This is a genomic window from Leclercia sp. W6 (assembly GCF_003336345.1).
In the GTDB taxonomy this organism is placed as follows: domain Bacteria; phylum Pseudomonadota; class Gammaproteobacteria; order Enterobacterales; family Enterobacteriaceae; genus Enterobacter.
The window spans coordinates 1088357-1319042 of record NZ_CP031104.1 but is presented as its reverse complement, the minus strand read 5'-3'; the positions used below and the strand labels follow the sequence as shown (position 1 = coordinate 1319042).

Annotated in this window: 207 protein-coding genes and 5 pseudogenes (2 of these 212 cut by a window edge); 96 read left to right on the top strand and 116 right to left on the bottom strand. The window is 57.4% G+C overall.

The features are described from left to right. On the bottom strand, positions 1–1096 hold the 5' end (the start) of the coding sequence (locus DVA43_RS06395; protein WP_168194645.1) for a DEAD/DEAH box helicase. Its footprint begins 2162 nt before the window's first position; 1096 of the gene's 3258 nt are visible here — the first part of the coding sequence; the start codon lies at positions 1094–1096; its stop codon lies off the left edge, out of view. 267 nt (positions 1097–1363) lie between these two features. On the opposite strand from DVA43_RS06395, the gene DVA43_RS06390 reads away from it, so the two are divergent. After that, on the top strand, positions 1364–2701 hold the full coding sequence (locus DVA43_RS06390; protein ID WP_114314965.1) for a glycoside hydrolase family 10 protein: 1338 nt from the start codon (positions 1364–1366) through the stop codon (positions 2699–2701). A gap of 37 nt (positions 2702–2738) precedes the next feature. Here DVA43_RS06390 and DVA43_RS06385 read toward each other — a convergent pair whose 3' ends face one another. Then, positions 2739–3149, bottom strand: a complete 411-nt coding sequence (locus tag DVA43_RS06385; protein WP_114314964.1) for an ASCH domain-containing protein — start codon at positions 3147–3149, stop codon at positions 2739–2741. Positions 3150–3449: 300 nt separating this feature from the next. Here DVA43_RS06385 and DVA43_RS06380 point away from each other — a divergent pair, with 300 nt between their 5' ends. Continuing rightward, the gene (locus tag DVA43_RS06380) at positions 3450–3734 is read left to right on the top strand and encodes a VF530 family DNA-binding protein (RefSeq protein WP_103179608.1); all 285 of its coding nucleotides are present in this window, start codon (positions 3450–3452) and stop codon (positions 3732–3734) included. On the opposite strand, the gene glgX is transcribed toward DVA43_RS06380, so the two are convergent. From glgX to DVA43_RS06350, 6 genes are all read right to left on the bottom strand, one after another. Beyond that, positions 3731–5806 (bottom strand): glycogen debranching protein GlgX, encoded by a 2076-nt coding sequence (gene glgX, locus DVA43_RS06375; protein WP_114314963.1) that lies wholly within the window; start codon positions 5804–5806, stop codon positions 3731–3733. The genes DVA43_RS06380 and glgX overlap by 4 nt on opposite strands. Positions 5807–5832: 26 nt before the next feature. Next, positions 5833–8349, bottom strand: a complete 2517-nt coding sequence (treY, locus tag DVA43_RS06370; RefSeq protein ID WP_114314962.1) for a malto-oligosyltrehalose synthase — start codon at positions 8347–8349, stop codon at positions 5833–5835. Then, positions 8349–10133, bottom strand: coding sequence for a malto-oligosyltrehalose trehalohydrolase (gene treZ / locus DVA43_RS06365; RefSeq protein WP_114314961.1), 1785 nt, complete (start codon positions 10131–10133; stop codon positions 8349–8351). The genes treY and treZ overlap by 1 nt, the downstream gene beginning before the upstream one ends. A gap of 263 nt (positions 10134–10396) precedes the next feature. Beyond that, positions 10397–11947: a methyl-accepting chemotaxis protein gene (locus DVA43_RS06360; RefSeq protein WP_114314960.1), complete on the bottom strand. Its 1551-nt coding sequence runs from the start codon at positions 11945–11947 to the stop codon at positions 10397–10399. 198 nt (positions 11948–12145) lie between these two features. Then, entirely contained in the window at positions 12146–13378 is a 1233-nt protein-coding gene (locus DVA43_RS06355; protein WP_114314959.1) for a diguanylate phosphodiesterase, read from the bottom strand. 218 nt (positions 13379–13596) lie between these two features. Further along, entirely contained in the window at positions 13597–14346 is a 750-nt protein-coding gene (locus DVA43_RS06350; protein ID WP_103824389.1) for an SDR family oxidoreductase, read from the bottom strand. Between the two features lie 125 nt (positions 14347–14471). On the opposite strand from DVA43_RS06350, the gene DVA43_RS06345 reads away from it, so the two are divergent. Then, entirely contained in the window at positions 14472–15377 is a 906-nt protein-coding gene (locus DVA43_RS06345) for a LysR family transcriptional regulator (protein WP_114314958.1), read from the top strand. Between the two features lie 25 nt (positions 15378–15402). Here the strand turns inward: DVA43_RS06345 and DVA43_RS06340 are convergent, their stop codons facing one another. After that, the gene (locus DVA43_RS06340) at positions 15403–15831 is read right to left on the bottom strand and encodes an OsmC family protein (protein ID WP_114314957.1); all 429 of its coding nucleotides are present in this window, start codon (positions 15829–15831) and stop codon (positions 15403–15405) included. A 365-nt stretch (positions 15832–16196) separates the two neighbouring features. Between DVA43_RS06340 and bdm the strand changes: the two genes are divergently transcribed. The 3 genes from bdm (at position 16197) to DVA43_RS06325 (ending at position 18504) form a co-directional block, all read left to right on the top strand. Then, positions 16197–16412 (top strand): biofilm-dependent modulation protein, encoded by a 216-nt coding sequence (bdm, locus tag DVA43_RS06335; RefSeq protein WP_039028747.1) that lies wholly within the window; start codon positions 16197–16199, stop codon positions 16410–16412. A gap of 80 nt (positions 16413–16492) precedes the next feature. After that, the gene (sra, locus tag DVA43_RS06330) at positions 16493–16630 is read left to right on the top strand and encodes a stationary-phase-induced ribosome-associated protein (protein ID WP_103824386.1); all 138 of its coding nucleotides are present in this window, start codon (positions 16493–16495) and stop codon (positions 16628–16630) included. A gap of 176 nt (positions 16631–16806) precedes the next feature. Next, complete coding sequence (locus DVA43_RS06325) at positions 16807–18504, top strand: NAD-dependent malic enzyme (protein WP_114314956.1); 1698 nt, start codon at positions 16807–16809, stop codon at positions 18502–18504. A gap of 92 nt (positions 18505–18596) precedes the next feature. Here DVA43_RS06325 and DVA43_RS06320 read toward each other — a convergent pair whose 3' ends face one another. After that, positions 18597–19799, bottom strand: coding sequence for an MFS transporter (locus DVA43_RS06320; protein ID WP_114314955.1), 1203 nt, complete (start codon positions 19797–19799; stop codon positions 18597–18599). 349 nt (positions 19800–20148) lie between these two features. On the opposite strand from DVA43_RS06320, the gene DVA43_RS06315 reads away from it, so the two are divergent. Beyond that, the gene (locus DVA43_RS06315; protein WP_114314954.1) at positions 20149–21858 is read left to right on the top strand and encodes an ABC-F family ATP-binding cassette domain-containing protein; all 1710 of its coding nucleotides are present in this window, start codon (positions 20149–20151) and stop codon (positions 21856–21858) included. Between the two features lie 37 nt (positions 21859–21895). Here the strand turns inward: DVA43_RS06315 and DVA43_RS06310 are convergent, their stop codons facing one another. After that, a complete protein-coding gene (locus tag DVA43_RS06310; RefSeq protein WP_103821972.1) occupies positions 21896–22495 on the bottom strand; it encodes an inorganic diphosphatase in 600 nt (199 codons plus the stop codon). A gap of 267 nt (positions 22496–22762) precedes the next feature. On the opposite strand from DVA43_RS06310, the gene adhP reads away from it, so the two are divergent. The 9 genes from adhP to DVA43_RS06265 all read left to right on the top strand — a co-directional run bounded on the left by adhP (position 22763) and on the right by DVA43_RS06265 (position 32423). Continuing rightward, complete coding sequence (adhP, locus tag DVA43_RS06305; RefSeq protein WP_103821973.1) at positions 22763–23773, top strand: alcohol dehydrogenase AdhP; 1011 nt, start codon at positions 22763–22765, stop codon at positions 23771–23773. Between the two features lie 155 nt (positions 23774–23928). Then, complete coding sequence (locus DVA43_RS06300) at positions 23929–25548, top strand: TIGR04028 family ABC transporter substrate-binding protein (protein ID WP_114314953.1); 1620 nt, start codon at positions 23929–23931, stop codon at positions 25546–25548. A gap of 10 nt (positions 25549–25558) precedes the next feature. Continuing rightward, positions 25559–26503 carry an ABC transporter permease gene (locus tag DVA43_RS06295; protein ID WP_114314952.1) on the top strand — a complete coding sequence of 315 codons (945 nt, stop codon included), beginning with the start codon at positions 25559–25561 and terminating at the stop codon, positions 26501–26503. Then, entirely contained in the window at positions 26500–27351 is an 852-nt protein-coding gene (locus DVA43_RS06290) for an ABC transporter permease (RefSeq protein ID WP_114314951.1), read from the top strand. The genes DVA43_RS06295 and DVA43_RS06290 overlap by 4 nt, the downstream gene beginning before the upstream one ends. Continuing rightward, positions 27348–28949 carry an ABC transporter ATP-binding protein gene (locus tag DVA43_RS06285; protein ID WP_114314950.1) on the top strand — a complete coding sequence of 534 codons (1602 nt, stop codon included), beginning with the start codon at positions 27348–27350 and terminating at the stop codon, positions 28947–28949. Before DVA43_RS06290 ends, DVA43_RS06285 begins: the two co-directional genes overlap by 4 nt. After that, complete coding sequence (locus tag DVA43_RS06280; protein ID WP_114314949.1) at positions 28946–29935, top strand: putative FMN-dependent luciferase-like monooxygenase; 990 nt, start codon at positions 28946–28948, stop codon at positions 29933–29935. Before DVA43_RS06285 ends, DVA43_RS06280 begins: the two co-directional genes overlap by 4 nt. 9 nt (positions 29936–29944) lie before the next feature. Beyond that, positions 29945–31036, top strand: coding sequence for an alkylhydroperoxidase domain protein (locus tag DVA43_RS06275; protein ID WP_114314948.1), 1092 nt, complete (start codon positions 29945–29947; stop codon positions 31034–31036). A gap of 119 nt (positions 31037–31155) precedes the next feature. Beyond that, positions 31156–31749 carry a TetR/AcrR family transcriptional regulator gene (locus DVA43_RS06270; RefSeq protein ID WP_114314947.1) on the top strand — a complete coding sequence of 198 codons (594 nt, stop codon included), beginning with the start codon at positions 31156–31158 and terminating at the stop codon, positions 31747–31749. A 74-nt stretch (positions 31750–31823) separates the two neighbouring features. Continuing rightward, positions 31824–32423 carry an NAD(P)H-dependent oxidoreductase gene (locus DVA43_RS06265; protein ID WP_114314946.1) on the top strand — a complete coding sequence of 200 codons (600 nt, stop codon included), beginning with the start codon at positions 31824–31826 and terminating at the stop codon, positions 32421–32423. Between the two features lie 86 nt (positions 32424–32509). Here DVA43_RS06265 and araJ read toward each other — a convergent pair whose 3' ends face one another. Further along, positions 32510–33685, bottom strand: a complete 1176-nt coding sequence (araJ, locus tag DVA43_RS06260; protein WP_114314945.1) for an MFS transporter AraJ — start codon at positions 33683–33685, stop codon at positions 32510–32512. Positions 33686–33885: 200 nt separating this feature from the next. Here araJ and ppk2 point away from each other — a divergent pair, with 200 nt between their 5' ends. Beyond that, positions 33886–34704: a polyphosphate kinase 2 gene (gene ppk2 / locus DVA43_RS06255; RefSeq protein WP_114314944.1), complete on the top strand. Its 819-nt coding sequence runs from the start codon at positions 33886–33888 to the stop codon at positions 34702–34704. 189 nt (positions 34705–34893) lie between these two features. Here ppk2 and fdnI read toward each other — a convergent pair whose 3' ends face one another. The 3 genes from fdnI to fdnG are packed head-to-tail and all read right to left on the bottom strand — an operon-like array spanning position 34894 to position 39486. Beyond that, positions 34894–35550: a formate dehydrogenase-N subunit gamma gene (gene fdnI, locus DVA43_RS06250; protein WP_114314943.1), complete on the bottom strand. Its 657-nt coding sequence runs from the start codon at positions 35548–35550 to the stop codon at positions 34894–34896. Further along, on the bottom strand, positions 35543–36427 hold the full coding sequence (gene fdxH, locus DVA43_RS06245; protein WP_114314942.1) for a formate dehydrogenase subunit beta: 885 nt from the start codon (positions 36425–36427) through the stop codon (positions 35543–35545). Before fdxH ends, fdnI begins: the two co-directional genes overlap by 8 nt. A gap of 11 nt (positions 36428–36438) precedes the next feature. Further along, positions 36439–39486 carry a formate dehydrogenase-N subunit alpha gene (fdnG, locus tag DVA43_RS06240; RefSeq protein ID WP_147271011.1) on the bottom strand — a complete coding sequence of 1016 codons (3048 nt, stop codon included), beginning with the start codon at positions 39484–39486 and terminating at the stop codon, positions 36439–36441. A 221-nt stretch (positions 39487–39707) separates the two neighbouring features. On the opposite strand from fdnG, the gene yddG reads away from it, so the two are divergent. Continuing rightward, the gene (gene yddG / locus DVA43_RS06230) at positions 39708–40595 is read left to right on the top strand and encodes an aromatic amino acid DMT transporter YddG (protein WP_114314939.1); all 888 of its coding nucleotides are present in this window, start codon (positions 39708–39710) and stop codon (positions 40593–40595) included. 65 nt (positions 40596–40660) lie between these two features. Here the strand turns inward: yddG and DVA43_RS06225 are convergent, their stop codons facing one another. Then, entirely contained in the window at positions 40661–41608 is a 948-nt protein-coding gene (locus DVA43_RS06225; protein ID WP_103821990.1) for a LysR substrate-binding domain-containing protein, read from the bottom strand. A gap of 171 nt (positions 41609–41779) precedes the next feature. On the opposite strand from DVA43_RS06225, the gene DVA43_RS06220 reads away from it, so the two are divergent. The 7 genes from DVA43_RS06220 to DVA43_RS06190 are packed head-to-tail and all read left to right on the top strand — an operon-like array spanning position 41780 to position 48230. Beyond that, positions 41780–42730 carry a branched-chain amino acid ABC transporter permease gene (locus DVA43_RS06220; RefSeq protein ID WP_114314938.1) on the top strand — a complete coding sequence of 317 codons (951 nt, stop codon included), beginning with the start codon at positions 41780–41782 and terminating at the stop codon, positions 42728–42730. Positions 42731–42739: 9 nt separating this feature from the next. Beyond that, positions 42740–43846 carry a branched-chain amino acid ABC transporter permease gene (locus DVA43_RS06215; RefSeq protein ID WP_114314937.1) on the top strand — a complete coding sequence of 369 codons (1107 nt, stop codon included), beginning with the start codon at positions 42740–42742 and terminating at the stop codon, positions 43844–43846. After that, the gene (locus DVA43_RS06210) at positions 43843–44610 is read left to right on the top strand and encodes an ABC transporter ATP-binding protein (RefSeq protein WP_114314936.1); all 768 of its coding nucleotides are present in this window, start codon (positions 43843–43845) and stop codon (positions 44608–44610) included. Before DVA43_RS06215 ends, DVA43_RS06210 begins: the two co-directional genes overlap by 4 nt. Further along, on the top strand, positions 44603–45322 hold the full coding sequence (locus DVA43_RS06205; RefSeq protein WP_114314935.1) for an ABC transporter ATP-binding protein: 720 nt from the start codon (positions 44603–44605) through the stop codon (positions 45320–45322). The genes DVA43_RS06210 and DVA43_RS06205 overlap by 8 nt, the downstream gene beginning before the upstream one ends. Positions 45323–45349: 27 nt before the next feature. Further along, positions 45350–46507, top strand: coding sequence for a branched-chain amino acid ABC transporter substrate-binding protein (locus tag DVA43_RS06200; protein WP_114314934.1), 1158 nt, complete (start codon positions 45350–45352; stop codon positions 46505–46507). 17 nt (positions 46508–46524) lie between these two features. Then, on the top strand, positions 46525–47007 hold the full coding sequence (locus tag DVA43_RS06195) for an L-2-amino-thiazoline-4-carboxylic acid hydrolase (protein WP_114314933.1): 483 nt from the start codon (positions 46525–46527) through the stop codon (positions 47005–47007). After that, positions 47004–48230 carry a Zn-dependent hydrolase gene (locus DVA43_RS06190; RefSeq protein WP_114314932.1) on the top strand — a complete coding sequence of 409 codons (1227 nt, stop codon included), beginning with the start codon at positions 47004–47006 and terminating at the stop codon, positions 48228–48230. Before DVA43_RS06195 ends, DVA43_RS06190 begins: the two co-directional genes overlap by 4 nt. Positions 48231–48305: 75 nt before the next feature. Here DVA43_RS06190 and DVA43_RS06185 read toward each other — a convergent pair whose 3' ends face one another. The 4 genes and pseudogenes from DVA43_RS06185 to DVA43_RS06170 form a co-directional block, all read right to left on the bottom strand. Then, a complete protein-coding gene (locus DVA43_RS06185) occupies positions 48306–49127 on the bottom strand; it encodes an ABC transporter permease (RefSeq protein ID WP_114317088.1) in 822 nt (273 codons plus the stop codon). Positions 49128–49136: 9 nt separating this feature from the next. Further along, positions 49137–49952 (bottom strand): annotated as a pseudogene (locus DVA43_RS06180) (ABC transporter permease); the annotation flags it as partial. Between the two features lie 53 nt (positions 49953–50005). Further along, a complete protein-coding gene (locus DVA43_RS06175) occupies positions 50006–51151 on the bottom strand; it encodes an extracellular solute-binding protein (RefSeq protein ID WP_114314931.1) in 1146 nt (381 codons plus the stop codon). Positions 51152–51185: 34 nt separating this feature from the next. Continuing rightward, the gene (locus tag DVA43_RS06170) at positions 51186–52169 is read right to left on the bottom strand and encodes an ABC transporter ATP-binding protein (protein ID WP_114314930.1); all 984 of its coding nucleotides are present in this window, start codon (positions 52167–52169) and stop codon (positions 51186–51188) included. 150 nt (positions 52170–52319) lie between these two features. On the opposite strand from DVA43_RS06170, the gene DVA43_RS06165 reads away from it, so the two are divergent. Together DVA43_RS06165 and DVA43_RS06160 are read left to right on the top strand one after the other, a co-directional pair. Next, on the top strand, positions 52320–53078 hold the full coding sequence (locus DVA43_RS06165) for an MBL fold metallo-hydrolase (protein ID WP_114314929.1): 759 nt from the start codon (positions 52320–52322) through the stop codon (positions 53076–53078). Then, positions 53075–54103 carry a LacI family DNA-binding transcriptional regulator gene (locus DVA43_RS06160; protein WP_114314928.1) on the top strand — a complete coding sequence of 343 codons (1029 nt, stop codon included), beginning with the start codon at positions 53075–53077 and terminating at the stop codon, positions 54101–54103. The genes DVA43_RS06165 and DVA43_RS06160 overlap by 4 nt, the downstream gene beginning before the upstream one ends. Here DVA43_RS06160 and DVA43_RS06155 read toward each other — a convergent pair. Continuing rightward, complete coding sequence (locus DVA43_RS06155; RefSeq protein WP_114314927.1) at positions 54100–55593, bottom strand: MFS transporter; 1494 nt, start codon at positions 55591–55593, stop codon at positions 54100–54102. The two genes, DVA43_RS06160 and DVA43_RS06155, sit on opposite strands and share 4 nt — an antisense overlap. Positions 55594–55708: 115 nt before the next feature. Here DVA43_RS06155 and DVA43_RS06150 point away from each other — a divergent pair, with 115 nt between their 5' ends. From DVA43_RS06150 to mazF, 8 genes are all read left to right on the top strand, one after another. Beyond that, positions 55709–56284 carry a TetR family transcriptional regulator gene (locus DVA43_RS06150; RefSeq protein ID WP_103822004.1) on the top strand — a complete coding sequence of 192 codons (576 nt, stop codon included), beginning with the start codon at positions 55709–55711 and terminating at the stop codon, positions 56282–56284. A 198-nt stretch (positions 56285–56482) separates the two neighbouring features. Further along, positions 56483–57874 (top strand): NarK family nitrate/nitrite MFS transporter, encoded by a 1392-nt coding sequence (locus DVA43_RS06145; RefSeq protein WP_114314926.1) that lies wholly within the window; start codon positions 56483–56485, stop codon positions 57872–57874. Between the two features lie 66 nt (positions 57875–57940). Then, positions 57941–61681: a nitrate reductase subunit alpha gene (locus DVA43_RS06140; protein WP_114314925.1), complete on the top strand. Its 3741-nt coding sequence runs from the start codon at positions 57941–57943 to the stop codon at positions 61679–61681. Beyond that, a complete protein-coding gene (narH, locus tag DVA43_RS06135) occupies positions 61678–63222 on the top strand; it encodes a nitrate reductase subunit beta (protein ID WP_114314924.1) in 1545 nt (514 codons plus the stop codon). Before DVA43_RS06140 ends, narH begins: the two co-directional genes overlap by 4 nt. After that, positions 63222–63917 (top strand): nitrate reductase molybdenum cofactor assembly chaperone, encoded by a 696-nt coding sequence (gene narW, locus DVA43_RS06130; protein WP_114314923.1) that lies wholly within the window; start codon positions 63222–63224, stop codon positions 63915–63917. The genes narH and narW overlap by 1 nt, the downstream gene beginning before the upstream one ends. Continuing rightward, positions 63914–64594, top strand: a complete 681-nt coding sequence (gene narI, locus DVA43_RS06125; protein ID WP_103179651.1) for a respiratory nitrate reductase subunit gamma — start codon at positions 63914–63916, stop codon at positions 64592–64594. The genes narW and narI overlap by 4 nt, the downstream gene beginning before the upstream one ends. 182 nt (positions 64595–64776) lie before the next feature. Continuing rightward, positions 64777–65025, top strand: coding sequence for an AbrB/MazE/SpoVT family DNA-binding domain-containing protein (locus tag DVA43_RS06120; protein WP_114314922.1), 249 nt, complete (start codon positions 64777–64779; stop codon positions 65023–65025). Next, positions 65025–65351, top strand: coding sequence for an endoribonuclease MazF (gene mazF, locus DVA43_RS06115; RefSeq protein ID WP_103822010.1), 327 nt, complete (start codon positions 65025–65027; stop codon positions 65349–65351). Before DVA43_RS06120 ends, mazF begins: the two co-directional genes overlap by 1 nt. A 26-nt stretch (positions 65352–65377) precedes the next feature. Here the strand turns inward: mazF and nhoA are convergent, their stop codons facing one another. The 4 genes from nhoA to DVA43_RS06095 all read right to left on the bottom strand — a co-directional run bounded on the left by nhoA (position 65378) and on the right by DVA43_RS06095 (position 69644). Then, entirely contained in the window at positions 65378–66223 is an 846-nt protein-coding gene (gene nhoA, locus DVA43_RS06110; protein ID WP_114314921.1) for an N-hydroxyarylamine O-acetyltransferase, read from the bottom strand. 69 nt (positions 66224–66292) lie between these two features. Further along, positions 66293–67948 (bottom strand): iron ABC transporter permease, encoded by a 1656-nt coding sequence (locus DVA43_RS06105; RefSeq protein ID WP_114314920.1) that lies wholly within the window; start codon positions 67946–67948, stop codon positions 66293–66295. Between the two features lie 38 nt (positions 67949–67986). After that, positions 67987–68955: an ABC transporter substrate-binding protein gene (locus tag DVA43_RS06100; protein ID WP_114314919.1), complete on the bottom strand. Its 969-nt coding sequence runs from the start codon at positions 68953–68955 to the stop codon at positions 67987–67989. Next, positions 68952–69644: an ABC transporter ATP-binding protein gene (locus tag DVA43_RS06095; protein WP_114314918.1), complete on the bottom strand. Its 693-nt coding sequence runs from the start codon at positions 69642–69644 to the stop codon at positions 68952–68954. Before DVA43_RS06095 ends, DVA43_RS06100 begins: the two co-directional genes overlap by 4 nt. 136 nt (positions 69645–69780) lie before the next feature. On the opposite strand from DVA43_RS06095, the gene DVA43_RS06090 reads away from it, so the two are divergent. Next, entirely contained in the window at positions 69781–70353 is a 573-nt protein-coding gene (locus tag DVA43_RS06090) for a flavin reductase family protein (RefSeq protein WP_114314917.1), read from the top strand. Between the two features lie 141 nt (positions 70354–70494). Here DVA43_RS06090 and DVA43_RS24675 read toward each other — a convergent pair whose 3' ends face one another. Beyond that, entirely contained in the window at positions 70495–71112 is a 618-nt protein-coding gene (locus DVA43_RS24675; RefSeq protein ID WP_156238784.1) for a trypsin-like peptidase domain-containing protein, read from the bottom strand. Positions 71113–71128: 16 nt separating this feature from the next. After that, complete coding sequence (fusA, locus tag DVA43_RS06080; protein ID WP_114314915.1) at positions 71129–73231, bottom strand: elongation factor G; 2103 nt, start codon at positions 73229–73231, stop codon at positions 71129–71131. A 280-nt stretch (positions 73232–73511) separates the two neighbouring features. Here fusA and DVA43_RS06075 point away from each other — a divergent pair, with 280 nt between their 5' ends. From DVA43_RS06075 to DVA43_RS06065, 3 genes are read left to right on the top strand one after another with little or no spacing between them, the layout of a single operon-like run. Continuing rightward, complete coding sequence (locus DVA43_RS06075; protein ID WP_114314914.1) at positions 73512–73994, top strand: Hcp family type VI secretion system effector; 483 nt, start codon at positions 73512–73514, stop codon at positions 73992–73994. After that, the gene (locus tag DVA43_RS06070; RefSeq protein WP_114314913.1) at positions 73991–74455 is read left to right on the top strand and encodes a DUF2778 domain-containing protein; all 465 of its coding nucleotides are present in this window, start codon (positions 73991–73993) and stop codon (positions 74453–74455) included. The genes DVA43_RS06075 and DVA43_RS06070 overlap by 4 nt, the downstream gene beginning before the upstream one ends. Next, positions 74455–74691 carry a hypothetical protein gene (locus tag DVA43_RS06065; RefSeq protein ID WP_114314912.1) on the top strand — a complete coding sequence of 79 codons (237 nt, stop codon included), beginning with the start codon at positions 74455–74457 and terminating at the stop codon, positions 74689–74691. The genes DVA43_RS06070 and DVA43_RS06065 overlap by 1 nt, the downstream gene beginning before the upstream one ends. A 149-nt stretch (positions 74692–74840) precedes the next feature. Here the strand turns inward: DVA43_RS06065 and DVA43_RS25245 are convergent, their stop codons facing one another. The 4 genes from DVA43_RS25245 to DVA43_RS06050 form a co-directional block, all read right to left on the bottom strand. Further along, entirely contained in the window at positions 74841–74963 is a 123-nt protein-coding gene (locus DVA43_RS25245; RefSeq protein WP_256387104.1) for a hypothetical protein, read from the bottom strand. A gap of 148 nt (positions 74964–75111) precedes the next feature. Further along, positions 75112–76374, bottom strand: a complete 1263-nt coding sequence (locus DVA43_RS06060) for a glycerate kinase (RefSeq protein WP_114314911.1) — start codon at positions 76372–76374, stop codon at positions 75112–75114. Positions 76375–76377: 3 nt separating this feature from the next. Further along, on the bottom strand, positions 76378–77445 hold the full coding sequence (locus tag DVA43_RS06055) for a tartrate dehydrogenase (RefSeq protein ID WP_114314910.1): 1068 nt from the start codon (positions 77443–77445) through the stop codon (positions 76378–76380). 14 nt (positions 77446–77459) lie between these two features. Further along, positions 77460–78767, bottom strand: coding sequence for an MFS transporter (locus DVA43_RS06050; RefSeq protein ID WP_114314909.1), 1308 nt, complete (start codon positions 78765–78767; stop codon positions 77460–77462). Between the two features lie 129 nt (positions 78768–78896). Between DVA43_RS06050 and DVA43_RS06045 the strand changes: the two genes are divergently transcribed. Continuing rightward, the gene (locus tag DVA43_RS06045) at positions 78897–79793 is read left to right on the top strand and encodes a LysR family transcriptional regulator (protein WP_114314908.1); all 897 of its coding nucleotides are present in this window, start codon (positions 78897–78899) and stop codon (positions 79791–79793) included. A gap of 68 nt (positions 79794–79861) precedes the next feature. On the opposite strand, the gene pptA is transcribed toward DVA43_RS06045, so the two are convergent. From pptA to DVA43_RS05990, 10 genes and pseudogenes are all read right to left on the bottom strand, one after another. Beyond that, a complete protein-coding gene (gene pptA, locus DVA43_RS06040; RefSeq protein ID WP_114314907.1) occupies positions 79862–80092 on the bottom strand; it encodes a tautomerase PptA in 231 nt (76 codons plus the stop codon). 32 nt (positions 80093–80124) lie between these two features. After that, the gene (locus DVA43_RS06035) at positions 80125–80745 is read right to left on the bottom strand and encodes a glutathione S-transferase family protein (RefSeq protein ID WP_114314906.1); all 621 of its coding nucleotides are present in this window, start codon (positions 80743–80745) and stop codon (positions 80125–80127) included. 43 nt (positions 80746–80788) lie between these two features. Beyond that, positions 80789–81676, bottom strand: a complete 888-nt coding sequence (locus DVA43_RS06030; protein WP_114314905.1) for a transporter substrate-binding domain-containing protein — start codon at positions 81674–81676, stop codon at positions 80789–80791. A gap of 9 nt (positions 81677–81685) precedes the next feature. Beyond that, positions 81686–82459, bottom strand: coding sequence for an amino acid ABC transporter ATP-binding protein (locus DVA43_RS06025; protein WP_114314904.1), 774 nt, complete (start codon positions 82457–82459; stop codon positions 81686–81688). Next, positions 82443–83366, bottom strand: coding sequence for an amino acid ABC transporter permease (locus DVA43_RS06020; protein ID WP_114314903.1), 924 nt, complete (start codon positions 83364–83366; stop codon positions 82443–82445). The genes DVA43_RS06025 and DVA43_RS06020 overlap by 17 nt, the downstream gene beginning before the upstream one ends. A 9-nt stretch (positions 83367–83375) precedes the next feature. After that, positions 83376–83885 (bottom strand): GNAT family N-acetyltransferase, encoded by a 510-nt coding sequence (locus DVA43_RS06015; protein WP_114314902.1) that lies wholly within the window; start codon positions 83883–83885, stop codon positions 83376–83378. A gap of 9 nt (positions 83886–83894) precedes the next feature. Next, positions 83895–86153: pseudogene (locus DVA43_RS25065) on the bottom strand (NtaA/DmoA family FMN-dependent monooxygenase). Positions 86154–86168: 15 nt separating this feature from the next. After that, positions 86169–87290: an amidohydrolase gene (locus tag DVA43_RS06000; RefSeq protein ID WP_114314899.1), complete on the bottom strand. Its 1122-nt coding sequence runs from the start codon at positions 87288–87290 to the stop codon at positions 86169–86171. Further along, positions 87287–88282 carry an LLM class flavin-dependent oxidoreductase gene (locus DVA43_RS05995; RefSeq protein WP_114314898.1) on the bottom strand — a complete coding sequence of 332 codons (996 nt, stop codon included), beginning with the start codon at positions 88280–88282 and terminating at the stop codon, positions 87287–87289. Before DVA43_RS05995 ends, DVA43_RS06000 begins: the two co-directional genes overlap by 4 nt. Positions 88283–88392: 110 nt before the next feature. Further along, positions 88393–88932, bottom strand: coding sequence for an adenylate kinase (locus tag DVA43_RS05990; protein WP_114314897.1), 540 nt, complete (start codon positions 88930–88932; stop codon positions 88393–88395). 346 nt (positions 88933–89278) lie between these two features. Here DVA43_RS05990 and DVA43_RS05985 point away from each other — a divergent pair, with 346 nt between their 5' ends. From DVA43_RS05985 to DVA43_RS05970, 4 genes are all read left to right on the top strand, one after another. Next, entirely contained in the window at positions 89279–90814 is a 1536-nt protein-coding gene (locus tag DVA43_RS05985; protein WP_114314896.1) for a methyl-accepting chemotaxis protein, read from the top strand. Positions 90815–90962: 148 nt separating this feature from the next. Beyond that, the gene (locus tag DVA43_RS05980) at positions 90963–92207 is read left to right on the top strand and encodes an MFS transporter (protein WP_114314895.1); all 1245 of its coding nucleotides are present in this window, start codon (positions 90963–90965) and stop codon (positions 92205–92207) included. A 135-nt stretch (positions 92208–92342) separates the two neighbouring features. Further along, entirely contained in the window at positions 92343–93590 is a 1248-nt protein-coding gene (locus DVA43_RS05975) for an MASE1 domain-containing protein (RefSeq protein WP_114314894.1), read from the top strand. Between the two features lie 2 nt (positions 93591–93592). Next, positions 93593–94900, top strand: a complete 1308-nt coding sequence (locus DVA43_RS05970) for an HdeD family acid-resistance protein (protein WP_210406698.1) — start codon at positions 93593–93595, stop codon at positions 94898–94900. On the opposite strand, the gene DVA43_RS05965 is transcribed toward DVA43_RS05970, so the two are convergent. After that, on the bottom strand, positions 94872–95270 hold the full coding sequence (locus tag DVA43_RS05965; protein ID WP_114314893.1) for a cupin domain-containing protein: 399 nt from the start codon (positions 95268–95270) through the stop codon (positions 94872–94874). The genes DVA43_RS05970 and DVA43_RS05965 overlap by 29 nt on opposite strands. A gap of 110 nt (positions 95271–95380) precedes the next feature. Here DVA43_RS05965 and DVA43_RS05960 point away from each other — a divergent pair, with 110 nt between their 5' ends. Together DVA43_RS05960 and ansP are read left to right on the top strand one after the other, a co-directional pair. Next, the gene (locus tag DVA43_RS05960) at positions 95381–96271 is read left to right on the top strand and encodes a LysR family transcriptional regulator (protein WP_114314892.1); all 891 of its coding nucleotides are present in this window, start codon (positions 95381–95383) and stop codon (positions 96269–96271) included. A 226-nt stretch (positions 96272–96497) separates the two neighbouring features. Further along, a complete protein-coding gene (gene ansP, locus DVA43_RS05955) occupies positions 96498–97994 on the top strand; it encodes an L-asparagine permease (protein WP_114314891.1) in 1497 nt (498 codons plus the stop codon). Between the two features lie 53 nt (positions 97995–98047). Here ansP and DVA43_RS05950 read toward each other — a convergent pair whose 3' ends face one another. Further along, entirely contained in the window at positions 98048–98449 is a 402-nt protein-coding gene (locus tag DVA43_RS05950) for a RidA family protein (protein ID WP_114314890.1), read from the bottom strand. A 126-nt stretch (positions 98450–98575) separates the two neighbouring features. Between DVA43_RS05950 and DVA43_RS05945 the strand changes: the two genes are divergently transcribed. After that, a complete protein-coding gene (locus tag DVA43_RS05945; protein WP_114314889.1) occupies positions 98576–99172 on the top strand; it encodes a TetR/AcrR family transcriptional regulator in 597 nt (198 codons plus the stop codon). A 111-nt stretch (positions 99173–99283) separates the two neighbouring features. On the opposite strand, the gene DVA43_RS05940 is transcribed toward DVA43_RS05945, so the two are convergent. After that, the gene (locus tag DVA43_RS05940; RefSeq protein WP_114314888.1) at positions 99284–100345 is read right to left on the bottom strand and encodes a YncE family protein; all 1062 of its coding nucleotides are present in this window, start codon (positions 100343–100345) and stop codon (positions 99284–99286) included. 265 nt (positions 100346–100610) lie between these two features. Between DVA43_RS05940 and pqqU the strand changes: the two genes are divergently transcribed. Next, on the top strand, positions 100611–102725 hold the full coding sequence (gene pqqU / locus DVA43_RS05935) for a TonB-dependent receptor PqqU (RefSeq protein WP_114314887.1): 2115 nt from the start codon (positions 100611–100613) through the stop codon (positions 102723–102725). Between the two features lie 34 nt (positions 102726–102759). Here pqqU and DVA43_RS05930 read toward each other — a convergent pair whose 3' ends face one another. From DVA43_RS05930 to DVA43_RS05915, 4 genes are all read right to left on the bottom strand, one after another. Next, positions 102760–104298 (bottom strand): methyl-accepting chemotaxis protein, encoded by a 1539-nt coding sequence (locus tag DVA43_RS05930; RefSeq protein ID WP_114314886.1) that lies wholly within the window; start codon positions 104296–104298, stop codon positions 102760–102762. A 182-nt stretch (positions 104299–104480) separates the two neighbouring features. After that, positions 104481–105149 (bottom strand): GntR family transcriptional regulator, encoded by a 669-nt coding sequence (locus DVA43_RS05925; protein ID WP_103822042.1) that lies wholly within the window; start codon positions 105147–105149, stop codon positions 104481–104483. A 255-nt stretch (positions 105150–105404) separates the two neighbouring features. After that, a complete protein-coding gene (locus DVA43_RS05920; protein WP_114314885.1) occupies positions 105405–106445 on the bottom strand; it encodes an NADP-dependent oxidoreductase in 1041 nt (346 codons plus the stop codon). Between the two features lie 65 nt (positions 106446–106510). Continuing rightward, positions 106511–107086 (bottom strand): helix-turn-helix domain-containing protein, encoded by a 576-nt coding sequence (locus DVA43_RS05915; RefSeq protein ID WP_103822044.1) that lies wholly within the window; start codon positions 107084–107086, stop codon positions 106511–106513. A gap of 150 nt (positions 107087–107236) precedes the next feature. On the opposite strand from DVA43_RS05915, the gene DVA43_RS05910 reads away from it, so the two are divergent. Both DVA43_RS05910 and DVA43_RS05905 read left to right on the top strand, forming a co-directional pair. After that, complete coding sequence (locus DVA43_RS05910; RefSeq protein WP_114314884.1) at positions 107237–107755, top strand: GNAT family N-acetyltransferase; 519 nt, start codon at positions 107237–107239, stop codon at positions 107753–107755. Next, on the top strand, positions 107752–108201 hold the full coding sequence (locus tag DVA43_RS05905) for a DMT family transporter (RefSeq protein WP_103822045.1): 450 nt from the start codon (positions 107752–107754) through the stop codon (positions 108199–108201). Before DVA43_RS05910 ends, DVA43_RS05905 begins: the two co-directional genes overlap by 4 nt. A gap of 1 nt (position 108202) precedes the next feature. On the opposite strand, the gene DVA43_RS05900 is transcribed toward DVA43_RS05905, so the two are convergent. Both DVA43_RS05900 and DVA43_RS05895 read right to left on the bottom strand, forming a co-directional pair. Continuing rightward, the gene (locus DVA43_RS05900) at positions 108203–108436 is read right to left on the bottom strand and encodes a YdcY family protein (RefSeq protein WP_114314883.1); all 234 of its coding nucleotides are present in this window, start codon (positions 108434–108436) and stop codon (positions 108203–108205) included. 97 nt (positions 108437–108533) lie between these two features. Beyond that, positions 108534–110132 (bottom strand): ABC transporter substrate-binding protein, encoded by a 1599-nt coding sequence (locus tag DVA43_RS05895; protein WP_114314882.1) that lies wholly within the window; start codon positions 110130–110132, stop codon positions 108534–108536. A gap of 281 nt (positions 110133–110413) precedes the next feature. On the opposite strand from DVA43_RS05895, the gene DVA43_RS05890 reads away from it, so the two are divergent. From DVA43_RS05890 to DVA43_RS05880, 3 genes are read left to right on the top strand one after another with little or no spacing between them, the layout of a single operon-like run. Continuing rightward, positions 110414–111760 (top strand): SrfA family protein, encoded by a 1347-nt coding sequence (locus tag DVA43_RS05890; RefSeq protein WP_114314881.1) that lies wholly within the window; start codon positions 110414–110416, stop codon positions 111758–111760. A 4-nt stretch (positions 111761–111764) separates the two neighbouring features. Further along, the gene (locus tag DVA43_RS05885; RefSeq protein ID WP_114317087.1) at positions 111765–114746 is read left to right on the top strand and encodes a virulence factor SrfB; all 2982 of its coding nucleotides are present in this window, start codon (positions 111765–111767) and stop codon (positions 114744–114746) included. Then, complete coding sequence (locus DVA43_RS05880) at positions 114743–116905, top strand: virulence factor SrfC family protein (RefSeq protein WP_114314880.1); 2163 nt, start codon at positions 114743–114745, stop codon at positions 116903–116905. Before DVA43_RS05885 ends, DVA43_RS05880 begins: the two co-directional genes overlap by 4 nt. Positions 116906–117567: 662 nt before the next feature. Here DVA43_RS05880 and DVA43_RS05875 read toward each other — a convergent pair. Together DVA43_RS05875 and DVA43_RS05870 are read right to left on the bottom strand one after the other, a co-directional pair. Beyond that, positions 117568–118326: an alpha/beta fold hydrolase gene (locus tag DVA43_RS05875; RefSeq protein ID WP_114314879.1), complete on the bottom strand. Its 759-nt coding sequence runs from the start codon at positions 118324–118326 to the stop codon at positions 117568–117570. 85 nt (positions 118327–118411) lie between these two features. Beyond that, entirely contained in the window at positions 118412–118585 is a 174-nt protein-coding gene (locus DVA43_RS05870) for a GhoT/OrtT family toxin (RefSeq protein ID WP_032610845.1), read from the bottom strand. Positions 118586–119003: 418 nt separating this feature from the next. Here DVA43_RS05870 and DVA43_RS05865 point away from each other — a divergent pair, with 418 nt between their 5' ends. The 3 genes from DVA43_RS05865 to DVA43_RS05855 are packed head-to-tail and all read left to right on the top strand — an operon-like array spanning position 119004 to position 119896. Continuing rightward, positions 119004–119345: a DUF1971 domain-containing protein gene (locus tag DVA43_RS05865; RefSeq protein ID WP_114314878.1), complete on the top strand. Its 342-nt coding sequence runs from the start codon at positions 119004–119006 to the stop codon at positions 119343–119345. A gap of 10 nt (positions 119346–119355) precedes the next feature. Beyond that, positions 119356–119709, top strand: coding sequence for a DUF1971 domain-containing protein (locus tag DVA43_RS05860; protein WP_103822051.1), 354 nt, complete (start codon positions 119356–119358; stop codon positions 119707–119709). 4 nt (positions 119710–119713) lie between these two features. After that, positions 119714–119896 carry a DUF1869 domain-containing protein gene (locus tag DVA43_RS05855; RefSeq protein WP_103179704.1) on the top strand — a complete coding sequence of 61 codons (183 nt, stop codon included), beginning with the start codon at positions 119714–119716 and terminating at the stop codon, positions 119894–119896. Between the two features lie 20 nt (positions 119897–119916). On the opposite strand, the gene DVA43_RS05850 is transcribed toward DVA43_RS05855, so the two are convergent. The 8 genes from DVA43_RS05850 to DVA43_RS05815 all read right to left on the bottom strand — a co-directional run bounded on the left by DVA43_RS05850 (position 119917) and on the right by DVA43_RS05815 (position 127720). Next, the gene (locus tag DVA43_RS05850) at positions 119917–120213 is read right to left on the bottom strand and encodes a flagellin (protein ID WP_114314877.1); all 297 of its coding nucleotides are present in this window, start codon (positions 120211–120213) and stop codon (positions 119917–119919) included. Positions 120214–120342: 129 nt separating this feature from the next. Next, positions 120343–121767, bottom strand: a complete 1425-nt coding sequence (gene patD / locus DVA43_RS05845; protein ID WP_114314876.1) for an aminobutyraldehyde dehydrogenase — start codon at positions 121765–121767, stop codon at positions 120343–120345. A gap of 24 nt (positions 121768–121791) precedes the next feature. Then, on the bottom strand, positions 121792–122598 hold the full coding sequence (locus tag DVA43_RS05840) for an ABC transporter permease (protein WP_103822054.1): 807 nt from the start codon (positions 122596–122598) through the stop codon (positions 121792–121794). Beyond that, positions 122588–123532 carry an ABC transporter permease gene (locus DVA43_RS05835; RefSeq protein WP_114314875.1) on the bottom strand — a complete coding sequence of 315 codons (945 nt, stop codon included), beginning with the start codon at positions 123530–123532 and terminating at the stop codon, positions 122588–122590. Before DVA43_RS05835 ends, DVA43_RS05840 begins: the two co-directional genes overlap by 11 nt. A gap of 1 nt (position 123533) precedes the next feature. After that, positions 123534–124547 (bottom strand): ABC transporter ATP-binding protein, encoded by a 1014-nt coding sequence (locus DVA43_RS05830; protein ID WP_114314874.1) that lies wholly within the window; start codon positions 124545–124547, stop codon positions 123534–123536. A gap of 16 nt (positions 124548–124563) precedes the next feature. Next, positions 124564–125709: a putative ABC transporter substrate-binding protein YdcS gene (ydcS, locus tag DVA43_RS05825; RefSeq protein ID WP_114314873.1), complete on the bottom strand. Its 1146-nt coding sequence runs from the start codon at positions 125707–125709 to the stop codon at positions 124564–124566. Positions 125710–126000: 291 nt separating this feature from the next. Continuing rightward, on the bottom strand, positions 126001–127419 hold the full coding sequence (locus DVA43_RS05820; protein ID WP_103822058.1) for a PLP-dependent aminotransferase family protein: 1419 nt from the start codon (positions 127417–127419) through the stop codon (positions 126001–126003). Positions 127420–127531: 112 nt separating this feature from the next. Beyond that, positions 127532–127720 carry a hypothetical protein gene (locus tag DVA43_RS05815; RefSeq protein WP_039028652.1) on the bottom strand — a complete coding sequence of 63 codons (189 nt, stop codon included), beginning with the start codon at positions 127718–127720 and terminating at the stop codon, positions 127532–127534. A 360-nt stretch (positions 127721–128080) separates the two neighbouring features. Here DVA43_RS05815 and DVA43_RS05810 point away from each other — a divergent pair, with 360 nt between their 5' ends. The 7 genes from DVA43_RS05810 to DVA43_RS05775 all read left to right on the top strand — a co-directional run bounded on the left by DVA43_RS05810 (position 128081) and on the right by DVA43_RS05775 (position 133990). Further along, on the top strand, positions 128081–129109 hold the full coding sequence (locus DVA43_RS05810) for an LLM class flavin-dependent oxidoreductase (protein ID WP_114314872.1): 1029 nt from the start codon (positions 128081–128083) through the stop codon (positions 129107–129109). Positions 129110–129291: 182 nt separating this feature from the next. Next, a complete protein-coding gene (locus DVA43_RS05805) occupies positions 129292–129774 on the top strand; it encodes an Hcp family type VI secretion system effector (RefSeq protein ID WP_114314871.1) in 483 nt (160 codons plus the stop codon). Next, entirely contained in the window at positions 129771–130250 is a 480-nt protein-coding gene (locus DVA43_RS05800) for a DUF2778 domain-containing protein (protein ID WP_114314870.1), read from the top strand. Before DVA43_RS05805 ends, DVA43_RS05800 begins: the two co-directional genes overlap by 4 nt. Before the next feature lie 477 nt (positions 130251–130727). After that, positions 130728–132134 carry a cytochrome ubiquinol oxidase subunit I gene (locus DVA43_RS05790; protein ID WP_114314868.1) on the top strand — a complete coding sequence of 469 codons (1407 nt, stop codon included), beginning with the start codon at positions 130728–130730 and terminating at the stop codon, positions 132132–132134. Then, a complete protein-coding gene (gene cydB, locus DVA43_RS05785; protein WP_114314867.1) occupies positions 132134–133144 on the top strand; it encodes a cytochrome d ubiquinol oxidase subunit II in 1011 nt (336 codons plus the stop codon). The genes DVA43_RS05790 and cydB overlap by 1 nt, the downstream gene beginning before the upstream one ends. Then, positions 133144–133272 (top strand): DUF2474 domain-containing protein, encoded by a 129-nt coding sequence (locus DVA43_RS05780; protein WP_103822063.1) that lies wholly within the window; start codon positions 133144–133146, stop codon positions 133270–133272. Before cydB ends, DVA43_RS05780 begins: the two co-directional genes overlap by 1 nt. A gap of 487 nt (positions 133273–133759) precedes the next feature. After that, a complete protein-coding gene (locus tag DVA43_RS05775; RefSeq protein WP_114314866.1) occupies positions 133760–133990 on the top strand; it encodes a DUF2554 family protein in 231 nt (76 codons plus the stop codon). Here DVA43_RS05775 and DVA43_RS05770 read toward each other — a convergent pair whose 3' ends face one another. After that, a complete protein-coding gene (locus DVA43_RS05770) occupies positions 133991–135955 on the bottom strand; it encodes a U32 family peptidase (RefSeq protein ID WP_114314865.1) in 1965 nt (654 codons plus the stop codon). Positions 135956–136035: 80 nt separating this feature from the next. Beyond that, positions 136036–136563, bottom strand: coding sequence for a helix-turn-helix domain-containing protein (locus DVA43_RS05765; RefSeq protein ID WP_103179718.1), 528 nt, complete (start codon positions 136561–136563; stop codon positions 136036–136038). Positions 136564–136652: 89 nt separating this feature from the next. Here DVA43_RS05765 and DVA43_RS05760 point away from each other — a divergent pair, with 89 nt between their 5' ends. Next, positions 136653–137819, top strand: a complete 1167-nt coding sequence (locus tag DVA43_RS05760) for a benzoate/H(+) symporter BenE family transporter (RefSeq protein ID WP_168194644.1) — start codon at positions 136653–136655, stop codon at positions 137817–137819. Here DVA43_RS05760 and DVA43_RS05755 read toward each other — a convergent pair. After that, a complete protein-coding gene (locus DVA43_RS05755) occupies positions 137799–138671 on the bottom strand; it encodes an AraC family transcriptional regulator (protein WP_114314863.1) in 873 nt (290 codons plus the stop codon). The genes DVA43_RS05760 and DVA43_RS05755 overlap by 21 nt on opposite strands. Before the next feature lie 175 nt (positions 138672–138846). On the opposite strand from DVA43_RS05755, the gene DVA43_RS05750 reads away from it, so the two are divergent. Further along, positions 138847–139743, top strand: coding sequence for a DMT family transporter (locus tag DVA43_RS05750; RefSeq protein ID WP_103822068.1), 897 nt, complete (start codon positions 138847–138849; stop codon positions 139741–139743). A gap of 35 nt (positions 139744–139778) precedes the next feature. On the opposite strand, the gene DVA43_RS05745 is transcribed toward DVA43_RS05750, so the two are convergent. Together DVA43_RS05745 and DVA43_RS05740 are read right to left on the bottom strand one after the other, a co-directional pair. Continuing rightward, positions 139779–140450, bottom strand: coding sequence for a DUF3313 domain-containing protein (locus DVA43_RS05745; RefSeq protein WP_114314862.1), 672 nt, complete (start codon positions 140448–140450; stop codon positions 139779–139781). 139 nt (positions 140451–140589) lie between these two features. Next, complete coding sequence (locus tag DVA43_RS05740; protein ID WP_103822070.1) at positions 140590–142182, bottom strand: ABC transporter substrate-binding protein; 1593 nt, start codon at positions 142180–142182, stop codon at positions 140590–140592. 114 nt (positions 142183–142296) lie between these two features. Here DVA43_RS05740 and pepT point away from each other — a divergent pair, with 114 nt between their 5' ends. Then, a complete protein-coding gene (gene pepT, locus DVA43_RS05735) occupies positions 142297–143526 on the top strand; it encodes a peptidase T (RefSeq protein ID WP_114314861.1) in 1230 nt (409 codons plus the stop codon). Positions 143527–143605: 79 nt separating this feature from the next. On the opposite strand, the gene DVA43_RS05730 is transcribed toward pepT, so the two are convergent. From DVA43_RS05730 to tehA, 5 genes are all read right to left on the bottom strand, one after another. Continuing rightward, the gene (locus DVA43_RS05730; protein ID WP_114314860.1) at positions 143606–144040 is read right to left on the bottom strand and encodes a hypothetical protein; all 435 of its coding nucleotides are present in this window, start codon (positions 144038–144040) and stop codon (positions 143606–143608) included. Next, on the bottom strand, positions 144037–144393 hold the full coding sequence (locus DVA43_RS05725; protein WP_114314859.1) for a tlde1 domain-containing protein: 357 nt from the start codon (positions 144391–144393) through the stop codon (positions 144037–144039). Before DVA43_RS05725 ends, DVA43_RS05730 begins: the two co-directional genes overlap by 4 nt. Before the next feature lie 10 nt (positions 144394–144403). Further along, entirely contained in the window at positions 144404–144895 is a 492-nt protein-coding gene (locus DVA43_RS05720) for an Hcp family type VI secretion system effector (RefSeq protein ID WP_114314858.1), read from the bottom strand. 279 nt (positions 144896–145174) lie between these two features. Then, positions 145175–145771 (bottom strand): tellurite resistance methyltransferase TehB, encoded by a 597-nt coding sequence (gene tehB / locus DVA43_RS05715; protein ID WP_114314857.1) that lies wholly within the window; start codon positions 145769–145771, stop codon positions 145175–145177. Further along, entirely contained in the window at positions 145768–146772 is a 1005-nt protein-coding gene (tehA, locus tag DVA43_RS05710; protein ID WP_114314856.1) for a dicarboxylate transporter/tellurite-resistance protein TehA, read from the bottom strand. Before tehA ends, tehB begins: the two co-directional genes overlap by 4 nt. Positions 146773–146894: 122 nt before the next feature. Here tehA and ydcK point away from each other — a divergent pair, with 122 nt between their 5' ends. Continuing rightward, entirely contained in the window at positions 146895–147875 is a 981-nt protein-coding gene (gene ydcK, locus DVA43_RS05705; protein ID WP_114314855.1) for a YdcK family protein, read from the top strand. On the opposite strand, the gene rimL is transcribed toward ydcK, so the two are convergent. The 4 genes from rimL to DVA43_RS05685 form a co-directional block, all read right to left on the bottom strand. After that, positions 147870–148418, bottom strand: coding sequence for a 50S ribosomal protein L7/L12-serine acetyltransferase (gene rimL, locus DVA43_RS05700; protein WP_114314854.1), 549 nt, complete (start codon positions 148416–148418; stop codon positions 147870–147872). The genes ydcK and rimL overlap by 6 nt on opposite strands. 101 nt (positions 148419–148519) lie before the next feature. After that, on the bottom strand, positions 148520–150175 hold the full coding sequence (locus tag DVA43_RS05695) for a glucan biosynthesis protein D (RefSeq protein WP_114314853.1): 1656 nt from the start codon (positions 150173–150175) through the stop codon (positions 148520–148522). A 248-nt stretch (positions 150176–150423) separates the two neighbouring features. Continuing rightward, entirely contained in the window at positions 150424–151197 is a 774-nt protein-coding gene (locus tag DVA43_RS05690) for an ABC transporter substrate-binding protein (protein ID WP_103179733.1), read from the bottom strand. Positions 151198–151208: 11 nt separating this feature from the next. Then, on the bottom strand, positions 151209–152378 hold the full coding sequence (locus tag DVA43_RS05685) for a pyridoxal phosphate-dependent aminotransferase (RefSeq protein WP_114314852.1): 1170 nt from the start codon (positions 152376–152378) through the stop codon (positions 151209–151211). A 110-nt stretch (positions 152379–152488) separates the two neighbouring features. On the opposite strand from DVA43_RS05685, the gene DVA43_RS05680 reads away from it, so the two are divergent. Beyond that, positions 152489–153331, top strand: coding sequence for a LysR family transcriptional regulator (locus DVA43_RS05680; RefSeq protein WP_114314851.1), 843 nt, complete (start codon positions 152489–152491; stop codon positions 153329–153331). Here DVA43_RS05680 and DVA43_RS05675 read toward each other — a convergent pair. Further along, positions 153318–154826: a carboxylesterase/lipase family protein gene (locus DVA43_RS05675; RefSeq protein WP_114314850.1), complete on the bottom strand. Its 1509-nt coding sequence runs from the start codon at positions 154824–154826 to the stop codon at positions 153318–153320. The two genes, DVA43_RS05680 and DVA43_RS05675, sit on opposite strands and share 14 nt — an antisense overlap. A gap of 42 nt (positions 154827–154868) precedes the next feature. After that, positions 154869–156212: a VOC family protein gene (locus DVA43_RS05670; RefSeq protein WP_114314849.1), complete on the bottom strand. Its 1344-nt coding sequence runs from the start codon at positions 156210–156212 to the stop codon at positions 154869–154871. A 435-nt stretch (positions 156213–156647) separates the two neighbouring features. On the opposite strand from DVA43_RS05670, the gene DVA43_RS05665 reads away from it, so the two are divergent. The 6 genes from DVA43_RS05665 to DVA43_RS05640 all read left to right on the top strand — a co-directional run bounded on the left by DVA43_RS05665 (position 156648) and on the right by DVA43_RS05640 (position 165154). Continuing rightward, a complete protein-coding gene (locus DVA43_RS05665) occupies positions 156648–159047 on the top strand; it encodes a DMSO/selenate family reductase complex A subunit (RefSeq protein WP_114314848.1) in 2400 nt (799 codons plus the stop codon). Continuing rightward, entirely contained in the window at positions 159031–159663 is a 633-nt protein-coding gene (locus DVA43_RS05660) for a DMSO/selenate family reductase complex B subunit (protein WP_103822083.1), read from the top strand. Before DVA43_RS05665 ends, DVA43_RS05660 begins: the two co-directional genes overlap by 17 nt. Then, on the top strand, positions 159656–160489 hold the full coding sequence (locus DVA43_RS05655) for a DmsC/YnfH family molybdoenzyme membrane anchor subunit (protein ID WP_114314847.1): 834 nt from the start codon (positions 159656–159658) through the stop codon (positions 160487–160489). The genes DVA43_RS05660 and DVA43_RS05655 overlap by 8 nt, the downstream gene beginning before the upstream one ends. Beyond that, positions 160489–161364 (top strand): 4Fe-4S binding protein, encoded by an 876-nt coding sequence (locus DVA43_RS05650; protein ID WP_114314846.1) that lies wholly within the window; start codon positions 160489–160491, stop codon positions 161362–161364. The genes DVA43_RS05655 and DVA43_RS05650 overlap by 1 nt, the downstream gene beginning before the upstream one ends. Before the next feature lie 206 nt (positions 161365–161570). Beyond that, positions 161571–162494 carry a LysR substrate-binding domain-containing protein gene (locus tag DVA43_RS05645; RefSeq protein WP_103822086.1) on the top strand — a complete coding sequence of 308 codons (924 nt, stop codon included), beginning with the start codon at positions 161571–161573 and terminating at the stop codon, positions 162492–162494. A 281-nt stretch (positions 162495–162775) separates the two neighbouring features. Continuing rightward, entirely contained in the window at positions 162776–165154 is a 2379-nt protein-coding gene (locus DVA43_RS05640) for a glucose/quinate/shikimate family membrane-bound PQQ-dependent dehydrogenase (protein WP_114314845.1), read from the top strand. Between the two features lie 49 nt (positions 165155–165203). Here the strand turns inward: DVA43_RS05640 and DVA43_RS05635 are convergent, their stop codons facing one another. The 7 genes from DVA43_RS05635 to ycgZ all read right to left on the bottom strand — a co-directional run bounded on the left by DVA43_RS05635 (position 165204) and on the right by ycgZ (position 170335). Continuing rightward, a complete protein-coding gene (locus DVA43_RS05635; protein WP_114314844.1) occupies positions 165204–165656 on the bottom strand; it encodes an energy transducer TonB in 453 nt (150 codons plus the stop codon). Between the two features lie 202 nt (positions 165657–165858). After that, positions 165859–167550 carry a methyl-accepting chemotaxis protein gene (locus tag DVA43_RS05630; RefSeq protein WP_114317086.1) on the bottom strand — a complete coding sequence of 564 codons (1692 nt, stop codon included), beginning with the start codon at positions 167548–167550 and terminating at the stop codon, positions 165859–165861. Between the two features lie 173 nt (positions 167551–167723). Then, positions 167724–168842 carry an S-(hydroxymethyl)glutathione dehydrogenase/class III alcohol dehydrogenase gene (locus DVA43_RS05625; protein ID WP_114314843.1) on the bottom strand — a complete coding sequence of 373 codons (1119 nt, stop codon included), beginning with the start codon at positions 168840–168842 and terminating at the stop codon, positions 167724–167726. Positions 168843–168871: 29 nt separating this feature from the next. Next, a complete protein-coding gene (locus DVA43_RS05620) occupies positions 168872–169147 on the bottom strand; it encodes a metal/formaldehyde-sensitive transcriptional repressor (protein ID WP_103179747.1) in 276 nt (91 codons plus the stop codon). A gap of 217 nt (positions 169148–169364) precedes the next feature. After that, complete coding sequence (locus DVA43_RS05615) at positions 169365–169631, bottom strand: biofilm development regulator YmgB/AriR family protein (RefSeq protein WP_246842306.1); 267 nt, start codon at positions 169629–169631, stop codon at positions 169365–169367. A 27-nt stretch (positions 169632–169658) separates the two neighbouring features. Beyond that, entirely contained in the window at positions 169659–169958 is a 300-nt protein-coding gene (locus DVA43_RS05610; RefSeq protein ID WP_114314842.1) for a hypothetical protein, read from the bottom strand. A gap of 137 nt (positions 169959–170095) precedes the next feature. After that, entirely contained in the window at positions 170096–170335 is a 240-nt protein-coding gene (gene ycgZ / locus DVA43_RS05605; RefSeq protein ID WP_103179748.1) for a regulatory protein YcgZ, read from the bottom strand. Between the two features lie 476 nt (positions 170336–170811). Here ycgZ and DVA43_RS05600 point away from each other — a divergent pair, with 476 nt between their 5' ends. The 4 genes from DVA43_RS05600 (at position 170812) to DVA43_RS05585 (ending at position 173997) form a co-directional block, all read left to right on the top strand. Next, positions 170812–171009 (top strand): hypothetical protein, encoded by a 198-nt coding sequence (locus DVA43_RS05600; RefSeq protein ID WP_103179749.1) that lies wholly within the window; start codon positions 170812–170814, stop codon positions 171007–171009. A 1-nt stretch (position 171010) separates the two neighbouring features. Beyond that, positions 171011–171781 carry a hypothetical protein gene (locus DVA43_RS05595; RefSeq protein ID WP_114314841.1) on the top strand — a complete coding sequence of 257 codons (771 nt, stop codon included), beginning with the start codon at positions 171011–171013 and terminating at the stop codon, positions 171779–171781. A 172-nt stretch (positions 171782–171953) separates the two neighbouring features. Next, complete coding sequence (locus tag DVA43_RS05590; protein ID WP_103181086.1) at positions 171954–172937, top strand: DUF1852 domain-containing protein; 984 nt, start codon at positions 171954–171956, stop codon at positions 172935–172937. A gap of 28 nt (positions 172938–172965) precedes the next feature. After that, positions 172966–173997, top strand: coding sequence for a methionine synthase (locus DVA43_RS05585; RefSeq protein ID WP_103822095.1), 1032 nt, complete (start codon positions 172966–172968; stop codon positions 173995–173997). Between the two features lie 69 nt (positions 173998–174066). Here DVA43_RS05585 and DVA43_RS05580 read toward each other — a convergent pair whose 3' ends face one another. Further along, positions 174067–174549: a glutathione peroxidase gene (locus DVA43_RS05580; protein ID WP_103179752.1), complete on the bottom strand. Its 483-nt coding sequence runs from the start codon at positions 174547–174549 to the stop codon at positions 174067–174069. A gap of 561 nt (positions 174550–175110) precedes the next feature. Between DVA43_RS05580 and DVA43_RS05575 the strand changes: the two genes are divergently transcribed. After that, entirely contained in the window at positions 175111–175788 is a 678-nt protein-coding gene (locus DVA43_RS05575) for an SOS response-associated peptidase (RefSeq protein ID WP_114314840.1), read from the top strand. Between the two features lie 417 nt (positions 175789–176205). On the opposite strand, the gene DVA43_RS05570 is transcribed toward DVA43_RS05575, so the two are convergent. From DVA43_RS05570 to DVA43_RS25055, 12 genes are all read right to left on the bottom strand, one after another. Next, positions 176206–177468 carry a Y-family DNA polymerase gene (locus DVA43_RS05570; RefSeq protein WP_114314839.1) on the bottom strand — a complete coding sequence of 421 codons (1263 nt, stop codon included), beginning with the start codon at positions 177466–177468 and terminating at the stop codon, positions 176206–176208. A gap of 168 nt (positions 177469–177636) precedes the next feature. Then, positions 177637–178392 (bottom strand): thiol:disulfide interchange protein DsbG, encoded by a 756-nt coding sequence (gene dsbG / locus DVA43_RS05565; RefSeq protein ID WP_114314838.1) that lies wholly within the window; start codon positions 178390–178392, stop codon positions 177637–177639. Then, positions 178392–180416 (bottom strand): protein-disulfide reductase DsbD, encoded by a 2025-nt coding sequence (locus tag DVA43_RS05560; protein ID WP_114314837.1) that lies wholly within the window; start codon positions 180414–180416, stop codon positions 178392–178394. The genes dsbG and DVA43_RS05560 overlap by 1 nt, the downstream gene beginning before the upstream one ends. 45 nt (positions 180417–180461) lie before the next feature. Next, on the bottom strand, positions 180462–180851 hold the full coding sequence (locus tag DVA43_RS05555) for a copper-binding protein (RefSeq protein WP_168194643.1): 390 nt from the start codon (positions 180849–180851) through the stop codon (positions 180462–180464). A gap of 263 nt (positions 180852–181114) precedes the next feature. Then, complete coding sequence (gene pgaD, locus DVA43_RS05550) at positions 181115–181552, bottom strand: poly-beta-1,6-N-acetyl-D-glucosamine biosynthesis protein PgaD (RefSeq protein ID WP_103822101.1); 438 nt, start codon at positions 181550–181552, stop codon at positions 181115–181117. Beyond that, positions 181549–182883, bottom strand: a complete 1335-nt coding sequence (pgaC, locus tag DVA43_RS05545; RefSeq protein ID WP_114314836.1) for a poly-beta-1,6-N-acetyl-D-glucosamine synthase — start codon at positions 182881–182883, stop codon at positions 181549–181551. Before pgaC ends, pgaD begins: the two co-directional genes overlap by 4 nt. Then, positions 182880–184895, bottom strand: coding sequence for a poly-beta-1,6-N-acetyl-D-glucosamine N-deacetylase PgaB (gene pgaB / locus DVA43_RS05540; RefSeq protein WP_114314835.1), 2016 nt, complete (start codon positions 184893–184895; stop codon positions 182880–182882). Before pgaB ends, pgaC begins: the two co-directional genes overlap by 4 nt. A 9-nt stretch (positions 184896–184904) precedes the next feature. Beyond that, positions 184905–187370 (bottom strand): poly-beta-1,6 N-acetyl-D-glucosamine export porin PgaA, encoded by a 2466-nt coding sequence (gene pgaA, locus DVA43_RS05535; RefSeq protein ID WP_371414023.1) that lies wholly within the window; start codon positions 187368–187370, stop codon positions 184905–184907. 323 nt (positions 187371–187693) lie between these two features. Further along, entirely contained in the window at positions 187694–189109 is a 1416-nt protein-coding gene (locus DVA43_RS05530; protein ID WP_168194642.1) for a surface lipoprotein assembly modifier, read from the bottom strand. A 52-nt stretch (positions 189110–189161) separates the two neighbouring features. Continuing rightward, positions 189162–189923 carry a Slam-dependent surface lipoprotein gene (locus DVA43_RS05525; RefSeq protein ID WP_114314833.1) on the bottom strand — a complete coding sequence of 254 codons (762 nt, stop codon included), beginning with the start codon at positions 189921–189923 and terminating at the stop codon, positions 189162–189164. Positions 189924–190445: 522 nt separating this feature from the next. Then, complete coding sequence (locus DVA43_RS25060; protein WP_246842276.1) at positions 190446–191519, bottom strand: hypothetical protein; 1074 nt, start codon at positions 191517–191519, stop codon at positions 190446–190448. A 5-nt stretch (positions 191520–191524) separates the two neighbouring features. Continuing rightward, positions 191525–193363, bottom strand: a complete 1839-nt coding sequence (locus DVA43_RS25055; RefSeq protein ID WP_246842275.1) for a hypothetical protein — start codon at positions 193361–193363, stop codon at positions 191525–191527. Between the two features lie 41 nt (positions 193364–193404). On the opposite strand from DVA43_RS25055, the gene DVA43_RS05515 reads away from it, so the two are divergent. Beyond that, positions 193405–194102, top strand: a protein-coding gene (locus DVA43_RS05515) for an IS1 family transposase (RefSeq protein ID WP_225321516.1) whose coding sequence is annotated in 2 segments (ribosomal slippage) — positions 193405–193654 and positions 193654–194102 — 699 coding nt in all. Because the reading frame shifts where the segments join, the coding sequence is not laid out codon by codon here. Between the two features lie 10 nt (positions 194103–194112). Here the strand turns inward: DVA43_RS05515 and DVA43_RS05510 are convergent. After that, a complete protein-coding gene (locus DVA43_RS05510; RefSeq protein WP_246842274.1) occupies positions 194113–195060 on the bottom strand; it encodes a hypothetical protein in 948 nt (315 codons plus the stop codon). A gap of 97 nt (positions 195061–195157) precedes the next feature. Here DVA43_RS05510 and DVA43_RS05500 point away from each other — a divergent pair. Then, positions 195158–196278 (top strand): IS3-like element ISSen4 family transposase gene (locus tag DVA43_RS05500; RefSeq protein ID WP_087451024.1). Its coding sequence is split into 2 segments (ribosomal slippage): positions 195158–195416 and positions 195416–196278, totalling 1122 coding nucleotides; the frame shifts between segments, so codons are not numbered across the junction. 378 nt (positions 196279–196656) lie between these two features. Here DVA43_RS05500 and DVA43_RS05495 read toward each other — a convergent pair. The 5 genes and pseudogenes from DVA43_RS05495 to DVA43_RS05475 form a co-directional block, all read right to left on the bottom strand. Further along, positions 196657–197568 (bottom strand): alpha/beta fold hydrolase, encoded by a 912-nt coding sequence (locus tag DVA43_RS05495; RefSeq protein ID WP_114314832.1) that lies wholly within the window; start codon positions 197566–197568, stop codon positions 196657–196659. Between the two features lie 53 nt (positions 197569–197621). Next, positions 197622–198179, bottom strand: coding sequence for a histidine phosphatase family protein (locus DVA43_RS05490; protein ID WP_246842273.1), 558 nt, complete (start codon positions 198177–198179; stop codon positions 197622–197624). 126 nt (positions 198180–198305) lie between these two features. Next, positions 198306–198782: an SRPBCC family protein gene (locus tag DVA43_RS05485; RefSeq protein ID WP_114314831.1), complete on the bottom strand. Its 477-nt coding sequence runs from the start codon at positions 198780–198782 to the stop codon at positions 198306–198308. 15 nt (positions 198783–198797) lie between these two features. Beyond that, complete coding sequence (locus tag DVA43_RS05480; RefSeq protein WP_246842272.1) at positions 198798–199517, bottom strand: DUF1571 domain-containing protein; 720 nt, start codon at positions 199515–199517, stop codon at positions 198798–198800. A 71-nt stretch (positions 199518–199588) separates the two neighbouring features. Next, a pseudogene (locus DVA43_RS05475) lies at positions 199589–199936 on the bottom strand (SDR family NAD(P)-dependent oxidoreductase); the annotation flags it as partial. 9 nt (positions 199937–199945) lie between these two features. On the opposite strand from DVA43_RS05475, the pseudogene DVA43_RS05470 reads away from it, so the two are divergent. Continuing rightward, a pseudogene (locus tag DVA43_RS05470) lies at positions 199946–200254 on the top strand (dihydrodipicolinate synthase family protein); the annotation flags it as partial. On the opposite strand, the gene DVA43_RS05465 reads toward DVA43_RS05470, so the two are convergent. From DVA43_RS05465 to DVA43_RS25050, 3 genes and pseudogenes are all read right to left on the bottom strand, one after another. Further along, on the bottom strand, positions 200251–200670 hold the full coding sequence (locus DVA43_RS05465; protein ID WP_114314829.1) for a translesion error-prone DNA polymerase V autoproteolytic subunit: 420 nt from the start codon (positions 200668–200670) through the stop codon (positions 200251–200253). The pseudogene DVA43_RS05470 and the gene DVA43_RS05465 overlap by 4 nt on opposite strands. A gap of 280 nt (positions 200671–200950) precedes the next feature. Beyond that, a complete protein-coding gene (locus DVA43_RS05460; protein WP_114314828.1) occupies positions 200951–201835 on the bottom strand; it encodes a dihydrodipicolinate synthase family protein in 885 nt (294 codons plus the stop codon). Between the two features lie 18 nt (positions 201836–201853). Continuing rightward, positions 201854–202088, bottom strand: a pseudogene (locus DVA43_RS25050) (EamA/RhaT family transporter); the annotation flags it as partial. 312 nt (positions 202089–202400) lie between these two features. Here DVA43_RS25050 and DVA43_RS05455 point away from each other — a divergent pair. Then, positions 202401–202583, top strand: coding sequence for a general stress protein (locus DVA43_RS05455; protein WP_103179772.1), 183 nt, complete (start codon positions 202401–202403; stop codon positions 202581–202583). A gap of 121 nt (positions 202584–202704) precedes the next feature. Further along, the gene (locus DVA43_RS05450) at positions 202705–202923 is read left to right on the top strand and encodes a hypothetical protein (RefSeq protein WP_103822130.1); all 219 of its coding nucleotides are present in this window, start codon (positions 202705–202707) and stop codon (positions 202921–202923) included. Positions 202924–202959: 36 nt separating this feature from the next. Here the strand turns inward: DVA43_RS05450 and DVA43_RS05445 are convergent, their stop codons facing one another. Together DVA43_RS05445 and cybB are read right to left on the bottom strand one after the other, a co-directional pair. Continuing rightward, entirely contained in the window at positions 202960–204270 is a 1311-nt protein-coding gene (locus DVA43_RS05445; protein ID WP_246842271.1) for an MFS transporter, read from the bottom strand. A 9-nt stretch (positions 204271–204279) separates the two neighbouring features. Next, entirely contained in the window at positions 204280–204807 is a 528-nt protein-coding gene (gene cybB, locus DVA43_RS05440; protein WP_114314827.1) for a cytochrome b561, read from the bottom strand. Between the two features lie 184 nt (positions 204808–204991). Between cybB and gap the strand changes: the two genes are divergently transcribed. Continuing rightward, the gene (gene gap, locus DVA43_RS05435) at positions 204992–205993 is read left to right on the top strand and encodes a type I glyceraldehyde-3-phosphate dehydrogenase (RefSeq protein WP_114314826.1); all 1002 of its coding nucleotides are present in this window, start codon (positions 204992–204994) and stop codon (positions 205991–205993) included. 103 nt (positions 205994–206096) lie between these two features. Next, positions 206097–207023, top strand: a complete 927-nt coding sequence (locus tag DVA43_RS05430; RefSeq protein WP_114314825.1) for an alpha/beta hydrolase — start codon at positions 206097–206099, stop codon at positions 207021–207023. A gap of 103 nt (positions 207024–207126) precedes the next feature. Here DVA43_RS05430 and aldA read toward each other — a convergent pair whose 3' ends face one another. Together aldA and DVA43_RS05420 are read right to left on the bottom strand one after the other, a co-directional pair. After that, positions 207127–208566, bottom strand: coding sequence for an aldehyde dehydrogenase (gene aldA, locus DVA43_RS05425; protein ID WP_114314824.1), 1440 nt, complete (start codon positions 208564–208566; stop codon positions 207127–207129). A 197-nt stretch (positions 208567–208763) separates the two neighbouring features. Further along, positions 208764–209567, bottom strand: coding sequence for a YdcF family protein (locus DVA43_RS05420; protein WP_114314823.1), 804 nt, complete (start codon positions 209565–209567; stop codon positions 208764–208766). A gap of 388 nt (positions 209568–209955) precedes the next feature. Here DVA43_RS05420 and DVA43_RS05415 point away from each other — a divergent pair, with 388 nt between their 5' ends. The 5 genes from DVA43_RS05415 to DVA43_RS05395 all read left to right on the top strand — a co-directional run bounded on the left by DVA43_RS05415 (position 209956) and on the right by DVA43_RS05395 (position 216337). Then, a complete protein-coding gene (locus DVA43_RS05415; protein WP_114314822.1) occupies positions 209956–211278 on the top strand; it encodes an MFS transporter in 1323 nt (440 codons plus the stop codon). A gap of 151 nt (positions 211279–211429) precedes the next feature. After that, positions 211430–213082, top strand: a complete 1653-nt coding sequence (locus DVA43_RS05410) for an MFS transporter (RefSeq protein WP_168194641.1) — start codon at positions 211430–211432, stop codon at positions 213080–213082. Between the two features lie 43 nt (positions 213083–213125). Then, complete coding sequence (locus DVA43_RS05405; protein ID WP_114314821.1) at positions 213126–214205, top strand: HlyD family secretion protein; 1080 nt, start codon at positions 213126–213128, stop codon at positions 214203–214205. Continuing rightward, entirely contained in the window at positions 214202–215581 is a 1380-nt protein-coding gene (locus DVA43_RS05400; protein WP_114314820.1) for an efflux transporter outer membrane subunit, read from the top strand. The genes DVA43_RS05405 and DVA43_RS05400 overlap by 4 nt, the downstream gene beginning before the upstream one ends. A 96-nt stretch (positions 215582–215677) precedes the next feature. Continuing rightward, entirely contained in the window at positions 215678–216337 is a 660-nt protein-coding gene (locus DVA43_RS05395; RefSeq protein WP_114314819.1) for an O-methyltransferase, read from the top strand. 401 nt (positions 216338–216738) lie between these two features. Here DVA43_RS05395 and hrpA read toward each other — a convergent pair whose 3' ends face one another. Then, positions 216739–220641, bottom strand: a complete 3903-nt coding sequence (gene hrpA / locus DVA43_RS05390; RefSeq protein WP_114314818.1) for an ATP-dependent RNA helicase HrpA — start codon at positions 220639–220641, stop codon at positions 216739–216741. 202 nt (positions 220642–220843) lie between these two features. Between hrpA and azoR the strand changes: the two genes are divergently transcribed. Further along, complete coding sequence (azoR, locus tag DVA43_RS05385; RefSeq protein WP_103179784.1) at positions 220844–221449, top strand: FMN-dependent NADH-azoreductase; 606 nt, start codon at positions 220844–220846, stop codon at positions 221447–221449. 56 nt (positions 221450–221505) lie between these two features. Here the strand turns inward: azoR and DVA43_RS05380 are convergent, their stop codons facing one another. Next, the gene (locus DVA43_RS05380; protein ID WP_114314817.1) at positions 221506–222759 is read right to left on the bottom strand and encodes an MFS transporter; all 1254 of its coding nucleotides are present in this window, start codon (positions 222757–222759) and stop codon (positions 221506–221508) included. Between the two features lie 239 nt (positions 222760–222998). On the opposite strand from DVA43_RS05380, the gene DVA43_RS05375 reads away from it, so the two are divergent. Together DVA43_RS05375 and DVA43_RS05370 are read left to right on the top strand one after the other, a co-directional pair. Further along, the gene (locus tag DVA43_RS05375) at positions 222999–223562 is read left to right on the top strand and encodes a helix-turn-helix transcriptional regulator (RefSeq protein WP_114314816.1); all 564 of its coding nucleotides are present in this window, start codon (positions 222999–223001) and stop codon (positions 223560–223562) included. Further along, positions 223559–224113, top strand: a complete 555-nt coding sequence (locus DVA43_RS05370; protein WP_114314815.1) for a GNAT family N-acetyltransferase — start codon at positions 223559–223561, stop codon at positions 224111–224113. The genes DVA43_RS05375 and DVA43_RS05370 overlap by 4 nt, the downstream gene beginning before the upstream one ends. Positions 224114–224158: 45 nt before the next feature. Here the strand turns inward: DVA43_RS05370 and DVA43_RS05365 are convergent, their stop codons facing one another. The 5 genes from DVA43_RS05365 to opgC all read right to left on the bottom strand — a co-directional run bounded on the left by DVA43_RS05365 (position 224159) and on the right by opgC (position 228254). Further along, positions 224159–224578, bottom strand: coding sequence for an ATP-binding protein (locus DVA43_RS05365; RefSeq protein WP_114314814.1), 420 nt, complete (start codon positions 224576–224578; stop codon positions 224159–224161). Between the two features lies 1 nt (position 224579). Continuing rightward, complete coding sequence (locus DVA43_RS05360; protein ID WP_114314813.1) at positions 224580–224918, bottom strand: STAS domain-containing protein; 339 nt, start codon at positions 224916–224918, stop codon at positions 224580–224582. Beyond that, positions 224915–226057 (bottom strand): PP2C family protein-serine/threonine phosphatase, encoded by a 1143-nt coding sequence (locus DVA43_RS05355; protein WP_371414030.1) that lies wholly within the window; start codon positions 226055–226057, stop codon positions 224915–224917. Before DVA43_RS05355 ends, DVA43_RS05360 begins: the two co-directional genes overlap by 4 nt. 69 nt (positions 226058–226126) lie before the next feature. After that, positions 226127–227026, bottom strand: a complete 900-nt coding sequence (locus tag DVA43_RS05350) for a hypothetical protein (RefSeq protein WP_114314812.1) — start codon at positions 227024–227026, stop codon at positions 226127–226129. 10 nt (positions 227027–227036) lie between these two features. Beyond that, positions 227037–228254, bottom strand: a complete 1218-nt coding sequence (gene opgC / locus DVA43_RS05345) for an OpgC domain-containing protein (RefSeq protein ID WP_114314811.1) — start codon at positions 228252–228254, stop codon at positions 227037–227039. Positions 228255–228538: 284 nt separating this feature from the next. Here opgC and DVA43_RS05340 point away from each other — a divergent pair, with 284 nt between their 5' ends. Beyond that, entirely contained in the window at positions 228539–230353 is a 1815-nt protein-coding gene (locus DVA43_RS05340) for a glycosyltransferase (protein ID WP_103822148.1), read from the top strand. Then, a protein-coding gene (locus DVA43_RS05335) for a DUF3131 domain-containing protein (RefSeq protein WP_114314810.1) crosses the window boundary here: on the top strand, positions 230350–230686 show its 5' end (the start). It continues 995 nt past the right edge of the window; only the first 337 of its 1332 coding nucleotides appear in the window; the start codon lies at positions 230350–230352; its stop codon lies off the right edge, out of view. Before DVA43_RS05340 ends, DVA43_RS05335 begins: the two co-directional genes overlap by 4 nt.

The following is a 230686-nucleotide window of genomic DNA, read 5'->3' as shown; positions in this document are numbered from 1 at the left end:
CAACCACATCCCGCAATAAGGTGGTTTTCCCCGTCCCGGGAGGACCATTCACGGCAAAGATACCGGCTTGATCGGCGTGGCGACGCCAGATCTCGTTAACCGCTAACTGTTGGCTGAATGCCAGGGGATAAAGCGAAGGCCAGGCGCCCGCAGGGGGTTGCGTGGGAAGCAACCGCTGAAAGGCGAGCCGTAAACCCTCGGGTGAACGTAGGTCGATACGCGCTCTGTCAGGTTCAGAGACAGCACGCATATACTCAACGAATCCCGGTCCTGCATCGTTTTGCTGCCAGGCGCGGCCAAGATTACGCAGCTCGCTGATATAAAAACTGTTTAATAAACCATCCTGTACGGGATCAACCTTCTTTTCTCTATCTTTGTTATCCGGTGTTGGCTCCTCCCCGGCGGGCTTCGGTGCCTTAACCTGGATACATTTCACAAGACAGACAAACTCAGATTCTAAGGTTGAGTGCGGGAAAAGCGTTTTATCAACCACCAGCGCCACCAGCTTCTGGATCCAGTCGATATCCGGGCTGTTCCCGTTAGCCTCTAAAAGCGCGGCTTCATCGGCTATCCATTGCATAAGACGCAGGGTTAAGGCATCAAAACCGGCGAACCCACTATCAACAAGAGGGAGAGTGTCACCTGGCGGAGGCAAGTCGGAAAAATCTACGGGAACGTTGTTCTCAAGCGCCGCCACGCCGTCTTTATGGTGCAGGATTTGACCGGCAGCCCATGCGGAGAGCGACAGCATAAATGTCTGATAAAGCGGTATGCCCTGCTCATTGAAGCTAATATCAAAAAGCCGACTATTGACTCGTCCCCTCTCTTCAACGACATCATCATGCGCGCCAATCTTCTCTTCCAGTTGCTGAGAAAGCGCCGTGGCATCATAAACACCGCATTGCGCGGTATAGAGCCAGACTTTGTCATCCTTAAGAGGTTTATCGGTGTGTCTGGTATCGCGCCAGGGGAGATTGCCACCTTGCGCAACTTTATAGGCTGGCCGGAACAGATCGTCGGGATTATCTTTGTCGAGTTTCTGAGGCGTGAGCGCCTCGACCGCTTTCCAGAACTGAAAAATGTGTTGTGCCTGCATCTGCTGTTGAAATACCTGAGTAGGAGGTGATCGTTCGGCTGTTTGGCGCATTGCTAAGCAGCAAGAATAAAATACTTACACGAACAAATAATACCCCTGGTAACAAATGGGTCAACCTTGCAGTCAACAGAAGGACGCCATAGTCAACTGAACCCTAACACATTTTTCGCTGAAAAATTGAAACCCAGGGGGACAGACAGCAGGGTCACAGCATTGACTTCCCTCCGAATAGAACGACAATAAACGTACCCGGCGACATTCGTATAACTGGAGCTTATCATCGCCTGTTCACGTCGTTCTCAGCTTGCCACTCACCTTAAGCGCTCCGGCGCGCTCATCGCCGCGCTTATACTGGTCAGTTGCAGCTCAACTCCCCCCAAATCTCTGGTAACGCCGCTACCGCCGGTCGCGAAACAGCCCCTGCCCGATAAAAGCGCGCGCCACGAGCCGGTGCGCGGCGTCTGGCTGGCAACCGTCTCCCGTCTCGACTGGCCGCCCCAGGCGTCAGTGAATGGCCGCGGCGCACCGGCGCGGAACGCCATGCAGCAAAAGGCCCTGACCGATAAGCTGGATAACCTGAAAAGCCTCGGGATCAACACCGTTTTTTTCCAGGTGAAACCGGACGGCACGGCTCTGTGGCCCTCTAAAATATTGCCGTGGTCCGACATGCTGACCGGCGAAATAGGCGAAGATCCCGGTTACGATCCGCTGCAGTTTATGCTGGATGAAGCCCACAAGCGTGGGATGAAAGTGCATGCCTGGTTTAACCCTTACCGCGTCTCGACCAATATCCGCCCGGGTACGGTCGCCGAGCTGAACCGAACCCTGAAGCTGAATCCGCCCAGCGTCTATGTTCTGCATCGGGAGTGGATCCGCACCGCGGGCGATCGCTTTGTTCTCGACCCCGGCATTCCGGAAGTCCGGGACTGGATCACCAGCATTGTGGCGGAAGTGGTGTCGCGCTACCCGGTGGATGGGGTGCAGTTTGATGACTACTTCTATGCCGAGTCCGCAGGCTCGAAGCTGAACGACAGCCAGACCTATCGCCAGTATGGTCAGGGCTTTGACTCAAAAGCCGACTGGCGGCGCAACAACACCCAGCAGCTGATAACCCAGGTGTCGCGAACCATTAAACAGCTAAACCCGAACGTGGAGTTTGGCGTCAGCCCCGCCGGGGTATGGCGTAACCGCTCCCACGATCCGGCCGGGTCCGACACCCGGGGCGCCGCAGCCTATGACGAGTCTTTCGCCGATACCCGCCGCTGGGTGCAGCAGGGTCTTCTGGACTACATTGCCCCCCAGCTGTACTGGCCTTTCGCCCGGGATGCCGCACGCTATGACGTGCTGGCTAAGTGGTGGGCCGACGTGGTGAAACCGACCAATACGCACCTCTACATTGGCGTGGCGCTCTATAAAGTGGGCGAACCCTCGAGCAAAGAGCCCGACTGGACGGTGAAAGGCGGCGTGCCAGAGCTGAAAAAACAGCTCGATTTGAATGAATCTGAGCCGAACATCGACGGCACGATTTTGTTCCGCGAGGACAATCTGAATCAGCCCCAGGCGCAGGATGCGGTACGGTATTTGCGGACGCGCTGGGGATCGTAATGAGGCTAGAAGCGTGACCGCTACTGTTGTAGCGGTTTCACGTTAGAAGAACAACCTCAAACTCTTCTGCAACAAGCTCCATATCCTCCGAAAAAGAGCCTTCCTGCGTAAAGAAGCGCTGATGTTCTTTGCGCCAGTACGCAAGGCTAAGATCGCCTTCGCCTTCTTTGCGGGCAAACTCAGCGCTGACATCACAAAAACGCACCAGACGCGCTGAAACCAGCCTGACAACGCAGGCAGGTCGCGCTTGCCCATCCAGGATGATGATGTAACCGCCAATGTTGGAGCTCGCGCCTTCTTGCTGATAAGAGGCCAGGGAGCCACAGGTGGCTGTTTTTATCCCCCTTCTGATCAAGTCTGCAAGCTCGCTGGCCAGTGCTGGACTGTCACCCATCTGCCAGACAGTCGCACCTGGATACTTCACCTTTAATTCATCAACTGCAGTCATAAAAATCCTCTTAATCGCACAGGAACATAATGCCCGGGGCGCTGCGCTTGCCTTCACGTTGGCCGACGCAAGCTATCCATTTAGCGCCCTGCGATCAACTCCTTACATTTTGGGGGGCCGCAAATCAGGTAATGGCAATAATGGTTTATCTCTTCACATTATTGCTCCAGTTTTACTGGCATAAATTCTAGTGAGATTGAGGCATTATTCGGCCTGTAATGTCGACGGGTAACGTTGCTGGCTTCCGGCTTTTCTTGTACCCTTCCCCGCTTTCAGACCTTTAATAATAACCGGATGCATATGACCGCTCACCCTTCCAGAGATCCGCTGCACGGCGTCACCCTTGAGATGATGGTTAACGCCCTCGTGGCGCGCTATGGCTGGGCGCAGCTGGGCAAGCTGATTAAAATCAACTGCTTTAACAGCGACCCCAGCGTCAAATCCAGCCTCAAATTTTTGCGCCGCACGCCCTGGGCTCGCGCCGAAGTCGAAGCCCTCTATCTGGATTCGCTGGAAGATACCGCGCCGGCCAAAGCCGACGACGATACCTCCAGCCCCTGGGAGAGAGCCCGGGCTAACCGTTAAGGTCGACGCAACAGCACGATACTGCGGCCCGCCAGCGGGAAGTCACTATCCGGGGTGATAGCCTGGCCCAGGTTATCATCCTGCACCGTACTTAACTCCAGTACCCAGCCACCCTCGCCGCAATCCGGAATACGGAACGGTACCGCAGCCTCGTAAGGATTGATCAGCAGCAGCACTTCCTGCCAAATCCCGTTTTCTGCCTCTAAATCGGCCCGGGTCAGATAGAGCCCAAGGGTGGTGCCTTCATCCCAGTGCTCTGGCAGTTGCAGGCCGCCACCCGCGTTGTACCACAGGATCTCCATCCCATCACGCCAGCTCTCGCGGCGTAACAGCGGCTGGCGGGTACGCAGCTCAATTAGATGCCGGGTAAAATTACGCAGCATCTCGGCGCTTTCCGGCAGATCTTCCCAGTGCACCCAGCTGATCTCGCTGTCCTGACAGTAGCCGTTGTTGTTCCCCATCTGGCTGCGGCCAAACTCATCCCCCGCCAGCAGCATCGGCGTTCCGTGAGAAAAGAGCAGCGTGGTGAGGAAATTGCGTTTCTGCTGTTCGCGCAGAGAGTTAATCTGCTCGTCGTCGGTAGGCCCTTCGGCGCCATAATTTGATGACCGGTTATCATTGTGGCCGTCGTTATTATCTTCGCCGTTCGCCTCGTTGTGCTTCTCGTTGTAAGAGACCAGGTCGTTCAGGGTAAAACCGTCATGGGCAGTGATAAAGTTGATGCTTGCCCACGGACGGCGCCCGCGCTGGTCGTAGAGATCGCCGGAACCGAGCAGGCGCGCGGCAAAGTCCGAGGAGACGTTATCCCCGCGCCAGTATTCGCGCACGGTATCGCGATATTTGTCATTCCACTCGCCCCAGCCTGGCGGGAAGCCCCCCACCTGATACCCGCCAGGGCCGATATCCCACGGCTCACCAATCAATTTCAGCCGGGAGAGCAGCGGATCCTGCATCATGGCATCGAAAAAGCCCCCGCGCTGGTCGAATCCTTCCGGCTCGCGACCCAGAATGGTACCGAGGTCAAAGCGGAAACCGTCGATATGCATCGATTCGGCCCAATAGCGCAGTGAGTCCATGATCATCTGCAGCACTCGGGGATGGGAGGTATTCACCGTGTTGCCAGTACCCGTGTCATTCACATAGTAACGGTGCTGGCCTGCAATGGTCCGGTAGTAGGAAAAGTTGTCTATCCCCTTGAAAGAGAGTGTCGGGCCCAGCTCGTTGCCCTCGGCGGTGTGGTTATAGACCACATCCAGGATCACTTCGATACCCGCATCGTGGAAGGCGCGCACCATATCGCGGAATCCCTGGATACCGTTCGGACCGTAATAGCGCGACGCCGGGGAGAAGAAGTTCAGGGTGTTATACCCCCAGAAGTTTTTCAGTCCCCTGTCCAGCAGATGTTGATCGTCCGGGAAAGCATGCACCGGCAAGAGCTCCACCGAGGTAATGCCGAGGCTTTTGATGTAATCGACAATCGCTTTATGCCCCATCCCTTCAAAGGTGCCGCGCAGCTCAGGCGGAACGGCCGGGTGAAGCTGGGTAAAGCCCTTCACGTGGGTTTCGTAGAGAATGGTTTCAGACCACGGCACCGCCGGGCGATGCGGATCCTGTGCGTCGAACACCCGGGGGTCGATAACCCGGCATTTCGGGGTAAACGGCGCGCTGTCCCGGGTATCAAAGCTGAGATCGAGATCGTCATGCCCCAGCTCATAGCCAAAATGGGCGGCGTTCCAGTTAAGCTCGCCGGTTAACGCCCGGGCATAGGGGTCGAGCAGCAGTTTATGCGGGTTAAAGCGGTGGCCGTTTTCGGGATCGTAAGGACCATACACACGATAGCCATACAGCGCGCCCGGCTGCAGATCCGGAACGTAGCCGTGCCACACTTCGTGGGTATATTCCGGTAGCTCCAGACGGGCAATTTCATGCTGGCCTGTCGGATCAAACAGACATAGCTCAACGCGTTCGGCACAGGCCGAAAAGAGCGCAAAATTGACGCCTTTGTCGTCGTAGTTTGCGCCGAGCGGGTAACTCTGCCCCGCCTCAATCTGATAGATCTTATTATTTGCCATAACATCTCTCCCTCGAACCATCATTATTAGCCGCAGGCCAGTAACACCCGCCAGCAATCCTGTGCATCATGTAACTTCAGGCTTTCGCCCGGTATAACGATTTCACCGCTGAAACAGTCCTGATAGCGACGCCCGGCCAGTTCAGCAGGCAAGACAACCTCCGTATCGCCCCACAGTGCCGCGCCGGTCAGTGGAAACGTCTGTGCGGCGCTGGCAAACGCCAGCCGCGGTGCCACCACGATCAAGACGTCGTCGTCATCCACGCGGGCAAAGGCGATGGCTTTGTCTGCCCTTTCACCCCGGGTCAGCAACGCGACATAGCTGCCCAAGCGGAACAGCGCCGGTTTACGCTGGCGCAGATTCAGCAGCGTGCGGGTAACATACACCTTAAGCTGGCCGTCGAGCCAGCTCGCCTCACGGGAGGCGGTATGCACATCGGCGCTGTTGAGCTGCTGGCTGAGCTGTGCGAAATCCGGCTCGCGGCGGTTATCGGGGTCGACGAGGCTAAAGTTAAGCCCCTCGCTGCCCTGATAAACATCCGGTACGCCCGGGGCGGTCAGTTTGATCACCGTCTGGCTCAGGCTGTTTACCAGCCCGGCGCGGATAAACGGGCGTAACGAGGTGCTGAAGTCGCGCAGAAAATCCTGATTGTCCGGTGAGAGCAGATGGCGGGCATACTCCAGCACCACCGTTTCATAGGCTTCGTTGCTGTCTACCCAGTCGGTACGCAGCTTGGCCTCGCGCAGCGCTTTCTCCACAAAGGCCAGGAAGCGCACTTCCAGCGCGTTCAGACCCGCTGCATCCTGGGGATCAAGTCCAGGTGGCCAGACTCCCGCCAGCGCCTGATATAACATCCAGGTGTCAGCGGCTCGCGGCGCCGTGCCGTCGTTCAGAAAGCGGACATGGGTCTGGTTGAGTTGCTGCCAGCGGGCCACGCACTCGGCCCATACCTGCGGCGCTTCGGTCAGAGTATAGAGCCGGGCGCGGGCATCTTCCCCGCGCTTGGTGTCGTGGGTTGAGGTGCCCGAGAGCGCATCCGGCTGGCGCTCACGCCGCGCCGTCATTTCGGTATGGAAACGCGTCAGCGAGAAGGCGCGCGGCACCGGTTCGGCCCCGACTTCGTTAAGCGCCAGATCCATGTGCTGACGGAAAAACAGCGTGTCCTCTACGGATTTCGCCATCAGCGGCCCGGTCAGCTGCTGGAAGCGGGTGCGGAACTGGCTGGCGGTGTCGCGGGCCTCATCGCTAACTTCGCCAGTCAGGATACGGGTCAACAGCGTGAGTGCGTCCGGGTCGGCGTTAACGTGGGTCAGCACGTTTTCTAGCAGCCGGATATCCGCACTGGACATCCCCTGCGCGGTGCCATAGGTGCGATAGACCGGGAAGGCCACCAGCAGCTCCCGCAGCGCCAGGCGCAGCAGCTCTTCATCAATCGCCACGCCTTCCACGTGCGCCAGTTTTTTGGCCAGCGTCAGCAGTGTGGAAAACTCCCCGGCGAAATTGCGATCCACCATCAGCAGGCGCGCCGCACGCAGTTCAGCGTGCATGTCCACCGGGCTACCCACCACCGCGTCGTAGGCCTGACGCAGGCTGTCGATTTTGTCGTCATCCACCAGCACTTCCGAGAGTGAGGCGATGAATTCATACCCGGTCGTGCCGGAGATCGGCCAGTCTGCGGGGAGGTTCTCCCCTTTACTGAGGATCTTCTCTACCGTGATGTAGCAATCGGCTCCCGCCTCCTGCCGCAGACGTTGCAGGTAAGCGCGCGGGTCGGCCAGACCGTCCACATGATCGATGCGCAGCCCGTCCACCGCCCCCGAACGCACCAGGGCCAGGATCAGGGCATGGCTGTCATCGAAGACCGCGTCGTCCTCAACGCGCACACCCACCAGACCGGTGATCTCGAAGAAGCGCCGCCAGGAGAGATCCCGCGGGGCGTCGCGCCAGCTGGTGAGTCGCCACGGCTGCTGGTCATGCAGGCGTGCAATCGCCTCAGGCTCGCGCAGGTTCAGAACCTCTTCCTCGCGTCCCATCCAGCTCTCCGGGGTGAGCGGATAGAAGTTGTCATAAACGGCCAGCGCCGGTTTGCCGGTGTTGGGATCGCGCTGAATGCTGATCTCCCCGTTCGCCAGTACCACGTCAAAGTCATCGCCCAGAAACGGCAGCGTCAGGCGACGGGACCAGTCGATATCAAAGTGACGGGCATAGCGGCTCTTCTCGCCGTGTTCAATCACATCGCGCCACCAGGCGTTTTCAAGCGAGGTGGACATATGGTTCGGGACGATATCGAGAATCAGCCCCAGGCCAGCCGCCTTCAGGGCGCTGACCAGCCGTTCAAATCCGGCGCGACCGCCAATGGCCGGGTCGATCTCATTGGCGTCGGTCACGTCATAGCCGTGGGTCGAATCGCGGGCAGCAGTAAAAATCGGCGAGGCATACAGATGGCTGATGCCAAGTTGTTGCAAATAAGGCACCAGACTGGCGGCACGATCAAACGTCATGCCATTACGAAACTGGATACGCCAGGTCGCTGTGGGGATCATCAGGTTGGTTCTCCAGGGGCAAAGCGGACAATAAGGGTGTCGGGCCGTAATTCGGTATGGATCTCAGGCCAGACAAAGAGGGTTTCACCCGGCAGCTCGGGCAACGCCTCCGTATGGCCGCCGACGTTAAACGCCAGCGACAGGGTTCCCCGTGGAAACGTCCAGGTGACTGCCACGCAGCCGGGTGCTATGTCCAGCACCTTGCCCCCACCGTTGCGGGCGGTTGCCAGCAGCGGCACAATCACCTGCTGACGCAGCTGCAACAGGTGGCGGGTGAAGCTGAGCCAGCTTTCCCCCTCCGGCTGGTTAACTTTGTCCCAGTCGAGTTTCGATCGTGTAAAGGTCTCCAGCGCATTCGGATCGGGCACGCCCTCCTCCTGGTGGCTGGCATGGTCGGCGAACTCCTTCGCCCGTCCTTCCCGTACCGCCCGCGCAAGATCACCGTGAAAATCGGTAAAGAAGAGGAATGGCCGGGTTTCGCCGAACTCCTCGCCCATAAACATGAGCGGGATATGCGGCGACAGCAGCAGCGCGGCCAGCAGCACCCGGGTGCGATCCTCCCCGATAAGAGAGAGCAGACGATCCCCCTGCGCCCGGTTCCCCACCTGGTCGTGATTCTGGATAAAGTCGACAAAGGCCACCGGCGGCTGGTCGATGCTTTTCACCCCGCGTGGCTCCCGGTCCCGGGGAGTGATTTCTCCCTGATAGGCGAACCCTTCCGCCAGCGCCCGGGCGACCCATTTTTCCGGCTGATGCGCAAAGTCCCGGTACCAGGCGTGGGTCTCCCCGCTGGCCAGGACGTGAATGGCATTGTGCAGATCGTCATTCCATTCGGCGGTATAAAGCGATGGGGAGCCATCCTCACCGTAAGGATGCAACGAGATAATGTTGCGGTTGTCTTCAGTGGTGAGATGGATCGGGCGATCGGTTATCTGCGCCCGGATGCGTTCAGCAATTTCCACCAGGATATGTTTTTCAGACGAATCTGCAATGTGATCGATGGCGTCGAAGCGCAATCCATCGAAGCGGAACTCCTCCAGCCAGTACAGCGGCACGCCGATCATAAACTGACGCACGGGGGCTACATCGTAGGCGATGCCATTTCCCCAGGGGGTCATTCGCTCCGGATGGAAAAAGTCCGGCGACAGGCGTGGGAGGTAGTTCCCCTCCGGACCAAAATGGTTCAGCACAATATCCAGCACCACCGACAGCCCCAGGCCGTGGGCGGCATCCACAAAGGCTTTCAGCTCATCCGGCGTACCGTAGGCGCTGTGCGGGGCATAGAGCAACACCCCGTCATAGCCCCAGTTGCGATTACCCCCCGCCTGCGATACGGGCATCAGTTCAATCATTGTGATGCCCAGCGAGGCCAGATATGGCAGCTTGTCGGCTGCCGCGCGGAAGGTGCCTTCCGGGGTAAAGGTACCGATGTGCAGTTCATAGACCACGCTCTCTTCCCAGCGTCGGCCCTGCCATTCAGTGTTACGCCAGACATAGCTGTCGGGATCGCACACCAGCGAAGGACCGTTGACATCCCCTTGCTGGGCGCGGGAGGCGGGATCCGGCACCGCAGTGCCGTCTGCCAGAATATAACTGTAGGGTGAACCGGGTTTGACGTAGTCAACCGTCAGTTCGAATCCGCCGTCACCGGTCGGGTGCATCGCCAGCGTTTCGTCGTTGAGGCGCAGGGAGATCTGCTCCTGACCGCTGGCCCATAGATGGAAGCGAACCGTGTTAGCATCAATGTGTTCACAACCCCAATACGTAATAGATTTAGCTGTCATTCCACCACCTCGTTTGACCCGTGTTCCTCAGGGTGCTTAACGTTTATCGTTACGCAGAGGGAAAAAGAGAAAGTGCGGCGGCAAACCGCCGCGCATGCACATCAAGCATAGACCAGGAAATTAATGTGAGATGGGTCACGACGAAGCGGCAGGAAGAAGTGTGGTCAGGGTATTGCCGGGTGGCGGCTGCGCCTTACCCGGCCTACGAACGATAAACCTGCAGGCCCGGCAAGCGCAGCGCTGCCGGGCAATCAGACATTGCCTTATGCTGGTTCCGGGAGGCGGAAGCTGGCAATACTTTGGGTGAGGTGTCTGGCTTGCTCTTCCAGCGAAGCCGCTGCCGCCGCAGACTCCTGCACCAGCGCGGCGTTCTGCTGGGTCACGCCATCCATTTCGGTCACGGTCTGTCCTACCTGACCAATGCCGCGGCTCTGCTCTTCGGACGCCACCTGAATCTGCTCCATCAGCGCGTTGACTTTGTTCACCGAGGTGATGATGGCATGAATGACTTCACCCGAGCGATTCACCAGCTGCGAACCGTTTTTCACGCTGGAAACCGACTGGGCGATGAGGTTCTCAATATCCTTCGCCGCCACGGCGCTTTTCTGCGCCAGGGTGCGCACTTCAGTCGCCACCACCGCAAATCCACGCCCCTGCGTCCCGGCGCGAGCCGCTTCAACGGCGGCATTCAGCGCCAGAATATTGGTCTGGAAAGCGATGCTGTTAATGACGCTGGTGATATCTTCGATGCGCTGAGAGTTGGCGGCGATGGTGTTCATGGTGTCGATCACTTCGCGGGTCACGGCCTCCCCGGTACGGGCGTTGTTCACCGCATCCTGCACCAGCTTACCTGCCTGGTTGACGTTCTCGGTATTATTGGCAACCGTCGCGCTCAGCTGCTCCATGCTGGCGGCCGTTTCCGTCAGGGCTGCGGCCTGCTGCTCGGTGCGGGAAGCCAGGTCGATATTGCCGGAGGCAATCTCCTGCGAGGCGTGGTTAACGGTATGGCAGGCAGCACGTACCTGAGAGACCGTATCCAGCAGGGCCAGACGCATCTCCTCCATCGAGCCCATCAGCAGGTCGATCTCATTGTTCGATCCGGTTTTCTGCGGGACCGCTTCCGTTAATTTACCGGCGGCGATCTGGCTGCAGTGCTCACGGGCGAGATGAATCGGCGCGAAGACAAACCGCTTCATCAGGACGCTTACCCCAACAATGACCACCACAAAAAGGGCGGCAAAAGCGATAATGATGGTTAAGCCGGAAGAAAACTGCGACCGCGCATCGTCATTTAACTGTTTCGCGTATTTCTGGTGCACCGACAGCACCTCATCGAGAACAATTTCGTACTGACGGTCGAGGCCAGAAATCTGCGGGATCAGCGCATCAAACTTTGCCTTGTCATGGGCAGAGGCCGCCTCAATCAGCGGCACCAGGCCACGATCGCGGTAGGCCAGCCAGCCGTCATTATAGTTTTTCACCAGCGGCGCTTCGTCCGCCAGGCGGGGGGCGTCATTAAAGGCGGCGAAGGCGCCATCGGCTTTGGTCAGAGCCAGCTTAACGGAGGCCAGCTTCTCATCGAGACCGGTGGTGTCGCCACTTTCCACCTGTTTCATATACTCCATAACCCGCACGCGCAGGGTACGGCTATGGTTAATGGGATCGATAATGGATAACACCACCTGAATCTCTTTATTCACGTTATCCAGGGAGTTGTTGCTTTTAATGGCCAGCCAGACGTTGGTAGCGGCACTGGCGACAAAGAAAAACAGCAGGGCAAGCAGGATGGTAAGAGACGACTTTTTTAATGACATAAATACCTCAGAAACAATACGGTCTGAGGTATTATCGGCAGCGCAAAATTAACATTGAGTTAAAGTTATTTATTAATAAAAAAGCCGAAAAACAATTTAATTTATTAAAATCACAGCATTACAATATATTTGCTAATAATTTAGCCTGCGAAGCATTGTAAATGTTCAACTATTTACTCAATCCTTATTGCTGAATATTTAATCGCTCAGAAAAGGCGCGCTGGAAAACTGCGGCCAGTGGATCTCACCTACCCCGTTTAATTTTGGCCGGGAGAAGAGAAAACCCTGAAAACGCTTAATGCCAGCCGACTCCAGCCAGCACCACTCTTCGATCTTCTCGATGCCCTCGGCCACCAGCGCAATTTCCAGGTCGGTACAGCAGCTGATAATCGACTTCACAATGGCCTGCTTCGGGCCGCTCAAATGGATGTCGCTGACAATCTCACGGTCGATTTTGAGCTTATCCGGCTGGAAACGGGTTAACAGCGACAGCCCGGCATACCCGGAGCCAAAATCATCGATCGCCAGGCCAATACCTGCCGCCCGAAGCTGCTTAATGGCGCTGTTAAACTGATTAAATCCGGAGATCATTTCGTTTTCGGTAACTTCAATGACCACCTGCTCCGGCTGCAGGCCGTGGATGAGGATCTGATCCATCAGAAAATCGACGGCGCCAGGGACGTTCACCAGCGACATCGGCAGCAGATTAACGGCGATTTTATGATCGCCAATCCCAATTTTCTCCGCCAGCGCAAAGGCATACGCCTTGGTCTGCAGGTCCACTTCGTACATTTTGTCCTGATCAATGGCGCTAAAAAAGCGTTCCGGGCTTCCCCCGTCGTTACCGCGGATCAGCGCTTCCAGCGAAGAGATTTTCCCCTCGGTGGGTTCAATGATCGGTTGCAGGGCAAACTGGCAGACCTGGTTATCGATGGGCCCGTTGATGCATTTCCCAAACGGGGCGTGTTCCGGGGCCAGTTTCCATCTTTCCGGCAGAAAAACCGCTCCGTCGCGGGTGGGCTGTTCCCGGGTAATAAACGACTGAATAAACTTAAACACCCGATCCTGCGCCGCCAGATAGTAGTCCAGCTTGCTGTAGCGCAGCACCGATGAGAGCATCGATTTTTGGCTATCCACCAGCAGGTCGAAGAGCAGCATGCCCACATTTTCGAAGCGCCTGCGCGGGCCATAATCGCGCATCAGCTCCACCACGCTGTGATGGCGCTTGTCGCTGCGGATCTTACAAAACAGTTTTTCAAGGACCTCTTCTGGCCCTTCAAGGATCTGCAGGAAATCGGCGCCGTTAAACAACAAAATGCCCGTCACGTCCAGGGCGGAATTCCGCTGTCTGGCTTTCTCAACAAGTGAAATAAGAGATAATGATTGGCAGGATGGATTTAACTGGCTTTTATAAATGAGAGTCGTCAGCACAGCTAGTTTTCCTGGTCGAATGTTAGGCCTTTTAAGCTCTTGTTTAGCATAAATTACATTCGTGGACTAATAGTATTACGAGGATATATCCAGAAAAGATCGATTCGGCTCAAAAATAATCAATGTGAATGGTTATTTAGGCAATAAAGGACAGAAAACATCCCTGTTGTTGAAGATGAGCATGCCGTCCATGGCACGTTCAGGTAGGCTGGTTTGTGTCAGATTTGCGCCATCCCACCGTCCACAAACAGCTCGACAGCGTTAATAAAGCTGGCGGCATCGGAGGCGAGGAACGCCACCGCTTTACCCACCTCTTCCGGCTCGCCAATACGCCCCATCGGTACCGTGGCGGCTAAGGCATCAAACAGCCCCTGCCGCTGATCTTCTGGCACCAGTTCTCCCAGCCCAGGGGTTTTAATCGGGCCCGGGCTGACCACGTTCACCCGAATGCCGCGCCCCTGCAAATCCAGCGCCCAGGAGCGGGCGAAGTTTCTTACCGCCGCCTTGCTGGCGCTATAGACGCTGAAGTTAGCGGTGCCTTTAATAGAGACCGTGGAGCCGGTCAGGATCACCGAGGCTTTGTCGGCCAGCAGCGGCAGCGCTTTTTGAACGGTAAACAGTACGCCGCGGACATTGGTGGCAAAAATGCGGTCAAAGTGTTCTTCGGTTATCGCCCCCAGAGGCAGCATATCGCCCCCGCCAGCGTTAGCGAAAAGCACATCCAGCCGCCCGGACTGTTCGGCAATTTGGGCATAAACGGTATCAAGATCGGCGAGTACGGAGGCGTCGGCGCGAATGCCAGTGACCTGCCCGCCGAGGGTGGCGACGGCGTTGTCCAGCTCCGCCTGGCGGCGACCGGTGATATAGACCTTCGCCCCCTGGGCTTGCAGCTCTTTTGCCGTTGCCAGACCAATACCGCTGGTGCCGCCGGTGACGAGTGCGATTTTACCTGTTAATGCTGTGTTCATTTTGCTTTTCCTTCCACATTGTTGGTGTGGAAGCACTGTAGCCCTTGCGGCATTAGCGAAAAATTAGCAAAAATGGAAATCACTTTTTCCCTGTGGGAATAATCTCTGTGGCGGAGCGCCTCTCTATGGATCAATTACTGGCCATGCGCGCCTTTACGCGCGTGGTAGAAACCGGCAGCTTTACCCGGGCGGCGGACTCTCTGAATATGCCCATCGCCACCCTCAGCAAGCTGGTGAAAGGGCTGGAGGCCCATCTGGACGTGCGGCTGCTGCAACGCACAACCCGCCGGGTGACGGCGACGCCAGAGGGCCAGGACTATTACGACAAAGCCCGTCGGGTGCTGATTGATATCGAAGAGATCGACACCTCTTTCAGCCAGGCGAAACAGCAGCCCCAGGGGCACCTGCGCATTGACGTGGGCGGTTCAACGGCGCGAGACGTGCTGATCCCTGCGCTGCCGGACTTTATCCGCCGCTACCCCGCTATCCGTATCGATCTTGGCGTGGCCGACCGGCCAGTGGATCTGATCAGCGGCAATGTGGACTGCGTTATCCGCGGCGGCGCGCTGGAGGACTCTTCGCTTATTGCCCGGCATATTGGCAATGCGGAGATGGTCACCTGTGCCACACCGGGCTACCTGAAACAGTTTGGCATCCCCGCCTACCCGGAGGAGCTGCGCAATGGTCACAAGCTGGTGAGTTATCTTTCGCCGGTAACCGGGCGCGCCGTGCCGTTTCGGTTTACCCATGAGAATGAAACCCGCGACATTAATCTTGTGCATCATATCGGGGTGAACGAGAGCAACGGTCATCTGGCGGCAGCGGTGGCCGGGATGGGGATAATACAGACGTTTAGATACTCAGCAGGCGCACTGCTGGAAGCGGGCACGCTGGTGGAAATCCTCGACAAGTGGCGCCCGCCGCACTACCCGTTTTACGTGGTTTATCCGCAAAACCGGCATATGACGCATCGTCTGAGGGTATTTATCGCGTGGCTGGCGGAGGTCTTTCCCGCCGCGGTGAAGGGATAGCCGGGCGCAATGCCCGGCAGGACAATCAGTTCAGCTGATAGTCGAGGGTGATTTCCGCTTTCAGCAGCTGTGAAACCGGGCATCCCGCTTTCGCTTTCTGGATAATGCCGTCAAACTGCTGCGGGTCGATGCCCGGAACGGTCACTTTGCTCTGCAGAGCGACTTTGCTGATGGCAAAACCGCTGTCGGTTTTGTCCAGCGAGACATCCGCATTGGTGTCGATGGAATCGGCGGTATAGCCCGCCTCACCCAGCATCAGCGACAGGGCCATAGAGAAACAAGCCGCATGCGCAGCACCAATCAACTCTTCCGGGTTGGTGCCTTTTTCCCCTTCAAAACGGGTATTGAAGCCGTAAGGCTGCTGATTAAGAACGCCGCTCTCCGTCGAAACCGTCCCCTTGCCGCGTTTAATATCACCAGACCAGTGTGCTGAACCGTGCTTATGAATTGTCATTCTTGCTCTCCTTGTTGGCTTACAAAGCATTCAGTATAGACCACGCTGAAGATCGAGCCCGAAAGAGTGATATATCAGGATTATTCTGTGAAGTCGGAGAGGTTATGGCTATTGCAATCAGGCTTTTTCCGTGTAATTTAAATCCGTCCTCGCCAATATTTAATTTAGAGGCCAACTAACACAGGAATATTTTTAAGGAGTCCAAAGAATATATTCTATTTTTTAAGATCATGAAAAAGCATGATTTTATGACAGCAATATTTCTGAGAGGATTCTTAAACACAGCGGCAAAAATATTTGTCATTCTGAATATCACGATGTTTTTGCGAACCGGACCATTAAACAGAAAACGACACGGAGGCAACATGTTTAATTATTATTCTGCAAATACGACATCCGCACAGCCGGAACTGGTTAATGCTATCGCACAGGGTTTACGCGCTGAAATGGGCGCTGTCACTGAAGATGATATTTTGATGGAACTGACCAAATGGGTCGAAGCCTCAGATAATGACATCCTCAGTGATATCTACCAGCAGACCATTAACTACGTTGTCAGCGGGCAGCACGCCAGTTTCTAAAAACCTGCTATGCTGGAGAGGCAACCTTAAGGGTTATATTTCGATCACCTTATCACTATCAACAGGATGGAGGAGTCAATATGAAATCGAACCGTCAGGCACGCCATATTCTGGGACTGAACTACAAGCTGTCTAACCAGCGCAAAGTGGTGATTGAGGGGGGCAATGAAACGCAAGTCACCCACGCCACCGGCAGAAAACGCCACGAACCAAAGTAAGTTCTCCCTAAAGATCCCCGACACCATCGGCAAAACCGATGGTGTTTTTATTTGTATGTTGCAGTTTTTAACATCCACCTCCTTTATACTACCTGCCTGACACCCCCTATGGGCACGACAGCGAAGATGATGAACAACAGTGCCAGGGACGGATATGCAAAAATTAAGTGAGTAACATGGACAACAAAGCCAAAAAACATCGCTCCCTCTATATTCCTTACGCCGGTCCGGTTCTGCTGGAGTTCCCTCTCCTGAACAAGGGCAGCGCCTTCAGCATGGAAGAGCGCAGCAACTTCAACCTACTAGGCCTGCTGCCGGAAGTGGTTGAAACCATCGAAGAACAGGCCGAACGCGCGTGGATCCAGTACCAGGGATTCAAAACCGAAATCGATAAGCACATCTACCTGCGCAATATTCAGGATACCAACGAAACCCTCTTCTACCGCCTGGTGCAAAACCATCTCGACGAGATGATGCCGGTGATCTACACCCCAACCGTCGGCGCCGCCTGCGAACGTTTCTCGGAAATCTATCGCCGCTCACGGGGCGTGTTTATCTCCTATCAAAACCGTCACAACATGGATGATATTCTGCAGAACGTCTCCAACCACAACATCAAAGTGATCGTGGTAACCGACGGCGAACGTATTCTGGGACTCGGCGACCAGGGGATCGGCGGAATGGGCATTCCGATCGGTAAGCTGTCGCTCTACACCGCCTGCGGCGGCATCAGCCCGGCCTACACCCTGCCGGTGGTGCTGGATGTGGGCACCAACAACCAGCAACTGCTTAACGATCCGCTCTATATGGGCTGGCGCCACCCGCGCATCACCGACGACGAGTACTATCAGTTCGTGGATGATTTCATCCAGGCGGTAAAACACCGCTGGCCGGACGTACTGCTGCAGTTTGAAGATTTCGCCCAGAAAAACGCCATGCCGTTGCTGAATCGCTATCGCGACGAAATCTGCTCCTTTAATGATGATATTCAGGGCACCGCAGCGGTAACGGTCGGCACGCTGATTGCGGCCAGCCGCGCGGCGGGCAACCAGCTCAGCTACCAGAAGATCGTCTTCCTCGGCGCTGGTTCCGCCGGGTGCGGCATTGCCGAGCAGATCATCGCCCAGACCCAGCGCGAAGGGCTCAGCGAAGAGCTGGCGCGTTCCCGCGTCTTTATGGTCGACCGCTTCGGCCTGCTGACCGACGCCATGCCAAACCTGCTGCCGTTCCAGACCAAACTGGTGCAAAAGCGCGAGAACCTCAAAAACTGGGATACCGATAACGAAGTGCTCTCCCTGCTGGATGTGGTCCGCAACGTGAAGCCGGACATTCTGATCGGCGTTTCCGGCCAGACCGGGCTCTTCACGGAAGAGATCATCCGCGAGATGCATAAATACTGCGCGCGTCCAATCGTGATGCCGCTATCGAACCCGACCTCGCGCGTGGAAGCCACCCCGCAGGACATCATCGCCTGGACCGAAGGCAATGCACTGGTCGCCACCGGCAGCCCGTTTGCGCCAGTGGTCTGGAAGGACAAAATCTACCCGATTGCCCAGTGCAACAACTCCTATATCTTCCCGGGGATTGGCCTTGGCGTTATCGCCTCGGGTGCCTCGCGCATCACCGATGAGATGCTGATGTCCGCCAGCGAAACCCTGGCGAAGCACTCTCCGCTGGTCAATAACGGTGAAGGGCTGGTTCTGCCGGAGCTGAAGGATATTCACGTGGTATCGAAGGCGATCGCTTTTGCCGTGGGCAAAATGGCGCAGCAGCAAGGGGTGGCGGTGAAAACCTCTGCCGATGCGTTGCAGCAGGCGATTGACGAGAACTTCTGGAAGCCGGAATACCGCAGCTACCGTCGGACTTCGATCTAACCTCTGTATCGCCGGGCGGCGCTTTCGCTTGCCCGGCACGTCCCCCACCGAACCCGTAGGCCGGGTAAGGCGTAGCCGCCTTCCGGCGAACCTTACCTGCCCCGCGTCACCCACCAGAATACCAGCGCCAGCAAACTGACCATCGCCCCCAGCAAACACACTCCCTGCCAGCCAAAATGGGCCCAGGTGACGGTGGTGCCAATCGCCCCCAGCCCGCTGCCGACGGCGTAAAACAGCATATAGAGGCCAACCAGCCGACTGTGCGCCTCTGGCCGGGTGCGAAAAATCAGGCTCTGATTGGTAACGTGTAGCGCCTGACCGCCCAGATCCAGCAGCACGATGCCGATCACCAGCGCCCAGAGTGACATCTCCATCAGCGACAGCGGCCACCAGGCCAGCAGCAGCGCCAGAAGCGCCATCGCGCTGGTGCGTTGCGCCAGTCCCCGGTCGGCCCACTGCCCGGCCCGGGCGGCGGCAAGGGCACCAATCACCCCCACCAGCCCGAATGCGCCAATGGCTGTGTGGGAAAAGTGATAAGGCGCGGCGCTCAGGGGCAATACCAACGCGCTCCAGAAAATATTGAACGCCGCAAACATCAGCAGCGCCAGAATGCCCCTGACCTGTAAGACCTTTTCCTGACGAAGCAGCGTCACCATTGAGGCGAGCAAACGCGAATAGCTGAGCGTAGCATTAATCACTGGTATGGCAGGTAGCCCTCGCAACAGCGGGATCGCAATCATTAGCATGAGGAATGCGGCACAGAAATAGACTCCGCGCCAGCCTGCAAGGTCACTCACGCCCCCGGCAAAGACCCGCGCCAGCAGCAGCCCGATAAAGACCCCACCCTGCGCTGCCCCCACCACACGCCCCTGCTCATGAGGCGCAGCCGCGTTCGCCGCATAAGCGATCAACCCCTGGGTCATCGCCGTACCGAGCAGGCCAACGGCCAGCATCGCGGCCAGCAGCACAGGCGCGGTTCGCGCCATCCCCACCGCCACCAGCGCGGCCACCAGTGCCAGAAGTTGGATCGTCATCAGTCGACGACGATCCATCCTGTCACCCAGCGGCACCAGAAAGAGCAGCGCCAGCGCACAACCGGCCTGGGTGGCAGTGACAACGCCGCCGACCGCCGCCTGGTTGATAGCAAAATCCTGCGCCAGCGCATCCAGCAGCGGTTGCGCGTAATAGACATTCGCCACGCTCATTCCGCTGGCGATCGCAAAGAGCCAAACCAGGCTACGCGACAGACCCGCAGGTTTCGCCTCACCCGGCGATAACGCCATTTCCACTTTCATGCTCTCACACCCTCTGAATTGGTTTTAAAATAAAACCAAATAAAGGCTAGATGATGTGGTTTCAAAATGCAACCAACTAACATTCCTTGCTGAAAGGCACCTTCCCCGCTACACTCGCTTCATCCATCAACCCACTGAATAAAAAGGAGGCTAATTATGCTGTGCAATGAAATCTTTGATATTTCATTCCACCTTGGTGATCGCACCTGCTCAAGCGTTATCGGTTTCGTGCTGCGATAACTTCGGCTTGAGCGAAGACACCTAAGACATCCCTTCTCTCGGGCTTACCGGGTTATCGTCAGCGTTGATTGACGAGGCATTTTCATGCCTGTAACTCTTGAGTAAGCAAATGAGCACATTACTGACTGCACTTTCTCTCCGTGTTGATACCGCCTTTGACACGCTGTTTATCGATCTCACCTTTAGCCTGAAAAAAGGCGACCGCATTGGTCTGCTGGGCGATAACGGCTGCGGCAAAAGCACCCTGCTGAAGATCCTCGACGGCACCGAAACGCCGCTTTCCGGCACGGTGGCGCTGGCCGGACACTGCCTGATGGCGCGGGTGGAACAGCATCTTCCGGAGACGATCTATCCCTTAACCATGCTGGATGCGGTGCTGGCGCAACTGCCGGTAGCCGAGCGTGAAAGCCTGCGCTGGCGGGCAGAAACGCTGCTGGCGAGCATGGGCTTTACCCCGGACGATATGGCGTTACCCTCGGCGACCCTCAGCGGCGGCCAGCATACCCGTCTGCTGCTGTCGCGGGCGCTGATTAACGAGCCGGATCTGTTGCTGCTCGATGAACCCAGCAACCACCTGGATCTGCCTACGCTACTCTGGCTGGAACAGTTCCTACAGCGCTGGTCCGGCAGTTTTGTGCTGGTGTCTCACGACAGACAGCTCCTGGATGCCGTTACCAACGGCAGTTGGATCCTGCGCGACAAAACGCTGCACTACTTCGCCCTTCCCTGCACCCGCGCGCGTCAGGCGCTGGCAGAGAAAGACGAGAGCGACGCCCTACGCCATAAAGCGGAACAAAAGGAGATCGACCGGGTCACCGCCAGCGCGAAACGGCTGGCGACCTGGGGCAAGGTCTACGACAACGAAGATCTGGCCCGCAAAGCAAAACAGATGGAACGCCAGGTAGAGCGGCTGAAGGAGAGCCAGACGGCGTTAACCACCGGCACGCCATGGACTTTAACTCTGCGTGGCGATGCGCTGCGTACCGACCGGCTGCTGGAAGTTGACGCCCTCGACGTTCCGCCTGCCCCTGGCCTGCCGGCGTTATTCTCGGTAGAGAACGTCCGGCTCAAAAGCGGCGATCGGGTGGCGATTGTCGGACGCAACGGTTGTGGAAAATCGTCCCTGATGCGGCTGATCTGGCGGCAGTTTAATGCCGGGGAAACGCAGGACGGGCTGAAGATCCACCCGCGCGTGGCAATGGGCTATTACGACCAGACCCTGCATCAACTGGCGGATGACGCCACGCTGATTGACGCTCTGGAGCCCTTCGCACCGAACATCCAGGATCGCAAGATGGCGCTGATCTCCGCCGGATTCGCCTGGGCGCGCCACGGCCAAAAGGTCAGCACGCTCAGCGGCGGTGAGCGTTCGCGCCTGCTGTTTATTGGTCTGACGCTGGCCCGCTTTAGCCTGCTGATGCTTGATGAGCCGACCAACCATCTGGATATGGAAGGCAAAGAGGCGCTGGCCGAAACGCTACAACAGTTCGAGGGCGGCGTGCTGCTGGTCAGCCACGATCGGCAGTTAATCAGTCAGAGCTGTAACCGCTTCTGGCTGATTGAAAAAGGCCGACTCAGCGAATGGCACGATGCCGACGCGGTGTTTGCCCGGCTGCGGGAAGAGAGCGGATTACAAGCCCAACCGGTCCCCGCTACACCGTCCATCTGCCTGGCTGAACCCACTGACGATCTGTTAGAGCGGTTGATTACGCTGGAAAGACTGCTGGAAGAAGATCGGCTGCGTAAGCCTAAACATCAGAAGCCGCAGCTTCAGGCGCAGTGGCTGGAGGAGATTGCCGCGCTGACGGCGCAGCTGTAGGAGATCGCCCGGCGGGTAGCCGCCGCCGGGCAATTTTTTACTTCGGCTGACGGGTTTTCCAGGCATCCCATGCCTGTTTGATTTCCTGCTTCGCGGTGGCGGCATCGTTAAAGCCGTTCAGCTCCACCGACTTGCGCCCTTCCGGCAACTGCTTGTAGACGCGGAAGAAGGACTCCAGACGCTGCTGCTCTATCTTCGGCAGATCGCTCAGCTCTTTGATGTCGTCATAGGTCGGGTCAATTTTGCTGGCTGGTACCGCCACGATTTTGTCGTCTTTCTCGCCGCCATCGATCATCTTCAGCACGCCAATGGCGCGCAGTTTGATCAGGGTGCCCGGGGCCATCGGCGCGCGGGTGTAGAAAATCACATCCAGCGGATCGCCATCCCCCGCCAGCGACTGGGTCAGCGAGCCGTAGTTTGCCGGGTAAGCTACCGGCATCGACTGGAAGCGATCGGCCACGATAAAGCCGGTTTTGGCGTCGGTTTCATACTTAATGATCCCGCCCGCCGGAATTTCGGTGACGGCGTAGAACTCTTCCGGGTTGTTGTCAGGCTGAGGGAACTCGAGGATGTTTTGCGCCTGTACGGAAGCGGACAAAAGAACGCTCACTGCGAGAAGTTTTTTTACCAGATGCATTGTCTTTTTAACTCTTCGGTTATTGAGAAGACAACACCTTACGGTCTGGTTATGTCAGAAACATTACACATTTACTGCAGAAATAATAACCACTCTATTATTGAGCTCATTACTCATTTTGCGCGACCCTGGCCGCAAAAAAGCAATTAAATTATTACATTATGTTGCTACGGCCTTGTCACAATCATTAAATAACCTAATCCTTAATGGGTATTTCGTCCTGTCGAACCTGCCCCGCAGATCCGCAATATGAAAATGGATAAACATATGAAAGCTGCTGTCGTGACCAAAGACCATCAGGTAGAAGTGACCGAGAAAACCCTGCGCCCGCTGAAACACGGGGAAGCGCTGCTTAAGATGGATTGCTGTGGCGTCTGCCATACCGATCTTCACGTCAAAAACGGTGATTTTGGCGATAAGACCGGGGTGATCCTCGGCCATGAAGGCATCGGTGTCGTCAAGGAGGTTGGCCCTGGTGTCACCTCGCTGAAACCAGGAGATCGCGCCAGCGTGGCGTGGTTCTTCGAAGGCTGCGGCCACTGCGAATACTGTAACTCCGGTAACGAAACCCTGTGCCGTAACGTGAAGAACGCGGGCTACTCTGTGGACGGTGGGATGGCGGAAGAGTGCATCGTCACTGCCGATTATGCGGTAAAAGTGCCGGACGGCCTGGATTCCGCCGCCGCCAGCAGTATCACCTGCGCCGGGGTAACGACCTATAAAGCGGTAAAAGTCTCTGAGATTAAGCCTGGTCAGTGGATCGCTATCTATGGCCTCGGCGGGCTGGGGAACCTTGCACTGCAGTACGCCAAAAACGTGTTCAACGCCAAAGTGATTGCGGTTGATATCAATGATGAACAGCTGAAACTGGCCGAGAGCATGGGGGCCGATCTGGTGGTCAACTCGCGTAATGAAGATGCCGCTAAATTCATCCAGGAAAAGACCGGCGGCGCACACGCTGCGGTGGTAACGGCCGTGGCGAAAGTGGCCTTTAACTCTGCGGTAGATGCCGTTCGCGCCGGTGGCCGTGTGGTCGCCGTGGGCCTGCCGCCGGAAGCGATGAGCCTTGATATTCCACGTCTGGTGCTGGATGGCATTCAGGTGGTGGGCTCGCTGGTGGGCACCCGTCAGGATCTGACCGAAGCCTTCCAGTTCGCCGCCGAAGGCAAAGTGGTGCCGAAAGTGGCGCTGCGTCCGCTGGGGGATATCAACGCCATCTTTAAAGAGATGGAGCAAGGCCAGATCCGTGGCCGTATGGTGATTGATTTCCGTTCATAAGCAGGCTGCTCTGCCCCGTTAACCGCGCCCCTCCCGGCGCGGTTTTTTTATTGCCACTTTCCGCAAATCCTTAGCTCAATTCCTTTGTTCCTTTCTTTTCTGCCCCGTCCGAAGATGCATTCGACGCTAACAAGAAGATAACAAAGGAATACACCATGCAAACCCCATTTCGCCTTCCGTTGCTGACGGCGCTCATTCTTGCGACAACAGCTGCGTATGCTGCTGACACGCCGGTTAAAGGCGGCACGCTGGTCTATCTCGAGCAACAGGCTCACACCAACCTCTATCCTCCGGCGGGCGGGTTTTACCCCAACGGTGGGATCCTGAATCAGATCACCGACAAGCTCACCTGGCGGAACCCGAAGACCCTGGAAGTGGAGCCGTGGATTGCCGAAAGCTGGAGCACCAACGCGGATAAAACCGAATACACCTTTAAGATCCGTCCTGGGGTGACCTTCTCGGACGGCACGCCGCTGGACGCTAACGCGGTAGCGAAGAACTTCGATACCTACGGCAAAGGCAACAAGGCCCAGCGCCTGCCGGTGTCGGAAGTGATCAACAATTACGACCGCAGCGAAGTGATTGACCCCCAGACCGTCAGGTTTTACTTCAAAAAACCGTCACCGGGCTTTTTACAAGGAACTGCCACCATAGGATCGGGTCTGGTCTCCCTGAGCACGTTACAACGTAACTTTGAGGAGCTGGGCGATGCCCGCCATATCATCGGCTCTGGTCCATTTGTGGTGAAAGACGAAAAGCTGGGCCGCGAAGTTAACCTTCAGGCGCGGAAAGACTACGCCTGGGGGCCGAAAAACCTCGCCCAACAGGGCCCGGCGAACCTCGATGGCATTACCTACCTGGTAACCCCGGAAGACAGCGTTCGCGTCGGCGCGCTGCTTGCCGGACAAGCCGACTTTATCCGCCAGGTGCAGGCCTATGACGAAAAACAGGCCACCGAACAGGGGTATCAGATTTACGCCGCCCCGACCCGGGGCGTGAACGACAGTATCAGCTTCCGCCCGGATAACCCGCTGGTGGCCGACGTGCGCGTACGCCAGGCGCTGCTGCACGCCACCAATGCGAAGCAGGTGGTCGAGACCCTCTTCTCGCCTAACTATCCGCAGGCCAAATCGGTGATTGCCGATTCTGCCGCAGGCTATGTCGATCTCAGCGACAAGCTGACCTTCGACCCGGCCAAAGCCAGCCGCCTGCTGGACGAGGCGGGCTGGAAAGCGGGCAGCGATGGCATCCGCGCCAAAGAGGGCCAGCGTCTGGCCCTGACCATCTACGAATCCCTGCCGCAGCCGCAGAATAAAGAGGTGTTGCAGCTGGTGGCCCAGCAGTGGCGCCAGGTGGGCGTGGCCCTCAACGTGAAGGCGGGTGATGCCGGAAGCCACGTCCTCGATAACCTTGACCCGCTGAAGACCCCGCTCACCGTCTCGGAAGTGGGACGCGCCGACCCGGACGTAGTGAAAAGCATGTTCTATCCCAACAACCGCGACGCCCTGCTGCAAAAAGGCGGCTCCAGCGACAAGGTCAACAGCTTCCGCGACGACAAGCTCAACGACCTGCTGGTCAGCATCTCGTCCGAAGTGGATCCGCAGAAACGGTTGCAGCTCACCGGCGATGCCCAGCGCTATCTGCTGGATAACGCCTATGTAATCCCGATCTTTGAAGAGCCCCAGGTCTTTGCCGGTGCCCCCTGGCTGAAAGGGGTGAGTTTTGAAGCGGTCGGTCGTCCGTCGTTCTACGGCGCGTGGCTCGAGAAACACTAAGGAGGCGACGATGAGCCACTATCTGCTGCGACGGGCCGGGCTGGGAGTGCTGGTACTATGGGCGGCGTTCACCCTGTCGTTCGTGCTGCTCCAGGTCCTGCCGGGGGATGCGGTGCTGATTAAGTTCCAGAATCCGGACCTGGGTCTGAGCCCGGCGCAAATCGAAGAGATGCGGATCGCGTACGGGGCCGACAGTCCCCTGTGGCAGCAGTATCTGCATACCCTTGGGGCGATGCTGCGTGGTGATTTTGGCTTCTCGGTGCAGGCGGGCGTGGCGGTGAGTGAGCTGATCGCCACCAACCTGCCGGATACCCTGAGTCTGGCGTTGCCCGCCTTTGCGCTGGCGGTGGTGCTGGCCTTCTCCCTGGCGCTGGCCTCGCGTCTGCCGGGGCTGCGCTGGCTGAGCAACGCCATTCAGTCTCTGCCGGTGCTGTTTATCTCCCTACCGACCTTCTGGCTGGGGATTGCCCTGATTCAGCTGTTCTCGTTCCAGCTGCGGCTGATCCCGGTGATTAATCCGACGCCTCTGCAGGGGCTGATCCTGCCGATTATCGCCGTCGCCGTTCCCATCTCCGCCCCGCTGGCGCAGATCCTGATGCGCAGCCTGGATCAGGTGGCCGCCCAGCCCTTTGTCGCGGTAGCGCGAGCCAAAGGGCTGAGCGAAACCGCCGTTCTCTGGCGGCACGTTACCAGCAATGCCCTGCTGCCGGTGCTGAACATCGCCGGGCTGCTGCTGGGCGAGCTGATTGCCGGGGCGCTGATCACCGAAACCGTGTTTGGCCGCAGCGGTCTGGGGTTACTGACCCAGCAGGCGGTCAATAACCAGGATATCGCGGTACTACAGGCGGTGGTGATGATTTCGGCCCTCGGCTTTGTAGTGATTAACCTGCTGGTGGATCTGCTGATGCCGCTGTTCGATCCCCGCCTGCAAACCGTGACCGGAGGTGCTGCATGAGCCTTGTTGATTATGCGGCGGCGGCGCGCAAACGCATTCCCGCCTGGCGCGGTTTGAGCTGGCAGCCGGGACTCTGGTTTGCCTGGGCCATTGTTGCCGCGGCCGCGCTGGCGGCCATCGCGCCGGGGCTGTTTACCTCTTTCAGCCCGATTGAAGGCATTGCCGGCGCGCAGCGTCTGGCACCTCAGGCAGGCTACTGGCTCGGCACCGACCAGTTGGGACGCGATCTGTATACCCGCATCGTCTATGGTGCTTCGCACTCCCTGAGCGCTGCACTGGTGGCGGTGGCGATGGGGCTGTTTATTGGCACCGCTATCGGTGTCATTGCCGGAGCTTTTGCCGGACGGGTGGAGTCGGTATTGATGCGCCTGGTGGACGTGCTGCTTGCCATCCCGTCTCTGCTGCTTTCGCTGACGGTGATTATTCTTCTGGGCTTTGGGACCCTGAATGCCGCCATTGCCGTTGGGGTGGCGTCGATCGCCAGCTTTGCCCGCCTGGCGCGCGGTGAAGTGGTGCGCATCCGCCACACCGATTATGTCGAAGCGGCGTTTGGCAGCGGCGGGACCTTCTGGACCGTGCTGTGGCGCCACATACTGCCCAACTCCCTGACCGCGGTGCTGGCCTTTGCCACCCTGCAGTTTGGTCAGGCGATTCTGGCCCTCTCCACCCTCAGCTTCCTCGGCTACGGCACCCCGCCGCCGATCCCGGAATGGGGCTTGCTGATTGCTGAGGGCCGGAACTATCTCTCAACCGCCTGGTGGTTAACCACCTTCCCCGGCCTGGTGGTGATCGCCGTAGTGCTGGCGACCAACCGTATCAGCCGTCAGTTAAGCGGAGGCCGCTCATGACCGTGTTATCTGTGGAAAACCTGACCCTCAGCTACCGCACCGGTCGCGAGTGGCGCGAAGTGGTGCATAACGTCAGCTTTACCCTCGGACGCGGGGAGATGCTGGCCTTTGTCGGCGAGTCCGGCTCCGGGAAAACCACCACCGCGCAGGCGATCATCGGCCTGCTGGCGGACAATGCCCGCCGTGACGCTGGTAGCATCCGTCTGAACGGCGAAGATCTCAGCCAGTGGTCAGCTAAACGGCTCGACAGCCTGCGCGGGGCGCGCATCAGCCTGGTGCCGCAGGATCCGGGTAATTCCCTGAACCCGGTGAAGACCGTTGGTGCCCAGGTGGGGGAAATCCTGCGTCTGCATCATAAGATGAGTAAGGCCGAGTGCGATAGCCAGGTGCTGGCCCTGCTGACCAAAGTCGGCCTCAGTCACCCGGAGCAGCGGATGAAGCAGTTTCCCCATCAGCTCTCCGGCGGCATGAAGCAGCGGGTGCTGATCGCTATCGCCATCGCCCTGCGCCCGGACATCATCATTGCCGATGAACCCACCAGCGCGCTGGACGTGACGGTGCAAAAACGCATTCTCGATCTGCTGGACCTGCTGCGCCGCGAATGCGGCACGGCGGTGCTGTTCGTCACCCACGATCTGGCCCTGGCGGCCCAGCGTGCCGACCGGCTGCTGGTGTTCCGCAACGGCGAGGTGCAGGAGCATGGCGCTACCGCCGACGTGGTGCGCGCCCCGCAGCACGCCTACACCCGCCAGCTGCTAAGCGATCTGAACGGACAGCGGCTGACCATCGCCCCGGTAGCGGGTCGCCCACTGGCTTCACCGGCTATTCAGGCTACCGGGATCAGTAAACGCTTTGCGCTGGGCAAAGGTCATCAGCTTCAGGCGCTGGACGCGGTGAGCTTTGCCGTGCCGCGCGGTAGCACCCACGCGCTGGTTGGGGAATCGGGCTCGGGTAAAACCACCCTTGCCAGGATCCTGCTGGGCTTTGAGCAGGCCGACAGCGGTAAAGTGATTATCGATAATATGGATGCCACCACCCTCAGCCACGAGGCGCGTCGTCAGCTGCGACAGAAGATCCAGTTCGTCTACCAGAACCCTTTTGCCTCGCTGGATCCGCGTCAGACGCTGTTTGAAATCATCGAAGAGCCGCTGAAAAATTTCGCTCCGGTCAGCAAAGCCGAGCGCGCCGCCCGGGTGGAGAGCGTCACCCGGCGGGTGGCCTTGCCGCCGGAGCTGTTAACCCGCACCGCGCGGGAACTCTCAGGTGGGCAACGCCAGCGTGTGGCCATTGCCCGGGCCCTGATCCTTGAGCCGACCATTCTGGTACTGGATGAAGCCACCTCGGCGCTGGACGTCACCGTGCAGGCGCAGATCCTCGCCCTGCTCCAGCAGCTGCAACAGCAGCTGGGCCTGACCTATCTGTTTATTACCCACGACCTCGCGACCGTGCGGCGCATTGCCCACAGCGTCACCGTGTTGCGCAGCGGTCAGGTTGTTGAGCACGGCGCAGTTGAGTCGCTGTTTGCCGCACCGCAGAACGACTACACCCGCGAGCTGATCGACGCCATTCCCCATTTTTCACAGAAGGAGTACGCATGACGCGTAAACGCCTGGGTTTCTTCACCCGCCTGCTGGACGCTGCCCCAGCCAAAGAACGCTATCGCCTGGCGACAGAGCAGATCCGCCATGCTGAACGCTACGGTTTTGATACCGCGTGGATCGCCCAGCACCACTTCCATGAACATGAGGGCGGCCTGCCCTCGCCGCTGGTGTTCCTCGCCCAGGTTGCGGCGTTCACCAGCCGCATTCGTCTGGGCACCGCCATTATCACCCTGCCGCTGGAGAACCCGCTGCGGGTAGCGGAAGACGCGGCGGTGCTGGATCTGCTGTCTGACGGACGGCTCGAGGTCGGGTTTGGCTCCGGCGGCACGCCGACCTCGTTTCTGCCGTTCGGGCTGACCATCAACGAACGGGCGGCGACCTTTGCAGATCACCTGCATCTGATCCAGAGCGCCTGGCGCGGGGATTCCCTGACTCATCCCGATAATCATCTCTATCCGCCCGCGCCCGGCCTGACGGAGCGGGTGTGGATCGCCACCTTTTCGGTGGAGGGGGCGGTGCGTGCCGCACAGCAGGGTCACGGCCTGATGCTCTCCCGCACCCAGCCGCGCCCGGCGGACAATCTGTTGTTGCCGCTGGATGCGATCCAGAACCCGATTATCGACGCCTACCTCGACGCGCTGCCGTCCGGCGTTTCCCCGCGTATTCTGGCCTCGCGCACCGCATTTGTTGCCGACAGCGATGCGTACGCGCTAAAGATTGCCGAACCAGGCCTGACCCGTCAGGCGCAGCAGCATCAGGCCGCCGGGCACGCCCTTGCAGGTGACACTGTCACGGATTATATCCGCCAGTTTGATGCGCACATCGGCGCGCCGCAGACGGTGCTCGCCTCGCTGGCTGAGGATTCGGTGCTGGCGCGCGCCACCGACATTTCATTCCAGGTGCATTCGGTTGAGCCGTCGCATCAGGACACCTTACGTTCGATTGAGTTAATCGCAGAGCAGATCGCCCCTCATCTTTTATAAGGAGTCACTATGGCTTTAAGTCAGGATATTCTCGCCGAACTGGCGGAGATTGCCCCGGGTTCCGCGCTGGAACAGGCACGACTCACTCGCGAGGCGGCCACGCGTCATGCTCAGGGGAGCTACGAAACCTTATTCAGTCAGCAGGATGCCGACTTTACGCTGGACGAACGCTTTGCGGTAGCGGCAAAAGTGGCGAAATGGCACAACGCCGACGCGCTGGCGGCCCACTACGCCGGGTTTGGCCTGGCCGATCCGACCTCCGTGCGCCTCACTTCCGCCCTGACCTTCGCCCGTCTGCTGACCTTCTCTCCGGTCCAGGCCACCCCGGGGGCGATCAATGCGCTCACCCTGGCAGGCTGGAGCAAAGAAGGGATTGTCACCCTGGCGCAGCTGATCGCCTTTGTCAGCTTCCAGAGCCGCCTGATCGTTGGGCTGCGGCTGCTTAATGACAAACCGGTAGCGGCCAGCGAGGCCCCTGTTGTGGCAGGTCACTGGCACACGGTGCCGCTCACTAAAAACGGCAAAGCCGCACCGGTGGTCTTTACCCAGCAAGAGCTGGGCTGGGAACCGTGGCTGGCACCCAAACCCCTGGCGGAATTCAGTGCCGACGAGCAGGCGCTCCTCGCTAAATTCGGCCATACCGATTCCGACTATTTCCGCCTGCTGGGGCGCAACCTGCCGGTGCTGGAACAACGAACGCTCACCGATAAAGGGATTTTTTATACCTCCGGCGGCCTGTCGCGGGCGGAGCGAGAGCTGGCTGCGGCGGTGACCAGCAAGGTAAACGGCTGCATTTACTGCGCCTCTGTCCATGCGCGGAAAGCCAGCCAGCTGTCGAAGGATGATGATGCAGTGGAAAGAGTGCTGGCAGTCGAGCCGGGGCAATCGCTGAGCAGCGGGCAGTCACCGCGCTGGCAGGCGGGGATCGATTTTGCCGCCGCGCTGTCGGTCACACCACCCTCAGTGACGCCGGGGCATCTGGCAGCGCTGGAACGTCAGGGGCTGGATACCCTGGCCCAGCTGGATCTGGTGCAGTCTGCCGCGTTCTTCGCCTGGGCGAACCGTTTGATGTTAACCCTGGGTGAACCGTCGCTACCCTAAGCGCGGATCAGGCTCCCGCTACGGGAGCCTTTGGTGCCGTGGCGGTATATCTACAAAGCATACAGCCTCGCGAATAAACCATGTAAACTACCTTTAGTAGACACTGGCGCGAGGGCAATATGGTCGTTAAACGGTTAAGAAAAGAGGATCGACGGGTACAGTTGCTGGAGGTGGCTCGTGGGATCGTACGCCAGCAAGGCACCGAGGCACTGACGCTGGGCTATCTGGCCGAGCGGGCAAACGTCACCAAGCCCATTCCCTACGATCACTTCGGCGATCGTGAAGGGTTGTTGATGGCGCTGTATCAGGATTACAGCGATCGGCAGCTAAACAAATTCCGTGAAACGCTGAATGTCGATAACAAAACGCTGGATAACACCGTCCGCTTTTTTAGTGCCGCCTATATTGATTGCGCCATCAGCGCCGGGCCAGAGACAGGGCCTATCGCTGCGGCCCTGTCCGGCTCCCGGGCGCTGCAGACATTCCGGGAAGCCTGCGTTGCCGAATGTGCAGACTGCCTGCGCACGGCGCTCTCCCCCTATATCACCCTGAAAGGAGTGCAGGGAGAAGCGGCGCTGACGGCCATTATTGGTGCGGCGGAGGCGCTTAGCACCGCTGCCAGCAACGGCGTACTTGCCCGAAACGTCGCGGAAGATATGCTCTGCGGCGCGATGTTTGGCGTACTGAACACCTGTGCCGACAGCACAAAATGAGTGGTGCCGACGGATTGACACTTAAGTTACCAATAGTAATATAAGTGGCAGGTTAACTTGCTGCTGAGGTGGTTATGTCTGTAACACATGTCATAGATAATGCGCTGATCGTGACGGCTCACCCTGTCGAAAATTCGTTATCCCACACACTGGCGGCGCGAATTGCCGCGCGCTTACGTGAACAAGGCACGCAGGTTGAGATTGCCGATCTCCACGCTGAAGCCTTTACACCGGCAATGCTGCGTCCCGATCTTGCCCTGTATCACGGGGAGGCCAGCGCCCCTCCTGCCGATATCCGGCGTGAACAACAGCGCGTGGAACGGGCAGATATGCTGGTGTTTGTCTTCCCGATCTACTGGTGGTCCGTTCCGGGTCTGCTGAAAGGCTGGTTTGATCGGGTGCTCACCCTGAACTGGGCGTACAAGGTGGCGGAAGATGGTCGGATTGTGGGTAACTTACGCGATGTACCGGTACGCCTTGTCGCGACGGCGGGCAGCGATCTCAAGGGCTTTGATAAACACGGCTATTCGACGGCGATACGAACCCAGTTAGTTGACGGCGTTTTCGGCTTTTGCGGCCTGAAGAATGTCACGCTGGATATTCTTTATCAGGCCGATACCGCCTCGCCGGAGCAAGTTGAAGATTTCCTGAAAAACCTCGAAAGCGTGATGTGAGTGCTTTTTGCCCGGCGGCGCTTCGCTTGCACGGGCCTACGAGATTTGTAGGCCTGGTAAGCGCAGCGCCACCCGGCATTTCACGCTCAGGCTATCGCCTGTGCATCAGCCTGCCCCCGACGGGCTTTCAGATACCCGTACATCAACAGCGACGACATGGCGCAGAACGACAGCGCCGCCGCAGGCAAGGTAACGTAACTCCAGCTAAAGCCCAGGGTAATCATCATCCCGCCAAAGTACGCCCCAATGGCGCTACCGAGATTAAACGCCACCTGCCCGCCTGCCGCACCGAGCATCTCCCCGCCCTGCGCATTTTGCAGAAGCAGGATCTGCAACGGTGCCGACAACGCAAACAGCCCGGCACAGCAGATAAAGCCCATCACCAGCGAGGCCGCAGGGAACGCACCGAAGGCAAACAGCAGCAGCAGGGAGAGCACAATGACCAGATCGGTCACGGCTGCAATCCGCAGCGGGCTGTAGCGCCCGGACAGTTTGCCGCTAAAGAGATTCCCCAGCACCATGCCGAGCCCCATCAGCATCATGATCGCGGTCATCACCCCTTCGGAAAAGCCGGACACGTTGATCATAAACGGCTTAACGAAGCTGAACCAGGCGAAGACCCCGGCATTGCCGAACATGGTGGCGGCAAAGATAAACCAGGGCTCTGGCTTTTTCAGAAAGAGAAACTGCTCCCGCAGACGGGTCTGCGTCTTATCGTACGTCTGCGGCACCCACAGGGCGACAGAGAGCAGCACCAGCAGATTGAATGCGGCAATCAGGAAGAAGGTGTAGCGCCAGCTGAACTGGTGCCCAAGCCAGGTGCCAAGCGGTACGCCGGCAAGATTGGCGACCGTCATCCCGGCAATCATCCCTGCTACCGCCAGCGTCACTTTGCCCGGTGGCGCAATGCGGGAGAGAAGAATGGTGCCAACGCCGAAGAACGCACCGTGTGGAAAACCAGAAACCAGCCGTCCGATCGCCAGCATGGTGTATGAGCTGGAGAAAGTAAAAATCGCATTGCCAATCAGACAGAGCGTTACCAGGAACAATAGAATGGTTTTAAGCGAAAACTTGCTGGAAAAGAGCGCGATAATCGGCGCGCCAATCACTACCCCGAAGGCGTAAAACGAAATCATATTCCCGGCGGAGGGAATAGTGATCCCCACATCCCGCGCCAGCTCGGTTAATACACCCATAATGCCAAATTCAGCCATTCCCAGACCGAACGTGCCAAGCGCTAACGAAAACACCGTCTTTTTCATACCACAGCCACTTGTTAAAAAATTGCGACAGTCATTATTGAACAATCTTGTATGGTGAGCCAGTTCAAATCGCGCCGCTGGCAGCTTCATCCATTATTTCGGGTGGGGTGTGAATATTTTCCACCAATCCCTCTGTCCGTGATTACACTTCAAAGTGTTATGTCACACCGTCCCGGCAGAATCCCTGAAAGGAACGCATCATGGCAGATAAAAAGAAAAGCAAACCCGTTGCGACTAACACTCCTCCCGCCACCCTTAAACGCAAGGAGTATGAAAAAGAGCTGCATCGCCTGCATGAGGAGCTGGTGAAACTTCAGCGCTGGGTGGTGAGTAAGGGCCTTAAGGTGTGCGTCGTTTTTGAAGGCCGCGACGGCGCGGGTAAAGGGGGCACGATCAAAGCCCTGACAGAGCGCGTCAGCCCACGCGTGTTCCGGGTGGTGGCGCTGCCCGCCCCGACGGAAAAAGAGAAAAGCCAGCTCTACTTCCAGCGCTACGTGCCGCATCTGCCCTCGGCGGGGGAAATCGTGATTTTCGACCGCAGCTGGTACAACCGCGCGGGGGTGGAACGGGTAATGGGGTTCTGTACGGAAGAGCAGGTAGAGAAATTTCTCGACGGTGCGCCCATCATTGAAAAAGCGATGGTCGATGCGGGCATTATTCTGATCAAATACTGGCTGGAAGTGACGCCTAAAGAGCAGGAGCGTCGTCTGCGCGACCGCATTAACGACGGGCGAAAAACCTGGAAGCTCTCCCCAATGGACATTAAATCCTTCACCCGCTGGGATGAGTACACCGAAGCGCGTGATGCGATGTTCGCCGCCACCGACACCGCATGGGCCCCGTGGTTTGTCGCCCGCTCCGAAGATAAAAAGCGCGTGCGGCTGAATATTATCTCGCACCTGCTGTCGCAGATTCCCTATAAAGAAATTCCAGAAGAACCGGTGAAATTACCGAAACGAAAAATCGGCAAAGTTAAGCCGACCGCTTATCCGTTCCGTTATATTAAAGAGAAGTTCTGAGTATCGCCCTCCCGGTTCTTTATCGGGAGGATGCAATTTAATTATTACAGGCGAACCAGCTGATGGAAACAAGTATTAAGGAAAAGAACGCCGGTAAGGAGCATTAAACCCGCTCCGAAACACCGTCCGGAGCGGGAGATCTTCCCCGTAGGCCCGCGCAAGCGCAGCGCCGCCGGGCAACAGAGCACCTTACTTCATCCCTTCACTCACATCTTTCTGCGCTTCCAGGCGCTCCACATCACGATACCAGCGCGGGTGGTGTTTCTGCGCCCAGCGGCGGCTCACCTTCCCTTCGATCATCCCTTTAATCGAGCCTTTGACCCAGAACGCCATATACATATGGATCAGAATGGCGTGGATCAAAATAATGGCCGAGGTCGCATGGATAAGCAGGCTGTAACGCACCACCTGAATCGGAAAATACTGGGCAAAGTACGGACGCCAGATAATGACGCCGGTCACCAGCAGCACAAAAATCATGCTCATGATGGTCCAGAACATCATCTTCTGCCCGGCGTTGTATTTACCCACTCGCGCGACTTTATGCTCGTTGCCCTTCAGCACCTCAACAATCCCCTTCAACCAGGGAATATCCTGCTTGTCCGGGATGTTGTGATGCACAAAACGCACGAACATAAACATCAGCGCCACGAAAATCAGCACCCCGAAGAACGGGTGCAGAATGCGCCCCATCTGCGGGGTGCCGAAGGTCTCCGTCAGCCATTGCAGGGTCGGGAAGAAGAACGAAATCCCCGACAATGACACCAGGAAGAAGCAGATCACTACCGTCCAGTGACAGGCGCGGTCGACAAACTTCGTGCGCACAATCATTTTCGATTTAGTCATGATGCTCCTCCTCATCGTCATCCACCTCTTTGTTCGGCCCGATACCCACGTAGTGATAAATCAGCCCGGCAAAGGTGGCGATAAAGCCCGCCGCAGAGAGCGGCTTCAGCGCCCCTTTCCACAGGTTGATGGAGGTATCGATCGCCGGGTCCTTCGGCAGGTTGTGATACAGCTCCGGCTGGTCGAGATGGTGCAGAACATACATCACGTGCGTTCCGCCCACCCCCTGCGGGTTATAAATGCCCGCATTGGCATAGCCGCGCGCTTTCAGCTTATCCACCCGCTGCTGCGCCACCTCCAGCATCTCCTTTTTGGTGCCAAAGTGAATCGCCCCGGTCGGACAGGTCTTCACGCAGGCTGGCTCCTGGCCAACGCTGACGCGATCCACGCAGAGGGTGCATTTGTAGACGCGGTTATCCTCTTTACTGAGGCGCGGCACGTTAAACGGACACCCGGCGATGCAGTACCCGCAGCCGATGCAGTTCTCCTGCTGGAAATCGACGATGCCGTTGGCGTACTGAATAATCGCTCCGGCGGACGGGCAGGCCTTCAGGCAGCCCGGCTCCTCACAGTGCATGCAGCCGTCTTTTCGGATCAGCCACTCCAGCTTGCCGTTCTGATCGGTTTCGCTAAAGCGCATCACCGTCCAGGATTTGGCGCTCAGATCCGCCGGGTTATCGTAAACCCCAACGCAGTGCCCAACCTCGTCGCGGATATCGTTCCACTCGGAACAGGCCACCTGGCAGGCTTTACAGCCCACACAGGAGGAGACATCAATCAGCTTAGCCACTTCCGCTTTGTAGTCCCGCGCACGAGGCGCGGGGGTAAAGCCGTTAGTGGCGGAGCGTTTGATGACGTCTTGTGTTTCCATCGACATTTATTCGCTCCTTATGCTTTCTCGATGTTGACCAGGAACGCCTTGTACTCTGGCGTTTGCGAGTTGGAATCCCCCACCGCAGGCGTCAGGGTGTTGGCGATATAGCCTTTCTGCGCCACCCCTTCAAAGCCCCAGTGCAGCGGAATACCCACGGTTTCCACCTGCTGGCCGTGAACGTTCAGGGCCTGCAGACGACGGGTGACCACCGCCACGGCGCGAATAAACCCGCGCTGGCTGCTGACCTTAACGCGATCGCCGTTGGCAATCCCTTTGGCCTTCGCCAGGGTTTCGCTGATCTCTACAAACTGCTCCGGCTGGGCGATGGCGTTCAGTCGCGCATGCTTGGTCCAGGTGTGGAAGTGCTCGGTCAGGCGATAGGTAGTGCCGACGTACGGGAACTTGTCTTTCTTACCCATGCGCACAACGTCTTCCTGATAGACACGCACCACCGGACTGGAGACCACGTTCGGGTGCAGCGGGTTGGTGCCGAGCGGCGTTTCCATCGGCTCGTAGTGTTCCGGGAATGGCCCTTCCGCCAGCTTGTCGATGGCAAACAGTCGTCCCAGCCCTTCCGGCTGCATGATAAACGGCCCGGTGTTGCTGCCCGGCGCGGCGGTGTTGAAGTCCGGAATATCATTTCCGGTCCACTTCGTGCCGTTCCACTGGATCAGCATCCGTTTCGCATCCCACGGCTTGCCGTTGATATCCGCCGAGGCACGGTTGTAGAGCACGCGACGGTTAAGCGGCCAAGCCCAGGCCCAGCCCAACGTATTGCCCAGCCCGGACGGGTCGGCGTTATCGCGGTTGGCCATCTGGTTGCCCTGCTCGGTCCAGCTCCCGGTGTAAATCCAGCAGGAAGAGGAGGTGGTACCGTCATCGCGCAGTTGGGCGAAGCTGCTCAGCAGCTGGCCTTTTTTCGCGATAAGCGCGCCACTGGCATCATAGAGATCCGCCAGCGCACGGCCGTTATTCTCTTTCGCCACTTCTTCCGATTCCGGGTGATCCGGCTGTTTGTAATCCCAGCGCATGCGCAGCAGCGGCTCGGTGCCCTTGCCGCCCTGCGTGCGATACATCTCGCGCAGACGATGGTAAATCCCGGCCAGGATCTCGCCGTCGTTACGGGCTTCTCCCGGCGCGTCCTGTCCCTTCCAGTGCCACTGCAGCCAGCGACCGGAGTTGGCGATGGAGCCATCCTCTTCCGCGAAGCAGGTTGATGGCAGACGGAACACCTCGGTCTGAATGGAGGCGGTATCCACATCGTTCATCTCGCCGTGGTTCTGCCAGAAGTTCGAGGTTTCCGTCACCAGCGGATCGATCACCACCATGTACTTCAGCTTGCTGAGGCTGGCGACAATCTTGTTTTTGTCCGGGAACGACGCCACCGGGTTAAAGCCCTGGCAGATGTACCCTGTGACCTTGCCCTTCGCCATCATGTTGAAATACTTAATGACGTCGTAAGACTGGTCCCATTTCGGCAGCCAGTTAAAGCCCCAGTCGTTCTCCTTCTGCGCCGCATCGCCGTAGAAGGATTTCATCAGGCTGACGTAGAACTTCGGATAGTTGCTCCAGTAGTTCACCTGATCCGGCAGCGTCGCTTTTGGCGTGTTCGCCGCCAGGTAGGTTTGCAGATCGGTCTGTTTTTCCGACGGCAGCGTCAGGTAGCCCGGCAGGCTTGTTGATAGCAGCCCCAGATCGGTGAGCCCCTGAATGTTGGAGTGACCGCGCAGGGCGTTTACGCCGCCACCGGCCATGCCCATGTTGCCGAGCAGGAGCTGGATCATCGCCATGGTACGGATGTTCTGCGCACCCACGGTGTGTTGCGTCCAGCCCAGCGCATACAGGAAGGTGGTGGTCCTGTCTGCCGCACTGGTAGAGGCCAGCACTTCGCACACTTTCAGGAAGTCCGCTTTCGGCGTACCGCAGATGTTCTCCACCACCTCCGGCGTATAGCGGGAGACGTGCTGCTTCAGCAGGTTCCAGACGCAGCGCGGGTCGGTCAGTGTTTCATCGCGTTTCGCGTAACCGTTTTCATCGAACTGATAGTTCCAGGAGGATTTATCGTACTGGCGTTTCTCGGCGTCATAGCCGCTGAACAGCCCGTCCTCAAAGGCAAAATCTTCCCGCACCAGCAGGTTCGCGTTGGTGTAGTGCTTAACGTACTCGGCGTTAATTTTGTTGTTTTCGATCAGGTACAGCAGCACGCCGGAGAGGAACGTAATGTCCGTACCGGAGCGGATCGGCGCATAGATATCGGCCACCGATGCCGTACGCGTAAAGCGCGGATCGACGACGATCAGCGTCGCATCGTTGTTATTTTTCGCTTCCATCGCCCAGCGGAATCCCACCGGATGGGCTTCAGCGGCGTTACCGCCCATCACCACCACGACGTTAGCGTTTTTGATATCAACCCAGTGGTTGGTCATCGCACCGCGACCAAATGTTGGAGCAAGACTTGCTACCGTTGGTCCGTGTCAGACGCGCGCCTGGTTGTCTACCGCCAGCATGCCGAGTGAGCGCACAAATTTTTGCGTCAGCATGCCGGTTTCATTACTCGCCGCCGAGGCGCAGAGCATCCCGGTGGAGAGCCAGCGGTTGACCGTTACACCCTGTTCGTTGGTCTCGACGAAGTTGGCGTCGCGGTCGGCTTTCATCAATCTCGCAATGCGGGTGAAGGCCTCATCCCAGGAGATGCGCTGCCATTTATTGGAGCCGGGCGCGCGGTATTCCGGATAACGCAGACGGTTGTCGCTGTGAACATAGTCCAGCAGGCCCGCCCCTTTCGGGCATAACGCCCCGCGGCTGACCGGATGATCCGCATCGCCTTCAATATGATAAATCGACGCTTTAGCGTTCTTCGCGCCATCACCCAGGCTATACATCAATAGCCCGCATCCCACGGAGCAGTATGTGCAGGTGTTGCGGATCTCTTTGGCACGCAGCAACTTATAGTTGCGCGCCTGAGCCAGCGCCATTTTGGGGGCAAACCCCAGAGCGGCTACTGTTGTCCCGGCCATACCGCCCGCGCAGATTTTAAAAAACTGTCTGCGACTGACGTCCATCGTTGTCCTCGTTAGATCATTGAGAAGTCCGGCGGAAAACTAACAGCAAAGCCCCTGTTTTTTTTGCGGCAAATCAATATCGCCGATCTTCGCCCTCTTAATAGTCAGCGCTGGCGGCTTTTACTAACGCTAAAGGGTTACTTCGGCACAGATAAATTCGCGGAAGGTACTGAAACAGTGCTATAAATTTGCCCCTTAAATTGATAGCCAGTGGAAATGCGATGGAGAGAAAAAAAGCCACCCTGGTCGGTCTGGCCGCGATCGTGCTCTGGAGCACGATGGTGGGTCTGATTAGGGGCGTTAGCGAGGGATTAGGTCCGGTTGGGGGCGCGGCGGCAATCTATACGCTGAGCGGTTTACTCTGTCTGGTAACGGTGGGTTTCCCCAGGCTGCGTCGTTTCTCGCCCCGCTATCTCATTGCCGGCAGCGTGCTGTTTGTCAGCTATGAAATCTGTCTTGCCCTCTCGTTAGGCTATGCCGCCACCCGCCACCAGGCAATTGAGGTGGGGATGGTCAACTATCTCTGGCCGAGCCTGACCATCGTGTTCGCCATTCTGTTCAACGGCCAGAAAACCACCCTGTGGGTGATCCCGGGCCTGATCATCGCCCTGCTGGGGGTGAGCTGGGTATTAGGCGGCGAAAATGGGCTGAACCCAACTGATATCGCCCGCAACATCGTCTCCAACCCGCTTAGTTACGGCCTTGCGTTCGTTGGCGCCTTTATTTGGGCAGCCTACTGCACCGTGACCAGTAAATACGCCAACGGCCAGAACGGGATCACCCTGTTTGTATTGCTCACCGCCCTGACCCTGTGGCTGAAATATGCTTTCAGCCCGCAGCCGGAGATGGTGTTTAGCGTGCCGGTGGTGATCAAACTTTTAATGTGCGGCGTGGCGCTGGGGTTTGGCTACGCGTCGTGGAATATCGGTATCTTGCACGGCAACGTGACGCTGCTGGCGGCAGCATCCTATTTCACCCCGGTACTGTCAGCGGCACTGGCAGCGGTGCTGCTGAATGCGCCGCTGTCGTTCAGCTTCTGGCAAGGGGCGATGATGGTGTGCGCTGGCTCGCTGCTGTGCTGGTACGCCACCCGGGCACGTAGGGGTTGAGTTTTGTAGGCCGGGTAAGGCGAAGCCGCCACCCGGCATTGTTGCTCCGGCACAGTCTGATTCCCCTAACCCTCTCCCTCAAGGGAGAGGTTACTGTTCCGCCGCAACCAGTTCTGAAGCAACTTCCCGTCCTGACTCATCTCTCCATCCTGACGCACGCACAGATAGTAATCCCGGCCATCGTCGATAGGGAGATCGAAGATCTTCACCAGCTCACCGCTCTCCAGATAGGGCGCAATCAACGGCTCGCGCATCAGGGCGCAGCCCAGCCCCGCCTGCACGCCCGCCAGGGTTAACAGCCCGTCTTCAAACATCGGGCCGCTGCGCCGTAGCGGGCGTTTTACCCCCTGCTGGATAAACCACTGCTGCCAGGTGGTGCGCTCCTCATCATGCAGGAGCGGCATTTGCAGCAGCTGTTCGGGGGTATCGATATGCCCGTGCAGGCGCAAAAACGCCCGGCTACAGACTGGCACCATCTGCCCGGAGATCAGCTTTTCGCTCTGGTAGCCCGCCCACTGCCCATTGCCGAAGCGGATCGACATATCCGAAGCATCGCTCAGGTAGTTGCGGTGATTGGCGTAGACCACGTTAATTTCGGTCTGTGGGTTAGCCCGCATAAACCCGGGCAGGCGCGGGATAAACCACCCCATGCCAAAAAGCGGGATCAGGCTGATGGTCACCTGGCGGGTCTGCACCTGCTCCAGCAGATGCCCGGTGGCCTGGCGCAGCACATTAAAGGCCGCGCGAATGGAGCGGTAATAATCCCGCCCTTGCTGGCTCAGGATCAGCCCGCGGCCCTGACGCTCGGTGAGCGGCATCTGTAAGTACCCTTCCAGCACTTTCAGCTGATGACTCACCGCCGAGGGCGATATCTCCAGCTCCTGGGCCGCCTGTGTCACGCTGCCCAGCCGCGCTATCGCCTCAAAGGCCCGCACTGCACGGAGCGGTGGATCGTTCGCCAGCCGGCTCTCGGCAAAGGCCGACAACGCCAGGGATTGTTCTGTTTTATTCATATATTGATCTGTTATGGATAATCCGGTTAATCAGCCATTTATCATAATCATTAAAATCAATCAGATAGTGCAAGCTCCAAAAATCATAAGAAAGAATATATGCGTATTTCACAATTTAATTCAATTATTAGATGTTAGCCGCTGAAAAGAGCAATTTGTCGGGTAACAACGTTGGACACACTCATACAACAACTGATCAACGGCGTGATGCTGGGCAGCATCTACGCGCTGATCGCGCTGGGCTATACCATGGTGTATGGCATTTTGCGCATTATTAACTTCGCCCATGGCGATATTTTGATGGTCGGCGCGCTGACCACCCTGTCGGCGCTGAATCTCCTGAACAGCTATTTCCCCGCCATGCCACAGCTGTTGCAGCTCGGCTTTGCGCTGCTGATCGCCATGGCGGTCTGCGCCCTGCTGGCGATGGCCGTTGAGCGCTTTGCCTATCGCCGCCTGCGTAATGCCCCGCGGCTGGCACCGTTGATCTCCGGGATTGGCGTATCGGTGCTGCTGCAAACCGTGGCGATGATTATCTGGTCGCGTAATCCGCTGATGTTCCCGCAGATCCTGCCGATGGACCCGATTGCCATCACGGCGGGCAGCGAGGCGCATCCCCCGGCGATTGTCACGGTCACCGGCATCGTCACCGTGGCGCTGGCGCTGATCGTCATGACCGGCCTGTGGCTTCTGGTGGAGTACACCCGCCTCGGCCGCGGTATGCGCGCGGTGGCTGAAAACCCACGCGTCGCCACTCTGATGGGCGTTAATCCAAACGCCATCATCACCCTGACCTTTGCGATTGGTGGCGTTTTTGCCGCGCTGGCAGGCGTGATGATGGCCAGCAACTACGGCAACGCCAGCTTCTCGATGGGCTTTCTGCCGGGTATTAAAGCCTTTACCGCAGCCGTTCTCGGCGGCATCGGCAATATTCGCGGAGCGATGATTGGCGGGATCCTGCTCGGCATTATCGAAGCGCTGGGCGCCGGTTATCTGGGCGAGCTGACTCACGGTGTGTTCGGCAGCAACTACCAGGACGTGTTCGCCTTTATTGTGCTGATTCTGGTGCTGGTCTTCCGTCCGGCAGGTCTGTTGGGCGAGCGCGTGGCGCACAGAGCGTAAGGGAAAATCATGACTGCCATTGAAATCAAAACCCCGGCGGCCAGCGGTAAATTCTGGTCCGGCATGACGCTCTTCGTGCTTGCCCTGCTGCTTGCGCCGGTCGTGGCTACCCAGCTGGGCGGCAACTACTGGGTGCGGGTGATCGACTTCGCCCTGCTCTACATCATGCTGGCGCTGGGGCTGAATATCGTTGTCGGCTACACCGGCCTGCTGGATATGGGCTTTATCGCCTTCTATGCCGTTGGCGCCTATCTGGCGGCGCTGCTGGCGTCGCCGCATCTCGCAGAGGTGTTCCCGATCCTGAACCTCTGGTTCCCGGACGGGCTGCACACCTCGTACCTGCTGATTGTCCCGATTGCGGCGCTGGTCGCGGCGGTGTGCGGCATTCTACTGGGTGCCCCGACGCTGAAGCTGCGCGGGGATTACCTGGCGATTGTGACCCTCGGCTTCGGGGAGATCATCCGCATTCTGATGCGTAACCTCGACCGCCCGGTGAACATCACCAACGGGGCAAAAGGTATTACTGGTGTTGATACTCTCAACCTGTTTGGCCTGAAGTTCAGCGGCGTTTATCACTGGTTCGGCGTCAAAGTGCCCGCCCTGTGGCTCTGGTACTACCTGCTGATGCTGGTGATTGTCGGGATCATTTTTGTCTGCCTGCGCCTGCAACACTCACGCATTGGCCGGGCGTGGCACGCTATCCGTGAAGATGAAGATGTCGCCCGGGCAATGGGTATCAACGTGCGCAACTTTAAGCTGCTGGCCTTTGCCATGGGCGCCTCCTTTGGCGGTGTGGCCGGGGCGCTGTTCGGCGCCTTCCAGGGCTTTGTTTCGCCGGAATCCTTCACCCTACAGGAGTCCATAGCCGTACTGGCGATGGTGGTGCTGGGTGGGATGGGCCATATCCCGGGGGTGATCCTCGGCGCGGTACTGCTCACCGCCCTGCCGGAGCTGCTGCGCAGCCAGGCGGCCCCGGTGCAGCAGGCGCTGTTTGGTTCGGTACTGATTGATCCGGAGATCCTGCGTCAGCTGTTTTACGGCCTGGCGCTGGTGCTGGTGATGCTGGTTCGCCCGTCGGGCATCTGGCCGAAGCGCCACAAGGAGGTAAAAGCATGAGCCTGTTAACCGTGCGCAATATGTCCAAACGCTTTGGCGGCCTTACCGCCGTGGATAACGTCTCGCTGTCGATTAACAAGGGGGAGATCTACGGCCTGATTGGCCCCAACGGCGCGGGCAAAACCACCTGCTTTAACCTCATCACCGGCCTGTATCCCGCCGACAGCGGTGAGTTCGCCATTGCCGATAAGCCCTACTTCCCGACCCAGATCGAAAAGGTAACTGCCGCGGGCATCGCCCGTACATTCCAGAACGTGCGACTGTTTAACGAGATGTCGGTGCTGGAGAACGTTATGGTGGGTCGCCACGTGCGTACCCGCAACGGACTCTGGGCGGCGCTGAGCCGTCACAAACGCGCCCGGGCAGAAGAAGCTCAGACCCTTGAGCAGGCCTGGCACTGGCTGGCGTATACCGGCATTGCGAAGTTTGCCCACTACCGCGCCTGCGATCTGGCTTACGGCCATCAGCGGCGGCTGGAGATCGCCCGCGCGCTGGCGACCGATCCGCTGCTGCTGGCGCTGGATGAACCCGCCGCCGGGATGAACGCGGCGGAGAAAGTGGCTCTCGGCGAGTTGCTGACCCGTATTCGTGACGACGGCAAAACCCTGCTGATGATTGAGCACGACGTCAAGCTGGTGATGGGGATCTGCGATCGCCTCACGGTGCTGGATTACGGCAAAACGCTGGCCAGCGGCACCCCGGACAGCGTGCGTCGCGACCCGGCAGTGATCGCCGCCTGGCTTGGAGGCAATGCTCATGTCTGAATTACTGAAAGTGGAACGTCTGGACGTGCATTACGGCGGCATCCAGGCGGTACGGGACGTCTCCTTTAGCCTGGGTGAAGGCGAACAGGCCACGCTGATCGGGGCCAACGGTGCGGGCAAAAGCTCCACCGTACGCGCCATCACCGGGCTGGAGCGTTTTGGCGGCAATATCGAATTTAACGGCAAACCGGTCCGCAAACAGAAAGCCGAAGCGCTGCTACGCGAGGGGCTGGTGATGGTCCCGGAAGGCCGGGGCATCTTCGCCCGCATGACGGTGCTGGAGAACCTGCAAATGGGGGCCTGGCTTCGACGTGACGCTGTCACCGTCAGGCAGGAGATGAACGAGATTTTCGAACGGTTCCCGCGTCTGGGCGAACGGCAGCACCAGCTGGCCGGACTGCTCTCCGGCGGGGAACAGCAGCTCTTAGCCCTGAACCGCGCCCTGCTCAGCCGCCCGCGCCTGCTGATCCTCGACGAACCCTCCATGGGCCTCGCGCCAAAGATGGTCGAGAACATTTTTGCCGTCATCGCCGGACTGCGCGAGCGCGGCGTGGCGTTGTTGCTGATCGAGCAAAACGCCCGGCTGGCGCTGGAGGTGACCGATCAGGCCTGGGTGATGGACAGCGGCAGCATCGTCCATCACGGCGAGTCCAGGGCGATGCTCGACGACGACCAGATTGCACAGATTTATTTGGGTGCAATGCCCGCTTAACACACCAACCAATATCAGGGAAAAATAATGAAAACCATTAAAATCAGTGCGCTCAGCGCGGCCATTATGCTCAGCGGGTTTGCCTCCACCGGTGCCTGGGCCGCCGACAGCGAAACCGTGGTGATCGGCCTGGCGGGCCCGCTGACCGGCCCGTCTGCCCGTATCGGTAAAGATCTGGAGAACGGCGCGCAGCTGGCGATTGACGATATCAACAAACAGCACCCGACCATCGGCGGCAAGGCGGTGACTTTCAAGCTGCAGTCGGAAGATGACCAGTCGGATCCGCGTACCGCCGTGGCTGTGGCTCAGCGTCTGGTGGACACCGGCGTGGCTGGCGTGGTCGGCCACTGGAACACCGGCACCAGCATCCCGGCGGCCCGCGTCTATCACGATGCCGGTATCGCTCAGGTGGCCCCCGTTGCCACCGGTCATGCCTATACCAAACAGGGGTTCGACACCAGCTTCCGCGTGATGGGCCACGACGATGACGGCGGCCAGTTTGCCGGACAGTACGCGGTAAATACCCTGAAAGCCAAACGCATCGCGGTCATCGACGATCGTACCGCCTTTGGTCAGGGCCTGGCGGATGAGTTTATTAAATCGCTGGAAGCCCAGGGCGTGAAGATTGTTGACCGTCAGTACGTGGACGACAAAACCGTCGACTTTAGCGCCGTATTGACCGCTATTCGCAGTAAGAACGCCGATCTCATCTTCTTCGGCGGCGTGGACAGCCAGGCGGCTCCGCTGGCGCGTCGTATCAAACAGCTGGGTATGAAGACTACCCTGATGGGCGCAGGCGGCTTTGTCAGCCAGACCTTCCTGCAGCTGGCGCAGAAAGAGGGTGAAGGCGTTGTCGCGCTGGAGCCGGGCCTACCGGTGGATCAGATGCCGGGCGGCAAGACCTTCGAGCAGGCATACCAGTCCCGCTACCACACCCATATCGAACTGCACGCCCCCTTCGCCTATGACGCCACCCGCGTACTGGTTGCCGCGATGGAAAAAGCCGACTCGGTTGATCCGGCAGAGTACCTGCCTGCCCTGCGCGCCATCAGCTATTCCGGCGTCACCGGGCAGATCGCCTTTGACGATCAGGGCAACCTGAAGGCTCCGTCCTTCACCGTCTATAAAGTGGTCGATGGCAAATGGCAGCCGCAAACCGTGCTCGGCGGCGCAAAAGCTAAGTAACGCAGTGAGGCAATGTGATGAATGATAATAATGAGCTGGGCATTCTCGCCCGCCGCAAAATTGAAGCAGAAATTATTAAACCAATTTATGAAATCCTGGTCCGCGAAGTGGGCAAGACCCGCGCCCAGGCGGTGATTGGCGAGGCCATTGAGCAGGCCGCCATTAACGCGGGCAAAGAGTTTGCCAGCAAGGAGCCGAACGGCGCAGACGTGAAGAGCTTTATCGCCCTGCAGTATCTGTGGGAGAAGGATAACGCTCTCGACGTAAAGGTGATCGACGCCGACGACCAGCAGTACAACTACAACGTGACCCGCTGCCGCTATGCCGAGATGTATCACGAGATGGGCCTCGGCGAGATCGGCCACCTGCTGTCGTGCGCCCGGGATGAGAAATTCATCGTCGGCTACGCGCCGGACGTGGAGCTGACGCGCACCACCACCATTATGCAGGGCGGCGCATGCTGCGACTTCCGCTACCGCAGCACCAAGGACAAAGCATGATCCGCATTAATGCAGACCGTTTATGGTCTACGCTGGAGACGATGGCGCAGATCGGCGGCACCCCCGCCGGAGGTGTGACTCGCCTGGCACTGAGCGAGGAAGACCGTATTGCCCGCAACCTGCTGCGCGAGTGGGCACTGGAGGCCGGTTTTAGCTGCGAAGTGGACAGCATGGGCAACATGTTTATCCGCCGCGCCGGTAAAAACCCGGCGCTGCCCCCGGTGATGACCGGTTCCCACGTGGATTCCCAGCCGCTCGGCGGCAACTATGACGGGATCTACGGCGTACTGGCCGGGCTGGAGCTGCTGCGCACCCTGAACGACCACCAGGTTGAAACTGAGCGCGATATCGTGCTGGTGAACTGGACCAACGAAGAAGGCGCGCGCTTTGCCCCGGCGATGCTCGCCTCCGGGGTCTGGGCGGGTCAACTTTCCGAAGCCTTTGCTTACGCCAGAATGGACAGCAAACAGATCACCGTTCGCGACGCCCTTGAGGCCATCGGCTATCGTGGCCCACGCCCTGCCCGCGCCTTCCCGATCCACGCCTGCTATGAACTGCATATCGAACAGGGACCTATCCTCGAAGATGAAGCCATTGATATCGGCCTGGTGCGTGCTGCGATGGGTCAGCGCTGGTTTACCCTTACCCTCAACGGATTTGCCGCACATGCGGGCACCACGCCAATGCACAGCCGCCACGATGCGTTGACCGCTTTTGCGGAGCTGGCGCTGAAGGTGGAGGAGATCGGTTATCAGCATGCCCCGGACGGGCGTGCTACCATCGGCATGGCGAACGTGACTCCGAATTCACGAAACGTCGTCCCGTCCCGGGTGGTGTGCAGCGTAGAGTTCCGCCATCCGCTCAGCGAGGCGCTGGAGGCGATGGAAACCGCGCTGCATCAGGCGGCTGCAGGTCTTTCGGCGCGTGGCGTGAGCGCCAGCGTCGAGCGCATCTTCGACTATGCACCTGTCGCCTTTGATGAAACCTGTCTTGTCCGAACGGAACAGGCTGTGGCCGCGCTGGGCTATTCATCAAAATCGATGGTATCCGGCGCTGGGCACGATACCTGTTACGTCAGCAAAATCGCGCCTGCCAGCATGATCTTTATCCCCTGCGTGAAGGGCATTAGCCATAACGAAGCGGAAAAGATTCATCCGGAATGGTCAGAAAAAGGGGCCAATGTGTTGCTGCATAGCGTGTTGAGTGCGGCGCAGGAGTCATAAACAGGCACTTTCCCCGGCCAACGGCCGGGGAACCATTAATCGAAAACGCTTACAGTATGTTGTAACTAATTGCGGTTATTTCCCCAGCTTCGAGAGCATCTCAGGGCGCATAAATTTATGGATCACCAGCATAAAGATCACCGACGGCACCAGCAGAATCAGCGCCGTAATGGAGGACATCTGATAATTACCCGACATGCTGGCGGTATAGAGCAGTATTGGCAGTGTGTTGATCTCCGGCGCGCCGACAAAGAACGTGGCGGTAAACTCATCCAGCGATTCGAGAAAGACAAAGATGCTGGCGGCAATCAGCCCGGGGGCGGCCTGCGGCAGGATGATATGGAAAAAGGTGTAGACCGGCCCGGCGCCCAGATTGCGTGACGCCCGCGCCAGCAGCGGATCGAGCGCCGAGAACGCCGCGACGCTTATCCAGATGGAGTACATCAGCCCGTGCACGCTGTGCACCAGCACTACCCCGGCAATCGTCCCGTTCAACCCCCACTGGTAGAAGAGCCGCGCCACGTTCATATAGACCGTCAGGTTCGGGAAGGCCTGCGGGATCAAAAACAGCAGCATAAAGAAGGCGCGGCACGGCATGGACCGGTGCGAAAGCGCGTACCCTGCCGGGATTGAAATCAGCAGACACACCACCACTGCCAGAAGAGCTATCAGGACGCTGATGGACAACGAGCCGGAGACGTCACTGTAAGGGCTAAAAACCTGCCCCCAGTACTTCAACCCCCACTGACCGGGCAAGGTATGCGGGAAAAACCAGCTCTCCGCCACCGTCCAGATCAGCAGGTTCAGCAGCGGGCCAAACAGCGCCAGCACCAGGAAGGTAAGCAGCAGGGTTTGCAGAATAAAGCTGCCGCGAATTCTTTTAAACAGCGCGTTCATCAGGGGTTTTTTTGCATTCAGGCTGTGGCGCAGATAGAACCAGGACATCGCGGCGCACATCAGGTACGAGATGACCCCCATCGCATTGGCAACCGGATAGTCGCCATACGAGTTGACGCGAAATGCCATATCAACGGTCATCATCGTCGGGGTGCCCGTGCCGATCATCAGGGGAACCGACAGCACCGACATCATGGTGACCGTCGATAACACCATTGCGATGCCAATGGTCGGCAACACCTGCGGCAAAATAATGTCGAACAGGATACGCATCCGGGAGGCACCGAGGTTTTTCGCCGCCAGAATATGGGTAGGCTCCACCGCCGCCATGGCGCCGCTAATCAGCAGCGTGGTAAAGGCCATCTGTTTCCAGACAAAGGTAATAATGATCCCGCTCCAGCCCAGCAGCGAGGTGGTCTCCATCGGCGTCATTACGCCGAGGGCAACCAACGTATTGTTCATCAGGCCGTTTTTTGCCAGGAAGGTCCGCATCATCTGCGCGGCAACGATAAACGGGATAAACAGCGGCAGGCGGTATAAAAAGGCCAGCGCTTTAACGAGACGACGACAGGGCGAGAGCACAATCACGGCGGAAATAGTGATGGAGAGCAGCGCCAGGATCGCCAGTGAAACGAGCACAATGATCAGGGTAAAGAGAATATCGTTCGAATAGAGGCTAAACACTTTTTCAAAGTGCGCCAGCGTCAAACCTGTTTCATGGGTAAAAGCCGAAATAAGCGAATAGCCCAGCGGCCAGAGAAAGAAGATGCCAATCATCAGCGTCGCCGGAATAACCAGCAGGAAAGCGTTAAATGTCTGTCGCATGAATAATCACCGCTAAAGGTGCCTGGCAATATTCTGCCAGGCACGCCATACCCTCAGTTCGAAACCTGGCTCTCGTAACCTTCTTTGATAGCGTCAAAGTAGGGTTTGAGAGGGAAACTTTTGCCATTCTGCGCTAAGGTTTCCGGTGAAATTTCCGCAAAGAGCTTCTGCCACGTCGCATCGTCCAGCGCCCCTTTCACATATTTCGCGTCGATGCCCGGGTACCAGTTAAATTGCTTCACGATCCCCTCAGCCTGAATCTCCGGGCTGGTCGCCAGCTCGATAAACTCCTGCGCCAGTTTTGCCTGGGTGGCTTTGGCCGGGATGACGTAATACATTGGCTGCCCCGGCATACCGGGTGCGATTAAGGTCAGCTTGATGGACGGCGGCAGCTTGCCCTGATCTTTCCAGCTGTAGAACATATCCACCCATACCGGCCCCATAGCGATTTCGCCTCGGCTGAGCATATCCAGCGTCCCGGCATTGCCCGGCGTAAAGGTGATGTTTTTATTAAATGCTTTCAGCTTCGCCCAGGCCGGCCCCCACTCTTTTTCAACCCCTTTATCATATGGCAGCGCGGTAAGGCGCTCGGCTGGCGTACCGTAGGCGTAGATCCAGCCCACCACAAAGCTCACGCCTGACATACCGTTTTTGATGCCGTTATAGCCGAAGGCTTTGGGATTTTTTTCCGACCACTGCACCAACTCATCATAAGATTTCGGCGGAGTGGTGATGAGGTCGCTGTTGTAAGCCATCGCCGTCTGGCTCAGGAACATAGGCATCACGTAGCCGTCAACGTTGACCCCTAGCGCGTTTTTGACGTTCTCTGCGGTGGTCATGGTGCCGGTTTTCACCGCCTGACGGTAATTCTCAAGCAGCCCTTTCTCTACCAGCTGGCCGCCTGCGGCCTGATGGACCACCGCCACATCTATATCCCAGCTTTTCGCGCCGCTCTGCGCCTGCGCCGTCAGCTTTTCAACGATCTTATTCGATCCGGCATCGCCGGGCCCGGTGCCGACCACCTGCACTTTTACTCCCGGATGGGCGGCTTCAAATTTTGGCCCCAGCCAGGTTTTGACGTAATCCACCATATTCTGGTCCCCGGCGGTGGCCACGTTGAGTACCGTTTCGGCATGCGCAGCGTGCAGGCAGCCCAGATAAAGTGCGGCAGTGATAGCCATTTTTGTTTTTACGGACATGAATGATACCCAGAAAAGTGTGTGTCGGTTGGCATTACAAAGCAGGTTCAAAGGCATGGAGCGCAGCATCAGGCACATGCAGCACCACCGGCGAACGGTCAGGCCAGCATGTTGCGGAGTCTGCGAGTAAGATCTTTCCACCACAGCGCACGCTGTGCCGGTAGTGATGACCCAAGAAGGCACTCTCCTCAACAATCCCTTCGAGGGTTAATCCTCCCGGTGCGAGCGGCAGTGCGGCATGCATGGCGATATCGGCGCTGCGAAAATAGAGCGTTCTCCCCTGCCCGTTATCAGGGGTAATGCAGTTATCCGCCCCCATAAAATCGGCGACAAAAGGCGTTGCCGGGCGGTGGTAAATTGCCTCAGGGGTGCCGATCTGTTCGATGCGACCGTTATTGAGCACGGCAATTCTGTCGGCCATCACCAGCGCTTCCTGCTGGTCGTGAGTGACGATCAGCGAGGTGAAGCCGAGTCGCTTTTGTAGCGCTTTGATCTCATGGCGCACATTGAGGCGCACTTTGGCATCCAGGTTCGACAGGGGCTCATCAAGCACCAGCACATCCGGTTCAATTGCCAGCGCCCGGGCCAGGGCAACCCGCTGACGCTGACCGCCAGAAAGGGCCGTCACCTTTATTTCCGCATAACCTTCGAGGTTAATTATTTTTAATAGCGCCTGCACCCGACGGGTTATTTCCTCTTTTTTAACGCGACGGACTTTTAATCCGTAACCGATATTTTGCGCGACCGTCAAATGCGGCCACAACGCATAACTCTGAAACACCATGGTGATATTTCGCTGCTCCGGGGAACTGTGGGTGATATCCCGGCCATTAATCGCCACGGTACCGGAGTGCACGGGTAAAAAACCGCATAACGCATTGAGCAGCGTCGTCTTTCCACAGCCAGAGGGGCCGAGAAGCGCGATCATCTCACCCTTGCCGACCGCCAGATGGATATCGTGAAGAACAATATTATTCCCGTAGGCAACTTTCAGTTTATCTATTTGCAAATAACTCACGCACGATCCCTTAATTCTTTCACGTCGCCGATGAACACGTGTTCATTTCTTTGTAAAAAAAACGCAACGTTCCAGCGCCATTATGTGCGCCTACTGTGTCGTCTGTTTGTGACAATTTGATTAAGTCCGCAAAATTTTTGGTGAGGCGAAATGAAAATAGATATTCTGGGTTGCGGCAGTGCTTTCTCCCTGCTGAATAATACGTCGGCAATCCGGGTCATTGATAACGCGGGCTATCAGTTGCTGATTGATTGCGGGCCAACCATTCCCCGGGCGTTATGGCAGCGGGGACTGGAGGTGAACGACATTGATGCCCTCTTTTTCACCCATATCCATCCGGATCACTGCACCGGACTGACGGCGCTCCTTAACCACTGGAAAAGTTTTCAGCGAACGAAACCGCTGATTATCTGGTCGCAGCCTGCCCACCGCCCGGCACTGCTTCAGCTGGCAAACCTCGCGAACTGGCCGGAAAGCGGGCTCTGCTTTGCTATCGACTGGCGCGACAGCACGCCGGAGTGGCGCTGGCAGAACTGGCTCCTGCGGACCGCCTTTACCCATCACGAAATCCCTAACCTGGCCCTGCGGATTGAGGCGCCGGGCGCTACCCTGTTTTATAGCGGTGATGGCCGCCCGACCCCGGAAAGTATTGCCCTGATGGCGGGAGCCGATCTGGCCTTTCAGGAGTGCGCCTCGGCAACAGCGCTGCCCGACGATGCCTCGCATGGCGATTTCCCCGACTGCCTGGCGCTCTTCACCCGGCTCAAACTGCCTGCGCTGGGCCTCTATCATTGCCACGACTGCGCCCGCCCCATCCTGGCACAGGCCTGTCAGCCCCACCCTGGTCTGTTCGTTAGCGAAGAGGGTATGACCTTCGAGCTGCCCCTTCGCCGGGGAGAAACGCGGTGAGCGACGCGCCTCGCAAGCAGGCGGTGACCGCCGAGGATGTGGCGAGAAGAGCGGGCGTTTCCCGCGCCGTTGTCTCCCGCGCCCTGAGCAGCAACGGCAGCATCTCCCCCGCCACCCGGGAAAAGGTCTTACAAGCCGCCCGGGAGCTTGGCTATCAGGTGAATTTTCTCGCCCAGGGATTGAACCGCCAGCGCAGCCAGCTCATTGGGGTGATCGTCGCCCGCATCGGCGATCCCTTTCGCAGCAGCCTGCTGGAGGGATTACTGCATGAGATCCAGCGGCGCGGCTACCAGGCTCTGGTGAGCGAGATCACCGGCGAGGAGGATCTGGTTAACACTCTGCGACGCTTCACCCAGTTTCGCGTCTCCGGGGTAATTGTCACCTCAGGCAGGCCGCCGGAGGCTATCGTGAATGAGTGCGTCAGCCAGCAGATCCCGGTGGTCGGTATTAACCGCCCTCCCGACATGCCGTGGGTGGATTTTATCTGCTCAGATAACCAGCGCGGCGCACAGCTGGCCGCCGAACAGCTCTGGCGCGCCGGGTGCCGTCGCTTCGGCTGGCTTAATCACCCGGCCTCCACCTGGGCGGGCATGATGCGGGGCGAGGCATTTGTCCATGCGCTGCAACAGCTGGGGGTAGACACCCTGCGCCAACTCAGCTGGCTCGCCGCCCCGACAGAGGGTTACGATGGTGGACTGGCGGCAGCCCTGGGTTATCAAGGCGAGTTGCCGGAGGGGATTTTCTGCGCCAATGCGCAGCTGGCCTGCGGGTTTCTGGACGGGATGCGCCAGCGGGGCAAATCGGCCCCGAATGATTTTCATCTGATTGGCTTCGATAACACGCCGCAAAGCGGTCAGTTAAGCTATCAACTGACCACGCTGCATCAGGATGTCGCCGGGATCGCACGCCGCGCGCTGACGCGTCTGCTGGCGCGGGCGCAAAACCCGCACCAGCCTTCGCAGGTGGAGTGGGTGAATGTGGAGCTGGTTTACCGACTCACCTCCCCCCGGCCCGAAGGGGCTTAGCCCCCGTCGCGCGGCGCCTTCGCCAGGCTAAACCAGATCCCGACGGCCAGCAGCAGCAACATCCCGCCTGCGCTGCCCAGCGCCACGCTGTGCGAGGTGATAAACGCCGTTTTCGCGGCCTCAATCACCAATTCAGCAAGGGTTGGCGGCAGATCCTGCGCAACCTTCACCGCCTCGCCGATGGAGGAGGACGCGTGCTCCGCCAGGCGGGCATTCAGCCCCTGCGGCAATTCAATAGACGCCGAGAAACTGCGGGTCAGCAGCAGCCCGAAGATGGCAATTCCCAGACCGGCGCCCAGCTCATAGGACATGGTTTCAATCGCCCCGGCAGCGGCGGCTTTCTCTTTTGGCGCGGCGGCCATAATGGCCGAGGTCGAGGCCAGCAGCGCGCTCGCCGCACTGAAGCCCAGCAGCACCATCAGGCTCCAGGCCTGCCACTGCTGGGTGCTGAAGTCGAGCATCGACAGGCCAATGAAGCTGAGCGCGCTCAGGCCCATGCCGCCGGTCGCCACGATCCGCAGACCCAGACGCCCGACCAGCACCCCGGCGATCGGCCCGCTGAACCCACTGGCGACCATCACCGGCAGCATAAACATCCCCGCGTCAAAGGGAGTGAAGCCGTGGACAAACTGCAGCTCCTGGGCCATCAGCAGCTCAAAGCCCACCAGGGCGATCATCGCCGTCATCGCCATCACCACCCCGCTTAAAATAATGCGATGGCCGAACAGCCGCAGGTCGATCATCGGCGTGCGGGCGCGAAGCTGAATGCGGACAAATGCCAACAGCATCATTGCCCCGGTCAGCAGTGTCCCCGCCACCAGCCACGGCGATATCGCCCCTTTAAGCGCGGTTTTGGCGCTGTAGACCAGCAGCAAAATCGCCACAATCAGCATCAGGGCATGGGTGATGTTAAGCGGCTGCTCGGGTCGGCCCTGCTGGGCGGGCACAAAACGCGCCGCCAGGGAGACCACCAGCAGCACAATGGGGACGTTGATTAAAAACACCGCGCCCCAGTAGAAGTGCGCCAGCAATATGCCGCCAATCAGCGGGCCGAAGGCCGCCCCGCCAGATCCCACCGCCGCCCAGACGCCGAGGGCAATATTACGCCGACGCGCATCCGGGAACAGGGTGCGGATCCCGGCGAGGGTGGCGGGAATGATCATCGCCGCCCCGATGGCAAGCAGCGCCCGCGCCGCAATCAACCACCCGGCGGAGGGCGCAAACGCCGCCGCCAGCGACGAGAGACCGAACAGGCTACTGCCCAGGATCAGCAGGCGTTTAAACCCGATACGATCCCCAAGCGCCCCCATTGGCAGCACCATCCCGGCCATCACCAGCGAATAGATATCAATGATCCACAGCAGTTCGTTGCCGCTGGCATCCAGGGTCATGCTGAGCGTCGGCGCGGCAACGTGCAGCACCGTGGCGTCAATTGCGACCGGGATATAGACCAGCACAATAATCACTAACGCTAACCACTGACGAAACATAACTTTCCTTATTTGACCAAACCTGGACACATGTCCAGATTGCGATCCTACGTAAAGTTGAACGCATGTCCAGCTTTTTGTTACACTGGTTATCCCCCAGTTGAGAGTGAAAAAAATGAGCTATCTGAGCAAGGATGAACGGCGGGAGGAGATCCTGCAGGCGGCGATGCGCGTGGCGCTGAGCGAAGGCTTTACCGGGATGACCGTCAGACGTATTGCCGCCGAAGCAAAAGTGGCGACCGGCCAGGTGCACCACCACTTTGCCTCCGCGGGTGAATTAAAGTCGCAGGCCTTTATCCGCCTGATCCGCGCCCTGCTGGATGCTGAAATAGTCGCGGAAAATGCCAGCTGGCGCGAACGCCTGCATGCCATGCTCGGCAGCGACGACCGCAGTTTTGAACCCTACATTCGCCTGTGGCGTGAAGCCCAGCTGTTAGCCACCCGCGATGCCGAAATAAAAGGCGCGTATGTGTTAACCATGGAGATGTGGCATCAGGAGACGGTAGCCATCATACGCGCGGGTGAACAGGCGAAAGCCTTTAATCTGAAAGACAGTGCTGAGAACGTCGCCTGGCGGCTCATTGGCCTGGTCTGCGGGCTGGACGGGCTCTATGTGTTATCCATGCCGCAGATGGACGATGCCGCATTTAATCAGCATCTTGATACGTTAATTACCCTCGAGCTGGGCTAATCATCAACATCTCTTAACTGTTACGATTTGTAACACAATAAGCGAACCCACTTCTCCCTTCTAAACTCATGGGTTCGTTTTTTATATCTATCCTTTCAGAAGACTCCCAAAAACATCTAATAATCTCTCACCAAAAATTCAGGTCTCTGCCTGAATGACTTTCTCTTTCTGCCATTTACGGATATGCAAGAGGGTAACATGTCACAACAAGTTGAGAAGAATAATCCTTATCTGTTAAGCAACTGGAAACCGGAAAACGCCGCATTTTGGGAAAATAAAGGTAAGAAGATTGCGCGACGAAATTTAGTTATTTCGGTTGCCTGTCTGCTGCTGGCATTCTGCGTCTGGATGTTATTTAGTGCGGTGGCGGTCAATCTGAATAAGGTGGGTTTTAATTTCACGACCGATCAACTGTTTATGTTAACCGCCCTGCCTTCGCTCTCTGGGGCAATATTACGCGTTCCCTACTCCTTTATGGTACCCATATTCGGTGGCCGTTACTGGACGGTATTAAGCACCGTCATTCTGATTATTCCCTGCGTCTGGCTGGGTATTGCGGTGCAAAATAGCGCTACCCCCTATTCGGTATTTATTATTATCGCCCTGCTGTGCGGTTTTGCCGGTGCCAACTTCGCCTCCAGCATGGGCAATATCAGCTTTTTCTTCCCCAAATCGAAACAGGGCAGCGCGCTGGGCATTAACGGCGGGCTGGGCAACCTCGGCGTCAGCGTGATGCAGATGGTGGCCCCGGTGGTGATCTTCCTGCCGATGTTTACCTTTCTCGGGGTACACGGCGTGCCGCAGGAGGATGGCTCGTCCCTGTTTCTGGCGAACGCCGCCTGGATCTGGGCCCCGCTGCTGCTGCTGGCAACCGTTGCCGCCTTTTTTGGCATGAACGATATCGCAAGTTCAAAAGCAACCATCGCCAGCCAGCTGCCGGTGCTCAAGCGTCTTCATCTGTGGCTGTTGAGTCTGCTCTATCTGGCGACGTTCGGCTCGTTTATCGGCTTTTCCGCGGGGTTCGCCATGTTGTCGAAAACTCAGTTCCCGGACGTTAACATCCTGCATCTGGCCTTCTTCGGCCCGCTGATTGGCGCGCTGGCCCGCTCCGCTGGCGGCGTGATCTCCGACAAGCTCGGCGGCGTGCGCGTCACGCTGGTGAATTTCATCTTTATGGCGGTGTTTACCGCCCTGCTCTTCCTTACCTTGCCAGGCTCCGGTTCCGGCAGCTTTACCGCCTTCTATCTGGTGTTTATGGGGCTGTTCCTTACCGCCGGGCTGGGCAGCGGCTCGACCTTCCAGATGATCGCTGTCATCTTCCGGCAAATCACCGTCTATAGAGTGAAACTGCACGGCGGCACGGAGGAACAGGCGCAGAAAGAGGCAGTTACCGACACCGCGGCCGCGCTGGGCTTTATCTCGGCCATTGGTGCCGTGGGCGGGTTCTTCATTCCCAAAGCCTTTGGCACCTCGCTGGCGTTAACCGGCTCCCCGGTGGGGGCAATGAAGGTCTTCCTGGTGTTCTACATCGTCTGCGTGTTCGTCACCTGGCTGGTGTATGGCCGTCGGCAAAAGCACGTCAAATCATAACGATATTCAATATTTTGTGAGCAGTGTAACCCCGGGGTGGTGCGTCGCCCCGTCAGGAGAAATGTCATGAGTAAATTGTTGGATCGCTTTCGTTATTTCAAACTCAAAGGCGACACCTTCGCCGATGGACACGGTCAGGTGATGCACACCAACCGCGACTGGGAAGACAGCTATCGCCAGCGATGGCAATACGACAAAATTGTGCGATCCACCCACGGCGTGAACTGTACCGGCTCCTGTAGCTGGAAAATCTACGTCAAGAACGGGCTGGTGACCTGGGAAACCCAGCAGACCGACTATCCTCGCACCCGTCCCGACCTGCCGAACCACGAGCCGCGCGGCTGCCCGCGTGGGGCAAGCTACTCCTGGTATCTCTACAGCGCCAACCGCCTTAAGTATCCGCTGGTGCGCAAGAAGCTGATTGAGCTGTGGCGCGAGGCGCTGGGCCAGCACAGCGATCCGGTGCTCGCCTGGAACGCCATCCAGAACGACCCGCAAAAGCGCCAGAGCTATAAGCAGGCCCGCGGCCACGGCGGCTTTGTCCGCTCAAACTGGAAAGAGCTGAACCAGCTTATCGCCGCGGCTAACGTCTGGACCATCAAATACTACGGCCCAGACCGGGTGGCGGGCTTCTCGCCCATCCCGGCGATGTCGATGGTCTCCTACGCCGCAGGCACCCGCTACCTCTCCCTGCTGGGGGGCACCAGCCTCAGCTTCTACGACTGGTACTGCGACCTGCCGCCTGCGTCACCCATGACCTGGGGCGAGCAGACCGACGTACCGGAATCCGCCGACTGGTACAACTCCAGCTATATCATCGCCTGGGGATCGAACGTGCCCCAGACCCGAACCCCGGACGCCCACTTCTTCACCGAAGTGCGCTACAAAGGCACCAAAACCATCGCCATCACCCCCGATTTCTCAGAAGTGGCGAAACTCAGCGACCAGTGGCTGGCGCCGAAACAGGGCACCGACAGCGCCTTAGCCATGGCGATGGGCCACGTGATCCTGAAAGAGTTCCATATCGATAACCCGAGCGACTACTTCCTCAACTACTGCCGCCGCTATACCGATATGCCGATGCTGGTGATGCTCGATCCGCGGGAGGATGGCAGCCTGGTGCCGGGGCGAATGCTGCGCGCCTCCGACCTCGCCGACGGGCTGGGTGAAACCAATAACCCGGAGTGGAAAACCGTCGCCTATACCACCACCGGCGATCTGGTGGTGCCGAATGGCTCTATCGGCTTCCGCTGGGGCGAAAAAGGCAAATGGAACCTCGAGCCGCTGGCGGCAGGCCAGGAGACGGAACTGGCGCTCTCTCTGCTGGGCACCCACGACAGCGTCGCCGGGGTAGCCTTCCCCTACTTTGGCGGCAATGAGAACCCGCATTTTCGCAGCGTGAAGCAGGAGCCGGTGCTGGTGCGCCAGCTGCCGGTGAAAACGTTGACCCTTGCCGATGGCCGCCAGCTGCAGGTCGCCAGCGTCTACGATCTGATCCTGGCGAATTACGGCCTCGACCGCGGGCTGGAGGATAACCTCGCGGCCAAAGATTACGCCGAGATCAAAGCCTACACTCCAGCATGGGGAGAGCAGATCACCGGCGTACCGCGTCGTCATATCGAGCAGATCGCCAGGGAGTTTGCCGACACCGCCCATAAAACCCATGGCCGGTCGATGATTATCCTCGGCGCCGGGGTGAACCACTGGTATCACATGGACATGAACTACCGCGGGATGATCAACATGCTGGTCTTCTGCGGCTGCGTGGGAAAAAGCGGCGGCGGCTGGTCACACTATGTCGGCCAGGAGAAGCTGCGCCCGCAAACCGGCTGGCTGCCGCTGGCCTTTGCCCTCGACTGGAACCGCCCGCCACGGCAGATGAACAGCACCTCGTTCTTCTACAACCACGCCAGCCAGTGGCGCTATGAGAAACTCACCGCCCGGGAGCTGCTCTCCCCGCTGGCGGACGCCTCGAAGTTCACCGGCCATCTGATTGATTTTAACGTGCGCGCCGAGCGGATGGGCTGGCTGCCCTCCGCCCCTCAGCTCAACCTCAACCCGCTGCACATTAAGGCTCAGGCCGATGCGGCTGGCATGTCGCCCCAGGAGTACACCGCCCAGGCGCTGAAATCCGGCGATATCCGTATGGCCTGCGAGCAGCCGGACAGCGGCAATAACCACCCGCGCAACCTGTTTGTCTGGCGATCGAACCTGCTCGGCTCCTCCGGCAAGGGGCATGAGTACATGCTCAAATACCTGCTGGGCACCGAAAACGGCATTCAGGGCGACGATCTGGGCACCACCGATGACGTGAAGCCGGAAGAGGTGGAGTGGCAGACCGCCGCCATTGAGGGCAAGCTGGATCTGCTGGTGACGCTCGACTTCCGCATGTCCAGCACCTGCCTCTTCTCGGATATTGTCCTGCCCACCGCCACCTGGTATGAGAAAGACGATATGAATACCTCGGATATGCATCCGTTTATTCACCCCCTTTCCGCCGCGGTCGATCCGGCCTGGGAATCCCGCAGCGACTGGGAGATCTACAAGGGCATCGCCAAAGTCTTCTCTGAGGTCTGTGTCGGCCATCTGGGCACTGAAACCGACGTGGTGTTGCAGCCGTTGCAGCATGACTCCCCGGCGGAGCTCTCCCAGCCCTTTGACATCGCCGACTGGCGCAAGGGCGAATGCGATCTGATCCCCGGTAAAACCGCGCCGAACATTGCCGTGGTGGAGCGTAACTACCCGGACACCTACGAGCGCTTTACCGCCCTCGGCCCGCTGCTGGACAAGCTCGGCAACGGCGGGAAAGGCATCTCCTGGAACACCCAGGATGAGGTCGATTTCCTCGGCAAGCTCAACTACGTTAAGCTCGACGGCCCGGCGAAAGGCCGCCCGCGCATTGAGACGGCGATTGACGCCTCCGAGGTGATCCTCGCCCTCGCTCCGGAAACCAACGGCCAGGTTGCGGTCAAAGCCTGGGAAGCGTTGGCGGAGTTCACTGGGCGCGAACACAGCCATCTGGCGCTGAACAAGGAGGACGAGAAGATCCGCTTCCGTGATATCCAGGCCCAGCCGCGCAAAATCATCTCCAGCCCCACCTGGTCCGGCATTGAGAGCGAGCATGTCTCCTATAACGCCGGGTACACCAACGTCCACGAGCTGATCCCATGGCGCACCCTCTCCGGGCGTCAGCAACTGTATCAGGATCATCTCTGGATGCGCGCCTTCGGCGAAAGCCTGGTGGCCTATCGTCCGCCGATTGATACCCGCAGCGTCAGCCATATGCGCGAGATCCCGCCGAACGGCTTCCCGGAGAAGGCGCTCAACTTCCTGACTCCGCACCAGAAATGGGGCATCCACTCCACCTACAGCGAAAACCTGCTGATGCAGACCCTGTCGCGCGGCGGGCCCATCGTCTGGATGAGCGAAACCGACGCCCGGGAGCTGGGCATTGAGGATAACGACTGGATAGAAGCCTTCAACGCCAACGGGGCGCTCACCGCCCGGGCGGTGGTCAGCCAGCGCGTGCCGCCGGGGATGACCATGATGTACCACGCCCAGGAGCGCATTCTGAACATCCCCGGTTCGGAAGTGACCGGACGGCGCGGCGGCATTCATAACTCTGTGACCCGCGTCTGCCCGAAACCAACCCATATGATTGGCGGCTACGCCCAGCTCGCCTACGGCTTTAACTACTACGGCACCGTAGGCTCCAACCGCGACGAGTTCATCATGATCCGCAAAATGAAAAACATTAACTGGCTGGATGGCGAAGGTAACGACCAGGTACAGGAGGCGAAAAAATGAAAATACGCTCACAGGTCGGCATGGTGTTAAATCTCGACAAATGCATTGGCTGTCACACCTGCTCGGTGACCTGCAAAAACGTCTGGACCGGGCGTGAAGGGATGGAGTACGCCTGGTTTAACAACGTCGAAACCAAGCCGGGCATCGGCTACCCGAAAAACTGGGAGGACCAGGAGGTGTGGCAAGGCGGCTGGATCCGCGGCATCTCCGGCAAGCTTACCCCGCGGCTGGGCGGCAAGCTGGGGGTGCTGTCAAAAATCTTCGCTAACCCGCAAATGCCGCAGATCGACGATTACTACGAGCCCTTTACCTTCGATTACCAGGATCTGCATCGGGCCAAAGAGAGCGAACATCTCCCCACCGCCCGTCCCCGCTCGCTGATTGACGGCAAGCGCATGGATAAAATCAAGTGGGGGCCAAACTGGGAGGAGCTGCTGGGCGGCGAGTTTGAGAAACGCGCCCGGGATCGCAACTTCGACCGGATGCAGAAGGAGATGTACGGCCAGTTCGAAAATACCTTCATGATGTATCTCCCGCGCCTGTGCGAACACTGTCTGAACCCGAGCTGTGCGGCGACCTGCCCGAGCGGGGCCATCTACAAGCGCGAAGAGGACGGCATTGTGCTGATCGACCAAGACAAATGCCGTGGCTGGCGTTTGTGCATCAGCGGCTGCCCGTATAAGAAGATCTACTTCAACTGGAAGAGCGGAAAATCGGAGAAATGCATCTTCTGCTATCCGCGTATCGAATCGGGCCAGCCTACCGTCTGCTCGGAAACCTGCGTCGGACGCATCCGCTACCTCGGCGTGCTGCTCTATGACGCAGACCGCATTCAGGAGGCGGCCAGCACCGAGCATGAAACCGATCTCTATGAACGTCAGTGCGACGTGTTCCTCAATCCGAACGATCCGGCGGTGATTGAAGAGGCGCTGAAACAGGGCATCCCCCAAAACGTGATTGATGCTGCCCAGCGCTCCCCGGTCTATAAACTGGCGATGGACTGGAAGCTGGCCCTGCCGCTGCACCCGGAATACCGCACCCTGCCGATGGTCTGGTATGTTCCGCCGCTGTCACCGATCCAGTCTTACGCCGATGCCGGTGGCCTGCCGCAGACCGACAGCATCCTCCCCGCGGTGGAAAGCCTGCGCATTCCGGTGCAGTACCTGGCGAACATGCTCAGCGCGGGCGATACCGGCCCGGTACTGCGCGCCCTGAAACGCATGATGGCGATGCGCCACTACAAACGTTCCCAGACCGTGGAAGGCGTAACAGATACCCGCGCCATTGAGGAAGTGGGCCTGAGCGTGGAACAGGTAGAGGAGATGTACCGCTATCTCGCCATCGCCAACTACGAAGACCGCTTCGTGATCCCGACCAGCCACCGGGAAATGGCCCGGGACGCCTTCCCGGAGCGCAACGGCTGCGGCTTTACCTTCGGTGACGGCTGCCACGGCTCCGACACCAAATTCAATCTGTTCAACAGCAGCCGCATCGACGCCATCAACATCACCGAGGTGCGCGAACATGGGGAGGGAGAGTAATGCAGATCCTCAAAATTATCGCCCTGCTGATTGAGTACCCGGACGAGGCGCTGTGGGAGAGCCGCGACGAAGCGCTCGCCCTGGTGGCGCAGGACGCCCCGATGCTGCTGCCGTTTGCAGAGCACTATCTCAACGCCCCGCTGCTTGACCGGCAGGCGGCGTGGTGCGAAGTGTTCGAGCGCGGGCGCGCCACCTCGCTGCTGCTGTTCGAGCACGTGCATGCTGAATCCCGGGATCGCGGCCAGGCGATGGTCGACCTGATGAACCAGTACGAGCAGGCCGGCTTGCAGCTCGACTGTCGCGAACTGCCGGACTATCTGCCGCTCTATCTGGAGTATCTGAGCATCCTGCCCGAGGCGCAGGCGCAAGAGGGGCTGCAGAACGTGGCGCCGATCCTGGCGCTGATTGGCGGGCGATTAAAACAGCGGGAGGTGGCACAGTATCAGCTGTTCGACGCCCTGCTGAAATTCGCAGGCAGCAAGCTATCCAGTGACAGTGTCACGCAGCAGGTGGCAGGTGAAAAACGGGATGACACCCGCCAGGCGCTGGATGCGGTCTGGGAAGAGGAACAGGTGAAGTTTATTGAAGATAACGCCACGGCCTGCGACAGCTCGCCGATGCAGCAATATCAACGACGCTTTAGCCAGGACGTTGCGCCCCAGTACGTGGACGTCAGCGCCGGAGGCCCAAAATGACACACCATCTGAACGTCTTTTTCTTCGATATTTACCCCTACATCTGCGCAGCGGTCTTTTTCCTCGGCAGCTGGTTGCGGTATGACTACGGCCAGTACACCTGGCGCGCCTCCTCCAGCCAGCTGCTGGATAAGCGCGGCATGAACTGGGGCTCTAATCTGTTCCATATCGGCATTCTGGGAATTTTCTTCGGCCACCTGTTCGGGATGTTAACCCCGCACTGGATGTACGCCTGGTTTTTGCCGATGGCGGTGAAACAGCAGCTGGCAATGATCGCCGGGGGGATCTGCGGGGTGCTGACGCTGATTGGCGGCTCGATGCTGCTCTACCGCCGCCTGTTTAACCAGCGGGTGCGGGCCACGTCGACCACGCCGGATATTGTCATTATGAGTATATTGCTGACCCAGTGCGTGCTCGGCCTGACGACCATTCCGTTCTCGGCGCAGTACCCGGACGGCAGTGAGATGCTCAAGCTGGTGGGATGGGCCCAGGGGATTGTCACCTTCCGCGGCGGCTCATCGGAGATGCTGAGCGGCGTGGCCTTTATTTTCCGCGTCCATCTGGTGCTGGGGATGACCATTTTCCTGATCTTCCCTTTCACCCGGCTGGTCCACGTCTGGAGCGCGCCGTTTGAGTATATTACACGGCGTTATCAGCTGGTGAGATCCCGACGATAACCTCACCCACGCCGGGTGGCGGCTTCGCCTTACCCGGCCTACAAAAGCGCACCACACCGTAGGCCGGGCAAGCGCCAGCGCCGCCCGGCGTTATCAGCCCTCCCATGTATCAACAATGTTGACACATAAAAACCACGCAGCCTATGATGGTGATACTTTGTATCAACATCTGGAGTATTTATATGCCGCAGGTCACCGTTAAAAAATGGGGGAACAGTCCTTCTGTCAGGCTTCCCGTCGCGGTTATGCGTGAGGCAGAACTGAACGTAGACGATGTGGTAAATGTTAATGTCGACGAAGAGGGACGGATAATTTTGACACCGGTAAAAAGGGACGAACCGACGCTGGAATCGCTGCTCGCGGCAATTACTGACGACAATCTGCATCACGAAATCACATTTGGAGAACCGCAAGGCAAGGAGCTGTTGTAATGGACTACATCCCGGAAGCGGGTGATATCGTCTGGCTGGATTTTGATCCGCAGTCAGGACATGAACAGGCAGGTCACCGCCCTGCACTGGTTATTTCACCCGCCAGCTACAATGGACGCACCGGTTTGATGCTCTGCTGTCCACTCACATCGCAAATCAAAAACTACCCCTTCGAAGTGGCTATTAGCGGTTCGCGCCGCAACGTCGCCCTTGCGGATCAGATCAAAAATCTGGACTGGCGGGCGCGAAACGCTGTGAAAAAGGGAACAGCCACCGCCGAAGAGCTGGATGCCGTGAGAATGCGCGCTAAGGTTTTAATCGGCTAACAGAAAGGGGCTTACGCCCCTTCCCGCTATTTCCCCGCCTGCGGATGGGTTTCAAACCCGGCCATTACCGCCGTGAGTTCTGCCAGTGAAAAGCCGAACGTCGGATCGTCCACGCCCAGCCCGAACCGCTCCTGCATTACCTGATAGAGTGCTTCAGCATCCGGCAGGTTAAGCTGCTCGACCACATGACCGTCATGCCAGTGGGTGAAATGCAGGTTGGTAAGGGTCAGTTTGCCGCCGTCGGGCAGATGGCGGCACATCAGCAGATGATGACGGAAATGGGACTGCGGCCAGTGCGCTGACCAGAAGTTGCCCAACACGTAATCGGCCTGGTATTGCGCGGTGAGATCGAAGTGATACATCGATTGCCAGTGCTCGTGGTGGCGGAACTGTAACACCCAGTCGCTGCCGTCGTTGATTAGCCGGTACAGGCCGTGCGGCGTCGCCTGCTCTTCTTCGGCGACCAAACGGATGGGCGCGGTCAGGGTCTGCCCGCCAAAACCGACGTCGGCGATCCAGCGTTCGCCCTCCAGATCCACCAGCAGCAGACGGTGGGTGCGCGGCGGCATCTGGGCCGGATTCGCCAGCACCACCCGACCCAGCAGGCTGCGCACATGGAATCCCACCTCACGAAGGGCTCGCTCGAAGAGCCCGTTCTGCTCAAAGCAATACCCGCCGCGGCGGGCGGTGACCAGCTTATCGACCAGGGATTGCTCGTCGAGCTGGATTTCACGCGGCAGCACCACATCGATATTTTCAAACGGGACGGCGCTGTTGTGATGCAGGTGCAGGCCCCGCAGGGTGGCGATGTCCGCAGAAACCGGCTGCTGCCAGCCGGTACGGGCGAGATAAGCGGTCAAAAACGGGGTCATAGTCAGTTCCTTTTACAGTTTCCTTGTTTATAAACTAATTTACCCCGCTCACTGTTTCAAAAGTGCTTTTTATCCGCGCGAGGTGCGTTGCATGATCCCGAGCGCCGTTAACATCAGCACCAGCCCGGTCAGCAGCGTCAGGGTCGCCATCGCCATTCCCTGTCCGACGGAACCCTGCTCGAACTGCCGCCAGATAAATACCGAGACGGTCTGCGTGCCCGCCGGGGCCAGCAGCAGCGACGTCACCAGCTCGCGCGAGGCGATGGCAAACACCATCAGCATCGCCGCCAGCATCGCCGGGGAGACCAGCGGCAACACGATAAAGCGCAGCGCCTGCAACGCCGACGCGCCATGCACCCGCGCGGCAGGCTCAAGATTGCCCCCCAGCTGACGCAGCGCGCTGCCGACATAGCGCACCGGCCACGGCAGCAACAGGCAGCAGTAGGAAAGCAGCAATATCGCCCAGCTGTTATAGGGTGAGACCGGCCAGAACGGGCGGTTCCACAGCAGGATCAGCCCCACCCCGACCACCACGCCCGGCAAGGCGGCAGGCATCAACGACAGCGCATCCAGAACGCCGCGCCCTTTGATCTTCTGCACCACCACCAGCCACGCGGCCAGCAGACCCAGCGCGCCAGTAATACAGGCCGCCCCCAGCGCCAGCGACAGGCTGGTGCGCAGCGCCGACAGCGCATCCCCCTGCTGGCTGAAGAGCGCCGCATAGTGCCCGCCGGTCAGATTATCCAGCGTCACTCCGCCGGACAGGGTTCCCAGCACCCCGGACAGCGCCATCGACGCTCCCGGCAGAATCACCGCGATAAAACCCGTCAGCGCAAAAACAACGACAACCGGCAGCGTAAAGATCCCGGCACTGGCGCCCATATTCTCCGTCGGTTTGCCGGTAATGCTGGTCACATCCTGATGCCCGGTCAGCTTTTTCTGCAGCCACCAGGCACTCAGGGCGATAACCACCAGCACCACGGAAAGCATCGATGCGCCCGAAAGATCGATCGGCCAGTCCGCCAGTTTTTTCTCGATATCGGTGGTGAGCATCACTACGCCAGCGCGCGTGCCGAGAGCGGCAGGTACGCCAAACTCTTCAATCGCCAGGGTAAAGGCCAGCAGCATCCCCGCCGCCAGCGACGGCGAGAGCATGGGCAGCGTGATATGCCAGAACGCCCGGCCAGGGCTGGCACCGTGAACACGGGCCACCAGCGCCAGACGCTGGCCGCTCGCCAGCAGGCTGCGCGACACCGCAAAATAGACCACCGGGAAGATATTCAGCGCCATCACCAGCACGATCCCGCTCCTGCTGAACAGCAGGTCGTTGAGGTTGACCCCGGTGATCTGTTGCAGATAGCCGTTGGTTTGCAGGACCAGCATCCAGGAGAGCGCGGCGATATAGGGCGGGGTTAAAAACGGGATCAGAAACAGCAGATCCCACAGCTTCGGCAGCGGCAGGTTAAACAGCCCGCGCGCCACGCCGAGGGGAAAGCCGATCAGCGCACTGACCAGGGCGACGCCAAGGGCAATTTGCAGCGTACCGCCCAACATGCCCGGCAGTTGCGGCTCCGCCAGTAGCCGACTGATGCCGCTGAACGCCCCGGAAAACTGCCCGGCGCTGAAGTGCGGAAACACCGCCTGGAGCAGAATAAAGGTGAGCGGAAACGCCACCAGGATCAGCAATAATCCCAGCGTCGTTACCGATAAATATTTAGGATTCACGAAGCCGTCCTGAAGACGGGGTTGCCCCCGTCGCGTGGTTATAAGGTGAAGAGCGTGTTGAAACGCTTGAGGATATCGCTGCGCTCGCTGCTACCATCGCTTTTGGTCGGCAGAATTTTCAGGTCGTTAAGCAGTGGACGTTTGGCCTGCACATCGCCACGGGCGGGCATCAGCCAGGCATCGGCCACCATCGCCTGACCTTCCGGGGAGAGAACGTAATCCACAAAGGCTTTGGCGTCATCCGCATGCTGGGTGGATTTGAGGATCATCATCGGACGCGGGGCAATCACCGTGCCGCTGGCCGGGAAGATCACCTTCAGGGATTCGCCCTGGCTGATGTTGCCATACGAGACATAATCCACTGCGCCGAACACTGCCGCTTTGGCTCCCTGCATCACCGGGGTGACCGCCTGCGCGTTCGGGCCGCTGACCACCATGCCGTTCTTTTTCAGCTCATTAAACAGGGTCCAGGCCTTATCGCCCATGCCATTCTGCAACCCGATCAGCAGATCGAGTGAAGCACCGGACAGCGCCGGGTCCGGGGTGGTGACTTTGTCTTTAAAGGCGGCGGTGGTCAGATCGTGCCACTCTTTCGGCTCCGGGGTGCCGCTTTTGGTGTTCCAGACGATGCCCAACGCCGACACGCCCTGGGCCACAAAGTCCTCTGATTTCAGATCCGCAGGCACGTTCGCCGCATTGGCGCTCTGGTACGGCAGCAGCCAGCCGCGATTGTGCAGATCTTCCGCGGTATCCCAGGAGGCGGAGATCAGAATATCGGCCTGCGGGTTAGCCTGCTCCGCTTCAAGGCGGGCCATCACTTTGCCGGTGGTGGCCTGGAAGATATCCACCTTCACGCCAGTTTTCTTTTCAAAGCCGCTGGCCAGGTTTTTGGCGAGCGAGCCCGGCCCCGCGGTGTAGACGGTCAGCGCGTGGGCGCTGGAGATCATAACGGACGATAACGCCATGGCTAACAGCACTCCTTTTTTGACGGACATTGTAGCTTTCATGCGAACTCCCCTGAGGTGGTAATCAAACGATCGGCAGCGACGCTGCCAGCAGACAAATGCACGATGCGATCGGCCAGGATTTCAGCCTCCCGGCGGTCGTGGGTAACATAGACGGCGGTGGTGCCGAGCTGGCGCAGCAGTGATGCCATCTCATGACACAAGGTGCTACGCAGTTCGCTGTCGAGGTTGGAGAGCGGCTCGTCAAACAGCAGCACCCGCGGTTCCGCGACTATCGCCCGGGCCAGCGCCACACGCTGTTGCTGACCGCCCGAGAGCCCCGCCGGTTTGCGATCGGCGAAGGCGCTTAAGCCGACGCGATCCAGTGCCTGCGCAACGCGGCTTTCGCGTTCCTGACGCGGAACATGGCGCATCTTCAGCGGGAACATCACATTCTGCGCCACGGTCATGTGCGGCCAGAGGGCGTAATCCTGGAACACCATGCCGATGTCCCGGGCTTCCGGCGACAGCGCCCATCCGGTTTTCGCCACCAGGCGATCGCCAAAATGGATCTCACCCTGTGCGGGCTGGGTTAACCCCGCCAGCAGTCGCAACAGGGTGCTTTTGCCGCAGCCCGACGGCCCCAGCAGCGCAACCACGCTACCCGGCTCGATATGCAGATCGATTTGATTCAATACAGTATTCGCGCCAAAAGCGTACGACACGCCTTTAAGCGATATGGAAGTGAGCATCTTGTTATCCTCTTTGGGATTTGATGCTCGCCACTGTAGGCAGCTTGTGTTGCGAAAACATGACACCTTTGTTGCGTATTGATTTCCGATGGCTTTCAGACGTTTAATGCTCTGATGCTATTGATGAGGAAATTCTATGAGCCACTTCCGCCCCGTTGAATTAATGCACGCCAGCCGCCTGTTAAATCACGGCCCGACCATCCTGATCACCAGCCGCGACGACTCCCTGGACCGCCGCAACGTCATGGCCGCCGCCTGGTCGATGCCGGTGGAGTTCGAGCCGCCGCGGATCGCCATCGTGGTGGATAAAAGCGCCTGGTCGCGGGAGCTGATTGAACGCAGCGGCATGTTCGGGATCGTCATTCCCGGCGTGGCGGCCACCAACTGGACCTATGCCGTGGGCAGCGTCAGCGGGCGCGATGAGGATAAGTTCAACTGCTACGGGATTCCGGTGATTAACGGCCCGGTGCTGGGGCTGCCGGTAATTGAAGAGAAGTGCCTGGCGTGGATGGAGTGCCGTCTGCTGCCCGCCACCTCCGCGACAGAAAAGTATGACACCCTGTTTGGCGAGGTGGTCTCAGCCGCCGCCGATGAACGGGCGTTCGTGGCCGGACGCTGGCAGTTTGATGATGATAAGCGCAACACCCTGCACCACCTGGGCGCAGGCACCTTTGTGACCAGCGGGAAGCAGGTAAAAGCGCCTGAGTGAAATAACCGGTGTTTACTCAGGTGCCGGATTTTGCCCGGCGGCGCTGCGCTTGCCCGGGCCTACACGAGCACGGGACACGTAGGCCGGGTAAGGCGCAGCCGCCACCCGGCGTTGCAGGTCCTGCACTGTAGTCAATATCTTCTAATAGGTCTTATAAGGGATCCGCATGCGGTCCAGCAGGTTGGTAAAATCCTGCACCGCCACAAAGGCCACTGCGCCCTTGCCGGGGATGACGTTGGTGATGATCCCCACCGTCTCCCCGGTCAGGCTGTCTATTACCGGCCCGCCGGACATGCCCGACACCGCCCCCGCCCCGGTGATGATGCCGTAGTAGCAGCCGTCGCGCTTAACGAAGCCGTCGATCTTGCCCCGGCTGGATTTGGGCAGGCTGTTGATGGCGCTGTAGCCAAACAGGGTGACGTTGCGTCCAGCCCGGGCCCAGGCCAGCTGATGCACGATCTTGCCGCGGTTGTTATCGGCAATGACCGCCACATCGCAGACCGGATGCTGGGCCCTGACCGGCTTCAGCAGCGGTACCGCGACGTGCGCGGCGGTGAGGGACAGTTGGCTTGAGACCGGGAAAGTGGTGCCCTGCATCCCGGCGGCAAACCAGTTCAGCGGCGCCGGCAGGCCGATAAAAACCATATCCGCCTGCCGGGTCGCGGCAAAATCGGTTTTGCTGGTGCCGGACATCACCACACACCCCAGCAGCATAAGGGGTGCCATGAGTGCGGCGAGAGCATAATGCAGACGCTTCATGGTTCACCCCTTGGGCCTACTTTTTCGACCGTCCGGCGATAATCTCATCGGCGACGATGCGCGGGGCTTCGGCGTAATGGTGGAACTCCATACTGTAAGTTGCCCGCCCCTGGGACATGGAGCGCAGCGTGGTGGCGTAGCCGAACATCTCCGCCAGCGGCACGTCGGCGCGGATAATCTGGCTGCCGAACTGCTCCTCCATCCCCTGCACCAGCCCACGCCGGGAAGAGAGATCGCCCATAATGTTCCCGGCGTACTCTTCCGGGGTTTCGACCTCCACATGCATCATCGGCTCCAGGATCACCGGATCGGCCTTACGCGCTGCGTCCTTAAAGCCAAAGATCGCCGCCATGCGGAAGGCCATCTCCGAGGAGTCGACATCGTGATAAGAGCCGAAAGTCAGGGTCGCTTTGATATCCACCACCGGATAGCCCGCCAGCACGCCGCTGTTCATCGCTTCCCGCAGCCCTTTCTCAACCGACGGAATATACTCCCGGGGCACCACCCCGCCCTTGGTGGCATCGACAAACGTAAAGCCGCTGCCCGGCTCCTGCGGCTCAAGGCTCAGCACCACGTGGCCGTACTGCCCTTTGCCACCGGACTGGCGGACAAACTTGCCCTCAACGTCGTTCACCGCTTTGCGGATGGTTTCCCGGTAGGTCACCTGCGGGCGGCCAATATTGGCCTCGACGCCAAACTCCCGCTTCATGCGGTCGACAATGATCTCCAGATGCAGCTCACCCATCCCGGAGATAATGGTCTGGCCCGATTCTTCATCGGTATGCAGGTGGAAGGAGGGATCTTCCGCTGCCAGACGATGCAGGGCGATGCCTATCTTCTCCTGGTCAGCTTTGGTTTTCGGCTCGATGGAGAGGGAGATCACCGGGTCCGGAAACTCCATCCGCTCAAGGGTGATGACGGCGTTGGGGTCGGTCAGGGTGTCGCCGGTGGTAACATCTTTCAGCCCGACGCAGGCGGCGATATCCCCGGTACGCAGCTCCTCCACGTCGTGCCGGTCGTTGGCGTGCATCAGGACGATACGCCCGATGCGCTCCTTCTTGCCTTTCACCGGGTTAAAGACCGCGTCGCCTTTTTTCAGCACGCCGGAATAGACGCGGATAAAGGTTAGCTGACCGACGTAGGGGTCGGACATCAGCTTGAACGCCAGCGCCGAGAAGGGTTCGTCATCATTGGGGTGGCGCTCGGCGTGCTGGCCTTTTTCATCCACGCCGTCGATAGCGGGCACGTCGAGGGGGGACGGCATCAGCTCGATCACCGCATCGAGCATTCGCTGCACCCCTTTATTTTTAAAGGCGCTGCCGCAGAGCATCGGCTGGATCTCGCCAGCCACCGTCCGTTTACGTAAGCCGCGGATAATTTCTGCCTCATCGAGCTCGTTGGTGTCGAGGTATTTATCCATCAGCTCGTCGCTGGCTTCCGCCGCCGCAGAGACCATTTTATCCCGCCAGGTCCGGGCAGTAGCCTGTAGCTCATCCGGCACCGGGGCATAGTTAAAGGTCATCCCCTGGGTGGCGTCATCCCAGATGATAGCCCGCATCTTGATCAGATCGACCACGCCGGTGAAATGCTCCTCCGCGCCGATGGGGATCACAATCGGCACCGGGTGCGCTTTCAGCCGGTCGATCATCATCTGCACCACGTGGAAGAAATCGGCCCCCGGACGGTCCATTTTGTTGACGAAGGCGATACGCGGCACCCGGTACTTGTTGGCCTGCCGCCAGACGGTTTCCGACTGTGGCTGTACCCCGCCCACCGAGTCATAAACCATCACCGCCCCGTCGAGCACCCGCATGGAGCGCTCCACCTCGATGGTAAAATCGACGTGCCCGGGGGTGTCGATGATATTGATCCGGTGCGGCTCATAGCTGCGATCCATGCCAGACCAGAAGCAGCTTACCGCCGCCGAGGTGATGGTAATCCCCCGCTCCTGCTCCTGCGCCATCCAGTCGGTGATCGCCGCACCATCGTGGACCTCCCCCATCTTATGGCTCACCCCGGTATAGAACAGGATGCGCTCGGTGGTGGTGGTTTTACCGGCATCAATATGCGCTGAGATTCCGATGTTGCGATAACGTTCGAGAGGAATAGGCCGGATCATGATGCATCCTTATTTTATGGACATGACAAACACGCGCTGGGTTAGCGCGCGCAGGTATGTAGATCAGTGTAGTGCCCTGTCAAAGGGGGGACGGGTGATTCTGCGGTGATTGTACTGAGAACATTTCAACGCCAGGAGTTCGATGCAGGCTAGCCCGCATGAATCAACTTTGTTTACACGAATAAAAAAACCTTATTTATTTTTGGGATCAATGTTTTTGCATATTAACCTTAGTGAATGTAGGCTTTTTCGTTTATCAACAAATTAAAGGATTACACAAATGGCAATTCCAGCTTACTTATGGATGAAAGACGATGGTGGAGCTGATATTAAAGGATCGGTTGATGTTAAAGATCGTGAAGGAAGCATTGAGGTGCTGGGTTTTAGTCATGGATTACATTTACCGACTGATAACAGTACAGGTAAAATCACGGGAACGCGCTTACATGCGCCATTAACATTTCAGAAAGAATTTGATTCCTCAAGTCCATATATATACAAGGCTGTAGCTCAGGGGCAGACACTAAAAAGCGTAGAATTGAAATGGTATAAAATTAATTGCTCAGGACAAGAGGAAGAGTACTTCAATATGTTACTTGAGAACGTTAATGTTATTTCAATTTGCCCCATGATGCACGATTGTAAAAATCCAGCAACTGAAAAGCATAATCATCTGGAAGCGGTATCCTTACGATATGAGAAAATAACCTGGAAATATTGTGATGGGAATGTCATTTTCTCGGATAGCTGGAATGAACGATGATCCAATGCACATTCCATCTAAATGGAAATCAACTAAGTAATCTGAGCTGCCCCGGGATAGGTTTTTTTCCGGCTTATTCTGGTACAGGCACATCACGCAACAATGCTAATGATATTGCCATCCCTTCTATCGGACCGCTACCGCCAGGTTTGTACTACAGTACAGGTGGTGCACTAACAGGGTTGAGTGATGCTTTTGCATCGTTCATATCCGGTTCGGACAGGTCAGTATGGTTTGCTTTGTACAGACATGACGCACAGATTGATGATATTACATTCACAGGACAGGTAGAAAGAGGACACTTTCGTTTGCATCCAGCTGGTTATAAAGGCGTAAGCGAAGGTTGTATTACCTTGCCGCGTCTATCAGATTTTATGCTGTTACGCGATGCTTTGCTTAAAACGCCAACCATACAAGTAACGTCCTCATTAACTGCTTTCGGTACTATACAGGTGTATTAATGAAACCAATGCATTACGTGTCATTATGGATTGGGGAAGCGCTGCTATTCGCCTTGGTGTTAGCGGCCTTATTTTTACTGATACCAGAAATGAAAGCCTATAGTTTGGTGAGAATGTTTACAGATGTCATCCCTGGTGATACATGGGATAAATATTATTTCCTTTCACTCTGCATTTCATCATTACTCATCGTAGCCATCATCGTTTATATAAGTGCATCACTGAAAAAGAGATAAAATCAACACCCTTATAGATAATAACTATAAGGGTGTTTCGCGAATATCACAATCTAACAACTCTTCGATAAACACGTTGGCCGAATTAAATTCAGAGATTAATTTTCATGCCAGATACTCTAAACATTAAGAAGTAAATTATTTTGTCTTCAAAGTAATACATCGCCCTGCTCTGTCCTCAGCCAGCGCGGAGCTTTCAGCCTGTCGCTAAAATAACTCACCAGTTCAAACAGCAAATCCTCCAGCACGAGATGCTGCTCATTTGTCAGCATGCTGCTCATTTTCCGTTGAGTGAGTTCCTGGCAATACCGGCAAAGACACTGTGATAAAGCCGAAGCGGCAAAAAGCATTCCCGGAAGTAACCTCGTAAATCGTAAAAAAAATGCCGGGTGGCGGCTGCGCCTTACCCGGCATTCTCGGTCACGTAATCATCACCACCCGGATATCATTCACGTTGGTTAATGTCGGGCCGGTTACCACCAGATCGCCCGCGGCGGCGAAGTAGCTGTAGCTGTCATGCCCGCGCAGCATCGCCTTAGCATCCAGATTAGTGCGAGCCAGTGTATCCGGCGTGACAATCGCTCCCGCCGCATCCTCGGTGCCGTCAATCCCGTCGCTGTCCCCGGCGATGGCGTAAATCCCCGCCTCGCCCTTCAGCGCACAGGCCAGCGCCAGCAGGAACTCGGTGTTGCGCCCGCCGCGGCCACAACCCGTGTCGCCAATCGTCACCGTGGTCTCTCCACCGCTCAGCAGCACCGCCGGACCTTTTACCGGCAGGCCGTGCTGTTTTACGGATTTCGCAATCCCGGCCATGATAATGCCTAATTGCGCACTTTCACCCTCTAGGGCATCGCCCAGGATCAGCGGGGTGTATTTCATCTTCTGCGCCACGGCTGCGGCAGCGGCCAGCGCGCCGGAGGGGGTGGCGATGAGGCGGATATCCTCGTCTATCTCTGCTGTCGTTACCGGGGCGCGCGGGGTGCGAAGCACGCGCATTACCGGCTCCGGCAGTTTCAGGCCATAGCGGGCGATAATCTCCAGCGCCTCTTCTGGCGTGGAGCTGTCCGCCACCGTCGGGCCGGAGGCGATGCTCTGGGGATCGTCACCCGGTACGTCGCTGATGATAAGCGTAATCACCCGGGCAGGCAGCGCCGCCAGCGCCAGGCGTCCCCCTTTGATATCCGACAGCTGCTTGCGAACGGTGTTCATCTCGTTGATGGTCGCCCCGCTCTTCAACAGCGCTTTGTTCACCGCCTGCTTGTCGGCCAGGGTGATGCCCTGGCGCGGGAGGGCCAGCAGGGACGATCCCCCGCCGGAGATTAGCGCGATCACGCAGTCGTCGGCGGTGAGGTGCTTCACCTGCTCCATCATCAGCATTGAGGCCACTTTGCTCATGGCATCGGATACCGGGTGCGCCGCCTCGACGATACGGATTTTTTCTGTCGGCACAGCGTGCCCGTAACGCGTTACCACCACGCCCTGCAGATCCACATCTGGCCAGGCGGCCTCCAGCGCGGCGGCCATGGCGGCGCTGGCTTTCCCGGCGCCCACCACAATGCAGCGCCCGCGCGGTTTCGCCGGCAGGGCGTTAATCAGCGCCTCATGGGGGTCGGCGCTTTTCACCGCCGCCATGAAGATCTCAGTAAGCGCCCCTCGCAGGGCGCTGTCGTCGTGTTGTGCCATAGATCAGCCTTCTGCAATGGCGCGGATCACCGCCTGGGTGACCTCGCGGGTGTTGGACGTGCCGCCCACGTCGGTGGTCATGATCCCTTCGGCGCAGACCCGCTCCACCGCCGCCATCAGGCGTGCAGCGGCTTCCCCTTCCCCCAGATGCTCCAGCATCTGCGCCGCAGTCCAGAAGCTGGCGACCGGGTTGGCGATGCCTTTACCGGTGATATCAAACGCCGAGCCGTGGATCGGTTCGAACATCGACGGGAAACGCCGCTCCGGGTCGATATTGGCGGTCGGCGCAACCCCCAGACTGCCCGCCAGCGCCCCCGCCAGGTCGGAGAGGATATCGGCGTGCAGGTTGGTTGCCACGATGGTATCCAGCGATTCAGGATGCAGGGTCATGCGCACGGTCATGGCATCCACCAGCATCTTGTCCCAGGTAACGTCCGGGAACTCGCGCGCCACCTCAGCGGCAATCTCATCCCACATCACCATCCCGTGACGCTGGGCGTTAGACTTGGTGACGACGGTTAACAGCTTACGCGGGCGCGACTGTGCCAGGCGGAAGGCGTAGCGCATAATGCGCGTTACCCCGGTGCGGGTGAAAATCGCCACCTCGGTGCCCACCTCTTCCGGCAGGCCGCGGTGCGCGCGACCGCCGTGGCCGGAATATTCCCCTTCTGAGTTCTCACGCACGATCACCCAGTCGAGGGTGCCGGGTACCGCCTTGCGCAGCGGGGACTGAATGCCCGGCAGGATTTTGGTTGGCCGCACATTGGCATATTGGTCGAAGCCCTGGCAGATCGGCAGGCGCAGCCCCCACAGGGTGATGTGATCCGGCACGTCCGGGGCCCCTACCGCGCCAAAATAGATGGCATCGAAGGCTTTTAACTGCTCCAGGCCGTCCTCCGGCATCATCACGCCGTGGGTTTTGTAGTAGTCCGAGCCCCACTCGAAGGTATGTACTGAGAAACGCATATCTCCCTGACGCTGGGCCAGCGCGTGTAAGACCTCAACGCCTGCGGTGATCACTTCCGGGCCGATACCGTCTGCGGGGATGGCTGCAATGGCGTAATCTTTCATGGTTTTTCCTTAAATCAATGTTTTGACTGAATTAATGTTTCATTGTCCTGCGCTTTACGGCTGGATGCCGAAAGCCACAGCACCACCAGTGAAGAGAGGATCAGCAGCCCGGCGACAAACCACAGCCCCCAGGTGTAACTGCCGGTCTGTTGCTTGATCAGGCCAATCATGAACGGACCGACGAAGCCGCCCAGATTGCCGAGGGAGTTGATGGTGGCGATCCCCGCCGCCGCTGCCGAACCGGAAAGGAACAGGGTTGGCATGCTCCACAGCGGTGGCTTGGAGGCGCTGATGCCGCAGTTAACGATGGTCAGGGCGAGGATCACCCCAACGATGCTCGCCGTGCTGCCCGCCATAAACAGCCCTGCTGCAGCCACAATGCAGGCGGCAATCACGTGCCAGGAGCGCTCACCGGTTCTGTCGGAATGACGCGCCCAGACCACCATTGCCGCTACCGCCAGCACCGCCGGGATCGCGTTCAGCAGGCCAACGGTCATAGAGGAGACGCCGAGCGTTTTGATAATTTGCGGGGACCAGATGCCCAGGGTATACAGCCCGGCGGAGGTGCCGAAGTAGACCAGCGACAGGGCGAGAACGCGTTTATCCAGCAGCCCCTTCCAGACGCTGTGCTGCGCCGTGGCCTGTTTTGCCGCCTGCTCACGTTGCAGGGTAGCAATCAGCCAGCCGCGCTCCTCTTCGCTGAGCCATTTCGCCTTTTCCGGGCGATCGGTGAGCCAGAACAGCACCACCACGCCGAGGATCACCGCCGGCACCGCTTCGAGAACAAACATCCACTGCCAGCCGGCAAAGCCCATCATGCCGTGCATCTCCAGCAGCGCCGCGGAGATCGGCGAGCCGAGGGCGGTGGAGATGGGTGCTGCTGCCATAAAGATGGCCGTCACCTGGGCGCGCTTTTGCGCCGGGAACCAGTAGCTTAAGTAGAGGATGATCCCCGGGAAGAAGCCCGCTTCCGCCACGCCGAGCAGAAAACGCAGGGTGTAGAAGCTGGTAGTGCCCTGGACAAAGGCCATAGCGCCGGAGACCAGCCCCCAGGTGATCATCACCCGGGCAATCCAGATGCGCGCCCCGACCTTGTGCAGGATCAGGTTGGAGGGCACTTCAAACAGAAAGTAGCCGAGGAAGAAGATCCCGGCGCCGAAGCCAAACACTGCCGGGGAGAAGCCGAGGTCGGCGTTCATGGTGAGCGCCGCGAAACCGATATTCACGCGGTCGAGGAAGGCGATGAAGTACAACAGCATGATGAAGGGTACGATGCGCAAGGTGATTTTGCGCATTACCCGTTGTTCGATTGTGCAGGTCATGTGAGGTGTTCCTCATAATTATTTTGTAGGGTACGCAGTCGGGCTGCCCTGATGAGTATGCTGATATTTCTTGCATGATCATGCGCATCGGTTTATACAAAAAAATGCAATAATCGCGAGCGAGCCAAAATGGAACTACAACACCTGCGCTGTTTCCTGGCGGTAGCCGAAACCCTGCATTTCGGTCAGGCGGCCCAGCGCCTGGATATGCTGCCCTCCGCCCTGGGAAGGAATATTCGTCTTTTAGAAGAGGCACTTGGCACGCGGCTGTTTACCCGCTCGACCCGCCGGGTAGCGCTGACGGAGAACGGTGTTTTGCTGCGGGAAGAGGCACGAAAGCTGCTCGCCCATGCCGACGCGATTATGTTGCAATTTCGTCAAAATCCACGCCGGGCGCAGCCGCTTTTGCGCGTCGGCACCATCGACAGCGCGGCCATCGGTTTGCTGCCCGGACTGCTGCAACTCTTCCGCCAGCACTACCCGGATGTGGAGATCCAGCTGTTCGAAGATAAGACCGTGCATCTGCTGCCGAAGCTGAAAAGCGGCAGGCTGGATCTGGTCTTTATCCGCCCGCCCGCGCAGCTCGACGCCCAGTTTGGCCGGGCATTTTTATGCCATGAGCCGGGGATCCTCGCCCTGCCCGTCAGCCATCCGTTTGCCGACCGGGAGAGGGTCGATATCGCGGAACTGGAAGGGATGCCGATGATCCTGCCGGAGCGGCGCTCGCGCCCGCACAGCCACGACCTGACCATGAATCTCTTTCATAATGCGGGCATTGAAGTGACAGTGTCACAGATGGCGGACGAGAAGCAGACCATTATCAACCTGGTGGCGGCGGGCATTGGGCTGGCGATTGTGCCCGCCTGGAGCAGTCGCTATCTGATGCCGGGCGTGAAATTTGTGCAGCTGAACGGCGCGGAGCAGATGGGGATGCCGCTGGAGGCGGTGTGGATGGCCGGGGCGCAGGATGAGATTCGGGATAATATGCTGGCGATGCTGGAGGAACATCCGGAGCTGTATGTGTGAATCGCCGGGTGGCGGCTGCGCCTTACCCGGCCTACACGGGTACAGTACACGCAGGCCGGGCAAAAGGCTTACATCGAATAACCCGGCTTCTTAATCAACTCATCCAGCTTCGGGCCAATCTCCGTATCCCAGACCTGCGCTTTCCAGTCGGCTTCTGCGACCTCGTTCAGGGCCACGGAAATGGCGCGATCTTTACTGTTCAGATGACGGGTAATCACCTCGGCGATATCCGCCGCCAGGGCGGTTTTTTGTTCGTCGTTCAGGTCGCGGGGAAAACATTTAATATCAACGTGTGGCATGTGCAGGGCTCCTTTTAAATGAGCGTTCCAGACTAGCAGAGTATTTCGTTAGCTTTTAGTACCTTGTGCAATTTCGGGAGCTTGCACACGCTATCGGCGATGGCCGTGATCTTCGGGGTATTGGCGGCAAACCAGTCCGGACGTGGCCCCCAGGTGCGCATCACGCACAGGTAGCAGTCGATCAAGGTGATCTGCTCGCCAAAAGCGTACGGCGTGGCTTTCAGGTGATTATCCAGCCAGAGGTAGAGCGATTTGCGGTATTCACGGCAGTTTTGCTGTAGCTGTTCCGGTGCGTCCGGTGCCCAGCGCTCCGGGTAGTCGGCATAAGTAAAGGTGGGATAGACGTTGGCCACCAGCCAGATCAGCAGGCGCTGAAACTGCTGGCGCTCCGCGCGTCCAACCAGAGGCGCAAGATCCGGACAGCGATCGAGGATCATTAGCGCGATCGCCGCCGTCTCCGTCATGATTTCGCCATTTTCCAGCTCGAGGGTCGGGACCTGACACAGCGGGTTGAGTTTTTCTAGCAGCTCACGGGTTGCCCCCGGCTTATCGAACCCGTCGACGTTGATAAACTGATAAGGAATGTCGGCGAGGGTCAGCATCACCTCACTGATGGCTGAACCCCAGCCCGGTACGCCATACACTTTGATCATGATCGCTCCACTTCAGGGTCAAAACCCTAAGTGTAGAGCAGCATCAGTAGGTGATGCCTGGCGGATTGACCTCCGACTGCGTCACCGCTTCGCCCTGCTCCCCCCAGCGCGCCAGCACCTTCTGGTACTCTCCCCGCTGGATCGCCCCGTCGAGGGCGGCCTGTAAGGCGTATACCAGTCCGTTCCCCTTTTTGGTGGTGGTCGCCACATACGCCTTCTTCGGCCCTAAACCCACCACCCGGGTTTTGCCGGTCAGCGCCGCTTTATAGGCCGAAACCGACTGCGGGCCGAAGAAAACATCCGCCCTGCCGGACTGAATATAGAGATTGCCGGAGGCGTCGTCGGTCAGGTAGACCGGCAGCGCAGGCTCCCGCCCGGCGTTCTTGTTCTCCTCGTTCCAGCCCAGCAGAATGCGCTCCTGGTTAGTGCCGGAGCCGACAATCACCTTTTTGCCTGAGAGATCGGCGGCGCTTTTAATCGACTGCACCTCGCTGGTAGATTTTACCGAGAAGGCCAGGTTATCGACGCGATAGGTGGCAAAATCAAACTTCTGTTTACGCTGCTCGGTCACCGCAATATTGACCAGCGCCACGTCGTAGCGCCCGGAGGTGATGCCCAGCGGCCAGTCCTCCCACGCGGTCGGCACCAGCTTCAGCTTCAGGCCGAGGCTGCCCGCCAGCAATCGGGCAATATCCGGGTCGCTGCCGATGCGGGTGCGGTTATCGCTTGCCAGCAATGCCAGCGGCGGGGAGTTGAGCGCCGAAATAGCCACCGTCAGGGTGCCCGGTTCGACAAATTTGTAGTTAGCGGGGATCTTCGCCACCGCATGCTTGTCCACCGTCACCGGTAGTGGCTGCTCGTTAGCCTGTAAATCAATCGCGGCGTGGCTTGTGGATGCCACCATGAGCAACGCCAGTACTCCCTTTTTCATCTTCACTCCTTACAGTACTTTGGACAGGAACTGTCGCGTTCGCGCGTGAGACGGTCGGTTCAACACCTCGTCGCTGCTGCCCTGCTCCACGATTTTGCCGTCGACCATAAACACCACCTGGTCCGCCACTTCCCGGGCGAAGCCGATCTCATGGGTCACCACCACCAGCGTTGTGCCGGAGCGGGCCAGTTTTTTGATCACATCCAGCACCTCGCCAACGAGTTCGGGGTCCAGCGCCGAGGTGGGTTCATCAAACAGCATGACCCGTGGGCGTAGGGCCAGGGCGCGGGCAATGGCGATGCGCTGCTGCTGCCCGCCGGAAAGATGACGCGACCAGGCGTCGGCTTTATCCCGCAGCCCCACCACGTCGAGCAGTTCGTAAGCCCGCTCGATAGCCTCTTTACGGCTCAGCTGTTTGTGGGCGATGGGCGCTTCGATCAGGTTTTCCAGCACCGTCAGGTGCGGGAAGAGGTTGAAGTTCTGGAACACGTAGCCGACGTTGACCCGCTGTTTGAGGATCGCCTTCTCTTTCAGCTCGTACAGCGTGTTGCCCTCCCGGCGATAGCCGATGTAATCCCCGTCAATCTGGATAAAACCTTCGTCAACCCGCTCCAGGTGGTTGATGGTGCGCAACAGGGTCGATTTGCCCGAGCCGGACGGGCCGAGGATCACCGTTACCGAGCCGGGCGGGATCTCCAGCGAGACGTTATCCAGCGCCTTGTGGCGGCCAAAGAACTTGCTCACACCGGTAATGGAAATATGTCCTTCAGGAGAGGCTGGCATGGACGGGCTCCTGTGTGGTTGGGGTGGTAACGGAACGGGTACGGGTGGCGCGGGAGCTGTTTACCGCCGAGCGGCGCTCGCTGCGGGCCAGGCCTCGCTCAACCAGGTGCTGAATGGCCGAGAGCACGGTGGTGATCGCCAGATACCAGACGGCACCGACCATCAGCAGCGGGATCACCTCCTGGGTGCGGTTGTAGATCATCTGGATGGTGTAGAACAGCTCCGGCATCGCCAGGACGTAGACCATCGCTGTGCCCTTGGCGAGGCTGATGATTTCGTTAAACCCGGAAGGCAAAATGGTGCGCAGCGCCTGCGGCAGAATGATACGCAGGGTGCGGCGTGAGGCCGGTAAGCCCAGCGCGGCTGCCGCTTCATACTGGCCGTGATCGACCCCTAAAAAGCCGCCGCGGATAATTTCGGCAGTATAGGCGCTCTGCACCAGCGTCAGCCCGACCACCGCCGTGGAGAATTGCCCCAGCACATTGATGGTCTCAAAGCTGCCCCAGGTGATGCCGGTAAACGGCACGCCGAGCGACAGCGTGTCGTAGAGATAGGAGAAGTTGTAGAGAACGATCAGCACCACAATCAGCGGCAGGGAGCGGAAAAGCCAGATATAGCCCCAGGCGAGGCTGCTCAACAGCCACGAGGAGGACAACCGCGCCAGGGCCAGCACGCCGCCAAACACCACGCTAAGTACGGTGCCGATCAGGGTCAGGAGCAGCGTCTGCCCCACCCCTTCGAGGATCACCGGGTCGAAGAACCAGCGGGCAAACACCGCCCACTCCCAGCGCGGGTTAAAGGCCACCGACTGAATGACCACCGCCAGCACAAACAGCGCAACAATCGCCCCCACCGTGCGCAGTGGATAGCGCGCCGGGACCACTTTGATGGTTTCAACGTTGTTCATCATCGTTCCTCATGCCGATTTGCTGAACGCTTCGCGTACCAGCGTTTTGGTGAAGCGCAGCCGCCCGTCGAACGGCGGCTGGCTGTACTCTTCCGGGTCGCGGTTAAGATCGAACTGCGCCGTGTAGCCCTGGCTCAGGTAGAGCCGCACCGCTTCCGGCTGGCGGAAGCCGGTGGTGAGGGTGATCTGGCTATAACCGGCAAGCACCGCCCGGCGCTCCAGCTCCTGCACCACCCGGCCGGCCAGCCCCTGCTGGCGCAGGGATCTGTCAGTCCAGATGCGTTTGATCTCGGCGGTCCGGGCGTCGAAAGGCTTATAGGCCCCGGTGGCGATAATCTTTCCGTCGCGTTCCAGCACGATAAACAGACCCTGGGGCGGCAGATACCACTCGGTCAGTTCCACCTCGGCATCTTTAGAGAAGTAGTCCCCGTAGCGCGCCGCGTATTCACCGAACAGCCCGTTAATAATGGGCTGAAGATCGGCATCCTCCGGCGAAACGTCACGAAAAAGGTCGCTCATAGGTTCTCCTTAGTCGCCAAGACCAGCCGGGTTAACTTCGGAGTATGGGATGCGTTCCACGCCTTCACCCCAGCGGTTCAGCACCTTGTCGTAGTCGCCGTTCTTGATTACCCCGTTGAGGGCGGTCTGCACCGGTTCCGCCAGACCACTGCCTTTTTTCAGGGTCACGGCGATGTGGGCCGCTTTCGGCCAGCCGCCATCCACGCTGCCCACCAGTTTGGTTTTACCGTTCAGAGCCGCTTTCCATGCGCCAATCACGTTCGGGCCAAAGTAAGCGTCCGCGCGCCCGGACTGCAACGCCAGGGTCTGGGCGGCTTCGTCTTTGGTGTAGATGGGGGTAAACGGCTTCAGCCCCTTCTTCTGGTTCTCCGCATCCCACGCCAGCAGGATCGCCTCCTGGTTGGTGCCGGAGCCCACAATGATCCGCAGCCCGGCGATATCCTCCGCCTGCTCAAGTTTTGTGATCGGGCTGGTGGATTTGACGTAGAAGCCCAGCGAATCTTTCCGGTAGGTCGCAAAGTCGAACTTCTCTTTGCGCGCTTTAGTCACGGTGATGTTGCTGATCGCCGCGTCGTATTTGCCGGAGGTGACGCCCAGCGGCCAGTCTTCCCAGGAGGTGGGCACCACGTTCAGCTCCAGACCAAGGCTGTCGGCCACCAGGCGGGCGATATCCGCCTCGCTGCCAATCAGGGTTTTGTTGTCATCGGCGAAGACCGTCAGCGGCGGCTGGCTCAGCCCGGCAATCGCCACGGTGAATTTCCCCGGTACCACCGGTTTAAAACTGGCGGGCAACTGGGCGATGGCCTGCGGATTTTTTGCCGTGTTGATCGGCGTTTTGTTGGCCTCGAGGCTCACCCCGGTGCCGTTAATCGTGACATTCTCTGCCCAGACGGCAGGGGTAAAGGCCAGCGCAAGCGCCAGAATAAGCGATGATTTTTTCATGGCAGGTTCTCATTGTTTTGTGAACTGATTAACGGGCTGCGCTAAACCCAGACTCTCGCGTAGGGTGGTGCCGGGGTATTCAGTGCGGAACAGGCCGCGCGCCTGCAACAGCGGCACCACCAGGTCAACAAAGCGCGGGAAGGTATCCGGCGTGCCGCCCTGAATAATGAAGCCATCCGCCGCATGGCCTTCAAACCACTGTTGTAAACCGTCGGCCACCTGCTCCGGGGTGCCGGAAAAACGCGGACGCGGCGAGGCGGCTTCCAGCGCCACCTGACGCAGGGTTAAGTTGCGCTCCCGGGCGTTGCGTTTGATCTCATCGGTGGTACTGCGGAAGCTGTTTTTCCCCAGCTCGCCAATGTCCGGGAAGGCCTCGTCCAGCGGATACTGGCTGAAATCGTGATGCTCAAAGTAGCGGCCAAGATAGTTCAGGGCATCGTTGATGGAGACCAGCGCGGCGGTGGTCTGATACTGCTGCTCCACATCGTCACTGTCTTTCCCGACGATGACGCTTACCCCCTGGAAGATGTGCAGTTCGTCCTCCCGACGGCCATGCTGTTTAAGCTGGTTTTTCACGTCGTGCCAGAACGCCCGGGCTTCGTCAAAGGTGTCATGGTGGGTAAAGATGGCGTCGGCATGTTTCGCCGCCAGCCTTTTGCCGTCGTCCGAGGCGCCGGCCTGGAAGACAATCGGCCTGCCCTGCGGCGTGCGGCCAATGTTCAGCGGCCCGGCTACCTTAAAGAAATCCCCGTGATGATCGAGGGTGTGCAGCTTTTGCGGATCGAAGAACTGCCCGGTCGCTTTGTTACGCACAAAGGCGTCGCCCTCCCATGAGTCCCACAGCCCTTTCACCACGTCGAGATATTCGTCGGCAATGCGGTAACGCAGGGCGTGCTCCGGGTGTTTATCCCGGGAGAAGTTTTTTGCTGACCCCTCCAGCGGCGAAGTGACCACGTTCCAGCCCGCCCGGCCATGGCTCAGGTGATCGAGGCTGGCGAACTGGCGCGCCACGGTGAACGGCTCGCTGTAGGAGGTGGATAATGTCCCCACCAGCCCCAGTCGGGAGGTGACGGTCGCCAGCGCCGACAGCACGGTCAGGGGCTCAAAGCGGTTGAGAAAATGCGGGATCGACTTCTCGTTGATGTAGAGGCCATCCGCAACAAAGATAAAGTCGAGCTTGCCCGCTTCTGCCTTCAGGGCCGTCTCTTTGACGAAATCAAAGTTGATGCTGGCATCGGCGATTGCTGCCGGGTGGCGCCAGGCCGACATATTCCCCGACGCGCCATGCAATATCGTGCCCAGACGCAGCTGTCGTGTTGCGGTCATAGTGACTCCTTACCCTTAAAGTTGATTCAGTGCTTTTTCTGCAAGCCGGGCGAAATAGCGCGCGGCGGGTGCGATGAGGGCTTCGTCCGGGTTAAAGGCCGGATGATGCAATCCATAGGGGCTGGCGCTGCCGATGCTGACGAAGGCGCCGGGGATCTGCTGCAGGTAGACGGCGAAATCCTCCCCGCCCATATGCAGCTCCGCCTGCTGCGTCTCGTAGCCGGTTTCCCGCGCCACCGAGGTGGCAAACTCGGCCCAGGTGGCGTCGTTGACCAGCGCGGTAGGCCCGGCATACCAGGTGATGTCGATCTGCGCATTAAAGGCGCTGGCGAATCCGGCGGCGATCTCAGCTACCCGGGCCTTCACGTTCTGCTGCACTTCGGTGCGATGGGTGCGCAGGGTTCCTTCCAGCTCGACGTGCTCCGGCAGTACGTTCCAGGTGTTGCCGCCGGTAATGCGCGTCACGCTCAGCACCACCGAGTCGAGGGTGTTGACGTTGCGGCTGGCAACGCTTTGCAGGGCCGTCACCAGCTGGCTGGCGGTCACGATGGCGTCGTGACCTTCATGAGGACGGGCGGCGTGAGCGCCTTTACCGGTAATGCGCAACACGAAACGGTCAACGTTGGCGTAGAACGGGCCGCCGCGGGTAGCAAAGTGTCCGACCGGCAGACCGGGTTCGTTATGCATGCCGAAGATGGCGCTGACGTCGCGCAGGGCACCGGCGCGCACCAGGCTTTTGGCCCCACCAAAGTTCTCTTCCGCGGGCTGGAACAGGATCCGCACCCGGCCATTGAGCGCCTCTTCCCGCGCTTTCAGCTGCAAGGCCGCGCCGAGGATCACGCTGGTGTGAATGTCATGGCCGCAGGCGTGCATCACCCCGGCATGCCGGGAGGTGAACGCCACCCCGCTGCGCTCCTCAATCGGCAGGGCGTCGATATCGGCGCGCAGGGCAATCTGTTTTTCACCCCTCCCCACCTCGGCGACCACGCCGGTTTGCAGGTCATAGGGCAGGATGGCGATCCCGGCATCACCCAGCCACTGGCGCAGGCGCGCGGTGGTTTCTACCTCCTCGCCGGAAAGCTCCGGGTTCTGGTGCAGCTCGCGGCGCCAGGCGATCAGCTGTTGCTCCAGGCTCATACCGCCACCTCCCGTTGCTGGCGGGCCTGGGCCAGCAGGCGCAGGGACTGCACCCGCGCAGCGCCGTCGGCCACCGGGGTATCAATGATGAACTCGTCAATGCCCCACTGCTGATGCAACGCCTCCAGCTGTTCGTGTACCGACTCCGCAGTGCCCACCAGCAGGGACTGGGCGCGACGGGCGATGCGCAGCGGCTCACTGTTCGCCTGGCGGGCAAAGGCGTAGGCCTGCTCTTCGCTGGCGACGGTCACCCGCTGGCCGTTGGCCAGCTCAACGCCCCACACCTCTACTGCGCTTGCCAGCGCCCCGGCCTGCGCCTGTGTGGGGGCAACGATGGCCTGCACCGCGACAATCACCTCCCGGGCGCTGTGGGCGCGCCAGGTCTCAATGACCTCACGCAGAAGCTCGGGGTCGCCATTCAGATGGGCGGCAAAAACAAAGTCCCAGTTGAGGCGGGCGGCGAGACGCGCGCTCTCCACGCTGGCACCCAGCAGAAAACCGGCGGCAGGCACCTGTGGCCGCGGGGTGGCACGCACCGCCCCCTCCTCTGAACCTGGGTTGATCCAGCCATCCAGCTGCGCCAGCTGTGTAGCGAAATCGCCCTTCTCCTGCGGATTGAGGCCGAGCTGGAGCGCCTTTGTCGAGAGCGGCAGTCCGCCGGGTGCCTTACCGACGCCCAGATCCACGCGCCCCGGGGCAATGGCCGCCAGCAGGTTGAAGTTTTCCGCCACTTTGTACGGGCTGTAGTGTTGCAGCATGACCCCACCGGAGCCGACGCGAATGCGCCGGGTCTGCCCGAGGATCCAGGCAATCAGCAGCTCCGGGGACGGGCTCGCCAGTTGCGGGGTGTTGTGGTGTTCGGCAATCCAGAAGCGGTGATAACCCAGCGTCTCCGCCTGCTGCGCCAGGCTCAGGGTGCGGGCCAGCGCATCGGCGGCCGTTTCGTGTTCTGCGACAGGACTTTTATCCAGAATGCTGATTCGCCAGGACATGTTGCAATCTCGTTTGACTAAACATGTCGCCATTATTAAGGGGCGATTTCACCGCTGAGAAACAATTAATTTACATTTGGTTTGCCGAAATTCAGAAATACCGCGGCGGGTTAGCGCGCTGCACGCAACTCCGCGAGCAGCGCTTCGGCCTGTTGTCGGGTGGTGATGCGGACAAAGCGGATATGGGCATAAGAGGGGTTGCGCATGTCCGTCTCGTAGCGCGCCCGGTTGCTGCGCCAGGTTTTAAGCGTCCAGAGCAGGATTGACTCGCGGCTGAAAAAGGAGCGGCGAAAGCTCTCCCGGTTGCCGGTGCCGGGCCATAGCTCCTGCTGCGTCCAGGCGCGCTTTACCGCCCGCGTCACCGCCTGTCGCAGGGTGCGGGCCAGGCCGTAATCCACCCACACCACCAGATCCACGTCGCGCCATTTTATGGGCCGGGTGCGGTTATAGTTGCCATCCAGCACCCAGCCAGGTGTCGCGCTGAGGGCGGCTTCCAGCTTCGCAAAGAGAACATCGTCCGGGGTGCCCTGCCACTCCGGGAGCCAGTAGAGGGTATCCATTTCGATACAGGGCAGCGCCAGTTCAGTGGCGATCCGGCGGGCGAGCGTGCTCTTGCCGCTGCCGCTGGTGCCAATAATATTAATTTTCATCGTCTCACCTGTTAAGCGGATAACCGTGGTCAACCATCATAATGTTTTATCATTGTTAATGAAACGCTATTTCGAAGAGTCCGGTTTCGGTCAGGTATCCATTACTTTCTTTATATTTGGCTTAAGTCAATTTATTCCCCGCCACCCCCAACCTCTTCTCCTTGTTGATGACATTTTTATTACGCGCGCCACCTATAACCAATAAAAAATAGTTAATGGCGATACTTTCTAATTATCGGGAATTTGTGGAGAATACGCCGTCCGGACTATTTAAAATAATATACAACCTTACCTGAATCTTTTTCGGGTGGCTTTTATTTACGCAGACATCAGCCTGGAGTAATTTATGAGGCGTAACAATCACGTTACACAAAACGAGTATTTGCTTAACGAAGGCTCGACCTTAATGTCGACCACCGATATCCAGAGCCATATTACTTACGCGAACTCGGCCTTTATTGATGCCAGCGGTTATAAAGAAGAACATCTTATTGGTGAACCTCATAATGTGATCCGCCACCCGGACATGCCTGCAGAGGCGTTTGCCGATATGTGGTTTACCCTGCACGAAGGTGAGAGCTGGACGGGACTGGTGAAGAACCGCCGTCACAACGGGGATCACTACTGGGTGCGCGCCAACGTGACGCCGGTTTATCAGAATGACACGCTCACCGGCTATATCTCGGTGCGCAATATTCCCGCGCGCCATGAGATAGATGCCAGTGAAGCGCTCTATGAGCGGGTGCGTAATAATCAGGTAAAAGGCCACCGCTTTTATAAAGGGGTGCTGGTTCGCCGGGGCCTATTATCCTTTCTCTCGCTATTCAAACGGCTCAGCACGGCAAAACGGATTAATTACTCCCTTGGGATAACCGCCCTGCTCGCCTTTGCCGTTTCTTTATCTCTCCCCGGCGGATTAATTCAAATTGCGGCGCTGGGGCTCCTCTTTATTTTGCAGGGCTTGTTTCTTAATGCCCAGATTTGTCGCCCGTTAAAAACCATTGTCAAAAAGATGCAGTGCGTGGTTTCCGGGCGCAAAACGGACTATACCCATTTTGAACGTGTCGACGAAATAGGCTTAATGATGCGACTGGTTAATCAGTCCGGTTTAAACCTCAATTCACTGGTGGATGATGTTGGAACGCAAATCAGCGGCATTCGCGCTATCAGCCAGCAGGTGGCGAAGGAAGGCGATGCCCTGCAGGCGCGTTCCGAAGAGACGGCGGACGATCTCCAGCAGACGGCCGCGGCGGTGGAAGAGATAGCCAGCGCGGTTCAGCAGACCGCAGAAACAGCAGAACAGGCTATCCAGATGGCGGACCAGACCAGCGCCAGCGCGTACCGCGGCGAAGCCGTGATGAAGCAAACCATCGGCGTGATGCAGTCGGTATCAAAGGATAACGGCCAGATCGTCGATATCATTGCGGTGATCGACCGGATCGCCTTCCAGACCAATATTCTGGCGCTCAACGCCGCGGTGGAAGCGGCCCGCGCCGGAGAAGCCGGACGCGGGTTTGCGGTGGTGGCTGCCGAGGTGCGTAATCTGGCCCAGCACTCCGCGTCGGCGGCGAAGGAGATCGCCGCGCTTATCGAGAAAAACGTCGCCAGCGTCAATGCCGGAGTGGATATGGTAGCGCAGACCGAAGCGCAGCTGACCACCATGATTGGCAACGTACTCAACATGTCATCACTTATTAAGGAGATAGGACACGCTACCCAAGAGCAGACCCAGGCCCTGAGCCTGATTAATGAGTCCATCTCCCGTATCGGGGTAATGACCCATAACAATACCGGGATGGTCGAGCATGTCACTCAGGCGGCCAATCACCTCACCCAGCGCACCACCCGCCTGCAACAGGCGATTGCGGTGTTTGGCGGCTAAAAGTGATGGGGTAAGACGATAAAAAAACAGACGGTGGTCGCACGCCAACTGAAGATGACTTGATGGAAAGCGCATTCAGGTTAAGAATATGTTAAACCATGCGTAATCAGACAGATACCTGTCGCTGTTTTCCACAAGGGAAACCTGAATGAGCGATAAACTGCCAGACGAAAGAGTGAATACCCGTTCCGCCAGAAACAGCGGCTTAATCATTATGGCCAGGTTTATCTCTGATTTTGGTGCTTTCCTGAATATGGTTGTGCTGTCCACCTATGTGTACTTGCTGAGCCAGAGCGTAACGCATGTGAGTATCTTTCTGGCCTGCCGGGTGACGGGAGGCATCATTGCAAGTGCTGTCGGTGTGCCTTTTTTCCGCCGCTTTCATGGCCGCCTGCCTTTAGTGGCTTTTGATGTTATACGCGCTGCGCTGTTAGCCTCGCTGTTAATTTTGCCTGCGGCGACCCAGCTTTATATCTTGCCTTTGATTGCGCTGGGTATTGGGCTGGGAAATTCGATGTTCGCTATCGGGCTTAACAGTCAGCTGCCCTTGTGGATTGATGAGTCCCGACGTGTATCCACAAATGCCTGGGTAACCTCTGCCTCTGCAACGGGAGCGGTTACGGGAAGCCTTGTATCCGGTATTCTTCTGGCGACCAGCGGCTACCAGATTGTATTTGCCGCGAATATTGTGACTTATCTGGTGGCGGGTTTGTGCGTACTGCCGTTACGCTTTTTGGTGCAGCCTGTTGCTGATGGGTCAACACAGCAGCGTAAAGAGTGGCGAAATCTGGTCACAGGGCTTCGTACGGCTCCGCTGTTGGCAGGTATGTTGCTGGTAACCATGGCCGATACCCTGGGCAGTGCTGCCCATAACGTAGGCTTTCCCATCATTTCTGCGCTTTTTACACCCGCATCAGCCGGGAAAACAATGGGCCTTTTGCTGGCTGTCTGGGCCAGTGGAAAATTCGCCGGGGCACGTCTGGCAAACTACCTGTTAGTGCGCTGCGAGATGCGTACAGATCGGCTGTTTTTTTATGGCGTGGCGTTTATGTCGCTGGGCTTTATCTTTACCTTTCAACAGACAGCCCTTCCGCTGGCACTGATGTTTATCGCAGTGGCCGGGGTGGGAGATGGTCTGGCGGACGTCAGTCTGATCTCGCGTATTCAACGCGAGCCTGAATCATTACGGTTGCCTGTTTTTAGCCTGATGACGCTACTGCAAATGACCGGATTTGGCGTGGGAATGTTAATTGTCGCGCCATTCTATATCTGGTTTACCCCCGCGCTGGTTATTGTCATTTTTCATGGTATCCCGTTACTGACATTAGCTGCCGTATTGCTGTCTGTTCGACGCCCGTCACCCAAAAAGGCAGAACAGCCCTCTGATATTTGAACAACACGCGTGAATATCGGGTGCAAGGCATGAGATCGGGGTTTGACTAATACGTATTACCGATCCCGGCAAAAATGGCTAACCCGGCGAAAAGGTCATATCTTTTTAAAGCGATAACCGCCGCCGGGAGCCTGGATGAAAGCAGCGAAACTGACGTCAGCGTATTCCTTACTCGCCTGGGGCGCGCTCTACTATCTCCTGGGATGGCTGTCGCTCTGTCTCGACGGCCCCGACATCCGGACGGCTTTTATCTGGCTACCTTCAGGTGTTGCCGTCACCGCCTTTCTGCTGAGTGCAAAAAAGCAATGGCTCGCGCTGTGGCTGGTTCTGTTTATTGCCCGTCTGGTGCTGGGGCTCACCTTTCACCATACTTTTCACGTCTCCCTGGTGCTGGGGGCGCTTTCACTGACCAGCCATCTGGGGATTGCCTGGTCGGTGCATCACTTTTCACGGCATTACGATCGGCTGCATAAGATCGTCACCTGGACGATTGCCACGGTCGTCTTCAGTACCCTGAACGCGCTCGCAGGGACGATCTGGCTCTCTTCTCTTGCCGGCACCCTTCAGATGAGCTGGTTCTGGCTCGCCTGGGGCGCCAACGTTACCGGCACGCTGTTTGTCACCCCGCCGCTGATGGGCCTGCTGGCCCCGGGTGATAAAGCGGCGCGGCGTGAGTCGCTGTTGGGGGTCTGTTTAGTGTTCGCAATACTGCTGGCGACCCTGTTCATCTTTAGTGATGTGCCCGATCGCGGCGACAATATCGCGCTGATTTACTCCCTGGCCTGCCTGCCGTTGATCCTGCTGACCGCAACCACCGTGGTGTGCGGTAATCGTCTGGCGTCGCTGGCCTTCATTCTCTTTAGCGCGGTGGTTATCTACGCCTCATGGCGGGAGACCGGCCCCTTCTATTTTGCCCGCCTGACGCCGGAAGAGTCGATATTGCTGGCACAGTGCTACCTTTCCGCAGCAGCCCTGCTGCTGGTCTTTATCCGCGCCCAGAAAACAAACCGTCCAGGGGATGGCCGTTTTCAGGGCGTGGCATACTCTTTGGATCCTGAAAGCGGTCGTCTGGTCTGGGAGGCTCATGCCGACCCGCGCCTCAGTGCCCTATTAGCCCCTCTCACCAGCCGGGAAGCCCTGCTCGCCCGGGTTCCCGATGCAAAGCAGAAGCAACAGATGGTTGCCCGCTGGCAGGCGGTGGCGCAGGGTCAGCCCGTTACCGAGCCCTTTCGTTTTAGCCTGGCGCTGGCGGACCGCCCACCGGTGTCGATAACAGAGCGCAATATGCTGCTGATGGCGGATAAGGATCGCCCGGTAATTGTCGCCTTCTGGTCCGGCGAGAGAGGAAGCCTGTTTCAGACCACGCCGCAGGAGGAGGTTTAACGATGCTGCAGATCGCCTTTTTGCTCGCCGGTGCGGCATTTGTCCGGAAAGCGGCACCTTACTTTATGCTGGCAGGTGTGCTCTGGGGCGGGCTTGGGCTGGCCATTTTTATCGATGGCTTGCAGGGCGGGCTGCACTTTCCGCTGCATATCTTTGGTCTGTTTCTGCTGCTCGACAGTCTGGTATCCCTGACATTAGGGTCTGCGGCGAAAGGAACCCAGCGCGGCATCTTTTACTTCAAGGGCGGTCTGTTCCTGCTCATCGCCATGTTGATTTTATCCGGACGCCACGACGGCACGCTGGCATTGGCCATCGTCTTTGGGCTGGCGTACTTCATTACCGGCCTGTTCACCATCGCCTCTGCCGTGGTGGTACGCTTTACCCACTGGCGGCGAGCGCTGCTCGCCGGAGTGGCACAGATCCTGTTCGCCATTTTTCTGTTCCTGCCCTTTCCAACGCAGCATGACGGCACCGTCTCGCAGTTTATCGGCATGGTCATGCTAACCGGCGGGGTGCAGTCGGTGCTCCTCTCCCTGCGGATGCGCCAGGTCCGTCATGGCCGCTCGGTATTTGATATTCTCGCCCCGCAGACGTTGATCCCCGCCCCGCGCGAGGCGCTGCCCCCCACCGTGACAAACACGCCGGGCAATCAGCTGATTGTGCATGTCTGGACCCCGGAAGGATCGGCAAAACAGCAGACCCTGCCGCGCCCGGTTATCAACCGCTATATCGCCGCCGTGGATGCCAACGGGGTGATATCCACCGGCCATGCGGCGCTGGAGTGCCCTCCCCACCTCTACATCAGCCTCTATCCGGCAGCGGAGATCGACCGTTCCCCCTCCGAGTTTTTTAATCTGCTTAAAGCGGTGGAAGCAAATACCGTGGCGGGGAAATACCAACCTGACTATCGCTATGAGGCGGGGATCTGGTGCGAGTCCGACCGCAAAATCCACTTCTCCATTTTTAATGCGGCGTCGCTTAACAGTTTCTGGACGCAGTACCGCCAGACCGAAACCTATAACCTCACCTGGCGCAACTGCTCCAGCAGTGTGGCGTATGCCCTTGAAGCGGCTCTGGATGGCGTGTTGAAAGAGCGCTGTACCCGGGGCGGTTTTTTGCGGCTGCTGCTCATTCCGGAGCTGTGGATCGCCGCGCAGCTGCGCAAACGCGCCACCAATATGGCCTGGACGCCCGGGCTGGTGCTTGACTATACCCGGGCGCTGCACGCCATTGTGCATCCCAATGGCGTTTCGCTGATCACCTTTATCAAAAACCGATTTTCTACATCTGCGGATACTGCTCGTCGGTGACTTTCTCCAGCCAGTCCACCGGGCTGACGTTCACCGCTTCGGCGATGGCGATATGGGTCATCGCGGTCTGCGCGCAGGCACCGTGCCAGTGCTTAACGCCCGGCGGGATCCAGGCGATATCGCCCTGATTAAGGACTTCAGCCTCTTTACCCCACGCCTGTAGCCAGCCGCGACCCTGGGTAACGATCAGCGTCTGCCCCAGCGGATGCGTATGCCACGCGGTGCGCGCCCCGGGTTCAAAAGTGACGGTCGCCCCGCCCACTTTCGCGGGCTCGGTGGCCTGGAAAGGTGCGTCGATACGTACGGTGCCGGTAAACCAGGCCTCTGGTCCCCGGACGGAAGGTAATGAACCGCTGCGGATAATTTTCATGCTGACTCCTCGTTTGCTGTTGCGTTAACAGTAGCGCATGCCGGTGGCGAGGATTAGACTGCATAATCAAAAAGGAATGATGAATCAAATTCATATATGCGGAAATCCTGATGCTGAAAGAGAACTTTAACGACCTACTGTCATTTATGGTGGTCGCCCGGGAGCGCAGTTTTACCCGCGCTGCGGCCCAACTTGGCGTCTCCCAGTCTGCCCTCAGCCATGCCATGCGCAACCTCGAAGCCCGGCTGGATATGCGCCTGCTTACCCGAACCACCCGCAGCGTGGCCCCCACCGAAGCGGGCGAGCAGCTCATTATGCGCTTAAGCCCCCACCTGCTGGAGATGGAACAGGCGCTAACCGCGCTGCGCAATATGCGGGATATACCGGCGGGTAATATCCGCATCACCGCAGGGGAGCATGCGATGAGCGCGGTGCTGTGGCCGGTGCTCAAACCCTTTATGGTTCAGTACCCGGACATCAATGTGGAGGTGACGATAGATAACGGCCTGACGGATATCGTCGACGGGCGTTTTGATGCCGGGGTGCGCCTGGGGGAGCAGGTTGCGAAGGATATGATTGCGGTGCGCATCGCGCCGGACATGCGGATGGCAGTGGTCGGCTCTCCGGACTATTTTGCCCGCTACGGTGAACCGCAAACCCCCGAGCAACTGGCGGATCACCGCTGCATCAACATGCGCCTGCCGACGCGGGGTGGCCTGTATGCCTGGGAGTTTGTCCATAAGGGAGAGGAGATCCGTGTCCGGGTAGAGGGACAGCTTATCCTGAATAGCCTGCCCCAGCGTCTGGATGCCGCACAGGCGGGCCTGGGGCTGGCCTATGTCCCGGAGGAAACAGCGCAGGAGGCCATCGATCGTGGGCGGCTGGTCCGTACGCTGGAGGCATACTGCCCGGTGTTTGATGGCTACCACCTCTACTACCCCAGCCGCCGCCAGCACACCACCGCCTTTGCCTTACTGGTGGCGGCGTTACGTCGAAACTAGCCTGCTATCCGGCACAAAATATTTACTTCAGCATGCATCACTTTCACGCCGTTATTTTTTGCGTCGTTTATTAATTGCAGGTAGGATGCTTCGCCATGTTTTGCCTTATCCATACGCAGAATGACTGGAAAGGCAGAATATTTCCGCGCGAGAGCAATCGTTTGTATTGTCGACCGCCGGTTATGGACACGATGTTCTTGATTCAGACAGGCAAACAGGTAACTCAATGAAAACAAGCAATAAAAGCGCAGCCGATCATCACGCTGCGAAACGTCGCTGGTTGAACGCCCACGAAGAGGGCTATCACAAGGCGATGGGCAACCGTCAGGTGCAGATGATTGCCATCGGCGGCGCTATCGGTACCGGGCTGTTTTTAGGTGCAGGCGCACGTCTGCAGATGGCTGGCCCGGCTCTGGCACTGGTCTATCTGGTGTGCGGGATCTTCTCCTTCTTTATTCTGCGTGCCCTTGGCGAGCTGGTGTTACACCGCCCCTCCAGCGGCAGCTTCGTCTCTTATGCCCGTGAGTTTCTCGGTGAGAAAGCCGCTTACGTGGCGGGCTGGATGTACTTTGTTAACTGGGCGATGACCGGGATCGTGGATATCACCGCCGTGGCCCTCTATATGCACTACTGGGGCGCGTTTGGCGATGTGCCGCAGTGGGTGTTTGCCCTTGGCGCGCTGGCGATTGTCGGCACCATGAACATGATCGGCGTGAAGTGGTTCGCTGAGATGGAGTTCTGGTTTGCGCTGGTAAAAGTGCTGGCGATCGTCATCTTCCTGGTGGTGGGCACCGTGTTCCTCGGCAGCGGCAAAACGCTGCATGGTAACATGACCGGCTTCCACCTGATCACCGATAACGGCGGCTTCTTCCCGCACGGCCTGCTGCCTGCCCTGGTGCTGGTCCAGGGCGTGGTGTTCGCCTTTGCCTCCATTGAACTGGTGGGCACCGCGGCGGGCGAATGTAAAGAGCCGGAGAAAACCGTACCCAAAGCGATTAACAGCGTGATCTGGCGTATCGGCCTCTTCTATGTCGGCTCCGTGGTGCTGCTGGTTCTGCTCCTGCCGTGGAACGCCTATCAGGCGGGCCAGAGCCCGTTCGTGACCTTCTTCTCGAAGCTCGGCGTGCCGTACGTGGGCAGCATCATGAACATCGTGGTGCTGACCGCGGCGCTCTCCAGCCTGAACTCCGGTCTCTACTCCACGGGCCGTATTCTGCGCTCCATGTCGATGGGCGGCTCCGCACCGCGGTTTATGTCGAAAATGAGCAAGCAGCAGGTGCCGTATGCGGGCATTCTGGCGACGCTGGTGGTCTATGTCTTTGGCGTGTTCCTGAACTATCTGGTGCCGTCCCAGGTCTTTGAGATTGTCTTAAACGTTGCGGCGCTGGGCATTATCGCCTCCTGGGCCTTTATCGTGGTGTGCCAGATGCGTCTGCGCAAGGCGATCAAAGAAGGCACCGCCGCTCCGGTAAGCTTCAGAATGCCGGGCGCGCCGGTCACCTCCTGGCTGACGCTGCTCTTCCTGTTCAGCGTGCTGGTGCTGATGGCGTTCGACTATCCGAACGGCACCTATACCATCGCCACCATCCCGCTGCTGGCGGTCCTGCTGGTGGCAGGCTGGTTTGGTGTGCGCAAGCGCGTGCATGCGGTCCACAGTACCGCGCCAAAGCACCCGGATGAAGAGAAGCTCGACGGTCCGCTGGTGGAAGAGACGTCGCGTTAATCGCTTCAATTAAAAAGGGAAGGCAGATGCCTTCCCTTTTTTTTGCCCGGGGCCTACGCAACCGGAGCAGGAATACGCGCGATGACCTTAATTTCAAAATCAAATCCGGCAAGCCAGGTGACGCCGACGGCGGTCCAGTTCGGATAAGGGGCCTGCGGGAAAATCGCCTGTTTGACCTGCATGATCGTCGGGAACTGATTCTCAGGATCGGTGTGGAAGGTTGTCACATCAATCAGATCGTCAAAGGTACACCCCGCTGCGGCAAGGGTGGCTTTCAGATTATCAAACGCAAGCTGCACCTGAGCGGCAAAATCGGGCTCCGGGGTGCCATCGGCGCGGCTTCCTACCTGACCCGAAACAAACAGCAAATCGCCGGAACGGATGGCGGCAGAATAACCGTGTTCTTCATAAAGAGCATGACGGTTAGCGGGGAAAACCGGTTCGCGCTGGATCATAAGGTATCCTGTACTGTATCAACGTTGGAAAAGGCAAAGCGCAGCGCGTAAAGATGATTAATATACGCGGCGTATGTCAAATTAATCACACATACGCCGCGTATGTCAAATGAAGATGGAGAGATTATGGTTGCCAGACGTCGCAGCGAAACGATGGAAGAGAACCGTGCAAAACTGCTGATGGCTGCACGGAAAGCCTTTGCGGAAAACGGCTTTGCCGCCGCATCCATGGATGAATTAACCGCCAGCGTCGGCCTTACCCGCGGGGCGCTGTACCATAATTTTGGTGATAAAAAGGGGCTGCTCGCCGCCGTTGTCGACCAGATAGATCGAGATATGGCACAGCGCGCGAAGGCTGAGGCCGCCGGGGTGGAAGATGACTGGGAAAGACTGCTGGCGGAAGGGATCGCCTATATCAAAATGGCGCTTGACCCGGAGGTGCGACGCATCGTGCTGCTTGATGGCCCCGCTTTTCTCGGCGATCCCGCCCAGTGGCCCGGTCAGTTAAGCTGCCTTGAATCGACGCGCCAGAGCATCCTGAAGATGCTCGAACGCGGCGTGATCAAGCCTGTAGATGCGGGCGCTGCGGCCTATATGTTAAACAGCGCGGCCATGAATGCCGCACTGTGGATCGCCGCCAGCCAGGACCCGCAGAAGGCGCTGCCGGACATTATTAAGGTGTTTACGCACCTGGCAAGCGGCCTGTGCCAGCGCGCGCAATAAAGGCGAAGCCGCACCCGCCTTTTTGCCCGGCGGCGCTGCGCTTGCACGGGCCTACAAAACCCGCATACATTCGTAGGCCGGGTAAGGCGCAGCCGCCATCCGGCACTGAACTTACAGCGCGATACGGATCACGTCATCAGGCTGGGTGGCTTCCTGCTGGCGGGTCGACTTCTGCTTCACCGTCACGTACAGGGTTTTGCCGTCGGCGGAGAGCGCCAGGCTGTTCGGGAAGGTCGGCGTGTCGTGCGTTTTGGTCACTTTGTAGGTTTTGGCGTCAATCACGCTCACCTTGCCCGCCTCACGGTGGGTGACGTAGGCTTCGTCCCGGGCCGGGTTAAACAGCACCGCCAGAGATTCCGGGGCTGCCACCTTGCTGATGATGCTGCCATCTTTCAGGGAGACAACCAGCACTTCCGGCTGCTTAGAGTCGGTGATGAACGCACGCTGGCCCTTAACATCCAGGCTCAGGTTCAGGTAGAAGTGCTCTTTCCCGTCGTCCTGCAGCTTCTTACGCGCGATGATTTTGTGGGTCGCGGTGTCGATGGTCACCAGTTCGCCGTCGCCGTTGGTGGTGTAGAGACGCTTCGCCTGGGCATCCAGCGCCAGGCCGGTGCTGAATTTGCCGGTGCCGGTGATGGTCTCTTTCAGCTTCAGCGTTTCGCCGTCCACCACCCAAATCACGCTCTCTTTGCCGATACCGGTGATATAGACGGTGTTCGTGGTGTCATCCGCCACCAGCTCACGCGGTTGCAGCGGTTTCACAGTCTCGCTGCGCTTACGATCGTCCAGCACCAGACGGCCCTTCACGTCACCGGTTTTCGCGTCAATGGCCGTCACCGCGCTGTTGGTGGTGTTACCAAACCACAGGGTCTGGGTGGCGTTATTGATGGTGGCGCCAAACGGCTTCAGGTCGCTATGAATGGCCTGCGTCACTTCCAGCGTCAGCGGATCGAGGCGGTAGACCACCCCACCTTTATCCATTTTGCGGCTCTGGGTGGTGGCAACCCACAGCGCATTTTCCTGCTGGCTGACGGCCATTTCATATGCGCCTTTGCCCACCGCTTTACGCAGCATCTCTTCTGCGGCATGAACATTAAAAGAACCGGCTACCAGCAAAGACCCCAACAGCAGTGAGCTACGCAGACGCGGCGAGCACAGGTGACGTAAATTCATAACAACTCCCTTTCGAGTAAATGGTACCGCTGACATCGCTTCCGGCTGGCAAAGTCATCGCTTCGCCTGATTATGGATGAGAATAGTAATCATTATTTATCTCAATGTGGAGTAATTCTTGATCGCATCAAGCTTATTCGCTGATTTAACCTACACTTGGGTTAACGCTATGTGCGGTTTTGGTTTTCAAAATATTTACAAAAGATTTACCATACCCGCACATGTTCCATTTGGTTCGTCTTTCTTTTAAGCGGTTTTTTAATTCATGAAAATCTTTTCTGCCCGCAGGGCAACGCTCCCCCTGCTGTTGGTTCCTGTTGTATTAGCCCCTGTCGCAGCGATGGCGGCCGACGAACAGACCATGATCGTCAGCGCGTCCCCACAATCGCTCTCTGAGTTGGATACCCCCGCCGCGGTCAGCGTGGTTAACGGCGAGGATATACGTCATGCGACCCCGCGCATTAACCTCTCTGAATCCCTCGGCAGCGTGCCGGGATTACAGATCCAGAACCGACAGAACTACGCCCAGGATCTCCAGCTCTCAACCCGTGGTTTTGGCGCCCGCTCCACCTTTGGGGTGCGTGGCATTCGCCTCTATGTGGACGGTATCCCGGCGACGATGCCGGATGGTCAGGGGCAAACCTCGAATATCGATCTCAACAGCATTGAGAGCGTGGAAGTACTGCGCGGGCCGTTTTCCGCCCTCTATGGCAACGCCTCCGGCGGTGTGCTTAACATGACCACCGAAACCGGGCGTGAGCCGAACACCGTCGAGGCCAGCAGCTATTACGGCAGCTACGGCAGCTGGCGCTACGGTCTGAAGGCCACCGGCGCGATGGGCGACGGCACCCAGCCGGGGGATGTGGATTACACCGTCTCTACCACCCGCTTCACCACTCACGGCTATCGCGATCACAGCGGCGCGCGTAAAAATCTCGCCAACGCCAAACTGGGCGTGCGCATCGACGACGCCAGCAAGCTGAGCCTGATTTTCAACAGCGTGGATATGAAAGCCAACGATCCCGGCGGGCTGGACTATCAGGAGTGGCGGGATAACCCGCGCCAGTCGCCGCGCGGCGATCAGTACAACACCCGCAAAACCATCAAGCAGACCCAGGCTGGCCTGCGCTATGAGCGCCAGCTCAGCGCCCAGGACGACCTCAGCGTGATGGCCTACGCCGGTGAACGCGAGATGACGCAGTACCAGTCGATTCCCTACCAGCCACAGTTGCGCCCTACTCATGCAGGCGGTGTGATCGACATGCAGCGCCACTATCAGGGGATCGACACCCGCTGGACTCACCGTGGTGAGCTACTGGTGCCGATGACCTTTACCACCGGCCTGAATTACGAAAACCTGAGCGAAGATCGTCGCGGATATGAAAACTTCGTGATGAACAACGGGGTGCCGGATTATGGCCAGAAAGGGGCGAAGCGCCGCGATGAGCGCAACCTGATGTGGAACGTTGATCCCTACCTGCAAACCAACTGGCAGCTGACGCAAAAGCTCTCCCTCGACGCGGGCGTGCGCTACAGCTCCGTCTGGTTCGACTCTAACGACCACTACGTGCAGGGCGCTAACGGCGACGACAGCGGTGAGGCCAGCTACCACAAATGGCTCCCTGCCGGGGCGCTGAAGTATCGCGTGACCGACGCCTGGAACCTCTATGCCGCCGCAGGCCGTGGTTTTGAGACCCCGACCATCAACGAGCTCTCCTACCGTTCCGATAACCAGAGCGGCCTGAACTTTGGCCTCAAGCCATCCACCAACAACACCTACGAGGTGGGAAGCAAAACGCGCATCGGCAATGGTCTGTTCACCGCGGCGCTGTTCCGTACCGATACCGACGATGAGATCGTCGTTGATGCCAGCGCGGGCGGCCGCACCAGCTATAAAAACGCCGGTAAAACCCGCCGTCAGGGGGTGGAGCTCTCTCTGGATCAGCAGTTTGCTGAGAACTGGAAGCTGAAAATGGCGTGGACCTATCTGGATGCCACCTACCGCACCAACGTCTGTGGCGATAGCGACTGTAACGGCAACCGGATGCCGGGCATTGCCCGCAACATGGGCTATGCCTCCTTTGGCTGGCAGCCTGTCGAGGGGTGGTATGCGGGATCGGATGTGCGCTATATGAGCGACATCGAGGCCGATGACGAAAACAGCGCCAAAGCGCCCTCTTATACCGTTGTGGGTCTGAACACCGGCTATAAGCTGAATATGGGCAACTGGGGCATGGACCTCTTTGGACGCGTGGATAACCTGTTCGATAAAGAGTATGTCGGCTCGGTGATTGTGAACGAATCAAACGGGCGTTACTACGAACCGGCACCGGGGCGTAACTACGGGGTGGGCCTTTCCGTCTCGTATCGCTTCGAGTGATAAAAAAACCGGCAGCCCAGGCTGCCGGTTTTGTTTACGCCATCTGTGCGCGCTGTTCCAGACGGAACGCCGCCACCAGCGACTCCAGCAGACGGGCCTGATCTTCCAGCGCCCCTGCCGCCGTCGACGAGGCGCCTACCAGCGAGGCGTTCTGCTGGGTGGTGGTATCCAGCTCCATCACCGCCCGGGAGATCTGCTCGATACCACGGCTCTGCTCTTCCGAGGCCGAGGAGATCTCGCCCATGATGTCATTTACGCGGGTGACGGAATCTACCACCTGCTCCATGGTCTGCCCGGCTTTCGCCACCAGCTCGCTGCCGGTAGAAATGCGGGAGACCGACTCGCTGATCAACTGCTCGATATCCTTCGCCGCCTGAGAGCTGCGCTGGGAGAGGCTGCGTACTTCGCTGGCCACCACTGCAAAGCCCCGCCCCTGCTCCCCCGCCCGCGCCGCTTCCACGGCTGCGTTGAGGGCCAGAATATTGGTCTGGAAGGCGATGCTGTTGATAACCGCGGTGATATCGGCGATTTTTTGCGAGCTGGTGTTGATATCGCTCATGGTGCTGACCACGTCGCGCATCACGCGTCCGCCTTGGGTCGCAGTCTGCGAGGCCTCTGCCGCCAGCTGGCTGGCATGACGGGCGTTATCGGCGTTGTTCTTCACCGTGGCGGTGAGCTCTTCCATGCTGGCGGCGGTCTGCACCACCGCCGCAGCCTGCTGCTCGGTACGCGAGGAGAGATCGGTGTTCCCTTCGGCAATTTCGCTGGCGGCCAGCGACACCTGCGCCACGCTGCTGCGGACTTCACCAATCATCAAGCGCAGTTTATCGTTCATCCGCCCCATCGCCCCGGTCAGTTTGCCCAGTTCGTCTTCCCCCTGCGGGTGGATATCGGAGCTGAGATCGCCACTGGCGATACGCTCGGCCAATTGCAGGTTCTGTTTTACCGGACGGGTGATCTTGCGGGTCACCCACCAGGAGACCAGGATGCCGAAGAGGATCGCCGCCACGCCAATAATGGCGGTGATGGTACTGGAGCTGTAGGCCAGCGAATCATTATGCGTTTTGACCAGGGCAATGATCTCGCGGATTGAGGCACTGCTGTCGTCGCCAGCGGTTTTGACTTTGTCTTCCGCAGCTTTCAGCGCCGCGGTGGCCGCCGGGTCGTTTTTGTTCGCGTTCCAGGCCGTCATCGCGCTCTGCATTTCCGTCACGCTGCTGCCAAAACGGGCAAGGTGCCCGGCAATCGCCTCAACAATGGCCCTCTCTTTTGCCGTCCACTCCAGCTCACGGGCCTCTTCGGTCAGTTCAACGGCATGTTTGACGTAATTTGCCATCAGCTGGCCGGACTTTTCGTCACCGTTATAGAGGAATTTGAGGCGGTTGATCTTGGCCTGGAAGACCTCGATATTGATGTTGTAGATCAGGTTGGTTTGCTGGTAAACGTCGCGAATTTCTTTAAAGCGCATCACGCTGAGCAAGGTCGATACTGCAACCAGCAACAGTACCAGACCAAAACCCGCCGCGAGCTTTCTGCTCATTTTTATATTACGTAATCGTTGACTGACACTCATTCCTGGCTCCTTAAAAGGCGAATGTGCCTTTTAAGGTTATCGGCAGAGGTCAGGGTTATTTCATAGTTAAGCTGGTCTTATCAGTAGGCTAATAAATAAACTTTCCGGCAGCAGCTTGTCTGCCGGAAAAAAGAAACAGCTCATATTTAGCGAAATTACCGCTTCGTTTATTTCTGGCCCTGTTAGTTTGCAAACTGCCTGATTAATATCTCATTCGCTTCGTCGATCGCTTTATCAATCGCCGCCCGGCTGGCTTCCTGATCGCCCTTCGCAAGGGCATCAAGCAGCTCATCGTAACGATAGGAGCGGCTCGGCAATACAATGTCTGGATCGTAGAGACAGTTAAAACAGGGCCCGATGCGCACCCATAGCTGTTCGATAAGCGATATCAGCGTGGGCATGTCGGCATAGTGATAGAGCGTAAAACGAAAAGCCCGGTTGGAGTGAAGCGCGCGCTCCACCTCGCCATTGCTCATCGCATCGTGAAATTTTTCTGAAAGGTCGCGCAGCGTCTCTAGCTTTTCGTCGGTCATCTGATTGCATGCCGCCGCGACAGCCATGCATTCCAGCGACTTACGAATAGCATTGACTTCGCTATAACGCTCTAAAGTGACTTCCGGCACCAGAAAAGCCTGTGCCGGGGTCGCGTGCAGCGCGCCCGCGGAGACCAACCGCAGCAGCGCTTCACGAACAGGAGTAATACTGGTACCGAGTTTATCCGCAATATCTTTGGTGACGAGCCGTGCGCCTGGCTTTAACGCGCCGGCAATCAGCGCGCTTTTCAGACTCACCTCAACCTGCATCGTCAGGCTCATTCGTTGAGCTTTTTCTAAATTGTCCAAATCCAGCATGTTCTGTTCCTGTTACCCACACTTAACTTAATTTCACAGACGGTTAAATTAGGACCGCTGAGTATTTGATATATCCTGTATCGCATGCCTGATTTACGTCAAAAGAAAACCATCAATCATAACTTTGTGTGATTGAAAAAATAAAAGACCCCGTTTTGTATACCGCGTTTCGTTTATTCTATGCCTGTATAATTAAAGACGTTATTTTGAATTTTGCACAGTTTAGTATGGCGGAATAATCCGCCATACCTGGTACTATTCGTTATTGTTCGCGACACGTATCACGACTTTGCCGAAGTTTTTCCCCTCCAGCAGGCCAATCAGCGCATCGGGCGCATTTTCCAGGCCATCCGTCACCTGTTCGCGATAGTGGATGTTGCCCTCTTTGACCCACTGCCCCATCTGCTGCTGAAACTCTTCGATACGGTGGCCGTAATCCTGGTTGATGATGAACCCCTGCATGCGGATGCGTTTTTTCAGGATGGTGCCCATCAGCAACCCGAGACGATCCGGCCCTGGCGGCAGGTCGGTGGCGTTGTAGCCGCTCACCAGCCCGCACACCGGCACGCGCGCGGCGGTATTTAGCAACGGCAGCACCGCGTCAAACACTTTACCGCCGACATTTTCGTAGTAGATATCAATCCCCTGCGGACACGCCTGTTTAAGCTGTTCGGCAAAGTCATCCGCATGATGATCCAGACACTGGTCGAAGCCCAGCACCTCGGTGGCGTGACGGCACTTCTCCGCCCCACCGGCAACGCCTACCACCCGGCAGCCTTTCAGCTTGCCAATCTGCCCAACGGTGGAACCTACCGGGCCGGTCGACGCGGCCACCACCAGGGTCTCACCCGCTTTCGGTTGGCCGATATCCAGCAGTCCCATGTAGGCGGTAAAACCTGGCATGCCCAGAATACCTAACGACCATGAAGGGTGTTCCGGGTTCTCACCCAGTTTCACCAGCCCGTTGCCGTCGGAGAGTTCATACTCCTGCCAGCCGCTGTAGCCGAGCACCCATTCACCAGGCTGATAGTCAGGATGGTTCGAGGCCTCAACGCGGCTGACGGTGCCGCCCACCATTACGGCACCGATCTCTACCGGCGGCGAATAAGATGGCGCATCGCTCATGCGGCCACGCATATAAGGGTCAAGAGAGAGCCACATCGTGCGCAGCAGAAGCTGGCCGTCGGCGGGCTGAGGGATGTCGGTGGTTTCTAAACGAAAGTTATCAGCGGTGGGGGCACCATGGGGACGAGAAGCCAGAACCCATTGACGATTTTGCGTTGAAGATTGACTCATACCTCACTCCTTTTTATAGAAACGTCCTTAGAGCCTAGCCTCATCTTCCCCTGCCCGCTTTAACATTATGAGCCGGACTGGTTAAGCCTGACGACAAGGTAGACGCACGGCTCGCCGCTTTCGTTAATAAACCGGCAGTCGTTCGGCGGGCCTAACTCCAGACAATCTCCGGCCCGCATTTCATGGCGGGTATCCCCCTCCTGAAACACCAGCTCCCCCGACTGAAGCCAGATAAGCTGGCGCGCAAGGGCATAAGAGGAGGCGGGCATCGGTACATCGCTGTTGCCGGGCAATTCAACCTGCACCAGGTCGATAGGCAGATCGGTACGCGGCGAGACGTGTCGACGCAGATAGTGGGTTTGTGGGTCGCGCCAGACAGGCTGGCTTTCAAAGCGCAGCAGCTTGCCCTCCTGCATCTCGGCGCGGGCAATAAGGGTCGACATGCTGATGCCAAACGCGCCAGAGAGACGGGCCAGCAAGGTGGCGGTCGGGCTGCTGTCGCCGCGTTCGATTTTATGGATCATCGCTCGTGACACGCCCGCCCGCTCGGCAAGCTCGCTCAGGGACCATCCACGCGACTCGCGTTCAAGCCGAATGCGCGCGCTGATCCGTTGATTCATATTGTCTGACAGAATATTCATCACGCCATACTATAGAGAAAGTAATGGATTACCACTGGCTTTTTTCATAACGAAAAGATATGTGTTATGCCGTAGCGTTTTCAGCGACTGTTTGTGTAATATCGTGACATCGCGTACTACTATAGTGAACAACACACCCCGAGGTTTCAGATGCTTATTCGTCACGCCACTAAAGAGGATTGCGCCGCTATCGGCGAGATCTATAACCACGCTGTACTGCATACCGCCGCCATCTGGAACGATACCACCGTGGACACCGATAACCGCATCGCCTGGTTCGAGGCGCGCCAGCTGATGGGCTATCCGGTGCTGGTCAGCGAGCATGATGGCGTGGTCACGGGATATGCCTCTTTCGGCGACTGGCGCGCCTTTGACGGGTTCCGTCATACGGTTGAGCATTCGGTATATGTGCATCCGGATCATCAGGGCAAAGGCATCGGGCGGGCGCTGATGGAGCAACTTATTGTTGAGGCCCGACGCATCGGCAAGCACGTAATGGTGGCCGGGATCGAAGCGCAGAATCATGCCTCTGTACATCTGCATGAAATGTTAGGTTTTGTCACCACTGGCCAGATGCCACAGGTGGGGACCAAGTTTGGCCGCTGGCTGGATCTGACCTTTATGCAGCTTCAGCTCGACGAGCGCAGCGAACCGGATAACATCGGATGAACCAGACCCTGACGCTGGTATTTCTGGTGGCGGCGGGCATTGGGCTGGTGGTGCAAAACACCCTGATGGTGCGCATCACCCAGACCTCAAGCACCATTCTTATCGCCATGCTGCTCAATTCGCTGGTGGGGATCGTTTTGTTTGTCTCGATTTTGCTGATTAAAAACGGCGTCGCCGGGTTCAGCGAGCTGGTTCACACGGTGCGCTGGTGGACCTTAATTCCCGGCCTGCTGGGCTCATTTTTTGTCTTCGCCAGCATCAGCGGTTATCAATATGTCGGGGCCGCGACGACCATTGCGGTGCTGGTCGCCAGCCAGTTAATCGGGGGGCTGGTGATGGATGTGGTGCGCAGCCAGGGGGTGCCGCTGAAGGCCCTGATCGGCCCGGTATGCGGCGCGGTGCTGCTGGTGGTTGGCGCCTGGCTGGTCGCCAGACGCCAGTTCTGAATCAGAGGATCACCCCGCCTTTGGTCAGGCTCTCATGGCGGGCCTCCTGGTCCTCTTTGTACTGTTTACCGTGGTGGGCGATGGCGTTACGCAGGCGCTGCTGCTGGGTATAGCGATCTTCACGGGTTAACTCGCTATCCTCGCTAAGTTCGATCAGCAGTTCATTCATATGTGCAATCACGCTTTCGGCAATCGTTGCGTCAACGCGGGCGGTAACATCCTCTAAATGTGACATTGTCACTCCTTCTCAGCTTGCCCGGCGGCGCTACGCTGCCGGGCCTACGGGTGCCATACGCAGGCCGGGTAAGGCGAAGCCGTCACCCGGCGCTCTGTCAGTTTACTTTCGCCTTCGAGAAATCACTTCCCATCAGGCTCACGCTGTATCCGCTAATGTTGCTGCGGGTAGCAAAGAAGGTTTTGCCGTTGGCCATCGCAATCCACGGTGCCTGCTGATAGAAGATCTCCTGCGCCTGGCTGTAGAGCTTCGCACGCGCCGCGGGATCGCTGGTGAGCTTCGCCTTCTGAACCAGGTCATCATATCCCTTGTCGCACCAGCGTGCAGCATTGGAGCCGGTTTTGATGCTGTCGCAGCCCAGCAGCACGTCGGCAAAGTTATCCGGGTCGCCGTTATCCGACATCCAGCCAAACAGGGCGCTGTCGTGCTCGCCTTTACGCATGCCGGAGAGGTATTCGCCCCACTCATAGGAGACAATTTTCGCTTTAACCCCCACCTTCGCCCAGTCGCTCTGGATCATCTCCGCGATGCGGCGCGAGTTTGGGTTGTAAGGGCGTTGTACCGGCATCGACCAGAGGGTCACTTCCGCGCCCTGCTCCAGCCCCGCCTGTTTCAGCAGCGCTTTCGCTTTTTCCGGATCGTAGCTGTAGTCCTGCACATCTTTATTAAAGCCCATCATATTCGGCGGGATAGGCGATTTTGCCACCGTGCCGGAGCCCATAAATACCGCGTTGATAATAGCCTCTTTATCGGTGGCGTAGTTCAGGGCCTGGCGCACCAGCACGTTATCAAACGGTTTTTTCTCGGTATTAAACGCCAGGTAGCCGACGTTCAGCGCATCCACCGAGTGCAGGGTCAAATCCTTGTTTTTCTTGATCACCTCAAACTGCACCGGCGATGGCGCAGGAATAATCTGGCACTCGTTGGTTTGCAGCTTGGCGAGGCGGGTTTCAACGTTCGGGGTTATGGAGAAGATCAGGTGTTTGGTCGGCACCGCGCCATCCCAGTAGTTCGGGTTGGCGATATAGCGGATAAGGGAGTCAACCTTATACTGCTGGAGCACGTACGGTCCGGTGCCGATCGGCCAGGTATCGACGTTTTCCGGGGTGCCTTTTTTCAGCATCGCGTCGGCATATTCCGCCGACAGGATCGAGGCGAAGTCCATTCCCCAGTCGGCAAGGAAGGCGGCGTTCGGTTCGCTCAGCACAAACTGCACGTGGTTATCGTCGATCTTCTTCACCTCCTGGATCAACTTATCCAGGCCGACGTCGTTAAAGTATTCGTAGTTGCCCTGAGAGACGTTGTGGTATGGATGGTTAGGGTCTTTCTGACGCATCACCGAGAAAATAACGTCATCGGCGTTAAAATCGCGGGTCGGTTTAAAGAATTTGTTGCTATTGAACTTCACCCCTTTGCGCAGGGTAAAAGTATAGGTTTTGCCATCCGGCGAGATGGTCCAGGATTCTGCCAATGAAGGCACCGGGGTATTTTTGACCGGATCGAAGTTAATCAGGCGGTTATAGAGCACCTGTGAGCTGGCAACGAAGCTCGGGCCGGAGCTGGCGATCTGCGGGTTAAAGGACTCAGGCGAGGCCTCGGAGCAGTAGATAATGGTGTCGTTATTGGCCGCCCAAGCGGCACCCGCTGGCAGTAATGCGCTTAACGCCAGCGCAAGGAGAGTTTTCCCTGTAGACATGGTTATTACCTGTTTGGTTTTATTATAGAGAATGGTAATAACAGCACAGCCCTCTTTCCCTGGCAAATAACGAAACACTATCAGGTTATTCTAAAGCAGTTATTTCCGCTGATTTTCCCGCCAATCGCCAGACGGTGATTTGCCTTAAGGTACATTCAACGTCAAGCACTTTCGACCGCCGCAATGCTGCAAGAAATCGCCCCTTTTGCCGTCTCTTCTGCCGTTTGTTTGCCGGCAGATTTCGTAAAGTAGACGCGTGAAAAAGTCTATGGGACCAAATCGTGGCAAAAACCCTTTTACGCAGCGGCAATCTGGATGATTTTCAGGCCGTTGGCGGCGGCGGACAGGCCGTTTTTGAATCAGCATTGCAAATCCGTGAGGCGCTGCGTCTGCGCAAACAGCAAGCCATTGTCGATTGCCTTGCCATTCCGCAGGTCAATGATGAGGGCGACCGGGTGGACTGGTACTCACCGGTTGAGGGCGCCGTTAAAAGCTGGAAAGCCGCCGATGAAGATGCGCGTTTTCGGGCGCTGCGCCTGCTGGAAGGCACCCTGTCGAGTGTCGAATCCCTGAGCAAAAAATCGCTTCAGTCGCCAAAAACCGCTCAGCAGCTGTTTGGTTCCCTGCTTTCCAAAGCGTTTCAGTTCCCCGGCGAAAACTTCCTCTTCCTGGTTGATGGCAAGCCGGTGATCACCTTCTGGGGTTTTGTGAACCTCAATGAAAACGCGCGGGATGACATTCTCGACTGCCTGCGCGCCTCCCTGCTGCCGGACCCGATGCCCGCGCCAGTGGCTGAGCCCGAACCCGAGCCTGAAACGGCCCCGGCCATCGTCTTCGAAAAAGCCGATGAACCGCTGGTTGCTGCCCCGGCGACGGTGAAGATCACCGCCAATGACCTCTACGAAGCGCAGCCCGCGCCGGTGATAAGCGCCAGCGAGCCAGAGCCAAAACCGGAGCCTGCCGCGCCGGTGGTGCAGGCGAAAAAACGTCGCGTTCCGCTGTGGCCGCTGCCGGTTGCCGCCGTGGTGGTGGCCGCCGTTGCCGCCCCGCTGCTGTGGCCAAAACAGGCACCTGTCGCCGAGCCGGTCAAAACCGCTGTTGCTGCCCCGGTGGCGATTGAGCCCAAACCCGTTGCCGCAGTTGAGCCTCTGCCACTGAATCTGCCGCTGCATCAGGCTGAAGTGGTGGCCGTTAAAGCCGAAGAGCCAGCCCCTGCGGAACCGGTGGTGATTGCCGCCATCCCGAAAGACGCGCTGGTCATGGACGCGGGCCAGGTGAAAGCCGGTTCAACCCGTTTCCTCAACGGTAGCTGGCGGGTCATGCTGGATGTCACCGATCCGATCACCGGCAAGCCGCCTTCACTGCGCTATCAAATCCAGAACAATAAAGGCTCTGCCCGCGTGGTGCACGGTGACAACGTAGTCTGCCGCGTGGCGGTCTTCTCCGGGTTGCACAGCAACGGTGAGCTGCTGATCAAATCCCGGGGCCACGCCCGTTGCGCTGACGGCTCGCGCTACCCGATGCCGGAAATTACCTGTAAGGCCGGCACCAGTGATGTGGCGGAATGCAGCGCGCGCTACGACGCGAAGACCGTGGTTCCATTGACATTCAGGAAGGCAGGTGCGTGATCCTATGCTGGTAAACCTTTGCGACTACAAACAGAGCGTCACGCTGATTGCGAACAGCGGCGTACAGTTTCTTGATTTTGGCCTGACGCCGCAGGACTCCGCCCAGAGCGGGCGGTTTGTGCGTAAAACCGCCAACGGCCCCCTGCTGCGCCTCGATTTCGATCTGGTGAATGGCCGCTATACCCTGCCCGCCACCAACGGCGGACAGCCGGAAGTGGTGAAACCCGAAAGCACCATTCCGCTTCAGCAGTCGCTGGCGGTGCTCGACGGTGTCTGGCTGCCGGTGCCGTTCCTGCGCTTTAACCCACCGCGCACCTTCGTTGAGGGCCCGGACAACTGGGCCCGCGTGCAGGTGCGTAAGCTGGAGACGCCGGACAACGCCGGAAACAGCCACCGCGTGACCCTGGCGCTGGACAGCCAGATCGCCGCCCACGCCACCAGCGCCCTGTCGCCGGTGGAAAACGACATTCTCAACGGCACCCGTTTCGCGCTGGCCTGGCGCGACGACGAGGTGGCGAACTTCCTCGACCAGACCTGGATTGACGGCTGGCTGCGAGAGGCCTTCACCCAGTACGCCACCGGCGTGGAGAACCGCGCCGAGCGCGAGCTCCAGCTGGCGATGCGTAACTTTGAGTACCAGGCGCACTGGCTGAACATTCTGGCGATGCTGGGGGAACAGCTCACGGTGCCGGAAGTTAAATTTGTCACCCACACCCTCAGCACCCCGGCGATCCCGGTGGACCTGATTCTGGATGTGGGGAACACCCACACCTGCGGGGTGATCATTGAAGACCACGGCGATGCCAACGACGGCCTGCGCCAGACCGCCGAGCTACAGGTGCGCTCGTTAAGCGAGCCGCAGTTCCTCAACGAGCCGCTGTTTACCAGCCGTCTGGAGTTTTCCGAAGCCCGCTTCGGCAAGCAGCACTTTTCGGTGGAGAGCGGCCGCGAAGACGCCTTCGTCTGGCCTTCTATCGTTCGCGTCGGTGACGAAGCGCGCAAGCTGGCGACCCAGCGGCTGGGCACCGAAGGCAACAGCGGTATCTCCAGCCCGCGCCGCTATCTGTGGGATGAAACCCCGGTGGTACAGGACTGGCGTTTCAGCCAGATGAACAGCAAAACCCAGCGCGAACCGCTGGCGACCGCCTTCCCGCTGATGAACCTGATGAACGATGACGGCCAGCCGCTGTTCACCCTGCCGCAGGATGAACGTCTGCCGGTCTTCTCCCCGCAGTACAGCCGCAGCACCCTGATGACCCACATGCTCTGCGAGCTGCTGGCGCAGGCGCTGGGGCAGATCAACAGCGTGGCGACCCGTCTGCGTCTTGGCTTCCCGGCTTCGCCGCGTCAGCTGCGCACCCTGATCCTCACCCTGCCGTCGGCAATGCCAAAGCAGGAGCGCGAGATCTTCCGCCGCCGTATGTTTGAAGCCATCGCCATCGTCTGGAAAGCGATGGGCTGGCACCCGCAGGATGAGGACTTCTCCAGCCGTAAACAGCAGGAGAAGAGCGTGGTGCCGGTGCCGGAGATCCAGATGGAGTGGGATGAGGCCAGCTGCGGCCAGTTAGTGTGGCTCTATAACGAGGCCATCTCCCATTACAACGGTCAGACCGAAGCCTTTTTCGCCGCCCTTGCCCGCCCGGATCGTGAGCCGGAGCCGGGCTGTCAGCCGGGCCGGGCGCTGCGCGTCGCCTCGATTGATATCGGCGGCGGCACCACCGATATGGCCATCACCCATTACCAGCTCGACGATGGCTCAGGCAGCAACGTCAAAATCACCCCGCAGCTGCTGTTCCGCGAAGGCTTTAAGGTGGCGGGCGATGACACCCTGCTGGATGTGATCCAGCGCTACGTGCTGCCCGCCCTGCAAACCCAGTTGCAGAAATCGGGCATTGCCGACGCGTCTTTGCTGATGGCCTCGCTGTTTGGCGACTCCGGGCGCATCGACACCCAGGCAGTGCTGCGCCAGCAGACGGCTTTACAGCTGTTTATGCCGATTGGTCATGCGATCCTCGCCGCCTGGGAAGCCAGCGATATTGACGATCCTCTCGACGGCCTGCACGCCACCTTTGGCGATCTGCTGACCCGCAAGCCGACGCGCAACGTGATGAACTACCTGCAACAGGCCATCGAGCACGCCCTGCCAGCCGGGTCGGCACCGTTCGACCTGTTTGCTGTCCCGCTGCACGTTAACTTCCGCGAAATGCAGGACGCGATGCTGGCCGGACACTTTACCCTGGCGGCACCGCTGCATGCGGTGGCAGAGGCGATCTCCCACTACGCCTGCGATATTCTGCTGATCACCGGGCGTCCGGGTTGTCTGCCTGGCGTTCAGGCGCTGATCCGCCATCTGCAGCCGGTGCCGGTCAGCCGGATGGTGTGGCTGGACAAATACCGGGTGCATGAGTGGTATCCGTTCAGCCAGCAGGGGCGCATCGGCAATCCGAAATCCACCGCGGCGGTCGGGGCGATGCTCTGTAGCCTGGCGCTGGATCTGCGCCTGCCGCGCTTTAACTTTAAGGCGGCGGATATCGGCGCTTATTCGACGGTGCGCTACCTCGGGGTGCTGGATAACACGGTAAATACCCTGCGCGAGGAGAACGTCTGGTATCAGGATATCGACCTGGACAAGCCGGGTGCGAAGCTGGATACCCGCCTGCACTTCCCGCTGCGCGGCAACGTGACGCTGGGCTTCCGTCAGCTGGCGAATGCCCGTTGGCCTGCCACCCCGCTCTATACCCTGAGCATTAACTCGGCGGAGCTGGCGAAATCTATCGCCGGGGACGGGGTGCTCAACGTGCGCCTGAAGCTGTGCGGCGGCAATAAACAGGATGGCCCGGAAGCCTTTGAGCTGAGCGATGCCTGGCTACAGGACGGTACGCCGGTGCCGGCCGATGCCCTGACCTTTAAACTGAATACTCTGGCCGATCGCCGACACAGCGGTAGCCATTACTGGATCGACAGCGGGAGCGTATACCTGAAATGAGAGCCACGACGACCACGACTCAGGCATTAATCGGGTGGATCAACGCAACGCGTCAGCACGCCCCGCTCCTCGACAATGACGCCGATGCCCTGCTGGCGAGACTGGCGGTGGCCGACGCGCGGCAAAAGGCCATTCAGCGGGCGCTGAGCGCCGGGAGCACCATCGGGTTATATGGTCACTCCCAGGCGGCGAAAGCCCATCTGCTCGCCACCCTGTGCGGCAGCGACAATCAGCGAATGAACGTGATTGTCGGCCAGCGAACCTTTGACTACTTTTCGCACATCAATCCCGGCCACGCCCTGACCAACATGGCGTTGCGCTTTATCCCCATCGCAACGGAGGTGGCCGATGACGCGTTTCCGCTGCGCCTGAGCCTGCTCACCGAAGCTGAACTGGTGCAGGTGTTTCTGGCCCGCGCCACGCTCCCGGCGGTGGATAAATCCGTTATCGAGGCGCGTCTGGAGAAGTGGCGCGCCCTGCGCCAGCCTCAGAGCGTACCAGGGATCACCGCCGCCGACGTCGGCACTATCGCCCGCTACTGGCGCGACACGGTGCCCGCCGCCGCCCAGCAGATGGACGATGCCCTGTGGCACCAGTTTGCCCTGCTGCTGCCGTCGCTGGATCTCAGTACTCGCGCAAGCGTCTGGTCCTTACTGTGGGGCGAACAGCAGGAGCTGACCCAGCAGTGGCTCAAGCTGGCGCAAATTCTGCACCAGACCAGCCACGCCCAGGCGCTGGCGGCACCGCTGAGCCTGCTGGTGGATAATTTTGGCCTGCCGACCGAAGGGTTCCTCACCCGGGGTGATATCGCCCTGCCGGAGGTCCAGCAGGCGGTACTGCACCCGCTGCACAACGGCGAGCTGCTTAACGCCATCAGCATCCCGCTGGATGTGCTGGCCCTGCTCACCCGGGAGCTGATCCTGCCGGTAGAAAATAGCGCGCTGGCCGGAGTGGATATTATTGATATTCCGGCCCCGTCAGCGCAGCCCGATTCACCGCTGGCCCAGGCGAAACTGCAGTGGCTGCTGGAGCACTATCGCCAGCAGCTGCAGCCGGATGTGCTGGTGATCTGCAATGCCACTGCCCATCACGGCCAGACCGCCCGCACCGCGAAAATGTTACTTAACTGGGTGAAAGCGACCCAGCCTGGCGACGATGCCGCTCTGCCAGGGCTGGTATGGGCGATTACGCCCCAGGATGCGCGCTTTACCCGCCGTTCCAATCTCGACGAAGCGGTGCAACAGCTGCTCGGCAAACCCGGCCAGCACTGGGGAACGTTGCAGGCGCTGGACAGCAGCAGTATGCAGCGGGTGATTGAGTGGTTATCCCAGGCGACGCTGCCCGCCCAGCGCGAGACGCGTTTGCAGGGGTTACGCCAGCAGCACCAGCGGGAACTGCATCAGCTGATGCGGGGGTATCTGGCCCCGCTGACTCAGGATCCTGACGCCCAGCGCGGCACCGCCGAAGCGATGGTGCGTGCCCTGCAGGGGAGCGCCGCCCGTCACGGCGAGCTGCTGGAGGGGTTACTCCCGCCGCTGCGCGCCTTTGAGACGCTGCTCGCCGTGCAACAGCCGCGCGAAGAGCAGGTCAACGGCCTGTTTACCGATGCCATCGACCTGTTTGCCGACAACGCCCAGGATAACGATGAGATGTTGCAGCCGACGGACAAAGCCCGTCTGGCCCATCTGGTATGGATCAACCATCTGCGCCAGTGGAGCCGGGATGAAGCTGTCGCCAGCCGTCTGGGGCTGGATACCGCGATCCTGCAGCAGATTGGCGATGTGCTGGTGATTGCCAGCTATCGTCTGAACCTGCTGGCGCAGCTGAAAAAGATTGTTGATACCGATAAAAGCAGCGCTGCACAGCTGCATGCCGCACTCGGCAATTTTGTGGGATGGGTAGGCTACGCTCAGACACCGGCTTCCGCCCGCCCGGCCAGCCGCATCCGCAAAGGGCAGCCGGTATTTGTCACGCCTGTGGTTAACAGCACTGCGCCACGCTTGACCCGTCTGGGAGAGCAGCCGGTGCATGCAGCCACGGCCTATGTTTATGACTGGCTGGTAGCGCTTTATACCCAGGCGATTGATAACATCGGGTATCAGCATCCACATGATATTACCCATGACGATCGCAGAGCGTTGCAGGCCTTGCTCGCCTGATACGGTGCAAGAACTTTAACCGGTAACACAGGGTACAGGGGCGGTCTGTACCCCCCTCATTCCAGGCTTGTCTCGGTGGGCTGAGGGTCAGGGTTAGGGGAACATGCGGCAGTGGAGGTGGTTCCGTTCACCATACTTTCCTTGCTTCTCTGTAAACCGCGTCACCCGTGAACGTGTCAAGGGGGCTATCGCCGCCCCCTTAACAATCCCCGCTCCCGGCAAGAAAATCGCCGCTTCGCGGTGCCCTCAGCTTATTCCTCCAGGCTTTCGGGTCGGGCACCAGCCTGCATCCCTGCAGGCTATGCCCTCTCGGCGCATCCCTGCGCCTCGCCCCGGCCTTCCGGAAACGCTTCGGCGATTTTCAGCCGGACCAGGGAGCCGCTGTAAGCCTTTTATTCTCCTTGAATTTTATCATCGCTGGCTAAGTAGTTCTGTAGGCCGGGTAAGGCGAAGCCGCCACCCGGCAGTGTTGCGCCGGGCGGCACTGCGTTTGCCCGGCCTACAAACTGTGGTTAACAGCACTGCGCCACGCTTAAACCGTCTGGGAGAGCAGCCGCATGATATTACCCATGACGATCGCAGAGCGTTGCAGATCTTGTTAGTCTGAAACAGACGTTTAATGGCACTGTCCTGCAAGCCTGCGGCTCGTCATAGACGGACCGCTATTCCTGATGCATACAGTCGAACAACGCCTTCGCCAGCGCCGACGGGTTCTCCCACGACATCGAATGTCCAGCATCAGGGATCATTTTGACTGAGACACCCTGCTGGCGCATCTCATCCAGATCGGTATTCGGCAGCGAAAGCTCGCCAAAAATCAGCCATATCGGGCAACTCAGCTGCAAATAGCGCTCGCTCCAGCTGGGCTGTACCCCATTAACCAGGCTCGTTGCTCCGCGCCACACGGCCCAGGGGGCAGTGCTTTGCAGGCAACCCTTCCAGGGTGAGGTTTCCGCCGACAGCATGGCCTGATAACCGGAACTGACAAACTCCTCCTCCGTCTGAGCAGCGATACCCCGGCTGAACATGCCCCCACCAGCATGAAAATTGGGTTCAGACACGATCAATCCTGACAGCCGATCCCCGGCCAGTTCAGCCGTTTCTATTGCTATGCTGCCGCCCATGCTGTGGCCATATAACCAGAATGAGGTTAGGGCTAAATGGTTGAGCAGTTCGATGACCACCTGCGCCTGCGCTGAGGTCTGATAGGTATAAGCTTCCGGTTTATCACTGTAACCACTACCGGGGAGATCGATAAGAATAGCCCGGCGGGAGCCGAACTGAGGGTCGCAAACTATCCGGGGATACTCGTAGGAAGAGGCGCAGCCGAGACCGTGGATGAAGACCAGCGGTTCCCCCTTGCCGGGCAGTTCCTGCCAACGCACCAGGCAACGGGCCTGTTGCGAATAAAAGCTGTTCATAAGCACTCCTTTTCAGATGACTGTGTATTTATACAGTTCATCGCAGAGGAATGCTATCGCCGTAACGTAAAACGGGAGTGCGTTGTCAGAAAAGCGAAATCAGCAGCGCAACCGGAAAACTCATCGGCCAGGTGGAGCCCACCAGAAAGGCGCTCAGGAAGCGGATACGTTTGCGATCTTTAGAGAGAAACCAGGTGATAAGCGCGCTGATGGCCGCCATGACGGCGTAAAACATTAACATCTTTTGATACAACGTCATTTCAAATACCCAATGTGCTGTTCAATAACCGCGCGCAATATGCGACATATGTTGATATGGATCAAGTATTTTTGTTACACATTATCCACAGGTTTTGCGTGGTAATAACAGTTAGGTATATCTTGCTACAACTTTTTGGCGGGAGCTGGCGGGACAAACGCTGACCAGGACCGCATTTTGCGGCCCTGGAAGTCCGGTTCTACTTCTTAACCGGTTGAGGCTTTTTGTTACCCGAATCGGGTACTTTGCGGGATTTGTCTTTATCAACTTGTAGCATCAGACTCTCCTTTGTGGCCTTCGACGTAGATAAGTATAGCCTGGAAAAAGAACCCCTTTTAAAGTTGCATTTAAAATGCAATTTATGATACAAAATAGCCATCACCCGAGCTGTAATGACCTCATCCACAGGGAGGACGTTATGCTGCGTATTCCGCAACACTCTATTCACACCCGTTCCACACCGTTCTGGAACAAAGAGACTGCCCCGCCGGGCATTTTTAAGCGCCATCTGGATACCGGCACCCGTCCCGGCGTCTATCCGCGTCTTAGCGTGATGCAGGGTGCCGTGCGTTATCTGGGTTATGCCGATGAGACGTCACCCGACCCGGACACCACGTTGATTATTGAAAGCGGCCATTTTGCTGTTTTCCCGCCTGAACGCTGGCATCACATCGAGCTGATGAGTGACGATACCCTTTTTAATATTGATTTTTTTGTTGAACCCGAGGTTCTAAAATTTGCCGGGCGTTCTCACGCCTGAGGAGCTAACGATGTTACGTATTCCTGCCAATTTTGTGCATACCCGTGCCACTCCCTTCTGGACTAAAGAGACTGCACCTGCCGCGCTTTTCACCCATCACAACACCAAAGCAGGGGTCTATGGCCGTCTGTCCGTGATGCAGGGCGCCGTAAAATATTTTGGATTTCCGGACGGCGACGCCACCGAACCTGATATGGAGCTGTTGATTGAAGCCGGAAGTTTCGGTATTTCTCCGCCGCAAAAATGGCATCGCATCGAACTTATGACCGAGGACACCGTGTTCAATATCGACTTTTTTGCCGATCCCGAGGTGACGCTGAATGGCGCAGGTCTGGGTAAAGTCGTGAATACCCACAAGGAGTAGCGTCATGGGCAAAGCAACGTATACCGTTACCGTCACCAATAACAGCAATGGGGTGTCGGTGGATTACGAGACGGATGCCCCCATGGAGCTGCTCGTCCCGGATGTCGCTGCCGACGTGGTGAAAGAGCTGGTGAACACCGTGCGCGCCTACGACACGGAAAACGAGCACGAGGTGTGCGGCTGGTAGATTACCGCGCCGCTCCCTTCTTACATTTTGAGCAGTTCAAGCACCGTTTGCGGCACCTGATTCGCCATTTTCAGGGCCGCATTCTGGCTCTGCTCCAGGATCTGCGCCCGGGCAAGCTGGCTGGCCTCTGCGGCATAGTCGGCGTCCTGGATGCGGCTGCGCGCGGCCTGCATCGCCACGCCCTGCTGTGAGAGCACCGCTTTGCTGGATTCAAACCGGTTCATCATCGCGCCATACTGCCCCCGATAGCTGCTCACTTTCTCCAGCGCGGCATCCAGTAATCCCATACTTTTTCTGGCGCCCGCCTCGGATGCCATATCGCTATTTTCCAGCTGTAGCGTCTTTAAATCCGTCGGGGTCGGCAAAATATATTTCTAAGTTAATGTATTCAATAAAAGATATTATTGCGCGCCGGTTGCCGTGCCGCAGCCGGCGCTGGGCACAGATCAGTGCTTAAACATGATATGACGAACCACGGTGTAATCTTCCAGACCATACACCGACATATCCTTGCCGTAGCCCGACATTTTCATCCCGCCGTGGGGCATTTCGCTCACCAGCATAAAGTGGGTATTCACCCAGGTGCAGCCGTACTGGAGGTGGGCGCTGACGCGGTGCGCGCGGCCCACGTCCTGGGTCCACACGGAAGAGGCCAGCCCGTACTGCGAATCGTTGGCCCAGTTCAGCACCTCCTCTTCATCGTCGAATGAAGTCACGCTCACCACCGGACCAAACACCTCCCGCTGGACGATAGCATCCTCCTGCTTCGCCCCTGCCAGCACGGTGGGCTGGAACCAGTAACCTTTACCGTCGTGCTTGCTGCCGCCGGTGATCACCTGTACATGTCCCAGGGCTTTCGCCTCATCCACCGCTTTGCACACCCGGTCGAGATGCGCCTGGGAGCTTAACGGACCCAGCTCGGTGCTCTCGTCATTCGGATCGCCGATCTTCAGGCTGGCGACCGCGGCGCCCAGTTTTTCCACCAGCGCGGCGTATATCCCTTTTTGGGCGTAGATACGACAGGCTGCGGTACAGTCCTGCCCGGCGTTGTAGAAGCCAAAGGTGCGTACCCCCTCCACCACCGCGTCGAGATCGGCATCATCAAAGACAATCACCGGCGCTTTACCGCCCAGCTCCATATGGGTGCGCTTAATCGTCGAGGCGGTATGGCCGATGATATGTTCGCCGGTGGCGATAGAGCCGGTGAGCGACACCATGCGTACTTTTTCGTGCCCGGTCAGCGGGTCGCCCACGGTTTTACCCCGGCCAAACAGCACGTTAATGACCCCGGCCGGGAAGATATCTTTTGCCAGCTCTGCCAGCTTGAGGGCGGTGAGCGGCGTGATTTCAGAGGGTTTGAGCACCACGCAGTTACCGGCCGCCAGCGCAGGGGCCAGCTTCCACGCCGCCATCATCAGGGGATAGTTCCATGGCGCAATCGAGGCGACAACGCCAACCGGGTCGCGGCGGATCATGGAGGTGTGCCCTTCCAGATATTCCCCTGCCGCCGAACCGTGCAGGGTACGCGCCGCCCCGGCAAAGAAGCGGAACACGTCGGCAATCGCCGGAATTTCATCCCCCCTCACGCAGTGCAGCGGTTTGCCGCAGTTCTGCGACTCCAGCCGGGCTAAGGTGTCAGCCTGCGCTTCGATGGTGTCCGCCAGTTTCAGCAGGCATTCGGCGCGGCTTTTCGGCGTGGTCCGCCCCCAGCTGGCAAACGCGCGGTCCGCGGCCTGCACGGCTGCGTCCACCTGGGCGGGAGAGGCTTCGGCGATCTCCAGCAGCACCTCACCGGTGGCAGGGTTATAGACCGGCTGCTTTTCCCCTTCGCCGTTGACCAGTTCACCATTAATCAGCAGTTGAGTTTGCATAGCATTGTCCTGTTTAAGTCGAGGTTATTTCCCGCTTCCGGCTACGTTTTCGCCGTCGCGGGTCAGCCACCAGGCCCCCAGAATGGGAATGGCGGTCACCAGCATAACCAGCAGCGCCACCACGTTTGTTACCGGTACATCGCGCGGACGCCCAAGCTGGTTTAACAGCCACAGCGGTAACGTGCGCTCATGTCCGGCGGTAAAGGTCGTCACGATAATCTCATCGAACGACAGGGCGAACGCCAGCATGCCCCCCGCCAGCAGCGCCGAGCCCAGATTGGGCAGCACCACATAGCGAAAGGTTTGCCAGCCGTTGGCACCTAAATCCATCGAGGCTTCAACCAGGCTCCAGGAGGTGCGCCGGAAACGGGCAATCACATTATTGAACACCACCACCACGCAGAATGTGGCGTGACCGAGAATGATGGTAAAGAAACCGGGCTCCAGATTAATGGTCTTGAACGCCGTCAGCAGCGCCAGACCAGTGATGATTCCCGGCAGGGCGATGGGCAGGATCAGCATCAGCGATACCGCGTTCTTGCCAAAGAACTCCCGCCGCCATAACGCCGCGGCCGCCAGAGTGCCCAGCACCAGCGCAATGGCCGTCGACAAAGCCGCGATTTTAAGTGACAACGTCACGGCTTCAATAATGTCGCTGCGCGTCGCCGCGGCACTGAACCACTTCAGCGTCAGTCCCTGTGGCGGAAAACTGAAGGCCGCGTCCTCGGTATTAAAAGCATAGATGGCAATAATCAGCAGCGGGAAGTGGAGGAAGATCACCCCGCCCCAGGTGGCGATTTTCAGAAACAGCGGTGCGCGTTCAGAGTGCATCAAACGCTCCCAGGCGCTTCACGAACGCCAGATAGACAGTGATGAGAACAATCGGCACCAGCGTAAAGGCCGCCGCCATAGGCATATTGCCAATCGCCCCCTGCTGGGAGTAAACCATCTGGCCGATAAAGTAGCCCGGCGGCCCCACCAGTTGCGGCACGATGAAGTCGCCCAGCGTCAGGGAGAAGGTGAAAATCGACCCGGCAGCGATGCCCGGGATCGCCAGGGGCAGCACGACATAGCGGAAGGTCTGCCGCGGCCGGGCACCGAGATCGGCAGAGGCCTGCAGCAACGACGGCGGCAGCCGCTCCAGCGCCGCCTGCACCGGCAGGATCATAAACGGCAGCCAGATATAGACGAATACCAGAAAGCGTCCCAACCCGGAGGTGGAGAGCGTACTGCCTCCCACGCCCGGCACCGTCAACAGCGAGGTGAGCAGCGGCTCCAGCCCCATATGGCTGAGAAACCACTGCGCCACGCCATCTTTTGCCAGCAGCAGCGTCCAGGCATAGGCCTTGACGATATAGCTGGCCCACATCGGCAGCATCACCGCGATATAGAAGAAGGCTTTCCACTTTCCGTGGGTGTAGCGCGCCATATACCAGGCCATCGGGAAGGCCAGAATCGCACTGCCGATGGTGACGGCAATCGCCATCGTCAGGGTACGCAGGATAATGTCGTAGTTGGCGGGATTAAACAGCGCGCGGATGTTGGCGAAGGTCAGATCCGGCGTGACCGCCATGGTGAAGTCATCGAAGGTGTAGAAGCCCTGCCACAGCAGGGTGAACAGCGACCCCAGATAGACAATGCCAAACCACATCAGCGGCCCGAGCAGGAGTAAAAACAGCCCCAGCGACGGCCTGCGCCAGAACAGCGCCGACAGTCGTCCCGGCAGGCCGTGCGAAGCCGGTGGCGGCGAAACGCTCATATCCATTTCACCTCTCCTCATGCAGCGGCACCATAGCGTCGCGCGCCCACGACGCGGTCACCTGCTGTCCGGCCTCAACCCCCGGGGCCAGCGCAGAGCCGGTCAGGTTAGCCTGGCTCACCAGCAGTTTCTCCCCCTCGGCAAGCCGCAGCTCGTAACGGGTCGCCGCCCCCTGAAACTGCACCGCCTGCACCTGGCCCTGCACCTGGATTTCACCCTGGCCGTCCAGACGAATATGCTCCGGGCGCAGGGAGTAGCTACCGGTCATGCCGCAGACGCGCCGGGCGGTGGTATCGGTAAAGACGTTCGAGGTGCCAACGAAGCTGGCGACGAACGGGGTGCGCGGACGCAGATAGAGCTCGCGCGGGGTATCCACCTGCTCGATTCGCCCGTTGTTAAAGACCGCCACCCGGTCGGACATCGACAGTGCTTCCCCCTGATCGTGGGTGACGAAAATAAAGGTGATCCCCAGCTCCTGCTGCAGTTTTTTTAGCTCAAACTGCATCTGCTCCCGCAGCTTGAGATCGAGCGCGCCGAGGGGTTCGTCCAGCAGCAGAACACGGGGTTGATTGACCAGCGCCCGGGCAATCGCCACCCGCTGACGCTGGCCGCCGGAGAGCTGGGAAGGCTTGCGCGCTTCGGCAAAACTGAGCCCGACCTTCTCCAGCGCCTCGCGGGCCTGAGCCTGGCGGGTAGACTTGTTGATCCCCTTCACCATCAGCCCGTAGGCCACATTCTCGAGGATGGTCATATGGGGAAACAGGGCATAGTCCTGAAAGACGGTATTGACGTCGCGCTCCCACGGAGGGAGTTCGCTGGCATCTTTGCCAAAGATAGATATAGCGCCGCCGCTCAGCTGTTCGAAACCGGCAATCAGGCGCAGGCAGGTGGTTTTGCCGGAGCCCGAAGGCCCCAGCATGGAGAAAAACTCCCCGTCACGGATCCGGATCGTTACTCCATCCACCGCACGCACGTCGCCATACAGGCGGGAGACATCGTTAAACTCTACTGCGTAGGTCATAATTCGCTCCCTGCGCTTAACGACCGCCCATGATGGCGATATAGTCCTGAACCCAGCGGCTGTAAGGGACAAATTTGCCGCCGTTGGCTACTGGGGTTTTCCAGAACAGGATCTTGTCGAAATAGGTGTAGCCGTTAGTTTCACAGCCTTTGTCGCCCAGCAGGGTGCTGGCTTTACAGCCTTCTGCCACCACCGGCAGGGAACCGAACCACGCCGCCAGGTCGCCCTGTACTTTTGGCGTCAGGGACCAGTTCATCCACTTATAGGCGCACATCGGGTGTTTGGCATCGGCGTGCAGCATGGTGGTATCCGCCCATCCCGTCACCCCCTCTTTCGGGAAGACGGTGCCTATCGGCTGATTCTCCCCTTTCAGGGCGTTGGCCTGATAGGGCCAGGCGCTGGAGGCCACCACCCCTTCGTTTTTGAAGTCACTCATCTGCACCGTCGTGTCGTGCCAGTAGCGGTGGACCAGCGCATGCTGATCTTTCAACACGTTTAACACCGCCGTGTATTGCGCTTCCGTCAACTGGTAGGGATCGGTGATGCCCAGATCCGGCTGGGTGGCTTTGACATAGAGCGCCGCATCGGCGATGTAGATCGGCCCATCGTAGGCCTGCACGCGCCCTTTGTTGGATTTGCCGTCCGGCAGGGTCTGTTCTTTAAACACCACGCCCCAGGTGTCAGGCGGGGTCGGGAAGGTTTTGGTGTTATACATCAGCAGGTTTGGCCCCCACTGATAGGGCGTGCCGTAGGCCTTGCCGTTAACGTTGAACCACTCCCCTTTGACGATCCTGGGGTCGAGGGTTTTCCAGTTGGGGATCAGGTCCGGATTGATGGGCTGAACGCGTTTGCCCATGATCAGGCGCAGGGAGGCGTCTCCGGAGGCGGTCACCAGGTCGTAACCGCCCTTCGCCATCAGACTCACCATCTCATCGGATGTCGCGGCGGTTTTGACGTTCACTTTACAGCCGGTCTCTTTTTCAAACTGGGTGACCCAGTCGTAGTTTTTATCGGTCTCGCCCCGTTCGATATAACCCGGCCAGGCAATGATATCCAGACGTCCTTCACCTTTGCCGATCTCTTTTGGCGGCTCTGCCGCCTGCGCAGTCAAAATAGTCATGCCGAGCGCGCACAGGCTGCTACGGGCAAATGTTTTGCTCATACGTATTACTCCTGTCGTAATGAAATCAGAAGGCAGCCGTGCCGGTAGAATATCTCCTTAATTAAACGTAGACCGCGCCATTGCAGCGCACCCGGCAGGCATGAGAAATTTCGCCAGGTTGTGACCGGGGGCGCATTCCCCGGTAACTGGATTATAGACAAGGGGTTAGCAGGCGAAGAGGTTATGCATATTTCCTATGAGCGATAATAAAAAACGCCGCAAATTAATTGCGGCGTGATTAAGGGGATAAGAAATGATTATTTAGCGGCTGCGATCAATAGCGAGAAAAACTTATTTTTGCGTTTTTAACATTCCGCTAATTATTTGCCCTAACTGGATCACCGCCTGCTCCTCCCGCTCTCCCCAGGCCCACGAGGTATTAAAGCGGAAAAACGGCGTCCAGGTATCGGAGGTGGAGAACATTTTGCCCGGCGCGATGCTGATGTGGTGCTTCAGCGCCCGGGCGCTGAGCTCCCCGGCGTCCAGCGGCGCGGGCAGCTCCAGCCATAAAAAATAGCCGCTGTCGCTGTGGTGAATTTTCACCTCATTGGGCAGATGGCGCAGCAGCGCCTGCCACGCCTGCTGCTTGCGCTCAGCCAGGGTGCGGCGCAGGCGTCTGAGGTGGGCGTCATAACGTTTGGTGGCGAGATAATCCACCAGCGCCAGCTGCATTGGGGAGCTGGTGGATAAGGTGCTCATTAGTTGAAGCTGCTGGATGCGGCGGGCATGTTTCCCGGCGGCGACCCAGCCAATGCGAAACCCGGCCACCAGGCATTTGGAGAAGGAGGAGCAGTGCAGGGTCATGTCGCTGCGATCCCAGGCTTTCGCCGGGAGCGGCTTTTCGCGGCCATAATAGAGCTCGCTGTAAACATCATCTTCAATCAGGGTGACGTTGTGCCGGGCGAGTAATTCGACAAGCTGCGCTTTTTTATCGGCGCTGAGGGTAAAGCCCAGCGGGTTTTGCGCGTTGGTCATCAGCCAGCAGGCTTTTACCGGGTAGTCGTTCAGCGCCTGCGCCAGGGCGTTGAGATCGATACCGTCGCGCACGTCGGTTGCCACCGACAGCGCCTTCAGCTTCAGCCTTTCCAGCGCCTGCAGCGCGCCGTAGAAGCAGGGATTCTCCACAATCACCCAGTCGCCCGGCTCGGTGACCGCCTGCAGGCTGAGGTTCAGGGCTTCCAGCGCGCCCGCGGTAATCACAATTTCATCCGGGGAGATGTTCATCCCCTGTTGCGCATAGCGGCGAGCGATGGCGTGGCGTAGATCGACATTGCCCGGCGGCAGGTTCTCGATCACGCTCATGGCGGTGGCGGTTTTACTGACGTTCGCCAGGGAGCGGTTCAGCTGCTGTAAGGGAAAAAGGCGCGGATCGGGAAAGGCCGAGGCAAAGGGCACCACCGCGGGATCGCGGCTGGCCTGCAGCACATCGAAGATATAGGTATTGATATCCACCGCTTCGTCGCGCATCACCTGCGCGGGGGGCATCGGCTGCTCTCCGCTGGGACGGGCGGCGACGTAATAACCCGACTGTGGGCGCGCCACAATATGCCCCTGGCTCTCCAGCATCTGGTACGCATGGCCGACGGTCATAAAGCTCAGCCCGCTGCTGGTCACCTGCTCACGCAGGGAGGGCAGCTTATCGCCGGGCTGCCAGACGCCCAGGTCGATCTGCGAAATGATTTGCTGCGCCAGGCGCTGGTATTTTTTCATCGGGTTCTCCTTGCTGCGTTACATAGTATATCAGCAGGAGAAAAAAGGCAGAATTAATAAACTGTTATAGGTGAGAGAGGAATGTCAGCAGGCGTGACGGCGCCTGACTGAATTACTTACGCAGCTCAAACGGGACCTGGCGGGCATGACGGGAGGCCGCTAAATGGTCGAGGGTGATCATGGAAGATTTGCAGAAAATGCACTTCGCACCGTGTGGATTTTTTTCAGACACGTCGAAAATAGAAGTACGGAACTGCGAACCATGACAGCATGGGCAACGAAAATGGATAGTAGAACTCATGTAAATCTCCTGTACGTATACACGTAAAAACTAATGGGCCTTAAAGGCAATAAGGGTCTGAGACAAAACTAATCAGAGCGTAAAGATAAAACCCAGGAGCGACTGTGGAGAGGCACAACGTGATGAGATTGCTTTAGAAACTGCTTCAGATATTTTTTGGATTTCAAACCGAAAGAGCATTAACGCATTAATGATGGAAGGATGCAAGCGGTATTTACGCTAACATTCCATAAAACAGGCAGAGCCGCTGAATTCATTCAAATTTTTTGACCCCATCTGTGAAATAAACGCCATTTCTTCTCGCCGGGTAATCCGTAAAGTAAGGGTTATGTTGTTTCTCAAAAATCAGGAAACCCCGGAATGAAAAAGATCGGTTTTTTATCGTTTGGTCACTGGACGCCGTCACCGCAGTCCGGCACCCGCAGCGCCGCTGATGCGCTGCTGCAGTCTATCGATCTGGCGGTCGCCGCCGAAGAGCTGGGCGCGGATGGCGCTTACTTCCGGGTGCACCATTTTGCCCGCCAGCTCGCCTCCCCCTTCCCGCTGCTGGCCGCCATTGGCGCAAAAACCAGCCGGATTGAGATCGGCACCGGCGTAATCGATATGCGCTATGAAAACCCGCTCTATATGGCGGAAGATGCGGGCTCAGCCGATTTGATCTCTGGTGGACGCTTACAGCTGGGGATCAGCCGCGGCTCGCCGGAACAGGTGATCGATGGCTGGCGCTACTTTGGCTATGTGCCCGCGGAGGGCGAAAACGAGTCGGATATGGCGCGCCGTCACACCGAAGTGCTGCTGGATGTGCTGCGCGGCGAAGGGTTTGCTAAACCCAACCCACAGCCGATGTTCCCTAACCCGCCGGGCCTGCTGCGCCTGGAGCCGCACGCCGAAGGTCTGCGGGATCGCATCTGGTGGGGCGCAGGCTCTAATGCCACCGCCGTGTGGGCCGCGAAGCTCGGGATGAACCTGCAAAGCTCTACCCTGAAAGACGACGAAACCGGCGAGCCGTTCCATATTCAGCAAGCAAAACAGATCCGCGCCTACCGTGCCGCCTGGGCCGAAGCGGGCCATACCCGCACCCCACGCGTCTCGGTCAGCCGCAGCATTTTCGCCCTGATGGACGATCGCGACCGGATGTACTTCGGCTCCAGCCGTAACGAAAGCGACAGCGTGGGTTATCTGGATGAGAAAACCCGCGCCATCTTCGGGCGCAGCTATGCCGCCGAGCCGGACAAGCTGATTGCCCAGTTGAAACAGGACGAAGCGATCGCCGAGGCGGATACGCTGTTACTGACGGTGCCGAACCAGTTGGGCGTGGAGTATAACGTGCATGTGATCGAGTCGATTCTGACGCATGTAGCACCGGCGATGGGGTGGCGGGACGCGTAAAATAATAGAGGTCCCGTGAAATAGATAATACACGGGACGTTTACTCACACCTTTAAATTGATTTAATTTATATAACTGCAAAATATATTTGCCATGACTATGGCACGATATACCTGGTCTTTATTAAACATCCGATGTTAAGTAATGGCTGTTTTTAAGCTGGCTGACAAAAGGAGTTTGAGATGGCAATCCCTGCGTATTTGTGGTTAAAGGACGACGGAGGAGCGGATATCTGCGGGTCTGTGGATATCCGCGATCGTGAAGGCAGTATAGAAATATTCGGATTTGGTCACGGCCTGCATTTACCTACGGATAGTAATACTGGAAAGATAACCGGCACACGCGTCCATAGTGCTCTTGTATTTGAGAAAGAGTTCGACTCTTCCAGCCCTTATCTTTATAAAGCTGTTGCCAGAGGGCAAACGCTAAAATCTGCCGAGTTTAAATGGTACCGGATCAATCATGCCGGGCAGGAAGAAGAGTACTTTAATATGTTTCTTGAAGGGGTAAAAGTCGTGTCTGTTTGCCCTCTCATGCATGATATAAAAAACCCTTCGACGGAAAAACATAATCATCTTGAATCAATCTCCCTGCGCTATGAAAAAATCACCTGGAAACATTGCGATGGAAATATTATTTTTTCTGATGCATGGAATGAGAGATGATTCGTTGTACATTTCATTTAAATGGTGGGCAGATGTCCACTCTAAGTTGTCCTGGCGTTGGTTTCTTTCCGGCTTATTCGGGACACGCCGGTGCCAACCGAAATAATCCAGATTCTATTGCTATGAAAAAGAAAGGGCCATTGCCGCCTGGAAAATATTTCATTGTTACGCGTTCCCGGGGAGGGCTTCGATCCCGTTGGCACGATATGCTTAAAGAACTCGAGAGCGGTTCAAACCGGGACTTTTGGTTTGCATTATACCGGGACGACGGGGCTATCGATGATTCAACTTTTATAGACAACGTAGAGCGCGGAGCTTTTCGCCTGCATCCCGCAGGCAGTTCTGGAATTAGCGAAGGATGCATAACATTGCCAAATCATTCCCACTATCAAATCCTCCATCACGCATTGTTAAGCGCAGGTTCTTTACCCATTACGGCCGAGCTTAAAGCATTTGGCACCATACAGGTATATTAATGAAACCCAGTACTACTGTAATGATATGGTTGATGGAGTTAGCTCTTCTGTGTCTGGTTTATTCGTTAATTTGTATCGTTATGCCCGATATCTGGCTATATGACCTTTATACGGATAAATTTGGTTTTCTGACCGAGGCCGAATGGTACGACCGCTACATTTTCGCGTTGTCTCTGTTATCGTTGCTTTTAACCACGCTTTTAATCTGGCTAATCTCCCGTCATATGCAAAAACGTAAGGCCCACTAACCGTAAAGGGGCTCTCGCCCCTTTATCGCCTTACCCGGCCTACAACCCCCTGCCCGTAGGCCCGCGCAAGCGAAGCGCCGCCGGGCGTGGTGGCAACTGACTATAACACTCCCGGATAACGCCCTGTTTTCTTAAAACTGTTATACAAAAATTCCACTTTTCTGTCTCTGATACTGATTTTCTCGCTGATTTACCATAACAGTCACACCGATTGACCTTGAGGTTGTGCATGTTTGGTTTAGATGCGTTTGTTCTTGCGAGGATCCAGTTTGCTTTCACTGTCTCCTTCCACATTATTTTCCCGGCGATCACCATTGGCCTCGCCAGTTATCTGGCGGTACTGGAGGGGCTGTGGCTGAAAAGCAAAAACCCCGTCTGGCGCTCGCTGTACCATTTCTGGTCGAAGATCTTCGCCGTCAACTTTGGCATGGGCGTGGTCTCCGGGCTGGTGATGGCCTACCAGTTTGGCACCAACTGGAGCGGTTTTTCCCAGTTTGCGGGCAGCATTACCGGCCCGCTGCTGACCTATGAAGTGCTCACCGCCTTCTTCCTCGAAGCGGGTTTCCTTGGGGTAATGCTCTTCGGCTGGAACAAAGTGGGGCCTGGGCTGCACTTCTTTGCCACCTGCATGGTGGCGCTGGGCACGATTATCTCCACCTTCTGGATCCTCGCCTCCAACAGCTGGATGCAGACTCCGCAGGGCTATGAGATCGTCAACGGCCAGGTGGTGCCGGTGGACTGGTTGGCGGTGGTATTCAACCCCTCCTTCCCCTATCGCCTGCTGCATATGTCGATTGCCGCGTTTCTCAGCAGCGCGCTGTTTGTCGCGGCCTCGGCGGCCTGGCATCTGCTGCGCGGGAACAATACCCCCGCCATTCGCCGCATGTTCTCCATGGCGCTCTGGATGACGCTGATCGTCGCCCCCATTCAGGCGATGGTCGGGGATATGCATGGCCTCAACACCCTGAAGCATCAGCCGGCCAAAATTGCCGCCATTGAGGGCCACTGGGAGAACCCGCCCGGCGAGCCGACGCCGCTGCTGCTGTTTGGCTGGCCGGATATGGCGCAGGAGCGCACCCGCTACGGGCTGGAGAGCCCGGCGCTCGGCAGCCTGATCCTCACCCACAGCCTGGATAAGCAGGTTCCGGCGTTGAAAGAGTTTCCGAAAGCGGATCGGCCCAACTCAACCATCGTCTTCTGGTCGTTCCGCATTATGGTCGGGCTGGGCCTGCTGATGCTGCTCCTGGGCGCGATCGCATTGTGGCTGCGCTACAGGCAGCGGCTCTATTACTCCCGGCCTTTCCTGTGGTTTGCCCTGCTGATGGGACCGTCGGGCTTAATTGCGATTCTCGCCGGGTGGGTGACCACTGAAGTGGGCCGTCAGCCCTGGGTGGTCTACGGACTCCAGCGCACCAGAGATGCCGTATCGGCCCACGGCGATCTGCACATGAGCGTCAGCCTGCTGGCCTTTATCGTGGTCTACACCTCGGTCTTTGGCGTCGGCTACAGCTACATGGTGCGCCTGATTAAAAAAGGGCCGCAGGAAGAAGAGAGCTTCCCGACCGAAAACGATGGCCGCCCGGCGCGCCCGCTCTCGGCTGCGAGCGCTGAATTCACTCACAAGGAGACACCATAATGGGCATCGATCTCTCCCTGATCTGGTTTGTGATTATTGTCTTTGCCACCCTGATGTACATCGTGATGGACGGCTTCGATCTCGGCATCGGTATTCTGTTTCCCGCCATCAAGGACGCGGATGACCGGGACGTGATGGTCAATAGCGTCGCCCCGGTATGGGACGGGAACGAAACCTGGCTGGTGCTGGGCGGAGCCGCGCTGTTCGGCGCCTTTCCGCTGGCCTATGCGGTGATTATTGATGCCCTGACCATTCCGCTGACCTTGATGCTGATCGGGCTGATTTTCCGCGGTGTGGCGTTCGAGTTCCGCTTTAAGGCGACGCCCGCACACCGTCCCTTCTGGGATAAGGCGTTTATTGGCGGTTCACTGCTCGCCACCTTTACCCAGGGGATGGTCGTGGGCGCGGTGATCACCGGCTTCCCGGTCAGCGGCCGCGCTTTTGCCGGGGGGCCGTTCGACTGGTTTAACCCGTTCAGCCTGTTCTGCGGCCTGGGGCTGGTGGTGGCTTACGCCCTGCTGGGTGCCACCTGGCTGGTAATGAAAAGTGAAAACCCGCTCCAGGGTCGGATGCGTCAGATATCGAAGCGCCTGCTGCTGGCGCTGTTGGTCATCATTGCGGCGATCAGCCTCTGGACACCGCTGGCGCACCCGGCCATAGCCGAACGCTGGTTTAGCCTGCCGAACCTGTTCTTCCTGCTGCCGGTTCCGCTACTGGTGGCGCTGCTGGGCCTGTGGCAGTGGCGCTGCCTGGATAACCCGCATAGCCACCATCTGCCGTTTGTGCTGACTCTCGGGTTAATCTTTCTTGGCTTTAGCGGGCTTGGGATCAGCATCTGGCCGTATATCATTCCGCCGGCCATCACCCTCTGGCAGGCCGCTGCGCCTGCCCAGAGCCAGGGCTTTATGCTGGTGGGGGCGTTGTTTATTATCCCGATCATCCTTGTCTACACTTTCTGGAGTTACTACGTATTTCGCGGAAAAGTCCAGCCTGGGGAGGGCTATCATTGATGAATCAACCTGTCTGGAAACGTCTGATGTGGATGGTGATTATCTGGGGCGGCAGCGTGCTGGCGCTGGCGCTGGTGGGGTTTTTCTTCCGTGTGCTGATGACGGCGGCGGGGTTTAAGTCACATTGATGCTGTGAAGGGGAACATGCGACTGAGGAGGTCGTTCCGTTCACTATACGTTCTCAGTTTCTCTTAAAACAACGTCACCTGTGAACGTGTTAAGGGGGCTATCGCCGCCCCCTTAACAATCCCGGCTCCCGGCAAGAAAATCGCCGCTTCGCGGTCCCTTCGGCTTATTCCCTCCGGCTATCGGGTCGGGCACCAGCCTGCATCCATGCAGGCTATGCCCTCTCGGCGCGTCCATGCGCCTCGCCCCGGCCTGCGGTCAACGCCTCAGCGATTTTCAGCCGGACATGGGCGTCGCTGTAAGTAATTTATTCACTTGAACTATTTTATCGCTATAAACTAAAAAACGCTGTTGCTACCTCACCCCAACAATTCGTGTCATCACTCCCTACAAATCCCAACAAATCCTTTCCCGCCTTTAAAAAACCGAATAATAACCTCACGAAACTACCGGCATCATACTCCGCAAACGTAATCAACCGGTGGCAAGATGTTTAAAAAAACGTTATCAGCAATAATGCTCACTTGCGCCCTATTCTCCGGCCAACTGATGGCCAGCCATAAAGGGCATGAATTTTTTTGGGTGAAGAACGTCGATCAGCAGCTCCGCCACGAGGCGGACAGCGATGAGTTACGGGTGGTGGCAGAAGAGTCGGCAGACGGCTTGCGCGAACATCACCACTGGCAGAAGTCGCGCAAACCGGATACACATTTTCGTTAATTAAACGCTTTTACGCTTCGGCAGCGTTTTGAGCAGATCGTCAGGGCTGACGGAAGCCACCACGCTGCCCGGCTGAGGCATTTTAAGGATGTGATTTTTCATCTTGCCGATGACGTGCATCTCGCATGGTCGGCAGTCAAATTTCAGGGTTAACACCTCATCACCATTCACCAGCTGCATCGGCGTCGCCTTCCAGCTCTTGATATTGCCTTTGGCCTGTTTCGGACAAAGGTTAAAGGCGAAGCGCAGGCAGTGCTTGGTGATCATCACCGGTACGTCGCCCTTCTCTTCGTGGGCTTCATACGCGGCATCAATCAGCTCCACGCCATAGCGCTGATAGAACGCCCGCGCCTTGTGGTTGTAGACGTTCGCCAGGAATGAGAGATGCGTTTCCGGGTAGACCGGCGGCGGTACAGAGACCGCTTTGCGGCTGCCACGCGGGTAATTGGCCAGGCGCGCGGCGTCCAGCATCTCGGCCGTTTCGCGACGGAACTGGTTCAACAGGCTATTCGGCACAAAGAGCGCGCCAGGCAGGTTGACCTGAATATCCCGGGCGTAATAGATAGTCTGACCCAGCTTAGCGACGCCATCCTTCAGGTTATTCAGCGCTTTTTCGGCGTTGTTCGCTACCTCAAACTGCCCGTCCAGGGTGTGGGTCACGCTGGTACCGTCTTCGCTGGTCATGGTCAGGATCAGCTGCTCTTCCCAGCCGCCCAGCTCGATGTCCACCGCAACGCGGCGCTCGCTGGAGGTTTTCAGCAGCGCCTGCTGCCAGTTATGGTCCAGGTTGCGGTTCAGAGGGGTATGCGGCCGCACTTTATGCAGGTCGGCAGGCATTTCGTTTGGCCAGACGCGGTAGCGATTTTCACCGGTTTTCTCCACCGTGTTGGCGCGGAAGCCGACCACTTCACGTTTGATCATCACGTTCAGGCCATCGCCATTCGCCAGCGGTTCGGTCACTTCCACATCCAGATGCTCTCTGGAGACCTTCAGCACTTCACCCACCGGCAGGCCGATAAATTTTGGCGAATCGAACGCGCCGATATCCCCTTTGCGCGCATTCACAAAGTAGTCGGTACTGCCGCGATGGAAGGTTTTGTCGGTAGACGGAATAAAGAAGTGCTCGGTACGGCCGGCGGAGCTGCGGGCCAGATCGCCGCGATCTTCAATAATGGCATCGAGCATCTGGCGGTAATGGGCGGTGATGTTCTTCACATAGCTCATGTCCTTGTAACGCCCTTCAATCTTGAAGGAGCGCACGCCCGCATCGATCAGCGCACCCAGGTTGGCGGTCTGGTCGTTGTCTTTCATCGACAGAAGGTGCTTTTCAAAAGCCACCACCCGGCCCTGATCGTCTTTCAGGGTATAGGGGAGACGACACGCCTGGGAGCAGTCGCCGCGGTTGGCGCTGCGTCCGGTCTGGGCGTGGGAGATGTTGCACTGCCCGGAGTAGGCCACGCACAGCGCGCCGTGGATAAAGAACTCGATGGTAGCGTCGGTCGCCTGGTGGATATCGCGGATCTGATTGAGGTTCAGTTCACGGGCCAGCACGATCTGGGTAAAACCGGCATCCGAGAGGAACTTCGCTTTTTCCACGGTGCGGATATCGCACTGGGTACTGGCGTGCAGCTCGATCGGCGGGATATCCATCTCAAGGACACCCATATCCTGGACGATCAGCGCATCAACGCCGGTCTGATACAGGTCGGTAATCAGACGCTGCGCCGGTTCCAGTTCATCATCGTGAAGAATGGTGTTCAGGGTCACGAACACTTTCGCCCCAAAACGGTGAGCGAACGGCACCAGGTCGGCGATATCGCGCAGGCTGTTGCTGGCATTATGGCGGGCGCCAAAACCAGGGCCGCCGATATAGACCGCATCGGCACCATGAAGGATCGCTTCACGGGCAATGGCGGCGTCACGAGCCGGGCTTAAAAGTTCAAGATGATGGGATGGCAGGCGCATACTTCGTCGTTATCCGTTATGGTCAAAATGGCGGCTATTGTAGTCAGAAGTATGGGCCAGTGAAACAGTTTTGCGTGTCTTTATCGGGGATAATGGATGAGTGAGTGAAAGTGCACCGTCTGGCCGCTGCTGTTGCGGTAGGCGTGCGGTTTATCCCCGGCAAAACGCAGGCCGGTATCGGGCAAAAGCGTCTGCCAGACGCCGTCGATCTGCATCTCCAGCTCACCGCTTATCACCACCACATGCTCAATTACCCCGGCCTCGTGCGGGGTGGATTCGCTGAGGGCACCCGGCGCGAGGGTAATCGAGAAATGATCGTATTTCAGCGCCTCATCCCAGGGAAAGAGGGGTTTCACCACCATCGCCTGCTGCTGGGGATCGAATACCGGAGGGTTTTCCGCTTCGGGCGTGATAAAGGTGGAGAACGGCACGTTCAGCCCGGTGGCGATTTTCCACAGCGTCGAGACCGTCGGGCTGGATTCGTTCCGCTCCACCTGGCCGAGCATCGCTTTTGACACCCCGGTCTCTTCAGCCAGCTTCGACAGGCTCCAGCCGCGCGCCTGGCGCAGCGTTTTCAGCGTAATTGCAAGATGTTGCGTAATGTCCATAGCCCCTCCTCTTGCCGCGAGTGTACCACTTGTATGCTATAACGCACAGTGCTACATTCACGGCTGTTATAACGCACAACGGAGCTCCCATGCGCGCATCTTCGCTCACCTTTCCAACCGTCTTATCCGGTTTCGTTGCCGTGCTGGTGGGCTACGCCAGCTCTGCCGCCATTATCTGGCAAGCGGCGGCAGCGGCAGGCGCTACGGCCCCGCAGATTGCAGGCTGGATGACCGCCCTGGGTCTGGGGATGGGGATCAGCACGCTGGGGCTGTCATGGTGGTATAAAGCACCGGTGCTTACCGCCTGGTCGACACCGGGTGCCGCCCTGCTGGCGACCAGCCTGCAAGGGGTCACGCTTTCAGAAACCATCGGCATTTTTATTTTTGCCAATGCCCTGATCGTTATCTGTGGCGTCAGCGGCCTGTTTGCCCGGCTAATGAAGATCATCCCCCATTCACTGGCGGCGGCGATGCTTGCCGGGGTGCTGCTGCGCTTTGGGTTACAGGCCTTCAGCAATCTGGAGGGGCATCTGCTGCTGTGTGGCAGTATGCTGCTGGCCTGGCTGCTGACCAAAGCCTTTGCTCCGCGCTACGCCATCGTCGCCACCCTTCTGGTGGGCGGATTAGTGGCGGCGCTGAAAGGTGACGTTGTCACGAAAAAGCTGACTTTCGCGCTGATAATGCCGGAATTTATCGCCCCCACCTTCAACCTCACCACCCTTATCAGCATCGGCCTGCCCTTCTTTTTAGTCACCATGGCGTCACAGAATGCGCCGGGGTTCGCCACGATGAAAGCCTCCGGCTATCCGGTGGCCGTCTCGCCGCTCATCATTGTCACCGGCGGGCTGGCGCTGCTGCTGTCGCCGTTTGGCGTCTACTCCATCTGTATTGCGGCGATCACCGCCGCCATCTGCCAGAGCCCGGATGCGCACCCGGATGCCGGTAAACGCTGGCTGGCTGCGGCTGCGGCGGGCGTCTTTTACATGCTGGCTGGCATTTTCGGCGGCTCGATTAGCGGGCTGATGGCGGCCCTTCCATTAAGCTGGATCCAGACGCTGGCAGGTCTGGCGCTGCTGGGCACCATCAGCGGCAGTCTGCATCAGGCCCTGCATAATGAGGCGGAACGCGATGCCGCCATCGTGACATTTCTGCTGACCGCCAGCGGCGCAACCCTTGCGGGGATTGGCTCGGCGTTCTGGGGGCTGGTGGCGGGCGGCGTCTGCTACGCCCTGCTGCTACGCACTCGCCGCACGTAGCTGGGACGGCGTAAGCCCGGTGGCGGCGCGAAAGCGGTTGCTGAAATGGCTGGCGGAGCTGAATCCGCAGGCCAGGGCAATGTCGGTGAGCGGCTGGCGGGTGGTCCGCACCAGGGTTTTGGCCTTCTCCATCCGCCGCTGCATCACGTACTGGTGCGGCGCCATCTGCATCGACTGACGGAACATGCGGGCAAAATGAAACTCGCTTAAGCTGGCCTGGGCCGCCAAATCCGCCAGGGTCAGCGGCTGGGCCAGATTCTCTTCGATAAACGCCAGCACATTACGCAGGACGAACGGCGACAGGCCGCCGGTGATGGTCGGCAGCGACCACTGCACGTTGCTGTAGTGCTGCACCAGATGGGTCAGGAGCAGCGTGGAGGCGGTACTCAGCGTGAGCTGGTTAGCAGACTGCTGCCAGTCGCAGCCAAGGATAAAATGGCGATACAGGGCGGTAATACTGGCGTCGTCACCAAACAGATTTTCGTCCAGGGTAAAGCTGTAGGGGCTTTTGTCCCACACCTGCTCCCCGACGTTACGCAGGTGGTCATCGGTACAGTAGAGATGCACAAACGACAGATCGTCGCGAATATCCCAGGTGGACTCGCTCTCTTTGGGCATCAGGCAGAAACGGTCCGGCCCGCCACCGTTTTTCCAGCCCGCTGTAGTTTTGTGATAGCTCTCGTAGCCGTCGGCAATATAGAGGCTGAGCGTATGGTGATCGCAGTACTGCGTAATGGTGTCGCGCTTGTTTGACCAGGCCGCCAGCTGGATCCCTGAATTCAGCGCCACGGCATTGTGCAATACCGCTTTATGTTTGCGCAGATTTTCAAAGGCACCGTAGGTCTCAGCCATAACCACTCACACCGTTGTTAATAAGAGTTAACAAGTCTAAAAAGAACTGCCCTTCAGTACCACCCCGGGTCAGGAAAAAAGCGCAAGAATATGCAAGTCCGGCGCAAGTCTGTGAAAGAAGGTCGCTCTCCCTGCCGCCATACTGACCGCAGACTTTGCTGATAAGAGAAATAAGATGAACGCATTTTTGTACGCTCTGGTCGTGATTATCTGGGGAACCACCTGGATTGCTATCTATCTACAACAGGGGCCGGTCCCCGCGCCGGTCTCTATTTTCTGGCGCTTTGCCGTCGCCACCGCCACCATCATGGCGGTGCTGCTGGTTCTGCGCCGCCTGCGTCCGCTGGCCTTGCGCGACCATCTGTTTTGCGGCCTGCAAGGATGCTGCGTCTTTTGCTTTAATTTCTGGTGTTTTTACACCGCGGCGGCGTATATCAATACCGGGCTGGAGTCGGTAATTTTCTCCATGGCGGTGCTCTATAACGCCCTGAACAGTTTTCTCTTTTTTGGTCAGCGTCCGCCCGCGCGTTTTTATCTGGCGGCGGCGCTGGGGCTGCTCGGCATTATTACGCTCTTCTGGAACGATCTGCTGGCCAGCGGCTGGAGTGCCGGTCTGCTGTTCGGCATTGCCCTCTCGGCGCTGGGCACTTACGGTTTTTCGCTCGGCAATATGATCAGCCTGCGCCACCAGCGCAACGGTCTGGAGACCATGACCACCAACGCCTGGGCGATGCTCTACGGTACGCTGGTGATGGGGGCAATTGCGCTGATCCGCGGGGATGATTTTACGCCGGTCTGGTCGGTAAGCTACATGGGTGCGCTGCTCTATCTGGCGCTCTTTGGCTCGGTGATTGCCTTTGGTGCCTACTTCACGCTGGTAGGAAGAATTGGCGCAGGCAAGGCGGCTTACAGCACCCTGCTGTTCCCCCTGGTCGCACTCTCATTTTCGACGGTGTACGAAGGCTATGTCTGGCACAGCAACGCCATTGCCGGGCTGCTGCTGATCTTAACGGGGAATCTGGTGATGTTTGCCCGCCCGGAGAACTGGTTCAGACGGTTGCGAACGGCGTAAAAAAACCGGCCTGCACGCGGCTGGCCGGCCTGATATTATTGGGTTTTATGCACATCAAACATGGTGGCATCGGTCGCCATGTCATCCACAACCTGCTTCAGGGTTGCGAAGGTCATTGGCGTGTTTTCATTACTCAGCTCTTTACCTTCCCCTTTACGCACGACTTTGATAACCGGCTTGTTGGTCTTAGCGTCAATCAACTCGCCTTCAAAGTAGAGGTGGGTATCCATGGTACGGTGGCCGGTTGCCATTTGTGTACCCGCCACGACCAGCGCAACAGGGACAACTTCATAGAACTGCAGACCTTCTTTCTGCGAGCTCACACCAGTAATGGCGCCGCGGAAGATCAGGCTACGTGAGCCTGGCGTCGTCACAATCGGCTTACGCTGGCCGATAGCAGTCTTCATTTTGGTGTTGGTGTAGTTTAACAGTTCATCCAGCGTACGCTGGCCGATCTGGGTCGTTGGCTTTGGTGCCGGATAATAGGTGATATTGTTCCAGATAATGCTGTCGTAATTCGCTTCGTTATAAGACGGATCAACCCAGCGCAGCGTTGGTTTGCCCGAAGCGGAAGTCGTTTCTTTAAGCCCTGAGTAGTCTTTTAAAAAACCTGAATATTGATCAGGCGCGGCCACTTTTGACGCACAGCCGGCGAGAAGCAACAGGCCGGAGAGCGCGGCAACTTTAAATAAAGTGTTAGTACGCATAATGGGTGTATCCCTGTGAAGTGCAAATATGCAATTGAAGTTATAGCAAAAGTTGGCAGGAAAAAAAGTGACAATAAATGAGGAAGAGAGCACAAATTGAAAAAAATTGCCCGTAACGATAACGGGCAGTGATAAATGATTATTTTACATCCACTTGCCAGAATAAATGTTTACCGAACGGGTCTATTTCATAGCCCGTGACTTCTTTACGGACGGGTTCGAAAATAGTTGAGTGCGCAATCATTACCGCCGGCATTTGTTCGTGCATCATTTGCTGCGCCTGTTTATATAACGCGACCCTTTTATCGTGATCGGTAATGGATTTAGCCTCGGCAATAATTTTATCAAATGGCGGATAACACCATTTCGCGGAATTAGAACCGCCGTTGGCCGAGGTACAGGTAAAGAGCGGACCGAAGAAATTATCCGGGTCGCCCGTTGCGGTTGTCCAGCCCATCAGCGCCGCCTGATGCTCGCCGCCCTTCACCCGCTTGAGATATTCACCCCACTCGTAGGTGACGACTTTGGTCTGCACGCCAACTTTTGCCCAGTCGGCCTGAATCATCTCGGCCATCCGTTTGGCATTCGGGTTGTACGGACGCTGCACCGGCATCGCCCACAGGTCGATGGTCATCCCGTTGGCAAACCCGGCCTCTTTCAGCAGGGCTTTGGCTTTTTCCGGATCGTAATCGTAATCCTTCAGCTCGCTGTCTGCGCTCCAGACGCCCGGCGGCAGCAGGTTTTTGGCAGCAGTGCCGGTACCCTGGAAGACGGCCTCAATAATGGCCGGTTTGTTGATAGCCATCGCCAGCGCCTGACGCACTTTGACATTATCCAGCGGCGGTTTCTGGGTGTTAAACGACAGGAAACCCGTATTCAGCCCGGCCTTGCTCATCAGGTTAAGATCTTTATTGGCCTTCATCCGCGGCAGGTCGGCGGGGTTCGGGAATGGCATTACCTGACACTCGTTTTTCTCCAGCTTGGCGAAGCGCACCGAGGCGTCCGGGACGATGGTGAACACCAGACGATCCAGTTTTGCTTTACCCTGCCAGTATTCCGGGAAGGCGGTGAACAGAATGCGCGAGTCTTTCTGGTATTTCGCCAGCTTAAACGGCCCGGTGCCAATCGGCTCCATATCCACCTTCTCTGGCGTGCCGGCTTTCATCATCGCATCCGCATACTCGGCGGAGAGGATCGAGGCGAAGTACCATGCTAAGTCCGCGACAAATGGCGCTTCCGGATGAGCGAGGGTGAAGCGCACCGTGTGATCGTCCACTTTATCAATGGCGGTAATCAGCTTGCCAAACTCCAGGCTTTCGAAATTCGAATAGTTACCGTTAGAGACGTTGTGATAGGGATGCTTCGGATCTTTCTGCCGCATAAACGAGAAGATCACATCATCGGCGTTAAAGTCTCGCGTTGGGGTGAACAGCTTGTTGCTCTGGAACTTCACCCCCTTGCGCAGATGGAAGGTGTAGACCTTACCGTCTTCGCTCACCTCCCAGCTTTCGGCCAGGCTCGGCACCAGATCGGTAGTGCCAGGCGTAAAATCCACCAGCCGGTTATATACCGGTACCGCGCTGGCATCCACGCTGGTGCCCGAGGTATAGAGTTGCGGGTTAAAGTTCTCAGGCGATCCTTCGGAACAATAGACCAGCGTTTTAGCGGCAACGGTGGAACTGACCGTCAGCGCGGCGACGGTTAGCGCCAGTTTTGTGAGGTTGCTTTTCATCGCGTTTTCCTGTCTTTTAATTTGACGGCTAATGAATTTTTGTCGTGCCAAACCATAAATATCATTAAAGTGATTTAGCAAACACCTGATAACTCAAATAAAGAAGGATCCACCATGGCTTCTGCGCTCGCCAGACAATTAACCCAACGCTTCTTTCGCTACCTGGCCGTCACCAGCCAGAGCGACCCAAAGGTGAAAACCCTGCCCTCCACACCCGGCCAGCATGAGATGGCACGGATGCTGGCCGCAGAGCTGCAAACGCTGGGTTTGTCGGAGATCGTGATCGACGAATTTGCCACCGTCACCGCGGTAAAAAAGGGCAATGTACCCGGCGCGCCGCGAATCGGTTTTATCACCCATATCGATACCGTTGACGTCGGTTTGTCACCGGATATTCATCCACAGATCCTCACCTTTACCGGAGATGATCTCTGCCTGAATGCGGAAAAAGATATCTGGCTGCGGGTCAGCGAACACCCTGAAATCCTCGCTTACCCCAATGAAGAGATCATTTTCAGCGACGGTACCAGCGTACTGGGTGCCGATAACAAATCGGCGGTGACGGTGGTGATGACGCTGCTGGAGAACCTCACTGCTGAGCATCAGCATGGCGACATCGTGGTGGCCTTTGTGCCGGACGAAGAGATTGGCCTGTGCGGGGCGAAAGCGCTGGATCTGGCCCGATTTGATGTCGATTTCGCCTGGACCATCGACTGCTGCGAGCTCGGGGAGATTGTTTACGAGAACTTCAACGCGGCGGCGGCGGAGATTCGCTTTACCGGCGTGACGGCGCACCCGATGTCGGCGAAGGGCGTGCTGGTGAACCCGCTGCTGATGGCAACCGACTACATCAACCATTTCGATCGTCTGCAAACCCCGGAGCATACCGAGGGCCGGGATGGTTATATCTGGTTTAACGGCATTCAGGCCGGACAGAACGAGGCGTTGCTGAAGGCGAGCATTCGTGATTTCGACCGTGAGAGCTTTGCCGCCCGTAAGGCGCAAATTGGCGAAGTGGCGGAGAAGATTGCGGCTCAACATCCCACCGCGCAGGTGAGCTGGCACATCGAAGATACCTACAGCAACATCAGCAATGCGGTGGGTGACGATCGCCGGGCAATCGACCTGATGTTCGAGGCGATGGAAAGTTTAGGCATCACGCCAAAACCGACCCCGATGCGCGGCGGCACCGACGGTGCAGCGCTTTCGGCGAAGGGACTGTTGACCCCGAACTTCTTCACCGGGGCCCATAACTTCCACTCGAAGTTTGAGTTTTTACCGTTGAAATCGTTCGAGGCGTCGTACAACACGGCGCTGCAGCTCTGTCTGCTGGCGGCGCGTTAAGCGGGTCGACGTTTTATTCCGTTTTCACTTAACGTGCGCAAACTGGAGAACCCGGCCATGACATGACCGGGTTAATTTTTTATTTAACCTGACGGTTATTATCTGCTTTAAGCTCTTCCCAGGATGCTTCGAGTATCCAGAGGCACTTAGCGCCATCGCTCGTTTTCAGTAGCGCCTGCCGCGTACGCTGGTAGAACGCCTCGATCTCTGCCGCTGATTTCTCGGTCGGAGGGGTACAGATGATGTCGCTACCAATCATGTGCGGCCATTTTCCAGCATCAATGGTTTGCAGCACCCGGAGCGTAACGGTGGTGTTCGTTGACAAGGCTGAGGCCATCGCGTCTTCAAGTTGTTGAGCCTGCTTAACGTCAGCGATTGCAGCCAGCGCCGGGATCTGTTCAATCCACTCCGCCTCGCCAGCAGCCACGCCGCGCAGAGCGGAAGGCCAATCTGTTTCTTCAGCCATTGCCGGAAGTGAGATAAGCGCTAGCAGGAAAACGGCCAGCCATTTCATCGCACCACCTCCAGATCGGTGCTGTCGCGGATTATCTGCCGACGTGTCGACAACGAAAGAATAATACAGCCTGCAGATGCGAACCCTGCAGGTCCTTCGATTCGTTCACCATGTATACGAAACGCTGAGCGGCCAAAGCTCTCACCGGTGACTTGCTCAAGAATGATAGTTACCGGTCCTTTTGAATTTGAATGCCCTGCGATTTTATAGGTCCCTCTTGGTATAGGTCCCAATCCCCTGACATGCTGACGGTCAGGATTGTTTTTATTGGTGAGTGCGCCGGAGTAGCCGGTCTCGATTAGCTTGCCATCTTTATACATCTTGCCAGTCGACTGCTCATACTTCCATCCCATAACCTTCTCCTTATGCCGTCTTACGGTCGTTCCAGCTGTCTGCATGCATAATGTTACCATCGGCATAGCGCCACGTTATTTTTTCATACAACAGCTCTACCAGTTCAATGTGATTATGTTTCTCATAATCCGGGTCTTTGACATCCAGCATCATCGGGCAGACGCTGACAACCTTTACGCCCTCCATAAGGGTTGAAAAGTATTCCACCTCTTGTCCTGCGTCATTGATTCGGTAAAACTTTATCTCAGCGGATTTAAGCTTCTGGCCCGTACTAACGGCCTTGTAGAGATAGGGGCTGGAGGCGTCGATCTCTTTATCGAATGAATAAGGAGAATGTACACGCAGGCTTGTTGCCTTACCGTTGTGCTTGTCGGTGGGTTGCATTACGCCATGATTGAAGCCGATGACTTCTATACTGCCTTCACGCCCATAGACGTCGACAGAACCTTTAATATCCGCACCGCCGTCGTCTTTAAGCCATAAATACGCGGGAATTGCCATTTGAGTTAAGCTTCATTTAAGAAAATCCTGTATTGTTATGCACTTACATGCCAGCCCACGCTATAGCTTAAAAAATCATCCGTCAACTTTCGTACGACGGGATATAAAATGATCTGCTGTTTCCTTGATGCAAATAAAAAAGGCCGGAAAAATCTGGCCAGAGTCTGATAACGAACATATTTACTATTGTATTCGCGGATACGCCGGGTGGCGGCTGCGCCTTACCCGGCCTACGGCCTTGTAGGCCCGTGCAAGCGCAGCGCCGCCGGGCAAGAACGGTTACGCCGGTTTACGCGCCAGCATCGTGGCAAAGCGCAGCTTAATGCGGTTCCCCTGGGCGTCGGTGCGGTGCAGCTCGCCCACATCCTCGTTATATTTCAGCAGTTCCCAGCCTGCATAGTAGTCGCTTAACTCGCCGGTTTTAAACGCGAACGGGAAGCCGACGTTGCACGGATAATCGTCGGTATCCATTGCCGCCACAATCAGGTTATACCCGCCCGGTTTCGTGCAGCGCTGCATGTTGTCGATAAGATTGGGGATGGTTTCCGCCTGCAGGAACATCATCACCACGGTGGAAAGAATAAAATCGTATTCGCCGTCAAAGCGCAGGGTGTTGAGATCCTGGACCGCCGTCTGCAGGTTAGTGATCCCCTCTTTCGCCTTGATGCTCTCGATATTCTCGATGCCCATCGGACTTTTATCCCACGCGGTGACGTCAAAGCCGTTCGCCGCAAGGTAGAGGCTGTTTCGCCCGTTGCCGCAGCCGAGATCCAGCGTCTTGCCCGGCTTAACAATCCCGGCGCTGTACAGCACTTCGGAGTGGGTACGGGTCAGGCCATATTTTTCGGTAAAGTAGTTCTCATCAAACACAGTCATTCTTTTTCCTCAGCTTGCATAAGCGTTGCTTTGTCTGCACGAACCAACAGTTTTCCCTGCATCAACAGGATAAACGTACGCACCAGTAATAGCGCAATGATGGCGTTGGTAAAAATAAAGAGCGGAATGGCGATGGCGTGAAAGAAACCGGACGGGCTGCTCTGCCCCAGATGCAAACCGGTGGTGGCCAGCGCCGAGACGCCGAACGAAAAGCTCCAGAATGAAGCATTAAAGGGCTGCGACAGATACCAGGGCATCAGCCGCAGGGTAAAGAGTAATTGCAGCAGGCCGTAGCCGAACAGCATTTTGGCAAAGGTATCCGCCTCGCCGCCGTTGACGCTGAGCCACGCGCTGCAGGCCACCAGCGCAGGGGCCAGCTGAATACCGAGAGATGAGCGCATCGGCGCAGGCAGTTCTCCCGCGCTGCGCAACCGTTGCAGGATCACCGGCTCCAGGCTCAGCCAGGAGAAGACCCCCGCGCCGAGAAACACCATCCCGGCATCGTGAAACCCGAGCGCGCCGCAGGCCATGGCGCTGATAAAGTTGTTGGCCACCGTCGGCAGGTAGAGCCCGGGAGTGGTCGCCTCCTCCGGATGTTTGCCGCGCCACAGCCCGGCGGACTGCCACGCCGCATAGCTCAGCTGCACCACCACGCCCACGCTAAACAGAGCCAGTGCCAGGGGGCGATACCAGGGCACAAAGCCAATCGCCACCAGCATGGTGGTGGCCGGGAACAGACTCACAAAGCTGCTCATTACCGGATGACGCATCTCCGCCAGTACGCTGCCGGGAAACCGCACCGCGCGGGTGATAAACGCCACGGTTAACAGTAGCCAGATCGCCATCGCCAGCGTCACCAGCATCTCCCCCGGCCAGTGCGGCACCGGCCAGATGGTGCTGGCGTAGCGCCAGGCGAAGCCCATACCGATGGTCCCCAGCACCATACCGTAGTAGCCAGCGGGCAAATTAAGAACGCGTTCAGTTGCTTGCGTTTTATACATATTTTTTAATCTATAAATTATATTTGAAATGCTAGTTTAAGGAGTTTCATTTACCGATGCCAGTGTTTCGATCAAGCTAAAGTTTGCTACGTTTAGTAAAGAGGACAACTGCGGGCACAGTGATGAAAAAATATCGACTTAGCGAGGAAAGCCGTCTGCACCACTGGCAGGATGGCGAGACCAAAACAGCGGTAAAGGTGCGCCAGATTATCGCCGCGCGTGATTTCAGCGATGTGAAAAGCGGCACCCGGGGCGGCTGGATCGACGACGAATCGGCGCTCTCGCACGAAGATGACTGCTGGATCTACGACGAGAACAGCGTGGTCTTTGCCGGGGCGCAGGTGAACGGTAACGCGCGCATTACCCGGCCCTGCGTAATTAGTCATCAGGCGTCTGTCGGCGATAACGCCTGGGTGGACGGGGCCGAGATCAGCCACGGCGGGCACCTAAGTGACAACGTCACCGTTCAGTCTTCGGTGGTGCGCGGCGAATGCCATCTGTTTGGGAACGCCCGTATCCTGCACAACAGCATGGTGATCGCCGCCAAAGGGTTAACCCCGGACAATGAACAGATCCTGCGTATTTTTGGCGAGGCGACAGTCAGCCAGTCGCGGGTGGTGCATCAGGCACAGATCTACGGCAACGCCATTGTCAGCTACGCCTTTGTCGAGCATCGCGCTGAAATCTTTGACAACGCACTGATCGAAGGCAACGAAGAGAATAACGTCTGGGTATGCGACTGCGCCAAAGTGTACGGCAATGCGCGCCTGCTTGCGGGGCTGGAGGAGGATGCCATCCCTACCCTACGCTACAGCTCCCAGGTGGCGGAAAATGCCCTGATTGAGGGCAACTGCGTCATCAAACACCATGTGCTGATTGGCGGCGAAGCCTGGCTACGCGGCGGACCCATTCTGATAGATGACAAAGTGGTGATTCAGGGCCGGGCGCGCATTCGCGGGGAAGTGCTGATCGAGCATCATATTGAGATTACCGATGACGCGGTGATCGAGGCGGCGGAAGGCGAGATGATCCACCTGCGTGGTGAGAAGGTGATTAACGGCGCGCAACATATCACCCGCACGCCGCTGCTTGGCGCATTATGAGGTGCAGATCCGGGCGTAGATGTTCTGGTCGTCATAGCGTCCGTTGAGGAATTCCGCCTCTTTCAGACACCCTTCCAGCACAAAGCCGTTGCGCAGCGCTACCTGATTGCTGGCGGCGTTGTCAACGCGGCACTTGATGACGAAACGGCGGATCTCTCCGCGTCCGGCATAGTGGCGGATAAAGGCCTCCAGCGCCTGGGACAAAATACCCTGCCCCTGATGCGCTTCATCCAGCCAGTAGCCGATATAGCCGGTTTTATTCAGCGGCTCGATGGCGTTAAACGACAGCACCCCCACCAGCGCGTTATCGTGAAAAATCAGGAACATTTTGGCGTAACCGCGCTGATGCAGCATCTGGTTGCTCTGAATGTTCTGGCGGGTGTCCTCTTCGGTGCCGACATATTGCGGCCAGTTAAGGTAGTCCTGCAACCACGCCCGGTTTTTGATCACCAGATTATGCAGCTCGGTGGTGTAACGCTCGTCGGCGGCACGCAGTTCGATATGCTCGTTAACAGGGATGATTTCTTTGGTTGGTGTGGTCATCGTGCTTCCTCTGCAACGCCGGGCGGCGCATGCGCTTGCCCGGCCTACGGTTTGGTGCCGTTCGTAGGCCGGGTAAGGCGCAGCCGCCACCCGGCAAAGGCTTAACGCATTACGCGGTCGTCTACATACTGACGTTTATCCGGCGCGGGCGGGAAATAGTGATACAGCCAGGTTTCGCTGATCGCTTCGCCCTGGCAGCGCAGGAACATCCTTATATCCACCGTATCGGTCGAATCGCTGGTCGGGTACCAGTCAAACTGGATGCGATAGCCATCGAACGGCTCCACGTAGAGGATCTCAATCTGCTTCGCTTCGCCACTGGAGAGGGTGATCACCGGCTCGATCCCTTTTGGCGCGGCCGCTTTCAGATCGCCGCCAACAAAATCGACCGCAAAACGGCGCGCCCACACTTTCGGGTAGTGCTCGCCAGGGGCCCAGCCTTCCGGGAAGCCGCCCATGCCGGTGCGGGTAGCCAGCACGTTTGCCAGCGGAGAACGGACCGGCGGCCTGGCGCTCCAGTAGAGACGGTACTGGAAGTTCAGTTTATCCCCCGCCTTCACCGGTTTTTCCGGCTGCCAGAAGCAGACCACGTTATCCAGGGTTTCGCCGGTGGTCGGGATCTCCATCAGCCCGACGGTGCCTTTGCCCCACTGGTTACGCGGCTCAACCCACAGGCTTGGGCGCTTGTTGTACCAGCCCATGATGTCCTGATAGTGGGAGAAGTCGCGGTCAAGCTGGAGCAGACCAAAACCTTTCGGGTTTTTGTCGGTATAGGCGTTGTATTGCAGCTTTTGCGGGTTATTCAGCGGACGGCAAACCCACTCACCGTTGCCGCGCCACATCGCCAGACGATCGGAGTCGTGGATCTGCGGATGAATGGTATCGCAGACGCGACGCTCGTTGTTGCCGCAGGCGAACATGCTGGTCATCGGGGCAATACCCAGCTGCTGGATCTCTTTACGGGCGTAGAGATGGTTTTCGACATCCATGATCACCTGCGTCTTCTCGCAGTGGATCACAAACTTATAGGCCCCGGTGATGCTCGGGCTGTCGAGCAGGGTGTAGACCGTAAAGGTAGTTGCCCCGGGTTTAACGGTTTCAAACCAGAAGGCGGTGAAATCCGGGAACTCCTCGGTGCTGTCGGCGTAGGTGTTCAGCGCCAGGCCGCGGGCGGAGAGCCCATACTGATAGGTGTCATCCACCGCGCGGAAGTAGCTTGCGCCGAGGAAAGAGACGATATCGCGGCGCGCCAGCTCGGGCGATTTAAAGGCGCGGAAACCGGCGAAGCCTAAGTCGCTCTGCCCTTCCAGCTGCTTTGTATCGACCCCTGCGTCGTGGTAGTTGAAGAGTTCCGGGCGGAAGTGGATCTCACGCGCCTGGGCGGTCTGGTTATCCAGGGAGAACATGCGCACCCGACGGCGGAAGCCCATCCCGACATGGAAGAACTGCACATCAAGCTGGCGGTTTTCGATGTTGTTCCACAGCGACTGCTTTGGATCGTACTGGATGCTGTTGTACGCCTGCGGCGTCAATGTGGCGAGCGTATCCGGCAGCGGACGCGGCGCACCACCCCACGGTGTTTGCGCCAGGTCGTGAGCCATGGATTGCAGCACAGAAAAGTCGAAACGGCGGCTGGTGCCGTCCGCAATATCCGATTCAGCTGCACTGGCCGCCTGGGAAAAGAGTGCGGCGAAACCGGAAGTCCCGCTCACTGCGGCTACGGCCAGAGATCCTTTTAAAAAACGTCTGCGATTCATGCCTGGAAAAACGTCCTTATGGTCGTGGGGTGGTGGGTTTCGCTTAAGGCGAAACAACGGCAAGAAAGAACATCATTAAAAGGGCACAGCCTAAACAAAAACGGTTAAGAATCCAATTGTTGGCAGGCGAGAATATGAACAAAGCGCGAAAGAATTTTCTGTCGAGGGGAATTGCCTGAAACGGAGGTAAAGTTATGTTGAAAAAAGCCCCCGACGGACATCATCGTCGGAGGCTAAGGGTAAGATGATTATTTCACGCTGACATCAATGCCCGGGAAGTACTTCTGCGCGAGTTTGTCGATGGTGCCGTCAGCACGGACTTTATCAATAGCGGCATCAAGCTGCTTTTTGGTGGCCTCATCGCCTTTACGCAGGCCATAGCCGATCCCGCTGCCGAGGATGGTGTCATCGGCGACCGGCTTACCGATAAAGCCAAAGCCTTTCCCCTGCGGCTTGCTGAGGAAACCCGCCTGCCCGGCGGCAGACATCACCAGCGAGGCGTCAATACGGCCATTCAGCAGATCGCCCCAGGCCATGTTCTGATCTTTATACGACACCACGGTGACACCCTGTTTTTCCCAGTGCTCCTTGGCGTAGGTTTCCTGAATGGAGCCCTGCAACACGCCTACGGTCTTGCCCTTCAGCCCTTCCGGGGTGGCGTCCACCGCGCTACCGGTCTTGCCCACCAGCTGAGACGGAATACGGTAGATCGGCTGGGTAAAGTCGATGCTCTGGCGACGCTGGTCGGTGATGTTCATCGCCGAGTTGATGGCGTCGAATTTCTTCGCCACCAGCCCCGGGATCAGCGCGTCAAACGAGGTTTCAACCCAACTGCACTTCAGGGCCGCCGCCGCGCAAATCGCATTGCCCAGCTCAATATCAAACCCTTCCAGCTCACCCGAGGCGTTACGGCTCTCAAAGGGCGGATACTCTGCTTCTACGCCGTAACGTAATTCGGTTGCAGCAAGTGAGGAAAACGAACACAGCAACCCCAGGCCGACAACGAAGGCTTTTACTTTCATGACTAAACTCCTTAGCGTGGTTTTACCCGACACAGGGCCTGCGCACCTGCCCGTAATGTCGCCTCATCTTTGGCAAAAGAGAGACGGATTAATTTGTTATCTGTCCCGTCGGTATAGAACGCCGAGAGCGGGATTGTGGCAACACCGTAATCAACAATCAGCCGTTTCACCATCTCGCTGTCGCGTTCATCGCTGAAGTGGCTGTAATCCGCCAACAGGAAGAAGGAGCCTGCGCTCGGCAGCAGACGGAACGGTGAATCGGCCAGCAGGTTGACCAGCAGATCGCGTTTGCGCTGGTAGAACGCCGCCAGCGACAGCCAGGTTTGCGGATCGGCCATATGTTCAGCAAACGCGTACTGCATAGGGGTATCGGCAGAGAACATCAAAAACTGATGGATTTTGCAGATCTCATCCATCAACTGCGCCGGGGCGACACAGTAGCCGACGCGCCAGCCGGTGACGTGGTAGGTTTTGCCAAACGACGAGACGATCACGCTGCGCTCCGCCAGCCCCGGATGAGTGGCCATGCCGTGATGCGGCACGTCGTCAAAGACCACGTGCTCGTACACTTCGTCAGAGAGAATAATAATGTCGGTGTTGCGGGTGATCGCCGCAAGCTGCGCCAGATCCTCCGCCGAGAAGACCTGCCCGCTCGGGTTATGCGGCGTGTTGACGATAATCATCCGGGTGCGCGAAGTAATGGCGGCGCGCACTTCATCCCAGTTAACGGCAAAATCCGGCACCGTCAGCTTAATCGCCACCGGCGTAGCGCCCTGCAGACGGACAATCGGCGCGTAGCTGTCGAACGACGGCTCAAAGTAGATCACCTCATCACCAGCATGCACCAGTCCGCTGATGGCCGAGTAGAGCCCTTCGCTGGCGCTGGCGGTAACTAACACTTCGCTGGCGGGATCGTACTGCGTGCCGTAGAGGTAGGCGATCTTATCGGCGATGCGTTCCTTGAGCGACGCCAGCCCGGTCATGGAGGCGTACTGGTTGTGGCCCGCCTGCATGGCGCGGTGAACGCCCGCCACCAGGGCGGGATCGCAGTCGAAATTCGGCGCACCCTGAGAAAGGTTGATGGCATTGTGTTCAGCGGAGAGCTGACCGATAACGGTAAAAATCGTGGTGCCAACGTCCGGCAGTTTGGAACGGGGTTGTATCGGAGTACGCAGCGTCATCGGAATTTCCTCTGGTGAATAATGCATAACTATTCAACCTGAACGCTATTGTGGCGACAATCGAATTGTTGTCATAATAGCCATGATAAAAAATCATACCTGGAGGTTCTGTGTCGCATCGCGCATTCCCGCTCACTGCCGTTGAGGCATTTATTATTACCGCCCGACACCTGAATCTGACCCATGCGGCAAAAGAGCTCTGCCTGACCCAGGGGGCGGTGAGCCGTAAGATCGCCGCCCTTGAAAGTTGGTTTGGTTTTCCGCTGTTTGAGCGCCACGCCCGCGGGCTGCGTCTCTCCTCTCAGGGCAGCGCCCTGCTGCCGGATCTGCGCGCGTCGTATGAACACTTTCTCACCGTGGCAGATCAGGCCCGGGCGCAACAAACCGTGGTGCGCCTGAAGGTGCCCACCTGCGCCATGCGCTGGCTTGTACCGCGGCTGTTGCAGGTGGAGCGTGAGCAGCCTGAATTGCAGATTGCCCTGACCACCACCAACGATCACAGCGTCAATTTCAAAACCGAATCCTATGATGCCGCCATTGTCTTTGGCACCCACCTGAGCGCGGGCGATCTGCTGTTTGAAGAGGCATTAACGCCGGTATTAAGTCCCCTGCGCCAGGGCACAGCGGTGGAGTCGCTTACCTACCTGCACCCGACGCGGGATAAGACCGACTGGTCGCTGTGGCTGGAGAAACAGGCCGTACAGCCGCCTGCCATGCACAAAAATCAACACTTCGACACCATGGATCTGGCGATCACTGCCGCCATTCAGGGACTGGGCGTCGCCATTGCCGACGAGACGCTGGTGGCGGAGGATATCCGCGCCGGGCGGTTGGTGCGGCCCTATGCCAGCAGCGTAAGAACCGGCGCCAGCTACCGGCTGGTGCTGCGGGAGTCGCGCGGCAAAGCGGCGGGGCTGGCCGCCTTTCGCGCGTGTCTGCTTAATCCAGGCTGACGTGGTGCTTCATCACCCGTTTAAACAGCACCATGCGGGCGCGCATAAATCGATTTTCAAGCTTAAAACCCGCATGTTTATTCACTCCGATACGTAGTAAAACGTCCCGCCTGCGGTGACAGGCAGGCCAGCGCGTCGGGCCATTCAGCGTGTCGCACTCCCGGCTGGCATGGCGGGCAAAGTTGACCCAGTAGTCGGCAACCTGGGCGGCAAAGGCCAGGTCGTTGGCATTAACATACTGTCGGGCAGGCTCGGCGAGGGTGAGCGTATCAAACACATACGGCACCTCGTTGCCATGCCAGGCCCCGTTGATGTAGGTGGCATGTTCGGCTTCGGCTACATAATCGAACCAGTAGCGCCAGCACGGCTCCCCTACCCGCTGCTGGGCCTGCATCACCACAAATCCCAGGGTGGTGAAGGCCATATCGCGGCATACCTGACGCCCCAGTTCGGTATCATCTTTGACGCCGGGATAGAGCAGCTTGATCAGCCCCAGTCCCAGCCGCCGCTCCCGGCGCAGCTTCTGGATCTGCCCGGCGAGATCGATGCCAAACACCGCCATCACGCTCGCTTCATCGCTGTTGGAGCCGACCATGATCGGCACCGGATGGTGGCGGGCGGCAAAAAAGACCTCCAGCATCGGCTCCGGCAAGACACAATCCCCATGGATCGGCGCGGGAGCTATGTTGAGCGGTGCCGTCAGCGGCCAGAAAGCCTCAGGCGGGATCGCCCGCAGCTGCTCTGCGGTGGCGTTTTCCAGTCCAAAATGGGCCGCCAGCGCCTCGCCTTTTTTAAGCGCCTGTTCCCGGGGCGTGTCCGGCAGGGTGTAGCCGCTCTGGATTATCGCCTTATGAAACAGCCCCTTTGCCAGCGGCGAGGCCAGCAATGACAGCACGCTACGCGCCCCGGCAGATTCACCAAACAGAGTGATGTTCGCCGGATCACCGCCAAAGGCAGCAATGTTGTCGCGCACCCACTCCAGGGCCGCTATCTGATCGAGCAGGGCAAAGTTATGTACCACCCGCTCCTCTTCTCCCGCCAGCGCCGGATGGGCAAAAAAGCCCAGATGGCCGAGCCGGTAGTTAAGCGTCACCACCACGACCCCGCGCTGGGCCAGCGCTTTACCGTCGTAGGGCGGCAGCCCGCCTGCGCCAATGGTAAAGCCGCCGCCGTGTAGCCAGACCATTACCGGCAGCGGCGCGGCACGTTCCATCGGCGACCAGACGTTCAGATAGAGACAATCCTCCGAGAAACGGCCCGGATCGCCCCCACCCAACTGCTGGCAGTACTCACTACTTTGCCAGCTCGACGGCGAAAAGGCGATGGCCTGACGCACGCCCTGCCAGCTTGCCACCGGCTGCGGCGAACGCCAGCGTAATGCGCCCACCGGCGGCGCGGCATAGGGAACGGCGCGCCAGACCTGTACATCGCCATCGGTTATGCCGCAGATATCGCCCTGGCACGTGGTCACTATCGGGGAAGAGACGTTTTCCATATCGACCTTCAGTTGCTATCACATCCCCGCAGAGTACCGTTTTTAAAGCAAACCGCAACGTCGCTTGCTGCGCTCTTCCGCTTCCTGATAGAGGGTGAACTCGTCCAGCACCGGGCAGCCCAGCGCCTCTTCAAAGGCATCACGGCTGGCATTGCCGCGAGTGCGGGCCTGGGTCTCGTTACCAAGGTTGGACTGGAAAATCCCGGCGGCACTCACCGGCAGGAAATCTTCATAGGTGATGGGCTGGGCGACCACCCAGCCGCGCTCGATGAGCGGCTGCGGATCGTCGCCGGGGCCAAAGGCGTGGCGGTGCGCCTCTCCTGCCGGGGTCAGGCGATAGCGGAACCACGCCAGCCCCTGGCGGCGCAGGAAGATATCGCTGTCGGGAAAGGCCTGGAAAACCTCCTGCAGATGCAGCTGGTGGGTCAGATTATCCTTGCCGGTTCCGGCCTCCGCCAGCAGGCGATCGTAGAGCTCGCGCCCTTTCGGGGTTAACGCCACGCCGCGCTGTTCAATTTCGCCAAAACGCGCGGTATGGGTTCCGCGCGCTTCTCCGGCAAACAGTACCGGCTCCTCCAGCGCCTTAAAGCTGGTCTGGCGCAGCAGAAGCGGCATCTCCCGGCGCGGCGGCCCCTCGATGAGCATCTTCGGCTCGATGCCGTATTCCGGCATTAACGCCTGCACCCGGTCGATATCCAGCGTGCGCGGCGTCAGGTGGTTAATATGGCAGCCCGGGAAGCAGACCACGTCGGCAATCAGCCGGTGTTCGTTGTGCAGCGCCAGGTATGTCTCATGATCGACCGTGGCGTGACGATGCCAGCGGAAAGTCTCCAGCGCCTCCTGGACAAACTCATCGGCCTGCGCCGGGGTGAACGCCCCTTCCGCCTCGTGCAGTTCAATCAGCGCCAGGCAGCGGGGAGTAAAGATGTTGCGACGGGCAAGGATCTTTGCCGCTTTCTCGCGCAGGGCAAGATTGTCGATCAGTTCAAGGCGCAGCAGCGAGGTAAAGATACGAAACGGGTTACGGCATAGCGCGGCATCGTCTACCGGGCGAAAGGCGGTCGAGTGGACCGGCACCCCGGCCTGGGAGAGATCGTAATAGCTGACCGGGAACATCCCCATAATGGCGAACATACGCCGCAGGGTCGCCAGCTCCAGGGCCGTACCAACACGGATCGCCCCGTGGCGTTCGAGGTTGAGGCGGGCGAGTTCATCCGCGTTGGCCAGTTGTTCGTGCAGCTTCGGGTTATTTTCCAGTACCGCCAGATTCACATCCGCTACCAGCTCCAGCAAGGTGCCGTACTGCGGAACTTCCTGCTGGTACATCGCCGACATAGCCTGCGAAAAGTTTTCCCGAATATCATCAGCCGTGATGGTGTTCGCCATGATGTCATGCCTCCAGTGAATATTACCTGGAGTGTAGAGAAGGCCGTTGCTGCTGTTTGGAAGAATTTACGAATTGTGATCTGAGTGGTTAGCTGTCTGTTTTTCATGCTTCGCTGTTCAAGGAGGATAAAACACCCGGTCTTAAGTGAAACGAAAATATCCCCTAACAAACATTTATATCCTGCATTATTAACAGGGGCAGCACTGTACATATTTTAACTTTTATTATTCTGATTATTTATTGATATTCTCGTTGCCGTTAACTCTATGGCCGATTTATTTGTTCAATTTCCGCACTAAGAATAAATGATAATTATTATCGCAATAGTCTGAATTTTCCGCCGTTAATCCTGGTTAATTACCCTCTTTGATAAATATCAACTACCCCTTTTAAAGCATCAGGGAAAATAAGGCTATTTTTTATGAGGGAATAATATGTCTGTACCTGAAAACAATGAAGATGACTTCCCGTCCGGGGTGTCGCGCAGAAGTTTCCTGAAGGCGGGTTCCGCCGCCATCGCTTTGCCTTTTTTGACCTCCGGGCGTGCAAGCGCCTCCACGCCTGGCGCAGAGGCCCCTGCGGTGGGTACGACGCCTGCCGCACGGGTGGTGCAAACCTGCAGTACCTTTGACTGCGGCGGTAAGTGCGATATTCGTGCGCATATTGCCGATGGCGTGGTTACCCAGATTACGACCCGGCCGGATGCCGCACTCGATCCCGATATGCCGGTGATGCGAGCCTGCGTGCGCGGTCGTAGCTATCGTAAATTTGTTTATCATCCCGATCGTCTGAAATATCCAATGAAACGGGTGGGTAAACGTGGCGAAGGTAAATTTGAACGCATATCCTGGGATGAGGCGACAACCCTTATCGCGGATAATATTACCCGCATTACGAATAAATACGGACCTGAATCCCGCTTCGTGCACAATAATACCGCAGTGAGCGGCGGCACTTTTTCCGGCGATAAAATGATGCGCCGCTTATTGAACCTGACCGGCGGGCATCTGGAATATTACCACTCCGTCAGTATGGGCAATACCGCCGCCGCCACACCTTATACCTACGGCACGGTCGCTACCGGCAATTCCCTTGATACGTTGCAGGATACGCGCCTGGTTATCCTCTGGGGGCATAACCCGACGGAAACCATTTTCGGCCATACCAACCACTATTTTCAGCAGATGAAGCAGAACGGCACCCGCTTTATTGTCGTCGACCCGCGCTACTCCGATACCGTGTCGTCGCTGGCCGATGAGTGGGTTCCGCTTTTACCATCAACAGATAACGCGTTGATGGATGCGATGATGTACGTCATCGTCAGCGAAAACCTGCACGATAAAGCCTTTATCGATCGCTATACCCTGGGGTTCGATGAGGAGAACATGCCGGAAGGGGTACCTGCTAACGAGTCGCTGGTGGCCTATCTGATGGGCAAAAAAGATGGTGTGGTGAAAACGCCGGAATGGGCGGAAAAAATCACTCACGTCCCGGCCCAGACCATTCGCCAGCTCGCCCGCGACTACGCTACCACCAAACCTGCGGCGCTGATCCAGGGATGGGGGCCGCAGCGCCATATCTGCGGCGAGCGCACCGCCCGTGGCTCCACGCTGCTGGCGACCATCACCGGTAACGTCGGCGTAAAAGGCGGCTGGGCAGCGGGCTACGGCGGCATCGGCAACCGTAAGTTTGCCACTGGCCCGGAGATGCCTGACAACCCGGTGAAAGAAAAAATCTCGATCATGAACTGGGTGCAAGCCGCCGATGACGCCAGCAAGGTGACGCCGGAAGATGGCCTGACAGGGGCAACGCAGCTGAAGAGCAATATTCGGCTCCTGTTCTCGCTGGCGGGCAACTACCTCGCCAACCAGAACCCGGATATTCATCAGGCGGTAAAAGTCCTGGAAGATGAATCCAAAATTGAGTTTATTGTCGCAAGCGATCTCTACCTGACGCCTAGCGCCCGCTATGCGGATCTCCTGCTGCCGGAAACCAGCTTTATGGAGCGCTGGAACATCGGCGAGACATGGGGAACAGGCAGCTACCTGATTCTGTCCGAAAAGATCGTTGAGCCTGAGTTCGAACGCCGCTCTGACTATGACTGGCAGCGCGAGGTGGCGGCGAAGCTGGGTATCGAAGCGCAGTTTAGCGAAGGCCGCAGTGAGAAAGAGTGGATTGAACACATCTGGGAGCAGACGCGCCTCTCCATGCCAGATGAACATCTGCCTACCTTTAGCGAGTTACAGCAACAGCGTCAGCATCTGTTCAAAAGCAAACCGCTTATCGCCTTCGAAGCGAACATCCGCGACCCGGAGAATAACCCGTTCCCGACGCCGTCGGGCAAAATTGAGATCTTCTCAAAGCGGCTCTATGACATGCATAACCCGGACATCCCTGCCCTGTCGCACTACGTTCCAGCCCAGGAAGGCCCTGAAGATGAGCTGACGAAACAGTTCCCGCTGCAGCTCATCACCTGGAAGGGAAAAAACCGCGCTAACTCCACCCAGTACGCCAACCCGTGGCTGCAGGAGGTGCAGGTCCAGAAGCTGTGGATCAACCCGCTGGATGCGGAGAAACGCGGCATTCGCCAGGGAGACACGGTCCGTATTCATAACCAGCGCGGCATCTGCCAGGTGCCGGCAGAAGTGACCGTCCGGATCATGCCTGGCGTCGTCGCCATGCAGGCTGGCGCCTGGTGGCAACCGGACGCCAACGGCGTCGATCTCGGCGGTTGTCCAAACGTTCTTAGCTCGGCGCGTATCACTCCGCTTGCTAAAGGTAATGCTCATCAAACCATGCTTGTGGAGGTCGCAAAGTATGACGCAGCAGTTTAATGATTTTCCTCCCGTCAGCGATAAACAGCTGGGGTTCTTTATCGATTCGTCCCGCTGCTCAGGCTGTAAAGCCTGCCAGGTGGCCTGCAAGGATAAACATAATCTCGAGGTGGGGCGTCGCTTCCGCCGCGTTTACGAGGTGAAAGGCGGCGGGTTTATCCCGACCGGCCAGGGCGGCATGGCGCAGAACGTCTTCGCCTATACCCTGTCGATCTCCTGCAACCACTGCGCAGATCCGATCTGCACCAAAAACTGCCCGACAACGGCCATGCACAAGCGGCCCGGCGACGGCATCGTGCGGGTTGATACCCGCAAGTGTGTGGGCTGCGGCTACTGCGCCTGGTCGTGTCCTTATGGCGCGCCGCAGATGAATGAAGAGACGGGCCAGATGTCCAAATGCGATTTTTGCGTCGATCTACAGGCCAAAGGAGAGCAGCCCGTCTGTGTCGCCACCTGCCCGCTGGGTGCTATCAAGTTCGGCCCGATTGACGAGCTGCGCGCCCGCTACGGCAGCATCTGCGATGTGCAGGGACTGCCGGATTCATCCATCACGCATCCTAACCTGGTGATCAAGCCGCACCAGGGGGCAGAGAAAGAGGAGCAACCGCATGCATGAGTTGCCATTACTGATATTTACCCTTCTGGTACAGGGTTCCGTTGGCATCACGCTGTTCCTCACATTCGGCGCAGGGGCGGCAAAACCTGTACCGCAGGCAACGCGTCAGCTGCTGCCGGTATTGCTGATAGCCTGCGTAATGGGCGGCCTGGGGTTAATCGCCTCCACCCTGCACCTGGGCTATCCGCTCAATGCCTTTAACGCGCTGCGCCACGTCGCCAGCTCGTGGTTAAGCCGTGAAATCGTCTTTGCCAGCTTCTACCTGGCTGTGCTGGGGCTGTGTACGCTGATCCTGCTGGTGAAAAAGAGACTCGTCAGCTTCCTGTTACCCGTTGCGGCAGTGCTGGGGCTGATTGACGTCTGGTGCATGAGTGCCATCTACGCCAACAGCACCATCATCACCTGGATGCATTTCAACACCTGGCTAATGTTCTATGGCGCAGTGGGCATCCTCGGCGCAGTGGCGATGGCCTGGCTGCCCGTTCTGAACACCGATGCGGTGATGCAGACGCGTCGCACCCTGATGCGCCTGGCGGTGGTGTTCGTGGTGAGTATTGTCGCGATCCGCCTGCTGGCTCAGCCTGCGTACATGGATTATCTTGCCAACGCGCCGCTGAAAAACGTGGTGACGCTGCCTCATCAGCCGCTGGAGGCATTTGCCCGGCTCGAAGGGCTGCGCCTGGGGAGCTGGATAGCCTCCGTCCTCGGGGCGGTACTCTTTGCCGTCAGTGGCTGGCGCAACCGCAGAACCGGGCTCCTGGTCGGTGGCGGGCTGCTGGTGCTGGCGGAGATCGCGTTCCGCTTTGTTTTCTTTAATATTCACTGATGGCTATTTTTCGCCTTAACGCTAAGCCCCCTGCGCCCCCCGGCGTGGGGGCTTCTTGTTTACGCAGCACCTTCCCTCGCCACCCCTGTCGCGCCTGCGCAGACGCGTGCCCGGTGGCGGCCATTACCCTTTCCGCCGCCGGGCAGACGATCGATGACGCGAGCTGTCTGCGCTGCGGTAACTGCCTGTTTCCGTGCCCCACCGACGCGCCAGAAAATCTGTCACCTGCGCTCAGGAACTATCAGGCCGATCGCTTAGTCGCGCCGTTTTCAGCCTGCATAACCGCCGATGAATTGCTGATGTGGCATTTCCAGTACGCCATCCGGGGCGTGGAACTGGAGAGCGCGGCCCATCCGGTGTGGGTCCGGGCCGTCGCCGAATTAAATCTTACCCTGCGGCAACTCCGGGAGCCGGAGTGGCAGATTTTTCCGCCGACGCCCCGCGCCGTTAACCCGCTACGTCGCCACTGGTTACGCATCCCCGAGGAGAACGTCCAGTCAGGCCGGGTCCGCGTTGGTCGCCGCGCCCGCAGAGCGCTCTTATCGACCTTCAGCGAGTACCAGCTCTCCTTGTCGTTATCCCGGTGTGTGGCCTGCGGCGCCTGCGCCAGAGCCTGCCCTGAAAACGCGCTTCAGCTCACTGAGACGGCGCTGGAGTGGGATCCTGCCCGCTGTACGGGGTGTAACAGTTGTACCGCAGTCTGTTTTTCCGATGCGATCCGCATCGCGCATCAGATACAGGTCGCAACGCCACAACGCTATCCGTTTGCGGCAAAAACCTGTCGCAGCTGCCATCACACCTTCTACACCTTCTCCTCAGAGGCGGATCGTTGTCATATTTGCCAGCGCCACGCCTATGCAATGCGGGAAGCATAGCCCGTCTGATGTTGCCATTTTGTTATGCAAAATGGCTTTCTTCCTCATAATCTCCTCCCTGGCCGCCCCTGATAGCGCATGTAAGCGACAGATTTTATTCAATGCTTTACTAAAACTGATGAAATGTTAACGATATTTTGCTATCAAGTTATCAAAATTAAATAACTTTCCTTGTCACGTTGAAGGCTCTGTTTTTAACATCGCTTATGGAAAAAAATGGTTTGTTTTCTCAGCGCATTCGTCTGCGCCATTTGCACACTTTTGTGGCCGTCGCTCAGCAGGGTACACTTGGGCGCGCGGCTGAAACCCTTAACCTCAGCCAGCCTGCGCTTTCAAAAACGCTGAACGAGCTGGAGCAACTCACCGGCACCCGGCTGTTCGAACGCGGGCGCCTGGGCGCACAACTGACGCTGGTGGGGGAGCAGTTCCTGACCCACGCAGTCAAAGTCCTGGATGCCCTGAATACCGCAGGCCAGTCGCTGACGCGGCGTAACGATGTGGTGCCCGATGTGGTGCGCATTGGTGCCCTGCCCACCGCGGCGCTGGGCATTTTGCCGGCGGTCATCGGCCAGTTCCACAAGCAGCAGCGCAACATCACCCTGCAGGTCGCCACCATGAATAACACCATGTTGCTGGCGGGCCTGAAGTCGGGCGAACTGGATCTAGGGATCGGCAGAATGTCGGACCCGGAGCTGATGAGCGGCCTGAACTATGAGCTGCTCTTCCTGGAATCCCTGAAGCTGGTGGTACGTCCGCGCCATCCGATCCTCAACGATACCGTGACCCTCAGCCGGGTGATGGAGTGGCCGGTGGTGGTGTCGCCGAAAGGCACCGTGCCGCGCCAGAATGCCGAAACCTTGCTGCAAACCCAGGGATGCAAACTGCCACCAGGCTGCATTGAAACCCTCTCGGCCTCGCTGTCGCGTCAGCTGACGGTCGATTATGACTATGTCTGGTTTGTCCCGTCCGGGGCGGTGAAAGAGGATCTACGTCAGGGCTCGCTGGTGGCGTTGCCAGTGACCACACCCGGTCCCGGCGAACCCATTGGGGTATTAACCCGCGTGGATGCCCCGCTCTCCGCCGCCACCCAGACGCTGCTGAGCGCGATACGTAAATCGATGCCGGTCTAATCACACTTCTCTCCAGCCCGTCGTGATGACGGGCTTTTTGTTTCCATTACTCAAATAATGCGAAATCATTCATTAACAATTGCACTAAACAATTTAACAGATTTATCATACCCGCCGATTTCACCAAATGGTTCATTCAAATAACGCAGCGGTGAGCTCACTGGCGCTTTCACGGCGTCAGGCTAGACTTTTTCATCATGAATTTTCTCTTCTGTTATCCATTTGGTTCAGGACTGAGTCTGCCCTGTCCAGTGAAGAGAAGATTATTTCAGGAGACAGAAATGGCTATAGGTAATTCGCTACGTGGGTTCCCCCGGTTCCTGCAGTGGCTACTGGTTGGTCTGATGGCGATCATCGGACTGGCCGTCGGTGGTCTGGGCTTTAAGCTCGCCATCGTAGGGGGAAGCAGGTACTTCCTGATCATGGGTGTAGTGATGCTGATCGCCGCATTCCTGATCGCGCGCGGGCGCACCAGCGGTATTCTCCTTTACGCGGTGGCGTTTATCGCCTCGCTGATCTGGGCCGTGAGCGACGCAGGCTGGGATTTCTGGCCGCTCTTCTCGCGCCTGTTCACCTTTGCGGTGCTGGCGTTCCTCGCCGCCATCGTCTGGCCGTTCCTGCGCGGCACGGATCGACCGGTTAACAAAGCTCCGGCATTCGGCGTTGCTGCCGTGCTGGCCGTCGCCATGCTGGTGAGCCTCGGCTGGATGTTTAAACCGCAGACCCTGGTTGCCGCTAACGAACCTGTACCGGTAAAACCGGTGCCCGCGGGGAACCAGCAGAAAAACTGGGCGCACTGGGGTAACACCACCCACGGCGACCGCTTTGCCGCTCTGGATCAGATTAACAAGCAGAACGTTAACGATCTGAAAGTAGCCTGGGTTGCCCATACCGGCGACATTCCCCAGAGCAACGGCTCCGGCGCGGAAGATCAGAACACTCCGCTGCAGATTGGCGATACGCTCTACGTCTGTACGCCGTACAGCAAGGTATTGGCGCTGGATGTCGACTCTGGCAAAGAGAAGTGGCGTTATGATTCCAAAGCCACCGCGCCAAACTGGCAGCGCTGCCGTGGCCTGGGCTATTTTGAAGAGACCGCAAATGTGACAACGTCACAGGCAGAGACCCAGCCTGCCGCCTGTCCGCGTCGTCTGTTCCTGCCGACCACCGATGCCCGTCTTATCGCCATCAACGCCGATACCGGCAAGCTGTGTGAAGACTTCGGCGAGCATGGCGTGGTTGACCTGAGCGTGGGCATGGGTGAAGTGAAGCCGGGCTACTATCAGCAAACCTCCACCCCGCTAGTGGCGGGCAATGTGGTGGTTGTAGGTGGTCGTGTGGCGGATAATTTCTCCACCGATGAGCCGCCGGGCGTGGTGCGCGCCTATGACGTGCACAGCGGTAAGCTGGCCTGGGCCTGGGATCCGGGCAACCCGAACATCACCGGCCTGCCGCCGGAAGGCCAAACCTACACCCGCGGAACACCGAACGTCTGGTCAGCCATGTCCTATGACGCGAAGCTGAACCTGATTTACCTCCCGACCGGTAACGCTACCCCGGACTTCTGGGCTGGTCAGCGTACCGAAATGGATGACAAATACAGCTCCTCCATTGTTGCGGTGGATGCCACAACCGGTCAGGTGCGCTGGCATTTCCAGACCACCCACCACGATCTCTGGGACTTCGACCTGCCATCGCAGCCACTCCTGTACGATCTGCCGGACGGTAAAGGCGGCACCACCCCGGTGCTGGTGCAGACCAGCAAGCAGGGCATGATCTTTATGCTCAACCGCGAAACCGGCGAGCCGGTGGCGAAGGTGGAAGAGCGTCCAGTGCCTGCCGGAAACGTTGAAGGCGAGCGTTACTCCCCGACCCAGCCATACTCCGTCGGCATGCCGATGATTGGCAACCAGACCCTGACCGAATCGGACATGTGGGGCGCCACGCCGGTTGATCTGCTGCTGTGCCGCATTCAGTTTAAAGAGATGCGTCATCAGGGCGTCTTTACCCCGCCGGGTCTGGATCGCTCTCTGCAGTTCCCGGGCTCGCTGGGCGGTATGAACTGGGGCAGCGTCTCGGTTGACCCGAACAACAACCTGATGTTCGTGAACGACATGCGCCTGGGGCTGGCGAACTACATGGTGCCACGCGCTAATGTAGCCAAAAACGCCAGCGGGATTGAAATGGGGATCGTGCCGATGGACGGTACGCCGTTTGGTGCGATGCGCGAGCGTTTCCTCTCTCCGCTGGGTATTCCATGCCAGAAACCGCCGTTCGGCACCCTGTCTGCCGTGGATCTGAAGTCCGGCAAGCTGGTGTGGCAGGTACCGGTAGGTACCGTGGAAGATACCGGTCCGCTGGGCATCCGCATGCATATGCCAATTCCGATCGGTATGCCGACGCTGGGCGCCTCGCTCTCCACCCAGTCTGGCCTGCTGTTCTTCGCCGGTACGCAGGATTTCTACCTGCGCGCGTTCGATACCGCTAACGGGAAAGAGATCTGGAAAGACCGTCTGCCGGTGGGCAGCCAGTCCGGGCCGATGACCTACGTCTCGCCGAAAACCGGTAAGCAGTACATCATCATCAATGCGGGTGGTGCGCGTCAGTCTCCGGACCGTGGGGATTACATCATCGCCTATGCCCTGCCTGATAAACAGTAATCGCGTTTAACCGTCGAGCCGGCCACCCTTGTGGCCGGCTTTTTTATTTCTACGGCTTAGCGGAGAGAGAATTTTCGATCCAGGTCGCCGTTGTGCCGTTCTGGTAACTGACCACCAGGTTCTGATGGACGCCAGCTGGCCAGCAGCTGCGTAAGACGGCGCGTTTTGTCTCCTCGAAGAAGGGTTTATCCCCTGCGGCTTCGTAATCCGTCGCGCGGCCATTGAGCTTGACGTTAAACGAGACCGTCACCCTGCCGGAATAGTTCTGCGCCGCAGCCTGCTCAGGATAGCGCGGCTGCACCCGGTACACGTCGCCGTCGCAGTCCGCCTGTCCGTTATCGACGGTCGATGTGCTGCCGCCCACCGGGAAGGATAACCCGACACCCACTCCGCTGCTCCCGCCGCCGCCGCCGATCCCGATGCCGCCAACCCCCACGCTGCCGCCAGAGGCACACCCGGCCAGTAACCACGCTGTGCAAACCACCTGCGTAAATCGTTTCATCGTCCTGTTCCTCTTGAGCCCTTACATCCATCATAGCGGGGAATAAAAAAAGGGTTCATGTCGAAACATGAACCCTTTTTTGCCGGGTGGCAATGGTGCACCGTTATTGCCGGGTGGCGCTGCGCTTACCCGGCCTACATGTCGTGCCGAACCCGTAGGCCCGGTAAGGCGCAGCCGCCACCGGGCAAATTGCGCACGGGGGTTAGAACGTCTCCCAGTTATCGCCATCGACGGTTGCCGGACGCAGCGGTGCGGCTGGCGCGACAGGCGCCGCTTTACTGCTGCTGCGGGCCTGGCCCATACCCTGCAGGCGGAAAGCGCCTACCGCTTCAGTCAGACGGGCAGCCTGATCTTCCAGCGAGGCCGCGGCGGCAGAGGCTTCTTCCACCAGCGAGGCGTTCTGCTGGGTCACTTTATCCATCTCCGAGATCGCCTGGCTGACCTGCACAATGCCCCGGCTCTGCTCGTCGGAAGCGGCGGCAATCTCCAGCATGATATCGGTGACGCGTTTAACCGCTTCCACGATTTCGCTCATGGTGTTGCCTGCGGCAACCACTTCCCCGGAGCCCTGATCGATGAGCGAAACCGACTCGCTGATCAGCCCTTCAATCTCTTTCGCGGCGTTGGCGCTGCGGCTGGCCAGGGTGCGGACTTCGCTGGCGACCACCGCAAACCCGCGCCCCTGCTCACCGGCACGGGCGGCTTCCACCGCGGCGTTCAGCGCCAGGATGTTGGTCTGGAAGGCGATGCTGTTGATCACCGCGGTGATTTCAGAGATTTTCTTCGAGCTGCTGGAGATGTTGCCCATGGTTTTCACCACCCCGGAGACCATCTGGCCGCCGCGGCTCGCTTTACCGGAGGCATCTTCCGCCAGCTTGCTGGCGTGGTGCGCGTTATCGGCGTTCTGCTTCACGGTGGCGGTCAGCTGTTCCATGCTGGCTGCGGTCTGCTCAATTGCCGCGGCCTGCTGCTCGGTACGTGATGAGAGATCGGTGTTACCGGCGGAGATTTCGCTGGTGCCACGGTAGATCTCTTCCGCGCCCTGGCGCACGGTGCCCACGGTATTCACCAGCGAGCGCTGCATGGTTTGCAGATCGTGGGTCAGACGGCCAATTTCACTGCGCCCGGTCTGCTCTTCTGGCAGCGTCAGATCGCCCTTGGCGATATGGGCAATACGGTTCGCCGCGCGCTGCAGCGGGTTAATCACCGTGCGACGCAGTACGATAAAGGTGATCACCGTCAGCACCAGGGCCAGACCAAAGGCGCCGACCATAAACATCAGCCCCAACTGGGTGCGGGTATGCGCCTGTTCGGTCAGCATATTGGCGCGGTCGGTACGGATCTTGATCGCCTTCAGCAGCACCGCGTTATAGGCATCATCCAGCGGACGCGCCGTCTCGTTTTCGTGGTTGATGATGGCTTCGAACATGCCGTTTTTGGCATATTTCAGCATCGGCTGCATGCCATCAATGTAGGCCTGGTAGCTCGTCTTCAGATCGCCATCCAGCGCTTCGTCCGCCGGGGTACGAACGCCACGGCTCATGTAGGCGGCAAAACCATCCTGCGACTGTTTGAGCCGCTGTTCCGCTTCCGCGATGTTCTTTTTCATCTCATCCATTTCGGCGATACGGCTGGCGGCGCCCGCATGGATCATGTTGATACGCGCTGTGCGCAGATGGTTTGAACTGTTTGATAACCCAGTACGTACCTGAATTTCAGCGGTCACATCTCGCAGATCCTTATCGGCCTGCAATAAAAAATAACCTGCCAGCCCGGCGCTCAGGGCAAACAGCAAAATAATACCACCCAAAATCGAGGAGAATAGCGGAAGCAGCCTGATGTGATGCAGGAAGCCCAGCTTATGTTGCGCCCGAACTGTTGTTGTTGTGTCCATAGCCATTGACTCTCTCATAGGTAAGATGCGTGGAAACACGCCTGTAAAATAGTCATCGGCACGACAGAGAATTTGATTACGGCTAAAATCGCAACACTGGTCACACTTTCGCAATGATTTTTAAAGAGATGTCTTCCCGCTGCCCATAAAGGCGCAGCGGGAGAGAAGGTTTATCAGTTCTCGCCGAAATGGATAACGGTACGGATGGATTTCCCTTCGTGCATGAGGTCGAATGCCTCGTTGATCTGATCCAGCGGCAGGCGGTGGGTAATGAACGGATCGAGCTGAATTTTGCCCGCCATCGCGTCCTCTACCATGCCCGGCAGCTGGGTACGCCCTTTCACGCCGCCAAACGCGGAGCCACGCCATACGCGGCCAGTCACCAGCTGGAACGGACGGGTTTTGATCTCCTGACCGGCACCGGCCACGCCGATAATCACGCTTTCGCCCCAGCCCTTGTGGCAGCACTCCAGCGCCGCGCGCATGACGTTGACATTACCAATGCACTCAAAGCTGAAGTCGACGCCGCCGTCGGTGAGTTCAACGATGACGTCCTGAACGGGCTTGTCGTAGTCGTTCGGGTTGATGAAGTCGGTCGCGCCCATCTCACCCGCCAGCTTGAATTTTTCCGGGTTGGTGTCCACCGCCAGAATGCGTCCAGCTTTCGCCTGTACCGCGCCCTGGATCACCGCCAGACCGATGCCGCCCAGACCGAATACCGCCACGGTATCGCCCTCTTTCACTTTGGCGGTGTTGTGGACGGCACCAATACCGGTGGTGACGCCGCAGCCCAGCAGACAGACCTTATCCAGCGGCGCCTGCGGGTTCACTTTTGCCAGCGAGATTTCAGCGCAGACGGTGTATTCGCTGAAGGTGCTGGTGCCCATGTAGTGATAGATCGGCTCACCGTTGTACGAGAAACGGGTGGTGCCGTCCGGCATCAGCCCTTTACCCTGGGTGGCGCGCACCGCCTGGCAGAGGTTGGTTTTGCCGGATTTACAGAACTTACACTCGCGACACTCTGCGGTGTACAGCGGGATGACGTGATCTCCCGGTTGCAGGCTGGTGACGCCCTCGCCGACTTCCACCACCACGCCGCCGCCCTCATGGCCGAGCACCGCCGGGAAAACGCCTTCCGGATCGTCACCCGACAGGGTAAACGCGTCGGTGTGGCACACGCCGGTGTGGGTGATTTTGACCAGCACTTCACCCTTCTTTGGTGGTGCTACATCAATTTCAACGATTTTCAACGGCTGGCCAGGGCCAAATGCAACAGCAGCACGTGATTTCATCTTGCTTTCCTTTTAGTGATGTCAGGTGTTTATTTTAGATAAGAGCGCAGCAAATGGCCGACTTCCGCCATTCTCACAGCCCGCTGATCGGCGGTGGTATCGCCCGTCACCAGCTCATCTTTGAGGTGAATTTCGACCATCTCGCCCATCAACCCGTTTGCGGCGCCGCGCACCGCGGCGATTTGCTGCAGGATAGCAAGACAAGGTTCGCCGGACTCAAGCGCCCGCTCCAGGGCATCGACCTGTCCGCGTATGCGGCGCACGCGCGTCAGGACACGTTTTTTGTCTTCAGGTGAATGTGGCATAGGAGTGGCTCCTGGATACTGTAGGGGGGTATACTATTTTATTTTACAGAACGCTGTAAACGGGAATGTTCAGAGAGGTGTCGCGGTGGGATGGGGAAATCAGGCTGGGACAGGTGTGATGATACTTCAGGATATGTTCCTGCCCTGGTTAAGGGCAGTTTGCGTCGGCTATTTTACACGACCTTTATTACGCGGGTTTTGCAGGCGTAAGGGATGCTTAAATATCATCCTGCGTGAAACCCACAACAATTTCGAGCGTATTGCGTATGACATCGGCAGCCTCTTCATCCGATGTTTGTTCAAGCGCGTAAATTAACTGAAGAATAATTTGCTTATTGGTGAGGTTATCACCACTGAGAATAATACATCTTATCGCTGAACCTAATATGGCAGACTCAACGGACAAGGCACCGCCGGCTGAACGGAAGTAGGATGCCAGCGCCTGATCCTGAAGGGCATTGAAATGCGGTGTGTGCTGAGAAATATTAGGTTCAATATTATCCACTCAAGGTTAATGTTTTTTATCGTATTTATGCTGAGTATCAGTCACCATAAAATGGTGCATTCTGTTGACATAACAATGACTTCTGACTTCTGTCTGTACGCCACTACTGGATTTAACCTTTTGCTCAACCTCTAATGCTGCCGCCGACAGCGCACTTCGTCTTTCAACATCACGCTCTATGCTGGCCATAATTTTCAGTTTAACGGCCAGCGTCTTAAAATTTATAGGACCGTTGTCTTTTAAAATTAACAACACAGCTTCGCCAATAAGATCGTCCCTCAGTTTTTCAGATTTCGTTCTATGCATAACTGTTCTCACGCGACTGAACGTAGCCGGGCTACCTCTCATCGCACTATCAATATACTATTTTGCGTAAGGTGCTTTACCCTCTTGGCGCAAACTCCTATATCGACTGCTTTAAGCCACAGAAGCGCTAACACTCTCTATCGTTCAAAAAACAGTGCGATAAGCTCATTATAGTGGGCAATTTCTGCTTCATCTTCCGTCTCTTCTACCCGCCGTAATAGCCTGGTACAGATAGCCAGACGGCTCAGGTTACGTCCCTCATTCAGAATTTCACCGACAATGAGCCCCAGCGTCTCCTGCTGGCTACGCAGACTGGCTTTATTAAAATAGGCGGTGATTGCCTCAGCTGAACTTTGGCGCGAACTGTTACCTCGCATAGGTGCTCCGGATTGACATTTAGGTTAGGGGTTAAAGTGATGTTAAAAATATACTAAACCGCCATAGTTGTACATATTAACTGTACAACTTTTTGAGATTTTAAATAGCAGCCTAAGTTATTTTCAAAAATAACAACGCCTTAAAAAGCACTAAAAATTATCTGGCGTTCAAAATTCACAAAAACCATTTTCTATAAGTGATTAATTAAAAAGACTTAACTATCACCCACCAATTATGGAACCCTGCTTGGAAACAGAGCTGCCAGCGCAGCATAAACGGCCCTACTGACCTCTCAGTTCCACACCCAGGCTGTACAACTTCCGCCACGTCAATGACTCTTTAACGATTAACATGATTCCGGTGGCGTGGAGGGGCAAAAGGCTGAACGTAACCTGGCGCTTTTCAGCATAACCTTAAGGCAATATTCTCAATTCCCTACCATGCTTAGGCTTTTTGTCTATAAGGAGCCCACGCTATGAGACGCCTGTTTACCTCCATTTTCTCCAGCCCTGAGTCGCTGCTACAGGTGATGAGTCAGCAGGAGATTATTGAGGCCGTGGAGGACGGGGACCGCATCATTATCGATCAGGATGGTAACGCCTCGGTCAACTATAAAAGCAAAGAGGTGCGACAGGACTTCCTGCGCCATGTTAACGCGCTGAAGAGGGCCTGATATGGGAACAGCGATTTTTATGGTGCTGATGGTAAGCGGATACTGGTACACCAGTCGTGACCTCTCCACCCGGTTCAAAATTAAGCGTTCCTTTGGCTGGGATGTCTATTTTCTGGTCGCGCTGTACGGCTGTATCTTCGTTTTGCAGGGCGTGATCGCCACCGGCCTGCTTTGGCTGTTGCTGCTCGGGCTCTCTTACACTGCCAATACCTTCCACTTAACCGCCCAGGACAACGCTAACTGGCAAGTGGATTTTATGAACTGGAGCTTTCTGGGCATCCAGGCGCCGGTGGTGGTGATGCTGGCTTTTGCCATCCTGTTTTGTCTCTATCGCTCGAACTGGGCGGGCAGCGCCAGGCTTGACGGCGAAGGCCGCAAGCAGCTTTACAAGCGTCTGTCGCAAGCCAGCGGCATTGAGCAGTTGCTTTATCAGTGCATGGAAGAAGGCGAACTGGCGCTGGTGACGCTGAAATCGCGGCGGATTTATATCGGGATGATCCATACCGCGACCCTGGAATATGAAAAGACCGCCAACATCGTGCTGATCCCGATGCTGAGCGGCTACCGCGACGGCGAGACGCTGAGCCTGCGCATTGAGCATAACTACAGCAAATGGTATGCGGACCACGATATTACGCTCGATTCACAGCCCAAAAGCGCCATGGCGTTTCGCAAGGTCATAATGCTGGATCAAATTGAAAGTCTTTCACTTTTCGACCCCGCCAGCGCCAGTGCGCTGGATCTGGAACGGCATACGGAAAGTGCAGAGTGAATTTTTTTCACCATCATGAAGATGACTCATGTTGCAATGAAATTTAGTCGCTTTCACTCCCTCCCCGGCTCTGGCATAACTTAAGCCATATTAACGTATTAGCAACATACAGACTGACTTCTGTAACCGCGAGGGGATTTCAGTCTTTATGTCAGAGCCGGGAAACATCACCATGAATAACGCTTTCACCTTCACGATTACCCACAGTCGTTTCGATGAAAATTACAACCCATCCGAAAACACGCGGATCACCACTAACTTTGCCAACCTCGCCCGCGGGGAAAGCCGTCAGCAGAACCTGCGCAATACGTTAGTGATGATTGACAATCGTTTCAATGCCTTAGCGCACTGGGACAACCCGAACGGCGATCGTTATTCCGTAGAGCTGGACATCATCTCCGTAGAGATGAATATCGCGGGAGAAGACAATCACGCCACCTTCCCGGCGATTGAAATCTTAAAAACCAACATCATCGATAAAAAAACCAACGAGCGCATAGAAGGGATCGTCGGGAATAACTTCTCCTCTTATGTCCGGGATTACGATTTTAGCGTTCTTCTGCCGGATCATAATAAACAGCAGACGACCTTCACCATTCCGGCTAATTTTGGCGAACTGCACGGCAATATCTTTAAGCACTTCGTTAATTCCGATGAATATAAGGCCAATTTCAGCAAGCCGCCGGTTATCTGCCTCAGCGTCTCCAATAAAAATGTCTATCACCGCATCGGTAATGCCCATCCTGTTTTAGGCATTGAGTACCAGCAACAGGGCTCTTCGTTAACAGAAGCGTACTTCAAAAAGATGGGCCTGCAGGTGCGCTACTTTATGCCGCCACACAGCGCCGCGCCGCTGGCGTTTTTCTTCACCGGCGATTTGCTGAGCGACTACACCTTCCTGGAGCTTATCGGCACCATCAGTACGATGGAGACATTCCAGAAGATTTATCGCCCTGAGATTTACAACGCGAATTCGGTCGCCGGGCACTGTTACCAGCCCAGCCTGACTAACGAGGATCACTCCCTGACCAAAATTGTTTACGACCGCGAAGAGCGTAGCCAGCTGGCGATTGAGCAGGGGAAATTTACCGAGAAACACTTTATCAAACCGTACAAAACTCTTCTTGAGCAATGGTCTGCTCAGTACGCGCGTTGATTCAATTAAAACAATAAGGTCACCTGTTATGAAAACATTGCTCCCCACCTCCACTGCCGGCAGCCTGCCGAAACCCTCCTGGCTGGCACAGCCGGAGACCCTTTGGTCGCCGTGGAAATTGCAGAACGAAGAACTGCTCGCCGGTAAACAGGATGCGCTGCGTTTGTCCCTCGACGATCAGCTGCGGGCTGGTATCGATATCGTCAGCGACGGTGAGCAAACGCGCCAGCACTTTGTCACCACCTTTATCGAGCACCTCAGCGGCGTCGATTTTGAGAAACGCGAGGTGGTTAAAATCCGTAACCGCTATGATGCGAGCGTGCCGACCGTGGTCGGCGCCGTGGCCCGTCAGAAGCCAGTGTTCGTTGATGATGCGAAATATTTACGCCAGCTCACCACCCAGCCGATCAAATGGGCGCTGCCGGGCCCGATGACCATGATCGACACGCTCTATGACAACCACTACAAAAGCCGGGAAAAACTGGCCTGGGAGTTTGCAAAAATTCTCAACCAGGAGGCCAAAGAGCTGGAAGCGGCCGGGGTCGATATTATCCAGTTCGACGAACCCGCCTTTAACGTCTTTTTTGATGAGGTGAATGACTGGGGGATCGCCGCCCTGGAGCGCGCCATTGAAGGGCTGAAGTGCGAAACCGCTGTCCACATCTGCTACGGCTATGGCATCAAAGCCAACACCGACTGGAAGAAAACGCTGGGTTCAGAGTGGCGCCAGTACGAAGAGGCGTTCCCCAAACTGCAGACCTCGAATATCGATATCATCTCGCTGGAGTGCCACAACTCGCGCGTGCCGATGGATCTGCTGGAGCTAATCCGCGGTAAAAAGGTGATGGTCGGCGCCATTGATGTGGCAACCAACACCATCGAGACGCCAGAGGAAGTGGCCGCTACGCTGCGCAAAGCGCTGCAGTTTGTGGATGCCGACAAGCTCTACCCGTCGACCAACTGCGGAATGGCCCCGCTGTCCCGTCAGGTGGCTAACGGCAAGCTCAATGCGTTAAGCGCAGGAGCAGAGATTATCCGCCGGGAACTGGCGGCGCGATAAGTCTTCAGGCCGGGCAAGCGCAGCGCGCCCGGCTTTTCCCCTCTCATCTCTCTGGTTCGCCTGCATTAATTAGCTTTCAAGTGCAGCGACGATCGCGGCTTCCATTTTCTCCGGGGTGGTCATCGGTGCAAAACGTTTGAGCGGTTTGCCGTCGCGTCCGATGAGGAACTTGGTGAAATTCCACTTGATTCGTCCCCCCAGTACGCCGGGCAACGCCTCTTTCAGATAACGAAACAGAGGATGCGCTGTTGCGCCATTGACCTCCACTTTCCCGAACATCGGGAAGCTGACGCCGTAATTGACGTGACAGGTCTGGGCAATGTCGTCCGCGCCGCCGGGCTCCTGCTTACCGAACTGATTGCAGGGGAAACCCAGCACCACCAGCCCCTGGTCGGCATACTTCTTGTAGAGTTTTTCAAGACCAGCGTACTGGGGTGTAAAGCCACACTGGCTGGCAGTGTTCACCACCAGCACAACCTTCCCCGCATAGTCGGCCATAGAGATGGGCTGACCGCGCAGGCTGGTGGCCGTAAGTTGATGAAAGGTCGTCATCTGGGATCCTCAGAGCAGAAGGTTTTCAGGCGTGGAGGATTATAGGGCCTCATCCTGGATATGTCCGCCTCTGACCGGTATCGAATCTGTCAGCAATAAGAAAAATACCCGGAAGATAATGACAAATGAAAAATGCGATCTAAGATTTTTACCAAACAAAACTGAGAACATGGAGTCGAGGATGACGATTGTTTTATTCACCGCGCTGGCCTTTATGCTGGTTTTGGCCGGGCTTATTTGCCTTCTGAAGCAGTTAGTCGATGGATTTTGTCATCCGGAGGGGTCTTAAACCCGCCTGAGATGCCCGATGCTTGACGCAGCATCATCCCGGTAGATATTCCCATCAATACGCCTGATTCTGGTGTTATTCCATCTACTCGTTTTTCGGTTGCCGGCCAGCACGCTGCGCATCGGCTATCACGCCGACGGGCAACCAAAACGCTTCACTTTTACCGATGTGGTGATGACGCGTTAATCGCTTTTAGCCCAACCGTCCGCCGCTGAGGTTACAGTTCCGGGAAATTCACCCTCTATACTTAAGAAAAACCACCGGAGGTAACTATGTGCGGACGTTTCGCCCAGGCCCAGACCCGGGAAGAGTATCTTGCTTTTCTGGCGGATGAAGCAGACTGCGACATCCCCTACGACCCGGAACCCATCGGGCGCTATAACGTTGCGCCCGGCACCAAAGTGCTGCTGCTCAGCGAGCGCGACGACCTGTTGCATCTCGACCCGGTATTCTGGGGTTACGCCCCTGGCTGGTGGGATAAAGCCCCGCTGATCAATGCCCGGCACGAAACCGCCGCCACCAGCCGGATGTTTAAACCGCTATGGAACCATGGCCGGGCGATTGTCTTTGCCGACGGCTGGTTCGAGTGGAAAAAAGAGGGAGAGAAAAAACAGCCCTACTTCATCTACCGTGCCGATGGACAGCCCCTCTTTATGGCCGCGATCGGCAGTACGCCGTTCGCACGCGGGGATGAAGCGGAAGGATTCCTGATTGTGACCGCGGCAGCGGATAAAGGGCTGGTGGATATTCACGATCGACGACCGCTGGTACTGACGCCGCAGGCGGCACGTGAATGGCTCCGCGAGACGGTAAGCGGTAAAGAAGCAGAAGAGATTGCGCAGAGCGGCGCCGTTCCCGCAGATGATTTCCACTGGCATCCTGTCACCCGGGCGGTGGGAAACGTAAAAAACCAGGGGCCAGAATTAATTAATAAAATAAGCGAGCCGTAAAAATAAAGCTGGCTATTTTTCAGGAATAACGAAACGGCAGTTAATATAAAATGTCGTCAGCGTAGCGGCAAAATCATTTATCGGGAGGGCCAGCATTAGCCCCCCCTTTTAACACCTAAACCACCTGTTTTGGCCAGCGTCTTCGTTTTGGCATTGGCACGCATGAATGTGCGGTGAGTCGGGTTCCGCAGACGGAACATACAGCACCATGAGGTTGGGTTTGCGTAGGGCTAAAAGAGGTAAAACGAAACCGCTTGCTCTTGCAAACCGGGCACTCAAATTTTATGTTGGGAATAGCCCCTCCGGGCAGGTGTGTAGAGCCACCACCATAGCGCAATTATTGATCGTCCAGGGATATATCTTTCCTTTTCGACAAATATTTACTTTCAGGCTTTGCACTATTTTAGTGAAAGCCATTTATTTGACGCGCAGTAAATCCGAAAAACGTGTGGTATATCGCGGAGACAACATCTCCCTTTTCATTTGCCACTGCTGCTCTATTCCCTGCCCCGCAAACCAGATTGTTCCGCGCCCTTGCTCATTTAATTTGTCGACGAGAGCCATCAGCTTTTCGCTATTGCGGCGCGGCGGATTTTCATCAAATAAATTAAGCTGCGCGACGCCCGAGCTGAAAAAATCCCCCAGCATGACGCCCGCTTTTTGATAGCGTAGCCCCTCTCGCCAGATGAGATCCAGACAGCGCGTCGCCGCGTTAATGATGTCCCGGCTGTCTTCGGTTGGCGTCAGCAGTTTGACGGAGGCGCTATTGCCGTAGTAAGGCTCGTTCAGCGCAAACGGCGAGGTCTTCACGAAAGCCGAAATAAACCGGCAGTACTGGTGCTCGGCCCGCAGCTTCTCGGCGGCGCGGGCAGCATAGCTACAGATGGCCTGGCGCATCGCCTCATAGTCTGAGATCCGCTCGCCGAACGAGCGGGAGCAGATGATCTCCTGCTTGTGCGGGGCAAACTCTTCAAACCCCAGGCAGGACTCGCCGCGCAGCTCGCGGACGGTACGCTCCAGCACCACGCTGAAATGCTTGCGAATCAGGTCGGTGGGAGTGTTCGCCAGATCCAGCACGGTATGAATGCCCATCGCATTGAGCTTTTTACTCAACCGTCGCCCGACGCCCCATACCTCTTCGACGGGCAGCGCCGCCATCAGCTTGCGCTGACGCTCAACGCCGGATAAATCGACCACGCCGCCGGTCTGCCGCTGCCATTTTTTTGCCGCAAAGTTCGCCAGTTTGGCGAGGGTTTTGGTGGGCGCAATCCCAACCCCGACGGTGAGGTGTGTATGTTGTAGTACCGTTCGGCGGATTTCGCGGCCAAAGGCGTCCAGATTGTAGCAGTTGCTGACCCCGGTAAGATCGCAAAACGCCTCATCAATCGAGTAGATCTCGACCCGTGGCGTGAGCTCTTCCAGGGTGGTCATCACCCGATGGCTCATGTCAGCATACAGCTCATAGTTACTGCTGAAGGCGACAATCCCGTGGCGGCGGAAGATCTCTTTCTGTTTGAAATAAGGCGCCCCCATCGTCACCAGCCCTTTCGCCTCGGCGCTGCGGGCAATCACGCAGCCATCGTTATTCGACAGCACCACCACCGGGCGCCCTTTCAGATCCGGGCGAAACACCGTCTCGCACGAAGCATAGAAACTGTTCACATCGACAAGCGCAAACATGATTATTTGCGCCCTTTAACGAACGCAGCAATGCGCGGGAAGGTGAATAGCATAGTCTCAAATCCGCTTAACTGTATATATATACAGTATCAATGATTTTTCGAACAAATCAAGGTGCTTACCGGCACAACGGTTGAGACTATGGTTCAGGTTAATCGCCGGAGTGGCTTATTTACAGGCCACCAGATCGGCCATCTGCTTAGCATCCGGCAAGCCGACGATCTGCTGCAGGGTGCGGTCTTTATTCAGGTAATAAATGGCAGGCGTACCGCTGGCGCCGAGCTGCGTCATCAGCTGCTGATTATGCTCTATCTGCTTAAACACCGCAGGCGGCGTATTACTCGTCAGCGCCGGTTTGGTTTTGCCGTCGCTGCTCTCCATGTCATACCACACTTTAGCCGGATCCTTCGCGGAGAGGATGGCCGCCGCATACTGCGCGCTGTCCGGGCGGATCACGCCCACCAGCAGGGTTGTGGTGCTGATGCTTTTATCCTTGATAAAGGGCTGCGCCTGATGCCAGAACTTATTGCAGTAGGGGCAGAAGGGATCGGCGAACACCACCACCTGACATTTCGCGTCCGCGCTGCCCTCTTTGATCCCCGGCGCGGCGGTGAGCTGTTTCCACATTTCGCGCCCGGCGGGAATATAGATCTCCTCGTTAATGATCTTCTCGCTCAGGTTATTGCCCTGGGCATCATACATATAGCCTGAAACAACATGTTTTTTATCCGGCGTGAGATAGAGCGTGACGCCCATGTCCTGATATTTGCCCAGCCAGCCTTCTACGCCGCCGGGCGCGCTGAACGGCTTGATGATTTCGATGCCCTGCTTCTGGATTTGCTTAACAGGTTCGGGTAAATCAGCGGGCTGCGCCTGCGTGGCGGCGCTGAAGGTCAGAATTAACAGGGACAGGATCTTCTTCATTATTTTTCCTCAGTAAAATCAGATGGTGTAGCCGCCCCGGCCTTCGCCAGTGCGGTCAGTAAAGTCTCTTTGCTCAGCAGGGAGGGCAGAACATGCCCCTGCGGCAGTGAAGGACCAAAAATAGCGTTAAACGGGATGCCGCTGGCGCCGTTGCGCCTCAGGAACTGCTCGATTTCCGCCGAGGGCTGGCTCCAGTTGCCCTGCAACAGAACCACGTCGTCGCGGTTTAAAGCCGTCACCACCTCAGGGCGATGAAGCACCATAACCTCATTAACCCGGCAGTTCAGGCACCAGTCAGCGGTGATATCCACCAGCACGCGCTTTCTGGCAGCCAGCGCCTCGCTGAGCGCGGCCTCACTTAGCGGCTGCCAGTTGAGGGGAGAATCATCCTTCCCCTGGGGTTGCGGGGCCAGAAACGCATACAGCCCGGCGCCAAAAAGGACGCCAAACGCCAGGCTGCGCAGATTCTCTCTGTGATGCGGCATGGCCTTTGCGCAGCGGTAGAGGAACAACGCCACCATCAGGCCACCGCCAATCAACACATAGCGCGCGCCCCACTCTTTGACCAGCAGCGACATCAGCCAGATGCAGGAGCCCAGCATCAGGAGCACCAGCACCAGACGCAGTTTGCCCATCCAGGGGCCGGGCTTCGGCAGCCAGCGCGCCACGCCGGGGGCCATGGCGATCGCCAGCCAGGGAAGGCTCATCCCGATACCCAGCACCAAAAAGACCAGCCACAGTTGATGGACAGGCGCCGCCAACGCGAAGGTCACGGCCGTGCCGAGGAACGGGGCCGTACAGGGCGTGGCGAGCAGGGTCGCAAACGCGCCTTCCAGGAAACTGCCACCGATGCCGTTCCCGCCGGCGGTAGCCAGCCGGGTGGTGAGCGTGGAAGGCAGGCGGATTTCCAGCAGGCCCGCAAGGCTGAAACAAAAGATCCACGTCACCAGCACCATCGCGCCAATAAACCACGGATTCTGGAACTGAAAGCCCCAGCCAATCCAGGCCCCGGACAGCCGCAGGCCGGTAACGACCGCCGCCAGCACCAGAAACGAGAAGATGATCCCGGCCGCTGTCGCCAGAAAACGCAGCCTTGTCTGGCGTCGCGTGCTCTCTGCCAGGGTCATTAGCGACGCGAGCTTGATCCCCAGTACCGGCAGCACGCAGGGCATCAGGTTGAGGATCAGGCCACCCACCAGCGCCACGGCCAGGATCTGCCAGAGCGTGGTGGAAGGACCGGGGCTGAGCTCAACGGTAAGCTGCTGGCTCTGCGCGCCGTCGCTGACCAGCAGCGCGATCTGCTGCAAACCGTCGGCCGCCAGCGGCTCTCCCTGGCTATTGCTGACGCTAAACCGTGCGGTCAGGGTGTCGCCCTGAACCGCTGTCTGGAGCGGAGCAAGCGTCGCCTCCGTCGGGTTATCGGTGAAGAGTTCGGGCCGGGACCAGCCTTGCGGCGAGGTCAGTTTCACCGTCAGGGTGTCGCGATCCGTGGCGACGGATTTAACCGCTATCGCGCCGTGTGTCGCAGGAACCGCCCGCATCGCCTCATCCCAGGCGCTGACAAAGTCCGCCGACGGACCGGCGGCAAGATTGATATCCAGCGGGAATGTGTTAACCACGCAGAGGTTACTGCACAGCGAAAGCGTCAGTTTCCCGCGCAAACGTTGCACCTCATCGGTGGTGATTTCCAGCGGAAACACCACCCGACGGTCGTAGCCGACCGAGCTAAAGCCAGCGGAAGTAAAGCGCACGGGACGCGGCCAGTGCCACTGGGTAGTGGCCTTGGACGCCCACTCTATTACCGGCCGAAAGCCGCCGTCGCCGGGGGTTCGCCAGTAGGTTTTCCACCCTTCATCAGGGGTAACATCCAGCAGCAGGCGAATTTTGCCGTCTGCTGGCGCATCGTGCCAGACATGCACCTGAGCATGGGCTTTGTCAGGCGTCATCGGCCAGCCCGGTACCGCAGCGCAGGCCGCGGACAGGCTGAACAACAGGAACCACAGGCTCCTGAAAAGCGTTTTCATAGTTTTCTCCGTGAAAAATTGACTAAACAGGCACTGCCATGTCAGTCATTCACGGAAAACGCAGTTTTTGAGATGTATTCGAAGGAGCGGAGGACGGAACAGGATCACCGGCCTCGGCAGGACGCTGATTTTGATCAGCACCGCTAAAACGAGCACCAGCAGACCGGGTAACAGCAGAAGGTTATCAAAATGAAGAGGTTGGGCGGAGAGCAGCGAGTGGGCGCTCAATTCGCAGGGTGACAACCCTGGGGAGGAAAGTTCCTGCGGGCTATGGTCAGCACTCAACGAGAGCGTGGCGGCTTTGACCTGCATGTGATGCAGGATAGCGGCCCGCTGGGTCAGACAGATCAGCATGACAACGCAGGCAACGAAAAGCAGCGCGATGGCTCTCAGTTGCCTGTTTTTATGTTGAGTCGGACCGGTCAGGATAGTCATGGGCAATGAGAATAGTGAGCGAGTCGCCAACGGGCAAGCGGCAATTTGTAAAGTAATGCCAGCCCGAGCGTTTCGGCAAGGGTCAGCCTGACCGCAACTTGCAAAAATAAAGTGTATCCCGCGATACACCCTTTTCAATCTTAAGCCACCTGGCATTTCCGGGCTGGCCTTTTTGCGCTAATACAACTTAACGTCGTCAGCGAGCCGCAGGCAATCCATAAAAACCTGCCAGTAAACATCCAGAATGACCGGCAGGTTTTTCGTTACTCGCTCCGCACGTCAGCGAGGATTTTCGCCATCCACACGCGGTCAATTGCCCCCGTATCATAATGGGCGAGAGTAAAAACCTGAGCCTGATTCATCATTAGCGCCAGTTCGGGGGTGATATTGAAACTTGCCGCCACTTCATGGCGCTCAAGTCCAGGCCGACGCTTACGGCGTTCGACACGAAAGCGCAGCTGGTTGTATTTTGCCCAGCCGATCAGCGCCAGATCGATAAGACAGGCCACCAGCAGGTAGATACTCAACGTGCTGAGCGTGGTGTAGAACGGCCTGGTCCCCAGAAAGGGATCATGTTCAATGGCGCTTATCAGACCTCTGTAAATGAGCCAGCTAAACCCCAGCCAGGCAACGATGGTTAACAGCAGATCCAGCGCGCGTGGAAACAGCCGTTGTTCAGTAAAAATTAATGGTTGGATCATGGTTTTAATCTCCCAATACCGCGATCGGGACTCACCCAACGAGCTCTGCTGCGTTTGCGGCGCAGCATGACTTTCGGGAAAGCCACAAGCGTAGTGAACAGGCTCAACATCCAGTACACCACCGGAAACCAGATAACCCAGAACAGTGACGCCGCAATACCTTTCTCGTAGCGTCTCTCAATAAACAGACTGACCGCGAACTGCAACAGACAGACCACGCCCAGCATCAGGCCAGTAAAAGCCGGTGGGAAAAGGTGCTGAACATATAAAGACTCGGGCATCGGAATAAGCAGCCCGATGAGAAACAGCAGGATGCTGACGGCATAGGCAAAGGCCCATGCGGTTGACATACAAAACTCAAGAAACAGCGGCCACATGCGCCGGTACTCCCAGCTCCACAAGCGACGCATGTTGACAATAAACACCTCTGCGCCCCCCTGCGCCCAGCGCAGACGCTGCTTCCAGAGCCCCTTCAACGTCTCGGGCATCAAAATCCAACACAGCGCCCGAGGTTCGAAGAAAATTGACCAATGGCGCAGTTGTAACTTCCAACTGATATCAATGTCTTCCGTGATCATATCCGGGCTCCAGTACCCCACCTCTGCCAGGGCGCGACGGCGAAAAGCGGCAATGACACCGGAAACGGTAAAGACCTGACCATAGACGCGCTGGGTACGCTTGATGAGGCCGATGATAGATGAAAATTCCCCTACCTGGACTCGCCCAATCAACGTTGAACGGGTACGGATACGCGGATTACCGGTCACAGCCCCCACGCGCGGGTGATTGAGCAGCGGTGCGACCATATAGACCGCCGCATCTCTGTCCAGCAGCGCATCCCCATCAATACACACCAGAAAGTCACTGCGCGCCGCCGCGGCACCTGCCTGCAGGGCTACCGCTTTGCCCTGATTTTCCGCCAGATGAATCACCCGCAGCCGCGAATATTTACTCGCTAACTGGTCCAGCACGGTCGCGGTGTTGTCTATAGAACCGTCATTGATAGCAATCACTTCTATATTTTCATAACGTTGCGCCAGCGCCGCTTCGATAGTCTCACGTGCATTCAGCCCTTCGTTAAAGCACGGCACAAGAATGGAAATCAGCGGATTGCCTGCGAGTGTGGGTGGCGGTGTGCCCGGCCCCCATGGCCAGTGGCGCTCGCGGTGAAGCCAGAAATAAAGCCCACCGCTTATCCAGAGAGCCGACATAAACAGCGGCCAGAAAAAGACGAAATTAAGGATCACTTCACCGGTAAAAATCACCGCCACGCCGAGCGGAAAACTGAACATCAGGCAAAGGATCAGGAAGGCGATGAGGCGATCGGTCATTTTTGCGGATACCAGTAGGAGGAAAAAGCAGAACGGATCTCTGCCATCCGGGGTTGATCGTTAATGAAATCGTCCGGGTAGTAGCCATAGTTTCCGGCACCGCTCATCTTGAGCTGCCGCATCCACCCGTTAAGTATTTCACCGCTAATAGCGTCCTGCCCTGCCCCCTTACGCCAGTCCCGGGCCTGAAGTTCAAAAACCGTTTTATCCAGTGCGCCAGGGAAACGGGCGACCCGCCCGACGAGTCTGTCCAGCCAGGCATTGGCATCGTTGACCGGGACATTTTCCATCAGCGGCATTGCCATCGGCGCTGTCCAGTCGTAGGTGCTGAGAAAATCATTCAGATTCTGCGCAAACCAGGTTTCGCTCTGCGGATCCAGCACCGGCATGGCGTAAATGTTGCGGGCAGTTTTGATCTGCGGGCCGCGCACGGCACGCACGGTTTGCGTGAGCTGTCGGGTAAAATCAATCAGGGCGCGACTTTTAAAGCGCGTCCAGCGCGCCAGCAGTTGCGGGTTGGCGCGGATCTCCGCGAGGTTGTCCGGGAAACCTGCTGCACGATAGGCTTTGAGTGCATCCGGGGAGGCATCCTCAAAGTCGGTCAAAAAAGCGTCATCATGGAACAGGATGCCGCTGAAGTTGGCATGGCGCGCGAGATCCTCGTAGATGTCGTTGATTCTCTGCCGGGCAACCGCATTCCAGGGTGATAAGCGCAGATAATGGCGGTTATCTGGCGCAATGCGTCCGTTGTCTGGCGACCACGCCGCCACGCGAGGCACCGAGGGGTCTAACCCAAACGCCAGTACCGGCATCCAGGCGTAAACCTTCACCCCGGCACGGGTCTGCAACTGCCAGGAAACGAAGTTAAACAGATCCGCCCGCATCGGTAGCCAGCGACTGCGGAAATAGAGCGCATTGACGTTGCCGTCCCCTTTCGGATCGGCATAGGCCTGTAAGAAGACATGGGTGATCTTCATATCGAAAACACGCTGGATGAGCAGATCGATATTTTTACGTTGTTGAGCCTGATTTTTGTCGTACACATAGTCGAGATCGATATGCATAACCCGCATGTTTTCAGGTTCTCTGACCTGAGCTATCTGGCTGGCGAAGCTACGCAGCGAAGGGTTATTGGAAATCAGCACCCGGGGAATATCTTCCAGCCTGGCGGCATTCGCCAGCCCCTGGTTCAGGGTGAAAGCCATCTGGTAGCCCTGCTGATGCGTGAGCTTCAGCGTTGTCCCGCTCGCCGCACCGTAGGGCCAGACCCAGGCTCGTGGTGCTTTCCCGGTGACCTCTTTGATTTTGCCTGAAATGCGCGCCAGGTCGGCATTTATACGCTTTTCAAACTGCGCATCCGTTTCGTACTGCCCGCTGGTTTTATCGTAGAAACGGTTAGCGACTGCGGGCTCCTGACTGCCTTGCGGATTGGCCTGATGACCGTAATGGGATGCCCAGGTGTGCGCACCCACTTCCACGAGCCCCGACTCGCTCGCCTCGCGTACCATCTTCCAGGTGGCAAATTTTTCCCGCGGCGTCTTGAGTCCGCCAAAATCCACCAGCGAATGTTCCGGTGCATCCACCCAACTGCCGACTGGCGCCCACAAAGCAGGCCATTTGAACAACCGAAGCAGCGGCAGAACGCGCGTCGAGAAGCTACTGTATCCATCATCAAAGGTCAGCATCACCGCCTTTTCCGGCAAGGTGCTTTTTCCTGCATGGGCATCCAGCACCTGCTGTACGCTAATCGGCTGGTAGCCGTTATCATGCAGCCAGGCAAACTGGTCGTTCAGGGCGCTGGTGCGCACGGAGAGATAGCGCTGATCGGCGGCGCCGTCCTCCACGTCGTGCCAGGCCAGCACAAGAAAGCTGTTTTTGGGCCAGGGCTGGTCCGCATAGAGCGCCGGCCGTTCGGCAGGAGGAAGATAACGTGGTGCCGCGGCCAGTGCACACATGCTCATCATCATCCACCCGACGATTACCCTCGCGGCGAGAAGCCATCGTTTCATCATGATGCGCCCTTAAAACCTGACATTCAGATCAAATGCGAGGGCAATATTGCGCTCCCGCTTCCCGTCGTAAGGACGCTTATCCCAGGTCAGTTTCACCCCGGCATCCACTACGTTATTCCATTGAATACGTTGCCCGTAACCAAACTGATTGATGGCCCCAGCGCTGTGCCCTTTTTGCCAGTAACCACCCGCTCCCGCTTCAAACTGCTGCTTCCAGACCGTGTCGTAATGGCGATACAGCACCTGTTCGGCGCGCAGCCCTGCCACCGCCGAAAGATCACGTTTGGGGTTGTAATAAGGCACATCTTCTTTGCTGTTATGGCTACCGCCGATGCCAGGGATAAAATCCAGCGTAAAACGTGGCGACGTCCAGAGGCGCTCTTTACCGCTGATGCCGTACTCCAGTCGATCGTTGCCGTCGGTGAAATGGGCGCCGGAAAGTGAAAGTTGATATTCGCGTCGTTCGTTCTGATACCAGCGTAACCACAGATCGCCACCGTTAGCGTTTACCCCATTGCGCAGGGCACGCAGCGGCGTGTTACGGGATAACCGCTCCGCCGAGCCTCCGACCCGCCAGTTGTCGCTGAAATCGTACCAACCGGAGAGGCGTCCGCCGATTTTCTGATCGGTGTTATCGTTGCGCCCGGAGATCTCCATTTCGGCCCAGAGATCCCGTGACGTCCATTCCGCCCCCGCCAGCAGGTCCCGGCTTATTCCCTTCCCCTCCTCAAACTCGCCGCGGGCAAAGTTGTATCCGGTAAACAGTCGCCAGTTCTGGTTAACAGGCGGGCTATAAAGCGCAGTGTTGAGGGTGAAATCATCTTTGCCACTGACCGGGTTGTCGGATGAGATGCCCTGAGATCCGGCTATCCGCAGTTCCGCTTTGTTATGCACCGCCATCAGCCGCTCAAGCTGCAACGTGGCGGCGTCATCCGGGCTGCGGCTGACCACATCTTTTGTGAGTTCCTCGGCCTGCTGCCACTCCTGTAGCTCCATGGCCGTCCATGCCTGTTGCCTTTCCAGGGTCAGGTTGCTGGGTTCAATGACTTCGGCAAGCTTAAGTTCGCGCTCTGCGGCACGCGGTAATCCTCTCGCCAGCAGCACTGAGGCATAGGCAATACGCAGTGCCTGGTTACCCGATCCTGTGCGCGCCAACCGCTCCGCATGCTTCTCGGCTGCGGGCAAATCATTCACGGCCACCAGATATTCGGTTTGTAAGGTTCTGGCCAGCAGCCAGTTGTCATTGGGCTGCGGTGTGGGAGAACCATATATCTTTCGCAGATAAGGGCTCTCTTTGCTGTAGTCATCCAGTTGCTGCTTCGCTTCGTCGAAATGGTTGTTATCGAGACGGGCATAGAGCAGTTCCTGTTGATCGTCCATGGTCAGCGGCGTGGATGCCAGGGTCGAGCCACGCGGAAAATAGATGCTTTCAAGCAGCGACTCGGCTTTGTCCGGCTGCTTCTGCGCAAGATAGGCAGATGCGACCCATCTTCTGGCGTAGTCAGGTACGGGCGTTCCGTTCGCCTCAAGCGATTCAAATTCGGCGATTGCTTCAGCCATGCGTTTACGGATAACCAGCGCCCCCAGCCGGTCAATTCTGGCGCGTCGCACATCAGCTTGCGCCTCGGGATGTTGTTCCCATGCGGCAATCAGCGCGTCATAGCGAGCCAGTGCTTTATCTGCCACCAGGAAACGTTCATCTTCATTGCGGGTGGGCGTGAACGCAGCGCGGACGGTTTGCGCCGCCGCATCCAGTTCAAGTTGACGTGTAATGGCATCAGGCTGCGGGAAGCGCTCTGAAAGGGTCAGCGCAGGGCCGGCAATGCGGCTGGCCGACATGGCAGCCAACAGCGTGGGCACCACATTTTTGTTGCGGTCTGAATCGGTATCGAGGTGGCTGGCTGCCAGTACTGAATCCCAGTTTTTCCCCTGAGCATGATAAACATAAGCCAGCAGGGCCTCTCTCTCTGGCCCCGGCTCCTCGTCTGCCCAGCGCCGGGCTTCGGTGACGGCCTGCTCGTTGCGATGGGCATCTGCGAGCGTCATTATCCAGCCGGTGCGGGCGTCGCTATTGCCGGGTTCATCTTGCAGAACGCTTTCCCAGACGGCCAGCGAGGCATTCCACTGCTTTTGGTTACGCAGCGCGCGGGCGGCAGCGACCTGCCCTCTGGCAGGGATGGCCATGTGTTGGCGATAACGCTCCCATACCGCCAGCGTCTCAGCGTCATTATTGGCCCATGAGGAAACCTGAAGCCAGTCAGCAATCTCTCCCGCCGTTAACTGTGTCTGCTTTTCCCGGACAGCAAGGTATTGCAATAAAGGCTGGCGGTCGCCCTCCCGTGCCTGAATTATAAGTTCGTCGTAGGTCGACATCCCGGCGTATACCCATGTCGGGAATAACATGCTCACCATTAATAAATATCGTCCCGAACGCAAGGGATTAATAACGCAAGAGGGGCAGGAAACTCTGAGCATAGCTATCCCTTTATCTCTGTTTTAACGTGAGCTTTGCATTTATCCGTGGCTAAAAGATGACGAAAATGCGATAGCTAAAAAATAAACAAAAAAGTACAGACAAATTTAAAATCTCATACTTCCTTCTTATTTATCATTATTCAATCAAAGACTACTTGTTTTAAAAAAACACCTGAATGCCGCTCAAAAAAGTTAGCATCCACGGTGAACTTTTACCAACCTATAAAATAAAAAACACGCCGAAGCGTGCTTTTCATGTTAATTTCACCCTTTCGTATCAGACGTGTTCTGCATACTCAGTAAAATGGCCTGGCAAACGTCTGTTAAAAATTCTTATCCAGAGAAAGCGTGACATTCCTCTGTCGATAATCATAAAAATCAATATTGCTATCGACCTGCTTATAAGTGAAATTCAGTTTCGGCATAACCCCAAAGAAATAGAGGTCGCGATGCCAGAGCGAGAAGTTATAGATCTGTTCGTTATCTTTCCGTCGCGTCGAGAAGATATCACTGTCGGCCTGGTAATTGCGTCTGGCAATGGCCGTGGTGGCGGCAAAAGAGAGCTGCCAGGGCATATCTACCTGCACCCCGCTGCGCAAACCTACCCGATGGTTAGATTCACTGCGCGTGAAGGTCTGCTGATCGAGCAGATCGAAGCCGGCAAATCCTGACACCCGGTTACTGAAGGCATGGGAAAGGGTTGTGGAAGAGTAACGATTTTGCCCGCGCAGGAATCGATAATCTTCATTATCATAATCCAGTTTCTGATATTCCAGCGCCTGACTCACCTGCCAGGTGGGCGTAAGTAAATAACTGTATTCGGCGCGGACGCCAGGCCCAGAAGAATAGGCCTCGGTGCCATACCATCTTTTTTCATAAAAAGGTAACAGCGCGAATTGTTGCCGGAAATTACGCCATTGATAGCCAGCATAAGCACGGGTGGTAATATCATCAAAATCATGATTATTCCAGTAGCTCTTACCGTTTACCGTACCCAGAAATCGCAAGCCATGCTGATCGTAGAGTTGAACATCTTTTTGTAATGCCCCATTGAACCAGAAACCTTCCCCGCGCTGAGGGAAACTATCTTTATTACGAATAAACAGACGATCGCCAACCCGAATGGTTTTACCTGATGACGCATTATTCACATTGCTGTCATTCAGATAGCTTACGCTGAATGAACCCGTTAATGCGCTGCCTTTCTGAATGCGCTCAAGATATTGTGCAATGACCTGTTGAATATTCTCAGGCGGATTGCTTTGTAACACACGTCGAAACTGATAATCAGCCGCGTCAAACTGCCGATTTTCAAACATGGCACGCGCTAAATCCAGACGCACCGCAGCATAGTCAGGATGCTGACTCAGAATAGCGCGATAGTGTTCGATCGCCTCTGCATAATGCCCCTGACTGCGCGCCAGACCGGCTTTTGCAAAATGAATCAGGGTTGAATCCGGATTGGGTGACGCCGCATAGACAGGTAAAATGGCACGAACCATCGGCCACTTTTCTTCTCGAATGGCCTGATCGAGCAGCGCCATCGCCAGCTCTGGCTGTTCCGCCAGTTGCGCATTGGTAACATGCAGCGTCTTATCGCCAGGCCCGGTGCGCTTTTCCGGCGTGGTCAGTCGTTCAAAGTGGGGAGCAGCAGGAATTGAGTCGGTTTCCGGCGGCGCAGCAAACACAACGCTGAGCGGGCAGAGCAAACTCAGTGCGCCAGTACGCAAAATATTCATAGAAAGGCTTACCATCTGAAGGTCCGGTCAGCTGGGCTGACCGGAAAACGATTTATTGACGTGTCGCGCCAAAGGATGCGTTTTTAGTCGTGTCTGCAAACTGCGCCAGACCGCCTAACTCTTCAGCCGTGGGACCATTGAAATGGCCGGTGAATGTCCCCGCCTGCCCGCCGGATTGCGCATTACCGGTGAAACCACCGTTGGCAATGTTGCCCTGCATCGCAATTTCGCTACCAAAAGTATCATTTCCGGCAATAGTGCCGTTGATGGTTTTCGCGGCGAAATCAATGTTAAAGCTGGCATCGCTCAGGATATTTTCACGCATACCGTGACCCACATAGGTCGCAGTGCCCTGGGTTGGCACGTTAGCCGCGAGCGTGGCATCCCCGGTGTAGAAGACCTCATGCTGACCTTTTTCATACTGTGTCCAGGTACCGAACGTGGTGTAACTCATACGGCCACAGCACCATGAGGTTGAGGAGACCGGGGTACGGTCGTCACGGGTGAGCCGTTGGGTTTGCGTCAGGCCCGCAGAGATCCCGGTGCCGCGCATCACATATTCACGGCCCTCAGGGGTGGTGTAAGTCCAACCAGAAAGGGTACCGCCGGTAGTCAGGCTGACCGGTGCCGAGGCAGGGGTTTCCGGTGTGGTGGCAGGCGTTTCCGGGGTGGTACCCGTATTGCCGTTATCCGTTTCCACAGGCGCAGTGGTTACCGGGGGCGTGCTGTCGCCACCACCGCCACCACCGCCTCCGCCACCACATGCAGTCAGCACAAAAGCGGTCAGTAATAAACCAGGTTTTAAAATCCCCATAAGCTAAACGTCCTTGGTTGTGAATAAATTCGCATGATTTGTAACATAATTTTTGCGAATGAATTTACGCCAAAACATTTAGCATCTCTAATGATTAGTCCTTATCACCGCTCATTCTAAGATTAATCTTAACAACCATTTACACAACGTTGCGTCTGGGGTTCTGTTAACCGGCGTTAATTTGACTTAAGGCGATTAATTAGCGCTTTTTTCACGCGTTTTCTATTAGGCGCCCTTATTCATCCTCTCTCCTGCTTATTACAGATTATGTTCGGGTTATAGCTGAAAGTAATATTGCGCATAGTGCTCACCCACGGGTTTATTTAGCCCCGGACGGCTGAAGCAGACGATACGCATCCGGACTAAATCTGAACTCAGTATGGGTCCGCTTTGTGCCAAAAGCGGACTGTTCAGCAACATATTGCTGAAAGAATGTACATATATAGAAACAATCTAAGTTCGTTAGCAGATTAATAAAGATAGGCAAGGACCTGCCGATCCCGGCCTGAAATGGCTGAATAGCTAATCTTCATCCTCTAGGTCGGGTTTGATAAAGACGAAGATTTTCCCATCCTCACGCTCGTTGAAACTCCTGATGATGCGTACTGCCTGCAGATGCTTAAGAATTGATATCACGCGTTCCCGGTTTGCAACAGAAATTGTCGCCTGGGTTCGATTAGTGAATATATTTCTTAATTCATCTTCACCCAAATGATGACAAAGGCCGGCCAGTTGATTTTTATTCAGGCCTGTAACAATAAATCGCGTGAACAGCATGACCTTGAATTCTTCATTACTGGTGCTGTTAAACACCTGCAGCAGGACATCATTAGGGAAATTAAGGTCAGTGATATCAGAAGCAATGAAATAATCAATAAATAGCGACACCAGGTCCGCTCTCTCTTGTACAGTAAAAAGCGCGTAGGTCATGACTTTTGTGAGCATGACTTTAAAGAAGCGCGCGTCTTTTTCTTTTCTTAGATAGAACTCGGGCTGCGTCAAAAACTCACTTTTATACTGGCTGAACCAATCGATGAAGGCATTACTGATATTTTCATCCTGAACCGCATATTGTTCCGCAATTTTTTCATACACGGCTGCGTCGAGAGGCAACTTCTGCATGGCTACCAAGGTGCAGAAATTACGCTCGCTAAGCTGCTCATCAATTTCCTGCATGTTAATCTCAATCGGTGCAACTAGGCTCTGATAAACCTGTTCATCCAAGTCATCGTTGCAGATAATTTTCATATACAGCAGGTCATAGCGATCGCCATCATAAACTTCCGGGGATGACTGCCCCAATACAGGCGCATGCTTTGTCACATAAGCCGTCAGTATATCCATGTCACAGTCTTCACAGATATAGTCTATCAGCGCTCCCCATCCCGGTGCGACGCGGTCATATCGGTAAAACAGGTCGTGATAGGAAATCGTCAGCTGGTCTTCGCTAAATTCTGCTTTAGCCGATATCCCGGACAGTTCGGCAAACGAGAAGGTCATTTTTCTGACGATATCGCCTTTGGAATTGTCGTTCAGAGAGGTGCGTGTCAGAACGTAGCGGATACAGTCGGCATCCTCAGCGGAGTAGATAAACACATCCCTTACGAATGTATCGATATTTTGACTGAAGTAATCAGAACCGCACTGAGTTTATGCTTATAGGCGAGCGTCCAGGGTTCCCTTTCCGCCTGTTCAGGCGTTATGTTGTCAATAAGACACGAAACGGCAATGCCAACATTGTGTCGGGTTAATTGATAAAGACTTTTTTGCGCAATAAACTGCAGGCAATACCGCTCCGTTGGCGTTATTGGTTCGAAAAGCTCGTTATAGCATGCATCCGCCTGTTGTACATGACGCATGAACTCTTCCTGATTTTCCTCGGTGAGCTGAGAGATGATGCGGCAGCCCAGCGAATGAATAAGTTGACGATATTGCGGTTTATCTAAAGCATGTTCTGGCGATACGCAGGTTATCAGACTGATAGCAATATCGTTGGTGAATTTTACACCCAGCTGGCCTGCGAGAACGGCAACCATTCTGTCAAGATAACCATTTTTTTGCAGAGCAATAACGATTAACTTATCGAAGGTTTCGGGTTTGCCAAATCGGCTATAAAGCTCAGAAAAAACAGCAAGGATGTGTTCATCGGACTTGCTGAATAGCGAAACGATCATGCCCGCCAGATGTTCATCCGGATTATCAATCAGATGAGTCATGAGTTGATGATGAAGCGCGCCATCGGCATAAATACGGTTATGTTCAACCAGTTCGCTGATGACCCTGTTCTCATCATCGATAAAATATTCACTGTTGGAGGCTGCGTAGCTCAAATCCTGACCGACGGCTTTCAAGAAGTCATTATCATTTACGGTCATCGATCCTTCGTGGAAAATAGAACGGTAGGCCATGAAGTCTTGCATTATCAGACTATTAGACATCAGTAAATACAATGCATCTAATCCACCATTGCGCATGTCAGTGCACAAAGCAAGATGCTGCTGCTTAGAGACGAAGTCATGACTCTTAATCGCCTCAAGGTAAATCTGTGCAATATCGGAAAACTTTTCCCGCCCGATACTTTTAATAAGTTCGCTCAGTGAAAGTGCGTTTCTTAATTTTATTGCCTCTTTAATTCTTTTGATTTTTATTTGCAACTCAATAAAAGCTGAGTTTTTATCTTTACCCATGATAGATTTTCGATTCAGGTATTCTTCTTTTAGCTGAGTTCTCAATGCCATATCGAATGGTGAAAGTGAATTTGCATTATAACTCACAAAATAGCCTAAATACAGTTCGTCACTTCTTGAAAGGAAATTAAGAAATTCGCTTTCATCATCAATTAAAGATAAGGTTGGAATAATATTGAAATTGTGATACCCATTTTTTGTTCCAAAATAAATTCGTTCCATATGGAATTTAGGTACATACCTGAATATTATGTCCTCTCTAATCCCCTTATGGTCATAACTTGGCTCAGAATTAAGATTCTCCATATTAACCAATAAAAGGTCTAATTTTCCTTCTAGAGAGTCTAAATAATTTTGGTGAAGTTTACGAGTGCGATAATCACGAATAAATGAATATAAAACCCCGGTTTTTTTATCGATGAGAAAATAGTCTAAAGCATAGATATTTTTATAAAACACCAGCGATAACAGTTTGATTTTATCTTCGCCGTTATCAACGATATTGCTGAATACATGGTACTCATTGACCAGATTCTGCAGGCTTCGCATATCATTTATATATGCCGCAATGTCTTTCAAATGTTTATCTTTATTTGTGTCGAACGACATTTTCCTTTTTAATAAGGTAAACGCGTTTCTGCTGTCCATAAATGGAATAACGGGGAGAATGAAATCAAAGAATTTAGTTCTGGCATCAGCTCCTAGGAATAGGTCGCCTCTTACCGCGTAAACAAATCTGGGTAATGCTGCCAACTTACTGATTTAGTGTATGATGGTGATTTTAAGGTGCTTGCGTGGCTTCCATTTCCATCAGATGTCCCTCCTGCTCCGCTACTGAAGGCGTGGTGCGTAACGGCAAAAGCACTGCCGGACATCAGCGCTATCTCTGCTCTCATTGCCGTAAAACATGGCAACTACAGTTCACTTACACCGCCTCTCAGCCCGGTACGCACCAGAAAATCATTGATATGGCCATGAATGGCGTCGGATGTCGCGCCAGTGCACGCATTATGGGCATTGGCCTCAACACGGTTTTACGTCACTTAAAAAACTCAGGCCGCAGTCGGTAACCTCGCGCATACAACCGGGCAGTGATGTGATTGTCTGCGCTGAAATGGACGAACAGTGGGGCTACGTCGGTGCTAAATCACGTCAGCGCTGGCTGTTTTACGCGTATGACAGGATACGGAGGACGGTTGTGGCGCACGTCTTCGGTGAACGCACTCTGGCCACACTGGAGCGTCTTCTGAGCCTGCTGTCGGCCTTTGAGGTCGTGGTATGGATGACGGATGGCTGGCCGCTGTACGAATCACGCCTGAAGGGAAAGCTGCACGTTATCAGCAAGCGTTACACTCAGCGCATTGAGCGACATAACCTGAATCTGAGACAACATCTGGCAAGGCTGGGACGGAAGTCACTGTCGTTCTCAAAATCGGTGGAGCTGCATGACAAGGTCATCGGGCATTATCTGAACATAAAACACTATCAGTAAGTTGGAGTCATTACCCAAATCTGACCGGACTGCCATCAACAATATTATTATTAACTATTTTGTTAATTTCACGCAGCTTAACGAAAATCTCAGGCGTTCCTAACCTGTCAAGATCTTCAAAAATAACTACTTTATATTCAAGCTTGGTGAAAAAATACACGATCTCGTCAAGGCAGTTATTCAATAAAGATGGCGTCTCTTGCTCGCTAGCCTCAACATCTCCGCTTAAAAGCGCGATCTTGCTCAGCTTAAGTCTCTTATCAAAAATACCGATTCGAGATGCGCTGGCAGTTATAAAGTACAGTGCCGTAAAGGCCAGCAAAACTAATATAATGCCTTTTATAATGTAGTGAGCATTAAACACCTCGATCCAGGATAGCGGAAGGCTTAGAAATTCCGAAATTGTTTTGAAATAGATCATAAATGCGGCAGCCGCGATGGGCGCAATGACCTTAAGCAAGGCACGATAGGTTCCCCTGACATAGTGAGGGCCCCTATCGATTATTCTGTCTATCCTTGAGTCGGGAAGTTTCTCTCTATTCTCTTTATAAAGAATTTGTTGCAGGATACTAAGTTCAACCTCTTGGTGAGTTGGGCTGACGGTTGTTTCATTTTCCGTCATATCGAATCCCGCAAGAGATACATTGATGTATTTATCATCACAGTGATATTTCATAAATGATGAAATAACCGTACTTTTCCCTGCGCCGTAGCTCCCTGTAATGGCAATGTTTCTTACGTCTTTCTGAGACAAGGCGTATTTTAGGGCAATGAAATACTCTCGCATACTGGCATCATTGATGGTTTTCGGCGCTAAGGTGTCATAGCGGTCACCGGGCTCTAGTTCCGTCAAACTCTGCTTCTGCTCTACCCGCTGTAGCTGATCTTTTGCCTGGCGCTTAACCAGCCATGCTTCTGTCTTCTTGCATAGGCCTATTGCCCAGCTCAACACACTCATTCAGCGACTCCATTTTGCCAATAACCTGACCTGCTCCCCGTTGATTAGTACACCCCGATGTTAGTAATGTCTTCATAAGCCACATGAGGACATCCCCATGAAGAAGCGTTTTTCCGACGAACAGATCATCAGTATTCTCCGCGAAGCCGAAGCTGGGGTACCCGCCCGTGAACTCTGCCGCAAGCATGCCATTTCCGATGCCACGTTTTACACCTGGCGTAAGAAGTATGGCGGTATGGAGGTGCCTGAAGTTAAGCGCCTGAAGTCGCTTGAGGAAGAGAACGCCAGACTCAAGAAGCTGCTTGCCGAAGCCATGCTGGATAAAGAGGCGCTTCAGGTGGCTCTTGGGCGAAAGTACTGACGACAGACCAGAAGCGGGAAGCCGTGATGTTGATGTGTGATGCGACCGGTCTGTCGCAACGTCGTGCCTGCAGGCTTACAGGTTTATCCCTGTCGACCTGCCGCTATGAGGCTCACCGTCCGGCTGCTGATGCGCATTTATCAGGGCGCATCACTGAGCTGGCACTGGAGCGCAGGCGTTTTGGCTACCGTCGTATTTGGCAGTTGCTGCGCCGTGAAGGGCTTCATGTTAATCATAAGCGCGTGTACCGGCTTTATCACCTCAGTGGCCTGGGCGTAAAACGCAGAAGACGTCGTAAAGGGCTGGCAACAGAACGTCTGCCGCTGCTCCGTCCGGCGGCGCCCAATCTGACCTGGTCGATGGATTTCGTCATGGACGCACTTTCCACCGGTCGCAGGATCAAGTGTCTTACCTGCGTCGATGATTTCACAAAGGAATGCCTGACGGTCACTGTTGCCTTTGGGATTTCAGGCGTTCAGGTCACGCGTATTCTGGACAGCATTGCACTGTTTCGAGGCTATCCGGCGACGATAAGAACTGACCAGGGGCCGGAGTTCACTTGCCGTGCACTGGATCAATGGGCCTTTGAGCATGGTGTTGAGTTGCGCTTAATCCAGCCGGGCAAGCCAACGCAGAACGGATTTATTGAGAGCTTTAACGGACGATTTCGCGATGAATGTTTGAATGAGCACTGGTTCAGCGATATCGTTCATGCTAGGAAAATTATTAATGACTGGCGGCAGGATTATAACGAATGCCGCCCGCACTCCACGCTGAATTATCAGACACCGTCTGAATTTGCAGCGGGCTGGAGAAAGGGTCATTCTGAGAATGAAGATTCCGACGTTACTAACTGAGTGTTGTATCTAATCGTGGGGGCAGGTCAGTACCTCACCTGATTTGGCATTATCACTGTGAACAGGTACCAAGTAACTTAGCATGGCAACGCGCTCCTAAGTCGAAGTGCTTGTACATGTCGTTGGCAATATGCTGTAGCTCATCCATAATTTATCAATGTCCGGTCCAGCATTAATGCTTCGCTACGGTCAGGCTGAAACTGTAAGTGTCTTGAAAAAAGAGCAATTCATTTTAAGAGAAGATCAGCAAGCATGACTTCCGCTCCTCGCTCATTACAGACCTTCAGCTCAGTTAGCTCGTCCGCTTCGTGCCAGAAGCGGACATCACTGTTTTACGGCCGCTACAGCAACGTCAACTTGATATGCGCTAAGCATGCTTTATTTATTTAGGAATGACTGAACCGCGCTGGAGAATCGTTCTGGCTGATCAAGCATGATAAAGTGAAAACTGTCATCGATTCGTGTGAAATGGATATCTGGCGCAGTGGTATAGGCTCGACGGTACATTTCATCCACGCCGGATGCAGGCACCCCGAATAAGGCATCATACGCATAAACGATCTCAATCGGTGCTCTGATGCGGCCAAGCTCGGGGCGTAAATCGGTAATCATCAATTCATACACAGCATCTGCAATGGTTTGCCGATCAGAACTGAGCCCTGCTGCCACCAGAGCAGGCCTCACCGCCTCGGTCTTAGCTAAACGGGCTATGGATGTTTTCTGAAACGCTACAAATTCTTCTGGCGATTGCGCCAGTATCCAATCTCTTGTAGCAATAGCACGCTGGGAAGCAGTTTCACTGGTCGCCGCAGGGTCAATCATTAAGGTATAGAACGGCAAAGCATCGACAATCATTAAGCGACCAACCAGGTCAGGATGCCGTGCCCCCAACATCAATGCAATCTCCCCGCCAAGAGAATGGCCAACGATCGCCGCCGCGTTGATGTGCTGGGTGCGGATGTATTCAGCGATGGTGTCAACAACTGGAGCGATGACCTTACCGTCCCGGTTGGAAACAGCGGGTGTACTCGCAAAGCCCGCTAGCTCTAAAATGTGAACGCGGTGGCTCAACTGTAAATCTGATGCTAAATCGGTCCAGATTTCGCGGGACGACGCCAGCCCTGGAATCAAGATGACATCCGTTCCTGAGCCTTGCGTTTGAACGGACATAAGCTGCAAGTTCGGATGTTCTGATGCCAGGGGCAGAGATTGAGCTTTGGTCATTGGGATGAAGACAGACGTCAATAAAAAAGCCCCTCCGAGCATCGCACGAATATTTTTGGTCTGCATTAAATCTTCCTGTTTAAGCCAGCCGTTTCAAAAGGAACGGGTCAACATCTACATTAGAGTAAGCTGTAAATACCAGCGTTCCAGTAACCACCACCCTGACGACGGCGCTCTTTCCAGCCTGACGATATGAGTTCCTTTGCAATCAGCCGATTCATCACCCCATGCCCCATGAGCAGCACAGGTCCGTTTGATACTTTTGCAGACCTAACCAGGATATCGGTAGCCTGAACGGCGCGTTGTTTAGCTATTCCCAGGGACTCTACATTACGGGAGATGCCACACAGCCATATCACACAGAAGAGAGACGCCCAGAAGATGGGGGATAATCTAAAAGCGGGAATCCGCAGTATGGGCAGGTCTGCTTCCCTGAAGACTTCATCAATGAGGTCCGGTTCACGCCCTAACGCCCTCAGAGATGAAAGCGCCCGGGGAAGAGGACTACTTATGATGTGCAATGCGCTGGATGCTAATAATTTACTGGATTGCGGAGCTATATCGCTGCCAATATCAGAGAGATCATAGTGTGAAATCCACTCGTCCATCTCAAGGCTCGTTACCCTTGGAGAACCTGTAAAAGACGGCTTTCCATGACGCATCAAAATAATTTCCATAAAGAGCTTCGTTTTTGTGCACCTTATAACGCAGATAGACTAACGCGATGAAGGTAGCGGGCACTACCACCATATTTAGGGTTGCCCCCGGTCAATAAGGTTCCGGGCGTGCAGGGTTGAGCTCTTTTAACCCACAGAGACCTCGACACGCCTGCCTAATCGCCGGGCTAAACCCTTTGCGCCGTCGCGCATCACCCTGTCATGGTTCCAGCGAAAAATGGGCCCCGCCAGCGGCGCAAGCACGTTCATCCAGCGGGCATTGGTGCGGATATCCCAGTCATACCGAACGATCGTCTCCCTCCCCCGTTCGGTCAAAGACCACACGCCACGCCCTTCCACCTCGCCGCTGGCTTCCCCTTCCAACAGGCATAAAGGTTGAATCGTTAATACATGGATATCAAAGGTGAGGCGATACGGGAGCGCGCCCTTCCAGGTATAGCGATGCAGGGCGCCAATTCCCCGAACATCCCCTTTCTTTAACTCGATAATCTGTTCCAGACTTTCCCACCATTCCGGCCACAAATCCGGATGGCAGAGGATCTCCCAGACCTCCTGTACAGAAGCCTCAACCCGCCAGACGGTGGAAAACTGGTAGTCAGCCATAGCGCACATCTCCCGTCAGGGTGCGAAGAAATCAGGAGGGAAACGCACGTTGATGGTCATGGCCTCCATCATCACGGTTTCCAGTAATTTACCCCCCAGCCCGTAGCTGACCACTTTGATGGGCAATCCGGAGTGCTTATCAAACCACACCTCATAGCGATGAACCGCAGCGACGGTCTCTCCTCCGGGGCCAACCACCGACAGATGCACCACCGGTTTCCCGGCAACGGTCTCTTCACCGGGGAGAGTGGTTGTGCCGCCCTGTTGCAGACGGCGAATGTTATTCAGCAACACGCCAATGTCAGATTGATCCACCCGGTGACCATTTTCATCCGTTATCCATGAATCCGTGGGCGACAGGTTCAACACCGGAAACGTCCCCGCGCCGAAGGGCCACAGCTTTACTTTGCCCCTGGCTGGGTTATAGATGATCACCGCCCCGGCATGAGGCGTGGAAAAATCCATCCGCACATAACCCGGTTTACGGTAGCTATAACGGATGACTTTGGTTTCGTCCTGCGAGGAGACGGAGCGCACCATCACCTGGTAAGAGGCGATTTGGGTAAAACGTTGCAGGGCGCGCGCAACGGGATCGGAGGGAGCAGAGCCCTGCAAAAAGGCCGCGGCCACCACCAGCCTGTCCGCGGCGTGCGCAGGCTCGTGAACGCTAAAGAGCAGTAATGTCGTCAGCATTACCGCCACAGAGAGGAAGCCGCCGATAATGGTCTCCTGCAATAAAATGGCCGGGAACAGGTATCAGTATGTCGGATAACCGCTGAACCTGCTGAGTGGGTTTTGCAGGAAACTTACATCAATTGAGCGGCCATCTCCCGAGCATCCTCTCCGGCTGGCAAACGGACAGGCGTATCTGGATCGTTTGCCATCTGCCAGATGGCGTGTGCCACATCCTCGGGACGGGTCACTTTTGCACGCGCATCCTGCATGCCCTGAAAGAGTTGCTGGCTCCATGCGGCATACTCCGCGGGGATTTCGCCCATGATCCGTTGCGCATTTTCGCCGAAACGGGTTGCGGGTGAACGCCCGGGCAGCACCAGACCCACGCGGATATTAAAGGGCGCAAGCTCAATTGCCAGAGATTCGGTGAACGCATTAACCGCCGCCTTACTGGCAGTGTAGACCGCAAGCAGCGGTATCAGCGGAGAGCCTTTGCCGGGCTGGGATTAAACGCCGGCTTCGAGGTGTGGTATTCCGTCTGCGGAGGGTTGTTCCCCGAGACGGCAAAAGCGATCACCCAAGCCGCCGCGAACAACGATCCTGCCCGCGTCACCGCCCGTCTGGATCCGCTGTGGGCGCTTTACCGTAAACAAGGCGGCAGCATCCGGGTAATTGCCGCCGCCGCAGGCGAGCCAGGGCTGACCGATCCCGACTGCCTACCCCGCCCTCTGCTGCCGCTGCCAGCGGACGATATCGCAAAGATAGCCCAGGTGATAACCGAGCTGGAGCTGAGTTAATCCGCCGACTTCACGATATAGGTCACCACGCCAAAGATATCGAGCGACTCTTCGCTGCTCACGAGGATGGGCAAATAAGCGCTGTTCATGGGGTTAAGCTGCACCCGGGGCCGGAGCTGCAGGCGTTTTACCGTAAATTCCCCCTCCACCGCGGCGATAACAATATCCCCATGCTGCGCCGTTCTGGCGCTGTCGACAATCAGCAGATCGCCGTCGCCGATCCCGGCGTCAATCATCGAATCCCCGGCCGCCTTCACAAAGTAGGTCGAGTTGGGATGCTGGATAAGTAATTTGTTTAAATCGATACGCTGTTCAACATAGTCCTGGGCCGGACTGGGAAAACCGCACTGCACCACATCGCTGAAAAGGGGGAGCGCAATCACCTCGCACAGCGCTGAAAGTTGGTAAAACTCCATGATTCGTTCCTCGAATACTGTTTTTATATACAGTAGTTGTGGCGCGAAGCGCAATCAAGTCGCAGGCCGACAAGGACGGTTTATTACTTAACCGCTTCGCTTACAAGTGATTATTGCAATTAGAAATATTTGTTTTGTAAATGTTTTCTGGGCTGGAGGTCTTCAAACAGGCTGATGAAGGATACAGAGGGTGCGGGCACGCTCCCGCTCCTCTGCCATCAGTTCGGTGATATCGCCAGGCCGCCCGCGCATTGCCCGGCGGCGCTTCGCTTGCACGGGCCTACAAAACCCGCTCTGCCTCCTCCTGCAACGCATCCCGCTCCGCCCCCGCCAGCGTCTGCAACGGAAAAGGCAAACACGGCGCCGCAACTCTCCCACGCAACTCCGCCACTGTCGCAATCACCCGCAAGCTCCCGTATCGACGGAAGAATTCCCATAACGGCTCCAGCGCGCCGTTAAGCCGCCGGGTCTCCTCCACATCCCCCCGCAGCGCCGCCTGCGTCAACCGCAGGCAATAATCCGGGAAAAGGCCACCCAGCACCGAGTACCAGACTTCACACCCCGCCAGCAGCCCCTTCGCAGACTGCGCATCACCGCTGATGCCAATCGTGACGCCCTTTGCCACCTGGCTTTTCAGCGCCGCCACCCGGGCTGCCGCGCCAGCCGGATCGGCAGGCAGATCGCCGAGCTTGATGGACCCCATGTTGGGTAAAAACGACAGCGCCACCAGCAGTTCATCATTAAATTCAAAGCCGCTGGTCGCCGGATTGTCGTAGATACAGAGTGGAACGGAAATTTCACCGCAGACGCGCTCGTAGAGGCGGAACACCTCTTCCGCCGTCAGTTTCTGGTAACAGAGCGGGGCCAGCAGCAGACCGCTCACCCCGGCCTTTTGCGCATCCTCTGCCAGTCTCACGATCTCTTCTGCGTTGACGCTGCCGATACTGGTCATCACCGGCACGCCCGCGGCGGCGCTCACCGCCAGCCTTGTGGCGGCGAAACGCTGCTCCCGGGTTAAGTAGGCGTAACTCCCCGTGGAGCCCAGCGCGCCGATGGAATTCACCTCTGCCGCCGCCAGTGCCTCAATCAGCGCAACAAAGGCGTTATCATCAATCTCACCCTTCACCAACGGCGTGAGAGGAAATGCGCTCAGACCTGTAAACATCCTGAATCCCTTATAAAATTAGCGGCAAAATTTTCGTGATCCCACGACACAAAGAATCACGCCAAAGGTGATAAACACCATCAACGGGCTCACCCTCTCATGCAGCAGCGTGGCGGGAGCCCCAGCCCGAAAAGCCTGTCCCATGCAATGATGCAGGCATTGTCAGCAGAGCGGCAACCACCATGAAAGGTAGTGCGATAATCAGCGCCCAGCTGATCACCTGCCAGCCACCCGATTTACGGGTCAGCGCGGCCATTGAGCTTGAGCAGAGCCGTTAAGACTTATCTCAAATTTCCTCAGAGAGGGAATTATTTTATGAATCTGTAAACACCTTTTATCAACCGAAAATTATTCGTCAGATATATAAGGGAGGCTAACTTATTTATTAGCGAGGATATATTTCCGTGAGCCGGTAAAAAATTAAAATTTGTTAGCCATAAGCAAGCAAAAAACGCATCGGGAGGCTTATTGACGTTTGTTCCGTTCTGTCTACATTTATTTGTGCACGCATTTGAGGAAGTTAGTTGTCCTTAAAGTATTCTCAACGAAAAACTGGAGACAAGTTATGGCTAATCATCGAGGCGGTTCCGGCAATTTCGCAGAAGACCGGGAGCGTGCATCCCAGGCGGGCCGTAAAGGCGGACAGAGTAGCGGCGGTAACTTCAAGAACGACCCGCAGCGGGCATCCGAAGCGGGGAAAAAAGGCGGACAAAATAGTCGTGGTGGCGGACGCAAACCCGCAGCGTAATCCGCTGCGATATATTTTCCGCTAACCGCGATATGTCAGACAATATATTCATGGACGTACCGAGCGGCAATTTTGCCACACTATGCAAACGCAGCCCGATAAATTATACGGAGGTTAGAGTATGCATTTAAGACGCAGAGTTCGTAACGCACGCAATAATCATCGCACCCGTGATGATGTCGGCTGGATAATTCCGGAGGATGCGGAGTGTACCCGTTCACCGGATAGCGGCGGCCCGGCGCTCAATATCATCAGGGGCCGTGACGCTGACAGTGAAGTGAGGCTCAGTCAGCGTCAGTCGTACCTGGTCAACGCTATGGCGCACCGCGATCTGAAGTAATCAGCTGTTAAGTGATGCAACATTTGTTGTGCTTTGTTATTTGCCCGGCCTTCCCCGCCGGGTTTTTTTATGCCGTACGTAGCGACGCAGCGGCAGTCCGGCGGTCTCTTTCGCCCGTAATACTGTCAGGAAGGTGATCAAGGCGGCCGCCATGACAAACAGCGCGGGTGAGAGCGGATTGCCGCTCTTTATAACCAGCCAGGTCGAAAACCACGGCGTGATGCCGCCAAAGAACGCCACCGCCAGGTTATAGGCGATGGCGATACTGCCAAAGCGAATGCGGGTGGGAAACAGCTCCGCGATAGCCGCGCAGCTGGCCCCGTCAAAGGCGGCAATGCAGATCCCCAGCAGCAGCATCGCCAGTAGCGCGTAGACAATATCGCCCTGCGCCATCAATCCCATGGCAGGCCAGCTCAGGAGGATAAACCCCACGCAGCCCGCCAGCATCAGCGGCCTGCGGCCAAACCTGTCCGACAGATATCCCATAAAGGGCACCATCACCGCGACAGCCAACAGCCCGAACGTGGTAATAGTGTACGCCTGCGTCGTCAGAAAGCGCAGCTCCGTCGTCAGGTAGGCGGGAATAAAAGCCTGTAACATCCAGTGTCCCACCGCCTTGATCACCACAAAACCGATGCAGAAGCCCAGCGCGCGTCGCTCGGTGGTGACCGCCGTGTACAGCGGGGCGGCCTCCGTATTATTGCTTCTCTTTAAGGCCAGGAACTCGGGGGGGTCTTGAAGTTGGGTGCGCAGGTAGAGGCCAATCCAGCCCAGCGGCCCGGCGAGCAAAAACGGAATGCGCCAGCCCCACTCATTCATCGCCGCCTCTCCCAGCACCGTGGTGAGCAGCAACACCAGGCCAGAGGCGGCAACAAAGGCCAGAAAGCCGAAGTTATCGATCCAGCAGGTAAAGTAGCCCCGGCGGTGGGCGGGGGCATATTCGGCCAGAAAGGTGGTGGCCCCTGCGCTTTCGCCCCCGGCGGCAAATCCCTGAAGCAGCCGCACCAGCACCAGCAGCACCGTGGCGAGAAGCCCCACCTGCGAATAGGTGGGCAGCAGTCCGATCAGAAAAGTGGCGCCCGAGGTCAAAATGATCACGGTCGTCAGTACCTTGCGGCGCCCGATGCGATCCCCGAGGGAGCCAAACCACAGCCCGCCCAGCGGACGCATCACAAATCCGGCGCCAAACACCGCGAACGACGACAGTAACGCCAACGCCGGATCTTCAGCCTGGAAAAAGTGCAGGCCAATAAACGCGGCCAGCGTGCCGTAAAGCCCGAAATCAAACCATTCGACAAAATGGCCGATGCCGGTAGCAAACAGCACTTTGCGCAGCTTACGGGACACACGATCCCCTTAGCGTTTTTTCGGCATCATGCGCAGGAGAGTGTTGTCTTTCCAGTAGTAGTGGTGAAGCAGCGCGGCAAAGGCGTGGATCCCGATAACGAAATAACCCAGCTTCGCCAGGGTGACGTGCCAGGCTTTCAGCGTGTCAACGAGGTCAAAATTGGACTCGACGGCGTGCGGCATCCCCAGCCCGAACGCAAACCAGGTATTACCCCGGTTATACATCATCACCAGCCCAATCAGCGGCAGGGCAATAAACAGCAGATAGATGGCGAGGTGCCCCAGATGGGATAAGCCGGTATACATCGGTTTCGGCTTAGGCACGATTGGCGGTGCGGGATACTTAAGACGCACCAGCAGGCGCGCGACCATCAGCACCAGAACAGAGATCCCGCAGGAGACGTGGACCATATTGATCAGCGGGCGGTCGCTGCGGGGGAACCAGCCGCGAAACTCCATGGCACAGTAGGCCACGATCACCAGCAGAAAAACCAGCCAGTGGATCGTAATTTGCAGGCCGGTGTATTTATTGCGCATAGTCTTTCCTGAACAGAAGGCTAAAAAACGTAAAATAACCCAGCTTCAGCTAAAAATTCATTAATTATTGTCCCCTATTTTTCAAAAACTTCCGTGCAGATGAGCCATCTTCAATTGCCTCACTGGGCTTCATGGTCTAATCCTGGATGAGTTCATCGTCCCGTACATCACACAGGAGAAGATCATGAATAAGATTGGCATTAACGGTTTTGGTCGTATTGGCCGACTGGTTCTCCGTCGGTTGCTGGAAACGCAGGACAGTAATAGCGTGGTGGCGATTAATGATTTGACGTCGCCGAAAGTGCTGGCCTACCTGTTAAAACATGACTCTAACTATGGCCCCTTCCCCTGGAGCGTCGACTTTACGGAAGACTCGCTGATCGTCGACGGGAAGTCCATTTCGGTGTATGCCGAAAAAGAGGCGAAACATATTCCGTGGAAAGCCGCCGGGGTGGATCTGGTGGTGGAGTGCACCGGGTTCTACACCTCGCAGGAGAAATCCCAGGCCCATCTGGACGCGGGTGCCAAAAAAGTGCTGATCTCCGCCCCGGCCGGTGAGATGAAAACCATCGTCTTTAACGTTAACGACGACACGATCGAGGCCAGCGACACCATTATCTCTGTCGCCTCCTGCACCACCAACTGCCTGGCCCCGCTGGCAAAAGTGCTGCAGGATTCCTTTGGCATCAAGGCGGGCACCATGACCACCATCCACGCCTATACCGGCACCCAGGCGCTGGTGGATGGGCCGCGCGGCAAGGATCTGCGCGCCTCTCGTGCCGCAGCAGAAAACATCATCCCGCACACCACCGGCGCGGCCAAGGCGATTGGGCTGGTGATCCCCGCCCTGAGCGGCAAGCTGAAGGGCCATGCCCAGCGCGTGCCAGTCAAAACCGGCTCCGTGACCGAGCTGGTCTCGATTCTGGAGAAAAAAGTGAGCGTGGATGAGATCCATCAGGCGCTGAAAAAGGCCACCGAGGGCAACGAATCCTTTGGCTATACCGACGAGGAGATTGTCTCATCCGATGTGATCGGCACCCACTTTGGCTCGATATTCGATGCCACCCAGACGGAAGTCACCGAGGCGGGCGATGTCCAGCTGGTGAAAACCGTCGCCTGGTACGACAACGAATACGGCTTTGTCACCCAACTGGTGCGGACCCTGGATAAGTTCGCTGCGCTGTAATTCCCCTGCGGACAGCCCGGCTGTCCGCAACCTGTGAAACTGTTCAGGTTTTCATTCCGTTAACCCTGCTATAACAAACGCTTTCCAGAGAGGGAGCGTTAACATGGAAGCACTTAGCCGCGAAACACTCGAACAGAATATGGCCCACGCCGTCAGCCGTTCGGTCACCTTTACCATCTGGCCCGATAATGAAGCCCCGGGGGCACAGACCAGCGACGCTGTCTTAACCCCGGAACCCCACCACACCGGTACCTCCCACTTTGATCGCGCCGTCACCGGCATCCGCGCCCCGGAGATAACCGTCTATGTCCCGAACAAACCTAACGGGGTGGGCATCCTGGTAACGCCGGGCGGGTCATACCGCCGCGTGGTGCTGGATAAAGAGGGCAGCGCGCTGGCCTCCTTCTTTAATGCCCGCGGCTACACCCTGTTTGTGATGACCTACCGCATGCCGGGGGATGGTCATGAAGAGGGTGCCGACGCGCCGCTGGCCGACGTTCAGCGGGCGATGCGGGTGATTCGCGCCAGTGCCGGGGAGTGGAAGCTGGATCCGGCCCGTATTGGGGTACTGGGCTTCTCGGCGGGCGGTCACGTGGCGGCGAGCCTCGGTACACGCCATGACGAAACGGTATACGCCCCGCTGGATGCCGTCGACGAGTACCCTGCCCGTCCGGCCTTTATGGCGCTGGTGTATCCGGTGATCACCATGCGTGACGAGCACCATCATTCGGGCTCGCGCCATGAGCTGATCGGGGACAACCCTGGCGAGGAACTGATCCATCGTTACTCGCTGGAAGAGCGCGTCACCCGCGACGCCCCGCCGACCTTCCTGCTGCATGCCGCCGACGACCCGGCGGTGAAGGTTGAGAACAGCCTGGCGATGTTCAGCGCCCTGCGCCGTGTTGGGGTGCCGGTTGAGATGCATCTGTTCGAGCGCGGGAAACATGGATTCGGCATCCGCGATGCCCAGGGGCTGCCGGTGGCCCTCTGGCCGGAACTGATGATGAACTGGATTGCGACGAAGGTGTAAGCCTGGGGTGCCGGGTGGCGGCTTCGCCTTACCCGGCCTACGTGTATGATGCTGTTTGCCGGTTTTGTAGGCCGGGTAAGCGCAGCGCCACCCGGCGTGTTTATCACGACTGCAAATAGACTACCTGGGTCTGCAAATACTCGTGCAGGCCGTGTTTACCATCCGCTCCGCCGATCCCCGATTTACGCCAGCCCGCATGGAAGCCCTGCATCGCTTCAAAGTTCTCGCGGTTGATGTAGGTTTCGCCGAACTTCAGTCCTTTAATGGCCTTCATCGCCACGTTCAGATCCCGGGTATAAATCGAGGATGTCAGGCCATAGTCGCTGTCGTTGGCCATCTTCAGCGCCTCTTCTAAGGTGTCAAACACCACCACCGGCAGCACCGGCCCGAAGCTCTCTTCGTGCATAATGCTCATCTCCTGACGCACGTCCAGCAGAAGCGTCGGCGGATAGAAGTAGCCCTTGCCTTCCACCGCTTTGCCGCCCAGCACCACTTTCGCCCCCTGCTCTACCGCCAGCGCCACCTTCTGCTCAACACGCTCCAGCGCCGCGGCGTTGATCAGCGGGCCCATGGCGATGTCGTTACGCTCGGCCGGGTTGCCAAACTGCACCGCTTTCATCGCCTCGCCCAGACGGTTTGCAAAGCGGTCGTAGATGCCCTTCTGCACATAGACGCGCTCGGCGCAGTTACAGACCTGTCCGGTGTTGATCACCCGCGAGTCGACAATCGCCTTCACCGCCAGCTCAAGATCTGCGTCGTCCATCACGATAGCCGGGGCTTTACCGCCCAGCTCCAGGCATACTTTGGTGATGTTCTTCGCGGCGGCGGCCATGATTTTCTCACCTGCGGCCACGCTGCCGGTCATGCTGACCATCGCCACTTTCGGATTGCCCGCCAGCTCCTGGCCCACGGATTCCCCGCGTCCCAGCACCAGGTTAAAGACCCCTTTCGGCAGGCCGATCTCGTCGACGATTTTGGCGAAGGCGATGGCGTTATTTGGGGTGAACTCGCTCGGCTTAATCACGATGGTGTTGCCGGTCACCAGCGCAGGTGCCAGCTTGCGGGCAATCAGGAAGAACGGGAAGTTCCACGGCAGGATACCAGTGGTGACGCCCAGGGCACGTTTGAACAGCAGAATGTTTTCGCCCGGACGATCGCTCTGGATAATTTCGCCCTCGTAGCGGCGGGCCCACTCCGCCATGTAGTCGAGATAGTCGGCGGTGAAGGAGACCTCAACCTCCGCGAGCTGCTGGATCTTGCCGCCTTCGGCCACAATCAGGGCGCTAATTTCACTGGCGCGCTCGCGAATGCCTGCTGCGATTTTACGTAACCAGCCTGCGCGCTGGATGGCAGGCAGTGCCTCCCAGGCCTCCTGGGCGCGTTCGGCGGCGTCAATCGCCTTGCGGGCATCTTCGGCGCTGCCGTCGGGAATACGGGAAATGACCTCTTCGGTGGCTGGGTTGATGACATCAATCCAGGCATCACCCTGCCAGGCTACAAACTGTCCATCGATATACATAGGATGTTGTACGGGTACTGTCATGACTCGCTCCTGTAATTACACTGTTTTTAACAAGTAAAATTATTGTTAAAAACTACAGTTCCCGATCCGCAATCCCAGCCTATCGCGCTGTTTTTGTGAGATATCTCATAAAAGAAACGGGTCAGCAGACGTAAATCATTTCATCCCGACAACATCAGGTTGCCCGTTTGCGATAAGTTTCACGCAAACGGGCAAGGTTACAGCAGGGAGCGGCTCGCCAGCGCCTCGGTGAGAACGGCGTCATGACGCAGGATCTGCCAGGCCGCCTCCACCTCGGCCGGAATATCCACATGGACGATAAAATCGCGCCCAAGCGGACCGTAGCCATTGATGTCATCCCGCAGGCGCGGCAGCTCCCCCAGCACCAGCGACAGATAGCGCTCGACGGGCCACAGCCCCTCGCCGCCGCCGCGGAACACCAGGCCCTCATCACTGTTTTGCAGCTGCGGCACAATGCCGGGATGACTGGTCCATTCCGGGGCATCTGGCTTATCGCGCCAGACGCGGGCAAAGGTCGCCATGGTCCGCCGCTGCATGGTCGGGTCCTGCACCACTATCCCGCGCGTCACCCTTAGCTGATGATGGAGGATCGTCGCGGCGCTGAAGCGGGCATTTTCACCGCAGTTGGTGGATTGATCTTCCACCAGCAGACGCGCCGGCGGAATATGCCAGAACTCCCGGGCGATCTCCGCCAGAATGGTGGCCTCGGCTTTGCCGGTGGTGCGCACCTTGTTATAACGCGGATGCTGCGCGATGGCGGCGTATAAGAAGGTGGTGGAATGGCCTATCCCGCCGCTGATCAGCAGCGGCACGGCAAGCTCCGACGCCAGACGGCAGGCTGCGTCGATGGAGGGGATCACCGCATTACCGGCCAGCACCACCAGATCCGGCTGTAGCGCGGGCGGATTGTAAGGCAGATTGTCTTCAGCGAGCCAGGCCCCGACGGTATTGACCGCGACCAGCGTTTTATCCGGCAGAGACGGGAAGATTGTGAGACTCATCGTTACCTCCTTCCAGCAAGTAAGTTAAGGGTAACGCGCGGGCCGTCGGTTAACAGAGGATCCCTCTGAAAGCGAAATCGGCAGTTACCTTATAAGAATAGTCATTAAACTGAAATAACCAGAAACGTCCAAAAATCAGACGGTTGCACCTGCATTATATGCTGTAACTTAGGCCATTAAAAAAATTAAGCGCCAGAAATATCACCATTAAAAGCAGTGATTGCTGCTTATTTCAGCGTGATCTGACCAGTTTTCACCTCGCCCTGCTTGCCAAAAGTAACAGCTCTCCCTAAGTTGCTTAACAATTCGACAACCTTTTACTTTCTGGGTTGCACCCGAAGCGCGCCGGGTGTCACCCGCTTCATCATCCACTGGGCGGGATCACGGTATGACACAACAACACGAAAGCAGTACCGCAGTTTTACGCAAAAATAAAAAGGTGCTGGTCGCCAGCCTCACCGGCAGCGCCATTGAATGGTTTGATTATTTTCTCTACGGCACAGCCGCGGCGCTGGTGTTCAACAAGATCTTCTTTCCGATGGTCGACCCGGTCATCGGCCTGATTTTGTCCTATCTTTCGTTCTCGTTAACTTTCTTTATCCGCCCCATCGGTGGCGTGATATTCGCCCACATCGGGGATCGTATTGGGCGTAAAAAAACGCTGGTGTTAACCCTGTCGTTGATGGGGGGTGCAACCGTGATGATTGGGCTGTTACCTACCTATGAGCAGATTGGCCTCTGGGCCCCGGCCCTGCTGATCCTGATGCGCATTATTCAGGGAATGGGAATTGGCGGCGAATGGGGCGGCGCCCTGCTGCTGGCCTATGAGTACGCGCCGGAGAAGCGCAAAGGCTTCTTCGGCAGTATTCCGCAGGCGGGGGTGACCATCGGCATGTTGATGGCGACCTTTATCGTCTCGCTGATGACGCTGTTCAGCGAAGAGGATTTCCTCTCCTGGGGCTGGCGTATTCCGTTCCTGCTGAGTTCGGTGCTGGTGCTGCTCGGCCTGTGGATCCGTAAGGATATCGACGAAACGCCGGAGTTTAAAAAGGTGAAATCCTCCGGCAAGGTGGCCAAAGCCCCGCTGCGCGATACGCTGAAATACCACTGGCGCGAAGTGCTGATCGCCGCCGGGCTGAAGGTGGTTGAGACCGCGCCCTTCTACATCTTCTCTACCTTTGTGGTCAGCTACGCCACCACCACGCTCAGCTATCAAAAATCGCAGGCGCTGGAGGCCGTGACCCTCGGGGCGCTGGTCGCCACCATCATGATCCCGCTGATGGGGCTGCTGTCGGATAAGGTTGGTCGCCAGCGAATGTATGCCGTCAGCGTCTTTGTCCTCGGCCTGTTTATCGTGCCGTGGTTTATGCTGCTCAACACCGGCACCACCTGGGGCATCGTGCTGGCTACCGTCATCGCTTTCGGCATGCTGTGGGCACCGGTCACCGCGGTACTCGGCACCCTCTGTTCAGAAATTTTCACCGCCAACGTGCGCTACACCGGCATCACCCTCGGCTATCAGCTGGGCGCAGCCCTGGCAGGTGGCACCGCGCCGCTGATTGCCACCGGCCTGCTGGCGAAATATAACGGCGACTGGGTGCCGGTGGCCTGGTATCTGGCGGTCACAGTGACCATCTCCCTGATTGCGATCTTCTGTGCCAGCCGGGTTAAACGCGCCCCGGTCATCAACGCACAAACCCACGAACTCTGATCCCCAGGCGGCCAGCATTGCTGGCCGCTGTCATACTTACCGCTCACATTTGATTAACCCGCTATTATCATATTCACTTGAAACAGACTTTGCGTCAGACGTAGAATCATTAGCCCACTAACTATCATCAATGCGACAGGTAATAAACGCTATGCGACTGCCCCAACGCGACCCCTATGCTCCTCGCGAGTGGCAGCCTCACGAAAAGCCGATGCTGTTAGGCTCCCCCTCCACCCCGATCCACAGCACGCCCAAACGGGTAGCCTACGGTGTGGTGGGACTGCTGGTATGCCTTACCGGCGCGCTGGGCAATGCCATGGTTTCGGCCAACCTGCAAAATCTGCAGGGCACCTTTGCCGCCTGGTCCACCGAGATCGCCTGGCTGCCCGCAGTGTACGTAATGACCAACGTGTCGATTAACCTGCTGCTGGTGAAGTTTCGCCAGCAGTTTGGCCTGCGCGCCTTCACCGAAGGGTTCCTGGTGCTCTATGTGCTGGTGACCTTCTTTCACCTCTTCGTCAACGATCTCAGCTCGGCCCTGATGGTGCGCGCCGCCCACGGCATGGTGGCCGCGGCGCTCAGCTCGCTCGGGATCTACTATCAGATCCAGGCCTGGCCGGCGAAACATCGCCTGAAGGCCCTGACTATCGGCATCACCGGTTCGTCGCTGGCGATCCCCATTGCGCGGCTCTTCTCCACCGAGTTGCTGCAGCTGGACGAGTGGCGCGGGCTCTACCTCTTTGAGCTGGGTCTGGCGCTGATCTCGCTGGGCTGCGTCATCGCCCTCAAGCTGCCCCCGGGGGATCGGCGCAAGGTGTTCGAGAAGAAAGATTTCATCACCTTTATCCTGCTGGCTCCGGGGATGGCGCTGCTCTGCGCGGTGCTCTCCCTTGGGCGGCTGGAGTGGTGGTTTGAAACGCCGTGGATCGGCTGGGCGCTGGCAGGTTCGCTGGTGCTGATTGTCTCAGCTATTGTCTTTGAGCATAACCGCAGCAACCCGCTGCTGAATACCCGCTGGCTCTCAAGCGGCAGCATCCTGCGCCTGGGGCTGATCATGCTGCTGATCCGCATCGTGCTGGCGGAGCAGAACACCGGGGTGATCGGCTGGTTGCAGTATGTCGGGTTGCAGAACGAGCAGATGACCCACCTGGCCTGGGCGATTTTTGCCGGGATCCTCTGCGGCATCGCCGCCAGCTGCCTGACCATCAAACCAACCAAACTCGCCTGGCCGATTGTCACCTCGCTGGTGCTGATGATTATCGCCTCGCTGCTCGACAGCCAGTCCACCAGCCTCACCCGCCCGGATCAGCTGATGCTGAGCCAGTTCCTGCTTGGCTTCGGCAGCGCCTTCTTCCTTGCCCCGGCGATGCTAGCCGGGATTGGCGGGGTGATTGCCGATCCGCGCAACCTGGTCAGTTTTTCGGTGCTGTTCGGCATGAGCCAGAACATCGGCGGGCTGTTGGGTTCCGCCATTCTCGGCACCTTCCAGACCTGGCGTGAGAAGTACCACTCCAGCCTGCTGGCGGAACAGCTCACCAGCCTTAATCCGCTGGTGAACGAGCGCCTGCAGATCTACAGCCAGATGTACCGGAGCCTGATTGGTGACAGCGCCCTGCTGAGCACCCAGTCGGCGTTGCAACTACAGAACGCCAGCACGCTGCAGGCAAATATTCTCGCTTACAACGATACTTATCTTCTGACGGCTGGCATTGCCACCGCCACGCTGGTCTGGATCTTATGGCGCTTGTTGCGCCTGCGTATCACTGCCCGTCTGGCGCTGAGAAAGGCCACCGGCAGTAAATAATGGTTTATACAATAATGATGATTGTGCGTTCCCAGGAGTGGTTATGAGTCAGCAGGATGCCGCTAAAGAGCAGGCCAGTACCCGTAATAATCTGCGCGTGGTGTCAGTGTTCGCCGCTGCCGCCATCGGCATCGTTGGCGTGTTGGTGATCCTCTACGCCTGGCAGCTACCGCCGTTTACCCGCCATACCCAGTTTACCGATAACGCCTACGTGCGCGGCCAGACCACTTTTATCAGCCCGCAGGTGAACGGCTATATCACCGAGGTCAAAGTGCAGGATTTTGAGCGCGTCAGGAAGGGCGACCTGCTGCTGCAGATTGACGATCGTATCTACCGCCAGCGGGTACACCAGGCTGAAGCCCAGCTGGCGATGAAAATTGCCGCACTGAACAATAACCTGCAACAGCGCAAAAGCGCCCAGGCGGTGATCCAGCGTAACGAAGCGGCGCTGAAAAACGCCCGGGCCCAGAGCCAGAAGACTCAGGCCGACTTAAAGCGGGTGAAGGACTTAACCGCCGACGGCTCGCTCTCCATTCGAGAGCGGGATGCAGCGCTGGCAAGTGCCGCCCAGGGCAGCGCCGATATCGACCAGGCGAAGGCCACGCTGGAGATGTCGCGCCAGGATCTGCAAACCGCCATCGTTAACCGCGCCGCGCTGGAGGCTGACGTCGAAAACGCGAAGGCGGCCCTTGAGCTGGCGCAGATCGACCTGCAAAACACCCGTATCGTGGCGCCGCGCGACGGCCAGCTGGGGCAAATTGCGGTGCGTTTAGGTGCCTATGTGACCGCCGGAACCCACCTCACTACCCTGGTGCCGCCGCAGCACTGGGTGATCGCCAATATCAAAGAGACCCAACTGGCGGACCTGCGTGTCGGCCAGCCGGTGAAATTCACCGTCGATGCCCTGAACGACAAAGCCTATGAGGGCCGGGTGCAGAGCATCTCCCCCGCCACCGGGGTGGAGTTCAGCGCCATTACGCCGGATAACGCCACCGGGAACTTCGTCAAGATAGCCCAGCGTATTCCGGTGCGTATTGAAGTGTTAGGCAAGCCGGAGGAGTCGGCCCTGCTGCGCCCGGGCATGTCGGTGCAGGTGACTATTGATACCCGGGAGGCAGAATGAGCCGCCGCCCGCTTGTTGCCCTGATGGTGGCCGCCGTGCTGAGCGGCTGTCAGTCGGTGGATGTTGAGCCAGCGAAGCCGACGCTACAGATCCCCGCCCAGTGGCGCGCCGCTACCGGCCCCACCAGCCCGGCGGAACAGGTGTGGTGGCGCAATTTTCACGACAGCCAGCTCAACGCTTACGTTGACCAGGCCCTGCGCAACAACAGCGATGTGCTGATTGCCCGGGAGCGGATCAACGAGTATCAGGCCCGGGTCTACGCCAGTGAAGGCAGTCTGTTTCCGACCCTGGATGCCGATCTGAATGCGGGTCGCGCCCGTTCTCAGTCGGCAGCAACCGGTTTGCCCACCTACGGGGCGCTCTACAAAGGCAGCCTGACCGCCAGCTACGACGTGGATATCTGGGGCGCGAACCGCCGCACCACCGATGCGGCCCGGGCGAGCCTCGAGGCGCAAAAAGCCGCCGCCGCCGCGGCAGATCTGACGGTGGCCTCCTCGGTGGCCTCGGGTTACGTCACCCTGCTGGCGCTGGACGAGCAGCTTAAGGTCACGCAGTCGACCCTGAAAGCGCGGGAAGAGGCCTTTAATCTGGCACAGCGGCAGTATCAGACCGGCTACAGTTCGCGCCTGGAGCTGATGCAGTCCGACTCCGAGCTGCGTTCGACGCGGGCGCAGATCCCGCAGGTGCAGAACCAGATTGCCCGTCAGGAGAATGCGCTCAGCCTGCTGCTGGGCAGCAATCCGGGGAGTATCGCCCGCAGCGCGGATTTCGATGCCCTGACACCGCTGCGTATCCCGTCGCAACTCCCTTCGTCGTTGCTCAACCGTCGCCCGGATATTGTGCAGGCGGAACGCCAGCTGATCGCGGCCGATGCCTCGCTTGCGGCCTCGCGCGCCAGCCTGCTGCCGTCGATCAACCTGACCGCCACCGGATCGATTCAGGATCGCACCCTGCCCGGCCTGCTGGACAACCCGCTGGAGCTGTGGAGCATCGGCGGCAGTATTCTGGCCCCGCTGCTGAACCGTCAGGCGCTGAACGCCCAGGTGGATATCGGCCAGTCGCAGCGCAATCAGGCGCTCTACAGCTATGAAAAAACCGTGCGTAACGCCTTTAAGGAGGTGAACGACAGCCTGGATGCTATCGCCCGCTATGGCGAGCAACTGACCGAGCTGGTGGCGCAGCAGGAGGTCGCCCAGGAGACGCTGCGCATCGCCCAGAACCGCTATCGCAACGGCTATTCATCCTATCTGGACGTGCTGGACGCCCAGCGCACGCTGTTCTCGGTGCAGACCAGCGTGGTGCAGGCGAAAAATAACCTGCTGCTGGCGCAGATCGATCTGTATAAGGCGCTGGGAGGCGGCTGGTCGGCACCGTAAACGCCGGGCGGCTCATGCGCTTGCCCGGCCTACAGGTTTTGTAGGCCCGTGCAAGCGTAGCGCCGCCGGGCAATATACGCACTAAGGGGTCAATCTATGCAACAACAGTGGTCTGCCGTAGATAATTACATGATTTCCCAGCTTATTTCTCAGGATGAGGTGCTGCAAAAGGTCCTTGATAATAACCAGCGCGCTGGGTTACCTGCCCACGACGTCGCCGCCAATCAGGGGCAGTTACTGGCGCTGTTTGTGCGCATGACCCAGGCGAGGCGGATCCTGGAAATTGGCACCCTGGGAGCCTACAGCAGCATCTGGATGGCGCGCGCCCTGCCCGCGGATGGCAAGCTGATCACGCTGGAGGCCGACCCGGTTCACGCTCAGGTCGCCCGGCAGAACATTCATCTGGCGGGACTGGAGCAGCGTATTGAGCTGATCGAAGGTCCAGCCCTGCTCTCCCTTGAGCGCTTCGATGCGATCCCGCCTTTTGATCTGATCTTTATCGATGCCGATAAACCGAATAACCCGGGCTATCTGGAATGGGCGCTGCACTACTCCCGGCCGGGGACGGTGATCATCGGCGATAACGTGGTGCGGGACGGAGAAGTGGTTAACGGCCAGAGCGACGACGCCCGGGTACACGGGGTGCGGCGGTTTATTGAGATGATCGGCGATAATCCGCGCCTGACCGCCACCGCGTTACAGACGGTGGGTGTGAAGGGATGGGATGGGTTTACGCTGGCGATGGTGAACGGGTAAACACCGCTTACCGGCCCTGCGGGAGGGGTGCTGTTACATGCGGCACCGGTGGTGGTTCCGTTCACCTCACGTTCCTTGCTTCTCTGATACATCCGAACCGGTGAACGTGCCAGGGCGGCTCAATCGCCACCGCCCTGGCGACCCGGGCTCCCGGCAAGAAAATCGCCGCTTCGCGGTCCCCTCAGCTTATTCCTTCAGGCTTTCGGGTCGGGCACCAGCCTGCATCCATGCAGGCTATGCCCTCTCGGCGCGTCCCTGCGCCTCGCCCCGGCCTTCCGGAAACGCTTCGGCGATTTTCAGCCGGACCAGGGAGCCGCTGTTAGCCTTTTATTAACCGAAACGACTCCATTGCTTCAATGCAATATTGTAGGCCGGGCAAGCGCCAGCGCCGCCCGGCGATTTTAAGCCGAGATCTGCTCCATTGCCTGCAAGATACGCTTGTCGGAGATCGGATAGGGCGTCCCCAGCTGCTGGGCAAAGAAACTCACACGCAGCTCTTCAATCATCCAGCGGATCTCCTGTACATCTTCATCATCGCGGCGGGCCGGTGGCAGCTTGTTCAGCCACTGCTGCCAGCGCTGCTGCACCGCTTCCACCTTCAACATCTGCGCCCGGTCGCGGTGCGGGTCGATCGCCATCTTCTCCAGACGTTTTTCAATCGCCTGCAAATAGCGCAGCGTATCGCCTAAACGCTTGTATCCGTTGCCGGTCACAAACCCGCGATAGACCAGCCCCGCCATCTGTGCTTTCACATCCGAGAGCCCCAGCGCCATGGTCATATCCACCCGCCCTTTCAGGCGCTTGTTGATATTGAACACCGCAGTCAGGATCTGCTCGACCTGCTTCGCAATGTTGACCACCGTCTCGTTGAGTTCAGCGCGCACTTTTTCGTGCAGTTGCGCAAACCCCTCTTCGGTCCAGACCGGGCCGCCCGCAGCGTTGATCAGCTGATCCACGCCGCAGGAGATGCAGTCGTCGATCAGATCCAGCACCTTGCCGTACGGGTTAAAGTAGAGCCCCAGTTTGGCCTTGTTCGGCAGCTTCTCGTGCAGATATTTGATCGGCGACGGGATGTTTAACAGCAGTAAACGGCGCAGCCCGCGCCACATCGCCTGCTGCTGCTCCTGCGGATTATCGAACAGCTTGATCGCCACGCTGTCGCGCTCGTCCACAAGCGCCGGCCAGGCTTTCACCTTGTAGTTGCCGCGCTTCTGCTCGTAGCTTTCCGGCAGTTGACCAAAGCTCCAGATATGCAGCCCGCTCTGCTCGATACCGTCGTCGGCCACGGCAGAGAGGGTCTCCTGCACCTTGCCTTTTAAGGCCTCTTTCAGCTCGGTCAGGGAGCGGCCTTCCTGCAGCTTTCTGTTTTTATCATCCACTACCCGGAAGCTGATTTTCAGATGATCGGGCACCTGATCCCAGTGCCACTCTTCCCGGTCGATGGTGACGCCCGTCATGCGGCGCAGCTCGCGCTCCAGCGAATCCAGCAGCGGCAGCTCCAGCGGCGTGGCGCGGCCTAAAAACGCCTCGGCGTAGTTCGGCGCCGGCACAAAGTTGCGGCGCACCGGTTTTGGCAGCGATTTAATCAGGGCGATAACCAGCTCGCGGCGCAGGCCGGGGATCTGCCACTCAAAACCGCTCTCCTCCACCTGGTTGAGCAGCGGCAGCGGGATATGCACGGTCACGCCGTCCGCATCGGTGCCCGGTTCAAACTGGTAGCTCAGGCGCAGCTTGAGGTTGCCCTGGTGCCAAAAATTCGGGTAGTCGAGCTTGCTGACCTGCTCCGCCCCCTCTTTGATCAACATGCTCTTTTCAAAGTTGAGCAGATCCGGGGTCTCGCGGCTGACCTTTTTCCACCAGCTGTCAAAGTGGCGGGCAGAAATCACGTCGTGGCTGATGCGCTGGTCATAAAACTCAAACAGCGTCTCGTCATCCACCAGGATGTCGCGGCGACGGGTTTTGTGCTCAAGCTCTTCCACTTCGCTGCGCAGCTTGAGATTTTCCCGGAAGAAGGCGTGGCGCGTCTGCCAGTCGCCCTCCACCAGCGCGTGGCGGATAAACAGTTCGCGGCTGAGCGCAGGGTCGATCTGGCTGTAGTTGACCTTCCGCGCCGCCACCACCGGCAGGCCGTAGACGGTGACCTTTTCGGTCGCCATCACCGCCCCCTGCGCCCGCTCCCAGTGCGGTTCACTGTATGAGCGCTTCAGCAAGTGCTGCGCCACCGGCTCGACCCACTCCGGATCGATGCGCGCGGCAATGCGGCCCCACAGGCGGCTGGTCTCCACCAGCTCGGCGACCATCGTCCACTTCGGCGGCTTCTTGAACAAGCCAGAACCGGGGAAGATGGCGAAGCGGGCGTTACGCGCCCCGGTAAACTCCTGTTTATCGGCATCCTTCATGCCGATATGCGACAGCAGACCGGTCAGCAGCGCGATATGAATTTCGCGGTACTCCGCCGGTTCGCTGTTCACCGGGATGCCCAACTCTTTCACCACCTGGCGCAACTGGGTATAGATATCCTGCCACTCGCGCACCCGCAGGTAGTTAAGGAAATCGACCCGGCACTGGCGGCGGAACTGGTTTGAGGACAGCGCTTTCTGTTGCTCGCCGATGTAATTCCACAGGTTTACAAAGGCAAGGAAGTCAGACTCTTTATCGTGGAAGCGGCGGTGCTTCTCGTCGGAAGCCTGCTGTTTGTCCATCGGACGCTCGCGCGGATCCTGGATGGAGAGCGCCGAAGTGATGATCATCGCCTCGCGCACGCAGCCATGTTTTTGCGCCTCCAGCACCATCCGCGCCAGGCGCGGGTCAACAGGCAGCTGGCTGAGCTGGCGGCCCATGGGGGTCAGCTTGTAGACAGTGGCCTGCTCGTCGGTGGTGATTGCCCCCAGTTCCTCCAGCAGGCGCACGCCGTCCTGGATGTTGCGCTTGTCCGGCGCTTCCACAAACGGGAAGGCGGCGATATCGCCCAACCCGAGGGCAGTCATTTGCAGAATAACCGACGCAAGGTTGGTACGCAGAATTTCCGGGTCGGTAAACTCCGGGCGTGAGAGGAAATCGTCTTCCGAATAGAGACGGATACAGATCCCTTCCGAGACACGTCCGCAGCGGCCCTTACGCTGGTTGGCGGAGGCCTGAGAAATCGGCTCGATCGGCAGTCGCTGCACCTTGGTGCGGTAGCTGTAGCGGCTGATACGCGCCGTGCCGGGGTCGATCACATATTTAATGCCCGGCACGGTAAGGGACGTTTCCGCCACGTTGGTCGCCAGCACGATCCGGCGGCCGCTGTGGGCCTGGAAGACGCGGTTCTGCTCGCTGTTAGAGAGACGTGCATACAGCGGCAGGATCTCGGTATGGCGCAGGTCGCGCTTGCTCAGTGCGTCGGCGGTGTCGCGGATTTCGCGCTCGCCGCTCATAAAGATCAGGATATCGCCCGGGCTTTCATTCCCCAGCTCATCCACCGCATCGAAAATGGCCTGGAGCTGATCGCGCTCGGTGTCGTCGGCGTCTTCCACCATCGGACGGTAGCGGACCTCAACCGGATAGGTGCGCCCCGAGACTTCGATAATCGGCGCATTGTTGAAATGACGCGAAAAACGTTCCGGGTCAATGGTGGCCGAGGTGATGATCACTTTCAGATCCGGGCGACGCGGCAGCAGCTCCCGCAGGTAGCCCAGCAGGAAGTCGATGTTCAGGCTGCGCTCGTGCGCTTCATCGATGATGATGGTGTCATACTGCATCAGCAGCCGGTCCTGCTGGATCTCCGCCAGCAGAATGCCGTCGGTCATCAGCTTGACCATGGTGTTGTCGCTGACGTGATCGCTGAAGCGCACCTTATAGCCGATGCAGCCGCCCGGCTCGGTTTGCAGCTCTTCGGCAATACGGTTCGCCACCGTCCGTGCCGCCAGACGCCGCGGCTGGGTGTGGCCGATCAGGCCCTTGATCCCGCGCCCCAGCTCCATACAAATTTTTGGCAGCTGGGTGGTTTTACCCGAACCGGTCTCCCCCGCCACAATCACCACCTGGTGATCGCGCACGGCTTCGAGGATCGCCTGTTTTTTCTGGCTGACGGGCAGGTTTTCCGGGTAGGTGATCGCCGGGCGCGCGGCTTCGCGCAGCACAACCTTACCCGCCGCCTGTTCAATCTCTTTCGCCATCTCCTGGAAAATGGCCTGTTGTGCATCAGGATTTTTAACCTTCTTTACCCCATGCAGGCGGCGGGCAAAGCGCTGTTTGTCACGCAACATCAGCGGATCCAACTGTTGCATAAGCATCGGGAAGGTTAATTTCTGTTGTTCTGTCATAGCGTTAACGGGCAGTGCACTGCCGGATAAAATCTCTTTGTAATGATTGCTATAGAGTACCACATCGTGGGTTTTTGCGCCTTATTCAAAAAATTCGAACATAGACTTCGATATATTGCGCTATCCCTGCGACAGGATTGTGAATAGAGTGTCAGCAAGCAACGGGGCAACCCCCTCATCAAATACAACAAAGGAATCACCCATGAGCAAAGTATTAGTTCTTAAATCCAGTATTCTGGCAGGGTACTCTCAGTCTGGTCAGCTGTCTGATTATTTCGTTGAACAGTGGCGTGAACAGCACAGCGGTGACGAAATCACCGTCCGCGATCTGGCCGCTCAGCCTGTTCCGGTACTGGATGGTGAGCTGGTGGGTGCCCTGCGTCCGAGCGATGCGCCACTGACGCCACGTCAGCAGGAAGCACTGGCGCTCTCCGATGAGCTGATTGCCGAGCTGAAAGCCCACGACGTGATCGTGATTAACGCGCCGATGTATAACTTCAACATCCCGACCCAGTTGAAAAACTACTTCGACCTGGTAGCGCGTGCGGGCGTCACCTTCCGCTACACCGAGAAAGGGCCAGAAGGTCTGGTCACCGGTAAACGTGCGATTGTGCTTTCAAGCCGTGGCGGTATTCACAAAGATACCCCAACTGACCTGGTGGCGCCGTACCTGACCCTGTTCCTGGGCTTCATCGGCATCACCGACGTGAACTTCGTCTTTGCTGAAGGTATCGCTTACGGTCCGGAAGTGGCGGCCAAAGCGCAGAACGACGCGAAAGCGGCTATCGACAGCCTGGTTGCGGCGTAAGATCCAACGCTGAAAATCTCGCCGGGGAGTGGTGCACTCATCACTCCCCGGCGCTTTTATGTCTCCTGCAAACGTGCCAGCATCCGTGCCCTGCTGAGACAAATAATCGCGCACAGGAGCAGGCTGAGCAAGGCCGTGCAGATAAAGACCCCCGCCCCGGTCATGGCGAGCATCACTCCGCCGATTAACGGCCCGACCGCAACCCCCAGCGTCGATAACGTTGAAGCCCCCAGATAGGCACCCCGGTGCTCCGCCGGCGCGAGCTGATCGAGCAAAATATTCAGGTTTGGCATCAGAATCGCCTCCCCCATACTGAAGACGGCGGTAAAGGTCAGCCAGATCCACACCTCCGTTGAACGGGTGGCAAAAAAGCAGAATTGCGATAAGGCGAAAATGGCGCCGCCCAGAAGTATCCTTTTCGGCAGGTTAATCTGCGCCATAAACCGCACAATCAGGCTCTGAAACACCAGTACGGTGCAGGCATTGGTGACCAGGATCAGGGTGATGAGCTTCACCGCCCCGTTGCCATCAAGTAGCATCAGATACTGCGGCAGGACGGCTTCATAATGGATAAAAACGATACTGCACAAGATGCTACACAGCAGCGCCGCAACATAGATTCGGTCTTTGGCGATAATCCCCATCATCTGATGCAGCCTGATGGCCGGCGCGCTGCCGGACTGCGGCTCGCCCACCAGCTTCCCTGCCGGGATAAACAGCAGTACATAGACGAAAAATGGCAGATAGGTTAAGCCCGTGATCAGAAATGTCCCCTTCTGGGATGTCAGGCCAAAGACCAGCCCCACCAGCGGGCCAAACACTGCCGCGACGTTGATCAGGTAGTAGCGCATTTGCAGGGCCAGCGCCCGGCGACGGCGGTCACCCAGCAGATCGCTCATCAGCGCGCGCACCGGGGGATCGACCCAGGCAAAACAGACCCCGATGATCATCAGGCCGGTGATAAACAGCCCCATCCCGCTCGCCTGCGCCAGCGTGATATAGCCCACGGCGGAAAACCCGCACCCCAACAGAAGGATCACCCGCCGCCCCATGCGGTCCGAAATCTGCCCGCCGTACATGCCGAGCACCACCGAGATCAGGGCGCTGCTGGTCATCGCCACGCCAATGGCGATGGGAGACATATGGTAATTCTGGGTCATGATCACGGCGATAAAGGGCCATGCCATAAAATAGCTAAACCGTATGACGAAGGTAAAAAAGAGCAGTGCGTGTACGGTTGCAGGAAATGTTTTTAGCGTCTGAAAAAGCCCCGGTGCCGCGCAGATTTCAGCGGCGGGTTTGGTTGTCATAGGTTGTCCTGTTGGTTATTTTAATTGTTCTGTTGGCCACGAAATATACCTGGCTAACTAGTAATAAATTTAATTACCCGCAGGTGCAATAAAAAATTTAACAAAATTTTAATAGGTTTTTTTATCTTGAAATTGTGAATTTTTCTTTTGCGGGATTTTTTTCAGCGGTGCTTGACTCGCGTTCAGCGTGCAGTATTATCTCTCATTAGAGAATTTTGTCTCACATACGGGAAGCGGGTATGAACAATCAGGACTACAGGGAAAAGCTGGCGGCACGTCTGGCCGCGCTACGCCTGCAGCATAACCGTTCGCTGGAGGATCTCTCCACGGCGTCGGGGATAAGCAGAGCCTCACTGTCACGCATTGAACGGGGAGAGGTAAGCCCCACTGCGGAAGTGCTCAACCAGCTCTGCAGCGTATACGGCATGACCATGTCCCGGCTGATCAGCGAGGTTGAGCAGGTCGCCGATAACCTGTTCCGGGCCGGGGAGCAGAGCCTGTGGCATGATGAGCACAGCGGGTTTGAGCGACGTCTGTTAATACCGCCGTCTAACGCTTTCCGCTGCGAAATGATTGACGGGAAATTACGTCCGGGCGCTTATATTGAATATCTTCAGCCGCCGGTTCAGGGGCTGGAGCAATATATCTGGTTACATGCAGGGGAGTTGATTATTACCATGAATGCGGAAACATGGCATCTGAAAAAAGGTGACAGTTTACGTTTTCATTTATCGGGAACCTCATCATTCAGGGCACATGAAAATCTCGGCGCCCACTATATTCTGGTGGTATGTAAATCATGATTGAATATAAATGTCTTACTGCTGACGAGGCACGTCAACGCTTCTCTGAATTAGGTGATGTTTTGCAGGCGTGTGTAAAAGATGGCGCGAGTGTCGGTTTTATTGATCCCACCGACCGTCCTGCCATCGATCGTTTCTGGCAGGAAAAAATAGATAGTCTTGCGCGCCGCGATTGCGATCTTTTCATCGCCCTGGATAACGGCACGACAGCCGGTACCGTCATGGTTAACTATTGCGCCACGCCTAATGGCCGCCACCGGGCAGAAATTACCAAGCTGCTTGTTCACCCTCAATCACGTCGCCAGGGAATTGCACGAGCGCTGATGATGCAGGCAGAACAGTTGGCCTGGGAAAAGGGGCTGGTTTTGCTGGTGCTGGATACACGCAGTGGCGACGTGGCCAGCGACCTCTACCGCTCGCTTGGCTGGCAGTCCGCGGGGTCGATTCCGTTTTATGCGCAGTCGGTTGAAAACACCCTGGATTCGACCACATATATGTACAAAGTGAACAAAAACGCAAAAGCCGCTATCGCCAGCCCGGTGACCGCGTAAGTCTGCCCCTCTCACCGCCTGGTGGGAGGTTTTGCTTTTCAGCACTCACCACCCTTTTTCCAGCACCGCAATATTCTTTCCGTCCCGGCGTTCGAGGTCAAAACTGTCTACCGACAGCAGGATCAGCCTGAGCCCCCGGCCACTTTCTGCGAGCAGCGTGTCGTCACCAAACGCCTCATTACGCGCCGCAGCCAGGCGTTCAGCGGGAAAAGGCGTCCCTGCATCGGTAAAGCGCAGGGTCACGCCAGCGTCGGCGGCGATAAACGTCACGTTAAAAAGCTGGCGTTGATCCTCGTGCAGCGCATAGCGGATGATATTGGTCGCCGTCTCGCAGGCGGCGAGATCCAGCGCAAAGCGCCAGGTTTCGTCCACGGGCAGCGAGGCCATCTGCTGCGCCAGCCACTCCGCCAGCGGCGAGAGCGAGCTTAACGCGGCCGGAAGCGCAATCTCGTGAGCCACGGCCATATCATTGATTCAGCTGCGCCAGCGCCGCGCCGCGGTCCGGGCAGATGCGGAAAATGCGATCCATCCGGGTCAGGGTAAACATGTTGCGGATGCCGGGGTTCAGCGCGCAGAGCACCATATCGCCTTTACCGTTCATCATTTTCAGCAGGGAAACCAGGGTCCCCAGACCGCTACTGTCGATAAAATCGATTTTGCTGAAGTCGACGATCAGGGCTTTGCGATCTTCACCGATCTCGCGGGTAATCGCCTCCTTAAACGCCGCCGCCACCGAGGCATCCAGCCGGCGCACCGCCGGGGTCATAATGTTCACATCGGGCTGCCGCTCTGTATCAATATTCATTGCTCTTCTCCTTTACGCTCAATCACTAAGAGTGAAACATCATCGGCCATCGATGATTGCTCCTGGTTTACCCCGCTGCGCCAGTGAATAAGGTGCCGGGCAAACTGCGCCAGGAGATCGTTCAGCCCGAGGGTGGCCCCGTGCCGCAGCGCCTCCTGCAGCCGCTGCGGGCCAAACTGTTCCCCGGCGAGGTTTTCACATTCGGTAATGCCGTCGCTGAACAGGCAGAGCCGCTCGCCTGCCGCCAGCGTGAAGTCAACATCCGTCCAGCTGAGATCGGGCATCAATCCTACCGGCGCTCCGCCGCTGCCGACGGCTCTGACCTCTCCGTCCGGGTTGACGATAAAGGGGGTCGGGTGACCGGCCTGGCACAGTTTCCCCTCGCCGGTATCAAGATCGATGACGCCGTAAATCATGGTGAAATAGCTGACTATCTCTACCTCATCGCTGCAAAAACGGCCGTTGAGGATGCGCACCACCTCGGCGGGCGACGCCACCTCGTCGTCGGTAAAGAGAAAGCGCTCTACCGCCCTGCCGTGCAAAAACTGGCGGGCCACCGCGAGGGACATCATTGCCGCCCCCACGCCGTGGCCGGAGACGTCCACGCAGTAAAAGCCCAGATGGTTATCCAGCGGGAAGACGTTAAAGATATCCCCGGAAACCCAGGCCGAGGGCAGAAAGAGCCAGTCGGAAAAGTAGTCCCGGTAGCATTGCTGGTGCGCGGGCAGCACCGACTGCTGGATACGCGCCGCCACCTCGAGATCTTGTTCAATCTGGCGCAGGGCCTCACTAAGGCGGGCGTTGCGGGCGGCGAGGGTCGCCTCCAGGGAGAGAATACGCGCCCCCGCATGCAGCCGCGCCCGCAGTTCGCTCTGCTCGACGGGCTTGCTGAGAAAGTCATCCGCGCCAGCGTCAAACCCCAGCGTCAGATCGTCTGGATTTTCACGGCCGGTAAGGAGAATGACATAGATATAGTGACCAATCTGGCGGCTGCGGATCTCCCGGCACAGCGTCAGGCCATCCATCTCCGGCATTTCCCAGTCGCTGATGACCAGACTGACCGGCTGGCTTTCGAGGATCTGCAGCGCGGCGAGGCCGTTTTCCGCCTCGCTGACCTTATAGCCCCACTGCGCCAGCATCCGGCTCAGCAGCCGACGATAGACCAGCGAATCTTCCACAATCAGTACATGCTGCGCCACTCTCGCCCCCTAAAGCGGTAAGAACCAGATAAGGCTAACCGTTCCTTCACGAAACTTACCGTTGCCGCTCTGGTGGCCGGGATAACGGGTGCCGGAATAGTTGGCATACTGAACGGAGAATGAGCCTGGCGTATAGCCTGCATAGCCGAAGCTGTAGCTGTAATCGCCGTTCCAGGGCTGTTGCTGGCTGCTGTCCGGGAACCAGAATGCCGTGGCGCGCACAAAGAAATGTTGTTTGAAGGTGTAACCGCACCCACCCAGCATCACGTTTTTGTTTTTGCGGATGTCGTTGCTCTCCAGATCGTAGTAGCGCGGTACCCAGCTGTAGCCCACCTGGCAGATAATGGAGTCACCTTTGTTGATCAACAGCGTATTCTCCACCGGTTTCGGCAGCGAGAATTTGTAGGCCAGGGTTACTGCCCCCTGCTCGAAGTAAGTGTGACGACCACTGCCCGAGGTCCAGAAGCGGTTATCCCCGTAATTGCTGTACACCAGGCTAAGGGTATTGGCGTGCCAGTCGTCGTAGCCGAAGCTGTAGCGAAAGTCAGCGGTATAGCGGCTGGTGTCGGTGACCGGTAGACGCGACGTGACGTTGGCAAACCAGTAGCTGTAAGGGGAATATTGCAGACTCAGGTTCAGCGTCTGGTTATATTTTCGCTTCTGCTCCGCGCTGTCTGAGCTGTTGGGGATAGTCATCCACTGCTCTTTCAGGCCCGAGCTAAAGCTCAGCGCGCCGGAAAAAACATCCTCATTGCCTGAGAAAAGCCGTCCCCAGCGGCTGGTAAATACCCCCGCCTGCACCGGCTCGCCGTTCTTGTCGCGCAGTGTCCCGGCATCCTCCTTCGGCGCCGCCTCTGCGCCGGTGGCAATGCACAAGAGTGCGCAGGCCAGCAAATATCTCTCCCGCATCTCCCCTTCCTTAGTTAGGTATCCAGCGTGCGGCGACGTTATATTTCGCCAGTAGCCACAGCACACCAAGCGCCGCTGCATGTACAAAGGTGTTTACTATCCAGTCCTGACGCCACAGATCGAAGGTCACAAACTGGCTTACCGCGAGCACGACGTAGACGTGCATAATAAAGGTATAAAGCGAGCGCTGGCCGAGCGGGATAAGAAACCAGCCTGCCAGCCGGTAAAGAGGTTGCCAGCACCAGGTCAGGAGGAGATAGACCGTCACCATCAGGCAGATATCGTTCAGCACCCTCACCGGGCCCAGCCCGTTTTTTGCCGCCCAGGTATGGTAAAACGCGTTGAAGTCCGCCGCAGGGATGGTATGCATCAGGAGCGCGGGCGGCATAAAGGGGTTGGTATGATTCTGGGCGACAAAGCCGAGGACCAGTGCAATCACCACCAGCGCCGCAACCACCACTTTGCCAGCGGGAGTGCGAGCGAAAGAGAGCAGCTCCTCTTTATACCAGCCGCAACTCATTCCCAGCACAAAAATAAACTGCCACGCCAGCAGCGGAAAGGCGAACTCAAACTGCGACGGGGTTATCCGTACCGGCCAGCGCTGCCAGCAGCAGTAAACCAGCAGCGAAAGGCCCAGTAGCCAGTACACTTTATCCCTTTGCAACATGCCTAAAAACAAAGGGCTTAACAGCAGGAGAAAGATATAGAGCCCTAAAATTTGCGTCTGATGAGGACCGATTTGCAGATAGAGAACAATGTTAAACCAGGTCTCTTTTATCTGGGGCGTCACCGGATAAAGGGACCAGGTGGTTCCCGAAAAACGGTCGGTAAAATGGGTCACTTCAAAAACGTTTATAAAAGGCAAATACCCCAGCAACAGAAAGGATAAAATGATAATAATATTTACCCGGTATATTTTCCACGCCCTGAGGTAAAGCCCCCAGGAAATAGTGAGCAAGACAACTTTTTGTAATCTGGCACGATTTAACATCCCCAGCATAAATCCGGAAAGAATGACAAATCCTTCCGCACCGGTCGTCAGACCAAAACGCTCCCAGGTAAATATATTAAATATCGACATCACCTCTGTATGCGCCACCACCATCATTACCAGCGCAATTCCGCGCATAAAATCAATACGCAGATCGCGATTCCCGGCAAGAGAATAGCGCCATGCCCTTGATTTTATGTTTTCTTCTTGCGGTATTGCAGGCGCAATCTGGCTCATAGGGAGTCCTGTTAATGATCCTGAAAAAGCATCGTGCTAATAATTTAGATAGCGTAAATGCCTTCATCTGGCAATTATTGCGGTACGCAGGAAAAAATCTTATTAATAATTAACTTTTATTTAAGCGCCCCTAAACTGTTGCAATTTAACCTGCTGGATTATTTTTATCCGCGTTCTACACTTACCTTAAATTATGTTTTTGTGAGCGTTATTTCCATGGCGTTCTCCCTGTCGGTAACAGGCTATTAATTTATTGTCATCGTGGAATCAGGATATCCTTCGCTATGGATTTTTATTTTTCCCGTTTTGAACATCGTCGTCCGCCTGAACCGCTTAAAACGCCGCGCTGGGTCATGATGACCTGGCAGGTATTAGCGGTGGCCGCGCTTATTCTTGGTGCCAACTATATTTACTGGCGCTGGACGGCCTCTTTAAATACCGACGCGCTCTGGTACGCCATTCCGCTGGTGCTGGCGGAAACCCTGGCCTGGATCGGCACGGTGCTCTTCACCATTAACTTGTGGAAGGAAGAGGATCCGCCGCAAACGCCCCCGCCGTCTGAGATCAACGACTGCCTGCGGCCGGAAGATGCCGAGGAGTCCAGGCCGATAAAGGTCGATCTCTTTATCGCCACCTACTCCGAAGATGTGGAGCTGGTGCGGCTCTCCATCCGCGACGCCATGAAAATGGCCTACCCTGTCCCGCTGGATTACAAGGTTCATGTGCTGGATGATGGTCGGCGTCCGGAGATGAAAGCCGTATGCGAAGAGGAAGGCGCCAACTACATTACCCGCCAGACCAATATCGGCTTTAAGGCGGGCAACCTGCGCAACGGACTTGAGCAGACCGACGGCGATTTCCTGATCATCTGCGACGCCGATACCCGCGTTTTCCCCACGCTGCTCAGCCATACGCTGGGCTATTTCCGCGATCCGGACGTCGCCTGGGTGCAAACACCCCAGTGGTTCTTCGACCTGCCGGAAGGGGAAAATCTGGCGCACTGGCTCGGGCGCAGGGCGGGTAAAGCGGGATACGGTCTCGGCTGGCTCGCCCAGAAATTTATCGGCCCGGTGACCCTTGGCCGGGATCCCTTTTTCAACGATCCGCGCATGTTCTACGACGTGATTTTACGCCGCCGCAACTGGGCTAATGCCGCCTTCTGCTGCGGCGCGGCCTCGGTGCATCGACGCGAGGCGGTGATGCAGGCGGCGCTGCGCAGCTACGTCTGGACCGTCGAAGAGGAGATCGACCGCCATACCCGGGACATACGCGATCCGGCGATGCGCGAAACCCTGCAGGAGGCAATGCGTCCCCACGTGGCCTTCGATACGGAGCTGACCCCATATAAATTCCACGTTTCCGAGGATATTTACACCTCTATCCTGCTGCACGGCGATGCCGCGCGCCGCTGGCGCTCGGTCATGCACCCGCGCATTGAATCCAAGATGCTCTCCCCGCAGGATATGCTGACCTGGATGATCCAGCGTTTTAAATATGCCGCCGGCTCGCTGGATATTCTGTTTCACGACAATATCTTCAGCCGCCGCCGCTTTAAGCTCTCCCTGCCGCAAACGCTGATGTATGCCACCACCTTCTGGTCCTACATGGCCTGCGTATGGAATACCATTTTCCTGGTCTCGCCGATTATCTATCTCTTTACCGGTATTCCCCCTGTGTCGGCCTGGTCTGAGCCCTTTTATCTCCACTTTTTGCCCTTTTTCATCGTCTCCGAACTGGCGTTTATGTTCGGCACTTGGGGAATATCAGCCTGGGATGGCAGGGCATCGTATCTCTCGTTTTTCTCCATGAATCTGCGGGCGCTCGATACGGTGCTGCGCGGCGAGCAGATAAAATTTCACGTCACCCCCAAAGAGCGGCAGACAGGGCGTTTTCTCTACCTGGTGAAGCCGCAGATCGCTATCGTCGTGCTCACCCTGGCGGGCCTCATCTGGGGCGGAATACAGGTAGCCCGCGGCCAGGTTGACGACCCTTCCGGCTACGTCATCAATATTTTCTGGGGTGCGGTGAATATTGCCGCCATGCTGCCGCTGATTCTGGCCGCCGTCTGGACCCCGGCCGAAGAGGAGGCGAGCCAATGAGAAAACGCGATGCGCTGCTGTCGGCCCGCAGCTACCTCACTATTCTGATCGGTTTCCTCCTGGGCTTCGCCATCGTCGTTTGGGTGGAGAAACAGATGCCTTCGCGCGTGGAGAGCAGCGCGGGCATGACCCTTAGTAAGGATTTCCCACCCCTGCCCGCCTCGCGCGAGCTAACCTTCGACGAGGCGATCTGGGCGCGGGTGGCCTGGCAATATTATGTCAACAATACCCAGCCGAACGGCCTGGCCAACGCCCACGATGGCGAGCCCTGGCTCAGCCTGTGGAGCACCGGCAGCTATCTCTTTGCGCTGGTGGCCGCCAAACAGCTCAATA

Coding starts and splice junctions, on each gene's coding strand:
- DVA43_RS05925 (WP_103822042.1), bottom strand. CDS start 105,149: ATGCTGGATTTGGACAATTTAGAAAAAGCTCAACGAATGAGCCTGACG.
- DVA43_RS05860 (WP_103822051.1), top strand. CDS start 119,356: ATGTTACGTATTCCTGCCAATTTTGTGCATACCCGTGCCACTCCCTTC.
- DVA43_RS05775 (WP_114314866.1), top strand. CDS start 133,760: ATGTTTAAAAAAACGTTATCAGCAATAATGCTCACTTGCGCCCTATTC.
- DVA43_RS06030 (WP_114314905.1), bottom strand. CDS start 81,676: ATGAAAAAGGGAGTACTGGCGTTGCTCATGGTGGCATCCACAAGCCAC.
- tehB (WP_114314857.1), bottom strand. CDS start 145,771: ATGACTGTGTTTGATGAGAACTACTTTACCGAAAAATATGGCCTGACC.
- fdxH (WP_114314942.1), bottom strand. CDS start 36,427: ATGTCGATGGAAACACAAGACGTCATCAAACGCTCCGCCACTAACGGC.
- adhP (WP_103821973.1), top strand. CDS start 22,763: ATGAAAGCTGCTGTCGTGACCAAAGACCATCAGGTAGAAGTGACCGAG.
- DVA43_RS05620 (WP_103179747.1), bottom strand. CDS start 169,147: ATGCCACATTCACCTGAAGACAAAAAACGTGTCCTGACGCGCGTGCGC.
- bdm (WP_039028747.1), top strand. CDS start 16,197: ATGTTTAATTATTATTCTGCAAATACGACATCCGCACAGCCGGAACTG.
- narI (WP_103179651.1), top strand. CDS start 63,914: ATGACACACCATCTGAACGTCTTTTTCTTCGATATTTACCCCTACATC.
- DVA43_RS05510 (WP_246842274.1), bottom strand. CDS start 195,060: ATGAGTGTGTTGAGCTGGGCAATAGGCCTATGCAAGAAGACAGAAGCA.
- DVA43_RS05430 (WP_114314825.1), top strand. CDS start 206,097: ATGGAAGCACTTAGCCGCGAAACACTCGAACAGAATATGGCCCACGCC.
- DVA43_RS06145 (WP_114314926.1), top strand. CDS start 56,483: ATGTCACAACAAGTTGAGAAGAATAATCCTTATCTGTTAAGCAACTGG.
- DVA43_RS05640 (WP_114314845.1), top strand. CDS start 162,776: ATGGCTATAGGTAATTCGCTACGTGGGTTCCCCCGGTTCCTGCAGTGG.
- DVA43_RS05650 (WP_114314846.1), top strand. CDS start 160,489: ATGGCTATTTTTCGCCTTAACGCTAAGCCCCCTGCGCCCCCCGGCGTG.
- hrpA (WP_114314818.1), bottom strand. CDS start 220,641: ATGACAGAACAACAGAAATTAACCTTCCCGATGCTTATGCAACAGTTG.
- fdnI (WP_114314943.1), bottom strand. CDS start 35,550: ATGACTAAATCGAAAATGATTGTGCGCACGAAGTTTGTCGACCGCGCC.
- DVA43_RS05980 (WP_114314895.1), top strand. CDS start 90,963: ATGAGCGATAAACTGCCAGACGAAAGAGTGAATACCCGTTCCGCCAGA.
- DVA43_RS05570 (WP_114314839.1), bottom strand. CDS start 177,468: ATGTTTGCGCTTGTCGATGTGAACAGTTTCTATGCTTCGTGCGAGACG.
- DVA43_RS05985 (WP_114314896.1), top strand. CDS start 89,279: ATGAGGCGTAACAATCACGTTACACAAAACGAGTATTTGCTTAACGAA.
- DVA43_RS05360 (WP_114314813.1), bottom strand. CDS start 224,918: ATGAATATTGATACAGAGCGGCAGCCCGATGTGAACATTATGACCCCG.
- DVA43_RS05595 (WP_114314841.1), top strand. CDS start 171,011: ATGGGAACAGCGATTTTTATGGTGCTGATGGTAAGCGGATACTGGTAC.
- DVA43_RS05410 (WP_168194641.1), top strand. CDS start 211,430: ATGCGACTGCCCCAACGCGACCCCTATGCTCCTCGCGAGTGGCAGCCT.
- DVA43_RS05930 (WP_114314886.1), bottom strand. CDS start 104,298: ATGAGTGTCAGTCAACGATTACGTAATATAAAAATGAGCAGAAAGCTC.
- narH (WP_114314924.1), top strand. CDS start 61,678: ATGAAAATACGCTCACAGGTCGGCATGGTGTTAAATCTCGACAAATGC.
- ydcK (WP_114314855.1), top strand. CDS start 146,895: ATGAAAAAATATCGACTTAGCGAGGAAAGCCGTCTGCACCACTGGCAG.
- fusA (WP_114314915.1), bottom strand. CDS start 73,231: ATGATCCGGCCTATTCCTCTCGAACGTTATCGCAACATCGGAATCTCA.
- DVA43_RS06140 (WP_114314925.1), top strand. CDS start 57,941: ATGAGTAAATTGTTGGATCGCTTTCGTTATTTCAAACTCAAAGGCGAC.
- DVA43_RS05970 (WP_210406698.1), top strand. CDS start 93,593: ATGCTGCAGATCGCCTTTTTGCTCGCCGGTGCGGCATTTGTCCGGAAA.
- DVA43_RS06200 (WP_114314934.1), top strand. CDS start 45,350: ATGAAAACCATTAAAATCAGTGCGCTCAGCGCGGCCATTATGCTCAGC.
- patD (WP_114314876.1), bottom strand. CDS start 121,767: ATGCAAACTCAACTGCTGATTAATGGTGAACTGGTCAACGGCGAAGGG.
- pptA (WP_114314907.1), bottom strand. CDS start 80,092: ATGCCACACGTTGATATTAAATGTTTTCCCCGCGACCTGAACGACGAA.
- DVA43_RS25245 (WP_256387104.1), bottom strand. CDS start 74,963: ATGCTGACAAATGAGCAGCATCTCGTGCTGGAGGATTTGCTGTTTGAA.
- DVA43_RS05915 (WP_103822044.1), bottom strand. CDS start 107,086: ATGAATATTCTGTCAGACAATATGAATCAACGGATCAGCGCGCGCATT.
- DVA43_RS06195 (WP_114314933.1), top strand. CDS start 46,525: ATGAATGATAATAATGAGCTGGGCATTCTCGCCCGCCGCAAAATTGAA.
- DVA43_RS05725 (WP_114314859.1), bottom strand. CDS start 144,393: ATGGGATGGAAGTATGAGCAGTCGACTGGCAAGATGTATAAAGATGGC.
- DVA43_RS24675 (WP_156238784.1), bottom strand. CDS start 71,112: ATGAAGCGTCTGCATTATGCTCTCGCCGCACTCATGGCACCCCTTATG.
- DVA43_RS06225 (WP_103821990.1), bottom strand. CDS start 41,608: ATGAATAAAACAGAACAATCCCTGGCGTTGTCGGCCTTTGCCGAGAGC.
- DVA43_RS05375 (WP_114314816.1), top strand. CDS start 222,999: ATGAACAATCAGGACTACAGGGAAAAGCTGGCGGCACGTCTGGCCGCG.
- cydB (WP_114314867.1), top strand. CDS start 132,134: ATGGGCATCGATCTCTCCCTGATCTGGTTTGTGATTATTGTCTTTGCC.
- DVA43_RS05745 (WP_114314862.1), bottom strand. CDS start 140,450: ATGCGTACTAACACTTTATTTAAAGTTGCCGCGCTCTCCGGCCTGTTG.
- treZ (WP_114314961.1), bottom strand. CDS start 10,133: ATGACAGCTAAATCTATTACGTATTGGGGTTGTGAACACATTGATGCT.
- DVA43_RS05370 (WP_114314815.1), top strand. CDS start 223,559: ATGATTGAATATAAATGTCTTACTGCTGACGAGGCACGTCAACGCTTC.
- DVA43_RS05850 (WP_114314877.1), bottom strand. CDS start 120,213: ATGGCATCCGAGGCGGGCGCCAGAAAAAGTATGGGATTACTGGATGCC.
- DVA43_RS05900 (WP_114314883.1), bottom strand. CDS start 108,436: ATGTCACATTTAGAGGATGTTACCGCCCGCGTTGACGCAACGATTGCC.
- DVA43_RS06045 (WP_114314908.1), top strand. CDS start 78,897: ATGGAACTACAACACCTGCGCTGTTTCCTGGCGGTAGCCGAAACCCTG.
- DVA43_RS05415 (WP_114314822.1), top strand. CDS start 209,956: ATGACACAACAACACGAAAGCAGTACCGCAGTTTTACGCAAAAATAAA.
- DVA43_RS05635 (WP_114314844.1), bottom strand. CDS start 165,656: ATGAAACGATTTACGCAGGTGGTTTGCACAGCGTGGTTACTGGCCGGG.
- DVA43_RS06265 (WP_114314946.1), top strand. CDS start 31,824: ATGTCTGTAACACATGTCATAGATAATGCGCTGATCGTGACGGCTCAC.
- DVA43_RS05945 (WP_114314889.1), top strand. CDS start 98,576: ATGGTTGCCAGACGTCGCAGCGAAACGATGGAAGAGAACCGTGCAAAA.
- DVA43_RS05800 (WP_114314870.1), top strand. CDS start 129,771: ATGATTCGTTGTACATTTCATTTAAATGGTGGGCAGATGTCCACTCTA.
- narW (WP_114314923.1), top strand. CDS start 63,222: ATGCAGATCCTCAAAATTATCGCCCTGCTGATTGAGTACCCGGACGAG.
- DVA43_RS06210 (WP_114314936.1), top strand. CDS start 43,843: ATGAGCCTGTTAACCGTGCGCAATATGTCCAAACGCTTTGGCGGCCTT.
- DVA43_RS05365 (WP_114314814.1), bottom strand. CDS start 224,578: ATGGCCGTGGCTCACGAGATTGCGCTTCCGGCCGCGTTAAGCTCGCTC.
- pgaC (WP_114314836.1), bottom strand. CDS start 182,883: ATGACCGATCGCCTCATCGCCTTCCTGATCCTTTGCCTGATGTTCAGT.
- DVA43_RS05560 (WP_114314837.1), bottom strand. CDS start 180,416: ATGAAAACGCTTTTCAGGAGCCTGTGGTTCCTGTTGTTCAGCCTGTCC.
- DVA43_RS05665 (WP_114314848.1), top strand. CDS start 156,648: ATGTCTGTACCTGAAAACAATGAAGATGACTTCCCGTCCGGGGTGTCG.
- DVA43_RS05530 (WP_168194642.1), bottom strand. CDS start 189,109: ATGAATATTTTGCGTACTGGCGCACTGAGTTTGCTCTGCCCGCTCAGC.
- pgaA (WP_371414023.1), bottom strand. CDS start 187,370: ATGCTCAGAGTTTCCTGCCCCTCTTGCGTTATTAATCCCTTGCGTTCG.
- DVA43_RS05975 (WP_114314894.1), top strand. CDS start 92,343: ATGAAAGCAGCGAAACTGACGTCAGCGTATTCCTTACTCGCCTGGGGC.
- DVA43_RS06310 (WP_103821972.1), bottom strand. CDS start 22,495: ATGCATCTGGTAAAAAAACTTCTCGCAGTGAGCGTTCTTTTGTCCGCT.
- gap (WP_114314826.1), top strand. CDS start 204,992: ATGAATAAGATTGGCATTAACGGTTTTGGTCGTATTGGCCGACTGGTT.
- DVA43_RS05940 (WP_114314888.1), bottom strand. CDS start 100,345: ATGAATTTACGTCACCTGTGCTCGCCGCGTCTGCGTAGCTCACTGCTG.
- DVA43_RS06275 (WP_114314948.1), top strand. CDS start 29,945: ATGGCTTTAAGTCAGGATATTCTCGCCGAACTGGCGGAGATTGCCCCG.
- glgX (WP_114314963.1), bottom strand. CDS start 5,806: ATGGCAAATAATAAGATCTATCAGATTGAGGCGGGGCAGAGTTACCCG.
- DVA43_RS05965 (WP_114314893.1), bottom strand. CDS start 95,270: ATGAAAATTATCCGCAGCGGTTCATTACCTTCCGTCCGGGGACCAGAG.
- DVA43_RS05525 (WP_114314833.1), bottom strand. CDS start 189,923: ATGGGGATTTTAAAACCTGGTTTATTACTGACCGCTTTTGTGCTGACT.
- DVA43_RS06190 (WP_114314932.1), top strand. CDS start 47,004: ATGATCCGCATTAATGCAGACCGTTTATGGTCTACGCTGGAGACGATG.
- DVA43_RS05660 (WP_103822083.1), top strand. CDS start 159,031: ATGACGCAGCAGTTTAATGATTTTCCTCCCGTCAGCGATAAACAGCTG.
- DVA43_RS05400 (WP_114314820.1), top strand. CDS start 214,202: ATGAGCCGCCGCCCGCTTGTTGCCCTGATGGTGGCCGCCGTGCTGAGC.
- DVA43_RS06300 (WP_114314953.1), top strand. CDS start 23,929: ATGCAAACCCCATTTCGCCTTCCGTTGCTGACGGCGCTCATTCTTGCG.
- DVA43_RS06050 (WP_114314909.1), bottom strand. CDS start 78,767: ATGACCTGCACAATCGAACAACGGGTAATGCGCAAAATCACCTTGCGC.
- DVA43_RS06095 (WP_114314918.1), bottom strand. CDS start 69,644: ATGCTCACTTCCATATCGCTTAAAGGCGTGTCGTACGCTTTTGGCGCG.
- DVA43_RS06295 (WP_114314952.1), top strand. CDS start 25,559: ATGAGCCACTATCTGCTGCGACGGGCCGGGCTGGGAGTGCTGGTACTA.
- DVA43_RS05420 (WP_114314823.1), bottom strand. CDS start 209,567: ATGAGTCTCACAATCTTCCCGTCTCTGCCGGATAAAACGCTGGTCGCG.
- DVA43_RS05765 (WP_103179718.1), bottom strand. CDS start 136,563: ATGGACATTACGCAACATCTTGCAATTACGCTGAAAACGCTGCGCCAG.
- araJ (WP_114314945.1), bottom strand. CDS start 33,685: ATGAAAAAGACGGTGTTTTCGTTAGCGCTTGGCACGTTCGGTCTGGGA.
- DVA43_RS05740 (WP_103822070.1), bottom strand. CDS start 142,182: ATGAAAAGCAACCTCACAAAACTGGCGCTAACCGTCGCCGCGCTGACG.
- DVA43_RS05340 (WP_103822148.1), top strand. CDS start 228,539: ATGGATTTTTATTTTTCCCGTTTTGAACATCGTCGTCCGCCTGAACCG.
- DVA43_RS05960 (WP_114314892.1), top strand. CDS start 95,381: ATGCTGAAAGAGAACTTTAACGACCTACTGTCATTTATGGTGGTCGCC.
- ydcS (WP_114314873.1), bottom strand. CDS start 125,709: ATGAGCAAAACATTTGCCCGTAGCAGCCTGTGCGCGCTCGGCATGACT.
- DVA43_RS05350 (WP_114314812.1), bottom strand. CDS start 227,026: ATGCGGGAGAGATATTTGCTGGCCTGCGCACTCTTGTGCATTGCCACC.
- DVA43_RS06065 (WP_114314912.1), top strand. CDS start 74,455: ATGAAACCAATGCATTACGTGTCATTATGGATTGGGGAAGCGCTGCTA.
- DVA43_RS05790 (WP_114314868.1), top strand. CDS start 130,728: ATGTTTGGTTTAGATGCGTTTGTTCTTGCGAGGATCCAGTTTGCTTTC.
- DVA43_RS05870 (WP_032610845.1), bottom strand. CDS start 118,585: ATGACGTTGTATCAAAAGATGTTAATGTTTTACGCCGTCATGGCGGCC.
- DVA43_RS06020 (WP_114314903.1), bottom strand. CDS start 83,366: ATGAACAACGTTGAAACCATCAAAGTGGTCCCGGCGCGCTATCCACTG.
- DVA43_RS05805 (WP_114314871.1), top strand. CDS start 129,292: ATGGCAATCCCTGCGTATTTGTGGTTAAAGGACGACGGAGGAGCGGAT.
- DVA43_RS05780 (WP_103822063.1), top strand. CDS start 133,144: ATGAATCAACCTGTCTGGAAACGTCTGATGTGGATGGTGATTATCTGG.
- DVA43_RS05655 (WP_114314847.1), top strand. CDS start 159,656: ATGCATGAGTTGCCATTACTGATATTTACCCTTCTGGTACAGGGTTCC.
- DVA43_RS05485 (WP_114314831.1), bottom strand. CDS start 198,782: ATGGCTGACTACCAGTTTTCCACCGTCTGGCGGGTTGAGGCTTCTGTA.
- DVA43_RS06320 (WP_114314955.1), bottom strand. CDS start 19,799: ATGAAAGTGGAAATGGCGTTATCGCCGGGTGAGGCGAAACCTGCGGGT.
- DVA43_RS05490 (WP_246842273.1), bottom strand. CDS start 198,179: ATGGAAATTATTTTGATGCGTCATGGAAAGCCGTCTTTTACAGGTTCT.
- DVA43_RS05905 (WP_103822045.1), top strand. CDS start 107,752: ATGAACCAGACCCTGACGCTGGTATTTCTGGTGGCGGCGGGCATTGGG.
- DVA43_RS05720 (WP_114314858.1), bottom strand. CDS start 144,895: ATGGCAATTCCCGCGTATTTATGGCTTAAAGACGACGGCGGTGCGGAT.
- ppk2 (WP_114314944.1), top strand. CDS start 33,886: ATGGCAGATAAAAAGAAAAGCAAACCCGTTGCGACTAACACTCCTCCC.
- DVA43_RS05810 (WP_114314872.1), top strand. CDS start 128,081: ATGAAAAAGATCGGTTTTTTATCGTTTGGTCACTGGACGCCGTCACCG.
- DVA43_RS06070 (WP_114314913.1), top strand. CDS start 73,991: ATGATCCAATGCACATTCCATCTAAATGGAAATCAACTAAGTAATCTG.
- DVA43_RS06280 (WP_114314949.1), top strand. CDS start 28,946: ATGACGCGTAAACGCCTGGGTTTCTTCACCCGCCTGCTGGACGCTGCC.
- DVA43_RS06075 (WP_114314914.1), top strand. CDS start 73,512: ATGGCAATTCCAGCTTACTTATGGATGAAAGACGATGGTGGAGCTGAT.
- DVA43_RS05995 (WP_114314898.1), bottom strand. CDS start 88,282: ATGTCCTGGCGAATCAGCATTCTGGATAAAAGTCCTGTCGCAGAACAC.
- DVA43_RS06025 (WP_114314904.1), bottom strand. CDS start 82,459: ATGCCAGCCTCTCCTGAAGGACATATTTCCATTACCGGTGTGAGCAAG.
- DVA43_RS05875 (WP_114314879.1), bottom strand. CDS start 118,326: ATGAACAGCTTTTATTCGCAACAGGCCCGTTGCCTGGTGCGTTGGCAG.
- DVA43_RS06015 (WP_114314902.1), bottom strand. CDS start 83,885: ATGAGCGACCTTTTTCGTGACGTTTCGCCGGAGGATGCCGATCTTCAG.
- DVA43_RS05495 (WP_114314832.1), bottom strand. CDS start 197,568: ATGCAGACCAAAAATATTCGTGCGATGCTCGGAGGGGCTTTTTTATTG.
- DVA43_RS05380 (WP_114314817.1), bottom strand. CDS start 222,759: ATGACAACCAAACCCGCCGCTGAAATCTGCGCGGCACCGGGGCTTTTT.
- DVA43_RS06290 (WP_114314951.1), top strand. CDS start 26,500: ATGAGCCTTGTTGATTATGCGGCGGCGGCGCGCAAACGCATTCCCGCC.
- sra (WP_103824386.1), top strand. CDS start 16,493: ATGAAATCGAACCGTCAGGCACGCCATATTCTGGGACTGAACTACAAG.
- DVA43_RS06340 (WP_114314957.1), bottom strand. CDS start 15,831: ATGACAATTCATAAGCACGGTTCAGCACACTGGTCTGGTGATATTAAA.
- DVA43_RS06000 (WP_114314899.1), bottom strand. CDS start 87,290: ATGAGCCTGGAGCAACAGCTGATCGCCTGGCGCCGCGAGCTGCACCAG.
- DVA43_RS06315 (WP_114314954.1), top strand. CDS start 20,149: ATGAGCACATTACTGACTGCACTTTCTCTCCGTGTTGATACCGCCTTT.
- DVA43_RS06155 (WP_114314927.1), bottom strand. CDS start 55,593: ATGTTTCGTCAGTGGTTAGCGTTAGTGATTATTGTGCTGGTCTATATC.
- DVA43_RS05840 (WP_103822054.1), bottom strand. CDS start 122,598: ATGCACTCTGAACGCGCACCGCTGTTTCTGAAAATCGCCACCTGGGGC.
- DVA43_RS05895 (WP_114314882.1), bottom strand. CDS start 110,132: ATGTCTACAGGGAAAACTCTCCTTGCGCTGGCGTTAAGCGCATTACTG.
- DVA43_RS05750 (WP_103822068.1), top strand. CDS start 138,847: ATGAACGCATTTTTGTACGCTCTGGTCGTGATTATCTGGGGAACCACC.
- cybB (WP_114314827.1), bottom strand. CDS start 204,807: ATGCGCAATAAATACACCGGCCTGCAAATTACGATCCACTGGCTGGTT.
- DVA43_RS05450 (WP_103822130.1), top strand. CDS start 202,705: ATGCATTTAAGACGCAGAGTTCGTAACGCACGCAATAATCATCGCACC.
- nhoA (WP_114314921.1), bottom strand. CDS start 66,223: ATGACCCCGTTTTTGACCGCTTATCTCGCCCGTACCGGCTGGCAGCAG.
- yddG (WP_114314939.1), top strand. CDS start 39,708: ATGGAGAGAAAAAAAGCCACCCTGGTCGGTCTGGCCGCGATCGTGCTC.
- DVA43_RS05835 (WP_114314875.1), bottom strand. CDS start 123,532: ATGGATATGAGCGTTTCGCCGCCACCGGCTTCGCACGGCCTGCCGGGA.
- DVA43_RS06150 (WP_103822004.1), top strand. CDS start 55,709: ATGAGCTATCTGAGCAAGGATGAACGGCGGGAGGAGATCCTGCAGGCG.
- DVA43_RS06100 (WP_114314919.1), bottom strand. CDS start 68,955: ATGAAAGCTACAATGTCCGTCAAAAAAGGAGTGCTGTTAGCCATGGCG.
- DVA43_RS05355 (WP_371414030.1), bottom strand. CDS start 226,057: ATGCTGGCGCAGTGGGGCTATAAGGTCAGCGAGGCGGAAAACGGCCTC.
- dsbG (WP_114314838.1), bottom strand. CDS start 178,392: ATGAAGAAGATCCTGTCCCTGTTAATTCTGACCTTCAGCGCCGCCACG.
- DVA43_RS05675 (WP_114314850.1), bottom strand. CDS start 154,826: ATGGAAAACGTCTCTTCCCCGATAGTGACCACGTGCCAGGGCGATATC.
- DVA43_RS06215 (WP_114314937.1), top strand. CDS start 42,740: ATGACTGCCATTGAAATCAAAACCCCGGCGGCCAGCGGTAAATTCTGG.
- azoR (WP_103179784.1), top strand. CDS start 220,844: ATGAGCAAAGTATTAGTTCTTAAATCCAGTATTCTGGCAGGGTACTCT.
- rimL (WP_114314854.1), bottom strand. CDS start 148,418: ATGACCACACCAACCAAAGAAATCATCCCTGTTAACGAGCATATCGAA.
- DVA43_RS05575 (WP_114314840.1), top strand. CDS start 175,111: ATGTGCGGACGTTTCGCCCAGGCCCAGACCCGGGAAGAGTATCTTGCT.
- DVA43_RS06285 (WP_114314950.1), top strand. CDS start 27,348: ATGACCGTGTTATCTGTGGAAAACCTGACCCTCAGCTACCGCACCGGT.
- DVA43_RS05865 (WP_114314878.1), top strand. CDS start 119,004: ATGCTGCGTATTCCGCAACACTCTATTCACACCCGTTCCACACCGTTC.
- DVA43_RS06205 (WP_114314935.1), top strand. CDS start 44,603: ATGTCTGAATTACTGAAAGTGGAACGTCTGGACGTGCATTACGGCGGC.
- DVA43_RS05645 (WP_103822086.1), top strand. CDS start 161,571: ATGGAAAAAAATGGTTTGTTTTCTCAGCGCATTCGTCTGCGCCATTTG.
- treY (WP_114314962.1), bottom strand. CDS start 8,349: ATGATCCCCACAGCGACCTGGCGTATCCAGTTTCGTAATGGCATGACG.
- DVA43_RS05455 (WP_103179772.1), top strand. CDS start 202,401: ATGGCTAATCATCGAGGCGGTTCCGGCAATTTCGCAGAAGACCGGGAG.
- DVA43_RS05580 (WP_103179752.1), bottom strand. CDS start 174,549: ATGACGACCTTTCATCAACTTACGGCCACCAGCCTGCGCGGTCAGCCC.
- DVA43_RS06035 (WP_114314906.1), bottom strand. CDS start 80,745: ATGATCAAAGTGTATGGCGTACCGGGCTGGGGTTCAGCCATCAGTGAG.
- DVA43_RS06185 (WP_114317088.1), bottom strand. CDS start 49,127: ATGAACGCGCTGTTTAAAAGAATTCGCGGCAGCTTTATTCTGCAAACC.
- tehA (WP_114314856.1), bottom strand. CDS start 146,772: ATGTATAAAACGCAAGCAACTGAACGCGTTCTTAATTTGCCCGCTGGC.
- DVA43_RS05630 (WP_114317086.1), bottom strand. CDS start 167,550: ATGGACACAACAACAACAGTTCGGGCGCAACATAAGCTGGGCTTCCTG.
- DVA43_RS05760 (WP_168194644.1), top strand. CDS start 136,653: ATGCGCGCATCTTCGCTCACCTTTCCAACCGTCTTATCCGGTTTCGTT.
- DVA43_RS06360 (WP_114314960.1), bottom strand. CDS start 11,947: ATGTCATTAAAAAAGTCGTCTCTTACCATCCTGCTTGCCCTGCTGTTT.
- DVA43_RS06345 (WP_114314958.1), top strand. CDS start 14,472: ATGGATCAATTACTGGCCATGCGCGCCTTTACGCGCGTGGTAGAAACC.
- DVA43_RS05990 (WP_114314897.1), bottom strand. CDS start 88,932: ATGAAAATTAATATTATTGGCACCAGCGGCAGCGGCAAGAGCACGCTC.
- DVA43_RS05405 (WP_114314821.1), top strand. CDS start 213,126: ATGAGTCAGCAGGATGCCGCTAAAGAGCAGGCCAGTACCCGTAATAAT.
- DVA43_RS05685 (WP_114314852.1), bottom strand. CDS start 152,378: ATGACGCTGCGTACTCCGATACAACCCCGTTCCAAACTGCCGGACGTT.
- DVA43_RS06055 (WP_114314910.1), bottom strand. CDS start 77,445: ATGAAAGATTACGCCATTGCAGCCATCCCCGCAGACGGTATCGGCCCG.
- DVA43_RS05600 (WP_103179749.1), top strand. CDS start 170,812: ATGAGACGCCTGTTTACCTCCATTTTCTCCAGCCCTGAGTCGCTGCTA.
- DVA43_RS05395 (WP_114314819.1), top strand. CDS start 215,678: ATGCAACAACAGTGGTCTGCCGTAGATAATTACATGATTTCCCAGCTT.
- DVA43_RS06120 (WP_114314922.1), top strand. CDS start 64,777: ATGCCGCAGGTCACCGTTAAAAAATGGGGGAACAGTCCTTCTGTCAGG.
- pgaD (WP_103822101.1), bottom strand. CDS start 181,552: ATGATCCAACCATTAATTTTTACTGAACAACGGCTGTTTCCACGCGCG.
- DVA43_RS05950 (WP_114314890.1), bottom strand. CDS start 98,449: ATGATCCAGCGCGAACCGGTTTTCCCCGCTAACCGTCATGCTCTTTAT.
- opgC (WP_114314811.1), bottom strand. CDS start 228,254: ATGAGCCAGATTGCGCCTGCAATACCGCAAGAAGAAAACATAAAATCA.
- DVA43_RS05625 (WP_114314843.1), bottom strand. CDS start 168,842: ATGAAATCACGTGCTGCTGTTGCATTTGGCCCTGGCCAGCCGTTGAAA.
- DVA43_RS05690 (WP_103179733.1), bottom strand. CDS start 151,197: ATGAAAGTAAAAGCCTTCGTTGTCGGCCTGGGGTTGCTGTGTTCGTTT.
- DVA43_RS05610 (WP_114314842.1), bottom strand. CDS start 169,958: ATGCATAGAACGAAATCTGAAAAACTGAGGGACGATCTTATTGGCGAA.
- ansP (WP_114314891.1), top strand. CDS start 96,498: ATGAAAACAAGCAATAAAAGCGCAGCCGATCATCACGCTGCGAAACGT.
- DVA43_RS05465 (WP_114314829.1), bottom strand. CDS start 200,670: ATGGAGTTTTACCAACTTTCAGCGCTGTGCGAGGTGATTGCGCTCCCC.
- DVA43_RS05730 (WP_114314860.1), bottom strand. CDS start 144,040: ATGAAATGGCTGGCCGTTTTCCTGCTAGCGCTTATCTCACTTCCGGCA.
- mazF (WP_103822010.1), top strand. CDS start 65,025: ATGGACTACATCCCGGAAGCGGGTGATATCGTCTGGCTGGATTTTGAT.
- ycgZ (WP_103179748.1), bottom strand. CDS start 170,335: ATGCGAGGTAACAGTTCGCGCCAAAGTTCAGCTGAGGCAATCACCGCC.
- pepT (WP_114314861.1), top strand. CDS start 142,297: ATGGCTTCTGCGCTCGCCAGACAATTAACCCAACGCTTCTTTCGCTAC.
- DVA43_RS06090 (WP_114314917.1), top strand. CDS start 69,781: ATGAGCCACTTCCGCCCCGTTGAATTAATGCACGCCAGCCGCCTGTTA.
- DVA43_RS05885 (WP_114317087.1), top strand. CDS start 111,765: ATGCTGGTAAACCTTTGCGACTACAAACAGAGCGTCACGCTGATTGCG.
- DVA43_RS05855 (WP_103179704.1), top strand. CDS start 119,714: ATGGGCAAAGCAACGTATACCGTTACCGTCACCAATAACAGCAATGGG.
- DVA43_RS05830 (WP_114314874.1), bottom strand. CDS start 124,547: ATGACCTACGCAGTAGAGTTTAACGATGTCTCCCGCCTGTATGGCGAC.
- pqqU (WP_114314887.1), top strand. CDS start 100,611: ATGAAAATCTTTTCTGCCCGCAGGGCAACGCTCCCCCTGCTGTTGGTT.
- DVA43_RS05460 (WP_114314828.1), bottom strand. CDS start 201,835: ATGTTTACAGGTCTGAGCGCATTTCCTCTCACGCCGTTGGTGAAGGGT.
- DVA43_RS06380 (WP_103179608.1), top strand. CDS start 3,450: ATGACCGCTCACCCTTCCAGAGATCCGCTGCACGGCGTCACCCTTGAG.
- aldA (WP_114314824.1), bottom strand. CDS start 208,566: ATGACAGTACCCGTACAACATCCTATGTATATCGATGGACAGTTTGTA.
- DVA43_RS05585 (WP_103822095.1), top strand. CDS start 172,966: ATGAAAACATTGCTCCCCACCTCCACTGCCGGCAGCCTGCCGAAACCC.
- DVA43_RS06165 (WP_114314929.1), top strand. CDS start 52,320: ATGAAAATAGATATTCTGGGTTGCGGCAGTGCTTTCTCCCTGCTGAAT.
- DVA43_RS05755 (WP_114314863.1), bottom strand. CDS start 138,671: ATGGCTGAGACCTACGGTGCCTTTGAAAATCTGCGCAAACATAAAGCG.
- DVA43_RS06175 (WP_114314931.1), bottom strand. CDS start 51,151: ATGTCCGTAAAAACAAAAATGGCTATCACTGCCGCACTTTATCTGGGC.
- DVA43_RS06060 (WP_114314911.1), bottom strand. CDS start 76,374: ATGGCACAACACGACGACAGCGCCCTGCGAGGGGCGCTTACTGAGATC.
- DVA43_RS05770 (WP_114314865.1), bottom strand. CDS start 135,955: ATGCGCCTGCCATCCCATCATCTTGAACTTTTAAGCCCGGCTCGTGAC.
- DVA43_RS05555 (WP_168194643.1), bottom strand. CDS start 180,851: ATGACTATCCTGACCGGTCCGACTCAACATAAAAACAGGCAACTGAGA.
- DVA43_RS05695 (WP_114314853.1), bottom strand. CDS start 150,175: ATGAATCGCAGACGTTTTTTAAAAGGATCTCTGGCCGTAGCCGCAGTG.
- pgaB (WP_114314835.1), bottom strand. CDS start 184,895: ATGATGAAACGATGGCTTCTCGCCGCGAGGGTAATCGTCGGGTGGATG.
- DVA43_RS05920 (WP_114314885.1), bottom strand. CDS start 106,445: ATGAGTCAATCTTCAACGCAAAATCGTCAATGGGTTCTGGCTTCTCGT.
- DVA43_RS05910 (WP_114314884.1), top strand. CDS start 107,237: ATGCTTATTCGTCACGCCACTAAAGAGGATTGCGCCGCTATCGGCGAG.
- DVA43_RS06270 (WP_114314947.1), top strand. CDS start 31,156: ATGGTCGTTAAACGGTTAAGAAAAGAGGATCGACGGGTACAGTTGCTG.
- DVA43_RS05880 (WP_114314880.1), top strand. CDS start 114,743: ATGAGAGCCACGACGACCACGACTCAGGCATTAATCGGGTGGATCAAC.
- DVA43_RS06350 (WP_103824389.1), bottom strand. CDS start 14,346: ATGAACACAGCATTAACAGGTAAAATCGCACTCGTCACCGGCGGCACC.
- DVA43_RS06385 (WP_114314964.1), bottom strand. CDS start 3,149: ATGACTGCAGTTGATGAATTAAAGGTGAAGTATCCAGGTGCGACTGTC.
- DVA43_RS05670 (WP_114314849.1), bottom strand. CDS start 156,212: ATGGCGAACACCATCACGGCTGATGATATTCGGGAAAACTTTTCGCAG.
- DVA43_RS05590 (WP_103181086.1), top strand. CDS start 171,954: ATGAATAACGCTTTCACCTTCACGATTACCCACAGTCGTTTCGATGAA.
- DVA43_RS06325 (WP_114314956.1), top strand. CDS start 16,807: ATGGACAACAAAGCCAAAAAACATCGCTCCCTCTATATTCCTTACGCC.
- DVA43_RS05815 (WP_039028652.1), bottom strand. CDS start 127,720: ATGAGTTCTACTATCCATTTTCGTTGCCCATGCTGTCATGGTTCGCAG.
- DVA43_RS05820 (WP_103822058.1), bottom strand. CDS start 127,419: ATGAAAAAATACCAGCGCCTGGCGCAGCAAATCATTTCGCAGATCGAC.